Annotated in this window: 223 protein-coding genes, 1 tRNA gene, 1 rRNA gene and 2 pseudogenes; 120 read left to right on the forward strand and 107 right to left on the reverse strand. The window is 71.7% G+C overall.

Translation table 11 applies throughout. The annotated features are described in order from the left end of the window. On the forward strand, nucleotides 1-866 hold an 866-nt coding region (locus tag DV20_RS13290; protein ID WP_043780004.1), incomplete at its 5' end, for an NADP-dependent oxidoreductase. A 25-nt stretch (nucleotides 867-891) separates the two neighbouring features. Then, complete coding sequence (locus DV20_RS13295) at nucleotides 892-1866, forward strand: NmrA/HSCARG family protein (RefSeq protein ID WP_043780005.1); 975 nt, start codon at nucleotides 892-894, stop codon at nucleotides 1864-1866. Here the strand turns inward: DV20_RS13295 and DV20_RS13300 are convergent. After that, nucleotides 1857-2357 carry a MarR family winged helix-turn-helix transcriptional regulator gene (locus DV20_RS13300; protein ID WP_043780006.1) on the reverse strand — a complete coding sequence of 167 codons (501 nt, stop codon included), beginning with the start codon at nucleotides 2355-2357 and terminating at the stop codon, nucleotides 1857-1859. The genes DV20_RS13295 and DV20_RS13300 overlap by 10 nt on opposite strands. A 78-nt stretch (nucleotides 2358-2435) precedes the next feature. On the opposite strand from DV20_RS13300, the gene DV20_RS13305 reads away from it, so the two are divergent. From DV20_RS13305 to DV20_RS13320, 4 genes are all read left to right on the forward strand, one after another. Further along, entirely contained in the window at nucleotides 2436-3200 is a 765-nt protein-coding gene (locus DV20_RS13305) for a PIG-L deacetylase family protein (RefSeq protein WP_043780007.1), read from the forward strand. A 120-nt stretch (nucleotides 3201-3320) separates the two neighbouring features. Next, nucleotides 3321-4319, forward strand: coding sequence for an ABC transporter substrate-binding protein (locus DV20_RS13310; protein ID WP_043780008.1), 999 nt, complete (start codon nucleotides 3321-3323; stop codon nucleotides 4317-4319). Next, nucleotides 4316-5074, forward strand: coding sequence for an ABC transporter ATP-binding protein (locus tag DV20_RS13315; RefSeq protein WP_043780009.1), 759 nt, complete (start codon nucleotides 4316-4318; stop codon nucleotides 5072-5074). Before DV20_RS13310 ends, DV20_RS13315 begins: the two co-directional genes overlap by 4 nt. Continuing rightward, nucleotides 5071-5823: an ABC transporter permease gene (locus tag DV20_RS13320; protein ID WP_043780010.1), complete on the forward strand. Its 753-nt coding sequence runs from the start codon at nucleotides 5071-5073 to the stop codon at nucleotides 5821-5823. The genes DV20_RS13315 and DV20_RS13320 overlap by 4 nt, the downstream gene beginning before the upstream one ends. Nucleotides 5824-6338: 515 nt before the next feature. On the opposite strand, the gene DV20_RS13325 is transcribed toward DV20_RS13320, so the two are convergent. The 3 genes from DV20_RS13325 to DV20_RS13335 are packed head-to-tail and all read right to left on the reverse strand — an operon-like array spanning nucleotide 6339 to nucleotide 8241. Next, complete coding sequence (locus DV20_RS13325) at nucleotides 6339-6581, reverse strand: ATP-binding cassette domain-containing protein (RefSeq protein ID WP_235190819.1); 243 nt, start codon at nucleotides 6579-6581, stop codon at nucleotides 6339-6341. 53 nt (nucleotides 6582-6634) lie between these two features. Further along, nucleotides 6635-7777 carry an FAD-dependent monooxygenase gene (locus DV20_RS13330; protein WP_043780013.1) on the reverse strand — a complete coding sequence of 381 codons (1143 nt, stop codon included), beginning with the start codon at nucleotides 7775-7777 and terminating at the stop codon, nucleotides 6635-6637. Beyond that, the gene (locus tag DV20_RS13335) at nucleotides 7777-8241 is read right to left on the reverse strand and encodes a GbsR/MarR family transcriptional regulator (RefSeq protein WP_051735996.1); all 465 of its coding nucleotides are present in this window, start codon (nucleotides 8239-8241) and stop codon (nucleotides 7777-7779) included. Before DV20_RS13335 ends, DV20_RS13330 begins: the two co-directional genes overlap by 1 nt. Before the next feature lie 446 nt (nucleotides 8242-8687). On the opposite strand from DV20_RS13335, the gene DV20_RS13340 reads away from it, so the two are divergent. Then, complete coding sequence (locus DV20_RS13340; RefSeq protein WP_043780017.1) at nucleotides 8688-9131, forward strand: CBS domain-containing protein; 444 nt, start codon at nucleotides 8688-8690, stop codon at nucleotides 9129-9131. 19 nt (nucleotides 9132-9150) lie between these two features. Further along, entirely contained in the window at nucleotides 9151-10443 is a 1293-nt protein-coding gene (locus DV20_RS13345) for an ArsB/NhaD family transporter (RefSeq protein ID WP_043780019.1), read from the forward strand. Here the strand turns inward: DV20_RS13345 and DV20_RS13350 are convergent, their stop codons facing one another. Further along, nucleotides 10444-10821, reverse strand: coding sequence for a hypothetical protein (locus DV20_RS13350; protein WP_051735977.1), 378 nt, complete (start codon nucleotides 10819-10821; stop codon nucleotides 10444-10446). It abuts the gene before it with no gap. A gap of 60 nt (nucleotides 10822-10881) precedes the next feature. Here DV20_RS13350 and DV20_RS44920 point away from each other — a divergent pair, with 60 nt between their 5' ends. The 3 genes from DV20_RS44920 to DV20_RS13360 all read left to right on the forward strand — a co-directional run bounded on the left by DV20_RS44920 (nucleotide 10882) and on the right by DV20_RS13360 (nucleotide 12747). Beyond that, entirely contained in the window at nucleotides 10882-11076 is a 195-nt protein-coding gene (locus tag DV20_RS44920; RefSeq protein ID WP_235190820.1) for a GNAT family N-acetyltransferase, read from the forward strand. A gap of 126 nt (nucleotides 11077-11202) precedes the next feature. Further along, nucleotides 11203-12327 (forward strand): hypothetical protein, encoded by a 1125-nt coding sequence (locus tag DV20_RS13355; RefSeq protein ID WP_152603714.1) that lies wholly within the window; start codon nucleotides 11203-11205, stop codon nucleotides 12325-12327. A gap of 24 nt (nucleotides 12328-12351) precedes the next feature. Beyond that, nucleotides 12352-12747 carry an Imm7 family immunity protein gene (locus tag DV20_RS13360; RefSeq protein ID WP_043780022.1) on the forward strand — a complete coding sequence of 132 codons (396 nt, stop codon included), beginning with the start codon at nucleotides 12352-12354 and terminating at the stop codon, nucleotides 12745-12747. A gap of 86 nt (nucleotides 12748-12833) precedes the next feature. Here the strand turns inward: DV20_RS13360 and DV20_RS13365 are convergent, their stop codons facing one another. Next, the gene (locus tag DV20_RS13365) at nucleotides 12834-13688 is read right to left on the reverse strand and encodes an alpha/beta fold hydrolase (protein WP_043780023.1); all 855 of its coding nucleotides are present in this window, start codon (nucleotides 13686-13688) and stop codon (nucleotides 12834-12836) included. A gap of 215 nt (nucleotides 13689-13903) precedes the next feature. Here DV20_RS13365 and DV20_RS13370 point away from each other — a divergent pair, with 215 nt between their 5' ends. From DV20_RS13370 to DV20_RS13380, 3 genes are all read left to right on the forward strand, one after another. Next, nucleotides 13904-14494, forward strand: coding sequence for a TetR/AcrR family transcriptional regulator (locus tag DV20_RS13370; RefSeq protein ID WP_235190821.1), 591 nt, complete (start codon nucleotides 13904-13906; stop codon nucleotides 14492-14494). Nucleotides 14495-14580: 86 nt separating this feature from the next. Next, nucleotides 14581-15780 carry an acyl-CoA dehydrogenase family protein gene (locus tag DV20_RS13375; RefSeq protein WP_043780026.1) on the forward strand — a complete coding sequence of 400 codons (1200 nt, stop codon included), beginning with the start codon at nucleotides 14581-14583 and terminating at the stop codon, nucleotides 15778-15780. Nucleotides 15781-15782: 2 nt separating this feature from the next. Further along, nucleotides 15783-16247 carry a flavin reductase family protein gene (locus DV20_RS13380; protein ID WP_043780027.1) on the forward strand — a complete coding sequence of 155 codons (465 nt, stop codon included), beginning with the start codon at nucleotides 15783-15785 and terminating at the stop codon, nucleotides 16245-16247. A gap of 88 nt (nucleotides 16248-16335) precedes the next feature. On the opposite strand, the gene DV20_RS43100 is transcribed toward DV20_RS13380, so the two are convergent. Beyond that, a complete protein-coding gene (locus DV20_RS43100; protein WP_326938480.1) occupies nucleotides 16336-16995 on the reverse strand; it encodes an 8-oxoguanine DNA glycosylase OGG fold protein in 660 nt (219 codons plus the stop codon). A gap of 68 nt (nucleotides 16996-17063) precedes the next feature. Next, nucleotides 17064-18134 (reverse strand): hypothetical protein, encoded by a 1071-nt coding sequence (locus DV20_RS13390; RefSeq protein ID WP_152603716.1) that lies wholly within the window; start codon nucleotides 18132-18134, stop codon nucleotides 17064-17066. A 110-nt stretch (nucleotides 18135-18244) separates the two neighbouring features. Between DV20_RS13390 and DV20_RS13395 the strand changes: the two genes are divergently transcribed. After that, nucleotides 18245-20125, forward strand: coding sequence for a glycoside hydrolase family 5 protein (locus tag DV20_RS13395; RefSeq protein WP_051735980.1), 1881 nt, complete (start codon nucleotides 18245-18247; stop codon nucleotides 20123-20125). 26 nt (nucleotides 20126-20151) lie between these two features. Here the strand turns inward: DV20_RS13395 and DV20_RS13400 are convergent, their stop codons facing one another. Continuing rightward, nucleotides 20152-20850 carry an SDR family NAD(P)-dependent oxidoreductase gene (locus tag DV20_RS13400; protein ID WP_043780029.1) on the reverse strand — a complete coding sequence of 233 codons (699 nt, stop codon included), beginning with the start codon at nucleotides 20848-20850 and terminating at the stop codon, nucleotides 20152-20154. Nucleotides 20851-20963: 113 nt separating this feature from the next. Between DV20_RS13400 and DV20_RS13405 the strand changes: the two genes are divergently transcribed. After that, on the forward strand, nucleotides 20964-21836 hold the full coding sequence (locus DV20_RS13405; RefSeq protein ID WP_043780030.1) for a helix-turn-helix transcriptional regulator: 873 nt from the start codon (nucleotides 20964-20966) through the stop codon (nucleotides 21834-21836). Nucleotides 21837-21858: 22 nt separating this feature from the next. Here DV20_RS13405 and DV20_RS13410 read toward each other — a convergent pair whose 3' ends face one another. Beyond that, nucleotides 21859-22806 (reverse strand): NAD-dependent epimerase/dehydratase family protein, encoded by a 948-nt coding sequence (locus DV20_RS13410; protein WP_051735981.1) that lies wholly within the window; start codon nucleotides 22804-22806, stop codon nucleotides 21859-21861. 132 nt (nucleotides 22807-22938) lie between these two features. Between DV20_RS13410 and DV20_RS13415 the strand changes: the two genes are divergently transcribed. Next, nucleotides 22939-23541: a TetR/AcrR family transcriptional regulator gene (locus DV20_RS13415; RefSeq protein ID WP_043780032.1), complete on the forward strand. Its 603-nt coding sequence runs from the start codon at nucleotides 22939-22941 to the stop codon at nucleotides 23539-23541. 123 nt (nucleotides 23542-23664) lie between these two features. Here DV20_RS13415 and DV20_RS13420 read toward each other — a convergent pair whose 3' ends face one another. Then, nucleotides 23665-24393 carry a VOC family protein gene (locus tag DV20_RS13420; protein ID WP_200876418.1) on the reverse strand — a complete coding sequence of 243 codons (729 nt, stop codon included), beginning with the start codon at nucleotides 24391-24393 and terminating at the stop codon, nucleotides 23665-23667. A 67-nt stretch (nucleotides 24394-24460) separates the two neighbouring features. Continuing rightward, complete coding sequence (locus DV20_RS13425; protein ID WP_043780036.1) at nucleotides 24461-25219, reverse strand: SAM-dependent methyltransferase; 759 nt, start codon at nucleotides 25217-25219, stop codon at nucleotides 24461-24463. 212 nt (nucleotides 25220-25431) lie between these two features. Here DV20_RS13425 and DV20_RS13430 point away from each other — a divergent pair, with 212 nt between their 5' ends. Together DV20_RS13430 and DV20_RS13435 are read left to right on the forward strand one after the other, a co-directional pair. Continuing rightward, nucleotides 25432-26424, forward strand: coding sequence for a zinc-binding dehydrogenase (locus DV20_RS13430; protein WP_043780038.1), 993 nt, complete (start codon nucleotides 25432-25434; stop codon nucleotides 26422-26424). A 38-nt stretch (nucleotides 26425-26462) separates the two neighbouring features. Continuing rightward, nucleotides 26463-27512 carry an RNA polymerase subunit sigma-70 gene (locus DV20_RS13435; RefSeq protein WP_268747417.1) on the forward strand — a complete coding sequence of 350 codons (1050 nt, stop codon included), beginning with the start codon at nucleotides 26463-26465 and terminating at the stop codon, nucleotides 27510-27512. A 22-nt stretch (nucleotides 27513-27534) separates the two neighbouring features. On the opposite strand, the gene DV20_RS13440 is transcribed toward DV20_RS13435, so the two are convergent. Together DV20_RS13440 and DV20_RS13445 are read right to left on the reverse strand one after the other, a co-directional pair. Continuing rightward, entirely contained in the window at nucleotides 27535-27957 is a 423-nt protein-coding gene (locus DV20_RS13440; protein ID WP_043780040.1) for a YkvA family protein, read from the reverse strand. Further along, entirely contained in the window at nucleotides 27954-28511 is a 558-nt protein-coding gene (locus DV20_RS13445; protein WP_043780041.1) for a Chromate resistance protein ChrB, read from the reverse strand. The genes DV20_RS13440 and DV20_RS13445 overlap by 4 nt, the downstream gene beginning before the upstream one ends. 692 nt (nucleotides 28512-29203) lie before the next feature. Between DV20_RS13445 and DV20_RS13455 the strand changes: the two genes are divergently transcribed. Then, entirely contained in the window at nucleotides 29204-29617 is a 414-nt protein-coding gene (locus DV20_RS13455; RefSeq protein WP_043780042.1) for a DUF6292 family protein, read from the forward strand. A 15-nt stretch (nucleotides 29618-29632) separates the two neighbouring features. On the opposite strand, the gene DV20_RS43985 is transcribed toward DV20_RS13455, so the two are convergent. Together DV20_RS43985 and DV20_RS13465 are read right to left on the reverse strand one after the other, a co-directional pair. Beyond that, nucleotides 29633-29911, reverse strand: coding sequence for an MDR/zinc-dependent alcohol dehydrogenase-like family protein (locus tag DV20_RS43985; protein WP_200876419.1), 279 nt, complete (start codon nucleotides 29909-29911; stop codon nucleotides 29633-29635). A gap of 69 nt (nucleotides 29912-29980) precedes the next feature. Then, nucleotides 29981-30205: a hypothetical protein gene (locus tag DV20_RS13465; protein ID WP_043780043.1), complete on the reverse strand. Its 225-nt coding sequence runs from the start codon at nucleotides 30203-30205 to the stop codon at nucleotides 29981-29983. Between the two features lie 452 nt (nucleotides 30206-30657). Here DV20_RS13465 and DV20_RS13470 point away from each other — a divergent pair, with 452 nt between their 5' ends. From DV20_RS13470 to DV20_RS13505, 9 genes are all read left to right on the forward strand, one after another. Continuing rightward, a complete protein-coding gene (locus DV20_RS13470; RefSeq protein ID WP_043780044.1) occupies nucleotides 30658-31269 on the forward strand; it encodes a CBS domain-containing protein in 612 nt (203 codons plus the stop codon). Continuing rightward, the gene (locus DV20_RS13475; RefSeq protein WP_043780045.1) at nucleotides 31266-32171 is read left to right on the forward strand and encodes a universal stress protein; all 906 of its coding nucleotides are present in this window, start codon (nucleotides 31266-31268) and stop codon (nucleotides 32169-32171) included. The genes DV20_RS13470 and DV20_RS13475 overlap by 4 nt, the downstream gene beginning before the upstream one ends. Beyond that, nucleotides 32168-34513 (forward strand): phosphoketolase family protein, encoded by a 2346-nt coding sequence (locus DV20_RS13480; RefSeq protein WP_043780046.1) that lies wholly within the window; start codon nucleotides 32168-32170, stop codon nucleotides 34511-34513. The genes DV20_RS13475 and DV20_RS13480 overlap by 4 nt, the downstream gene beginning before the upstream one ends. Before the next feature lie 176 nt (nucleotides 34514-34689). Further along, complete coding sequence (locus DV20_RS13485) at nucleotides 34690-35328, forward strand: response regulator transcription factor (RefSeq protein ID WP_043780048.1); 639 nt, start codon at nucleotides 34690-34692, stop codon at nucleotides 35326-35328. 5 nt (nucleotides 35329-35333) lie between these two features. Then, complete coding sequence (locus tag DV20_RS46555) at nucleotides 35334-35708, forward strand: acetate--CoA ligase family protein (protein ID WP_160169726.1); 375 nt, start codon at nucleotides 35334-35336, stop codon at nucleotides 35706-35708. Continuing rightward, nucleotides 35690-35851, forward strand: a complete 162-nt coding sequence (locus tag DV20_RS46560) for a hypothetical protein (RefSeq protein WP_160169727.1) — start codon at nucleotides 35690-35692, stop codon at nucleotides 35849-35851. The genes DV20_RS46555 and DV20_RS46560 overlap by 19 nt, the downstream gene beginning before the upstream one ends. A 10-nt stretch (nucleotides 35852-35861) precedes the next feature. After that, nucleotides 35862-36947 carry an acetate/propionate family kinase gene (locus DV20_RS13495; RefSeq protein ID WP_043780052.1) on the forward strand — a complete coding sequence of 362 codons (1086 nt, stop codon included), beginning with the start codon at nucleotides 35862-35864 and terminating at the stop codon, nucleotides 36945-36947. A 4-nt stretch (nucleotides 36948-36951) separates the two neighbouring features. Beyond that, nucleotides 36952-37335 (forward strand): hypothetical protein, encoded by a 384-nt coding sequence (locus DV20_RS13500; protein WP_043780054.1) that lies wholly within the window; start codon nucleotides 36952-36954, stop codon nucleotides 37333-37335. After that, nucleotides 37332-38045 carry a hypothetical protein gene (locus DV20_RS13505; RefSeq protein WP_043780056.1) on the forward strand — a complete coding sequence of 238 codons (714 nt, stop codon included), beginning with the start codon at nucleotides 37332-37334 and terminating at the stop codon, nucleotides 38043-38045. Before DV20_RS13500 ends, DV20_RS13505 begins: the two co-directional genes overlap by 4 nt. Before the next feature lie 30 nt (nucleotides 38046-38075). Here DV20_RS13505 and DV20_RS46990 read toward each other — a convergent pair whose 3' ends face one another. Together DV20_RS46990 and DV20_RS13510 are read right to left on the reverse strand one after the other, a co-directional pair. Continuing rightward, nucleotides 38076-38207, reverse strand: a complete 132-nt coding sequence (locus tag DV20_RS46990) for a hypothetical protein (protein ID WP_268747418.1) — start codon at nucleotides 38205-38207, stop codon at nucleotides 38076-38078. Nucleotides 38208-38260: 53 nt separating this feature from the next. After that, nucleotides 38261-38917, reverse strand: a complete 657-nt coding sequence (locus DV20_RS13510) for a TetR/AcrR family transcriptional regulator (RefSeq protein ID WP_043780057.1) — start codon at nucleotides 38915-38917, stop codon at nucleotides 38261-38263. A gap of 142 nt (nucleotides 38918-39059) precedes the next feature. Here DV20_RS13510 and DV20_RS13515 point away from each other — a divergent pair, with 142 nt between their 5' ends. The 8 genes from DV20_RS13515 (at nucleotide 39060) to DV20_RS13545 (ending at nucleotide 46299) form a co-directional block, all read left to right on the forward strand. After that, nucleotides 39060-40184, forward strand: coding sequence for a VOC family protein (locus tag DV20_RS13515; protein WP_235190822.1), 1125 nt, complete (start codon nucleotides 39060-39062; stop codon nucleotides 40182-40184). Between the two features lie 73 nt (nucleotides 40185-40257). Further along, entirely contained in the window at nucleotides 40258-41193 is a 936-nt protein-coding gene (locus DV20_RS13520; RefSeq protein ID WP_043780059.1) for a fumarylacetoacetate hydrolase family protein, read from the forward strand. Further along, nucleotides 41190-41471 (forward strand): hypothetical protein, encoded by a 282-nt coding sequence (locus DV20_RS46565; protein WP_235190823.1) that lies wholly within the window; start codon nucleotides 41190-41192, stop codon nucleotides 41469-41471. The genes DV20_RS13520 and DV20_RS46565 overlap by 4 nt, the downstream gene beginning before the upstream one ends. Continuing rightward, nucleotides 41471-43066 (forward strand): AMP-binding protein, encoded by a 1596-nt coding sequence (locus DV20_RS13525; RefSeq protein ID WP_235190824.1) that lies wholly within the window; start codon nucleotides 41471-41473, stop codon nucleotides 43064-43066. The genes DV20_RS46565 and DV20_RS13525 overlap by 1 nt, the downstream gene beginning before the upstream one ends. Beyond that, on the forward strand, nucleotides 43063-43413 hold the full coding sequence (locus DV20_RS13530; protein ID WP_043780060.1) for a DoxX family protein: 351 nt from the start codon (nucleotides 43063-43065) through the stop codon (nucleotides 43411-43413). Before DV20_RS13525 ends, DV20_RS13530 begins: the two co-directional genes overlap by 4 nt. Further along, entirely contained in the window at nucleotides 43410-44885 is a 1476-nt protein-coding gene (mhpA, locus tag DV20_RS13535; RefSeq protein WP_326938481.1) for a bifunctional 3-(3-hydroxy-phenyl)propionate/3-hydroxycinnamic acid hydroxylase MhpA, read from the forward strand. Before DV20_RS13530 ends, mhpA begins: the two co-directional genes overlap by 4 nt. A gap of 18 nt (nucleotides 44886-44903) precedes the next feature. Further along, nucleotides 44904-46088 (forward strand): cytochrome P450, encoded by a 1185-nt coding sequence (locus tag DV20_RS13540; RefSeq protein ID WP_043780063.1) that lies wholly within the window; start codon nucleotides 44904-44906, stop codon nucleotides 46086-46088. A 13-nt stretch (nucleotides 46089-46101) separates the two neighbouring features. After that, nucleotides 46102-46299 carry a ferredoxin gene (locus DV20_RS13545; RefSeq protein ID WP_043780064.1) on the forward strand — a complete coding sequence of 66 codons (198 nt, stop codon included), beginning with the start codon at nucleotides 46102-46104 and terminating at the stop codon, nucleotides 46297-46299. A gap of 30 nt (nucleotides 46300-46329) precedes the next feature. Here DV20_RS13545 and DV20_RS13550 read toward each other — a convergent pair whose 3' ends face one another. Together DV20_RS13550 and DV20_RS46570 are read right to left on the reverse strand one after the other, a co-directional pair. Then, entirely contained in the window at nucleotides 46330-48258 is a 1929-nt protein-coding gene (locus tag DV20_RS13550; protein WP_235190825.1) for a glycoside hydrolase family 44 protein, read from the reverse strand. 381 nt (nucleotides 48259-48639) lie between these two features. Continuing rightward, complete coding sequence (locus DV20_RS46570; protein ID WP_235190826.1) at nucleotides 48640-49548, reverse strand: TetR/AcrR family transcriptional regulator; 909 nt, start codon at nucleotides 49546-49548, stop codon at nucleotides 48640-48642. 174 nt (nucleotides 49549-49722) lie between these two features. Between DV20_RS46570 and DV20_RS45525 the strand changes: the two genes are divergently transcribed. Further along, nucleotides 49723-49866, forward strand: a complete 144-nt coding sequence (locus DV20_RS45525; protein ID WP_160169728.1) for a hypothetical protein — start codon at nucleotides 49723-49725, stop codon at nucleotides 49864-49866. Between the two features lie 16 nt (nucleotides 49867-49882). Here the strand turns inward: DV20_RS45525 and DV20_RS13565 are convergent, their stop codons facing one another. After that, nucleotides 49883-50788 carry a helix-turn-helix transcriptional regulator gene (locus DV20_RS13565; RefSeq protein ID WP_043780066.1) on the reverse strand — a complete coding sequence of 302 codons (906 nt, stop codon included), beginning with the start codon at nucleotides 50786-50788 and terminating at the stop codon, nucleotides 49883-49885. 81 nt (nucleotides 50789-50869) lie between these two features. After that, nucleotides 50870-51673 (reverse strand): SDR family oxidoreductase, encoded by an 804-nt coding sequence (locus DV20_RS13570; RefSeq protein WP_043780067.1) that lies wholly within the window; start codon nucleotides 51671-51673, stop codon nucleotides 50870-50872. Between the two features lie 222 nt (nucleotides 51674-51895). Between DV20_RS13570 and DV20_RS13575 the strand changes: the two genes are divergently transcribed. The 4 genes from DV20_RS13575 (at nucleotide 51896) to DV20_RS13590 (ending at nucleotide 56441) form a co-directional block, all read left to right on the forward strand. After that, entirely contained in the window at nucleotides 51896-52468 is a 573-nt protein-coding gene (locus DV20_RS13575; RefSeq protein WP_051735983.1) for a VOC family protein, read from the forward strand. A 22-nt stretch (nucleotides 52469-52490) separates the two neighbouring features. Further along, entirely contained in the window at nucleotides 52491-52952 is a 462-nt protein-coding gene (locus DV20_RS13580; protein WP_043780070.1) for a hypothetical protein, read from the forward strand. Between the two features lie 68 nt (nucleotides 52953-53020). Beyond that, nucleotides 53021-55777 (forward strand): ATP-binding protein, encoded by a 2757-nt coding sequence (locus DV20_RS13585; RefSeq protein WP_043780074.1) that lies wholly within the window; start codon nucleotides 53021-53023, stop codon nucleotides 55775-55777. A 22-nt stretch (nucleotides 55778-55799) separates the two neighbouring features. After that, nucleotides 55800-56441: a hypothetical protein gene (locus DV20_RS13590; RefSeq protein ID WP_043780076.1), complete on the forward strand. Its 642-nt coding sequence runs from the start codon at nucleotides 55800-55802 to the stop codon at nucleotides 56439-56441. A gap of 159 nt (nucleotides 56442-56600) precedes the next feature. Here DV20_RS13590 and DV20_RS47330 read toward each other — a convergent pair whose 3' ends face one another. The 3 genes from DV20_RS47330 to DV20_RS13605 form a co-directional block, all read right to left on the reverse strand. After that, on the reverse strand, nucleotides 56601-57950 hold the full coding sequence (locus DV20_RS47330; RefSeq protein ID WP_043780077.1) for a beta-1,3-glucanase family protein: 1350 nt from the start codon (nucleotides 57948-57950) through the stop codon (nucleotides 56601-56603). A 246-nt stretch (nucleotides 57951-58196) separates the two neighbouring features. Beyond that, on the reverse strand, nucleotides 58197-60482 hold the full coding sequence (locus DV20_RS13600; protein WP_152603717.1) for a tetratricopeptide repeat protein: 2286 nt from the start codon (nucleotides 60480-60482) through the stop codon (nucleotides 58197-58199). Further along, on the reverse strand, nucleotides 60479-61273 hold the full coding sequence (locus DV20_RS13605) for a SigB/SigF/SigG family RNA polymerase sigma factor (protein WP_043780081.1): 795 nt from the start codon (nucleotides 61271-61273) through the stop codon (nucleotides 60479-60481). The genes DV20_RS13600 and DV20_RS13605 overlap by 4 nt, the downstream gene beginning before the upstream one ends. Nucleotides 61274-61416: 143 nt before the next feature. Between DV20_RS13605 and DV20_RS13610 the strand changes: the two genes are divergently transcribed. Next, nucleotides 61417-61893 (forward strand): STAS domain-containing protein, encoded by a 477-nt coding sequence (locus tag DV20_RS13610; RefSeq protein ID WP_051735984.1) that lies wholly within the window; start codon nucleotides 61417-61419, stop codon nucleotides 61891-61893. A 61-nt stretch (nucleotides 61894-61954) separates the two neighbouring features. On the opposite strand, the gene DV20_RS13615 is transcribed toward DV20_RS13610, so the two are convergent. After that, nucleotides 61955-62239 carry an isoamylase gene (locus DV20_RS13615; protein WP_043780083.1) on the reverse strand — a complete coding sequence of 95 codons (285 nt, stop codon included), beginning with the start codon at nucleotides 62237-62239 and terminating at the stop codon, nucleotides 61955-61957. Nucleotides 62240-62386: 147 nt separating this feature from the next. Continuing rightward, nucleotides 62387-63184 (reverse strand): GAF and ANTAR domain-containing protein, encoded by a 798-nt coding sequence (locus DV20_RS44005; protein WP_043780085.1) that lies wholly within the window; start codon nucleotides 63182-63184, stop codon nucleotides 62387-62389. A gap of 206 nt (nucleotides 63185-63390) precedes the next feature. Here DV20_RS44005 and DV20_RS13625 point away from each other — a divergent pair, with 206 nt between their 5' ends. Beyond that, nucleotides 63391-64257 (forward strand): hypothetical protein, encoded by an 867-nt coding sequence (locus DV20_RS13625; RefSeq protein WP_043780087.1) that lies wholly within the window; start codon nucleotides 63391-63393, stop codon nucleotides 64255-64257. Between the two features lie 291 nt (nucleotides 64258-64548). On the opposite strand, the gene DV20_RS13630 is transcribed toward DV20_RS13625, so the two are convergent. Continuing rightward, the gene (locus DV20_RS13630) at nucleotides 64549-65319 is read right to left on the reverse strand and encodes a hypothetical protein (protein ID WP_152603718.1); all 771 of its coding nucleotides are present in this window, start codon (nucleotides 65317-65319) and stop codon (nucleotides 64549-64551) included. Nucleotides 65320-65610: 291 nt separating this feature from the next. Between DV20_RS13630 and DV20_RS13635 the strand changes: the two genes are divergently transcribed. Genes DV20_RS13635 through DV20_RS13655 form a run of 5 tightly spaced genes read left to right on the forward strand, consistent with a single transcriptional unit; the run spans nucleotide 65611 to nucleotide 68028 of the window. Beyond that, nucleotides 65611-66030 carry a YbaB/EbfC family nucleoid-associated protein gene (locus tag DV20_RS13635; protein WP_043780092.1) on the forward strand — a complete coding sequence of 140 codons (420 nt, stop codon included), beginning with the start codon at nucleotides 65611-65613 and terminating at the stop codon, nucleotides 66028-66030. Continuing rightward, nucleotides 66027-66332, forward strand: a complete 306-nt coding sequence (locus DV20_RS13640) for a hypothetical protein (protein ID WP_043780094.1) — start codon at nucleotides 66027-66029, stop codon at nucleotides 66330-66332. Before DV20_RS13635 ends, DV20_RS13640 begins: the two co-directional genes overlap by 4 nt. After that, the gene (locus DV20_RS13645) at nucleotides 66329-66697 is read left to right on the forward strand and encodes a hypothetical protein (RefSeq protein ID WP_043780096.1); all 369 of its coding nucleotides are present in this window, start codon (nucleotides 66329-66331) and stop codon (nucleotides 66695-66697) included. Before DV20_RS13640 ends, DV20_RS13645 begins: the two co-directional genes overlap by 4 nt. A 3-nt stretch (nucleotides 66698-66700) precedes the next feature. After that, complete coding sequence (locus tag DV20_RS13650; RefSeq protein WP_043780099.1) at nucleotides 66701-67423, forward strand: WXG100 family type VII secretion target; 723 nt, start codon at nucleotides 66701-66703, stop codon at nucleotides 67421-67423. 23 nt (nucleotides 67424-67446) lie between these two features. Continuing rightward, on the forward strand, nucleotides 67447-68028 hold the full coding sequence (locus DV20_RS13655; protein WP_160169729.1) for a DUF3558 domain-containing protein: 582 nt from the start codon (nucleotides 67447-67449) through the stop codon (nucleotides 68026-68028). A 69-nt stretch (nucleotides 68029-68097) separates the two neighbouring features. Here the strand turns inward: DV20_RS13655 and DV20_RS13660 are convergent, their stop codons facing one another. Both DV20_RS13660 and DV20_RS13665 read right to left on the reverse strand, forming a co-directional pair. After that, nucleotides 68098-69255 carry an aminotransferase class V-fold PLP-dependent enzyme gene (locus tag DV20_RS13660; RefSeq protein ID WP_051735986.1) on the reverse strand — a complete coding sequence of 386 codons (1158 nt, stop codon included), beginning with the start codon at nucleotides 69253-69255 and terminating at the stop codon, nucleotides 68098-68100. Further along, nucleotides 69248-70150 carry an MBL fold metallo-hydrolase gene (locus tag DV20_RS13665; RefSeq protein ID WP_043780101.1) on the reverse strand — a complete coding sequence of 301 codons (903 nt, stop codon included), beginning with the start codon at nucleotides 70148-70150 and terminating at the stop codon, nucleotides 69248-69250. The genes DV20_RS13660 and DV20_RS13665 overlap by 8 nt, the downstream gene beginning before the upstream one ends. 138 nt (nucleotides 70151-70288) lie before the next feature. Here DV20_RS13665 and DV20_RS13670 point away from each other — a divergent pair, with 138 nt between their 5' ends. Further along, complete coding sequence (locus DV20_RS13670) at nucleotides 70289-70717, forward strand: winged helix-turn-helix transcriptional regulator (RefSeq protein WP_084093469.1); 429 nt, start codon at nucleotides 70289-70291, stop codon at nucleotides 70715-70717. A gap of 91 nt (nucleotides 70718-70808) precedes the next feature. Here the strand turns inward: DV20_RS13670 and DV20_RS43105 are convergent, their stop codons facing one another. The 3 genes from DV20_RS43105 to DV20_RS13685 form a co-directional block, all read right to left on the reverse strand. Beyond that, nucleotides 70809-71297, reverse strand: coding sequence for a hypothetical protein (locus DV20_RS43105; protein ID WP_051735987.1), 489 nt, complete (start codon nucleotides 71295-71297; stop codon nucleotides 70809-70811). Nucleotides 71298-71746: 449 nt separating this feature from the next. After that, the gene (locus tag DV20_RS13680) at nucleotides 71747-72592 is read right to left on the reverse strand and encodes a hypothetical protein (RefSeq protein WP_043780102.1); all 846 of its coding nucleotides are present in this window, start codon (nucleotides 72590-72592) and stop codon (nucleotides 71747-71749) included. A gap of 659 nt (nucleotides 72593-73251) precedes the next feature. Further along, nucleotides 73252-73806: a CGNR zinc finger domain-containing protein gene (locus DV20_RS13685; RefSeq protein ID WP_043780103.1), complete on the reverse strand. Its 555-nt coding sequence runs from the start codon at nucleotides 73804-73806 to the stop codon at nucleotides 73252-73254. Nucleotides 73807-73960: 154 nt separating this feature from the next. On the opposite strand from DV20_RS13685, the gene DV20_RS13690 reads away from it, so the two are divergent. From DV20_RS13690 to DV20_RS13700, 3 genes are all read left to right on the forward strand, one after another. Continuing rightward, nucleotides 73961-74644 (forward strand): AzlC family ABC transporter permease, encoded by a 684-nt coding sequence (locus tag DV20_RS13690; protein WP_043780344.1) that lies wholly within the window; start codon nucleotides 73961-73963, stop codon nucleotides 74642-74644. Then, entirely contained in the window at nucleotides 74641-74961 is a 321-nt protein-coding gene (locus tag DV20_RS13695; protein ID WP_043780104.1) for an AzlD domain-containing protein, read from the forward strand. Before DV20_RS13690 ends, DV20_RS13695 begins: the two co-directional genes overlap by 4 nt. A 582-nt stretch (nucleotides 74962-75543) precedes the next feature. Next, on the forward strand, nucleotides 75544-76467 hold the full coding sequence (locus DV20_RS13700) for a LysR family transcriptional regulator (protein ID WP_043780346.1): 924 nt from the start codon (nucleotides 75544-75546) through the stop codon (nucleotides 76465-76467). A gap of 305 nt (nucleotides 76468-76772) precedes the next feature. On the opposite strand, the gene DV20_RS13710 is transcribed toward DV20_RS13700, so the two are convergent. Genes DV20_RS13710 through DV20_RS13775 form a run of 14 tightly spaced genes read right to left on the reverse strand, consistent with a single transcriptional unit; the run spans nucleotide 76773 to nucleotide 90807 of the window. Beyond that, nucleotides 76773-77384 (reverse strand): flavin reductase family protein, encoded by a 612-nt coding sequence (locus DV20_RS13710; protein ID WP_235190827.1) that lies wholly within the window; start codon nucleotides 77382-77384, stop codon nucleotides 76773-76775. After that, nucleotides 77381-78907, reverse strand: coding sequence for an amino acid adenylation domain-containing protein (locus DV20_RS13715; RefSeq protein ID WP_084093470.1), 1527 nt, complete (start codon nucleotides 78905-78907; stop codon nucleotides 77381-77383). The genes DV20_RS13710 and DV20_RS13715 overlap by 4 nt, the downstream gene beginning before the upstream one ends. A gap of 5 nt (nucleotides 78908-78912) precedes the next feature. Beyond that, complete coding sequence (locus tag DV20_RS13720) at nucleotides 78913-79857, reverse strand: hypothetical protein (protein WP_043780109.1); 945 nt, start codon at nucleotides 79855-79857, stop codon at nucleotides 78913-78915. A gap of 37 nt (nucleotides 79858-79894) precedes the next feature. Continuing rightward, the gene (locus tag DV20_RS46215) at nucleotides 79895-80770 is read right to left on the reverse strand and encodes a 4'-phosphopantetheinyl transferase family protein (protein WP_200876420.1); all 876 of its coding nucleotides are present in this window, start codon (nucleotides 80768-80770) and stop codon (nucleotides 79895-79897) included. Then, complete coding sequence (locus tag DV20_RS13730; RefSeq protein ID WP_235190828.1) at nucleotides 80767-81864, reverse strand: acyl-CoA dehydrogenase family protein; 1098 nt, start codon at nucleotides 81862-81864, stop codon at nucleotides 80767-80769. Before DV20_RS13730 ends, DV20_RS46215 begins: the two co-directional genes overlap by 4 nt. Then, entirely contained in the window at nucleotides 81857-83008 is a 1152-nt protein-coding gene (locus tag DV20_RS13735; RefSeq protein ID WP_043780111.1) for an acyl-CoA dehydrogenase family protein, read from the reverse strand. The genes DV20_RS13730 and DV20_RS13735 overlap by 8 nt, the downstream gene beginning before the upstream one ends. Beyond that, nucleotides 83005-83256: a phosphopantetheine-binding protein gene (locus DV20_RS13740; protein ID WP_043780112.1), complete on the reverse strand. Its 252-nt coding sequence runs from the start codon at nucleotides 83254-83256 to the stop codon at nucleotides 83005-83007. The genes DV20_RS13735 and DV20_RS13740 overlap by 4 nt, the downstream gene beginning before the upstream one ends. An 11-nt stretch (nucleotides 83257-83267) precedes the next feature. Then, complete coding sequence (locus tag DV20_RS13745; RefSeq protein ID WP_152603719.1) at nucleotides 83268-84551, reverse strand: type III PLP-dependent enzyme domain-containing protein; 1284 nt, start codon at nucleotides 84549-84551, stop codon at nucleotides 83268-83270. Then, the gene (locus DV20_RS13750) at nucleotides 84535-86037 is read right to left on the reverse strand and encodes a class I adenylate-forming enzyme family protein (protein WP_043780113.1); all 1503 of its coding nucleotides are present in this window, start codon (nucleotides 86035-86037) and stop codon (nucleotides 84535-84537) included. The genes DV20_RS13745 and DV20_RS13750 overlap by 17 nt, the downstream gene beginning before the upstream one ends. Further along, nucleotides 86034-87140, reverse strand: a complete 1107-nt coding sequence (locus DV20_RS13755) for an acyl carrier protein (RefSeq protein ID WP_043780114.1) — start codon at nucleotides 87138-87140, stop codon at nucleotides 86034-86036. The genes DV20_RS13750 and DV20_RS13755 overlap by 4 nt, the downstream gene beginning before the upstream one ends. Continuing rightward, the gene (locus DV20_RS13760; RefSeq protein WP_043780115.1) at nucleotides 87130-88482 is read right to left on the reverse strand and encodes a TrpB-like pyridoxal phosphate-dependent enzyme; all 1353 of its coding nucleotides are present in this window, start codon (nucleotides 88480-88482) and stop codon (nucleotides 87130-87132) included. Before DV20_RS13760 ends, DV20_RS13755 begins: the two co-directional genes overlap by 11 nt. Next, a complete protein-coding gene (locus DV20_RS13765) occupies nucleotides 88479-88766 on the reverse strand; it encodes an acyl carrier protein (protein WP_043780116.1) in 288 nt (95 codons plus the stop codon). Before DV20_RS13765 ends, DV20_RS13760 begins: the two co-directional genes overlap by 4 nt. A 50-nt stretch (nucleotides 88767-88816) precedes the next feature. Next, on the reverse strand, nucleotides 88817-89542 hold the full coding sequence (locus tag DV20_RS13770; protein ID WP_043780118.1) for an alpha/beta fold hydrolase: 726 nt from the start codon (nucleotides 89540-89542) through the stop codon (nucleotides 88817-88819). Further along, a complete protein-coding gene (locus tag DV20_RS13775; RefSeq protein WP_043780120.1) occupies nucleotides 89542-90807 on the reverse strand; it encodes a glutamate-5-semialdehyde dehydrogenase in 1266 nt (421 codons plus the stop codon). The genes DV20_RS13770 and DV20_RS13775 overlap by 1 nt, the downstream gene beginning before the upstream one ends. 224 nt (nucleotides 90808-91031) lie before the next feature. On the opposite strand from DV20_RS13775, the gene DV20_RS13780 reads away from it, so the two are divergent. Genes DV20_RS13780 through DV20_RS13795 form a run of 4 tightly spaced genes read left to right on the forward strand, consistent with a single transcriptional unit; the run spans nucleotide 91032 to nucleotide 95201 of the window. Beyond that, the gene (locus DV20_RS13780; RefSeq protein ID WP_043780121.1) at nucleotides 91032-92033 is read left to right on the forward strand and encodes an aldo/keto reductase family protein; all 1002 of its coding nucleotides are present in this window, start codon (nucleotides 91032-91034) and stop codon (nucleotides 92031-92033) included. A 21-nt stretch (nucleotides 92034-92054) separates the two neighbouring features. Continuing rightward, nucleotides 92055-93110 carry a fatty acid desaturase family protein gene (locus tag DV20_RS13785; RefSeq protein ID WP_043780124.1) on the forward strand — a complete coding sequence of 352 codons (1056 nt, stop codon included), beginning with the start codon at nucleotides 92055-92057 and terminating at the stop codon, nucleotides 93108-93110. Beyond that, nucleotides 93097-94434: an O-acetylhomoserine aminocarboxypropyltransferase/cysteine synthase family protein gene (locus DV20_RS13790; protein ID WP_043780126.1), complete on the forward strand. Its 1338-nt coding sequence runs from the start codon at nucleotides 93097-93099 to the stop codon at nucleotides 94432-94434. The genes DV20_RS13785 and DV20_RS13790 overlap by 14 nt, the downstream gene beginning before the upstream one ends. Continuing rightward, the gene (locus DV20_RS13795) at nucleotides 94431-95201 is read left to right on the forward strand and encodes a gamma-glutamyl-gamma-aminobutyrate hydrolase family protein (RefSeq protein ID WP_043780128.1); all 771 of its coding nucleotides are present in this window, start codon (nucleotides 94431-94433) and stop codon (nucleotides 95199-95201) included. The genes DV20_RS13790 and DV20_RS13795 overlap by 4 nt, the downstream gene beginning before the upstream one ends. On the opposite strand, the gene yczE is transcribed toward DV20_RS13795, so the two are convergent. After that, nucleotides 95150-95779, reverse strand: coding sequence for a membrane protein YczE (gene yczE, locus DV20_RS13800; protein ID WP_051736002.1), 630 nt, complete (start codon nucleotides 95777-95779; stop codon nucleotides 95150-95152). The two genes, DV20_RS13795 and yczE, sit on opposite strands and share 52 nt — an antisense overlap. A 185-nt stretch (nucleotides 95780-95964) precedes the next feature. Between yczE and DV20_RS13805 the strand changes: the two are divergent. Beyond that, a pseudogene (locus tag DV20_RS13805) lies at nucleotides 95965-96868 on the forward strand (zinc-binding dehydrogenase). A 52-nt stretch (nucleotides 96869-96920) separates the two neighbouring features. On the opposite strand, the gene DV20_RS13810 reads toward DV20_RS13805, so the two are convergent. Beyond that, the gene (locus DV20_RS13810) at nucleotides 96921-97517 is read right to left on the reverse strand and encodes a TetR/AcrR family transcriptional regulator (protein WP_235190829.1); all 597 of its coding nucleotides are present in this window, start codon (nucleotides 97515-97517) and stop codon (nucleotides 96921-96923) included. An 80-nt stretch (nucleotides 97518-97597) separates the two neighbouring features. Here DV20_RS13810 and DV20_RS13815 point away from each other — a divergent pair, with 80 nt between their 5' ends. Beyond that, complete coding sequence (locus DV20_RS13815; protein ID WP_043780132.1) at nucleotides 97598-98458, forward strand: enoyl-CoA hydratase/isomerase family protein; 861 nt, start codon at nucleotides 97598-97600, stop codon at nucleotides 98456-98458. A gap of 349 nt (nucleotides 98459-98807) precedes the next feature. After that, nucleotides 98808-99302: pseudogene (locus tag DV20_RS13820) on the forward strand (tyrosine-type recombinase/integrase); the annotation flags it as partial. Between the two features lie 114 nt (nucleotides 99303-99416). Here DV20_RS13820 and DV20_RS13825 read toward each other — a convergent pair. Beyond that, nucleotides 99417-99490, reverse strand: a tRNA-Leu gene (locus DV20_RS13825). Between the two features lie 182 nt (nucleotides 99491-99672). Between DV20_RS13825 and DV20_RS13830 the strand changes: the two genes are divergently transcribed. Next, complete coding sequence (locus tag DV20_RS13830) at nucleotides 99673-100287, forward strand: ANTAR domain-containing response regulator (RefSeq protein WP_013227937.1); 615 nt, start codon at nucleotides 99673-99675, stop codon at nucleotides 100285-100287. Nucleotides 100288-100320: 33 nt separating this feature from the next. Next, nucleotides 100321-100848 (forward strand): DUF4352 domain-containing protein, encoded by a 528-nt coding sequence (locus DV20_RS13835; RefSeq protein ID WP_043780134.1) that lies wholly within the window; start codon nucleotides 100321-100323, stop codon nucleotides 100846-100848. 46 nt (nucleotides 100849-100894) lie between these two features. Here DV20_RS13835 and DV20_RS13840 read toward each other — a convergent pair whose 3' ends face one another. The 5 genes from DV20_RS13840 to DV20_RS13860 form a co-directional block, all read right to left on the reverse strand. Then, nucleotides 100895-101608, reverse strand: a complete 714-nt coding sequence (locus DV20_RS13840) for an ABC transporter ATP-binding protein (RefSeq protein ID WP_043780136.1) — start codon at nucleotides 101606-101608, stop codon at nucleotides 100895-100897. Continuing rightward, nucleotides 101598-102371, reverse strand: coding sequence for an ABC transporter ATP-binding protein (locus tag DV20_RS13845; protein WP_043780137.1), 774 nt, complete (start codon nucleotides 102369-102371; stop codon nucleotides 101598-101600). Before DV20_RS13845 ends, DV20_RS13840 begins: the two co-directional genes overlap by 11 nt. Further along, the gene (locus DV20_RS13850; protein ID WP_043780139.1) at nucleotides 102368-103525 is read right to left on the reverse strand and encodes a branched-chain amino acid ABC transporter permease; all 1158 of its coding nucleotides are present in this window, start codon (nucleotides 103523-103525) and stop codon (nucleotides 102368-102370) included. Before DV20_RS13850 ends, DV20_RS13845 begins: the two co-directional genes overlap by 4 nt. Further along, complete coding sequence (locus DV20_RS13855; protein WP_043780140.1) at nucleotides 103522-104490, reverse strand: branched-chain amino acid ABC transporter permease; 969 nt, start codon at nucleotides 104488-104490, stop codon at nucleotides 103522-103524. The genes DV20_RS13850 and DV20_RS13855 overlap by 4 nt, the downstream gene beginning before the upstream one ends. A gap of 109 nt (nucleotides 104491-104599) precedes the next feature. After that, complete coding sequence (locus DV20_RS13860) at nucleotides 104600-105751, reverse strand: branched-chain amino acid ABC transporter substrate-binding protein (protein ID WP_043780141.1); 1152 nt, start codon at nucleotides 105749-105751, stop codon at nucleotides 104600-104602. Between the two features lie 551 nt (nucleotides 105752-106302). On the opposite strand from DV20_RS13860, the gene DV20_RS13865 reads away from it, so the two are divergent. Then, a complete protein-coding gene (locus tag DV20_RS13865) occupies nucleotides 106303-107073 on the forward strand; it encodes an alpha/beta hydrolase family protein (RefSeq protein WP_043780142.1) in 771 nt (256 codons plus the stop codon). On the opposite strand, the gene DV20_RS13870 is transcribed toward DV20_RS13865, so the two are convergent. Together DV20_RS13870 and DV20_RS13875 are read right to left on the reverse strand one after the other, a co-directional pair. After that, the gene (locus tag DV20_RS13870; RefSeq protein WP_043780143.1) at nucleotides 107039-108010 is read right to left on the reverse strand and encodes a LysR family transcriptional regulator; all 972 of its coding nucleotides are present in this window, start codon (nucleotides 108008-108010) and stop codon (nucleotides 107039-107041) included. The genes DV20_RS13865 and DV20_RS13870 overlap by 35 nt on opposite strands. Nucleotides 108011-108015: 5 nt before the next feature. After that, complete coding sequence (locus DV20_RS13875) at nucleotides 108016-108456, reverse strand: hotdog fold thioesterase (protein WP_043780144.1); 441 nt, start codon at nucleotides 108454-108456, stop codon at nucleotides 108016-108018. Between the two features lie 62 nt (nucleotides 108457-108518). On the opposite strand from DV20_RS13875, the gene polA reads away from it, so the two are divergent. The 3 genes from polA (at nucleotide 108519) to DV20_RS13890 (ending at nucleotide 113593) form a co-directional block, all read left to right on the forward strand. Further along, entirely contained in the window at nucleotides 108519-111260 is a 2742-nt protein-coding gene (gene polA / locus DV20_RS13880; RefSeq protein ID WP_043780145.1) for a DNA polymerase I, read from the forward strand. An 89-nt stretch (nucleotides 111261-111349) separates the two neighbouring features. Next, nucleotides 111350-111889, forward strand: a complete 540-nt coding sequence (locus tag DV20_RS13885; protein WP_051735990.1) for an EF-hand domain-containing protein — start codon at nucleotides 111350-111352, stop codon at nucleotides 111887-111889. A 102-nt stretch (nucleotides 111890-111991) separates the two neighbouring features. Beyond that, nucleotides 111992-113593 (forward strand): S1 family peptidase, encoded by a 1602-nt coding sequence (locus DV20_RS13890; protein ID WP_043780147.1) that lies wholly within the window; start codon nucleotides 111992-111994, stop codon nucleotides 113591-113593. A gap of 167 nt (nucleotides 113594-113760) precedes the next feature. Here the strand turns inward: DV20_RS13890 and DV20_RS13895 are convergent, their stop codons facing one another. Beyond that, complete coding sequence (locus DV20_RS13895; protein ID WP_043780148.1) at nucleotides 113761-114687, reverse strand: NADP-dependent oxidoreductase; 927 nt, start codon at nucleotides 114685-114687, stop codon at nucleotides 113761-113763. An 85-nt stretch (nucleotides 114688-114772) separates the two neighbouring features. Between DV20_RS13895 and DV20_RS13900 the strand changes: the two genes are divergently transcribed. Further along, the gene (locus DV20_RS13900) at nucleotides 114773-115531 is read left to right on the forward strand and encodes an AraC family transcriptional regulator (protein ID WP_235190833.1); all 759 of its coding nucleotides are present in this window, start codon (nucleotides 114773-114775) and stop codon (nucleotides 115529-115531) included. A 69-nt stretch (nucleotides 115532-115600) separates the two neighbouring features. Here DV20_RS13900 and DV20_RS13905 read toward each other — a convergent pair whose 3' ends face one another. The 6 genes from DV20_RS13905 to DV20_RS13930 all read right to left on the reverse strand — a co-directional run bounded on the left by DV20_RS13905 (nucleotide 115601) and on the right by DV20_RS13930 (nucleotide 121612). Beyond that, entirely contained in the window at nucleotides 115601-116173 is a 573-nt protein-coding gene (locus DV20_RS13905; RefSeq protein ID WP_043780149.1) for a TetR/AcrR family transcriptional regulator, read from the reverse strand. Then, nucleotides 116170-118065: a YhgE/Pip family protein gene (locus tag DV20_RS13910; RefSeq protein WP_043780150.1), complete on the reverse strand. Its 1896-nt coding sequence runs from the start codon at nucleotides 118063-118065 to the stop codon at nucleotides 116170-116172. Before DV20_RS13910 ends, DV20_RS13905 begins: the two co-directional genes overlap by 4 nt. Continuing rightward, nucleotides 118062-118757 (reverse strand): ABC transporter ATP-binding protein, encoded by a 696-nt coding sequence (locus DV20_RS13915; RefSeq protein WP_043780153.1) that lies wholly within the window; start codon nucleotides 118755-118757, stop codon nucleotides 118062-118064. Before DV20_RS13915 ends, DV20_RS13910 begins: the two co-directional genes overlap by 4 nt. A 148-nt stretch (nucleotides 118758-118905) precedes the next feature. Beyond that, a complete protein-coding gene (locus tag DV20_RS13920) occupies nucleotides 118906-119826 on the reverse strand; it encodes a GNAT family N-acetyltransferase (RefSeq protein WP_043780155.1) in 921 nt (306 codons plus the stop codon). A gap of 20 nt (nucleotides 119827-119846) precedes the next feature. Beyond that, nucleotides 119847-120764, reverse strand: coding sequence for a GNAT family N-acetyltransferase (locus DV20_RS13925; protein WP_043780158.1), 918 nt, complete (start codon nucleotides 120762-120764; stop codon nucleotides 119847-119849). After that, a complete protein-coding gene (locus tag DV20_RS13930; RefSeq protein ID WP_043780160.1) occupies nucleotides 120761-121612 on the reverse strand; it encodes a class I SAM-dependent methyltransferase in 852 nt (283 codons plus the stop codon). Before DV20_RS13930 ends, DV20_RS13925 begins: the two co-directional genes overlap by 4 nt. Before the next feature lie 319 nt (nucleotides 121613-121931). Here DV20_RS13930 and rpsA point away from each other — a divergent pair, with 319 nt between their 5' ends. Continuing rightward, complete coding sequence (gene rpsA, locus DV20_RS13935) at nucleotides 121932-123431, forward strand: 30S ribosomal protein S1 (protein ID WP_003098851.1); 1500 nt, start codon at nucleotides 121932-121934, stop codon at nucleotides 123429-123431. 103 nt (nucleotides 123432-123534) lie between these two features. Here rpsA and DV20_RS13940 read toward each other — a convergent pair whose 3' ends face one another. Continuing rightward, complete coding sequence (locus DV20_RS13940) at nucleotides 123535-124149, reverse strand: TetR/AcrR family transcriptional regulator (protein ID WP_043780165.1); 615 nt, start codon at nucleotides 124147-124149, stop codon at nucleotides 123535-123537. Nucleotides 124150-124325: 176 nt separating this feature from the next. On the opposite strand from DV20_RS13940, the gene DV20_RS13945 reads away from it, so the two are divergent. Continuing rightward, nucleotides 124326-124766: an OsmC family protein gene (locus tag DV20_RS13945; protein ID WP_043780168.1), complete on the forward strand. Its 441-nt coding sequence runs from the start codon at nucleotides 124326-124328 to the stop codon at nucleotides 124764-124766. 5 nt (nucleotides 124767-124771) lie between these two features. Here DV20_RS13945 and DV20_RS13950 read toward each other — a convergent pair whose 3' ends face one another. Continuing rightward, entirely contained in the window at nucleotides 124772-125020 is a 249-nt protein-coding gene (locus DV20_RS13950) for a hypothetical protein (RefSeq protein WP_043780171.1), read from the reverse strand. Nucleotides 125021-125546: 526 nt separating this feature from the next. Between DV20_RS13950 and coaE the strand changes: the two genes are divergently transcribed. Continuing rightward, nucleotides 125547-126731, forward strand: a complete 1185-nt coding sequence (gene coaE / locus DV20_RS13960) for a dephospho-CoA kinase (protein WP_043780174.1) — start codon at nucleotides 125547-125549, stop codon at nucleotides 126729-126731. 108 nt (nucleotides 126732-126839) lie between these two features. Here the strand turns inward: coaE and DV20_RS13965 are convergent, their stop codons facing one another. Then, a complete protein-coding gene (locus DV20_RS13965; protein WP_043780177.1) occupies nucleotides 126840-127358 on the reverse strand; it encodes a DUF402 domain-containing protein in 519 nt (172 codons plus the stop codon). A gap of 99 nt (nucleotides 127359-127457) precedes the next feature. Between DV20_RS13965 and DV20_RS13970 the strand changes: the two genes are divergently transcribed. From DV20_RS13970 to uvrB, 3 genes are read left to right on the forward strand one after another with little or no spacing between them, the layout of a single operon-like run. After that, the gene (locus DV20_RS13970) at nucleotides 127458-128891 is read left to right on the forward strand and encodes a DUF5685 family protein (RefSeq protein ID WP_043780181.1); all 1434 of its coding nucleotides are present in this window, start codon (nucleotides 127458-127460) and stop codon (nucleotides 128889-128891) included. Nucleotides 128892-128900: 9 nt separating this feature from the next. After that, entirely contained in the window at nucleotides 128901-129512 is a 612-nt protein-coding gene (locus tag DV20_RS13975; RefSeq protein ID WP_084093471.1) for a carboxymuconolactone decarboxylase family protein, read from the forward strand. Between the two features lie 46 nt (nucleotides 129513-129558). Next, nucleotides 129559-131715 carry an excinuclease ABC subunit UvrB gene (gene uvrB, locus DV20_RS13980; protein WP_043780184.1) on the forward strand — a complete coding sequence of 719 codons (2157 nt, stop codon included), beginning with the start codon at nucleotides 129559-129561 and terminating at the stop codon, nucleotides 131713-131715. 807 nt (nucleotides 131716-132522) lie between these two features. Here the strand turns inward: uvrB and DV20_RS13985 are convergent. Then, on the reverse strand, nucleotides 132523-132912 hold the full coding sequence (locus DV20_RS13985; protein ID WP_043780187.1) for a VOC family protein: 390 nt from the start codon (nucleotides 132910-132912) through the stop codon (nucleotides 132523-132525). Nucleotides 132913-132971: 59 nt separating this feature from the next. Further along, nucleotides 132972-134357 carry a S28 family serine protease gene (locus DV20_RS13990; protein WP_043780190.1) on the reverse strand — a complete coding sequence of 462 codons (1386 nt, stop codon included), beginning with the start codon at nucleotides 134355-134357 and terminating at the stop codon, nucleotides 132972-132974. A gap of 242 nt (nucleotides 134358-134599) precedes the next feature. Between DV20_RS13990 and DV20_RS13995 the strand changes: the two genes are divergently transcribed. Continuing rightward, entirely contained in the window at nucleotides 134600-135103 is a 504-nt protein-coding gene (locus tag DV20_RS13995; protein ID WP_043780191.1) for an SRPBCC family protein, read from the forward strand. Here the strand turns inward: DV20_RS13995 and DV20_RS14000 are convergent. The 3 genes from DV20_RS14000 to DV20_RS14010 form a co-directional block, all read right to left on the reverse strand. Further along, entirely contained in the window at nucleotides 135100-135840 is a 741-nt protein-coding gene (locus DV20_RS14000; RefSeq protein ID WP_043780193.1) for an enoyl-CoA hydratase/isomerase family protein, read from the reverse strand. The genes DV20_RS13995 and DV20_RS14000 overlap by 4 nt on opposite strands. 66 nt (nucleotides 135841-135906) lie before the next feature. After that, a complete protein-coding gene (locus tag DV20_RS14005; RefSeq protein WP_084093483.1) occupies nucleotides 135907-136833 on the reverse strand; it encodes an ABC transporter permease in 927 nt (308 codons plus the stop codon). Further along, nucleotides 136827-139700 carry an alpha/beta fold hydrolase gene (locus DV20_RS14010; protein WP_043780199.1) on the reverse strand — a complete coding sequence of 958 codons (2874 nt, stop codon included), beginning with the start codon at nucleotides 139698-139700 and terminating at the stop codon, nucleotides 136827-136829. Before DV20_RS14010 ends, DV20_RS14005 begins: the two co-directional genes overlap by 7 nt. A gap of 305 nt (nucleotides 139701-140005) precedes the next feature. On the opposite strand from DV20_RS14010, the gene DV20_RS14015 reads away from it, so the two are divergent. From DV20_RS14015 to DV20_RS14025, 3 genes are read left to right on the forward strand one after another with little or no spacing between them, the layout of a single operon-like run. Beyond that, nucleotides 140006-140968 carry a TerC family protein gene (locus DV20_RS14015; protein ID WP_043780202.1) on the forward strand — a complete coding sequence of 321 codons (963 nt, stop codon included), beginning with the start codon at nucleotides 140006-140008 and terminating at the stop codon, nucleotides 140966-140968. 39 nt (nucleotides 140969-141007) lie between these two features. After that, nucleotides 141008-142969: a S9 family peptidase gene (locus DV20_RS14020; RefSeq protein WP_043780203.1), complete on the forward strand. Its 1962-nt coding sequence runs from the start codon at nucleotides 141008-141010 to the stop codon at nucleotides 142967-142969. Beyond that, nucleotides 142969-143601: an HAD family hydrolase gene (locus DV20_RS14025; protein ID WP_043780204.1), complete on the forward strand. Its 633-nt coding sequence runs from the start codon at nucleotides 142969-142971 to the stop codon at nucleotides 143599-143601. Before DV20_RS14020 ends, DV20_RS14025 begins: the two co-directional genes overlap by 1 nt. Here the strand turns inward: DV20_RS14025 and DV20_RS14030 are convergent. From DV20_RS14030 to DV20_RS44015, 4 genes are all read right to left on the reverse strand, one after another. Beyond that, nucleotides 143583-144239: an RES family NAD+ phosphorylase gene (locus DV20_RS14030; RefSeq protein ID WP_043780207.1), complete on the reverse strand. Its 657-nt coding sequence runs from the start codon at nucleotides 144237-144239 to the stop codon at nucleotides 143583-143585. The two genes, DV20_RS14025 and DV20_RS14030, sit on opposite strands and share 19 nt — an antisense overlap. Before the next feature lie 51 nt (nucleotides 144240-144290). After that, the gene (locus DV20_RS14035) at nucleotides 144291-144872 is read right to left on the reverse strand and encodes a MerR family transcriptional regulator (protein WP_043780210.1); all 582 of its coding nucleotides are present in this window, start codon (nucleotides 144870-144872) and stop codon (nucleotides 144291-144293) included. 551 nt (nucleotides 144873-145423) lie between these two features. Then, entirely contained in the window at nucleotides 145424-146401 is a 978-nt protein-coding gene (locus DV20_RS14040) for a LacI family DNA-binding transcriptional regulator (protein WP_043780214.1), read from the reverse strand. 129 nt (nucleotides 146402-146530) lie between these two features. After that, entirely contained in the window at nucleotides 146531-147844 is a 1314-nt protein-coding gene (locus tag DV20_RS44015) for a helix-turn-helix domain-containing protein (RefSeq protein WP_326938482.1), read from the reverse strand. A 99-nt stretch (nucleotides 147845-147943) separates the two neighbouring features. Between DV20_RS44015 and DV20_RS14050 the strand changes: the two genes are divergently transcribed. After that, nucleotides 147944-148417, forward strand: a complete 474-nt coding sequence (locus DV20_RS14050) for an MmpS family transport accessory protein (protein WP_043780217.1) — start codon at nucleotides 147944-147946, stop codon at nucleotides 148415-148417. A 16-nt stretch (nucleotides 148418-148433) separates the two neighbouring features. Further along, entirely contained in the window at nucleotides 148434-149177 is a 744-nt protein-coding gene (locus DV20_RS14055; protein ID WP_043780219.1) for an ABC transporter permease, read from the forward strand. Here the strand turns inward: DV20_RS14055 and DV20_RS14060 are convergent. Genes DV20_RS14060 through DV20_RS14070 form a run of 3 tightly spaced genes read right to left on the reverse strand, consistent with a single transcriptional unit; the run spans nucleotide 149161 to nucleotide 152182 of the window. Next, the gene (locus DV20_RS14060) at nucleotides 149161-149847 is read right to left on the reverse strand and encodes a histidine phosphatase family protein (RefSeq protein WP_043780220.1); all 687 of its coding nucleotides are present in this window, start codon (nucleotides 149845-149847) and stop codon (nucleotides 149161-149163) included. The genes DV20_RS14055 and DV20_RS14060 overlap by 17 nt on opposite strands. Nucleotides 149848-149857: 10 nt before the next feature. Then, nucleotides 149858-151741: a Na+/H+ antiporter gene (locus DV20_RS14065; protein WP_043780221.1), complete on the reverse strand. Its 1884-nt coding sequence runs from the start codon at nucleotides 151739-151741 to the stop codon at nucleotides 149858-149860. A gap of 33 nt (nucleotides 151742-151774) precedes the next feature. Then, nucleotides 151775-152182 carry a nuclear transport factor 2 family protein gene (locus DV20_RS14070; RefSeq protein ID WP_043780222.1) on the reverse strand — a complete coding sequence of 136 codons (408 nt, stop codon included), beginning with the start codon at nucleotides 152180-152182 and terminating at the stop codon, nucleotides 151775-151777. A 56-nt stretch (nucleotides 152183-152238) separates the two neighbouring features. Between DV20_RS14070 and DV20_RS14075 the strand changes: the two genes are divergently transcribed. After that, entirely contained in the window at nucleotides 152239-153624 is a 1386-nt protein-coding gene (locus DV20_RS14075; RefSeq protein ID WP_043780223.1) for a carboxylesterase/lipase family protein, read from the forward strand. A 45-nt stretch (nucleotides 153625-153669) separates the two neighbouring features. On the opposite strand, the gene DV20_RS14080 is transcribed toward DV20_RS14075, so the two are convergent. From DV20_RS14080 to DV20_RS14100, 5 genes are all read right to left on the reverse strand, one after another. Further along, complete coding sequence (locus DV20_RS14080) at nucleotides 153670-156741, reverse strand: glycosyl hydrolase 2 galactose-binding domain-containing protein (RefSeq protein ID WP_051735992.1); 3072 nt, start codon at nucleotides 156739-156741, stop codon at nucleotides 153670-153672. A gap of 117 nt (nucleotides 156742-156858) precedes the next feature. Beyond that, a complete protein-coding gene (locus DV20_RS14085; protein WP_043780225.1) occupies nucleotides 156859-158091 on the reverse strand; it encodes a hypothetical protein in 1233 nt (410 codons plus the stop codon). Between the two features lie 43 nt (nucleotides 158092-158134). Beyond that, nucleotides 158135-158515, reverse strand: coding sequence for a YchJ family protein (locus tag DV20_RS14090; RefSeq protein ID WP_043780226.1), 381 nt, complete (start codon nucleotides 158513-158515; stop codon nucleotides 158135-158137). A gap of 80 nt (nucleotides 158516-158595) precedes the next feature. Further along, nucleotides 158596-159306, reverse strand: a complete 711-nt coding sequence (locus DV20_RS14095; protein ID WP_152603721.1) for a hypothetical protein — start codon at nucleotides 159304-159306, stop codon at nucleotides 158596-158598. Between the two features lie 53 nt (nucleotides 159307-159359). After that, nucleotides 159360-159908, reverse strand: a complete 549-nt coding sequence (locus DV20_RS14100) for a hypothetical protein (RefSeq protein WP_043780228.1) — start codon at nucleotides 159906-159908, stop codon at nucleotides 159360-159362. A 356-nt stretch (nucleotides 159909-160264) separates the two neighbouring features. Here DV20_RS14100 and DV20_RS14105 point away from each other — a divergent pair, with 356 nt between their 5' ends. Continuing rightward, nucleotides 160265-161170, forward strand: coding sequence for a hypothetical protein (locus DV20_RS14105; protein ID WP_051735993.1), 906 nt, complete (start codon nucleotides 160265-160267; stop codon nucleotides 161168-161170). A 42-nt stretch (nucleotides 161171-161212) separates the two neighbouring features. Here DV20_RS14105 and rnhA read toward each other — a convergent pair whose 3' ends face one another. After that, nucleotides 161213-161674: a ribonuclease HI gene (rnhA, locus tag DV20_RS14110; protein WP_043780229.1), complete on the reverse strand. Its 462-nt coding sequence runs from the start codon at nucleotides 161672-161674 to the stop codon at nucleotides 161213-161215. 72 nt (nucleotides 161675-161746) lie between these two features. On the opposite strand from rnhA, the gene DV20_RS14115 reads away from it, so the two are divergent. The 4 genes from DV20_RS14115 to DV20_RS14125 all read left to right on the forward strand — a co-directional run bounded on the left by DV20_RS14115 (nucleotide 161747) and on the right by DV20_RS14125 (nucleotide 164744). Next, complete coding sequence (locus DV20_RS14115) at nucleotides 161747-162451, forward strand: Crp/Fnr family transcriptional regulator (RefSeq protein WP_043780230.1); 705 nt, start codon at nucleotides 161747-161749, stop codon at nucleotides 162449-162451. 112 nt (nucleotides 162452-162563) lie between these two features. Beyond that, nucleotides 162564-162731 carry a hypothetical protein gene (locus DV20_RS45530; protein ID WP_160169730.1) on the forward strand — a complete coding sequence of 56 codons (168 nt, stop codon included), beginning with the start codon at nucleotides 162564-162566 and terminating at the stop codon, nucleotides 162729-162731. Nucleotides 162732-162950: 219 nt separating this feature from the next. After that, nucleotides 162951-163940: a hypothetical protein gene (locus tag DV20_RS14120; RefSeq protein WP_235190835.1), complete on the forward strand. Its 990-nt coding sequence runs from the start codon at nucleotides 162951-162953 to the stop codon at nucleotides 163938-163940. A gap of 21 nt (nucleotides 163941-163961) precedes the next feature. Next, nucleotides 163962-164744, forward strand: coding sequence for a DUF1684 domain-containing protein (locus DV20_RS14125; RefSeq protein WP_043780231.1), 783 nt, complete (start codon nucleotides 163962-163964; stop codon nucleotides 164742-164744). Nucleotides 164745-164760: 16 nt separating this feature from the next. On the opposite strand, the gene DV20_RS14130 is transcribed toward DV20_RS14125, so the two are convergent. From DV20_RS14130 to DV20_RS14140, 3 genes are all read right to left on the reverse strand, one after another. Beyond that, on the reverse strand, nucleotides 164761-165261 hold the full coding sequence (locus DV20_RS14130; RefSeq protein WP_043780232.1) for an AMIN-like domain-containing (lipo)protein: 501 nt from the start codon (nucleotides 165259-165261) through the stop codon (nucleotides 164761-164763). A 97-nt stretch (nucleotides 165262-165358) separates the two neighbouring features. After that, nucleotides 165359-167332: a UvrD-helicase domain-containing protein gene (locus DV20_RS14135; RefSeq protein WP_043780233.1), complete on the reverse strand. Its 1974-nt coding sequence runs from the start codon at nucleotides 167330-167332 to the stop codon at nucleotides 165359-165361. Nucleotides 167333-167351: 19 nt separating this feature from the next. Beyond that, nucleotides 167352-168029 carry an MBL fold metallo-hydrolase gene (locus DV20_RS14140; RefSeq protein WP_043780234.1) on the reverse strand — a complete coding sequence of 226 codons (678 nt, stop codon included), beginning with the start codon at nucleotides 168027-168029 and terminating at the stop codon, nucleotides 167352-167354. A 110-nt stretch (nucleotides 168030-168139) separates the two neighbouring features. Between DV20_RS14140 and DV20_RS14145 the strand changes: the two genes are divergently transcribed. Next, complete coding sequence (locus DV20_RS14145; protein ID WP_043780235.1) at nucleotides 168140-169345, forward strand: acyltransferase family protein; 1206 nt, start codon at nucleotides 168140-168142, stop codon at nucleotides 169343-169345. An 88-nt stretch (nucleotides 169346-169433) separates the two neighbouring features. Continuing rightward, a complete protein-coding gene (gene uvrA, locus DV20_RS14150) occupies nucleotides 169434-172286 on the forward strand; it encodes an excinuclease ABC subunit UvrA (protein ID WP_043780236.1) in 2853 nt (950 codons plus the stop codon). Between the two features lie 3 nt (nucleotides 172287-172289). Here the strand turns inward: uvrA and DV20_RS14155 are convergent, their stop codons facing one another. Continuing rightward, nucleotides 172290-172559: a hypothetical protein gene (locus DV20_RS14155; RefSeq protein ID WP_051735994.1), complete on the reverse strand. Its 270-nt coding sequence runs from the start codon at nucleotides 172557-172559 to the stop codon at nucleotides 172290-172292. A gap of 222 nt (nucleotides 172560-172781) precedes the next feature. Between DV20_RS14155 and DV20_RS14160 the strand changes: the two genes are divergently transcribed. From DV20_RS14160 to DV20_RS14175, 4 genes are all read left to right on the forward strand, one after another. Beyond that, on the forward strand, nucleotides 172782-173285 hold the full coding sequence (locus tag DV20_RS14160) for a COG4315 family predicted lipoprotein (RefSeq protein WP_043780237.1): 504 nt from the start codon (nucleotides 172782-172784) through the stop codon (nucleotides 173283-173285). Between the two features lie 145 nt (nucleotides 173286-173430). After that, nucleotides 173431-173982 (forward strand): sigma-70 family RNA polymerase sigma factor, encoded by a 552-nt coding sequence (locus DV20_RS14165; RefSeq protein WP_026469270.1) that lies wholly within the window; start codon nucleotides 173431-173433, stop codon nucleotides 173980-173982. After that, nucleotides 173979-174686: an anti-sigma factor family protein gene (locus DV20_RS14170; RefSeq protein WP_043780239.1), complete on the forward strand. Its 708-nt coding sequence runs from the start codon at nucleotides 173979-173981 to the stop codon at nucleotides 174684-174686. The genes DV20_RS14165 and DV20_RS14170 overlap by 4 nt, the downstream gene beginning before the upstream one ends. 5 nt (nucleotides 174687-174691) lie before the next feature. Beyond that, nucleotides 174692-175135, forward strand: coding sequence for an SRPBCC family protein (locus DV20_RS14175; protein WP_043780241.1), 444 nt, complete (start codon nucleotides 174692-174694; stop codon nucleotides 175133-175135). A gap of 116 nt (nucleotides 175136-175251) precedes the next feature. Here DV20_RS14175 and DV20_RS14180 read toward each other — a convergent pair whose 3' ends face one another. After that, nucleotides 175252-176661, reverse strand: coding sequence for an MFS transporter (locus DV20_RS14180; protein WP_043780243.1), 1410 nt, complete (start codon nucleotides 176659-176661; stop codon nucleotides 175252-175254). A 105-nt stretch (nucleotides 176662-176766) separates the two neighbouring features. Between DV20_RS14180 and DV20_RS14185 the strand changes: the two genes are divergently transcribed. After that, nucleotides 176767-177165, forward strand: a complete 399-nt coding sequence (locus DV20_RS14185; protein ID WP_043780246.1) for a winged helix-turn-helix transcriptional regulator — start codon at nucleotides 176767-176769, stop codon at nucleotides 177163-177165. Between the two features lie 169 nt (nucleotides 177166-177334). Here DV20_RS14185 and DV20_RS14190 read toward each other — a convergent pair whose 3' ends face one another. Beyond that, a complete protein-coding gene (locus tag DV20_RS14190; protein ID WP_043780248.1) occupies nucleotides 177335-178678 on the reverse strand; it encodes a cation:dicarboxylate symporter family transporter in 1344 nt (447 codons plus the stop codon). 144 nt (nucleotides 178679-178822) lie between these two features. Between DV20_RS14190 and DV20_RS14195 the strand changes: the two genes are divergently transcribed. The 4 genes from DV20_RS14195 (at nucleotide 178823) to erm (ending at nucleotide 183884) form a co-directional block, all read left to right on the forward strand. Next, nucleotides 178823-180409, forward strand: a complete 1587-nt coding sequence (locus DV20_RS14195) for an ATP-binding protein (protein ID WP_235190836.1) — start codon at nucleotides 178823-178825, stop codon at nucleotides 180407-180409. After that, complete coding sequence (locus DV20_RS14200) at nucleotides 180406-181074, forward strand: response regulator (RefSeq protein ID WP_043780252.1); 669 nt, start codon at nucleotides 180406-180408, stop codon at nucleotides 181072-181074. Before DV20_RS14195 ends, DV20_RS14200 begins: the two co-directional genes overlap by 4 nt. Before the next feature lie 93 nt (nucleotides 181075-181167). Then, nucleotides 181168-182916: a M64 family metallopeptidase gene (locus tag DV20_RS14205; protein WP_043780253.1), complete on the forward strand. Its 1749-nt coding sequence runs from the start codon at nucleotides 181168-181170 to the stop codon at nucleotides 182914-182916. Nucleotides 182917-183140: 224 nt separating this feature from the next. Next, entirely contained in the window at nucleotides 183141-183884 is a 744-nt protein-coding gene (gene erm, locus DV20_RS14210; protein WP_043780254.1) for a 23S ribosomal RNA methyltransferase Erm, read from the forward strand. Here erm and DV20_RS14215 read toward each other — a convergent pair. From DV20_RS14215 to DV20_RS14250, 8 genes are read right to left on the reverse strand one after another with little or no spacing between them, the layout of a single operon-like run. Next, nucleotides 183881-185248 (reverse strand): beta-N-acetylhexosaminidase, encoded by a 1368-nt coding sequence (locus tag DV20_RS14215; protein ID WP_084093476.1) that lies wholly within the window; start codon nucleotides 185246-185248, stop codon nucleotides 183881-183883. The genes erm and DV20_RS14215 overlap by 4 nt on opposite strands. Nucleotide 185249: 1 nt before the next feature. Further along, entirely contained in the window at nucleotides 185250-186098 is an 849-nt protein-coding gene (locus DV20_RS14220) for a carbohydrate ABC transporter permease (protein ID WP_084093477.1), read from the reverse strand. Then, entirely contained in the window at nucleotides 186089-187036 is a 948-nt protein-coding gene (locus DV20_RS14225) for a carbohydrate ABC transporter permease (RefSeq protein ID WP_043780258.1), read from the reverse strand. The genes DV20_RS14220 and DV20_RS14225 overlap by 10 nt, the downstream gene beginning before the upstream one ends. Then, complete coding sequence (locus DV20_RS14230) at nucleotides 187036-188319, reverse strand: extracellular solute-binding protein (protein WP_043780259.1); 1284 nt, start codon at nucleotides 188317-188319, stop codon at nucleotides 187036-187038. Before DV20_RS14230 ends, DV20_RS14225 begins: the two co-directional genes overlap by 1 nt. 16 nt (nucleotides 188320-188335) lie before the next feature. Next, the gene (locus tag DV20_RS14235) at nucleotides 188336-189457 is read right to left on the reverse strand and encodes a lactonase family protein (protein WP_043780261.1); all 1122 of its coding nucleotides are present in this window, start codon (nucleotides 189455-189457) and stop codon (nucleotides 188336-188338) included. Nucleotides 189458-189505: 48 nt separating this feature from the next. Next, the gene (locus DV20_RS14240) at nucleotides 189506-190894 is read right to left on the reverse strand and encodes a GntP family permease (protein WP_043780262.1); all 1389 of its coding nucleotides are present in this window, start codon (nucleotides 190892-190894) and stop codon (nucleotides 189506-189508) included. Further along, nucleotides 190891-192486, reverse strand: coding sequence for an N-acyl-D-amino-acid deacylase family protein (locus tag DV20_RS14245; protein WP_043780264.1), 1596 nt, complete (start codon nucleotides 192484-192486; stop codon nucleotides 190891-190893). The genes DV20_RS14240 and DV20_RS14245 overlap by 4 nt, the downstream gene beginning before the upstream one ends. Continuing rightward, nucleotides 192486-193784, reverse strand: a complete 1299-nt coding sequence (locus DV20_RS14250; RefSeq protein WP_043780266.1) for an amino acid deaminase — start codon at nucleotides 193782-193784, stop codon at nucleotides 192486-192488. Before DV20_RS14250 ends, DV20_RS14245 begins: the two co-directional genes overlap by 1 nt. Before the next feature lie 151 nt (nucleotides 193785-193935). On the opposite strand from DV20_RS14250, the gene DV20_RS14255 reads away from it, so the two are divergent. From DV20_RS14255 to DV20_RS14265, 3 genes are read left to right on the forward strand one after another with little or no spacing between them, the layout of a single operon-like run. Then, nucleotides 193936-194871, forward strand: coding sequence for a sugar kinase (locus DV20_RS14255; protein ID WP_235190838.1), 936 nt, complete (start codon nucleotides 193936-193938; stop codon nucleotides 194869-194871). Beyond that, nucleotides 194868-195626 carry an IclR family transcriptional regulator gene (locus DV20_RS14260; protein WP_043780268.1) on the forward strand — a complete coding sequence of 253 codons (759 nt, stop codon included), beginning with the start codon at nucleotides 194868-194870 and terminating at the stop codon, nucleotides 195624-195626. The genes DV20_RS14255 and DV20_RS14260 overlap by 4 nt, the downstream gene beginning before the upstream one ends. Then, nucleotides 195626-196009 carry a RidA family protein gene (locus DV20_RS14265; RefSeq protein ID WP_043780269.1) on the forward strand — a complete coding sequence of 128 codons (384 nt, stop codon included), beginning with the start codon at nucleotides 195626-195628 and terminating at the stop codon, nucleotides 196007-196009. The genes DV20_RS14260 and DV20_RS14265 overlap by 1 nt, the downstream gene beginning before the upstream one ends. A 15-nt stretch (nucleotides 196010-196024) precedes the next feature. Here DV20_RS14265 and DV20_RS14270 read toward each other — a convergent pair whose 3' ends face one another. From DV20_RS14270 to DV20_RS14280, 3 genes are all read right to left on the reverse strand, one after another. Further along, nucleotides 196025-197020, reverse strand: coding sequence for a 1-aminocyclopropane-1-carboxylate deaminase (locus tag DV20_RS14270; RefSeq protein ID WP_043780270.1), 996 nt, complete (start codon nucleotides 197018-197020; stop codon nucleotides 196025-196027). Further along, nucleotides 197017-197652 (reverse strand): GntR family transcriptional regulator, encoded by a 636-nt coding sequence (locus tag DV20_RS14275; RefSeq protein ID WP_407638336.1) that lies wholly within the window; start codon nucleotides 197650-197652, stop codon nucleotides 197017-197019. Before DV20_RS14275 ends, DV20_RS14270 begins: the two co-directional genes overlap by 4 nt. 213 nt (nucleotides 197653-197865) lie before the next feature. Further along, nucleotides 197866-198225: a DUF1844 domain-containing protein gene (locus DV20_RS14280; protein ID WP_167344378.1), complete on the reverse strand. Its 360-nt coding sequence runs from the start codon at nucleotides 198223-198225 to the stop codon at nucleotides 197866-197868. 191 nt (nucleotides 198226-198416) lie between these two features. On the opposite strand from DV20_RS14280, the gene infC reads away from it, so the two are divergent. The 7 genes from infC to pheT all read left to right on the forward strand — a co-directional run bounded on the left by infC (nucleotide 198417) and on the right by pheT (nucleotide 205197). Then, complete coding sequence (gene infC, locus DV20_RS14285; RefSeq protein ID WP_043780275.1) at nucleotides 198417-199034, forward strand: translation initiation factor IF-3; 618 nt, start codon at nucleotides 198417-198419, stop codon at nucleotides 199032-199034. Between the two features lie 67 nt (nucleotides 199035-199101). Continuing rightward, nucleotides 199102-199296 (forward strand): 50S ribosomal protein L35, encoded by a 195-nt coding sequence (rpmI, locus tag DV20_RS14290; RefSeq protein ID WP_043780277.1) that lies wholly within the window; start codon nucleotides 199102-199104, stop codon nucleotides 199294-199296. Between the two features lie 66 nt (nucleotides 199297-199362). Further along, nucleotides 199363-199740: a 50S ribosomal protein L20 gene (gene rplT, locus DV20_RS14295; RefSeq protein WP_004559056.1), complete on the forward strand. Its 378-nt coding sequence runs from the start codon at nucleotides 199363-199365 to the stop codon at nucleotides 199738-199740. Then, nucleotides 199737-200552, forward strand: coding sequence for a TrmH family RNA methyltransferase (locus DV20_RS14300; RefSeq protein ID WP_268747421.1), 816 nt, complete (start codon nucleotides 199737-199739; stop codon nucleotides 200550-200552). Before rplT ends, DV20_RS14300 begins: the two co-directional genes overlap by 4 nt. Nucleotides 200553-200604: 52 nt before the next feature. Then, nucleotides 200605-201438: a DUF6159 family protein gene (locus tag DV20_RS14305; RefSeq protein WP_043780280.1), complete on the forward strand. Its 834-nt coding sequence runs from the start codon at nucleotides 200605-200607 to the stop codon at nucleotides 201436-201438. Between the two features lie 133 nt (nucleotides 201439-201571). Further along, nucleotides 201572-202633, forward strand: coding sequence for a phenylalanine--tRNA ligase subunit alpha (gene pheS / locus DV20_RS14310; RefSeq protein ID WP_043780282.1), 1062 nt, complete (start codon nucleotides 201572-201574; stop codon nucleotides 202631-202633). Next, a complete protein-coding gene (gene pheT, locus DV20_RS14315; RefSeq protein ID WP_043780284.1) occupies nucleotides 202633-205197 on the forward strand; it encodes a phenylalanine--tRNA ligase subunit beta in 2565 nt (854 codons plus the stop codon). Before pheS ends, pheT begins: the two co-directional genes overlap by 1 nt. A 137-nt stretch (nucleotides 205198-205334) precedes the next feature. Here the strand turns inward: pheT and DV20_RS14320 are convergent, their stop codons facing one another. Beyond that, on the reverse strand, nucleotides 205335-206024 hold the full coding sequence (locus tag DV20_RS14320; protein ID WP_043780285.1) for a DNA alkylation repair protein: 690 nt from the start codon (nucleotides 206022-206024) through the stop codon (nucleotides 205335-205337). A 193-nt stretch (nucleotides 206025-206217) separates the two neighbouring features. Here DV20_RS14320 and DV20_RS14325 point away from each other — a divergent pair, with 193 nt between their 5' ends. The 3 genes from DV20_RS14325 (at nucleotide 206218) to DV20_RS45535 (ending at nucleotide 208815) form a co-directional block, all read left to right on the forward strand. After that, entirely contained in the window at nucleotides 206218-207801 is a 1584-nt protein-coding gene (locus DV20_RS14325; protein ID WP_043780286.1) for an alpha/beta hydrolase, read from the forward strand. Between the two features lie 202 nt (nucleotides 207802-208003). Then, on the forward strand, nucleotides 208004-208501 hold the full coding sequence (locus DV20_RS14330; RefSeq protein WP_043780288.1) for a hypothetical protein: 498 nt from the start codon (nucleotides 208004-208006) through the stop codon (nucleotides 208499-208501). A 149-nt stretch (nucleotides 208502-208650) separates the two neighbouring features. Beyond that, nucleotides 208651-208815 (forward strand): hypothetical protein, encoded by a 165-nt coding sequence (locus tag DV20_RS45535; protein WP_160169731.1) that lies wholly within the window; start codon nucleotides 208651-208653, stop codon nucleotides 208813-208815. A gap of 39 nt (nucleotides 208816-208854) precedes the next feature. Here DV20_RS45535 and DV20_RS14335 read toward each other — a convergent pair whose 3' ends face one another. Further along, a complete protein-coding gene (locus tag DV20_RS14335; protein ID WP_043780290.1) occupies nucleotides 208855-209811 on the reverse strand; it encodes a helix-turn-helix transcriptional regulator in 957 nt (318 codons plus the stop codon). A gap of 74 nt (nucleotides 209812-209885) precedes the next feature. Between DV20_RS14335 and argC the strand changes: the two genes are divergently transcribed. Genes argC through argH form a run of 8 tightly spaced genes read left to right on the forward strand, consistent with a single transcriptional unit; the run spans nucleotide 209886 to nucleotide 217354 of the window. Continuing rightward, complete coding sequence (gene argC / locus DV20_RS14340; protein ID WP_043780292.1) at nucleotides 209886-210914, forward strand: N-acetyl-gamma-glutamyl-phosphate reductase; 1029 nt, start codon at nucleotides 209886-209888, stop codon at nucleotides 210912-210914. Next, complete coding sequence (gene argJ / locus DV20_RS14345; protein ID WP_043780294.1) at nucleotides 210911-212071, forward strand: bifunctional glutamate N-acetyltransferase/amino-acid acetyltransferase ArgJ; 1161 nt, start codon at nucleotides 210911-210913, stop codon at nucleotides 212069-212071. Before argC ends, argJ begins: the two co-directional genes overlap by 4 nt. Continuing rightward, nucleotides 212068-212985 (forward strand): acetylglutamate kinase, encoded by a 918-nt coding sequence (gene argB, locus DV20_RS14350; protein ID WP_043780297.1) that lies wholly within the window; start codon nucleotides 212068-212070, stop codon nucleotides 212983-212985. The genes argJ and argB overlap by 4 nt, the downstream gene beginning before the upstream one ends. Next, nucleotides 212982-214184: an acetylornithine transaminase gene (locus tag DV20_RS14355; protein ID WP_043780298.1), complete on the forward strand. Its 1203-nt coding sequence runs from the start codon at nucleotides 212982-212984 to the stop codon at nucleotides 214182-214184. Before argB ends, DV20_RS14355 begins: the two co-directional genes overlap by 4 nt. Then, nucleotides 214184-215110 (forward strand): ornithine carbamoyltransferase, encoded by a 927-nt coding sequence (gene argF, locus DV20_RS14360; protein WP_043780299.1) that lies wholly within the window; start codon nucleotides 214184-214186, stop codon nucleotides 215108-215110. The genes DV20_RS14355 and argF overlap by 1 nt, the downstream gene beginning before the upstream one ends. Further along, entirely contained in the window at nucleotides 215107-215619 is a 513-nt protein-coding gene (locus tag DV20_RS14365; protein WP_043780302.1) for an arginine repressor, read from the forward strand. The genes argF and DV20_RS14365 overlap by 4 nt, the downstream gene beginning before the upstream one ends. Next, entirely contained in the window at nucleotides 215616-215942 is a 327-nt protein-coding gene (locus tag DV20_RS14370) for an argininosuccinate synthase domain-containing protein (protein WP_043780303.1), read from the forward strand. The genes DV20_RS14365 and DV20_RS14370 overlap by 4 nt, the downstream gene beginning before the upstream one ends. Beyond that, nucleotides 215939-217354 (forward strand): argininosuccinate lyase, encoded by a 1416-nt coding sequence (argH, locus tag DV20_RS14375; RefSeq protein ID WP_043780304.1) that lies wholly within the window; start codon nucleotides 215939-215941, stop codon nucleotides 217352-217354. Before DV20_RS14370 ends, argH begins: the two co-directional genes overlap by 4 nt. Here the strand turns inward: argH and DV20_RS14380 are convergent. From DV20_RS14380 to DV20_RS14390, 3 genes are read right to left on the reverse strand one after another with little or no spacing between them, the layout of a single operon-like run. Further along, nucleotides 217347-218000: a TetR/AcrR family transcriptional regulator gene (locus tag DV20_RS14380; protein ID WP_043780306.1), complete on the reverse strand. Its 654-nt coding sequence runs from the start codon at nucleotides 217998-218000 to the stop codon at nucleotides 217347-217349. The two genes, argH and DV20_RS14380, sit on opposite strands and share 8 nt — an antisense overlap. Then, entirely contained in the window at nucleotides 218000-218659 is a 660-nt protein-coding gene (locus DV20_RS14385; protein ID WP_043780364.1) for a DUF4166 domain-containing protein, read from the reverse strand. The genes DV20_RS14380 and DV20_RS14385 overlap by 1 nt, the downstream gene beginning before the upstream one ends. Continuing rightward, nucleotides 218656-219210 (reverse strand): hypothetical protein, encoded by a 555-nt coding sequence (locus tag DV20_RS14390; RefSeq protein ID WP_043780308.1) that lies wholly within the window; start codon nucleotides 219208-219210, stop codon nucleotides 218656-218658. The genes DV20_RS14385 and DV20_RS14390 overlap by 4 nt, the downstream gene beginning before the upstream one ends. Nucleotides 219211-219319: 109 nt before the next feature. On the opposite strand from DV20_RS14390, the gene DV20_RS14395 reads away from it, so the two are divergent. The 3 genes from DV20_RS14395 to DV20_RS14405 all read left to right on the forward strand — a co-directional run. Then, nucleotides 219320-219958, forward strand: coding sequence for a DNA-3-methyladenine glycosylase (locus DV20_RS14395; protein WP_043780310.1), 639 nt, complete (start codon nucleotides 219320-219322; stop codon nucleotides 219956-219958). Nucleotides 219959-219990: 32 nt separating this feature from the next. Next, the gene (tyrS, locus tag DV20_RS14400; protein WP_043780313.1) at nucleotides 219991-221265 is read left to right on the forward strand and encodes a tyrosine--tRNA ligase; all 1275 of its coding nucleotides are present in this window, start codon (nucleotides 219991-219993) and stop codon (nucleotides 221263-221265) included. Between the two features lie 347 nt (nucleotides 221266-221612). Next, a 16S ribosomal RNA gene (locus DV20_RS14405) occupies nucleotides 221613-221996 on the forward strand; the annotation flags it as partial.

Genomic DNA, 221996 nt, shown 5'->3' on the forward strand with positions numbered 1-221996 from the left:
CGGGGCCCGGGCAGGTGCGGGTCCGGGTGGCGGCGACGTCGTTCAATTCCGTCGACGGCAACATCCGGGGTGGATTCATGCAGGGGCCGATTCCGGTGGTGCTGCCGCACACGCCGGGTCTGGACGTCGCCGGGACGGTCGACGCGCTGGGTCAAGGTGTGACCGGGTTCGAGGTGGGTGATCCGGTCGTCGGTTTTCTGCCGATGGACGGGACCGGTGCGGCGGCGGAGTACGTTCTGGCGCCGGTGGAGGTGCTGACGTCGGCGCCGAGGAGCATCCCGTTGGCCGAGGCCGCGGCGTTGCCGGTGGTGGGATTGACGGCGTATCAGGCGTTGTTCGATCACGGGAAGCTGGCGGCCGGGCAGCGGGTGCTGATCAACGGTGCGGGGGGTGCGGTCGGGGGTTATGCGGTGCAGCTGGCGAAGAACGCTGGTGCTTATGTGATCGCGACGGCCAGTCCGCGTAGTGCCGAGGCGGTCAAGACCGCTGATGAGGTCGTCGACCACACCGCCACCGCGGTGACCGACGCGGTGACCGAGCCGGTCGATCTGGCCCTCAATCTGGCCCCGGTCGCTCCGGAGCAGCTGGCCGCGCTGGCTGGTGTGGTCCGTCCGGGCGGGGTGGTAGTGAACACGACGGTGTGGATGCCCGCGCCGTCGGATGAGGGGCGTGGGGTGCGGGGGATCGATCTGTTCGTGCGGAGTGATGCCGGGCAGCTGGCGCGGTTGGTGGGGCTGGTCGACCGTGGTGAGCTGCGGATCGACGTGGCCGAGCGGGTGGCGTTGGCGGAGTTGCCGTCGTTGCACGCCCGGGCCGCCGACGGCTTGGTGCACGGCAAGGTCATCGTCGTCCCGTCCGCCGCCTGATCCATTTCACGCGAGAGGAAACACCATGAGCGACAAGAAGACCATCGTGGTCCTGGGTGCGACGGGGGCGCAGGGCGGAGGTCTCGCCCGGGCCATTGTGGACGATCCCGGCGGTCCGTTCGCCGCGCGGGCCGTCACCAGGAACCCGGGCTCGCCAAAGGCGCGCGCGCTGGCTGAGCGTGGTGCCGAGGTGGTGGAGGCGACCCTGGACGACGAGGATTCCCTGCGGAGGGCGTTCGACGGCGCGCACGGCGCCTTCGTGGTGACCAACTTCTGGGAGTCCATGTCCGCCGACGTCGAACTGGCGCAGGCCGCGACAGCCGCCCGTGCCGCGAAGGCGGCCGGGCTGGCCCACGTCGTCTGGTCGACCCTGGAGGACACCCGCGAGGTCCTTCCCGCGTCCGGCCAACGGGTCCCGGTGCTGCAGGACCGCTACACCGTCCCGCACTTCGACGCCAAGGCCGAGGCGGACGCGTTCTTCCGCGACGCGGGTGTCCCGACGACCTACCTGCGGAGCACCTTCTTCTGGGAGGGGTTCACCCAGGACTCCAAGCCGGTGCGGGGCGAAGACGGCCGGCTCGTGCTCACCTTGCCGATGGGGGAGGCCCGGCTGGCGGGCATCGCGGTGGAGGACATCGGGCGCACCGCGTACGGGATCTTCGCCGCCGGCGACGAGTACGTGGGCGAGGTCGTGAGCATCGCGGGCGAACACCTGACCGGCGCGGAGTACGCCGCCGCGTTCGCCGACGCGCTGGGCGAACCGGTCGGCTACCGGCCGCTCACGCCCGAGCAGCTCCGCTCCTCCGGGCTGCCGGCCGGTGCGGAGATCGGCAACATGTTCCAGTACTACGTCGAAGGCGAGCGCGGCTTCGTCGGTGCGCGCGACCTCGACGTGGTCCGATCGCTCAACCCGCGCCTGCAGACCTTCCGCGCCTGGCTGGACGGGCACGTCGAGCAGGTCCGGTCCGCGATCCGCGCGGGCGAGTCCGATCAGCCTTGACGCCGGCGCCGCGGCGCGGCCGAGCGCGGCGGCGCCGAGCGCATGTGGTCGCGTACCGGCGCCAGCAGGCCCGCGAGGGTCTCGACGTCGGTGCGCGAGAGCGGCTCGAAGAGCAGGCTGCTGACCACTTCGACGTGCCCGGGCAGCACCTGCGCGAGCCGCGCGCGGCCGGCGTCGGTGATGGTGACCGTGACGCTGCGCTCGTCGTCCGGGGACGTGCTGCGCACGACCAGGCCCGCCTTCTCCAGCAGGCCCGCCTGGTAGGTCAGCCCGCTGCGGCTGTAGACGACCCCGTCGGCGAGGTCGGTCATGCGGTGGCTGCCCGCCGGTGCGTCGCCGAGCCGGGCCAGCAGCTGGAACTGCACGTAGCTGAGGTCGCCGGCTTGCCGCAGCTGCTGCTCCACCGCGTGACGCAGCAGGCTGGTCACCTCGATGAGGTCGAAGTAGGTGCCGAGCTGCACGGGATCGAGCGACGGCGGGGTGTCGGGCATGAACCCAGTCTACTGCTTCGAATTCGAAATGTCCGGAGCCGCCGGAAAGGCTCTCCCGCCCGGGCCGCGTGCGGCAGGATGTCCGCCATGACGTTGCCCGCTCTGCCCGAGGAATCCTTCCGGCGCGTGCTCTGCGTCGTCGCGCACCCCGACGACATGGAGTACGGCACGTCCGCAGCCGTCGCGCGCTGGACCGCGCGCGGCATCGAGGTCGGCTACCTCCTGCTCACCCGCGGCGAGGCCGGCATGCCGAACCCGCCCGAGGAGACCGCGCGCCTGCGCGTCGCCGAGCAGCGGGCCGCCTGCGCCGTCGTCGGCGTCGGGCACCTGACCGTCCTGGAGCACCCGGACGGGGTGCTCGTCTACGGCCTCGACCTGCGCCGGGACATCTGCCGGGAGATCCGCCGGTTCCAGCCCGACGTCGTCTACGGCGGCAGCTTCGAGGTCGAGACGCCGTACGGCTTCGACCAGGCCGACCACCGCGCCGCCGGCCTCGCGACGCTCGACGCCATCCGCGACGCGGGCAACCGGTGGGTCTTCCCGGAGCAGATCGACGACGAGGGCCTCGAACCGCACTCCGTCCGCTGGTACCTCACCCCGGGCATGACGGACGCGACCCACGGCGTCGACGTCACCGGCGAGCCGCTGCGCCGCGGCGTCGCCTCGCTGGAGGCGCACGCCGCGTACCTGGCCGCGCTCCCGGACCACCCGGCGCCGGCCGACTTCATCCCGCGGTTCGCCGCGATGAGCGGCAAAGCCATGGGCGTCGAGCACGCCGTCCTCTTCCGCGCCCACGATCTGCAGGCACCCCCGGAGCTCCCGGCCGAAGCCACACAGGACTGAATCCGGTCGCCGGCCGCCTCGCCGCACCAGCCGGTCTTCATGCGAGTAGCGGTTGCCCGTGGTCGCGAAGAAGGGTGAAGCTACCCGGACAAGACCATCACGTTCGTCGGGGAGGGCGTCATGAGGCGTGGTCTGGTTTGCCTGCTCGCGGTCGCGCTGGTGGCCACGGCGTGCGGCGGGTCCGGTGACAGCCCTTCCCCCGGCCGGGACGAAGTCGGCTACCTGACGTCCTTCGGCACGTTCGGCCGGGACGCCTACGCCTACGTCGCCCAGGAGAAGGGTTTCTTCGGCGAAGCCGGGCTCGACGTCACGATCACGCCGGGCAGTGGCACGGTGGACGTGCTCAAGCTGGTCGCCGGAGGCCGGGCGGGCTTCGGGACGGCGGACTTCACGGCCACCGCGATCACCGTGGCGAAGGAGAGGCTGCCGGTGACCGCCGTCGCGGCGGTGCACCAGCGGTCCCTCGCCGCGATCATCTCGCTCGAGGGCCGGGGCATCGCCAAGCCGGCGGACCTGGCCGGGAAGAAGATCGCCGATCAGGCCGGCTCGACGAACCAGGTGATGTTCCCCGTCTACGCCAAGGCCGCCGGCATCGACCCGGCCTCGGTGCGGTTCGTGCCGTCCGCTCCGCCCGCCCTTCCGCAACTGCTGGCGAGCGGGCAGGTGGACGGGATCGGGCAGTTCGTCGTCGGCCGTCCGTTGATCGAGGCGGCGGCGCGGGGCAGGAAGGCGGTCGTGCTGCCCTACGGCGACCTGGTGCCCGACCTGTACGGCAACGTGGTCGTCACGTCGAAGGAGCTCGCGGCCAGGAATCCCGCGCTGGTGCGGCGCTTCACCGCGGCGCTGCTCAAAGGGCTCGGCTACGCGATCGAGCACCCCGAGGAGCTCGGCGCGATCCTCAAGAAGTACCAGCCGGCCCAGGACGCGGGTGTGGCGGCCGCCGAGATCGGGCTGATGGCGGCCTACGTCCGGCCCGCCGGATTCACCGGCCCGCTCGGCCAGGTCGCCGAGGCGAGGGTGCGGAAGATCGTCGGCACCCTCACCGACGCCGGTGCCGTCCCGGCCGGTGCGCTCAGCCCCGCCGACGTCGTCTCCTTCGGGCTGGTGCCCCGGCCGTGATCGTCCTGGACGGCGTGGCGCAGGTCTTCGACGGCCGGGCGGGGCCGGTCCAGGCGCTCGCCGGAATCGACCTGGAGGTGGGGGAGAACGAGTTCGTCGCGGTCATCGGGCGGTCCGGCTGCGGCAAGTCGACGTTGCTGCGGCTCGTCGCCGGGCTGCTGCCGCCGACCCGGGGCCGGATCTTCATTGGCGGCGAGCCGGTGACCAAGCCGCGTCGCGACGTCTCCTTCATGTTCCAGCGCCCGGCGCTGCTGCCGTGGCGATCGGTGCTGTCGAACGTCATGCTGCCGATCGAGATCTTCGGCCTGGAGCGGAAGTCCTACCGGGACCGGGCGCACGAGCTGCTGGAGCTGGTCGGCCTGCGTGGCTTCGAAAAGCGGCTGCCCCACGAGCTTTCCGGCGGGATGCAGCAACGGGTCTCGCTGTGCCGGTCGTTGATCCACGCCCCGGCGGTCATGCTCATGGACGAACCGTTCTCCGCATTGGACGCCTTGACCCGGACGGAGCTTTCCGGGGAACTGCAACGCATCCAGCTGGAGCAGCCGAGGACGGTCGTGTTCGTGACGCATTCCGTCGAGGAGGCCGTCGTGCTCGCCGACCGGGTGGCGGTGCTCACCCCGCGGCCCGGCCGGCTCCGCAAGACCGTCGACCTCGCCGTGGCCCGGCCACGCGTGCCCGGGCGCCCCGACGTCGATCAGGCGGGGCGCGAGCTGCGCGACCTGCTCACCGCCCCGGTCGACGGGGGAGCGGCATGAGGGGCCGGGCCGTCGTGCAGCCCATCGTGGGGGTACTGGTGCTCATCGGCCTCTGGTGGCTGGTGACGATCGTCTTCTCGATCGAGCGGTTCCTCGTCCCGAGCCCGGCCGACGTGGTCGCGTCGTTCCTCGAGCTGCCGGGGTACCTGCTCGGCCAGAGCCTGGTCACCCTGCTCGAGACCGTCGAGGGTTTCGCACTGTCCATTGTGGTCGGTATCCCGCTCGCGACGCTGATCGTCCGGTTCCCGCTGCTGGAACGGACGTTCTACCCGATCCTGCTCGCCGTGAACGCGGTGCCCAAGATCGCCGTCGCCCCGATCCTGGTGGTGTGGTTCGGCTTCGGGCAGGGGCCGAAGGTGGTCCTGGTCGTGCTGGTGTGCGTGTTCCCCGTGGTCATCTCGACCGTGTCCGGGATGAAGTCCACACCGCACGAGCTCGTCGAGCTGCTCCGCTCGTGGGATGCCTCCCGCCGGCAGGAGTTCTTCAAGCTGCGGATCCGCCACGCCCTGCCGCAGATCTTCGTCGGGCTGAAGGTGGCGATCTCCCTGGCGGTCATCGGCGCGGTGATCGCGGAGTTCGTCGGCGCCGACGCCGGTCTCGGTTTCGTCATCGTCCAGTCCGGCGCCAGTGCCGACACGTCACTGGCCTTCGCCGCGATGACCCTCCTGGCGATCATGAGCATCGCGTTGTTCTACGGCCTCGCCTACCTCGAACGGAAGCTGGTGCCGTGGGCCGAGGAGCACCGGTGATCGACCCCCGGGTACGCGCTGGGAGACCGGGTGGCGCCGGCCGACCAGCGGTTCGTCGGCCGCGTGGCCGCCCGGTCGGGCAGGACTCCGAAAGTGTAGGTGGCGGTGGTTCGACCTTGCGCTCGCCGCTCTGATCACCGCGCTGAGCGTGGCGGTGTTCGCCCAGGACAAGCGGCTCGAGGAGGACACGATCATCGGGGTGTTCTTCGCCGCCGCCTTTCGGGCTCGGCAGCATCGTCCTCGGTGGCGCCCCCGGCTACCGGGGCTCCAGGCTGTATCCGCCGTACGGGCTGAACCTGGCCGACGGCGGTCAGCGGTCGTGGTCGGCGTGGCGCCACCAGGCCGCGGTGGCGGCGATGCCCGCGACGCCGACCAGCACGACGAGCGTGAAGCCGGGCGCGCCGGTGGGTCGCGGTCGGGGCCGGCGATGTCGGTGTAGAGCGCGGGGACCGACCAGGGGAAGTACCGGCCGTAGCCGAGCAGGGCGACGACCTGGGCGAAGAACACCGCCGCGATCATGGCGACCACACCGCGCGGACGCCCGGGCGGATCCGGCTGCCCAGCAACGACACCCGGCCGCCGGTGGGGCGGACCATGCCGAGCAGCATCCGGATCGTGGTCGTCTTGCCGGCGCCGTTGAGGCCGAGGAGTGCGTGGATCTCTCCGGGCGCGACCGTGAACGACAGCCGGTCCACCGCGACGAGGGCGCCGTAGCGCTTGGTCAGGTGTTCGGCGTCGACGGCCGGGCTGTCGCCCACGTCCATCTCCTGTCTGTCCGGCTTCGGCGGCGGGGCCGCGAGGTGATCCGGCTCTAGGCACGCGCGGGCAGACGCGGGGGTTGCCATCGCCAGGTGGCGTTGCCGTCAGGAGCGATGCTCCGGCGCCACAGGGCCGCGGGCATCAGCCGGATCATGGTGGTCAACGCCCGGTATGCGGCCCGGGAGGTCGTTCGGGCGCCGTCTTTGCGGGCACCGAGGGCGGTGGCCTGGGTCCGGGGCCGTCGCCCGGTGTCGTAGCGGTGCAAGGCGGCTTCGACGGTCGGTTCGGTGGCGAGGGCGGCGGCGAGGACCACGGCGTCTTCGAGGGACTGCCCCGCGCCCTGGCCGCGGTCGGGGCTCATCGCGTGCGCGGCGTCGCCGAGCAGCGCCACCCGCCCCCGCACGTAGGTGGGCAACGGGTCCAGGTCGTGGATGTCGATGTGGATCACCGACCCGGGCGGCGTGCGGTCGATCAGCTCCGGGATCGGGTCGTGCCAGCTCCCGATACGGCGCGTGACCTCGGCCTTCTCGTCGTCGAACCGCACGTCCGGCCGGCTTTCGGTGGTGACGTGGGCCCAGTAGGCGCGGCCCCGCGCGACCGGGTGGATGAGGAAGTAGCCGCCTGGGCCGAGTGTCATGCTGCCGGGCAGGCCGTCGACGTCGGCGATGCCCAGCCAGGCCGTGCGGCCGAGGAACCGCGGCGGTGGCGCGTCCGGCCACAGGAGCCGGCGGGCGGTGCTGCGGATGCCGTCGGCGGCGACGAGAAGATCGGCGGTGAGCTCGTCCCCACCGGCGACGACCGTGACGCGCCCGGCCTCCTGCCGCAGCCCGGTGACCTCGGCGCCGGTGCGCACCCAGCCGTCCGGTGTCGCGTCCAGCAGCACCCGGTGCAGGTCGGCGCGGTGGAAGGCCAGCATCGCGGTCGGGTCCCCGGGCCGGGCGCGTTGCAGGTAGCGGCCATCCGGGGTGCGCACGTTGCCGGCGGCGCAGGTCGGAACGCCCGCCGAGCGGGCCGGTTCGCCGACGCCGAGTTCGTCGAGCGCCCGCAGCGCGTTCGGGGCCTGGGACATGCCCGCGCCGATCTCGCCCAGTACCGGAGTGCGTTCCAGGACGGTCGCGCGCCAGCCGATCCGGTCCAGCGCCACGGCGGCGGCCAGCCCGCCGATGCCGCCTCCGACCACGATGGCCTCTCCCATCACGGCGTCTCCTCACGTTCGGGGTGCAGAGGTGGTGCGTCGTCGAAGACCTTGGCCATCCACTCGAAGGTCGCGTGCGCCTGCCGGATCCGGGCCGCGTGGTCCTCGTCCGGCCCGAGCAGGCTCAGGCCGTCGCGGGTGATGTCGAGGAACGAGGTGACCCCGGCGATCTGCCGCCGCACGACCACCGACCACGCGTGCTCGGCCATCCGGTAGTAGACGGTCCGGGCGCCGGGCCGGGACCGCCAGGTCAGGAACCCCATGCTCGACAGCAGCCGCAGGTTCGACGTCAGCGACGCGCGGCTCGCGCCGATGGCGGCGCTGATCTGCCCGGCGGACTGTTCCGGCGGATCGCAGACCATCAGCCACCCCAGCACCCGCCCGGCGATCGGCGGCACACCGTCGCGGGCGAGGTAGGTCGAGACCCGCTCCACCCAGTCGAGCAGTTGGTCCTGTTCGGCCACGTCGCGCACCCCTCCATTTACAGTAGTTTCAGTGATAGCTGAAATTGCTGTATTTGGCAACGGTCGCGGCTGACGGCGGTCGTCGTGGCGCGCCGGGAGGGTGCCGTCCGGTTTGCCCCGACGCGATCTTTGCGGCATCTTTACGCGTGGAGTGCCGGGAAGTCTGGTCGGCCTGTCCGCGTCCGGCCCGGGCGGCGGGCGGTTGGACCGACCCTCGGGGAGTTCGATGGCGCTCATCTCGGCGTTCGGCGTCGTGCCGCCGATCAGCGTCTCGCTGTCCGGTGTCGCCGTACCCCCGCACTTCCTCGTGGGCCCGAGCCGGCCGACCGCGCTGCTGGTGCCCCTGAGCGTCGGCGCGCGCGGCCCGCGACGAGCGCCGTCAAGAAACCGACAGGAGAAGCCCATGAACCCCGGCGCCCCCACCTGGGACGTCGTACGCTGGGACGATGCACGCCGTCGAGATGGCCGAGGAGTATCCGGTCGTGGAGCTGGACTCCGACGCGTTGACGGCCGCGCGGCTGCTGGCCGAGCGGCGGTTGCCCGGCCTGGTGGTGACCGACCGGACCGGCTGCCCGCAGTCGGTGCTGCCCGCCTCGCAGGTCGTGCGGTTCCTCGTGCCCAGCTATGTGCGCGACGACCCGTCGCTGGCCGGGGTGCTCAACGAGTCGATGGCCGACCGGGTCGCCGACAAGCTCGGTGGCAAGACCGTGCGGTCGCTGCTGCCGCAGGAGGCCACCGAGCTGCCGCGGGTGAACGCCGACGACACGATCGTCGAGGTCGCCGCGATGATGGCCCGGCTGCGCTGCCCGCTGGTCGCGGTCATGGAGGGCAAGACCCTGATCGGCGTCATCTCCGCGTCCCGGCTGCTGGAGCTGGCTCTGACGCGCTGACCGTCGCGGGGGCGGTGGCATGAGCACCGCCGTCGCGGTCACGGTGTTCGTGATCGCCTACGTCTTCATCGCGACCGAGAAGATCCCGAAGACGGTCGCCGCGCTCGCCGGCGCCGGCGTCGTGCTGGCGCTGGGGATCAGCGGCTCGGACGACGCGTTCTTCTCCGAGGACACCGGGATCGACTGGAACGTCGTCTTCCTGCTGCTCGGCATGATGATCATCGTCGGCATCCTCCGGCGCACCGGTGTCTTCGAATACGTCGCGATCTGGGCCGCCAAACGCGCCAAGGGATCCCCGCTGCGGGTGATGATCCTGTTGTCGCTGATCACCGCGGTCGCGTCGGCGTTCCTCGACAACGTCACGACCGTGCTGCTGATCGCCCCGGTCACCCTGCTGGTCTGCGACCGGCTGGACATCAAGCCGGTGCCGTTTCTCATCGCCGAGGTGCTCGCCTCCAACATCGGCGGCACGGCGACGCTGATCGGTGACCCGCCGAACATCATCATCGGCAGCCGCGCCGGGCTCGACTTCAACGACTTCCTGGTCAACCTGGCCCCGATCGTCGCCATCGAAATCGTCGTGTTCAGCCTCCTGCTGCCCCGGTTGTTCCGCGGCTCCTTCACCGTGGACCCGGCCCGGGTCGCCGACGTGATGGCACTCAACGAGCGCGAAGCGATCCAGAACCCCAAGCTGCTGCTCAAATCCGGCGCGGTGCTCCTGGCGGTGCTCGCCGCGTTCGTGCTGCATTCGGTGATCCACATCGAGCCGTCGGTCGTCGCGCTGCTCGGCGCCGGCGTCCTCGTGCTGCTCTCCGGGACGGAGCCGAAGCAGTACCTGGCCGGCGTCGAGTGGGAGACGCTGCTGTTCTTCGCCGGGCTGTTCATCATGATCGGTGCCCTCGTGAAGACGGGCGTCATCGGGACGCTCGCCCGGCTCGCCGCGGACGCCACGGGCGGCGACGCGCTGCTCGCGGTGATGCTGATCCTGGGTGTCTCGGCGCTGTTGTCCGGTTTCATCGACAACATCCCGTACGTGGCGACGATGAGTCCGCTCGTCTTGGCGCTGACCAACGACATCCCGGACCCGGCGCACTCCGAGGCGTTGTGGTGGTCACTGGCGATCGGCGCCGACTTCGGCGGCAACATGACCGCCGTCGGCGCCAGCGCCAACGTCGTCATGCTCGGCATCGCCGCCCGCTCCGGGACACCCATCAGCTTCTGGGAATTCACCAAGAAAGGTGCCGTCGTCACCGTGATCACGGTGCTGGTCGCCGCGCCCTACCTTTGGCTGCGCTACTTCGTCTTCTCGTGATCACGGCTTGGTGAGGCCGGCCTCCGTCAACCCGCGGACCACGTCGGCGCGGCGCTCCGGGGACTCGCGGACCGTGCGGCTCATCTCCACGTGCAGGAACACCGTGTCGTCGGCCGTCGTCGCTCCGGACGACAGCACGATGTCCGTCGACGGCAGGTTCTGGTCGTGGAAGCCGTGCAGCTGGACCTGCGGCAGTCCCCGCCCGGCCAGCGCCGTGGCGACGACGTGGAACACCGAATCCTCTTCGTGGGCGACGTCGGCCTTGCTGTCGTCGGCCTTCCGGTGCGCGCCGGCCACCAGCAGCACCGCGCCGGGGACGCGGCGGAACAGGTCGATGCCGAACAGCTCGGTCCGCAGGTCGAACGCCGGGTGCGGCACCTCGGCCGCCAGCGACGGCGGCGCGGACGGTCGATCACGTACGTTAGGCGGGCGGCACGAGTGGCTCGACCCCGCCTCCGGGCTCGCGTCGAGGGCTACCGGCGGGTGTGGGCCACGGTCTGGGACTGGAACACCGCGTCTCGCCGTGTGCTCGCCAAGCTCGGGTTCACCGAGACCGGGCGGACGGAGGTGGACCCGGCCCGCGGGACCACCCTGTTCACCGCGAGATGGCTCTGCGGGCAGGCGAACGATTGAGGGATGGTGCCAGGGGTGTCGGAAGCCCTGACACGGCACGGCGAACCCGCACGAAGTGACTCGTTGTAACAGCGTCGGCCTTCTCGGCGACAGAGTCCACGTTGGCAACTCGACAGGTGGGCTGTGGTGGGTACCGAACTTTCTCCGTCCCTCCTGGTGGACACGTCGTCATTGCTTCGAGCCAATCTCGACCGGTTCGACCCCGCCCGCATCGAACGTGATGCCGCTCATGTCGTGCAGGCCCTCGTCTTGTTCGGTCGGGTCTACCTCGATGGGCCTTCCGTGGAGCGAAACCTGGCCAGGCTTTCGTGGACGCTCGATATCGATCCGGGTGTTCAGTTGCTCGAGATCGAGAACGACGACGTCAGTGCTTTGTACCAGCGGGGAAGCAGCCTGTCGGGTCACCTTGCCCCCTGGGACGGTACCCACGACTACCTGCGAATGCACGTGCCCGAGGAACTGGTGGCCGAAATCGGTTCGAATCGGTGGGCTCCGTCGACTTACTGGTCGCATCTCGAGGGGCTCACTCTGCCGGCCGAGTTGCAGAAAATGAAGGCGGCCCTGGACGACGGCTTCGACAACGCCGGGGCAGGTCACCCGTTCTCCGGCGCCGCCTTCGTCGCACTCGCGAGATTGTGCTACTACCTCGCTCTGCAGGAAGAGATCGGCTCCGTCCTCCTGCTGGACAAGCTGAAATCGTACATCCTCTCGGTGAGCTCCGACGATCCGCTGGAGGAGTTCGGCTCTCCGGAGAACTCCTCCGATCCGGCGGTCAGGTACGGCAGGGTCGCTCATCGAATTCTGGGCATGTTCGACAGTCAGGTTTCGAACGCCTTCGAAGAACGACGTCTCAAGTGGCTCGGCGGACACGAGCGGGACCTTTCCGTGCCGCTTCTCGCCCGCTATGTCGTCAACCAGTCGAAAGAGCGTGGCTGGAGCTTGGGCCGAACGATCTCGGCGATGCGTGAATCCTACGAAGTCAAGCAGTTCCGTCTCGGGCTGGCCGAACTGCTGAACTACGAGGCCGCCGGCGACAACAGGGGGATGGACGAGGTATTCGAAACCTTGGAGGCCGCGGCGGGCGAGTGGTCCAAGCGGCTCGGCGTTCCCGTGAACCGGCGGTCCTTCAAGGTTACTGCGGCTCTGCCGCTCGTCGAGCCCGAGTTCACCGTTCCGACGCCGCGGCTGCGTGGCCGGCGTCCGGGTGAGCGGCTGCTGGTGTTGATCAGCGAACTGCTTCAGTGGGCTTGAGACTTGACCTCTTAGACTCCCGCCATGTTCGAGTACCACGGGTGGATAGCGCTTCGCCCCACCGCCGAAGCGCTCGACGACGAACCGCCGCTTCGGCTCGGCGAGATCCAAAGCCTGGTGGACGAGTTCGCTGGTTACGGGTTGATGGATCTTCAGCCGATGAACGGCACCTACTACATCCACCTGGGCGGGAACCCGAACCGCAGCGGGCAGCACGGGCCGGCGGTGGTCGACTTGTTCACTCAGGTCGGCCGGCTCGCCCCCGGGTCATACGGGTTGCTGTACGTCCACGACGACGAGCACCCGGAGCACATGCTCAGCTTCCGCGTCTTCCGGCTGGCCCGCGGCATGGTCACCGAGCACGCCGACCACCTCCTCTCACCGGTGATCCCCACACTGGAAGACTCGGAGGCGAGCTGACCACGCGTCCGCTCGCCGGCATGGGCGTGCGTCGGGCACCGTACGATCAGCGGCTACCCGCGTGGCACCGCGTGTTCCATGGCGGTCTACAGCGCGAGCATCGCCGTGGCGACTTCGGCGGCTGCCGCGTCGGGGATCGCCGTGGCGGCCTGGTCGAGCACGAGCAACCGCGCGCCGGGGATCTCCCGTGCGAGCGCCTCGCCGTTGCCGACCGGGAAGAACCGGTCGTGGCGGCCGTGCACCACGAGAGTGGGCATCGCCAGCTGGGGGAGTCGCTCGCGCCAGCGTGGCCGGCAGTCCAGCCCGGAAAACACCGTGCCCAGCTGGTTGGCCATCCGGATCGCGGGCTCGGTGCCCGGCGTGCGGTCGAAGACGCGCTCGGCCCTCGTGCGGGCCGCGGCGGGGTCGTCGCCGAGGATCGCCGCCGCGGCGGCGGCGCGCTCCGCGACGGCGGCGCGGTCGGACCAGTCCGGTGCCGGTAGTGCGAACAGCCGGCCCATCGCCGCCTCGTCGTGGCTGGGAAGGTCGTCGTCGACCGGGCCGGGCGCGACAGGCCGGGTCCCGGCGAGGGTGAGCGCCGAGAACGCGCCGGGGTGGTCCAGCGCGGCGACCTGGGCGACCATCCCGCCGACGCCGATGCCCGCCAGGTGCGCCGGCCGGTCGTCGAGGCCGCGGGCGAGGGCGGCGGCGTCGAGGGCGAGGTCGCGCAGTGTGTAGGCCGGCGCCTCGGGGTCGACGGTCGTCGACGTGCCGGAGTCCCGCAGGTCGTAGCGCACGACCTGGCGTCCGCCGTCGGCGAGCGCCGCGCACAGCGCGTCGGGCCAGGAGAGCATGGTCGGGGCACCGACGAGCAGGACCACCGGCGCCGCCGGGTCGCCGAAGCGCTCCACCCCGAGTGTGACGCCGCCGGGCGTGCGGAACGAGAAAACCGTCGATCGCATCGTCAACCTCCAGAACAGCCGCGGGATCGGGGCACGCGCGCCACGTTCCCGCATCAGCCGAGTTGTCCGTCGTAGGACCGACGAACGGGATCGCCGTGGCCCGACACCGGCGACCGAATCCACGCCTGCCGGGCGAACATCGATGAAGCCGGCCCGGACCACGTCGTGGTTCACTGGGAACCGGAACATCCGGTCCGGAACTGGAGGCGAGTCACGTGCGCACCGACGCGAGCCGGAACCGCGCCCGCATCCTGGACGCCGCGCGGGAGCTGTACGCGGCCAAGGGGCTCGACGTCACCATGCGGGCCATCGCCCGGCAAGCCGGGCTCGGTGTCGCCACTCTCTACCGGCATTTCCCGGACCGGGAGGCGCTCGTCGTCGCGGCCTTCGGGCACGAGCTGGCCGACTGTGACCGGCTGAGCGAGGACGCGCTCGCCGACCCCGATCCGTGGCGGGCGCTGCGCGGCGTGGTCGACCACGCCGTCCGCGCCCCGACCGGCAACCGCGTCTTCACCTGGGCGTTCCGTGCCGATTCCCTCGGCGAGGCCGAGCTGGGTGAAGCGGGAGCGCGGGCGATGACCAACATCACCGAGCTGGTGCGCCGGGCGCAGGACAGCGGGGACCTGCGGGCCGACTTCTCGCCCAGCGACCTCGCCTTGCTCGTGCAGGCCAGCGACAGCCTCGCCGTGACGTCTCCCGCGGCGGCGCGCCGTCTGGTCGCCTACCTCCTGCAGTCGTTCTCGGCCCGCACCGCGCCGCTGCCCGCTCCCGCACCGGTCTCGCTGCTGGGTGCCGACTTCGGCTGAACGTTTCCGAGAAGCTCGCCGGCGAACGTTTCTCGCTTCTCCCGGACCAAGCCGATTCCCGCCGTCACGCGGTTAGCGTTCTTCTCATGACGCAAGAAGACCTGGTCAAGGGGCGCGCGGAGATCGTTGCTCGCGTGCGTGAACTGCGTGCCGAAATGAGTGAAAACGGCGTGCGCAGCGACGCCGACGGAACCGACGTGGCGGCGAACATGCGGTTGCTCGGCGAGGCGGGCGTGAACCGGCTCAGCGTGCCTGCCGAGTACGGCGGTCTGTGGGGCGGCGGCATGTGGAGCGGCTGGCGTGACACGACCGAGGTCTTGGTGGAGATCTCCGCCGCCGACGGTTCGACCGGCCTGTGCTGGACCAACCACGGCATCCACCCCCGCCGCCTGTTCACCGCCGACCTGCCGCGTGCGACCAAGGAACAGCTCGCCGACGAGCTGATCCACGACGGCAGGCGCCTGGTCTCCTCCAACGCCGAGGCCGGTGCCAAGGGCCCGGTGACCGGCCGGCGGGTGCCGGGAGGAGTCGTGGTCAGCGGCACCAAGACGTTCAACACCAACAGCGGCGGCGGGGGCCGCGACCTCCTCATCGTCGGGTTCGCGCTGCTGGGGCTCGATGCGGTGCTTGAGACGGCGACGCGGCACGAAGCGCTGGTCCGGCTGGACGCGCCGGGTGTGCGGCAGGCGCACGACTGGGACAACATGGGCCAGCGCGGTACGCACAGCCAGACGATCACCTACGACGAGGTGTTCGTCCCCGACGGGTGGCACTTCGCTTCGACGCTGACGGACCCGAACGCGTTCGGCGCGGGCATGCTGTTCCACGCGGCGCTCATGCAGGGTCTGGGAGAGGGCGCTTTCGGAGCCGCGATCGGCTACCTCCGGGACCTGAACCGGGGGAGCATGCCGCGGTTCCCCACCGCGCTGGAGGACCCGCTGATGCACCGGCAGCTCGGCGAGATGTCCAGCGAACTGGCCGCTGCCCGGGCGTACCTGCTGAGCGTGGCGGGATGGCTGGAGGAACCGGACGCCGATCCGCGGACGATCACCGTTCACGGGTTCCGCTCGAAGGTCGCGAGCAACCGGGTGAGCCTGGACGTGACCGGGCGGATCCACGACCTGACCGGCGCCCGCAGCACCGCCAACCGGTACCGCTTCGACCGGTTCTGGCGCAACGCCAGGACCTTCGCCACGCACGACTCGATCGACGCGAAGAACGCGTTCATCGGAGCGTACGAACTCTCGGGCGAGCTCCCGAACGTCCTCGACTACTTCAGGATCTGAAGATGGATCCCTCTGTTCTGCGGGCGGCTTTCGCGTGCTTTCCCAGTGGAGTCACCGCGCTTGCCGGGCTGGTGCACGACAAGCCGGCGGGAATGGCGGTCAGTGCGTTCGCCGCGATTTCCCTGGAACCGCCGTTGCTCGCCGCCTCGATCCAGCGCACGTCCACCACGTGGCCGACCCTCCGCGGCGCCGCCGCGCTGGGGGTGAGCGTGCTGGCGGAGCACCAGGGCGACGTGGGCAGGCGGTTGTCGGAACGCGGGGACCGGTTCACCGGAGTGGATTGGACGACGTCGGGCTCAGGGGCGGTCTTCATCCGAGGGGCGGCTGCCCGGTTCGATTGCACCCTGCACCAGGAGGTACCGGCGGGCGATCACGTTATTGCCCTGCTGAAGGTGGAGGCGCTCGAGTTCCGGCCGGCCACCCGTCCGCTGGTGTTCCATGGACGCGGCTTCCGGCAGCTCGCCTGACCTCGTGTGCCACCGCCGGCCGCGCGGCAGGGTCAGGCTTGTCCGCACCGCGGCGTCGTGGCGTGCCAAACTCCTCGCCGCGAGGCAACTACGCGTGGGCTGAGAAGGCCGGGGTCCATGAGCCGGTGAAGAGCGCCATTTCGACGCGGTCCGGTTCGTTGCCGAACTCGGGACGCGTGGCCTGGTTCGCCGCCCAGCGCAGGTAGGCCGACCAGGTGCCGGTCCACCACGCTGTCCGGTACTTCCCGGCCGGTCCCGCTGCTGCGGGCAACCGGCCCGCTACGACCCGGTCCAGGATCAACGGCTGGATTCCCCCTCTGCCGCGGCGATAGCCGCTGAAGTAGAGCAGCTTCGTGAAGAAGGCCGCTCCGAGGCCGGGGACCTTCGCAGTGGTGGTGAAACGCTCGTAGCAGTCCTCGAGCACAGCCGGGGCGACTGCGTCCGCGCGCAGTCCGCTGAGAGCGGCTTCCAGCCGCTCGCCGGCCTGTTCCCGGGCGAGGATGCGGCCGGTGCGGAACGGCCCGTACCCGCGGATCCCGTGTCCCCAGGCCAGCACGCCTGCCGCCAGTTGCACGCTCGAGACTTCCCGAGCGCGCCAGCGTCCGGCGAGGGCGAAGACCTCGTTGCGGCAGACCGTTCCACTCGCGGCGAAGCCTGCGGGCCAGGCGCCCGGAGGAAGTCCGGCCGCCCACCGCGTCACGTCGACCGGGATCGGCCCCGGCTCACCTGGGAGCGCATCATGTGGCATGAGCACGAAGTCGCCCGCGAGCGGACGTTCATTACATTCCCGGCCCCGCGGTCGTAGACGCTTGAGGCCTAGCCCGCGTTGACACCGACATGTTTGTTGCGCGCCGACGCCAGCCGGTGGCGGCGCGCGAAGCCGGGCGCGGGCGCGTCGCGGCGCCGGTCACGGATTCGCGGATTGCGCTTCAGCCATTCCCAGAACCGGTCGGTGCACTCACCGCGGCAGCTGCGGAAGTCCGAGTACGGGACGGGGGTGATGTCGGTGGCGAGGTAGCCGGGCTTGCTCAGCACGTGCTGCCATTCGTCGAAGTCCAGCCGCAGGTGGTGCTTCGAGCCCGCCTTGTCGCGGCTGGTGATGATCAGGACGTTGGCGTGGGTCGGCTCGCGTTCGAGAACGAGGACGGGCCGGTCCTTGTAGTTGTCGTCGTCGTGGGTGAGCAGCAGGTTCCACACCTCGCCCGGCGACGGCGGCCAGTAGCCGACGCCGGGCGGGGCCGGGAACTCCGGCGGGCCGTGCCGCAGCCACCGCCGCAACCGCACGCCGCCGACGACGAGCTGGGTGAGCGCGATGGCCGCCGACGCCCAGAGCAGCAGCGTCGCCGCGAGTGCCAGGCCGGTCTGCGTGCTCGGGTCGAGGTCGCCGATCCACCAGCCGATGACCACGACGGTCAGGGCCGTGAAACCGCCGCTCTTCACCAGCAGCAGGGGCCAGTAGCCGGTGTCGGTGGCCCGCAGGCAGCCGAGGTAGGCCGTCGTCGCCACGAGGGCGACGCCGATGAGGCGCGAACCTCGCCCCTCGGGAGCGGCGACGAATTCGGCGGCGGCGACGGCGGCGAGCAGGCCGGCGGTCCTCGCCGCGATGAGGAGGTGCCTCTTCTTCAGCCGCGGCGGGCTCTGCCGCCGCGTGAGACCGTAGGCGACGAGGACGGAAACCGCGGCCAGGACCAGCAACGACTTACCGTCGGGGTGCTTCAGCTGCAAGGGAAGGGTCAGGAGCGGCACACCGAAGAGCACGGTGAAGGGCGCGCCCATGAATTTCGGCTCGTACTTCTGCCGCGTGCCGAGTCGTGCCGGGGCCTCGGGCAAGATGAGCATCATGAACAGAAACGGCGCCAGCACCAGCACCTGGACGAAATGACTCAAACCCACTCCTCGGCCGGGAACGCTCTTGAGTCGCGGTGCGCCGGACCGGCGTTACGAGCCGGGAATTCATCACCGGCTCACTACCCCGCGAGCCCGCCCACCACCTTCTTATGGCCCTTACCCGGCGCACCGCGAGTTGGTTGACTTCTCGGGTGAGGATCTCGGGTGCGCTGCTCACCGTCCTGCTCGCCGCCGGGGGCGTTGTCGTTCCCGTGGCTCGGGCCGAGGCTGATCCGCCGTCCTGGGCCGGGCCGCTCAGCACGCGCGGCCGGTACATCGTCGACGCGCACGGTGACCGCTTCAAGCTGAAGGCGGCCAACTGGCACGGTGCGAGTGGTACCTGGACCGGCTCCGGTGACGTGAACGACCCGGCGAACCACCACGCCGGCGAGATCGCCTACCAGACGCCGCTCGGGCTCGACCGCGCGTCGATCGACACGGTCGTCGACGGGCTCGCGCAGCTCGGCCTCAACAGCGTCCGGCTGCCGTTCTCCAACGCGATGCTCCACGACTCGCGGCCCGTCCCGGACCTGCCCGCGAACCCGGACCTGCACGGCCTGACGCCGCTGCAGGTCTACGACCGGGTCGTCGGCCGGCTGACCGCGCGGGGGTTCGCCGTCATCCTCAACAACCACACCACGACCTCGCGCTGGTGCTGCGGGCTCGACGGCAACGAGCGCTGGAACACCGCGCAGACCGAACAGCAGTGGCAGGACGACTGGCTGTTCATGGCGCGCCGCTACGCCGCGAACAAGCGGGTCGTCGGCGCCGACCTGTACAACGAGGTCCGCCGCAACACCTTCGACGACCCCAACTGGGGCTGGGGCAACGGCACCGACTGGCAACGCGCGAGCCGGCAGGTGGCCGACCGCATCCTCACCGAGGCGAACCCCGACCTGCTGGTCTTCGTCGAGGGCATCAACTGGACCGGGTTGCCGATCGACGGCTTCCCGCACGGCAGGCCCACGCTGGAACCCGCGCGGACGTTGTCGCACACGCTCGTCGACTCGGGCAAGCTGGTCTATTCGGCGCACTTCTACGGCTACACCGGGCCCAACCACTCCGGCGCGACCGGCGTCGGCGAGACGCACGACCCGCGCTACCGCGACCTTTCGCCCCAGGAACTGCGGGACGTGCTTTACCGGCAGGCGTTCTTCGTCTCGGCCGACACCGGCAAGCACTACACCGCACCGCTGTGGATCAGTGAATTCGGCGAGGGCCGCAACACCACCGATCCGGCGTCACGCGCGTTCTTCGAGAACTTCGTGAACTACCTCGCCGAAACCGACACGGATTTCGCCTACTGGCCGGCGGTCGGCTTCCAGGCCAACGGTTCCGGTGACGGCTGGGCCCTGCTCGAATACGACCCGGCGGGACGCCGCATCGACGTGCTCGACGGCACGGACTGGCGCGGCCCGGCCTGGCAGCGGCTGGTGAACGCCCCGGCGCGGACCGGACCGATCCCGGCGACCGAGCACTGGTCGATGCTGAACCTCGACTACGCCGACTTCCCGGCGTCACGCCAGGTCCGCGCGCTGCCGGACTGGAACCCCGGCGCCCGTAAGGGCGTCTGTCCCGACGGACAGCGGCTCGCCGGCCTGGCCCACACCGGCAACCGCGGCCTGTGCACCGGGACGCTCGCCGCCCCGGCCGGGTACGTGGTCGTGCGCGACGAGACCTACGTCGACACCGACTGGGCGGCCGGCTACACCAAGACCCAGTGCCCGCCCGACCACGCGGTCGTCGGCTACAGCGTCCAGGGCGCGGCCTTCTCGGCGGTGTTGTGCGGCCGGTCGGCGACCCCGCTGGGCCGCACGGGCCGCACGGTGTGGTTCGACCGCGGCGACAACCGGCCGCCCGGCGACCCCGGCGGCGACTTCGCGACCGGGAACCACAAGGGCCAGTGCGCGCCGGGGGAGTACGTCGCCGGCGTCGCCTACACCGGCCGGATCGGTTCGAGCCGGACGCCGGACGCGCTGCTCTGCCGGTGACGCCGGTCCGGCGCGTCCCAGCTCTTTCAGGACCAGGCGATCTCGCCGCTGCGGGAGACGAAGCGCCCGGAGCCGGCGCCGGGTCCCTCGGTGGCCAGGCCGACGATGGCGTCGGTGCCCTCGGTGACGGTCTGCGGGCCGCTGTGGCCGTTGAGGTCGGTCGCGGTGTAGCCGGGGTCCGCGGCGTTGATCCGGATCCCGGGAAACGCTTTCGCGTACTGCGTGGTCAGCATCGTCAGCGCCGCCTTCGAGGCGGTGTAGAGCGGTGCGACGACCTTGGACTCGGCTCGCGCCGGGTCGTGGGTGAGGGCGAGGGAGCCCATCCCGCTGCTGACGTTGATGATCACGGGGTCCGCCGACCGCCGCAGCAGGGGCAGGAACGCGGTGGTCGTCCGGACCACGCCGGCGAGGTTGACGTCGAAGACGCCCAGGACGTCGGCGCCGGTCAGGCCGGCGGGGTCACCGGCCGGGCCGTGGACGCCGGCGTTGTTGATCAGCACGTCGATCGCGCCCTCGTGCGCGGCGACGTCGGCGGCCGCGGCGGCGACGGACGCGTCGCCGGTCACGTCGATGGGCACGAACCGCGCGCCGACCGCGGCGGCGGCGACGGCGCCCGCCTCCGGGTCGCGGGCTCCGAGCAGCACGGTGTGGCCGGCTTCGACGAGACGGCGGGCGGTCTCGCGGCCGAGCCCCTTGTTCGCTCCGGTGATGAAGGTGATCGTCATGCGATCGATCCTCGGCCCGCCGGGCGCGGCCGGCCAGGGAGACTTCGGCGGTAGGAACAGCAGTACCACCCTCGGCCCGTGCCCGGCGGCCGGGCCCGGGGGAAGATGGGAACGTGAGCACGACACCCGGGGCCGGGCTGGGCGCGATGATCCGCACCTGGCGGGACCGCCTGCCGCCGTCGGCCGCGGCGCTGCCGGTGGGCCGCAACCGCCGCGCGGCCGGGCTGCGCCGTGAGGAGCTCGCCGATCTCGCCGGCTTGTCGGTCGACTACGTCGTCCGCCTGGAGCAGGGCCGGGCCACCACGCCCTCGGCGCAGGTGGTCGCCTCCCTCGCGCGGGCGTTGCAGCTCTCGGGCCCCGAACGGGACCACCTGTACCGGCTCGCCGGTCTCACCCCGCCCACCGGCGGCACGATCTCCGACCACATCCCGCCCGGGGTCCACCGGGTGCTCTCCCGGCTCGGCGACGTCGCGGTCGCGGTGTTCGCGGCCGACTGGCAGCTGGTCTGGTGGAACCGCGGCTGGGCCGCGCTGCTGGGCGACCCCTCGGCCGCGGAGCCCCGCCTGCGCAACTTCGCCCGCGACCGGTTCCCGGTGGGCGCGGGCCCCGCCTGCCTGGCCCAGTGGCCGGTGACCGAGCTCGACGCCGCGACGACGGACCGCGCCGTCGTCGCCGACCTGCGCCGCGCCACCGGCCGGTTCCCGCACGATGCCCGCCTCGCCGGGCTGGTCCGCGAGCTGACCGCGGGGAACCGGCGGTTCGCGCGGCTGTGGGCCACCGGCTCCGTCGCCGGCCATCGCGAGGACGAGAAGACGATCCACCACCCGTCGGTGGGACCGATCGCGGTGAACTGCGACGTGCTGGGAGACGGCGACACCGAGCTGAAGATCGTGATCATGACCGCCGTCCCGGGCAGCGCCGCCGAGACCAACCTCCGGCTGGCCGCGGCCGCCGGCGCACCGGCCCCGAAGCAGCAGCTCGCGTAGGTCGTCCCGGACGACAGGCCGCTCACCTGGCCGACCGCGGTCTCCCTTCGGCGTGTTCCCCTCCCCTCGCGCCGACCTGGTCGCGGATGGCGGTGTCGAGGTCGGTGGCGGTCAGGCCGAAGGTGTCCGCCGTCTCCGTCGCGTCCATGAGGAACGGCGCGTACCACTGGTAGTCCATTTCGGCCATCTCGCGGGCGATGGGCACGACCAGCCCGGCCGTGCGCATCGCGAAGCGCGGCATCCGGATCAGTTTGACCGGCGGCAGACCCGCGGCGACGGCGTAGCGGCGAGCGAGCTCGCGGATGGTGACGGCCGGCGGGGACGGCACGTGCCAGGCCCGGCCCCAGGCGCGTTCGTCGTGGGCCAGCGTGATCAAGGCCTGGGCCATGTCGCCGTTGAAGGTGAAGGTGTGCGGCAGGTCGAGGTCGCCGGTGATCCAAGCGGCGCGGCCCTTCTTCAGGGCCGGCTCGATGAGCAGGGAGTAGATGCCGTTGGCGTCCTTGCCGATGTAGTCGGAGCCGCGGACCTCGACGGTGCGGATGCCCGCGGCGAGGGCCTGTTCCCACATCCGTCTGCGCAGGCGGCCCTTGCGCCCGGTGGCGGCCATGGGGGTGTGCTCGTTCATCCGGCCGCCGGGTTGCCGGCCGTAGGCGTAGAGGCTGCCGGCGAGCGCGAGGACGGCGTCGTTCGCCTTGGCGGCGGCGATCACCGCGGTCTGCAGGGGTGGCAACAAGTGTTCCCACATCGTGTACGAGGGCGGGTTCGCGCAGTGGTAGATCACTTTCGCGCCACGGGACAGCTCGGTCACGCGTGCGGGGTCGGAGGCGTCCGCGGCGACCCGCTCGATCAGCGGGTGCTCGGGACCGGAGCCGCCGCGCGTGACGATCCGGACGCTCTCGCCGCGCTTGACAAGCAGGCGCGCGACATTCGTGCCGATGGAACCGGCGCCGATGACGACATGCTCGGCCATGAGGGGGTCTTCTCCTTGCTAGGATCTAACGCCGTTAGAATTTCTAACGTTGTTAACTTAGGCACGCCCGGACGTCGCCGTCAAGAGCGGCGGCTAGTGTCCGCGGAGACCATCGAAGCGAAGTGACGGAGTATGCCGACCAGCACGAGACGGGCCCGGGAACGGGCGAGCACCCGCGAACGGATCATCGAGGCCGCCCTGCACGTCCTCGAGACCGAGGGCGTCGCGGCGTTGACGATCCGGCGCATCGCGACCGACATCGAATACTCCGCGCCCGTCGTCTACCAGCACTTCGCCAACAAGGACGCCCTCGTGCTGGAACTGGTCGCGCACGGCCACCGCCTGATGCTGACCCGGTTCCGGCAGGTCGCCGAGGAGCCCGTCATCGACCGGCGCATGACGCGCATCGCGGCCGAGTACGTGCGCTTCGCCGGCGAGCACCGGCACCTCTACGAGGTCATGAACGGCACCGCGGTCGACGCGGACGAGCGCCGGCGCGCCGCGGAACCGGCCATCGCCGTCCTGAAGGAGCTGCTCGCCACCTGGGCGGACGCCCACGACGTAGTCCTGGCCGACCCCGATGAGGCCTGCGAGATCATCTGGGGCACGCTCTACGGCATAGCGTCGCTCGGCTACCTCGGGACTGTCGGCAGTGAGCGCGCCGGGCGCCTCGCCGAGGAGGCTCTCCGCGCGATCCTCCTCGGCTGGCGAACCGAGGAACCGGGAAACGGGTAGCCCGGATCCGGCGCCATCGGCTGCGGCCAGACCCGGTCCAGCGACGGCATCGGATGTCCGCTCATCGCCGTGGGCTCACGGCACCGGCGATGGGCCGGGGCATGTTCTGCCGGGTCGCGGCGGTCACGTTGGCGGCTCGGCGGGGTGGCGCCCGGCCGGCCGCACACAGAACTCGTTGCCGTCCGGATCCGCCAGGACGGCGGTGCCGTCGGCGCGGGTGGCGAGCCGAGTCGCGCCGAGGGAGATCAGCGTGTCGATCGCCGCGTGGTGGTTGCCGTTCGTGGGGAGGAGCTCGAAGCGTTGGCGGTTTGGTTCCGCCGGCGTGCTTTCCCAGGTGTCCCAGGCGATTTTCGTGCCGCCGTCCGGTGACTGGATCGCGGTCTGCTCGCCGCGGTCCCAGACCAGGGGCCAGTCCAGTGCCTCGCTCCAGAACCGGCCGACCTGCCGGGTGCCGGCGCAGGTGAGCTCGCCGAGCGGGCCGCAGCCGGCGAGGAAGTCGTTGCCGGGCTCGATGACGCAGAACTCGTAGCCTGCCGGGTCGGCCAGGACCACGTGCGTCTCTTCGGGTTTCTGCCCTACGTCGAGGTGGCGGCCGCCGAGCTTGAGCGCCGTGGCGACCTTGTGCCGCTGGTCGTCGAGGTCGGTGCTGGTCAGGTGCAGGTGCATCCGGTTCGCGCCGGGGCGGCCGGGGCGGCCGGGGACGAACCGCAGGCCGAGCTGGGATTCCCCGCCTGGTAGCAGCAGACCGGCGGTGTCCTCGATGACTTCCCGGCCGAGCAGACCGGCCCAGAAACGTGCCGGTTCGGCGGGATTCTCCGCCTCGAAGGTCACCGCCAACAGTCTCGAACGCATCACCGGAACGTAGACACCGCCTCCCCGAGGCGGCAAGCGAATATGGGCCGCCTGAGCGAAGCCGCGTCTACGCCGGCAGGGCGGCGACGACGATCATCCGCCGGTGGTCCGCGTTCAGCGGCCGTCCGTCTTCGCCGTGGCACGACACTTCGGCGAATCCTGCGGCCAACAGCCAGTCACGGAGTTCGGGGAAGCCGAACAGCCGCTTGACGAAGTGCGTCCGGCGGGTCCGGCCGTCGCGGACGATCGTGCGCTCCGCCTCGAGCCGGCCGGTCGCGGGATCCAGCCGGTAGCGGTCGACGAGCATGTCGCCGTCGTCGCGGGCGGCCACGACGCGCGAGGGTGAGTACGCGGCGAGGAACGCGGGGAGGTTGTCGAGATCCATGGCCAGCCGGCCGCCCGGCCGCAAAGCGCCGGCGATGCCCCGCAGGACGGCGCGGTCGGTGTCGTCGTCGAAGTACCCGAAGGCCGTCGACCAGTTGATCACTCGGTCGAAGCGGGCGTGCCACGGTAGCCGGCGCATGTCGCCGGCCACGTACTCGACGTCGACGCCGGCGCCGGCCGCGTCGGCGCGGGCCCGGTCGAGGAAGACGGCCGAGGAGTCCAGGCCCGTCACCCGGCAACCGCGGGCGGCGATGCGGTTGGCCAGGTCTCCGTGTCCGCAGGCGAGGTCCAGGACCCGCATGTCCGGTCGCAGGTCGAGCAACCGCCAGGCCAGGTCGGCGGCGGGCAGCGCCGCGGTGGGGACCCCGGGTTCAGTGTTCGAAGCGAAGAAGTGCAGGTAGTCCTCGTCGTACATCGCGGCGGCGTCGAACAGGTCGGCCATGGCACCGACCCTAGGAACGACCGGCTCGTGCGGCAACGGGATTAGTCAGCAGGTGCAGCCGGCGGAACATTCCACAATGGACCGAGGCCCCGTCGAAACCGGCTGACGAGCGCGGACCAGGCAGCCGATTCCTTTCTCCGGTCGCCGTGGTCTTCCTGTCGGCGGTACGGCCCTTCGAGCGGCCGCCGCGACCGAGCCACCGAAGGAGAACCGTGAGCGTTCCCGCCACCATGCGTGCCCTGCAGCAGACCACCCTGAACGGACCGCAGGACATGCGCCTGATCACCGATGCGCCGGTGCCGAACCCCGGGCGAGGTGAGGTGCTGATCCGGGTGGCCGCCGCCGGAGTCAACTTCGCCGATCTCTCGAAGGCCTGCGGCACGTTCGGGGACGGCCCGCGGCCCCCGTACCGGGCGGGGTTCGAGGCGGCCGGGGAGGTCGTCGCGGTGGGCGAGGCGGTGACCGCCCCGGCGCCGGGGACGTGCGTGACCGGAGTCGGGGACGGCGCCTTCGCCGAGTACCTCGTCCTGCCCGCGGCGGCCGCGATGCCGGTGCCGGCCGGCTGGAGCGCGGAGCAGGCGCTGGGGCTGGCCGTGAACTGGCCCACCGCGCTCGCCGCGCTCAAGCCGCTCGGCCGGATCGCGGCCGGCGAAACCGTGGTCGTCCCCGCGGCGGCGGGCGCGACCGGCCAAGCCGCCGTGATCCTGGCCAAGCACTACGGCGCGACCGTCATCGCGACCGCCTCGCCGGGTAAGCACGAGATCGTGCTCGGGCTGGGCGCCGACCACGTCCTGGACTCCCGCGACGGCGACCTCGCCGCCGAGGTGCGGCGCCTGACCGGCGGCGCCGGAGCCGACCTGGTGCTGGAATCGGCCGGCGGTGCCGCGTTCGCCGCGAGCCTGGCCGCGGCCAAGCCGGTCACCGGCCGGGTCGTCGTCTACGGCCTGGCCGGCGGGGACGCCTCGCTCACGAACCGGGCGCTGGTGTACCGGCACCAGGTGCACGTCATCGGGCTCAACATCGGCACGCTGATCCGGTTCGCGCCCCGGATCTTCGGCGAGGTCGTGGCGGAGCTGTCCGCGCTCGTCGCCGCCGGGGTCGTCACGCCCGCGCAGCCGGTCACCCACGACCTGGCCGACGGTCCCCGGGTGCTCGCGGACCTGGCTGCCCGGACGACGGTCGGCAAACTGGCCCTGGTGCCGTGACCGGAAGGAGTGGTTCCCGCCGGCGATGCCGCTGACCTGTGCTTCGATTCCTTTTCCGCGGTGGGCCGGTCGTACCGGGGAAACACCGGCGGGACGAGGAGCAACGCATGGCAAGCAGGCAATCCGCGGCGGCGCACGACCGGTTCGCCGCCGAGACCGGGGAATACCGCCGGGAGCTGCTGGCGCACTGCTACCGCATGGCCGGCTCGGCGCACGACGCCGAGGACCTGGTGCAGGAGACCTACCTCCGGGCGTGGCGGTCCTACGCCGGCTTCGAGGGGCGTTCGTCGATCCGGTCCTGGCTCTACGCCATCGCCACCAACGTCTGCCTGACCGCGCTCGAGCCACGCCGGAACCGGGTGCTGCCCTCGGGACTGACCGGGCCCTCCGCCGCAGCCGACCGGCCGCCGGCCCAGGCCGCGCCGGGGGAGGTGGCCTGGCTGGAGCCGCTGCCGGACCACTGGGTCGCCGATCCGGCGGCGGTCGTCGTCGCGCGCGAGTCCGTGCGGCTCGCGCTGATCGTCAGTTTGCAGCGCCTGCCGGCCCGGCAGCGGGCGATCCTGATCCTGCGCGAAGTGCTGGCGTTCACCGCACCGGAAACGGCCCGGATCCTCGGCACCACCACGGCGGCGGTGAAGAGCGGTCTGCAGCGGGCTCGGGCGCGGCTGGACGACCTCGAAGCACCGGCCGAGGACCTGCTCGAACCGGCCGACCCGCGGGCGCGCGCGTTGCTCGAGGGCTACATCGCGGCGTTCGAACGGTCCGATCCCGGCCTGCTGGAGCAGGTGCTGCGCACCGACGCCACGCTGGAGGCGACGCCGTTCCGCGACTGGTACGCGGGCCGGGCGACGTGCCTGCGCGTGCTCGGCGGGTACGTGCTGGGCGACCCGGGCGACTGGCGGATGAGCGCCACGACCGCCAACGGCCAGCCGGCCGCGGCGGTCCACCACCGGGACGGCGGCGGCGCACTCCGGGCCCACGGCATCGTGGTGCTCACCCCCACGGTCACCGGGATCGCCAAGGTGGTCGAGTTCCACGATCCGGCCCTGGTCGGCACGTTCGGCTTCCCGGACCGGCTCGCGGCCTAGGTGGGGAGGCGACCGCCCGGGGTCAGGTCGCGGAGGCTCGGATCCCGGTCAGGCGGGCGAGAGCGGCGAAGCCGTCGTCGGTGCCGGGCCAGTGGGCGCGGACGGCGTCGATCCCGGCCCGGCGGACGACGCCGCGCAGGACGGCGGTGGCGATGATGGCGTCGTCGGCGTAGCCGAGGACGGGGATGAAGTCGGGGACGAGGTCGATGGGTAGCGCGAGGTAGGCCAGCAGCAGCCCGAGCCGGATCCGGACACCGCGGGGGAGCGTCTTGTCGGCGGCCAGCCGCCGGATGAGCCGCAGGACGTCGGGCAGCAGTCGCAGCGCTTCCCGCAGCAGCCCGCCGCGCGGGCGGACGACGAGCAACGCCACGACGAGGACGGCCCACGCCAGCAGCAACGCGGCGGCGACGCCGATGAGCAGGTCCCACCAGGCCGAGCCGGTCATCGGCCGGCTCCGGGGGCCTCGGCGCGCAGGGCGGCTTCCTCGAAGGCGGCGAGTTCGGCGGCGGCCCGGCCGACCGCCTCGCGGGCCTCCGCACCGGTGGGCGCACCGAAGTAGTCGCGGGCGGCGATCTTGGCCAGCCAGCTGCGGAAGCGCTCCAGATCGGCTTCGGATTCCTCGACTTCGACGTAGGTGGCGTTGCCGCGCGCCTGCTCGTCCGCCAGCTCCTTCCGCAGCCCGGGCAGCCGCTCCAGGACCTCGGCGTATTCAGCGTCGCGGGCGGCGTTGAGGTCGGCGATGACCGCTCGTTCCTCGGCCGGGTCCGTGAAGGCCATCGGCAGCACGCGCGCGGTGCCGCCCTGGTGGCGGATCCGGTCGGCCAGGCGGCGGATCTCCCGCACCACCGGCGGCCGCGCGGGCAGCAGGCACACCGACTGCTGCAGGTACAGCGCGCCCAGCGAACGGAGTTTCCGCCACGCCTGCACCCGCAGCGAGTCCGGGGCACCGGCGGTGGACACGCTGATCACCAGCCAGCCCGACTCGTGTTCGAGAGTCACATCGAGATGTTACGCCCGTAACAAGCGAGGTTCGGCTCTCAGACGGCCTCGACCTTCACGCCATCGACGCGCACGCCGGCCGGGTGTCACCGGTGGGCGCGGCGTCCGGACGGGTCCTGGGCCCACGTGCTCCCGGCGCCGGAGCGCCGCTGCTCGGGTGCGGTGTCGCCCCCGGTGGCCGGTGCCGGGGTGTACACCGGCTGGAGGAACAGGCTTCCGTACCGGTGTTCCTGGGAGGCGGTGAGCGCTCCGGGGCGGGGCTGCTCGGCGATGGGGTGACTGAACAGCGAGTTGTCCGTGGTGGAAGTATTGATCGGGGGATCCTTTCGTGGGTGCCGCCGATGGGCGGCGTGGTTCAGGGCTGCTCCGTTGTCGGTTCGCGGGCGCCCGGCAGAGTCGTTCACTGCCGGTCCCAGCCGATGGCGGGCTGCCGGCTTCAGCCGTGGACCTGATCCGGTGAGCGGTGGAGTGAGGGGTCCGGGCCCGACGTCAGGTCGGTGCTTCCGTCTCCGTCCGGACCGAGGCCGGCGCAAGTTCGATCACTCGCGCACGAAATGCTCTCGGTCGACACCGAGCGTACACGACGACTGCGCCGAGGGTGTGCACGGCTTGCCGGATCCGCGGCCGCGAACGGCGCCTCGCGGCTTCGTCCGCATCGGCGGGCCCTCCGGCGGCCCTCTAGCGTGGCGGGCATGGAGCACTCCGAACCTGACAGCCGAACCCTCGAGCGAGGCCTGGGCGAGTACGCGCGGGCGGTCGCGGCCGCGGTCGGCGTCCCGGACGAGAGCGTGACGGTCGAGATCAGCGACACGGCCACCGCCTACCTCGGGCTGCCCCGGCGGTGGCGCGACCGCCCCGACCACGACGTCATGCTGGTGTGGAGCGAACGGCGGGGCTGGGCGCTCGCGGTGGAGACCGACCCCGCCGACGCTCCGGTCGTCATCGCGCGCCACGGTGGCGACGACCTCGTGCCGCCACCGGGCGCGGTCGCGCGGTTCGTCACCGACACCATCGCGGGGCACCACACCGGCCAGGAGCGTCCCGGCCCCGCGACCGCCACCCGCAAGTCGCTGGCCGAGCGGCTGAGGCCCTACCTGCGCCACTGAAGCGAGGTGGTGCCGTCACAGCCGGAAGACGATGCGGGCCGGGACGCGGCCGGCGAGAACGTCGGCGAGGTCGTTGCGGGTGCCGACGATCGAGCCGATCACCGACTTGCCGCCGAGGACGGTGTCGAAGATCGGCGGGTTCATCGTGCCGTCGGCGGGCAGGGCGACACAGACGAGCCTGCCGCCCCAGCGAAGGGAGCGGAACGCCTGGGCGAACGATGCCGGGGAGGCGTCAGCGCACCCGTGCGGCCGTCGGGGCGGCGGCGCCGGATTAGCCTGGTCCAGGCCGGGCATCGCCGTCAGTTCGGCCTCTTCTCGGGCATACCACCGGACGGCGCGGCTCCGCGAGCACGGCGAGCACGCTCAGTCGTCCGGCTCGTCGACGTCGAGCCGGTAGCCGGGCACGAGCCGAGGGTGGCCGGGGCTGAACTCGACCCAGACGGAGCCGGGACGCAGGTCGGGTGCCCGGTCGACCACGACGCCGGTGCCGCCGGTGAACCGGCCGCTGTGGGCGCGTACCCGCAACCCGTTCGGGAATCCGCCCGCCCGGGCGGGGCCGGGGTTCCGATCGTGGTGGGCGAAGCTCATGTCGGCCCCCTCTCCGGTGGGAGATACCGGGCCTTCTGGCCGGCACTGACCAGGCTTCCCCGTGGTGGGCACGGGATGCAGAGGCGGAAGCCCCGTCCGCGTGTGCCGTTCCTCCCGTCCGGCCGGGCATTTGTGCCCACGAACGGCACGCTCCCGGTCGGCGCCAGGAGGAAGTCAGCCGCCGGCGAAGAACGTCCGTCGTGCTCACGGTTCCGTCGCGTCGTGCGCGTCCGGGTGCCGGGCGGTGCCCGGCGCCGCCCGCCGAACGCTCCACCCGTGGTGTAGTCCTCCGCTGCCTGCGCAGGCAGCGGAGGCCGTGCTCGCCGAGAGCACTTCGTCCTCTTTGGACGTGCTCCGGCGAAGGGACGTAAGTCCTCATGACCGGTGACCGACGCCAGCGGTCACCCGGGTCCCGCCTTCCTAGGTTGGGAGGTGACACGAAAGGAACCCCGATGCGCGCACGCGACCTGATGACCGCGCCGGTGATCACCGTGCACCCGTGGACGTCCGCGAAAGAAGCGGCCGAGCTGCTGTCGATGCACGGCTTCACCGCCCTCCCCGTGGTCGACGACGACGACCGGCTGATCGGCATCGTCACCGAAGCCGACCTGATCCGCGGCCGGATCCCGGTGGACCCCCGGCACTCCCATGAACACCGCGAAGCCACGTCCGCGGGCAAGACGGTGGGGGACCTGATGACCAGTCCCGCCACCGCGATGGACACCGGCACCGATGTCGCCGACCTCTGCCAGGCGCTGGTGGACGCCCGGATCCGCGCGATGCCGATCGTCGACGGCGCGGCCGTCGTGGGCATCGTGACCCGCCGGGACGTCGTCCGGATGCTGGCGCGCCAGGACGTCGAGATCGCGCGGGACGTCAAGCACCGCTTGGAGATCTACGGCGGCAGCGCCCGCTGGAAGATCGACGTCCGCGACGGCTGCGTGCACATCACCGACCAATTCGACGACGAGACCGATCGGCACGTCGCCCGGCTGCTGGCGCTGGCCGTGCCGGGTGTCGTCGCCGCCGACACCGCATACGCGGGCGAGGAGCAGGCACGATGAGCACCACCGAACCGAGGATCACCGTGGGCGTGGACGGCTCGGCGGGTTCGACCGCCGCCGTCGCCTGGGCGGCGGACATCGCCTCCCGGCGCCACCTCCAGCTGAAGATCGTGCACGGGCTGCAGGTCGCCGGCCTCTACTACGGCGGCGGCATGACCGGCCTCGGCGCGGCGACGCTGTTCGAGGCGGTCCAGGCGGACGGCGAACGCGCCATCGCCGAGGCCTGCGCCCTGGCCGCGTCGATCGACAAGGACCTGGCCGTGGTCACCGAGCTGCCGAACGATCCGCCGGTACCGATGCTGATCGAGGAGTCCCGGCACGCGCGGATGCTCGTGGTCGGCCGGACGGGCTCCGGCGGCTTCGCGGACATGCTCGTCGGCGGCACCGCGGCTTCGGTCGTGAGCCACGCCCACTGCCCGGTCGCGGTCGTCCGCGGCCGCCGGGAGCCGGCGGTCGTCCCGGAGACGGGACCGGTCGTCGTGGGCGTCGACGGCAGTCCGAACAGCGAACAGGCCATCGGTGTCGCGTTCGAAGAAGCGTCGCTGCGTGGCGTGCCGCTGGTCGCGGTGCACGCCTGGAACGACGTCACCTACGAGGACACCCGCGGCACCGCCCGCATCCTCACCCAGCCGGAATCGCTCGAAGAGGGGGAGCAGCGGCTGCTGACCGAGCGGCTGGCCGGCTGGCAGGAGAAGTACCCCGACGTGGAGATCGGCCGGAACCTGGTCCGCGACCGGCCGCGGCACGCGTTGCTCGAGGAGAGCGGGACCGCGCAGCTGATCGTCGTCGGCAGCCGGGGCCGGGGCGGGTTCACCGGGATGCTGCTGGGCTCGACCAGCCAGGCGCTGGTGCAGCACGCCGGGTGCCCGGTGCTCGTCGTCCGCCCGGAGGTGGCTAAGTGACCGCGCTCGACGACCGGGCCGTGACGCTCGGCAACACCGAACTCGCCCAGGTGGACGCCCTCTGGCGGGCCGCGAACTACCTCTCGGCCGGCCAGATCTACCTCATGGCGAACCCGCTGCTGCGCGAGTCGCTGCGTGCCGAGCACGTCAAGCCGAGGCTGCTCGGGCACTGGGGGACCTCGCCCGGCCTGAACTTCGTCTACGCCCACCTCAACCGGGCGATCCTCGCCCACGACCTGAACGCCATGCTGGTCACCGGCCCTGGTCACGGTGGCCCGGCGTTGCTGGCCAACACCTGGCTGGAGGGCAGCTACACCGAGGCGTGGCCCGAGGTCACGCGGGACACCGCCGGGATGGCGGAGCTGTTCAAGCAGTTCTCCTTCCCCGGCGGCGTGCCCAGCCACGTCGCTCCGCAGGTCCCCGGGTCCATCCACGAAGGCGGCGAGCTCGGGTATTCGCTCGCGCACGCCTTCGGGGCGGCGTTCGACAACCCGGACCTGTTCGTCGCCTGCGTGGTCGGCGACGGCGAGGCCGAGACCGGCCCGCTGGCGACGTCCTGGCACGCCAACAAGTTCCTCGACCCGGTCCGCGACGGCGCGGTCCTGCCGATCCTGCACCTCAACGGCTACAAGATCGCCAACCCGACCGTGTTGTCCCGCATCCCGCACGCCGAGCTGGACGCCCTGCTGCGCGGCTACGGGTACGCGCCGATCTACGTCGAAGGTGCCGATCCGGAGCCGATGCACCAGGCGATGGCCGCGGCGCTGGACTCGGCGGTCGCCACCCTCGCCGAGCGGCGCGGGGTGTGGCCGATGATCGTGCTGCGCAGCCCCAAGGGCTGGACCGGACCGTCCGTTGTGGACGGTGTCCCGGTGGAGGGCACCTGGCGGGCCCACCAGGTCCCGCTGCCGGGGGTCCGCACGAACCCGGAGCACCTGAAGCAGCTGGAGGAGTGGCTGCGGTCCTACCGCCCGGAGGAGCTGTTCGACGCCGCCGGCCGTCCGGTCGCGGACGTCACGGCGATGATCCCGGCGGGGGAGCGGCGGATGGGCGCCAATCCGAACGCCAACGGCGGCATCCTGCTGCGGCCGCTCACCCTGCCCGACACCGCGGACCACGCCGTCGCGGTCACGGTTCCGGGGACGACGGTGGCGGAGCCGACCCGGGTGCTGGGCCGGTTCCTGCGGGACGTGTTCGCGCTCAACGCCGACCGGGCGAACTTCCGCCTCTTCGGCCCCGACGAGACGGCGTCGAACCGGCTGGACGCGGTCTACGACGTCACGGGCAAGGAGTGGCAGTCCGCGGTCGAGCCGGTCGACGAGCACCTGGCCCGCGACGGCCGCGTGCTGGAAGTGCTGTCGGAGCACCTGTGCCAGGGCTGGCTCGAGGGGTACCTGCTGTCGGGCCGGCACGGGCTGTTCTCGTGTTACGAGGCGTTCGTGCACATCGTGGACTCGATGGTCAACCAGCACATCAAGTGGCTGCGGGTGCACCGGCAGATCCCGTGGCGGCGGCCGGTGGCGTCGCTGAACTACCTGCTGACCTCGCACGTGTGGCGGCAGGACCACAACGGGTTCTCCCACCAGGACCCCGGGTTCGTCGACCACGTCGCGAACAAGAGTTCCGAGGTCGTGCGGGTGTACTTCCCGCCGGACACGAACACGCTGCTGGAGGTGGCGGCGCACTGCCTGCGCAGCCGGGACTACGTGAACGTCGTGGTGGCGGGCAAGAACGACACGCCGAACTGGCTGGACGCCGAGCAGGCGGCGCTGCACTGCGCCCGCGGGGCGAGCATCTGGGAGTGGGCGAGCACCCACACCGACCGCGAGCCGGACGTCGTCCTGGCCTGCGCGGGCGACGCGCCCACGCTGGAAGTGCTGGCCGCCGCGAAGATCCTGCGGCAGGAACTGCCGGATCTGGCGGTGCGCGTGGTGAACGTCGTGGATTTGATGCGGTTGCAGCCCGAAGCCGAGCACCCGCACGGCCTCGGCGACCGGGAGTTCGACGCGCTGTTCACCCCGGACCGCCCGGTGATCTTCGCCTACCACGGCTACCCGTGGCTGATCCACCGCCTGGCCTACCGGCGCACCAACCACGCGGGGATGCACGTGCGCGGCTACACCGAGCACGGGACGACGACCACGCCGTTCGACATGCTGGTGCTCAACCACATGGACCGCTTCCAGCTGGTGATCGACGCGATCGACCGGGTCCCCGGCCTCGCCGCGACGGCCGGGGTGCTGCGGCAGAAGATGACCGAGGCCCAGGGCCGGCACCAGCGGTACATCCGCACCCACGGCGAGGACCTGCCCGAGGTGCGGAACTGGACCTGGGAGGGCTGAGCACGATCACCGTGGTCTTCGCCGGCGGGTCCACACTTGGCGGACTCCGTGGCTTCGCCGGTCGCGACGCGCGTTCAGGGTCCTTGGTCACTTCCCGGACGGCCCTCGGTCCCTGCCGTCCGGGAGCCGGTGGCCGTACGCTGATCTCCACTAGCGCTGTTCCCGGGAGGTCGGAAATGCTCCGCGTGTTCTTGGTCGATGACCACGAGGTCGTACGCCGTGGCGTCGCCGACCTGCTGGACGAAGACGCGCACCTGACGGTGGTCGGGCAGGCCGGCAGCGTGTCCCAGGCCCTGGCGCGGATCCCCGCGCTCAACCCCGACGTGGCGGTGCTCGACGTGCGGCTGCCGGACGGCAACGGCATCGAGCTGGCGCGTGAGCTGCGCTCGAAGCTGCCCGACCTGAAGTGCCTGATGCTCACCTCCTTCACCGACGAGCAGGCGATGCTCGACGCGGTGATGGCCGGGGCGAGCGGGTTCGTGATCAAGGACATCAAGGGCATGGACCTGGTGTCCGCGGTCCGCGAGGTCGGCGCGGGGAAATCCCTGCTCGACGCCCACGCGGCCGCCGCACTGATGGGCAAGCTGCGGGACAGCCAGACCAAGAAGGGCCCGCTGGCGGACCTGTCGGACCAGGAGAAGAAACTGCTGGAACTGATCGGCGAGGGCCTGACCAACCGCCAGATCTCCGAGCGCATGTTCCTCGCCGAGAAGACGGTCAAGAACTACGTCTCCCGCCTGCTGACCAAGCTCGGCATGGAACGGCGCACCCAGGCCGCCGTCCTCGCCACCGAGCTGCGCAAAGACAACGGCTGACTCGGTTGTGCGGCTGCGAGACGGGGCGGCCACGGGCACTGGGCAGTGAGCCGGTCCAGGTCCACGTCTCGCCGAGCGGGCCGGGCAACCTCCGTGACCGCGCCGAAGCCGGGGGCGGAGGGTTTTCGCTGGGCAGCGGCCCCGAGGGTGGGGTCAGGATCGAGTGGTCGGCGCCGAGCGGGGTGCGCTCGGACCCGGTGTTCGGGCCGCTGGTCGTGTTCGGCCTCGGCGGCGTCGACACCGACCTGATCGCCGACCGCGCCGCCAAGCTCGCGCCGCTCACCGGTGCCGACGCGGACCTGCTGCTCGATGGCCTGCGCGCCTCCAACCGCTCTGGGCCGGGTCGCTCGACCGGGCCGCCGTGCGGGAACTGCTGCTGAAAGTCAGCCGGCTCGCCGAGCTGGCCGAACTGGACCTCAACCCGGTGCGCGTGCGCTCGGACGGCTGCGTGGCGCTCGACGTGCGCGCCCGGTTCGAGCCGGACGTGTCCGCCGACCCGTTCCTGCGCCGGCTGCGGGACTGAAGGAGCGATCGTGCGTGTGCTGACCCTGAACCCGGGCTCGTCGAGCATGAAGGTCTCGCTCGTCGCCGACGGCACCGCCGTCGGCTGGACGGCGTGGGACCTGGCCGACCCCGGCGTGGCCGCCCAGGCGATCCGCCGGTGGTCCGATGTGGACGCCGTCGCCGTCCGGTTCGTCCACGGCGGCTCGCAGAAGGCCGCGGCGCGGGTCGACGACGCCCTGCTGGCGAACCTCGAACGGCTCACCTCGCTCGCGCCGAACCACCAGCCGCTGTCCCTTTCGGTGACCCGCGAGGTCCGGCGGCTGCTGCCGGACGTCCCGGTGGTGGCCTGTTTCGACACCGCGTTCCACGCCCGGATGCCCGAAGCCGCGGCGCGCTACCCGCTGCCGCGGGCGTGGACCGCGCAGAACCGCTTGCGCCGCTACGGTTTCCACGGCCTGTCGTGCCAGTACGCGCTGCGCCGCACCGGTGAGCTGCTCGGCCGGGCGCCGGAAGACCTGCAGATCGTGTGTGCCCACGTCGGGGCCGGGGTGTCGGTGACGGCGATCCGCGACGGCCACGGCGTCGACACCAGCATGGGGTTCACCCCGCTGGAAGGCGCGATGATGGCCACCCGGTCCGGTTCGATCGATCCGGGCCTGCTGCTGCACGTGATGCAGACGGTGCCGATGAACGCGGCCGAGATGGCCGACGCGCTGTTCCACCGCTCCGGCCTGGCCGGGATGAGCGGCACCAACGGCGACCTGCGCCGGGTCCTGGCCGCGGCGGCGCACGGCGAGCGCGACGCCGAAGTGGCCATGGACGTCTACCGGCACCGGCTGCGCCGCGAGATCGGCGCGGCCGCGATGAGCCTGTCGCGGCTGGACGCGGTGGTGTTCACCGGTGGCGTCGCCGAGCACCAGCCGTCGGTGATCACGTCGGTCGTCGACGGGCTGGGCGTGCTCGGCCTGCGGGCCGGGAACGTCCCGCCCGTCGATGCCGACCGGACCGTCACCGCCGCGGGTTCACCGGTACCCGCCCTGATCGTCCGGCCCCGGGAAGACCTGGAGCTGGCCCGCGGCGCCGAAGAGGCGCTCGCCCGAGTGACCACGAGGTGAAGCCGTGCACGTGCTGCTGACCGAATCTTCCTTCGGGGACGCCGACTTCCTGGTGCAGCCCCTGCGTGACGCCGGCTGCCTGGTCAGCCGGTGCCACACCCGCGCCGGGTTGTGCCGCGCGCTGGCGGTGGGCGGCCGCTGCCCGCTCGACGAGCCCTTCGCCCAGCCGGACCTGCTCGTCGACGTCCGTGGCCAGGGCGCAGAGCTGACCGCCCGCGAGTACGGCGTCGTGTGCGCGGTCCGCGACCACGTGCCGGTCGCGCTGGTCTCACCCGATCCGGACGTGCGGGCGGAGGTCCCGGGCGGGCTCGAAGAGCGCGTCACCGTGATCGACGCCGACGGGCTGCTGGCCACCTGCCGGGCCGCCTCGAGACACCTCGGCGGATGACCGCGCCGAGGTTCCGGTGGGACCGCTCGGCCCGGGCCGTCCTCGGCGACGCCCTGCTGTGGCTCGGCCCGAACCGGTGCGTCGCGGAAGTCCGGCCGGACGAGGTCGTGCTGACCGAACCGGCCGCCCGGCGCGAGCGCGCGGGCACCGCCGCCCTCCTCGAGTGCGGGGCGGCCCTGTCGACGGTCTGGACCGTCGTCCGGGTGCTGGGGCGCGAACCCGAGTTCACCTTCCCGGACGATCCGGACCGCCCCGACGTCGCGGCCGTCGTCCGGCTCGGGAGAGCGCGCCCGCCGTCCAGCAGCGAGTGGGCGCGGTACGCGGCGCTGCGCAAGCTCGGCACGGACGGGCCGCTGCGGCCGGTCAGCCTGGCCGTCCTGGGCGGGCTGGCCGCGGACGGCTTCTGGCCGGACACGGCCGTCCGGATCGTCCGCCCGGACTGGGCCCCGGCCCTCGCCCACCTCGGCGCCGACGTGACCGGCCAGTCGTCGGTGCTGATCACCACCCCCGGCGACAGCCGCAGCCACCACGTCCTGGCCGGCGCGGCCCTGCACTCGGCCCGGCTCGCCGCGGCCGTGCGCGGGTTCTCCTCGCGGGCGCTGCCGGTCCGGCCGCCCCGGCGGCGCGCGGCCGGGGACTCGCTGCTGCCCGGTGTTCCGCGAGCCGTCCTGCTGGTCGGCCTGCCCACCCCGAAGCGACGGAACTCCTGAGGAGGATCGCACCGGTGCCGGTGGGCGGGTTCAAGCGGGGGCGAGGCGGTGCGCGGCTTCCGGGGTGATGACCACGACCGGGCAGCGGGAGAACCGGACGCACTCGCGCCCGATGCTGCCCAGCACCACCTTTTCTTCGGGGTCACCGCGATCGAGCGCCACCCGGACCGGACGCCGGTAGGGGCCGAATTCCGCCGGAGCCGGGGACGTTGCGCTCAGGCGGTGGTGCCGGGGCCGGTCGCGGTGATGTCGAACTCGGGCAGCGGGCGGCGGCAGATCTCGCGGGCTTCGGCGGCGGAGAGGCCGAGCATGCGCAGCAGGTCCTCGGTCACCTGGTCGGTGGTCTCGGCGTCGTCGCGTTCGGGACGGCGGTGCAGCAGGTGGCCGAGGCCGAGTGCGGCTCCGGCCACCGTGACCAACGCGAGCTCGCTGTCGGCGACGGTGAAGCGGCCGGCCCGCGCGCCGGCCTCGATGTCGCGGCGGGCACGGGGGGCGAGGCCGTGGTCCGAAGTGGACAGTTCGAGGCCGTGGTGCAGCAGCACCTTGCTGAGTTCGGGGTTCCTGCGGTGCAGCCGCCCGGTGAGCCGGAAGCTCTGCGCGAAGACCTGGGCCGGGTCGTCGAGGCCGGTCGTCAGCTCGTCGAGCAGGGCGCCGTGGACGTCGAGGGCGTCCTCGACCGCGGCCTGGTAGAGCTGCTCCTTCGTCTCGAAGTGGTTGTAGAACGACCCCAGTCCGACGTCCGCGGCCTGGGTGATCTCCAGCACCGACACCGCGGTCTTCCCGTCCGCGATGAGCGCCTGGGCGGCCCGGACGAGAGCCGCGCGGGTCCGCGCTTTGCGCCGCTCCAGCCGGCTCGGGGCCTGCTCCGGCATCCGTGCTCCCTGTCGTCCGCTCCTCGTCGAGCGGTCATCCTAGCCCATCCCCGTCAATATTGACGAAGTCGTCAGAAGCCCTTGACTGATGACTTCCTCGTAACTGACGATGTCGTCATCATCGTGGATGGAGGGAGCGGCCGTGGAAGATCCGCACAGGGGGTTGCACAGCGAGCATGGTGCGCTCGCGGGCGAGCACCCCGGCCGGGCGGCGAACCCGGTGATCAAGGTGCACGACGTGGCCTGGCTGGAATTCGAGAAACCGGACCTGGTGCGAGCCGAGGCGTTCGCGCGGGCTTTCGGGTTCACGCCGACGCTGAGCACCGAGCACGAGCTGCACCTGCGGGGGACCGACCCCGGCGCGCCGTGCGTGCTCATCCGCCGGGGCGCCCGGTCGAGGTTCCTCGGGCCGGCGTTCCGCGCGGCCGCCCGGAGTGACGTCCTGAGGCTCGCCGAGTCCGCCGGGCGGCCGGTCGCCAAGCTGCCGGAGCCGGTGGGCGGCGTCGTCGCCGACCTCGCCGACCCGAACGGCCTGCGCGTCCGGGTCGTCTCCGACACGCACGAGCTGCCCGCGTTGCCGCCGCAGGAACCCCACACGTTCAACTTCGGCCACGAGACCCGGCGAACCAACGCCACCCAGCGACCGCCACGGACGCCGGCTCGGGTGCGGCGGCTGGGCCACGTCGTGCTGCAGACGACGAAGTACCGGCAGACGCTGGACTGGTACCTCGGGCACCTGGGCCTGATCGTCAGCGACTTCCTGTTCCACCCCGGCCGGCGCGACCGCGGGCCGGTGATGAGCTTCGTCCGCTGCGACCGCGGTAGTAGCCCGGCCGACCACCACACCCTCGCCCTGACGCTCGGCCCGGCGAACCGGTACGTGCACTCGGCGTACCAGGTCGCCGACCTCGACGCGCTGGCCGCGGGCGGGGAGTACCTGCGCGAGCACGGCTACCACCACTCGTGGGGCATCGGGCGGCACGTCCAGGGCAGCCAGCTGTTCGACTACTGGCGCGACCCGGACGGGTTCATGGTCGAGCACTACAGCGACGGCGACCTGTTCGACAACACCCTCGAACCCGGCTGGGCCCCGATGACCGCCTCCGGCCTGGCCCAGTGGGGACCGCCCGCCACCGCCGACTTCCTCGGCGTCAAGCCGGGCAAGGAAGCCCTGCGCGAACTGCGCGCGGTGTTCTCGGCCCTGCGCGAAGACAACGAATTCGACGCCCAGCGCTTCCTGGGCCTGCTGAAGGTGGCCCGTTCATGACCAAGCTCGCGAATCGATCATCCGTCACCGCGCTCCCGGCTCAGGCGGCACCGAGCGACGGCGAGGTGCGCGCATGAGCCGGACCGTGCTGCGCACCGCCGACGCCTGGTACGTCGCCCGCGGCGCCGAAGCCACGAAGATCGAAACGTGCGCGGCGACCACCGGCGCGCTGCTCGCCGACCGTCCGGCGATCACGGCCGCCGCCGCGGGCCCGGCCACCGACCGGGTGGCGGACCTCGTCCTGGTCTCACCGGTCACCGCGCCCTGCCGCGTCGTCGCCCAGATGACCAACTTCGCCTCGCACGTCACGGATTCCGGGATGGACCCGCGGACCGTGCCCCTGACGTTCTTCCGCAAGACGTCCGGGTCGATCTCCGGTCCGTTCGACGACGTCGTCAAGCCGCCGCACGTGCGCCTGCTCGACTACGAGGTGGAGATCGGGCTGGTCATCGGCCGTGAGCTGCCGGTCGGCAGTGAGATCGCCGCCCCGGAGGAGTGCGTCGCGGGGCTGGTCGTCACCGACGACGTCTCCGCCCGTGACATCCAGCTGCCGAAGACCCAGTTCTACGAAGCCAAGTCGTACCCGACGTTCACCCCGGCCGGACCCGCGCTGGTGCTGCTCGAACCCGGCGACTTCGAGCGCTTCACCGATCTGCGGCTGCGGCTGTCGGTCAACGGCTCGGTCCGCCAGGACTCGGTCGTCGGCGCCGACATGATCCACCGGCCCCTCGAGGCGTTGCGGGCGTTGACCCGGTTCCAGCGCCTGGATCCCGGCGATCTGGTGCTGACCGGCACCCCGGCCGGCACCGCGCTGTCCGCGCCGCCGAAGGCCGTCGAGAAGATCGCCGCCCTGCTGCCCCCGTCGCTCAAGTGGAAGCTGTTCTTCAAGGGCCAGGCGAAAAACCCGAAGTACCTCGCCGACGGCGACGTCGTCGAAGCGTCGGCCGCCACGGACGACGGCGCTCTCGACCTCGGCACCCAGCGCACGATCGTGAGGCACCCGCGATGACCGGCGCTTCCCTGTGGCCCCGCTGCGCCGAGCCGGCCGACCTGGCCGCGATCGAGGCCGTCCCGCTCGCCGAACGGCACCTGCCGGAGTCGACGTACGCCCTGCTCTCGCGGGCGGCCGCGCGGTGGCCGGACCGGACGGCCACCACCGTGCTGCCCGAGGCCGCGCGGTGGCGCGAACCCGTCCGCCGCACGTTCGCCGAGCTGCTCGCCGACGTCCACCGGTACGCGAACCTGCTGCGGGACCTCGGGGTGCGGCGCGGGACGCGGTGGCGCTGATGGCACCCCACTGCGCCGACCTGATCCCGGCGACCCTGGCCGCGCAGCTCGCCGGGATCGCGGCGCCGCTCAACGGCGGCCTGTCCCGCGCCCACCTCGGCGAGCTGCTTCGCCGGTCGGGGGCCCGCGTCCTGATCACCGCCGGTCCGGAACTCGCGCCGGAGGTCTGGGACACCGCGCGGGAGCTCGCCGCCGGGTTGGACGCGATCCTCGTGCTGCGCCCGACGGGCGCGGCCGGCGAACCCGCCGCGCTGCCTGTCCTCGACGGCGTGCGCGTGGCCTACCTCGCCGAGCTCGCGGCCGGGCACGACCCGGCCGGGTTCGCCGGCGAACCGCCCGCGGCGGCGGACCTGGCCGCGTTGTTCCCCACCGGGGGCACGACCGGGGCGCCGAAGCTGGCCGCCCACACGCACGCCAACGAGGTCGCCGACGCGTGGATGATCGCGGTCGGCTCGCCGCTCGACGACGGGTCGGTCGTCTTCGCGGCGCTGCCGCTGTTCCACGTCAACGCGCTGGTGGTCACGCTGCTCGCGCCGTTGTTCAAGGGGCAGCAGGCGGTGTGGGCGGGGCCGCTGGGCTACCGCGAACCCGCCCTGTACGGGCAGTTCTGGAAGATCGTCGAGCACCACCGGATCGCCGCGATGAGCGCGGTCCCGACCGTGTACGCGGTGCTCGCCCGGTGCCCGGTCGACGCCGACATCGCCGGCCTGCGGTACGCCATGATCGGGGCCTCGCCGCTGCCCGCCGCCGTGCGGGCGGAATTCGAGGCGCACACCGGCGTCACGCTGGTCGAGGGGTACGGGCTGACCGAAGCCACCTGCGCGAGCGCCCGCGGCTTCCCCGGCGCCCCGCGCCCGGGCACCGTCGGCCAGCGCCTGCCCTACCAGCGGATGAAGGTCGTCCACCCGGAGACGGGGGAGGAGCTGCCCTGCGGGCAGACCGGGGTGCTGGCCATCAGCGGCCCGGCCGTGTTCGCCGGTTACGTCGTCGGCCGGGACGAGAACGGCCCCCTGCTGGACGGCCTCGGCAAACTCCGCGACGGCTGGCTGGACACCGGTGACCTGGCTCGGCTGGACGCCGACGGGTTCGTGCACCTGGCCGGCCGGGCCAAGGACCTCATCATCCGCGGCGGCCACAACATCGACCCCGCGATGATCGAGGACGCGTTGCTGAGCCACCCCGACGTCACCGCCGCCGGCGCCGTCGGCCGCCCCGACGAACACGCCGGGGAGGTCCCGGTCGGCTACGTGACGCTGGCTCCGGGCGCGACGGTGACCGAGGACGCCCTGCTGGCGTGGGCCGCCGACCACGTGCCCGAGCGCGCCGCCGTGCCGAAGGCCGTCACCGTGCTCGACACGCTGCCGAGCACCGACATCGGCAAGCCCTCCAAACTCACCCTGCGCGCCGACGCCACCCGCCGCGCGATCGCCGAGGCACTCGCCCCGTTCGACGGGGTGACCGTCGACGCGGTGATCGAGGACGGGACCGTGGTCGCCGCCGTCACCCTTCCGTCCGAAGTGGACGAACCGGGGGTGAGGGCCACCCTCGGCCGCTACACCGTTCCCGCCCGGCTGACGTTCCGAGGGAACTCATGACCGTCCTGATCGCCCTTTCCGTCCTGGTGGCGGCCATCTTCTTCCTGTTCGGCGCGGCCAAGCTGCTCGCGCTCGCGCCCATGCGGGAACGCGCCGCGCACGCCGGCTTCTCCGTCACGGCCTACCGCGGCATCGGCGTGCTGGAGATCGCCGGGGCCGCCGGTCTCGTGCTCGGCCCGGCCGTGCCGGTTCTCGGCACACTGGCCGGGGCCGGCCTGCTGCTCCTGCTCGCGGGCGCGCTCGGCACGCACGTGCGCGACCACGACCGCGGCCGCGACCTCGTCCCGGCGCTGGTCTGCGCGGTGCTCGTCGCCGGCTACCTCGTGGCCCTCGGGGTGTCGCCGTGAGGGTGCCCGTCGTCATCGTCGGGGCGGGCCCGACCGGACTGACCGCCGCGGCGCTGCTCGGCCGCTACGGCGTCGAGTGCCTGGTGCTCGAGCGGTGGGATTCGGTCTACCCGCGGCCCCGCGCGGTGCACCTGGACGACGAGGTGCACCGCATCCTCGGGCGGCTCGGGCTGGCCGGGGAGTTCGCCGCCATCTCCCGGCCCTGTCACGGGCTGCGGCTGCTCGACCCGGACCTGCGGGTGCTGGCCGAGTTCCGCCGTTCCCCGGGCGCCGGCCGGCACGGCTACCCGGAGGCGAACATGTTCGACCAACCCGACCTGGAGCACCTGCTGCGGACCCACCTGGAGACGATCGGCGCCGTCACCCTGCGCGGCGACACCGAGGTCACCGGCATCCGGCAGGACGGGACCGGCGTGCGGGTCGAGACGACCGACCGCGGCACCGGGGAGCGCGAGACGATCCACGCGGGCTACGTCCTGGGCTGCGACGGCGCCAACAGCCGCACCCGGACGGCGATCGGCGCGACGATGGCGGACCTGAACTTCGACCAGCGCTGGCTCGTGGTCGACATCGCCACCACCGCCGACCTCGGCCAGTGGCAAGGCGTGCACCAGGTCTGCGACCCGGCCCGCGCCGCGACCTACATGCGCATCGGGGAAACCCGTCACCGCTGGGAGTTCCGGCTGCTGGCCGGGGAGGCGGGCGAGGACTTCCGCGACCCGGACCGGCTGCACCCGCTGATCGCGCCGTGGATCCGGCACATCCCGGCCGATGACCTGGAGATCGTCCGCGTCGCCGAGTACACCTTCCGCGCCCGGGTCGCGGACCGGTGGCGGGACCGGAGGGTGTTCCTGCTCGGCGACGCCGCGCACCTCACCCCGCCGTTCATCGGCCAGGGCATGGGCGCCGGGCTGCGCGACGCGGTCAACCTCGCCTGGAAGCTCGCCGGCGTCCTCGACGGGACGCTGCCCGAGAGCGCGCTCGGCACCTACGAGGCCGAACGCAAGCCGCACGCCCGCGCCATGATCCGCCGGGCCGTGCTCGTCGGCAGGGCGATGACCGACGGCGGCCGGCTCGGCGACCTGATCCGCCGGGCCGTCGCGCCGCGCCTGACCGGTCGCGTCCTCGGCAGCGAGACACCCGCGTTGAGCCGGTCGGCTCTGGTCGTGCGGCCACGCCTCCGGCGGACGTTGGCGGGGCGCCTGTGTCCCAACGCGCTTCTCGACGACGGCCGCCGCTTCGACGACGTGGCCGACGGTCGCTTCGCCGTCGTCACCGCGGACGTCCCCTCGGACGCCGAACGAGCAGCCGTCGAGGAACGCGGCGCGGTCCTCGTCACGACGCGGAGCTCCGGTGAGCTGCACCGCTGGCTCCGGACCGGCACGGCCGTCGTCCGCCCGGACGGCACGGTGCTGAGCACGAGCGGCCGTCTCGGCCGGGCCCTGCCGCGGCTGACCCCCGATTCCCGCTGAACGCGACGAGGAGCGACGATGCCCCGACTTCCCGATGTCCCCGTCTACCGGCCGGACATCTATTCCCCGCGAGCGATCCTGGACCCCTATCCGCACTACGCGAACCTGCGCGAACTCGGGCCGGTGGTGTGGCTGCCCGGACACAAGGTCTTCGCACTGCCTCGCTACGCCGAATGCAAGGCCGTGCTGCTCGATGACAAGACCTTCGTCTCCGGCGAGGGCGTGGCGCTCAACCCCGTCGCCAACCGGCTCTCCCGCGGCACGACCCTCAACAGCGACGGCGAAGACCACGCCCGCCGCCGGGCCCTGGTCGCCCACCGGCTCACCCCCCGTGCGCTGCGCGGGATGAAGGACGTGGTGGAACGCCAGGCCGCCGAGATCGTCGACGCCGCGCTCGCCCGGCGCACCGTCGACGGCGTCGAAGTCGCGGCGGCTCTGCCCGCCTCGGTGGTGCCCGACCTCGTCGGGTGGCCCGTGGAGGGCCGGGAGAACCTGCTGCGCTGGGGCGCGGCCACCTTCGACATCCTGGGTCCGCTGAACGGCCAGGCGGTGCGGGCGGTACCGGCCGGCCTGGGGATGGCGCGGTTCGCGCACACCGTGGTGAAGCGGCGGAACGTCCTGCCGGGCAGCATGGGTGACGACCTGCTGCGCGCGGCCGACGCGGGCGAGCTCGCCCACGGCGAGTGCCCGGCGCTGATGATCGACTACCTGGTGCCGTCCCTGGACACCACGCTCAGCGCGATCGCGAGCGCCCTGCACCTGTTCGCCACCCACCCCGGGCAGTGGCGGCTGCTCAAGGACGATCCGAGCCTGATCCCCAACGCGGTCAACGAGGTGGTCCGGTTCGCGTCGCCGCTGCGTGCCTTCAGCCGCAAGGCCGGCCGGGACACCGAGGTGGCCGGCACGGCGCTCCCCGCGGGAGCACGCGTCCTGATCCTCTACGCCTCGGCCAACCGGGACGCCCTGGCGTGGACGGACCCGGACACCTTCGACATCCGCCGCGACGCCTCCCGCCAGCTCGGCTTCGGGCACGGCACGCACGGCTGCGCCGGGCAGGGCCTCGCCCGCCTGGAAACGCAGGCCATGCTGCGCGCCCTCGTCGCCCGCGTCGACCGGATCGAGCTCACCGGAGCACCGGAATGGGCGCGCAACAACATCATCCACCGCCTCGGGCGGCTGCCGCTCGAACTCATCCCGGCCTGAAAGGGGACCTCCCGTGCGGATTTCCGCCGACTACGACCGCTGCGAAGGACACGGTGTGTGCGCCGAACAAGCACCCGCGGTCTTCGAACTCGACGACGACGCCGAACTCGTCCACCACTTCGAAGGCGGGACCATCCCGCCGGAGCACGTCGCCGCCGCGCGGACGGCCGTCACGTCGTGCCCGGTCGCCGCGCTGCGGGAGCTCACCTGAGGCCGCCACGGGCTCGCCCGTGCACCGGCGTCAGGCCGGGGTGCAGGTCAGCGTCGGTGGTGGTGCCGTCCCGGTCGCCTGGAACCCGAACGTCGTGCTGCCACCCGCACCGATCGGGCCGTTCCACCCCGCGTCGGCGGCGACCACGCGGGCGGCGCTCTGCGTCAGGGTGGTGTTCCACGAGTTGGTCACCTGCTGGTCGCCGGGCCAGGTCCAGCCGACCCGCCACCCGGTGATCGCGGTGCGGCGGTCGTTGGTGACGGTCACCGTCGCGACGTGCCCGGTGGCCCAGCCGCCGTTGACGTGCACACTCGCCGTGCACCCGGCCGCCGGCAGGACCAGCAGCGTGATGGAGTTCGCCGGGTAGGTCGCGTCGAGGTGGCCGTTGCTCGCCGGGACGTCGCTGCCGCGCACGATGGCGTTCAGGTCGGCCGGGCTGTAGGTGAACCGCTGGGCCGCGCCGGCGTTGTCGAACCCGGCCACCGACAACGGTGAGGTGAGGTCGCCGCCGGTCTTGTTGACGACCATGACGGTCAGCGCCTGGTCGGCGGACCGCTGCGCCGCGTAGACCGCCAGCTGGCCCTGGTCGGCGGCCGTGGCCGACACGCTGACGTCACCGAAACGGCTGCCGGCGCCGTCGTAGTTGCGGTACATGCGGAACGCGTACGCGCCCGGATCGGTCGGCTTGGGTTCGCCCCACATCGTGGCGAGGTCGAGGCCCTCGCGGCCGAAGACGCCCAGGATGTCGGCTTCCGCCAGCGCGCCGTTGATGTCGTCCAGCGCGCCCCAGTTGTACTCGGTGATGGCGGTCTTGGTCCCGGGGTAGTACCGGTCGATCCACGACTTCATCGTGCGGATGAACTGCAGCGGCGGCGCGTTGACGCCACTCGGGCCGATCCAGGACTCCTCGACGTAGGCCGGGTCCCACAGCGACCGGACGGACCGCAGCCGCAGCGCGTTGGCTTCGGGGGTCTTGTCGCCGCTGATCTGCGGGTAGAAGTGCTGGTCGAAGTAGTCGAGGTAGCGTTTGCCGCCGTGGGCGTCGCTGTAGTCCTTCATGTTCTTCAGGTACCACTGGGACAGGTTGAGCCCGCCGTGCGCGGCGGAGTCGGGGCCCGGTCCGCAACCGTCCACTCCGGACGCCACCCACTCGCAGTAGCCCCAGCCGGAGGGGCCGAGAACCGCCGCGCTCGGGTCGGCGGCCTTGATCGCCGCGGCGGCCGCGGTGCCCTTGCTGCCCAGTTCGTCGTCCGAGACGGCTTCGGGGTGTACGTCTCGGTGCGTGCTGGACCAGAGCACCGGTTCGTTGTCGAGTTCGTAGATCGGCACGCCACCCTGGGCCGCCGTGCCGAACCGCGACACCAGGTGCGACACCATTTCGCCGTCGAACGCCGCGTCCGCCGGGACCGAGGTGTCGGTGGGGACGCCGGTGAGGTTCTGCTGGTCGAGTTTTCCGTTGCCGCAGTTGGGGTCCCACTGGTCGAAGCTGTCCTGCTGCGGGAACCGGGTCGCCGGGAAGCCGCAGGCGAACGGGTGCGAGGAGGGCGAGTCCTTGGCCACCCACCCGCTCAGGGGCACGGTGACGACCGGCTTGATGCCGCGGTCGAGGTGGGACTCGACCACGCCCTCGAGGGAGTGCTCCTGGTCGGCGACGATGTTCTCGAAGTACCAGTCGCTGCCGGTGTTGTAAGTGTGGTTCTTGAAGTTGTAGCGGCTGGAGGCGTTGCCGCCCCAGCGCGCGACCGTCTGGCCGATTTCGGCGTTGAACGCCGGATCGCCGCCGTTGAGGCCGTAGATGCCGGGGCTGATCGGGTGCCGTCCGGCGGACACGTCGACCGACAGCGCGGGCCCGGTCGCGGCCGAAACCGGCGGGGCCGTGAGCGTGACGGCCACGAGGGACGTCGCCAGACCGGCGGCGGTGACCGCTCGCCGCTTCCGCCATCGCCGAGCAGTCTCCACGGAAGCCTCCACCGGTCCCAAGCCTGGATTTTCCTGGCCGACAGCATCGTGGAGCGGCCGGGGTCGAGCGTCAAGTCACCGGCGGTGGGGCCCGGCCCGGCGCACCGCGAGTGGAGGGCCCCGGTCGCGTCGGCGGGTGATTGCCGTTGCGCCATACGGCGGACGGCCCGGCGGTCCCGTTCGCCGGTTGCGAGGAACGGACTCCTTTCGTTGCTGCCAAGGGAATTGGCCCGGTTGGTGCGGCAGGCCGGTCGTCTCACCCGTGGCCGTCCCGGCCGGAACATCGACGATTTCGGTTCGCTGCTTCAGGATGCGGTCTCCGCAGCTGGTCCCGCGTGAAAGTTTCACCGAGGACCACCGTTGACCCGGACGCGCAGCGACTCACTGCTCGAGGCCGCTGAGGCCGTGGAGGACGAGGTTCGTGACGGTCTCGGCGACGCGGTCGTCGCCGGGTTCGCCGTCGGGCAGGGCCTGGTTGAGGCCGGCGAGCATGACGCCAACGGCCGCCGCCACCAGTTCGGGGTCGCCGGCCGGTGCACCGCGGTCAGGCCGGTTTTCCAGGTGTCTTCGCAGCGGGGCCGTCCAGCCGGCCGGCTCGCCCCGCAGCCGGCCGGACGCCGGGGCGGCGGCGGTCGCCGACTGCAGCAGGGCGATGGCGGTGGGACGGTGTGTGCGCAGCGCCGTCCAGCAGGCCGTGATGTGGTCGCGGAGCGCGTCGTCACCCGCCGGGCCGGGCGCCGCAGGCTCGGGGAGTTCGCTGCGCAGCACGGCGAGGAGCTGCTCCTTGTCGTCGAAGTGGGTGTAGAAGGAGCCCACGGCGCGGCCGGCCGCGGCGGCGATGTCGATGATCTTGGTGTCGAGGTAGCCGCGTTCGCCGAACAGCCGTTTCGCCGCGGCGAGCAGGTCGGCCCGGGTCCGGCTCGCGAGTTCGTCCCGCCTCGCGGCGGCCGGCATCCGCGGGGTGTTCCTGCACGGCACCCCCTTCTCCGCACCCGACGCGACCCACCCCGTCAGCGAGATCGACCGGCTGACCACCGGCCCGCTGCTCACCATCGGCATGGCCGTCCGCGGACCGCAACTGTCCACTCCGGACACCGCGGTCGCCGACTTCCGCGTCGCCGCCGAACGCGGCCTCGTGGTGTCGATGCACCAGAGCGGTGGCGAACCCGGGCCCGGGTGGACCGCGGTGCGGGACGCCGGGCTGCTGAGCCCCGCCACCAACGTCGTGCACGGCGCCGGGCTCACCGACGACTGGACCGAAACCCTCGTCGACGCGGGCGCGAGCCTCACGAGCACCCCCGAGAACGAGCTCGGCCAAGGGCACGGTTCCCCCGTCACCGGGCAGCCGCTCCCCGAACACGCGGCTCATGCCGCAGTACCGCACCGACTCCGTCCCTCGCGCGGTACGTCCTCGGCCTCGCCATCCAGCTGGCCGGCTCCGGGAACGACGCCGAGCGGGAACGCGTGGCGACGCACTTCCACGCCCTGCCCGCCGAGTTCCCGGCCACCCACGCGGTCGAGGACTCGTTGCCGGTGCCGCTGGCGGAGGGGTTCGCCTTCGGTTTGGAGCTGATCATCGACAGCCTGCGCCGGCTGGGCGCCCGCTGACCCGGACCGGCCGAACTCAGCTGAGTGGCTGAGTCTCGGTCGCCGGCCTGCTCTGGCTGGCCGCCCAGGACGCCAACAGGGCCAGGCCGTCCGCGGCCGCCGTGCCGGCGGGTGCGGTGTAGACCGTCAGGAGCAGGCCGGGTTCGGCGGGCAGTTCCATCGACTCGACGTCCAGATCGAGCCGGCCCACCGCCGGGTGGTGCAGCCGCTTGCGTCCGGACCGGTGGAGCCGGACGTCCTGGGACGCCCACCGCCGCCGGAACAGTTCGCTGCGGGTCGACAGCTCGCCGACCAGGGCGAACAGGTCCTCGTCGTGCGGATCGCGGCCGGCTTCCATGCGGAGCTTCGCGGCCACATCGCCGGCGATCCGGTCATAGTCGACGAAGAACGACCGTGCCGCTTCGGGATCCAGGTACACGAACCGCGCGGTGTTGGCCGGCCGTCGCGGGTCGGCCAGCACCGGGGAATCCAGCACCGGGGCATACAGCGCGCGGGCGAGGTGGTTCGTGGCCAGGACGTCATAACGGCCGTTGCAGATCCAGGCCGGCGCCTCGGTGATGGCGTCGAGCACCTGCCGAAGCGCCGGACGCACCGTCGCGGCCGGTCGACGGCGGCGGGGAGCGCCGGGCGCCCTGGACTGCCGCGCGAGGTGGAACAGGTGATCTCGCTCGGCCTCGTCCAGTTGCAGGGCGGAGGCCACCGCGTCGAGCACCCCGTCGGAGGCGCCGGCGAGGCTGCCGCGCTCCATGCGCACGTAGTAGTCGACCGACACCCCGGCCAGCAGAGCCACCTCTTCGCGACGCAGGCCCTTGACCCGGCGGTTGCCGCCGTAGGCGGGCAGCCCGGCCCGCTCGGGGGCGATCCGCGCGCGACGCGAGCTGAGGAACTCCTTGATCTCGGTGCGCAGATCGATCTTGGTCACCCCTGCACCCTAGGTCCTGTCCGCGGGCGGAGGGAGGTTCTGCCGGTACCCCCGACGGCCACGCGCCCCACGCCGGAATCCTCAGGTACCGGTCGCGGTGGTGGCGATGCCGCCGTCGACCGGGATGATCGTGCCCGTGACGTAGGCCCCGGCCCGGCTGGCGAGGAACACGGCGATGCCCGCCATGTCGTCGTCGCGGCCGAGCCGGCGCAGGGGAGCCTTGGCCGCGATCGTATCGCCGAGGGTTTCGAGCGTGGCCGCCATCATCTGCGAGGGGAACGGTCCGGGGGCCACCGCGTTCACCGTGACGTGCTGCGGGCCCAGCTCACGGGCGAGCACCCTGGTGAGCTGGTGGAGCGCCGCCTTGCTGCTGGCGTAGGAGTAGTTGGGCGCCTCGGCGACGTGGATGGCGGCGATACTGCCGATGTTGACGACCCGCGCGGGATCCTCGGCGGTGCCCGCCTCGCGAAGGGCCGGGAGCAGCGCCTGCACCAGCCAGAACGGCGCCTTGAGGTTGAGGTCGACCACGGCGTCCCAGGCCTCGTCCGGGAACGTCTCCAGCGGTTCGCGCCACATCGCTCCCGCGTTGTTGACGAGGATGTCCAGGCGCCCGGAGCCGGCCTTGACGTGCTCGGCGAGGCGCCGGCACTCGTCGTGCCTGGACAGGTCGGCGGGGAACGCCTCCACGTCGCCGAATTCCGACAGCAGCCGCTGTGCTTCCGCGCACGCGTCCGCCTTGCGTGAGCTGATGATCACGCGGGCGCCCGCCTGGAGAAGGCCGCGCGCGATCATCCTCCCGATTCCCTGGGTGCCGCCGGTGACAAGGGCGTATTTCCCACTCAGATCGAACAGTTCCGCGTGCGGGGTGAATCGGCCGTCCGCCATTCTTCTTCGTTCCTTTTGTCGGGGAAACCGGTCGGCTCACAGGCTGGCAGGCGTCCCGGACGGCTGGGAGACCCTGGCGGGACAGGTACTGCGAGAGCCTCTCCGCCCGTGCCCGGGCCCGGGGCCGGCCAGGGTGTCTCCCTGGGGCGAACGCGACCCACCGGGGGCCACTCTGGACCTCGAGCGGCGAACCCGCCGCCGGACACCGAGGAGTTGCCGATCATGGACATGAAACTCGAAGTCGTGGTCCTGCCCGTCGCGGACGTCGACCGGACCAAGCACTTCTACAAGACCCTCGGCTGGCGCGAAGACGCCGACATCGTCTTCGGCGGCTCCCGGGTCGTGCAGCTGACGCCGCCGGGGTCGCCGGCGTCGGTCCACTTCGGCACCGGGATCACCGACGCCGCCCCCGGCTCGGTCCGCGGCACCTACCTCGTCGTCGAGGACATCGAGGCGGCCCGTGCCGAGCTGGCCGGGCACGGCGTCGACGTCAGCGAGGTCTTCCACCGCGACGAAACCGGCGCCTTCACCCCGGGCGTGCACCCGGACCACGGCACCTACTCGTCGTTCGCGTCGTTCAGCGACCCCGACGGCAACACCTGGCTGCTGCAGGAGATCACCACCCGGTTCCCCGGACGGACCTCCGGGGTGACCTACGGCTCCGCCGGCGAGCTGGAGCAGGCGCTGAAGCGGGCGGCGGCCGCGCACGGCGAGCACGAGAAGGAAACCGGGCAGTACGACCAGGAGTGGCCGGCCTGGTACGCCCGCCACATGGCCGAGCACCAGGACGCCTGAACCAGCATCGGGAGACGAGAAGATGTCCACGATCCACCTGCGCCAGCTGACCACGGCGTCGCCCGCGCAGTTCCTCGCCGCGCTGACCGACTTCGGCCCGGAGCGCGCGAAGCTCTTCGGCCGCAGCGCGACCGAGTACCTGCGGGTGCACGAGCTGGGCCAGAGCCACGCCGACGTCACCGAAGGGTCGGGCGGTATCTGGGAACGCCTGCGCTACGACTGGTCCGATCCGGCCCGGGTCGTCATGAAGACCACCGGCTCCAACACGTGGGGCGGCGCCTCCGGGCACACTTACACCTTCACCCGGCTGGCGGACGGGACGACCCAGGTCGACGCCGTGGTGGTCCGGGAGGGCAAGAACCTCAAGGGCCGGCTGCTCGGGGGCCTGCTCGGGCTCCTGGGCAAGCGGGTCCTCGGCGGGGAGCTGGCGAAGACGGCCAAGGCCGTCGAAGCGCGGTACACGGGCCTCGCCGGCGACGCGTAGGCGCCGGCCCGCTGCGCTAGTGTTCGGTCACCCGGCACGTTCGTCGCCGGCAGGCCGTGGAGGTTCGCATGCCGGGGCGGGAGCCCGCGCTGCTCGGCCGGCACCGCGAATGCGCCACGCTCGACCGCGTCCTGGCCGAGGCCCGGTCGGAGCAGAGCCGGGTGCTGGTCCTGCGCGGCGAGGCCGGGATCGGGAAGACCGCGCTGCTCGAGTACGCCCGGGCGCGGGCGCGGGGCTTCCGCGTCGCGCGCGCCGCCGGCGTCGAATCCGAGCAGGTGATGGCCTACGCCGGGCTGCACCAGCTGTGCGCGCCGTTCCTCGACCGCCTCGACCGGCTCCCCGGACCCCAGCGCGACGCGCTCGGCACGGCGTTCGGGCTGAGCTCCGGGGCCCGGCCGACCCGGTTCCTGGTCGGGCTGGCGGTGCTGACGCTGCTCGCCGACGTGGCCGAGGAACAGCCCCTGCTCTGCCTGGTCGACGACGTGCAGTGGCTCGACCGGATGTCCGAGGTGGTGCTCGCCTTCGTCGCCCGCCGGCTCCTCGCCGAGCGGATCGTGGTCGTCTTCGCCCTGCGGGAAACCGGCCGCGAGCCGGACCTGGCCGGGTTGCCGGAGCTCCCGATCGGCGGCCTGGGGGAGGCCGAGTCGGCCGCGCTGCTGGCCTCGGTCGTCAAGGGACCGGTGGACGGCCGGGTCCGTGACCGGATCATCGCCGAAGCCCACGGCAACCCGCTGGCGCTGCTGGAGCTGCCTCGCGCGTGGACGGCGGCCGAGCCGGTCGACGGCTTCGGCCGGCCGGGCGCGGTGCCGCTCGCCGGACGCATCGAACACTGCTTCGTCAAGCAGCTGGAGCCGCTGCCCGCCGACACCCGGCGGCTCCTGCTCATCGCCGCCGCCGAGCCCCTCGGCGACGCCACCCTGCTCTGGGGCGCGGCCGGCCGGCTCGGGCTCGGCGCCGACCCCGCGGCCGCGGCCGAGGCGACCGGCCTGATCGAGTTCGGCCGCCGGATCCGGTTCCGGCACCCGCTGGTGCGGTCGGCGGTGTACCGGTCGGCGCCGGCCCGGGACCGGCAGGACGTGCACCGGGCCCTGGCGGACGTCACCGATCCCGGCCGTGACCCCGACCGCCGCGCCTGGCACCGCGCGCAGGCGACCGTCTCCCCGGACGAGGACGTCGCGGCCGATCTCGAACGCTCGGCGGGCCGGGCCCGGGCCCGCGGCGGCCTGGTCGCGGCGGCCGCGTTCCTCGAACAGGCGGCGCTCCTGACACCCGAGCCCGCCCGGCGCGCGGAACGCGAGCTCGCGGCGGCCGCGGTCAAGCGGGACGCCGGCGCGCTCGGAGAGGCGCTCGGCCTCCTCGACGCGGCGGAGGCCGGCCCACCGGACGCCGTTCGCGCCGCCGAAGCCGGGCGCCTGCGCGGGCAGATAGCGTTCGACCAGCGGCGCGGTGGCGACGCGGCCCGGCTCCTGCTGCGCGCGGCCGAGCGGCTCACCCCGCTGGACGCGAGCCGGGCGCGGGAGACGTACCTGGCCGCGCTGGCGGCGGCCCTGTGGGCGGGCGCGGACCGGAACGCCCTGGTCGCGGCGGCCGAGGCCGCCCGTGCCGCGCCCCCGGCGCCCGTACCGCCCCGCGCCGTCGACCTCGTCCTGGACGCCCTGGCCACCCGCCTCACCGACGGTCACCAGGCGGCGGCGCCGCTGCTGGCCACGGCGCTGGCGGCGGTCCGCGGCCTCGACGCCGGCCCCGAGAACACCGGACAGGTGCTCTGGTTGCTGGGCAACCGGGCCGGCGGCCTGATCGCCACCGAGGCGGCGGACTTCGCGGCGGCGCGGGCGTTGGCCGAGCGTCAGGTCCAGCTCGCCCGCGACGCCGGTGCCCTCGTGCAGCTGCAGTTCGCGCTGAACTTCCTCGGCGTCAACGAGCTGCTCGCGGGGGAGCTGACCGCGGCGGCGGCGTCGGCCGGGGAAGACCGCGCGATCGCCGAAGCGACCGGCAACGCGCCGGTCGGCTACGCCGCGATGCTGCTCGAGGCGTTCCGGGGCCGGGAGGAACGGGCGGCGGAGCTGTTCGAGGACACCGCTCGTCAAGCGGCGGAACGCGGCCAGCTCCGGCTGGTGACCTTGGCCGACTACGGGCGGGCGGTGCTGTACAACGGCCTCGGCCGCCACGACGCCGCGCTCGACGCCGCCAGCCGCGTGTTCGACCACGACGTGGTGGGCTTCCAGAGCCTCGCCACCACCGAACTGGCCGAAGCGGCCTCCCGGACCGGGGACGAGGGCCGGCTCCGGGCCGCGGCCGCCCGCTCGGCGGAGCGCGCCGCCGGGGCCGGGACCGCGGAAGCACGGGGCCTCGACGCCCGCGTCCGCGCGTTGTCCAGCACCGGACCCGACGCCGAAGACGGCTACCGCGAGTCGATCGCGCGCCTCGAGCCGACCCCGCTGCGAGTGGACCTCGCCCGCGGTCACCTGCTGTACGGCGAATGGCTGCGCCGGGAGGGCCGCCGGGTGGACGCCCGCGCGCACTTGCACACGGCCCACGAGCAATTGTCCGCGATGGGGCTGACGGCGTTCGCCGAACGGGCCCGGCGGGAGCTGCAGGCCACCGGAGAGACCGCGCGGAAGCGCACGGCGGAGCCGACCGGCGAGCTCACCGCCCAGGAGTTCCAGATCGCCCGGCTGGCCGCCGGCGGCTACTCGAACCCCGAGATCGGCACCCGGTTGTTCCTCAGCCCGCGCACGGTGGAATGGCACCTGCGCAAGATCTTCGCGAAGCTCGGGATCAGCTCGCGCCGCCAGCTGCGCGACGTCGCCCTCGCCGGCGCGTGAGCCCGCCCGATACCGTGGTGCCATGAGCGCGCCGCCGCTGGTCTGGTACGCAAGCTACGGGTCCAACATGTACGCCGCCCGGCTGCGCTGCTACCTCGAAGGAGGGACGCCGCTGGGCGCCCGGCGCAGCTACGCCGGATGCCGCGACCGTGACCCGGCCCGCCGGGTCGTGGCGAGCGAGTTCCCCGGTGGCGTCTACTTCGCCACGGAGTCCCCGGTGTGGCGCGGCGGCCGGGCCTTCTTCGACCCGGAGCTGCCGGGCCGGGCGGCGATGCGGTCGTACCTGGTGACCGCCGGGCAGTTCTCCGACATCGCGGCGCAGGAGATGTACCGCGACCCGGGCCCGGACCTGGACCTGAGCACCGTGCTGCGGACCGGCCGCGACCAGCTCGGGCCCGGTCGCTACGAGACCCTGCTGCACCTCGGTGACCTCGACGGCTACCCCGTGCTGACGTTCACGGCACCCTGGCCGGCGGCGGAGGTCGAGAAGAACCCGCCGTCGGCCGCCTACCTCGCGATGATCGTGGGCGGGCTGCGCGAAGCACACGGCTGGCCCGTCCCGAAGATCGCCGAGTACCTGTCGCAGCTGCCCGGGGCGCAGCGGCACTGGTCCGCGCAGGCGATCGCCGAGCTGGCTCCGCACGCCATCCCGTCATCTCCGTAGCGACCGGCTGGAGCAGCCGGTGCCGCACGCCGAGGTCGCGCCCCCAGTGACAGACCGGCGACGCCCGCGCCGGAGACCACGATTTTCCTGCGGCCTCCACAACAGTCGTCGCCGGGTGGCGGCTCCGGGTCGCTGCCCGGAGCCGCCACCCGGGAAACGTCACCAGCCGACGGCGACCACCAGCCACTGCGGGTCTCCGTGGGAGACGAACGAGGACTGACCGGCCACGTCGTCGTACGGGAAGCCGTACGCGAGGCGGTTGATCGCGTGGTCGTGCCAGAACTTGGCGTAGTAGTTCGCCGGCGCCGACTGGTAGTACCGTGACGGGTCCTGCCACTGCGACTGCGGCAGGTGGGCGGTGTGCCGGTTCAGCGCCGCGCACATGTCGGGGTTGCCGGCCAGCGAACCGGCGCACCCCGTGATGTTCGACGTGGGCTCGTTGACCCCCACCGACTGGGCGTAGGACGTGAAGTAGTTCGCGTACCGGCCGCCGGTGCGGAAGTCCGGAGCGCTGCCCGGAGCCGGGATCCGGTACGGCGCGTTGACCGTCGCCAGGCCCTTGAACTCGGTGGGCACCTCGGCCTGGAACTTGGCGAAGGTGGCCGAGCGGTCCTCTTGGAAGGTCTGGTAGTCCTCGCCGACCTGCACGTCGTAGCCGTCGTGCGCGTGCAACCGCATGGCCAGCTTCAGCGCGAACGCGTCCACCCGGGTGGTGTTGCCGTTGAACACGTCCGGGCCGACGGTGAACTCGATGAAGTCGGCGTACTGCCCGTTCGGCGTGCCGAGGTAGAAGTACATCCGCCCGGCGGAGTTGGCCGGCATGTCGATGTAGGGCTGCTCGGCGATCGAGTGGGTCTGGCCGCCGAAGTTCCAGTACACCTGGCTGTCCGGGTACTTGCCGTTCGTCCGGTTGAGCACCTTGACCGTGAGCACGTTGCGCGCGGCCGGGATGGAGCTCGTGTCACCCCAGAACGAGTCGGGCGGCGTGCCCGCGCCGGGCGACGTCGTGCCGCCGCCGGTGCCGTAGACCTGGAACTCCCACAGCGAGACGCCGTAGGGGGTGGCCCGCGCGGTCGTCGACAGCCGCACGTACCGCCCCGAGCCGGCCACGGCCAGGGTCTGCGTGCCACCGGTACCCGTGGTGGTCTGGTACACAGTGGACCAGCTGGAGCCGTTGTCGGACAACTGGATCTGGTACGCGGTGGCGTACGCGGCCTCCCAGCGCAGCACGACCTGGCTGACGGTCGCGGCACCCCCGAGGTCGACCTGGATCCACTGTGGATCGCTGAACTGCGAAGACCAGCGGGTCCCGGTGTTCCCGTCCACGGCGGCGGACGCGGGCGTGCCGGCGTTCTCGACCGACGACGCGGTGGCGGACTTCCCCTGCGAAATGAGCGCATCCGCGGCGTGCGCAGCCGGGACGACGAACCCGAGAGCGGCAACGGCGAGGACCGCCGCAAGGGCACCGAACCCGCGGCGGCGGCGCCGCGGTGGAGCGTGGGTGAACATGATTCCTCCTGGCCGGAACGGGGAACGGACCCACCGCCGAGCAGCAACGGCACGGTCCGGCTCGTCCCCTCAACGCCGGGCGGATGCCCTGGGAGGGCCGGCGGGAACGATCGCTAGAAAGGTTCATACCACGGCCTCGGGTCTGTCAACCCTTGACAGTTCCCCGCCGGGCAACGATCCTCGGAACCGGTTCCATCGTTCCTCTGCGTGGCGTCGCCACCCGCTCAGGGGCCGGCTCGCCAGGAGTCAGCCATGCCCAGCGTTCCGCGGTGTTCCCGACAGTTCGGCCAGCTGCTCCCGGCAGTGCCGGCTGATGACGTGGTTCAGGCCGTACATGCGTTCGGCGTCGCCTACCATGCCCTCGCGCGTCTCGATCGCTTCCCTGGTCCGGCCGGTGAGGTGGTAGAGCTTCGCCAGCGTCGAGCGCAGGTTGAGCGAGTCGACCCGCATGCGCACCTCATCGGCCATTTCGCGGACGGACGCCTCGCAGAGCGCGATCGCTTCACCGTATCGTCCGATCACCTCCAGGCTGGAGGCCAGTTCACAGACGACTGTCAGGTACGACTCTTCTCCGACCGCACCCCACGAAACATCCCAGCCGGCCAATATCGCTTCGTATCGACTGATCGCTTCGCTCACTCGGCCGACCCTGGCGCATACGGATGCGACACATCGTTTGATGTCAAGCATCAGGTAGCTTTCAGGGTGGACGCGAGCACACGAAGACTCGGCCGATTCGAGTAGTTCGAGTGCTGACGCGGCGTCGCCCGCTTGCAGCGACGCGTTGCTCAGCCTGAGTTGCGCCATGAGGGTTTGCGGGTGATCGGCACCGAGAAACGCCTTCCTGTGGTGCCAGCTCTGTCGCTCCAGCCGGACAGCTTCCTCGTGATTTCCGGCGAGCTGGTGGATGAACGCCAGCGTCGCGCGCTGGAGGGCCACGCCGGTCGTATTGAGGTGGCCGTACTCGGCGCACGCGGCGGCGAGAACCTCCTCCTGCAAGGCGATGGCTTCCTCGAACCGGTTCGCCCGGGCGAGGGCCTGGGCGAATTCGGACAGCGGGGTCCGCCGCCGGTCGTCGTCAGTTCCGGACCACTCGCGACAATCACCCACCACCGCGGCGTAGGCGGCCACCGCGCGGTCGTAGTCGCCGGCACCCAAGTGGTACCTCGCGGTCCAGCGCCGGAGTTCGAGTACTCGCCAAGCATGGTCGTCGGCCAGGGACAGTCCGTGCACCACATCGATCTGCTCGATCAGGTGCTCCGCCCACGCTCGTTCCGGCAAGCGACCGCCGAGGGTGCGCTTGGTGCACGCTTCCAACGCACGCACGATCACCTCGGTGACTGTTCGCCGGTCCTCGTCCTGCTCCAAGCGGTCCCGCAGCACCCGGCCGGTGACCCGGTGCAGGACCGCCAGCCGGCCGTCCGTGCTCACGGCGATGATCGACTCCTCGGCGAGCCGCCCGAGAGCCGCGTCGGCCGCGGCCGACGGCTCTTCGGGCAGTACCAGGTTCCGGGCGACGTCGTGGAGCAGTTGCCGGGCCGTTCCCCCTGGCGACAGCACGGCCAGCACGGCCAAGAGCATCTCGGTCAATCCGGTCTCGTCGGCTTCCTCCGCGGCGCCCACGGAGAGGAGGACGGCCTGGGCGACGCCACGCGGGTAGGGGTCGCTGGGGCGGGCCGGGAGGTAGCGGTCGACGGGGAAGGTGCGCAGCCGCCGGACGCAGAGGTCGTAGCCGATCCGTTGCCGGCGGATCAGCCCCGCGGCGAGTGCGAGAGCCAGCGGCAGCCGATCGAGCTCCTCGACCAGCCGGAGCGCGCTGTGGTCGTCGGGCAGCCCGGTGCGTTCACGCAGGTAGGCGCGACTCTCGACGTCATCGAAGAGGCCGACCTCGACGGCGGTGCCGAAGTCCTCGAAGGTGTGGCTGGTGGTCGTGACGAGGACCTGGGCGCGGCCGTGGCTCGGCAGCCAGCGGTCGAGGACTTCGGGGTCGACGGCGTTGTCGAAGACGACCAGCGACGGCTCGGCCAGGTCTTCCAGCCACGCACGGGCGGCGTCGGCGCCGGCCGTCAGGGTCTCGTCGGCCGCCCGGAGACACAACTTGTCGGCGAGCCGCTGCCACCCGAGGGCCGCCCGGCCGTGGTCCTGCGCGTCGATCCACGCCACCACCCGCCGGCGATCTTCGATCCTCATCCGGGCGTACGCGGCGGCCAGCTGGGTCTTCCCGACCCCTCGGGGGCCGACGAGCACCCCGACCGTGTTCGTCGCCAGCACGTCGACCAGAGCGGAGCGCGGCTGGAACGCGGGGGGCCGGCGAGGGATCCGACCCACCACGACAGGAGCGTCAGCCGCCGGCGGGACGACCTGGGCCGGGTGGACGTGGACGTCTCCGTGGATGTGACCGGCTTGCACCACGCCGGCGGCATCGCCGGCCACCTCGTTGTGCACCCCGCCCGGCGGTATCCCGTTCATCGCGGGCAAGGCTCCATCCGCCCGAGGGTACTGCCGATCGAACGTGGCGACCGACAGCCTCATCGAGCCGTTATGTGCTCCCGGAGTTGCTCGAGTGTCCTGGCCAGCAGCCGGGAGACGTGCATCTGCGAAATCCCGAGCCGCTGCGCGATCTGGCTCTGGGTGAGGTCTTCGACGAACCGCATCGTGACGATGGCGCGTTCGCGGTCGGGCAACGTGGCCATCGCGGCCTGCAAGGCGTCGTGGTTGTCGATCCGCGCGAACCCGGGTTCTTCGAACGCGAGCTGGTCGGCGACCGTGACGGTGTCCTCGGCGCCGCGGACGGGCGCGTCGATCGAACGGGCGCGGTAGGCCTCCGCGGCCAGCAGCCCCTCCCGCACGAGTTCGACGTCCATCTCCAGATGTGCCGCCAGTTCGCTCGGCGTGGGCGCCCGCCCGAGGTCGTGAGCCAGCGTGTCGCTCGCTTTGCCGAGCTTCTGCTGGAGTTCCTTCAAGGCGCGGGGCACGCGCATCGACCAGCCGGTGTCGCGGAAGTGCCGCCGGACTTCGCCCATGATGGTCGGCACGGCGAAGGACAGGAAGTCGGCGCCCCGATCGGGGTCGTAGCGGTCGACGGCGCGGATCAGGCCGGTCCGCGCGACCTGCACCAGGTCGTCGAACGGTTCGCCGCGGCCGCTGAAGCGCCGGGCGATGTTTTCGGCCAGCGGCAGGTGCTCGGTGATCAACCGGTGCCGCAGCAGGCGACGCCTTGAGTCCTCGTCCCCGAGCCGGCTCCGTTCGGCGAACAGCCGTTCACAGTGGGCGTACTCGTGGGAGCGGCGCTGGGACGGCAGGGTGGGTGTCGCGGCGGTCATGGTTCGTTCGGGCGCTTGGACAACCATGCGCTGGTGGTACCCAATCGCTGCCGAAACCACACGATCGGCTGCACCTGCGCGGAGGATTACGGCGCTGGACGGAAAGTTGAGTACGTTTGCCGCCGGGAAGGTGGACTGAATCGGTGAACGGGTCCGGCCCGGCGGCCGTCGCGCCGGCCCGGTGTCGTGAGGCCGAACTGGAGGAGGTCATGCGCATGTCGTCGTCCGTGCCGCGGCCACGAGATCCGCGAATCCGGCCGCCGGGGTCGTTCACGGTGACCCGGGCGGGCGAAGCGAGCGTGGTCGCCGTGGCGGGTGAGCTCGATTCGACCGTCACCGCGCAGTTCACCGCCCTGCTCGCCGGTGAACTGAGCAGGCGACCGCCGGCGCTGATCTGCGACATGTCGGCGGTCGAGTTCTGCGCCGCCCGTGTCCTGATGATCCTGATCGACACGGTCGCCGACGCGGCGCTGAAGGGGGTGCCGTTCGCCGTGGCCGGTCGCCGCCGAGCCCTGCTGCGGCCCATCGACGCCCTGGACCTGGAGCACGTCCTGCCTGTTCACGGCAGCGTCGCCGAAGCTGTGAGCTGGCTGGCGCTCTCCGCGCACTCCCGGCCCTGACCGGCGGTCACCGCCGGTTACGGCAGGCCGTCGGACGGCCGGGGCAGTACCCCGTCGCCGATCACGATGCCGGGTCGTCGACCCGGGTGAGGACCTCGGGGTCGTCGGGGTCGTCGAACCAGTAGCCGTGCTCACTGAGATACCGGAACTGGACGTCGACGCCGGCGGCGACCTCCACGGTGGTGGACCGGCGCCCGGTGGTGCGTGGCTCGAGGTCGTGCTGCCCGGGAGTCCAGCCGTTGAACGAGCCGACCACGCTGACGCGGCCCGGCGGTTCATCGGCGGGCAGGCTGAAGATGATGCGTTTCGCGCCGTTTCCGTCACGGCCCTGGCAGATCTTGATCACTCGGCGGAAGCCTCTCGTGGCGGCTGTGGGAGACCGGTACTCGACGCTGAGCGCGTCCATGATGCACCAATGCGCCATGGATCGCGTACTCGCCGACGCGGGATCACCCGATCGTTGATCCGCTCACGCAACGGCCTCGCCGCGCGCTCAGCGGGTCGGCAGGTCGATCTCGGTGTGGCGGCCGGCGAGGGTCCGGGCGAGGTCGGCGAGCTTGACGTTGAGGTCCTGGGACGTGCGCCGCAGGATGTCGAACGCGGCGTCCGCGGAGACGCCCCGGCGGGCCATGATGATGCCCTTGGCCTGGCCGATCACGTCGCGGCCGTCGATGGCTTTGCGCAGGTGAGCGGCCTGCAGTTCGGCGCGGGTGACGGCGTCGGTGGCGGTCAGGGCGAGGGATGCGTGGGTGGCCAGCAGCAGCAGGACGTCGCGGTCGGCTTCGTCCAGTCCGTGCCGGGACCGGGAGTAGACGTTGAGGGCGCCGCTGGACTCCCCGGACGGCGGTCCGCTGATGAGGGCGGTGGACAGGACGGAGCCCATCCCGAGCTGCGTGGCGGCCGGCGCCCAGCGGGGCCAGCGCGGTTCGGCGGCCAGGTCCGGGGCGATCGCGACGGCCGGGCCACCGGGGTCGGCGGCTTCGACGCAGGGGCCTTCCCGGAACCGGTACTGCAGCCGGTCGAGTTCGGTGGCGACCTCGTCGGTCTCGGCGGGGGTGTGGAAGTGGCCGTCGACGTCGAGCAGGGTGAAGCTGGCGAGATCGGCGGCCGGGACCATCACCGTCGTGGCCTCGAGCACGCGCTGCAGGACGTCTTCCACGGTCGGTGCGGCGAGCAGGATGCGCGTCAGCTGGGCGAACTGCCGGGTCAGCGGCCCGGGCGCGAGCTGCTCCGGCTCGAGGTCGGCGACGAACTCCTCTTTGTCCCGCTGCCAGTCCTGTTCACTGCCCATGCCGGTCTCCCAAAGTCGCCGAGGAAGACGGCTGCGTTCTCAACCATCGCGCCGACCAACGTAGTCCGCCCGCGGCTCGGACGCTACGAGCGTCACACTTGCGGAACGCAACGAACGGCCGGTCGCCGCGGGCGACGCCGGGCTCGGAAAGCCGAAATGCGGAACGGCGCCGAAACTGTCGGTGGGTCCGGGTAGCGTCCGCGCTCGTGTCCGCTACTGAAGTACCGACCGACAACGGCCGCGAGATCCCCGGCATCGCGGAGTTCGCTCGTACCGCCACCCGCCTGCATCCCCGGTCCGGCGCGCCCACGGCTCGCGACAGCCACATCGGAGGCCCGCTGTGGTGGCCTGCCGACGAGCCGTGGCCGCACTGCGACGGACGGCTGCCCACGTCCACCGGGAAACCGCAGGAGAATTGGACGGCCGAGCACGAGGTCGACGGGCCGATCGCCCTGGTCGGCGCGGCCCAGCTGTTCCGCCGCGACTTCCCGGCCCTGCCGTTCCCGGAGGGCACGGACGTGCTGCAGGTGCTGCTCTGTCCCAACGAGCACCAGCTCGACAGCAGCGGGGCGGACTACTACTACGGTCCAGCGGCCCACCTCGTCTGGCGAGCATCCGCGGAGGTGACCGAGGTCGCCGGCCGCCCGCCGCAGCCGGCCGGCGTCGGCGGCGAGTTCGTTCCCCGGCCGTGCGTGCTCAACCCCTGCCAGGTCGTCGAATACCCGGCACTGAGCGAGCTCCCGGACGAAATCAAGCTGCCCTTGTCTTTTGTGGACACGGCCGGCTTCGTCCACGACGACTACGACAGGTGGCCCAAGGTCAGCCAGTGCAGCAAAGTGGGGGGCTGGGCCTTCTGGTGGCAGAGCAGTCCGGGGAAGCTCGACTGCCAGGACTGCGGCGCCGGCCTTCGGCTGCTGCTTTCGCTGCACACCTACGAGCACCGCGACGAGCTGTGTTCCTGCGAGCAGGATGAGCTGCAGCCGGCCGGGTGGGAGTTCGGTAGGCAAGGCGCCTTGAACATCTTCACGTGTCCGGAGGACAGCACCCACGCGTTCAGGCTGCACATCGACTGAGCGGATGCTACGCGCGGTCATGCCTCCATCCAGCTCGTCCCGGCCCGAAGCTCGGCCACCGCCTCGGCCACGGCTTCGCGCAGTGTGCGAATTCCGTTTCGGCGAACAGCCGATCGGCAACGCTGCGCATCGCGGGAACGCCGCCGGCACCCAGCGCCTACCGGCCGGTCGACGTCCGGGCGAAGGAAACCGACGCGCACGGCTGATGCTGCCCTCATGAATAGAGGGCGGCCTCGTTCCCAGTCCTCGTTTTCGACTCGGTTCGATACCGGTGCGCCGCGCGGGTACCCGCTAGGGAGCGGCCAGAGCGGCTTCAGCGCCGCACGGGAGTTCCATCCGTTGGTCCCGCGCGTTGAGGGACCACACCCGCACCACGCCACCGACCCGGCGGCCCATCATGCAGTCCGTGTCCTGGACGCCCGTCCGGGCGAACAGGGCCACGCCGACGTCGGATCCCCGGACCTGGACGGAGGTCTCCGGCGGGATCCAGGCCAGGTGGGTCTCGGGGTCCACCGGGGGCGCGGGCATCCCGGCGGTCAGCGCCGCGCGGACCTCCGGCGGACCGGGCGTGGCCGGCAGGTGCCCCAAGACGGCCTCCAGCGCCGGGCCGAACCCGGGCGGGATGTCCCGCCTCGGCAGCGGCGGCGGGGTGATCGCGGGGGCGTTCGCCGGGCAGGTGATCCGCGACGGTCCCGACGACGTCCCGTAGTAGTCGAACTCGACGCGGTAGCAGGCGTCGAAGGTGCCCGGGCCGAGGTTCCAGTCCTCGGCCGGTGTCTCGTGGTGGATTCGCCAGACCAGACGGGCCATCGGATCCCGGGGGTCGTCGTGGGGCAGATCCGTGGCTTCCAGGACGCTGAAGCTCTCGCTGCGCCCCAGCCGCGTGGCCAGCGCGGCACGGGCGAACCCGGCGGCGTCCGCCTGGCGCGGATAGCCGATCGCGTCGGCGAGCGTGTTCGACTGCCGGTCCGTCTCGGTGTCACCCACGGCCGAGGGAACGAGCCAGAAGGACGCGACCACGGCCGCGCAACCGAGGAGCACGATACTGCGTGAACCTCTCACGGTGCCCAGGCTATCTGCGCCGGATCGCCGGTGCCTGAGTACTTTCCCCTGGTTTCCGGAAGCTACTGGTCCCGACGCTCGCTCAGGACCCACGAATGCCTCGCCGTCACCCTGGCTACGACGCTGGACGACTGTCTTGCCGCGAAGGTAAACGGTGGCACGCGGCCTTCGTGCGGGTTGTCGTTGCGCCGCCGTCGTCACACAGTAGGGTGCCGAGTGGGCACGTTCCGTCACATTGAAAAAGTCGGAACTTGGAGTAGGGGGATGGATGCGTCGCTTCGTGATGCGGTCATGACCGCACCCAGGCGCGATGTGCGGCTGCTGCAGCAGCAGGCCGGTGAGCTGGATGCCCAGCTTGCCGCCGCCCGGCACACCGCCGGTTCGGGCGACCGGCTGGTCACCGCGGTGGTTACGGGCCAGGGAAAGCTGCTCGACCTGCGGATCGACGACCGCGCACTGCAGGGCGCGCACGTGCAGAAGCTCGGCCTGAGCATCGTCGAGGCTGTCCGAGCCGCCCGCGCCGCGGCCAACGCCTCGGCACTTCCGCAGCTGAACGCCCTGTTCGGCAAGCAGCCGCCACCGGCCACACCTGTGCGCCCGCCGGTCGCTGCGGTGCCGACGCGGCGCGAGGCCCAGCCGGACGACGGGGAGAACTTCGAGGAGCTGGACTTCCTGACCGACGAGCCGGAGTCAGGAGGTCGACGCTGGTGAAGAGCGAAGAGCAGCTGTATCACCTGGCGAAGGAAATCGACGCGCGGGTGGCCGCGGTGGAGCAGGCAGCCAGGACCGGTGAGGCCTTGCCGCTGGTGCTCGACATCGGGGCCGGTCTCGGCACCGTGACCGTGGACGGCCTGGGCAGCCTGGTGTCGGTGGATCTCACGCGCGACGCGGTCGCCGGGCAGACCGGCGCCAGCCTCGCCGGGCACGTCCTGCGCGCGATCGCACGCGCCGAATCGGCCGCCGCCACCCGGCGCAAGGCCATGATCGACGACGCCGCGCGGGAGGTCCGATGAGCGACGGCAACTTCACAAACCCGTTCGGTACCGCTGCGGCCGGCTCCGGCTTCGAGGTCTACCCGCAGGCTTTGCGCGCAGCCACCGACGACGTGTTCGCCGCCCGCGACAAGGTGCTCAAGTTCGGCCAGGAGGATTTGGCGCAGGTGGTCCTGCGCGATGCCGACGTGGGCATGCTGGGAGCCCGGGCCGGTGTCGTCGAGGAGTTCACCGAGGCCATCGCCCACATCCGCGACAAGACCGCCAAAGGTGCCACGCAGCTGGAGCAGTTCGCCGAAGCGCTGGACAAGGCGGCCGACTACTACGAAACCCAGGACGAAGCGGACTTCAAGCGTCTGCGCGACCTGGAGAAGGGCATGGGCTGACCCGTGAGCGCACCGACTGCTCCGCCGGCACCAGCGGCGCCGCAGCCCTATCCCGACGAAGCCGACGGGAAGGTCCGCAAGATCGCCGAGCTGCTCGGCCGCGGCGAGATCATCCGGCTGCTCGACGACGTCCGCAACAAGCTGCTGGGCAACGCATTCCAGGTGCAGGACATGGCCATGGAGTTCGCGAAGAACCACACCCTCGCCGACGCCGGCGACGACATCGACAACGCCGTGCAGGCAGTGGCCGGTACCTGGAGCGGGCGTGCCGCGGCCCAGTTCAACACCTACGCCGACCACGTCGGGAAAGCGCTCGGCGATCAGCAGGACGTCGTCGGCGGCATGTCCGGCATCCTCTCCGGGATCGCCGGCTGCGTGATCGAGACCTACAGCAAGGCCATCGAGTTCATCGGCACCTGTGCGGTCGAGCTCGGCAAGCTCGGCTACAAGACGATCGTCGCGATCGCGACCGCCGCGATTCCCATTGTCGACATCTTCACCTCCAAGGACGTCATCGACGCGGTCGTGGACGCGTTCGCCAACCTCGTCACCGCGATCAACGGACTGTTCGGCCAAGCGCTCTCCACGCTGGGGAACTTCCGGGCGCAAGCCACCGCCATCGTGCAGGGCGACACCGACTTCCCCGACTTGCCCCCGATGCCCGCCAACTCCGGAATGGACAACGAGAAGCAATGGCGCATCGACCCCACCGCCGCTCCCGCATGAACACACGAGTCGTCAGCTGCGCCGTGCTCGTGACGGCAGGTTTCCTCACCGGGTGTGGCCCGTCGACACCCGAGCGCGTGCTGACCCAGCCACCAGCCCCCGCGCAGACCGGCGCGCCGCTGCCCCTGGACCAGGTCGACAAGCCCCTCGACCTGGCCAAGTTCGACACCGACCCGTGCAGCCTGCTGACCAAAGAGCAGGTCGCTGCCGTCGTCGCCGATCCACCCGCCGACGTGAGCGCGTTCAGGAAGACCACCGCGCCCATCTACGGCTGCTCCTGGGTCACTCCTGTCGGCACGAACGCCACCGCCTCGAAACCGGCCAAGAGTCCACGCACGCTGACCGAGCTGGCGGAGTCGCCGGCGCGGAAAGCCGACATGTTCGAGCCGTGGACCGAAACCTCGATCGACGGCCTGCCCGCGATTGTCTACCACCAACGCGACAGTACCGACGATTGCTCGGTAGCCGTCCAGGCCACCGAGCAACAAATGCTGACTTTCGAGATCATCGGGAAGGACCTGCCCCGCAACTACTGGGCCAACGACCGCTGCGGCGGAGTCGCGAAAATGGCCGAAGCCGTCATCGGCAACCTTCGCCAGAACTAGACAGTCGCTGGTTGAAACAACGGTAACCACGCCGATCGAGTGTGTCCGTGGCGTTGATCAGCCCGCCCCTCAACGGCTTGCGATCTTGAGGCAATCGGCAACATACCCGAGGTCGTCCAACGTCACATCGATGTGCGGGCTGAATCGGAGCAAGGTCCTCGTCATGTGGTGCGGTGCCCGCTCCGTACCCGTCACCGAGCAGATCACCTTCTGACGAAGCAGGTCCGCACGAACAGCGGCGAGGTCGGCGTCGGCCGAGTCCGCCTGCAGCGAAATGATCGCTCCCGGGGCGTCGACCGGGTCGGCAGCAGACCATCCCGGTACGTTCCCGAGGACGCGGCGGCCGGCGCGGCCGATGGCGTCAAGACGAGTCCGAATGCGATCCGGCCCCCGCTGATGAAACTCCTCGAGAGCCACTGCGAGGCCGGCCCGCCCCGCGACGAACGCCTCGCGGCTCTCCAGGCGGCGAACCGAACGATCCTCACCCGGCCACGCTTCCACCGCGAGTGCAGGCGCCCGAGGGTGGAGTCCGGGTTGCCAAGCTTTCGACACCGCCAGGTAACCCACGCCTCGCGGCCCACACAAGAACTTACGCCCGGTTCCGTAGACCGCGGCGGCACCCTCTGGCAGAGCGAACTGCCCGGCTGCTTGCGCCACGTCCAAGATCACCGGCACCTCCCGGCTCGAACACGCCATCAGGCACTCAGTGATCGGCTGCAGAACAGCCCGGTGGGACAAGGCCGCTGTCATGTGGAGTAACGCCGGTCTGCCGTGGCGCAGTCGCGTTTCAAGAGCCTCGATGTCGAGCGCTCCTCGGGAGTCGACGTCGAGCAACTCGACTCTCAATCCGCGGTCGACGAGAGCCGCCAAACTCGGCCCCCAGTCCGAACGCGGCGCCCACACCGTGTCGCCCTTCTCCACCGGCCAGGACGCCAGCAGCTGAACGAACGCGGTCGACGCGCTTTCGGTGAACGCCACATCTTCCGCGGCGAAGCCGAGCAGTGCACCGAGCCGGGCCCGGGCATTCGTGAAGACAGGAGCGATCGAGGCTTCGGCGACGTACCCTCCTTCCTCCGCTTCCTGAGCCAGATGCTCGGCAACCCGGGCGCGGACGGCATGGCTCGTACGGCCACAGGCGGCGGTGTCCATGTGCCACACCTTCTGCTTCTGGACACGGAGACTCGCCCAACCGCTGCCCAGCTCGGCATAGGGCAACGCCTCATCCATGGGAAACCATCGTCGTCGGCGCGATCGCCCAACGGTGCTGTTGCCTGGACGGCAGGAACCGACCGAACACCGTGCCGGCGAAGTGCCCACCGGCGACGACCGTACGGTCATCGTGGTACTGCTCCAGCAGCGTCAAACGAGCCTGCGTGCCTCGCTCGGCATCGACGTCGAGCAGGAAGTTCCAGTCGGTTTCACCGACTTGAGCCTGCGTGTGCATGACGTCACCGAGGATGAGAACTCGCTCGTCACTCCCGGGGTCGGTCACAAGCAGGCTGGTGTGCCCCGGCGTGTGCCCGGCTGTCGGCAGCGCGTGGATGCCGGGTACCACGTCCTTCGCGCGTTCGAAGAACCGGATCACGGAGCTCAGCGGCTTCTGGACGGCATCCGGGTCCGGCCCGGTCACCTCTTCGCGTCCGTTCCAGTAGTCCCACTCAGCCCGGTCGACCAGATGCCGAGCGCGTCCGAAAGTCAGACCGGCGGCCGGGCTGGTGTGAACGGCTCCCGGTGCCGAAACGAGATCACTCGTCCAACCCACGTGGTCGTGGTGGAGATGCGTGAAGATGACGGTGTCGATTTCGGCGGGGCCGAGACCCTCCGCCGCGAGGCTGTCGAGGAGGGCGCCACCGGTGAACGAGCCCATGCCCGGAACCTCGAAGTCGACCGCTCCCAGGCCGAGATCGACGAGAACCCGATTGCCGGGCGTGGTGACGAGGAACGAACCGACGCTGACCGGCAGCCGGCCGTCCGGATCGAGGTAGGAGGAATAGGCGGCCCACCCGTTCGGACCGGAAGCCGGGAAGAGCGTCGACGGCTCGAGGTGAACCTCGCCGTCGGGCAGGTAGGTGATCGTCGTCGATCCGATGGTGACTTGGCTCCGCGACGCCGCACTGAGCATTTCGCATCCTTCCTGAGGTGACGTCACTTACCATTGGTTAGTGACATGACCATCGCAAGTACGCACTTGCAAGTGCGTAGAGCCAGTTCTCGACGAGGACCCTTGGCCGGCGAGCTTTCATCCGGTTAGCATCGAGTCATGGGTGCACCCCAACCGCGGCCGCGCCCCGGCAGCCGCAGACCTGCTCGTGCTCGCCTGGCCGACGGCCATCTGGCCAATGTGTACAGTGCCGCGTGCCCCTCCCGCCAAGCGCTGGACCGACTCGCCGACAAGTGGAGTGTCCTGCTGATCGGGGCCCTGTCACCGGCCCCGCAGCGATTCGGGCAACTCCGGGACCAGATCGACGGCATCAGCGAGAAGATGCTCACGCGAACGTTGCGCAGCTTGGAGCGAGACGGCCTCGTCAGCCGCGAGGCCCTGGTCGATCGAACCGTCATCTATCGCCTGACAGTCCTTGGCCGAACTCTGCAAGAACCCATGTCCGCCATCCGTCAGTGGGCCGAGCGCTACATCAACGAGATCGAGCAGGCTCGACTGCTCTCCGACTCCGTGGACGATCGCGACTGACCCGTTCCGCGCCTGCACCGAAGGCGCGGAGCCGCCAGAGGAGCTTGGTCGCCGGCGGCGGGCCTCACCCCGGAGGCTGAAATCCGGCCCTTCAGTGAATCTGCAGGATGCGGACACAGGGCTGATGGTCTTGCCACGGCTGGAGACGGACGTATCCGGTGACGGCGCGCTGGTTGGTGACGCCCGCGATGTCGACTTCGATCACCGGATCGCGGAACCGCGTCTCGCCTTCGGTGGGGATCGCGAGCTGGGTCGGCGCTTCCACAGCCAGCAGCGTGCCGCCGAGCAGCGACTCGGAGCCAGGACATGCCATGGCTTTCGCGCCGTCCGGGCCGTCGATCGCGTCAGCGTTGAGGCGCTTCAGGAACTCCTCGGTCACCACCCTCGCAGCCTGCAACTGACTCGGGCTGTTGCGTGAGTACGACGATGTCGCCGGCGACGGCTCGGCCGAGGCGTCGCCCACTGAGCTCGGTGAGGAGCCCGCCGACGGACCTCGGTCTTGGCGCAGGAAGAACCCCGGGGTCACGAACCCGGTCAGCAGCAGGCCGACGACGAGCACTCCGGCGAGCGCCAGCGACACCCACAGTCCAGTACGGCGCCGTCTCGGCGGTACCGGGCCGCCGCCGGGATACGGTGGTGGATAGCCGAAGCCCGGGTTCGGTGCGCCAGGCCAACTGGCCGGCGGCCCGGATGGCGGCCTGACGGCGCCCGGGTACGGGCGTTGTGGCGGCTGTGTGTGATGTGGATTCGACATGACCGGCATGTTCCCCCTGGTTGACTGACTTCGAGGATACGACGATGCCGCAGTGCGCCGGTGCACTGTCGGTCATGGCATGTCGGATTCGTGCTCGCGACCGTGGCCGGCCCCGCTGCGATGCCGAACTGCCGCAGCCGGTCTCGTATTTCGTCGTCGACAGCCCGAATGGGTGACCATAGGTCCCGGTCCGGCAACGGCAGCCGCTCGCCCATGTGCGTCAAGGGTGGAGCCGCCCTGGTGCTTCGTTGATCACCAGTAGGTGCCGGCCGACGTCAGGAGGGGCCGAATTGTCCGTCGAGTTCGGCTCCGGCCTGCTCGAGGGCCTCTTGAGCCGCAGCGTCTTGCCGTTCGAGGAAGTTCGCCACGGAGATCAAGTAGTCGCCCACGCCGACGACCTGCTGTGCGGTTTTCTCGAGTGCTTCCGCCAGCAGATTGCGGTTGGCGTTCCAGGCTTCCCACGGGCCGGTCCAGCCGATTCCTATTCCCATGCCTCCGCCAATCTCCGGACGTTCCCACGCTGAACTGTTGGGGAAGATCCCTCGCAAAGAGCTCGCTACTTCACGCAGGTCGGCCGATAGATCGTCTGCGAATATACTTCCCGCTTTACGGAGTCGGTCGAATTCAACCTTGATGTCCACATCGGGTGACTTTCCGGGTGCGGTATCGCCGCGAATCTTTCCGGGCTTGAGGGTGAACACTGTGGAGTAAGACTTCTTCTGCGCATCGTACACCGTTGTTCCACTCTCGAAGTGGCGCTGGGCAACTTGCAACATGCTGATGCATGTGCCTTCGTCGCTCAGGAGTGCCTGTTGAAGGCAGTTCTCTTGGCTGCCATAGAGCGCCGTATGAACTTGCGCAAGCACCTCTTCGGTGCTCCCGGTTGTGATGGTCACGCCGAACGGGGCAACGTCGGCGTCTTTTTGCTGGATCGCGCCGATGAGATCTTCTGCGCCTGTCAGGGCAATGCCGGTGGCGGTTACTCCGATACTCACCGGTGTCGGAAGTGTCAGAAACCCCATGGCCGCCAGGATGTAGCCGGCGCCGTGGATGAGGTTCTTGAGGTCGGTCGCGCCGGGAATGCCGAATAATCGCTGGGTGGCATACCAGCCGATCTCCATGACACCTTGTCGGGCGTTCTGCATTGCCGATCGCCGCTCGGGCAACTTCCCATTTCATTGCCGCGATGCCATCTGTGGTGAAATATTCCCGACGATCGCCTGCCATGGCTGCGCCTCCCGGACTCCCCCGGCAAGGCCGACGACTGGGCCTCGCCTCATCCCGACGCTTCGCAACGTACCACCAGCGTGCGCGTGGCGATGCGCGTTCTGCCACAACGGTGGCACGAGTGCGGGCTTTGCCGCAGGCTCGATGGTCTTGAACCGGGCGCCGTCGGCCAGTGCCTCCGGGCATCACTCGATCGGCCTAGTGAGCACGGAAAACGATCAATTCAGGTTTCGGGGCACCGGCGCCATTTCAGTGCTGATTCTGGGGGTAAGGCCTCGTCGACACCCGCCGGACTTGATGTGGTTCTCGACGACAAAGGGGCCGACGGCACCGGGGACAGCTTGACCATCCGGGCTGCGACATCGAAAACCTCGGCGGCCTGGCCCTGGTCTGGTGGCCGGTGCGCTGGACGAAGGCGGGCGAGGTCGTGCTGGACGCGTCGTCGGATACGACCGATGGCGGCGAACGCTGCTGGAGTCGGTGCCGGCACGGCAACCCGGCCCGGCGAGCGGATCGCCTCGGTGAACCGGGGAACCCCGCCGGGGCGGCCGGGTCAGGCCGGGTGGGCCGCGGCCCGGCGGGCGCGGTAGGCGCGCATCTTGTGCCGGGCTCCGCAGACGGAGGTCTCGCACCAGCGGCTCACCGCGTTGGGAGACCGGTCGTAGTAGGCCCACCGGCAGTCCTCGGCGCCGCAGATCTTCAGCCGGGACAGGGAACCGTCGAGGCGGGCCGTGATGACCGTGGCGAGGACCCGGGTGATCGCCGTGTCCAGGGCGGTGGCGCCGTCGCCGACGAACTCCGCGCCGGGTGGTGCCGCCCGCAGCAGGGGCCGGGTGCCGGTCCGGGCCAGTTCGCCGTTGAGCACGGCGGCCGCGCCTGCGGCACCCTCGCCGCCGTCGAGCAGCTGCCGCAGCGCCTCCCGGAACCGGCGCACCCGGGTCAGGTCCGCCTGCGCCGGCCGGGCGGGGCAGGGCAGGCCCTCGGCCGCCGCCCACGCCACCAGGCCGGCCGGGGTGCTCAGGTCGTCCCGGTCCTCCAGCAGCTCGCGGGTGTTCACCAAGCTCTGGACCAGGGCTAGCGGCGGAGGTGCGGCCGGGCGGGGCGTCATGTCGGCGAGGTTACCAGCAACGGGACCTGCTGGTCACCTTACGAGCAACTGGTGTGGATTTCGCGGTTTGGACACCAAATTACGGGGTACCGAATTCTGTCCGGTTACCAACACTCGGCTTTGTTGGTAACGTCGAGGGCAGGAGGTGATCATCGTGACCGAAACCACGGCTGAACCCCGTTCGCCGGCCCGGGTCGTGCGCCCGGTGCTGCCGGTGGCCGCGGCCGACCTGGCGGACGGCATGGCGTTCGGCGCCCTCGCGGCCTCGGTCGGGATGGGTGTGCTGGCTCCGGTGGCCATGTCGCTGCTGGTGTTCTCCGGCAGCGCCCAGTACGGCGCCGTCGCCGTCATCGGGCAGCACGGCTCGATCTGGGCCGTCGTCGGTGCCGCGGCCGCGCTCAACGCGCGCTACCTGCTGATGGGCACCACGATCGCCCCCGCGCTGACCGGGTCTGCCTGGTCGCGGGCGGGGACGGCACTGCTGATCACCGACGGCTCCTGGGCGATCGCCCATCGCGGCGACGGGCGCTACGACCTGAGGACGCTGCGCGTGGCCGGCGCGCTCTGCCTGTGTGGCTGGACCGCGGGGACCGCGCTGGGCGCCATCCTCGGCGACGCCATCGGCGACCCGGGGCGGCTGGGGCTGGACGCCGCCTACCCGGTGTTCTTCCTCGGCCTGCTGCGCTCGCACCTGAAGGACGCGCGCGCGTGGTTCCTGGCGGTCTTGGGCGTCGCCGCGGCGGCCGCGCTGGTGGCCTGGGCGCCCCCGGGTGTCCCGGTGCTGGTGGCCGGGGCCGCGGGTGCCGTGGCCGGGGCGGCGCTGGGGGTGCGGCGATGACGTACCAGTGGTGGATCGTGCTGGCCCTCGGAGCCACCGCGCTCACGTTGCGCGTGGTGGTGCCGCTGGCGGCGGGCGGCCGGGAGCTGCCCACCTGGCTGCGCAACGCGCTGACCTGCGCGACGCCGGCCCTGATGGCCGGGCTGGTGGTCACCCTGCTGTGGCCGTCCTCCGGTCAGGTGACTTCGCTGCGGACACTCACTGCGCTGGCGGGCGTCGGCGTCGGGATCGCCCTGCTGGCGGGCAAGCGGTCGATCCTGACCGCGATGATCGGCGCCGCGGTCGTGAGTGCCGTGCTGCGCTTGGTGCTCGGCTGAATCCGCTATCGACGCCGGATACTTATTCGGAAACCGCAGAATCGGATCGCGAAGATTGAAATAAGGTTCGTCCCGCGCAGGGGGAGTAATCGATATCGCGGGCGGCCTGGTTCCATGGAGTGAAGGGCCGCGCGGTACTGGCCACAGCGGGTGAAAAGCCGCGTTCCGCTGCCCGCCCGATGGGAGCAGTTTGTCGATGATCGTCGAGTGGTATTTGCTAAGTGTCACCCACTCGAGTGGTCATCGGTCGAAGCCGGTCGACCACCGGAAAGCGTTGTGACCACGTGCATGAGAGACAAACGAGAGGTCGTCCGCGCGGAAGCGACGCGGGCGCCGGTTGGGGGAACGTCGTGAAAGGTGCCGTGCCGGCCGGGAGCGGCCGGCCGCCGGGAGGTTTCGTGTCCAGGACGGAGTCGTTCCACCACTGCGGGAAAGCCGCCGCCACGGACACCTCGCACCGGGACTACGGCGTGCGCGCGGAAACCGTTCCGCGAAAATCCGGCTTCTCCACGGAAGGGAACACCCGCCCGGGCCCGGGGGCCGATCCCCGTGCCCCTCGCCCGGACCGGCGGTGAACCGGTCGTGGACACCGCATCGCTGAACACCTTCCTGAGCGTGGCCGAGAAGGCGAGCTTCACCAAGGCCGCCAGCGATCTGAGCGTGGCGCAGCCGACGGTCACCGCGCGGATCAAGAAACTGGAGCGCGACCTCGCCTGCGACCTGTTCCACCGCACCGGTGCGCTCGTCCAGCTCACCACCGCCGGGCAGCGGTTCCGGCGCTACGCCCACAAGATCGTCAAGCTGAGCCGGCTGGCGGAGGAGACCGTGCTCGAAGGCACCGCGCCCAGCGAGACGCTGACCGTCGGCGCCGACAGCGGGCTCACCTCCTACCGGCTGGTGCCGATCGTCGAGTACCTGTACCGGCGGCACCCCGAGCTGGCGCTCGAAATCCGGCCACTGGAAGAGGACCCGTGGAGCCGCATCGGTGATTCCGACGTCGACTGCGCGTTCTTCATCGACGTCGCCGAGTCTTCGTCGAAGGGCGATTCGACCCTGCTCTGCCCGGAGCCGCTCGTGGTGGTCGCCGGCCCGGACGGGCCACTGGGCGCCGAGCCGGTGCCGACCGCGCGGCTGGCGAGGCAGCCCCTGCTGTGCGCCCACCGGGGAAGCGGTTACCAGCGCATGTTCGAGCGGACGCTGAGCGACGCCGCCGACGTCCGGGTCCGGGCGCTGACCTTCGGCTCCATCGACGCGGTGAAGCACGCACTGACGGCGGGGCTGGGCATCTCGCTGCTGCCGCGGCTGAGCGTCGCCGGCGAGCTGGCCGAGGGCCGGTTGGTCGAGGTGCCGTGGACCGCGCCGTTCCAGGTCTTCACCCAGCTCGCCTGGCACCGCGAGATCCGCACCGACCCCCGCTTCGCGATGCTGCTCGACGCGGCGGCCCGCGCGACCGCCGAGCAGGTGGCGGACGCCGGGACGCGCACGGCCCGGCGGTCCGCCCTCTGAGGCCCGGACCGCGAGCCCGGGTGGCTCGTGTCCCTTCGTCCGCTCACCACAGGCAGCGATGCGCCTGGCTTGCCGGTCCGCCGTTCGGGTGCGGGCGGTCGGGCCGGGCGTTTTCGTTCGGCCACGTGAGCGCGGTGAACTGCTTGGCTCGCCGATCCGCCGTTCGGGGGCGGGCGGTCGGGCCGGGCTGGTTCTTCGTCCGGGCCGGGCGTTCTTCGATCCGGTCGGCCACCTCGGCGCAGCAAAGCGCCCGGCCCGCCGGTCCGCTCCTCGGAGCCGGACCGCCGAGCCGGGCGCGCCGCGCCTCAAGCTCCGAGCGGGTACTGCTCCCGCCCGTAGAGCACCGTCGGGGCCGCGTTCGTGTCCCGCAGCCAGACCACCTTGCCGACGACCACGGTGTGGTCCAGCAGGGTCGCGGTGTCGCCGACCTCGCAGACCAGGGCCACGCCCGCCGCGGACAGCACGGGGACCCGGCGTTCGGGCCGCCACGGCACCCCGGCGAACCGCTCGGCCGGGCTGCCGGTGGCGAACTTGCGGGTCAGCGCCCGCTGCGCCCACGACAGCGTGTTGACGGCGAAGGAGCCGGTGTCGAGGATGGCCGCGAGGGTGCGGCTGTGGCTGCCCAGCGACACCAGGACGCTCGGGGTGTCGGCCGAGAGCGACATCACCGCGTTGGCCGTGCACCCGATGGGGGAGTCCTCGGCGACGGTGGTGAGCACGGTGACCCCGGTCGGCAGCTTCGCGATCGCCCGGCAGAACCCCTCCGTGGGCACCAGGTCCGGTGCGTCCGGGGGGCCCTGCGCCGACGGGCTCCGGGCCGGATCCTCCTGAGCCGGACCGCGGTCCGGGTTGGCGGCGCGGAGCCGGGACGGGGTGGTGGGTGCGGTTCCCATGGTCTTCCCTTCCGAGGTGGTCATCCGCGCTGCCCGATCGCTTGCGCGGTGAGCGCCGAACGGTCGATCTTGCCGTTGACGTTGAGCGGGAGCGCGTCCAGCACGCTGAGCCGGCGGGGCACCATGTACCCCGGCAGCCGGGTGGCCGCGGCGACGAGCAACCGGTCGGGGTCGAGGCCCGAACCCGTGCACACCGCTTCGAGCTCGGTGGCGCCGCCGTGGCCGGGCAGGGCGAGCACGATCGCGTCGCGCACCGCTTCCTGGTCCCGCAGCACGGCTTCGATCTCGCCGAGCTCCACGCGGTAGCCCTGCACCTTCACCTGCTGGTCCGACCGTCCCAAGTGGACGAGCGCGCCGTCCTTCCAGGACACCCGGTCCCCGGTGCGGTACCAGGCGTCGTCGTCGAGCTCGTCGTCCGGGCCGTGCGGCCGCGCGGTTTCGTCGCCGGGGCCGAAGTGGTAGAAGCGGCCCTCGTTGGCGGCCGGGTCGAGGTAGCCGGGGAACCGCTGGGGCCCGCGCGCGCAGAGTTCGCCCTCCACGGCGGGGCGCCCCCGCTCGTCGAGCACGACGTGGCCGACGCTGGGGTGGGGCCGTCCGATCGGCACCGTCCCGTTGGCGGTGACCGGCCAGTCCGCCGGATCGGCGGGCAGCCGGAACTCCGCGCAGCTGATCGTCAGTTCCGTGGGCCCGTAGAGGTTCTCCACGACCCCTTCGGGGGCGGCGCGCTGCCAGGCCTCGGCCTGGTGCGTGGTCAGCGGTTCACCGCAGAACAGGCTCCAGCGGAGCGTCGGCATGCTCCCCGGCCGCAGGCTGCGCAGCCGCTGGGCGTAGGACACCATCGAGGGAACGGCGAACCAGTGGGTGAGCCGCTTCTCCGCGACGAACCGCACCGGCGCGAGCAGGTCCTCGCGGCTGGGGACGACGAGCGTCGCGCCGCCGCTCCAGGCGGTGAACATGTCGAACACCGACAGGTCGAAGGTCAGGTCGAAGGTCTGGGAGACGCGGCTGCCCGGCGCCATGCCGTAGCGCGGCACCACGTGGCCGAGGTAGGAGCAGACGTTGCGGTGCCGGATCGGGACGCCCTTGGGGCGTCCGGTCGAGCCCGAGGTGAACAGGATGTAGGCCAGGTCTCCGGCCGGGGAGTCCGGCGGGGTGCGCACGGCGCCGTCCGCGGGTTCGGCCATGGCCAGTTCCGGCACGCCGAGGTCGGCGGGCGCGCCGCCGGTGTCTTCGGTGAGCACCAGGTCGAGGCCGGCCGCTTCGGCGATCATCCGGTTGCGTTCGGCGGGGAACGCGGGGTTGAGCGGCACGACGGTGCTGCCGAGCCGTTGCGCGGCGAGGTACCCGGCGTAGGTGAGCACACTGCGTTCGGCCAGCACGCCGATCCGGGCGGGCACGGTTCCCGCCGCGGCGACGGCCTCGGCCGCGAGGTGCCCGGCGAGGTCCCGCAGTTCGGTGTAGGTCAGGGTGCGCGCGCCGACTTCGAGCGCGGGCGCGTCGGCGTGCTTCTCGGCCGATGCGGCGAACCACTGGTACAGGGTTTCCATCGTTCTCATGCCTTTCGTTCCAGGCCGGCGGTCGTCTTTTCGTTGGTGCGCAGCAGGTCGTCGAAGGTCCGCTCCAGCAGACCGGCCCGGGGCCGGCCCCGGGCGGCGGACTCCGCGGCGAACCGGACGACCTTGGGCAGCTCGCCCCACGTCACCGCGGCCGCGGCGGCTTCCTCGGCCCCGATCTCGCCGTTCGCGGCGAGCACCTCGAGCCGGTAGGTGTAGTGGCGGCTCGCCGCCCACAGGTCGTCGCCGTAGCGGGCGGCGGCGGTCTCGTCCCCGGCCAGCACCCGGCCGATGCGCGCGAGCGCTTCGGACAGCGAGCACGTCCAGTCGTCCGGTCCGGCCGCGGGGGCCTCGCCGTCGGTGCGCGCCAGCCAGCGGTACGCATCCGCGTGCACCGGTTCCACGGGGGAGCCGAGCGCGTAGCGGTCGCGGTTGGCGATTTCCGCCGGCCACGGGGTGTGCGGGGCCAGCGCGGCCGCCAGCGCGGCGTCGTCCAGCCAGCCCAGGAAGGGTTCCTGCGCACCGAGCGGGGTCAGCGCGCGGAAGTGGTCGGCCACCAGCCACCGCCCGTCGCGGCGGCCGAGCAGCAGCAGCCAATGCGGCGAGTGCGCGGTCTCGTGCGCGGGCGACCAGGGCAGGCGGAAGGTGTCGGCGACGGCCAGCACCCGGCCCGACCGGGCGAGCTCGGCGTCGAGGTCCCCGGCGGCCAGTGCCCAGTCCGCGGCGCCGCGGTAGCCGAGGGGGTCGTGCGCGCCGACGTCGTCGACGCGGGTGTGCTGGGAGAACTCCAGGTCCCCGGGGCCGTCGCCGGACCGGACCGCCAGGCGGACGGCGTGCGCCAGCCGGGTCTTGACGTCGGGGTCGTCGGGTTCGAGGTAGGCCACCAGGTTGGTGGTGTAGCAGCTGAGTTCCGGCACTACGTCCGGGGCGTTGATGAGGTGCACGTCGAACCTCCGTCGTCGTGGGGGGTCCCGCACCGGGTCACCGGCGGGGAGCGGGGTGGAAGGCGCAGCTCAGCGGGACCGGCGAGCGGGTGCGCAGGCTCAGCCAGGCGAAGCCGCGCCAGCGCCCGGACACCGCGCCGGGCGGGACGTCGATCGACCAGGGCCGCCCGGCCAGGCCGGTGCCCGCGGCCTTGACGCACGCTTCCTGCACGGTCCACACCCAGGCGAACTCCTTCGCCCGCCGGGCGCGGGGCAGCGCGGTGACCTCCGGGGCGTGCGAGCCCAGGCACCGGCGCAGCGTCGAGTCCGCGAGCCGCTCCGGGGGGAGCTGGACGTCGACGCCCACGTCCCCGTGCGCGCACACGGCCGCCGCGACCCGGTCCCCGTCGTGGGAGATCGTGATCCCGGGCAGCGCCAGGTCCGGCGCCCCATCCGGGGCCAGCCGCGGCTTGCCTGCCGGGTCGGCGCCGATCGGCAGCGCGGCCAGGCCGGGCCGCACCCGCCGCAGCAGGCGCCGCAGCAGGTGCCGGCCGGCGAGGAACTCCGCGCGCCGCCAGCCCGGCCGGGTGCCGGCCTCGGCGAGGTCCGCCACGTGGGCGGGCGCACCGTCGAGCTCGGCACGACCGGCCGAGGCGACCCACACGCCGGAGGCGATCTCGGCGCCGTCGATGGACACCTCCGGCAGCCCGTGGGTCGCGGCACTTTCGCGGGAAAGCGGCGGGTTGGGGAGGGGGAGTCCGACGACGATGGGGATGGTGCCGGGACCGTCGATGGACACCTCCGCCAGTCCGTGGGTGGCGCCGCTTTCGCGGGAAAGCGGCGAACCGGGGAGGAGGCGGCCCGTGGTGGCGCCGTCGATGGCCGCCTCCGGCGGACCCTGGGTGCCGGCGATCTCGTCGCCCGGGGCGGTCATGCGCGCAGTTCCGCGAGGAGCGTCTCGGCGCCGTCGGCCACCGCGCCGAGCATCAGCTCGGTCACCCCGCCGCCGATGCCGAACACCGCGGCCTCGGCCCGGACGAGCTGGAGGCCGTCGTCGGCGAACCCGTCGGCGCCCCGCCACCGCGCACAGCGCGAGAGCACGTCGTCGGCGGTGAGCCCGACCGCGGCCTTCAGTGTGGCCGCGCTCGTCGCGTCGTGCTCCTCCACGACCCGCTCGCCCAGTGCCTCGTGCAGCGCCCGCAAGGCTCGCACCCGCACCAGGCAGCCCGCGAACTCCTGGCGGACCGGGTCGTGGTCCCACAGCGCGCGGCCGTCGATCTCCCGCCGGGTCAGCGACGTCCGGGTCTCCGCCAGCACCCGGCTGGTGAGCGCGGTGGCCCACTGAGCGCCGGCGAGCCGTTCGGTGCCCATGTGCCGGGCGAACAGGGCCAGCCCGCGGCCCTGCCGGCCGAGCACCGCCGAGGAGGGCAGCCGCACCCCGGAGAACTCCACGTGCCCGATGCCCGCGCCCGCCAGCAGCGTGGTCGTCGCGGGCGTGACCCGCACCCCCGCCGCGTCCGCCGGGACCAGGACCCAGGTGAAGGCGGTGAAGTGCCGTCCGGCCCGGTGCCGGGCCAGCACCAGGAAGTACGCGGCCCGGGTCGCCGTGGTCACCCAGCGCTTCGAGCCCTCGAGCCGGACGGTGTCCCCGTCGATCTCGACCTCGGTGCCCAGCCCGGTGAGGTCGGACCCGGCCGCCGCGGCGTCCGTGGCCGCCAGCGCGACCTCGCAGTCGCCGTCGGCGACCCGGTCGAACTCCGGCCCGGTCCCGGCGGCCAGGATCGGCAGCGCGCTCGCCGACTGCACCAGCACGCTCAACGTGATGCCGTTGTCGCCCCGGGCGTCGACCGCGCGCAGGGTGGCCCCGAGCCGGCCGGGGTCGGCGACCAGGCCGGTCGGCGTGCGCCGCCGGTACTGCTCCCGCAGCACCCCGTCTGCCCCGAGCCGGCGCCACACCCGGCCGCCGTCCGCGTCCGAATCCACAGTGGACAGCCCGCGGCCGCCGTCCAGGAGGGCTGCCTCAGGCAAAACGCACCTCCTGGTCGAGCAGGGTGAGCCGGCCGTCGGCGAGGTGCAGCCGGTCGTTGCTGTAGTTCAGCACCGCCGACCGCAGATCCCGCAGCGACTGCTCCAGCCGCGTCGGGGAGTCGCGCAGGTAGCCGTGGCGCATCCCGACCGCGTCGACCAGCTCGTCAACGGCGCGGTAGCACTCCTCGGCGGCGGTGATCTTCACGGCGTTGATCAGCAGCTGCACCTTCGGCACGCTGAGGTCGGCGGCGGTCTCGACCACCTGCCGGGCGTGGCCGATCAGCGCGTGCACGGTGTCCAGCCGCTGGCGCGACCGGGACAGCCGCGTCATCAGCAGCTCCGAGCTCAGGTCCGTCTTGCCCCGGCTGCCGCGCAGGGACGCGATCACCCGGGACAGCGCCCCGGCCGCCGTGCCCAGCCAGCAGGACGCCCAGCCGAGGTGGGCCAGCGGCCCGAACACGGTCGTGACGATGGTGTGGAAGTCGCCGTGCCGCCCGACGACCTGGTGCGCGGGCAGCCGCCCGCGCAGCTTCATGGCCCCGCTGTCACTGGCGCGCATGCCCAGCGGGTTCCAGCCGCCGGCCGGCTCGATCTCCACCTGCTCGCGAGCGGCGTAGACCAGCGAAACCTGGTTGTCCGCCTCGGAGTCCGGGGAGCGCATCGTGATGAGGAACCCGTCGGCCTGCTTGCCCCCGGTGACGATCGGGGCGAAGCGGTCGATGAGCAGCTCGCCGTCGCGCCAGGCCGCGGCGGACTCGGCGGTCAGCAGGTGCCCGCCCTTGCCCGCCTCGGTGGTGACCGAGCCGAGGTAGAGCCGGCCCGCGGCGATCTCGGGCACCAGTTCCGCGCGCAGCCGGCCTTCGGCGTGCGCGAGCACGGCGGCGACCTGCTGGCAGTGCATCGCGAAGATCATCGCCAGGGACATGTCCACCCGGCCCAGCTCGGTGCTGGTCTCCAGCACGTCGGCCAGGGACCCGCCGAGCCCGCCGTCTTCGGACGGCACCAGCAGCCCGAGCAGTCCGGTGGCGCGCAGCTCGTCCAGCGCCTCCACCGGGAACGTCGCTTCGTCGTCGGTCCGGCGGACGTGCTCCTCGGCGACCTTGGTGACGCGCCCGACGAGTTCGGCGAGCGGGGCGGTGGTCATGACGAGACCCCTTCACGCTCCAGCTGCGCCTGCACGGCGGTCCACAGGGTGGCGCCGGTGGCGAAGGTGGCGTCGGTGATGTCCTCGTCCGGCAGGGAGACGCCGAAGACGTCCTCGATCTCGAACAGCACGTTGATCGACTGCATCGAGTCGAGCCCGCGCTCGCGCAGCGAGTCGTCCGGGGCCAGCTCGCGGCCGTTGAGGAACTTCAGGTACGGGGTGAGCAGTTCGGCCATGCGGGGGTCCATTTGTTCGCTCCTCACAATCGGTCCGCCGAAGCGGGGTCAGTGGTCCTGACCAGTTCCACGCGCGAGGTCCGCGCGGGGGCGCCGGGGCGGTCGCCGTCGACGACGACCTCCGCCGGCAGGGGGTGTCCCAGGAAGGCGACGAGGCTGGCGCAGAGGCCGTAGGCGCCGACATTCGGCACCGCCACCAGGTCGCCAGGGCTCAGCTCGGGCAATTTCCCGTTGCGGGTCCACGTGTCCAGCGGAGTGCACAGCGGGCCGGCGACGAGCGCGTCGAGCGCGGGCGGGCCGCCCGGGCCGAGCAGGCGCGGCGAGAGCGGGGGCAGCCGCCGCATCCCCGACATGCCGCCGAGGTGGTTGATGCCGGACTCGAGCACGACGATGTCCTTGCCGTGCGAGCGCTTGACGTCCAGCACCGCCGTGACGAGGGTGCCCGCGGTGCCGACGAGATAACGGCCGGATTCGAACACGACCTCCGGCCCGTTCTCGCGCCAGCCCGGCAGCTCTTCGGCGAGCAGCGCTTCGAGCCCCTCCCGCAGCCCGGGCAGTTCGACCGCGGTGCCCTCTTTCGCGAAGGGGGCGCCGAAGCCGCCACCGAGGTCGAGGGTCCGGAACCGGACCCCGTGCGGTGCCAGCGCTTCCCGCAGCCGCGCGGCGGTGCCCAGCGCGCGGCGGAACTGCCCGACCAGGTCGTCGACCTCGGTGAGGTTCGTGCCCATGTACAGGTGCAGTCCCGACGCCTCGGCGTGCTCGCCCCCGGCGAACCGGGTGGGCTCGGCGAGGATCCAGCCGGTGTCGGCGCCGAACTGCGAGGGCACGCCGGTCATCGCCAGGCCCTGGCCCGGCACCGGCTGGTCGTCGTTGACGCGCAGCAGGTAGCGGGCCCGGACCCCGGCCTCGCCGGCGAGCCGGTCGAGCTGGGTGATGGCGTGCGGGGAGTCCACGGAGAACTCCCGCACCCCGGCCCGCAGCGCGGCCGCGATCTCGGCGTCCCGCTTGGCCGGGCCGGTGTAGAGCACCTGCGCGCCCGGCCAGCCGGCCTCGAGCGCGGCCCGCAGCTCGCCGGAGGAGCAGACCTCCGGGCGGGCGCCGGTCTCGCGCAGCGCGCCCAGCACGTCCGGGTGCGGGTTGGCCTTGAGCGAGTACAGCAGCCCGGTGCCGCGGGGCAGGGCGCTGTCGAGCCGCCGGTGGTTGCGGCGGACCTCGGCCAGGTCGTAGACGTAGGCGGGGGTGGGCAGCCCGGCGAGGTCGCCGGGCAGGTCCGCGAGCCCCGCGGGACGCTCAGCGAGCAGCTCCACCGGACACCTCCTCGGCCATCGAGGCCAGTGCCTTGCGGTCGACCTTCCCGTTGCCGGTCAGCGGGAGCGCCTCCACCCGCAGGCAGCTCGCCGGGATCTTGAACTCCTCGATCCGGGTGCGCATCCCGTCGAGCACGCCCTCGGCGGCCAGCTCCCCGGTGACGAACAGCCACGCCGGGCGGGTGTCCTTCGGGACCAGCACCGCGGCCTCGCGGACGCCCGGCACGCCGCGCGCCGCGGTTTCGACCTCGGTCGCGCTGACGCGGAACCCGCGCTCCTTGTAGATGTCGTCGCGGCGGCCGTCGAAGTAGAGGTAGCCCTCCTCGTCGAGCCGGCCGTAGTCGCCGGTGCGCAGTTCGGGGAACAGCCCGTCCACGCGCGGGAACTTCTGCGCGGTCAGCTCCGGACGGCGCCAGTACCCGGCCATGACGTTCGGGCCGCGCACCACGATCTCGCCGATTTCCCCGGCGGGCAGCCGTTCGCCGTCCTCCCCGATGACGAAGACCTCGGTGCCGGGCAGGGCGCGGCCGCTGGAGCCGGGCCGCTCCAGGTCGCCGTCCACCGGCATGATGGTGGCGCGCTTGCACTCGGTCAGCCCGAACATCAGCTGCACCCGCAGGCCGGGAACGGCCGCCCGCAGGGACTCCAGCGTGCCGGTCGGCATGGCCGCGCCGGTGTTGGTGAGCAGCCGGAGAGCGGGGGCGGGCGTCGGGCGGCGCCGCAGCAGCGCGCTGAGCGCCTCGGCGACGGCCGGGACCGCGGGCAGCACCGTCGCGTTCGCGCGCACCAGGTTGCGCACCAGCGACGGCCCCACCTCGGTGGGGGCGCCCAGCACCAGGTTCGACCCCGCCGTGACGGACAGGAACACCTGGTACAGCCCGTAGTCGAAGGACAGCGGCAGCGGGCTGTAGACGACGTCGTCGGTGCGGTACTCCAGCACCGACGCGATCGCGCCGACGGCGAACAGCATCTGCTGGTGGGTGCTGACCACGGCTTTCGGCAGCGACGTGGTACCGGACGTGTAGATCAGGCACACCGCGTCCACCGGCAGCGGAGGAGCGGGCAGCGCGACGTCGTCACCGGGGCCCGTGGCGAGGTCCTCGACCGAGACGGCGGGGACGCCGGCCGCTTCGGCCGACCGCCGCACGTCGTCGTCGCCGGTCACCATCAGCACCGGCTCGGAGTCGGCGAGCACGTGGTCGAGGCTGGTGCCGCGAACCTGCTCGTGCAACAGGGAAAACGCGACCCCGGCCCGGGCGGCGCCGAAGACCACGGCGGGCAGCAGCGTGCTCGCCGGGGCGTTGATCAGCAGCCGGTCGCCGCGGCGGGCGCCGCGGGCGGTGAGCGCGGCGGCGACGCGCCGAGCGGCGGTGGCCAGTTCGTCGTAGGTCGCCGAGGCGCCGCGGCAGGTGAGCGCGGTCCGGTTCGGCCACAGCCGGGCGGCGTGGTCGAGCAGTTCGTGGAGCACCCGGGGGGAGTACGTCATCGTGTTCCTCCTGCGGCCAGGACGGCACGGCACAGGCCGTCGACGTGGGTGAGCTTTTCCGGAACCAGGTCCTCGGCCGCGAACTCGACGCCGAGGTCGCTTTCGATCCGCTCGACGATCTCCATCATGCGGAAGGAGCTGAACCCGGGGATGTCGCCGAGCGTGCGCGCGCCGGCGGGTGGCTCGGTGCCCAGCACGGTCCCGATCGCCGCGGCGACGGACTCGCGCAGCTCCGGCGACACGCCAACGCTGTCCACTGTGGACTCCGTGGCGGCCGGGAGGGTCCCGTCGAACGCGGTGTGGTCCGCGGCGAGGCACTCGGCGAGACGGCCGAACAACGCGCGGGGTTCGGCGCGGCCCGCCGAAACCCGGCGGCTCGCCAGGTAGACCTGTTTGGCGAGCGCGTCCCACTCGGCCAGGTGGGCCCGGACCGCGTCGGTGACCGGCCCGGTGGCGGCGGCGTGCAGCCGGCGGCTGCGGGTCAGCAGCCACGTCTGCAACGTCAGTCCCCGCAACGCCCGTTCCCGGTCCGGGTGGTCGGCGTAGGTGGCGACGTAGCTGCCGGCGTCGGCCAGCTCCACCAGTGGCGTGCGGTCGGCGGGGCGGTCCCCGGCGACGACGTCGAACGCCAGCGCGCCGTCGGGAAGCGCTTCCGCGAGCTCCGCGTGCCCGAGCGGCCACCGGCCCGGCCGGGCCGCACCCCACTGGGTGTCGTTGTGGTAGCCGTCGACGACGGTGACGCCGTCCTCGGCCGGCTCGATCAGGAAGCTGTGTTCCAGGTGCTGCTTGCGGTGGTAGGGGACCCAGGGCAGGTGGTAGGCGTCCGCCACGACGTAGCAGCCGGGGCCCGGTTCGAGCTCGCCTGCCGAGCCGATCCGCGCGCGCCGGGTGACGCGCAGTCCCAGCAGCTCGGCCGATTCGGTCACCTGGGCGTCGACCGGCGGCTCGACGGTGGGCAACCCGTCCGCGCCCGGCCGGGGCCAGAAGCGCAGGACCCGGCCCAGCGCGAGGTGCGTGCCCGCGCCGTGCACGCGGTCGGCGAGTTCGGCCAGGTTGACCTGGACGCAGTCGAAGAGGCGGTGGTCCAGCGGCTCAACGGACATGGCTGCCTCCGGCGGTCGCGAGGGCGGGGACGGCCTGCAGGCGGTCCATCGCCGTCGTCAGCGCCTGCTCCTCGGGCGGCTCACTGCTGAGCTCGCCGTCGGCCAGCTGCTGGTACGCGGCCAGGTCCAGGTAGCCGTGCCCGCTCACGCAGGCGACCACGCCGCGGGCGGACCCGCCGCCGGTGGCCAGGCGCGCGGCGACGGCCAGCGCGTGCCCGGACTCCGGTGCGGGCAGCACCATCTCCGAGCGGGTGAAGACCTGCCCGGCCTCCAGCGCTTCGACCTGCCCGACGGCCTGGGCGGTGACCTGGTCGCGGTGCCGCATGGCGGAGATGAGCTTCGCCGCGCCGTGGAAGCGCAGTCCGGCGGAGTGCGAGTCGGGGATCGGGTAGCTGCTGCCGATCGTGTACATCGCCTCCATCGGGCTGACCCCGGTGGCGTCGGTCTTGTCGTAGGCGTAGACGCCGCGGGTCAGCTTCGGGGTGGTGCTGGACTCCGCGGCCACCAGCCGCGGGCAGTCCGCCCCGGTCGTCGCGGCCTCGGCGAAGAACGGCAGGGCGACCCCGCCGAAGTTCGAGCCGGCGCCGACGCAGCCGACGACGGAGTCCACAGTGGCCTCCAGCTCGGCGAGCTGCTCGATGGCCTCCAGCCCGATGACGGACTGGTGCAGGATGCTGTAGGTCTCGCCGCTGCCGATGCAGAACGCGGCCCCTTCGGTGCGCCCGGCGTATTCGACGGCTTCCCCGATGGCCAGCGCGAGGCTGTTCACCCCGCCGCCGGAGCGGGCGGCCACGTCGGTCAGCTCGCTGGGGCTGGCGTGCACGGTGGCGCCGAGGGTCCGCATGAGCGTGCCCCGGTAGGGCTTGCGCTGCAGGCTGGTGCCCACCATGAACACCCGGCAGCGCAGCCCGAACATCGAGCAGGCGGCCGCGAGCGCGGTGCCCCACTGCCCGGCGCCGGTGCCGGTGACCAGTTCACGCACGCCGGCCTTGGCGTAGTAGTAGGCCTGCGCCAGCGCGGTGTTCAGCTTGTGGCTGCCGGAGATGTTGCCGCCTTCGTACTTGACGTAGATCGGCACGCGCGCCCCGACGGCCTCCTCGAACCGGCGGGCCCGCCACAGCGGCGTGGGCCGGAAGCTGCGGTAGGCGTCGAGCACCTCGGCGGGGATGTCCCAGAACTCCCGGTTCTGGGTCGACTGGCGCACCAGTGCGAGCGGCAGGTTGACCGACACGCCGGTGTCCGAGCCGTTCGCGGGCGACTCCGGGCTGCGGTCCGGGGGCAGCGGCTCGTCCAGGTGCGGCAGCACGCTGCGCCAGCTGTTCGGCAGGGAGACGGCGCTCATCGCTGCGCCTCCGTCCCGCTGGCGCCTTCGGCGACGACCTCGACGAGGTCGTCGACCGTCTTGAACGTGCGCCCGACGAACAGGTCGTCGGGCAGGGTCACGTCGAGCGCGTCCTCCAGGTGCACCAGCATGCCGACGAAACCCAGGGAGTTGAGGCGCAGCAGGTCACCGTTGAGCGGCTCGTTGTCCTGGATCTGTTCGGGCGCCAGCGAAAGCCGGGATTCGGCGATCACCACGCGCTTGACCGATTCGGAGACCGCCGTGCGGTCGGGTCCGGTCGTCATCGTTGCCCTCCAAGGCGTTTTCGGAGATCGATTCTTCGGAAATTCAGGGGTCAGGCCGTGCGGGCCAGGTCGTCGGCGGTGCCGGCCAGGAACTCGTCGAGGTGGGCCAGCACCGCGGGAAGCGCTTTCCGGCCGAACACGTCGAAGTGGCCGCAGTCCAGTTCACGGATCCGCAGCCGCCCGGACAGCCGCGCCCAGTTCTCGACCTGGGTACCGCGGTGCGGGCTCGCGCAGGCCATCAGCAGCGCGGGGCCGGGGTGAGCGCTGGTCACCCGGTGCCGTCCCGACGCGGTGACGTGGGCGTGGGCGGTGGCCTCGGCCCAGCGTTGGTCGCGGGGCGCGACCCGGGCGTGCACCGACCGCATGATCCGCTCGATGACGGCCTCCCGCCGCGCCGCGGTGCGGAACTCCTCGCGGCAAGTGAAGCTGTCGATCATCACCACGGCGGGTGCCGGGCCGGTCGCGGCGAGCCGCGCGCCCAGCTCCCAGGCGAGCACCCCGCCCATGGACCAGCCCACCAGCAGTTCCGGCCGGCGCGGCAGGGTGTCCAGCAGCGGCAGGTACCGCTCGGCCATCACGGTGATGTCGTCGTCGGGCCGCTCGCCGTCGAACAGGCCGCTCGCGCGGATCCCGCTCACCCCGCCCCGGCGGGCCAGCCGCACGGCCAGCGGGGTGTACGGGCTCAGGCCGCCGCCGCCGGGGTGCACGAGCACCGCCTGCGGGGCCCGCGGGCGCGGGCTGAGCGGGATCAGCAGCGGCGGCGCCGGGGCGCGCATCAGCTCGCCTCGCGCAGCCGGCCGTTGGCCTCGACCACCCAGGAGTAGTTCACCAGCGCGGCCAGCGTGATCGGCCCGCGGGCGTGCAGCCTGCTGGTGCTGATCGCGATTTCCGAGCCCAGTTCCAGCGTCGGGCCGTCGTTGAGCCGCAAGGAGCCGTTGACGACGATGGTGGCCGCGTCCACGCGGTCGGTGAACTCGCCGGTGACCACCGGGTCGGTGGCGGCGATCGCCTCGCTGTGCCCGGAACCGTGCCGCCGGATGAACTCCACCGCCTCACCGGGGGAGTCCACGGCCACGACGCCGATGGTGCTGTCGAGGAACTCCCGGCCGTAGTCGTGCTCGCCGAGTTCCTCCACCCGCCACTGCCCGGTCGTCTCCGGCCGCCGGAGGCCCGCTCCGACCCGCACGGTCAGCGGCCGGCCGTCGCGGCGGGCGCCGTCGAGCAGGGCCGCCACGAACTCGTCGGCCACCGGCCGGTCGACCAGCGCGATCTCCAGGGAGGTGCACCCGGCCGGCGCGGGCAGCTTGCTGTCCAGCGCGATCTCGACCGCCTGGGCCAGTTCCGCGCTGCGGTGCACGTAGAGGTGGTTGACCCCGCCGCCGCTGGCCAGCACCGGGATGGTGCTCGCGCGGTGGCAGTAGTCGATGAGGGACGGGCTGCCGCGGGGGATGAGCACGTCGATCGCGTCGGGCCGGCGCAGCAGCTCCTTCAGCAGCGCGCGGCTGGGGTCGTCCAGCACGGTGACCAGGCCCGCGGGTAGTTCCGCGTCCGCCAGCGCGGCCGTGACGGCGGCGCCGAGCGCGGCGTTGGTCCGCGCGATCTCCTTGCCACCGCGCAGGACCACCGCGTTCCCGGCGGCGACGTTGAGCAGCGCGCCCTCCACGGTGACGGTCGGGCGGGCTTCGAAGATCATCAGCACCACGCCCAGCGGCCGCGGCACGCGGTGCCGCACGCCCCAGTCGCCGATCGGGGTGCCCGGCGCCCGGGTGGTCAGCTCGCGCATTTCGGCGGCGACCGTCGAGGTCAGGTCCACCAGTGCGGCGAGGTGCTCCCGGGTCAGCCGGAGCCGGTCGACGAGCACGTCGGGCAACCCCTGTTCCCGCGCTCGTCCCACGTCGGTGTCGTTGGCCGCGCTGATCCGCGGCCACGCCGCGGTCAGCCGGTGGGCGAGCCCGGTGCAGAACCGCCCGTACGCTTCGTTGCCCAGCGGCGGTGCCGCCGCGGTCGCCGCACGTGCGGCGTCGATGATCTTGTCGACCATTGTTATTCCCGTCTCGAACCGGATTTCCGGACGTGGTGACTCCACGGCGATTCCGGTGATTTCCCCCGTAGATCACTCACGCTCCCACCGGAAAATGATCCGGGCAAATGTGATCATGGACCTGGTGATGGGCGTATCAACAATTTCTATGACCCGATCAGCGGCACCCTGTTTCATGATTCTAAACGTTGACTACCTGGAAAAATGCTTGGAGTGTCGGAGGCATGGAACATCGTCGACTGGGCCGCAGCGGCCTCTCAGTGAGCAGGATTTCCTACGGCAACTGGATCACCCACGGGTCGCAGGTGGCCGAGGAACAAGCCAGAAAATGCGTGGCGACGGCGCTGGACGCCGGGATCACCACCTTCGACACCGCCGACATGTACGCCAATACCCGGGCCGAAGAGGTGCTGGGCCGGGCGCTGGCCGGCCAGCGCCGGGAAAGCCTGGAAATCTGCACCAAGGTGTACTGGCCGACCGGTCCCGGCGGCCCCAACGACCAGGGCCTGGGCCGCAAGCACATCATGGAGTCCGCGCACGGCTCCCTGCGCCGGCTCGGCACCGACTACCTCGACCTCTACCAGGCCCACCAGTTCGACCCGACGATCGAGCTGGAGGAAACCATGCTGGCCTTCGCCGACCTGGTGCGCCAGGGCAAGGTCCTCTACGTCGGGGTCTCGGAGTGGACCGCCGACCAGATCACCCGCGGCGCCGCGCTGGCCCGTGAGCTGCGCGTTCCGCTGATCTCCAGCCAGACGCAGTATTCGATGCTGTGGCGGGTCATCGAGGCCCAGGTCATCCCGACGTGCGAGCGCGAAGGCATGGGCCAGCTCGTCTGGTCCCCGATGGCCCAGGGCGTGCTGACCGGCAAGTACCTGCCCGGCGAGCAGCCCCCGGCCGGCTCCCGCGCCACCGACGGCGAGGGAAGCGGTTACATGGTCCGCTGGCTGCAGGACGACGTGCTGCGCCGCGTCCAGGAACTGCGTCCGGTCGCCGAGCAGCTCGGCCTGACCATGGCGCAGCTGGCCCTGGCGTGGGTGCTGCAGAACCCCAACGTCGCCACCGCGATCACCGGCGCCTCGCGCCCGGAGCAGCTCACGGACAACCTCAAGGCCGTGGACGTCGTGCTCGACGCCGCCGTGATGCAGAAGATCGACGAGCTGCTCGACGGCGTCAGCCGCTTCGACCCCACGTTCATCGGCGTGCCGTTGACCGCCCTCGTCTGACCTCTACCGCAGGGAGCACGCGTGTCCGACACCGAGTGGGCCTACGACGGGAAGCGGTACCGGATGCACCGCTTCCCCGCGGAAGTGCGGGCCCGGATGAAACCCCTCAACCGCAGCGACAACTGGCACGCCGGGCTCGCCTGGCTCGAGGACGTCGCCTGGATCGCGGCCTGCGTCTGGTTGTGCGTAGCCGTTTCCTGGTGGTGCTACCCGCTCGCGGTGCTGATCATCGGCGCCCGGCAACGGGGGCTGTCCACGATCCTGCACGACTGCGCCCACGGCGTCGGGGCGGCCGACCACCGGGTGCGGATGCTGCTCGGCACCGTGCTCACCGCGTACCCGATCTTCCAGCAGCACTACGCGTACAAGGTTTCGCACGTGTTCACCCACCACCCGCGGCTCGGCGACCCGGACCGCGACCCGGACCTGCGGTTCTTCATCGAGCAGGGCGCCTACCGGGCCGCCTCGCCGCGGAACTACGTGCGCCGCGTGGTGCTGATGCCGCTGTTCGGCACGCAGACCTGGGCCTACCTGCGGTACCTGGTCCGCAACCGGTACCGCGTACTGCGCGAAGGCCGCAGCCAGGAGGCGCCCGCGGTCCACGGCCCCAAGCGGGTGTTCGACCGCGCCGGGTTCTGGGTGTTCTGGGCCGTCGTCGCCGGCGTGTGCTGGTCGCGGGGGTGGACGCTCGAACTGCTGCTGTTCTGGTTCGTGCCCTACCTGACGAGCTTCCAGATCCTGGGCTGGTACATCGAACTGTCCGAGCACACGCCGCTCGTCCGGGACGCCCGGGTGGACCTGCACATGACGCGCAACCGCAAGAGCCGCGGCTGGGAGAAGTTCCTCACCGGCATCCACAACGACAACTACCACCTCGAACACCACCTCGACCCGCGCACGCCGTTCTGGAACCTCGGCAAGGCGAGGAGGGTGCGGCTGGCCGATCCGGACTACGCCGCGGTCGACGCCGTGCTGGGCGGGCTGTTCACCCGGGGACCGCAGGGCCAGCCCAGCGCCGTCAGCGCGATCGTCACGTCCATGTCCGAACCGAGGGAGCTGTCCCATGCCGGTCACTGAACGCCCCGCCAACGCGCCGAAGACGTTCCGGCGGCCCGAGTCCGCCGTCATGCACGCGGGCGCCGAGCTGCGCACCGGCCCGACGGCCCCGGTGATCACCCCCATCTTCCAGACCGCGGCCTACGAGCTGCCCGGCACCGGGGCGGCCGCGGGCATCTTCGACCTCAGCGAGGACGGGCACGCCTACACCCGCCTCAACAACCCCACCTGCGACGTGCTCGAAGCGCGGATCGCCGCCGTCGACGGCGCCCCGGCGGCGCTGGCCGTCTCCACCGGCCAGGCCGCGACCACCGTCGCGCTGCTCAACCTGTGCCAGGCCGGGGACAACATCGTCAGCTCCGACGAGCTCTACGGCGGCACGTGGAACCTGCTGGCCAACACGTTCGCCCGGTTCGGCGTCGAGACCCGGTTCGTCAGCCCGGAGGACCCGAAGAACTTCGCCGCCGCCACGGACGAGCGCACGCGCGCCTACTTCGGCGAGACCCTGCCCAACCCGAAGCTGCGCATCTTCCCGATCGAAGACGTCGCCGGGCTCGCCGAGCAGGCCGAAGTGCCGCTGGTGCTGGACAACACGCTGCTCCCGATGGTCTGCAACCCGCTGGACTTCGGCGCGGACATCCTGGTGTATTCGGCGACGAAGTACATCGGCGGGCACGGCAGCGCGCTGGGCGGGCTCATCGTGGACGGCGGCACCTTCGACTGGACCCGCCACGCCGCGCGCCACCCCCTGCTGACCGAACCCGATCCCGCGCACGGCGGCGCGGTGTGGACCGAGACCGGCTCCGGGCTCGACAGCGCGCTGGGCCGCAGCCCCTACCTGCTCAAAGCCCGGGAAACGCTGCTGCGCGACCTCGGGGCGTGCCTGAGCCCGTTCAACGCCTTCCTCCTCATCCAGGGCATCGAGACGCTGCCGCTGCGGATGCGCGCGCACGGTGAAAACGCCGCCGCGGTGGCGAAGTTCCTCGACGCGCACCCCGCGGTGGCCTCGGTCAGCCACCCGACCCTGGCCGGCGGCGAGCAGCAGGACCTGCTGCGGCGCTACCTCGGCGGCAACGGCGGCCCGCTGGTGCAGTTCGAGCTCACCGGCGGGCAGCCGGCGGGCTGCCGGTTCATCGAAGCCCTCCGCCTGTTCGCGCACGTGACCAACATCGGCGACGTCCGGTCGATGGCCACGCACCCGGCGTCCACCACCCACGCCCAGCTGCCCGAGGCCGACCAGCTCGCGGCGGGGGTGACCCCGGGCTCGATCCGGCTGTCCCTGGGCTTGGAGCACCCCGACGACCTGCTCGAAGACCTCGCCCAGGCGCTGGAGCGGGCCCGGTGAGCGCCCGGCCGCTGGTCGCGCTGGCCGCGTCGGCCGAACCGGTCGGCGGCGTACCGCACCTCGCGGTGCGCGAAGTCTACGTCCAGGCGCTGGAACGGGTTTCCGGCTGCGCGGTGGCCGTCGTCGGCGGTCCCGCGCCGGACCTGGCGGAGCTGCTCGGCCGGTTCGACGGCGTCGTGTTCGGCGGGCACGAGACCGACGTCGAGCCCACCCGCTACGGCGATCCGCCCCGATCGGGCCCGGCCGATCCGGCCCGCGACGAACTCGCGCTGCGGGTGCTGCCCGCCGCGCTGCTCGCGGGGGTGCCGGTGCTGGGGATCTGCCGCGGGCTGCAGGAGCTGAACGTCGCCTTGGGCGGCACGCTGCGCGACCTGCCCGGTGACGAGCACCGCGAAGACCTTTCCCTGCCCAGGGACCGGCAATACCTGCCCGCGCACGAAGTCCACCTCTCCGAAGGGGGCGTGCTGCGGCAGCTGCTCGGCTACGCGAGCGTGCCGGTCAATTCGCTGCACCACCAGGCGATCGACCGGCTGGCGCCGGACCTGCGGGTGGAGGCGGTGGCGGCGGACGGCGTGGTCGAGGCCGCCTCGGCGGGCGACGCGTTCTGCCTCGCGGTGCAGTGGCACCCGGAGTGGTACGCCGGGACGGACCCGGTCTCCACCGCGATCTTCCACGGATTCGGCGTCGCGGCCCGCCTCGCCGCCAGGCGCCGTGCTCAGGGCCTTCCCTTGCCCCGCCCCATGTCCAGCATCGGCATGAACAACTGAGCGAGCGGCCCGATCGTGCAGGCGTACAGCACGGTCCCGATGCCCACGGTGGCCCCGAGCAGGAAACCGATCAACAGCACGGCGATCTCGATGCCCCAGCGCACCGCCCAGATCGGGTGCCCGCGCCGGGCGAGCCCTGTCATCAGCCCGTCCCGCGGCCCCGGGCCGGCCTGGGCGCCGAGGTAGCAGCCGGTGGCGAACCCGTTGAGCACGATGCCCGCGAGCAGCACGACCCAGCGCAGCCACAGCTGCCCGAGCGGCGGCAGCAGCGCCAGGGCGACGTCCATCGAGGTGCCGACGAGCAGGACGTTGCACAGCGTGCCCAGCCCCGGTTTCTGCCGCAGCGGGACCCACAGCAGCAGCACGGCGGCGCCGATCAGGTTGGTCCAGACGCCGATGCTGAGCCCGGCCGTGCGGGTCAGCCCCTGCGCGAGCGCGTCCCACGGCTCCACCCCCAACCCGGCGGCGACCACCATCGCGTCGCTGACCCCGTAGAGCACCAGCCCGAAGAGCAGCTGGGCCACGCGCCGCACCGGCCTGCCCGGTGGCACCAGCGGCGTCTGCACCAGTTCGGCCACCCGCACGCGCGATCCCCCGTTCCCGGCCGGTCCGGCTCCGGGGCCGCCTCCGCCAGTCTACGGACAGCGCCGGGGAACGTGTCCGGCCTGGCACGGCCGATCCTCGGCTTCCGGGGGAGGGTTACGGCGGGGTGCCTCGGGTAGCCGCGCCGGAGTCCGGGTTGCGGTGATCGATGGGAGTCGAGATGAAGGCAGTGGTGTACCAGGGTCCGCGCCGGGTCGAGGTGCGCGAGGTACCCGATCCGGTGATCGACGAGCCGACGGACGCGATCGTGAAGATCACGACGACGAACATCTGCGGGTCGGACCTGCACATGTACGAGGGCCGGACCGCGGTCGAGGAGGGCAAGGTCCTCGGCCACGAGAACATGGGCGCTGCTCGACCTGCCCGCGGGCACCGAGTACGAGAACGACTTCACGATGCTGTCGGACATCTTCCCGACCGGCTGGCACGGCACGGAGCTGGCCGGGATGCGCCCGGGTGACCGGGTGGTCGTGTTCGGGGCCGGGCCGGTCGGCCTGCTGGCCGCGCACAGCGCGGTGATCCGCGGCGCGGCCGAGGTGTACATCGTCGACAAGGAACGCGACCGGCTGGCGATGGCCGAGAAGATCGGCGTGCTCCCGATCGACTTCAGCGAGGCGGACCCGGTGGAGCAGATCATGGCCGCCACCGGCGGGCAGGGTGCCGACTGCGGGGTCGAGGCCGTCGGGTACCAGGCGCACGACCATTCCGGTCAGGAGCACCCGGAGCTGGTGCTGGACAACCTCGTCAAGTCGGTGCGATCGACCGGCGGCATCGGCGTGGTCGGGGTCTACGTCCCCCAGGACCCGGGCGCGGCGACCGAAGGCGCCAAGGAGGGCCGGATCGCGTTCGACTACGGCACGTTCTTCACGAAAGGCCAGCGCATGGGCACCGGGCAGTGCCCGGTCAAGCGGTACAACCGGCGGCTGCGGGACCTGATCGTCACCGGCCGGGCGAACCCGTCGTTCCTGGTCTCGCACGAGCTGCCCCTGGAGCAGGCGGCGGAAGGGTACGAGCGGTTCGACCACCGCGAAAACGGCTGGACCAAGGTGCTGCTGCGGCCGTGACCGCGGGATCCGGCGCGGCTGCGCGCCGACACGCGGGAACCGCTCGTGGTCGTCACTGACCGGAATGCGGAAGCGAGACGTCCGGCCACGCGAAGATTCCCGCCGTCGCCATCGTCACCCGACGGCGAGCCGTCGTCTCGTCGTCGCCGAACCGGTCGATGCCCCAGGACAGGGCGAGGACCAGTTCGAACACTTCGTTCGCGGTGATCTCGCCGGCCACCTGGCCGGCCGCCTTCGCCGTGTCCAGCAGGACGCCGACCCGCTCGATCAACGGCGCGTTCGCGGAGTGCAGCGGCGAGGTGTCGTCGTCGTGCGCGGTGGCGAGGCATACGGGCAGGTCGTGCCAGATCCGCAGGCCCCAGCTCACCCGGACCAGCCATTCGACGAGCGCCGCTGCCGGCGGCAGCGTGCGGGACAGTTCGTCGGCTTCGGTCAACGCCTGGGCGAAGAAGCCTTCGATGACCTCGGACAGCAGGTCGTCCCGGGTGGGGAAGTTCCGGTAGAGCGTGGCGTTACCGACGCCGGCCCGCAACGCGATCGCGTCGAGTGAGGCGAACACGCCCTCCGCCTCGAAGGTTTCTCGCGCGGCGGCCAGGATCGCGTCGCGGTTGCGCCGGGCGTCGGCGCGCAGAGGGCGTGCTTGGGCCAAGGCCACTCCTCGTTGACAAAGTGGGGATAGTCCCCACATACTCTTTCCGGGGAATCTCCCCACTTAGCGAAGGAGTATAGATGAGCTACGACGACCTGGCCGGTCTGCGGGTGTCGGTGGACAACGGCGTCGCCACCGCGACCCTCGACCACCCGCCGCTGAACCTGATGGACGGCGTCCTGCTGCCCTCCTTGCGCGGCTTTGTCAACAGGGTGCGTCACGACATCGACGTCCGCGTCGTGGTGTTCGACAGCGCCGACCCGGAGTTCTTCAGCGCGCACGGCGACATGGCCTACCTCACCGACCCCGAGGCGTTGCCCGCCGCCACCGCCGCCGCGATCGCCGCCGCGCCGGACGTGCCCGTCCCGGACGGCATGAACATCCTGGAGGCCCTGAGCGACGAGGTGCGCGGCCTGCCCCAGGTCACCATCGGCAAGATCGCCGGCTTCGCCCGGGGCGCCGGCAACGAGTTCCTCATGTCCCTCGACATGCGCTTCGCGGCGATCGGCCGGTCCGGCCAGGCCCAGCCCGAGGCCGTGATGGACATCCTCCCCGGCGGCGGCGGAACGGTTCACATGACCCGGCTGCTCGGCCGGGAACGCGCCCTGGAGTTGCTCCTCGGCGGCGAGCTGATCGGTGCGGAACTGGCCGAACGCTACGGCTTGGTCAACCGCGCGCTTCCCGCCGACGAGATCGACGCCTTCGTCGGCCGGCTGACGCGCCGGATCGCGCGCCTGCGCCCCGAGGTGGTCGCCGCCATCAAGGCCACGGTCGAGACCATCACCCCGAAAGTCCCCCACCAGGCATACGCGGTGGAGAACACCGCCCTGTTCTCCCTGTTCACCGAAGACATGATCGCGTCGGCCCACAAGCAACTCGCCGCGGGCGTGCAGACGCGAGAGGGCGAGCGCGACTTGGAGCGCATCCTCGACAGCCTCTGATCAACGCGCCCGGCCGCCGCGCACGCCGACGGCTCCGGGCGCGGACTCTTCGGAAAGCGGGCCGTCTCCCTCGGTTTCCGGGGAAGTCGTAGCCCGGATCGTCGAGCCATCGGGGCCGTGGCCCCAGCTTCGCGACCCCGTCGCTGATTTTCGTGCCCTGTGCCCACTTCGTGCCGCCGTCGAAAGCCTCATCGAGACTGCTGTCGATGTCTTCCAGCGTCTGGGCGAACTGACAATCGATCACCTTCGACCCGAGGACAGCCCAGTCTGGAAGATCGAAGCCCGGATCTGGAAGTCGAAGACGAGCTACGCGTCGTCTGGTTCGTCGCCGGCGTGCGCTTCCGCTCGGACCGCAAATCGACTTTCCGCGGTGAAGTGGACGACCCCGAAGAGCGTGCGGGCGATCGATAAGCGTGTGGTCATCAACCCGCAGCAGGCGAAGAGTCTGCTGTCCGAAGTGGAGGCGCAGCGGATCGATGGGCAGCCGCGCCGGTCTTCCGGTCCGATGCCGGTCGCGTTGTTCGCCGTCATGTACTACGCGGCTCTCCGGCCACAAGAGGCGGCCATGCTGCGCAAGTCGGATTTGCACCTCCCCGACGTGGGTCGGGGCGAACTGTTGTTGTCGGAGACCGCGCCGATCGCCAGCGCGGCCTGGACGGACAGCGGGGGAGCACCGGGACCGCCGACAGCTCAAACAGCGAGGAAAGGTGAGGTTCGCGCGGTGCCGTGGCCGCCGCCGCTGAGGGCGATCCTGCAGACCACGCTCGGCACGGCGGCCGACGGGCGGCTGTTCCGGAACCTGACCGGGGGAGACCTGGCCGAGTCCACGATCGGCCGCGGCTGGGGGGCGCATGGGGGGTGCAGGACCGTAGACGGCCGGACACCGCCGGACCGAACGAGATCAGCCCCTGACCGAACAACGCCTGGTCAGGGGCTGATTTCTGCTGGTGGGCCACTGTGCCCCCGGTGAGATTCGAACTCACACTGGACGGGTTTTGAATCCGTTGCCTCTGCCAGTTGGGCTACGGGGGCGTGACATCGTGACTCTACGGGATCACCGGACCCCGCTCGCCTTCGGGGGCGCCGGAGGCGTGAGTGTCATGCCCGCCACTACGTGGTGAACGCCATCTCTGCTTCTGGATCGTTCCCGGTAGGCTTCAGGTTCGCGGGAAGCCGCGAAACCACCGCCCCGCCGAGTCTTCAGGAGGACCCCGGTGACCGATCAGGCTACCGAGGCCAACGGTGCCGCCACCGTGCCGCAGCGTCGGGTGCTCGTCGCGGAGGACGAGGCTCTCATCCGGCTTGATCTTGTCGAAATGCTGCGTGAAGAGGGCTATGAAGTGGTCGGGGAGGCCGGGGATGGCGAGCAGGCCATCTCGCTCGCCACCGATCTGAAGCCCGATCTCGTGATCCTCGACGTCAAGATGCCCAAGCTCGACGGGATCGAGGCCGCCGCCAAGATCACTGGGGACCGGATCGCGCCCGTCGTCATCCTCACCGCCTTCAGCCAGCGGGATCTGGTCGAACGCGCGCGGGATGCCGGGACCATGGCCTACCTCGTCAAGCCCTTCGCCAAGCGGGACCTCGTGCCCGCCATCGAGCTCGCCGTCAGCCGGTTCTCCGAGCTGCAGGCCCTCGAGGCCGAGGTCGCCGGGCTCACCGACCGGCTCGAGACGCGGAAGGTCATCGACCGCGCCAAGGGCCTGCTCATGAGCCGGCAGGGCCTCACCGAGCCCGATGCCTTCCGGTGGATCCAGCGCACGGCCATGGACCGGCGGACCACCATGAAGGCCGTGGCCGAGGCCGTCGTCGAGAGCATCGGGAGCTAGCCGGACCGACGGCCGGCAGGCAGAATCACGCAGGTGAAACTCCGCCTGCTGGCCGTCGTCGTCCTTCTCAGCGTGGCAGGCTGCTCGGCCGAACAGCCCAGCTCGCCCGCACCGACGACCTACGAACTGCCGCCGCGGCAGGTCCGGCCCGACGAGACCGCCCTCAAGCTGCCGCCGGCCAAGAACGGTGACACCGAGTTCGCCCTGCTCGGGCTCGCCGCCGGGCTGCCCAGCATCACCGGGAGCCACACCGAGTTCCCCGCCAAGGGGCAGTTCGTGCGGCTGCGGCTCGTCGTCACCAACACCGGCACCTCGAGCGTCCTGTTCGACACCGGGCGCCAGCTGCTCGTCGACGACCAGGGCGTCGCGCACCCGCCGGAACAGCAGGCCATGGTGATCAAGCGCCAGCCGCGCCAGTTCGACCTCGGGCACGGCGTGCGCGTCGAGTTCGACCTCTACTGGGACATCCCCCGGGACCGGAAGCCGGCCGCGCTCCGGGCCTTCGGCGGCCCCACCATCACCGACATGAAGAACGCGACCGGCACCGACATCAAGCTGTGAAAAAGGGGCCCGGCCGAAATCGGCCGGGCCCCCTTGAACAACCAGCTCAGACGCCCAGGTCGCCACCGAGGTAGGCGGCCCGGACCTGCGGGTCGTCCAGCAGGTCGACCCCGCGGGCGCTCTTGACCACCTGACCGGTCTCGAGCACGTACGCGCGGTCCGACAGCTTCAGCGCCTGCTGGGCGTTCTGCTCGACCAGCAGCACCGTGGTCCCGCGCTTGTTGATCTCCCGGATGATGTCGAAGATCTGCGCGATCAGCATCGGCGCCAGGCCCATCGACGGCTCGTCGAGCAGCAGCACCTTCGGCTTCGTCATCAGCGCGCGGCCGATGGCGATCATCTGCTGCTCGCCGCCCGACATCGTGCCGCCGAACTGCGTCCGGCGCTCGTTCAGCCGGGGGAACAGCTCGTAGACCTCGTCGAGGTCGGCGGTGAGGTCGTCCTTGCGGGTGTAGGCACCCATCAGGAGGTTCTCCTGCACCGTCATGCCGGGGAACACGCCCCGGCCTTCCGGCGACTGGCCGATCCCGAGCAGCACGCGCTTGTGCCCCGGGGTCTTGGAGATGTCCTGGCCGTTGAACAGGATCCGGCCGCTGGTCAGCGGACGCAGGCCCGAGATCGTCTTGAGCGTCGTGGTCTTGCCGGCGCCGTTGGCCCCGATCAAGGACACGATCTCGCCCTCGCCGACCTGGATGCTCATGCCCTTGAGGGCCGCGATCTTGCCGTAGTGGACGTTGATGTTGTCGACCTCAAGAAGCATCTTCCGACACCCCCAGGTACGCCTCGATCACCTTCTGGTTGGTCTGCACTTCCTGGGGGAGCCCTTCCGCGATCTTCTGCCCGAAGTCGAGCACGGCCAGCCGGTCGCTGATGTGCATGACCAGGCCCATGTCGTGTTCGATGAGCAGCACGGTCCGGCCGTCGTCCCGGATCTTGCGGATCAGCGCCTGCAGGCCGTTCTTCTCCGCCGGGTTCATGCCCGCCGCGGGCTCGTCGAGCAGCAGCAGCTTCGGATCGGTGGCCAGCGCCCGCGCGATCTCCAGCCGGCGCTGGTCGCCGTAGGAGAGGTTCTTCGCCGTCTCGTGCTCCACCTTGCCGATGCCGACGAAGTCGAGCAGCTCACGCGCCCGCTCGCGGCCGCGCTTCTCCTCCTTGCGGTGCCACGGCAGGCCGAGCACCGCGCCGATCGCGCCGGTCTTGTGGTGCGCGTCCGCGCCCACCATGACGTTCTCGAGCGCCGACATGTTGTGGAACAGCCGGATGTTCTGGAACGTCCGGGCGACGCCGCGCTTGGTGACCTGGAACCGCTTCATCCCGTCGATGCGGTCGCCGTCGAAGCGCACCTGGCCCTCGGTCGGCTGGTAGACGCCGGTGACCACGTTGAACACCGTGGTCTTGCCGGCGCCGTTCGGGCCGATCAGGGCGAAGATCTCGCCTTCGTTGATGGAGATGTTCACTTCGCGCAGGGCGGTGACACCGCCGAAGCGCATCGTGATGTTGTCGAATTCGAGCAAGGGACTCACTTGGCCACCTCCGCCGCGGCTTCGGTGCCCGGTCCGGCCACTTCGCCACCGAGCGAGCCCATGCCGCCGGTGCCTTCCCGTAGCTCGGCTTTTCGTTGTCGTGACGGCAGGATGCCTTCGGGCCGCAGCGCCATCATCAGCACCAGGACCGCGCCGAACAGCAGGATCCGGAACTCCGCCGGGTCCTTGTCGCCGAGCAGGTGCTTCAGCCACTCGACGGACCGGAGGCGCTCGGGGATCCACGCCACCAGGAAGGCGCCGAGGATGACGCCCGGCAGGTTGCCCGCGCCGCCCAGCACGACCGCGGCGAGGATCGTCGCGGACAGGATGAACGGGAAGTTGTCCGGGGCGATGAACACGGCCTTGCTGGCGTAGATGCCGCCCGCGAAGCCACCGATCATCGCGCCGATCGCGAAGGCGAGCAGCTTGAACTTGAACGTCGGCACGCCCATCAGCTCGGCGGCGTCCTCGTCCTCGCGGATCGCGGCCCACGCGCGCCCGACGCGGCTCTTCTGCAGCCGCACCGAGAACACGATCACCAGCACGATCGCGACCAGGATCAGGTAGTAGTACGGCGCCGGGTCGAGCAGGAACTCCATGCCGAAGATCGGCGACGGGTGCGGGATGTTGGTGATACCGCGGGCACCGCCGATGCCGTTCGTGTTGTTCGCCGTGATGCGGACGATCTCACCGAAGCCGAGCGTCACGATGGCGAGGTAGTCACCGCGCAGCCGCAGCGTCGGGGCGCCGAGGATGACGCCCGAGACCGCGGCCAGCACGATGCCGACGAGCATCGTCGGCCAGACGTTCCAGCCGAACTTCGTCCCGAAGATCGCCACCGTGTAGGCGCCGATCGCGAAGAACGCCACGAACCCGAGGTCGAGCATGCCGGCCAGGCCGACCACGATGTTGAGGCCGATCGCGAGCAGGATGTAGGTCCCGATCGGGAAGATCAGGACGCTCGTCCAGTCCGAGGCCGGCGACATGAACGAGCCGATCCAGGGAGCCGGGAGGATCAGCGCGAACACGATCAGGGCGATGTAGACGAGGTAGCGCTGCCACATCGGCGCGTGCTGCCACCAGTCCCGCGCGCCGTTGACCGGCTGGAACGAGCGGCGAGTGTTTTCCTGGGTAGTCACACCGTCGCCTTTCATGCGCGAGCTCGCTGGAGGGATTCACCGAGGATGCCGGTGGGACGGAACATGAGCACGAGCACGAGCACGACGAACGCCGTGACGTCCTTCCACTCGGAACCGAGGAAGATCGCGCTCCAGTTCTCGACCAGGCCGAGCACGATGCCGCCGAGGAGCGCGCCGCGCAGGTTGCCGATACCGCCGAGCACGGCCGCGGTGAACGCCTTGATGCCGAGCACGAAACCGACGCGGTAGCCGGTGTTTTCCAGTTCCATCAGGTAGAGCGCGGAGGCCACACCGGCCATCGCGCCGCCCAGCAGGAAGGTGATCCGCACGATGCGGTCGATCGAGACGCCCATCAGCACGGCGGCCTCGGGGTCCTGGGCGGTCGCCCGGATGCCGCGGCCGATGCGGGTGCGGCGCACCAGCTGGTCCAGCACCACCATGACGATGACCGCGCCGATGATGACCAGGACCTGGTCGGTGCGGACGACGGCGTTGCCGACCGGGAACAGCGTGTCGCGGTCGACGAACCGCGGCGCGTTCTGCGGGACACGGCCCGACTTGTCGAAGACGTTGGGGATGATCACCAGCGCGAAGAGCTCCTGCAGGAAGATCGACGCGCCGATCGCGGAGATGAGGGCCGCGAGCTTCGACGAGCCGCGCTTGCGCAGCGGCCGGTAGGCGACCTGCTCCAGCACGACCGCGGAACCGCCGGACAGGACCGCGGAGGCGAGCATGAGGGCGAGCAGGAGCAGGATCATCGCGCCCAGGCCCACCACGATGTTGCCGGAGGTGGCGATGCTGGCCAGGATGAACAGGGACGTCATCGTCCCGATCATGAAGATTTCGGAGTGGGCGAAGTTGATCAGCCGCAGGACGCCGTAGACCATTGTGTAGCCGAGGGCGACGAGGGCGTAGATGGAGCCGAGAACCAGTCCGCCGATGGTGCTGCCGAGGAACTGGTCTTGCAGGGTCTGCAACATGACGTGAGCGCCTTACGAGACAGGGCGAGGACCAGGGATACGGGCCGGGAGCGGAGGTGCTGTGGTCACCACAGCGCCCCCGCTCCCGTCAAGTGCGATTCCTGTTTCGTCAGCCGGTGATCTTGGCTTCGGTGGAGGCACCGAGGTTCTTGATCGCGCCGCTGACCACCTGGTAGACGTAGATCGCGTTCGTCTCCGGCTCACCGTTGGCCTTGAACTTGATCTGCTTCGAGACGCCCTTGAAGTCCGCGGTCTTCAGGAAGTTGTTGATCGTCTCGCCGGTGGTGTTGCCCGCCTTGACCGCGTTGATGATGGCGGTCGCGGCGTCGTAGCCCTCGGTCGCGTAGATCGCCGGGTCGACGTTGAACTTCTGCTTGTACTTGGTGGAGAACTCGCTCGGGGTGCTCGCGTCGGGGATGTTGCACGGGCAGCCGATGACCGCGCCTTCGGCGGCCGCGGCACCCGCACCCGAGACCAGCTGCGGGTCGAGCGAACCGTCGCCGGTGGCGAAGACGGCCTTCACGCCGCCGTCACGGAGCTGCTTGAGCAGCGGGCCGCCCTGCGCGTAGTAGCCACCGAAGGTGATGATGTCCGGGTTGGCCGCCTTGACCTTCTGCACGGTCGAGGAGTAGTCCGGCGCGTCCTTCGGGAACTTGTCGCGCTGCACGGTGACGCCGGCTCCCTTGAGGGTCTTCTCGAAGGCGTCCGCGAGGCCGACGCTGTACTCCTGGTCGTCCGAGAGGACGAACGCGGTCTTCGGCGACTTGGCCTTGATCAGGAATTCGGCGATCTTGGGACCCTGGTCGTCGTCGTTCGCCACGACGCGGTGCCAGTAGGCCCAGTTGTTCTTCGCCAGGCCCGGGTTCGTCGCCGAGGGCGAGACGCTCGGGATCTTGTTCTGCTCGAGCTGACCGCCGATGGCCTTCGACTCGCCGGAGAAGGCCGGGCCGATCAGCGCGGTGATCTTGTCCGAGCCGATCGCCGTGGTGATCAGCGAGGTCGCCTGGTCGGGCTTGCCCTGGCTGTCGTAGGGCTTCAGCTCGATCTTGGTCTTCGGGTTCGTGGCGTTGTACTCGTCGATCGCGAGCTGGGCGCCGTTGCGGGGCGGGATCACGATCCCGGAGTTCTCCCCGGTCAGGTCGCCCATGAACCCGATCTTCAGCGTGCTGCCGTCACCACTGCTCGACGAGCCGCCACCGGCGCAGCCCGCCAGCGCGAGCGACGTCGCCGCTGCGAGGGCGAGAACCCGTCCAAAACGCACTCCTGACACCGACTACCTCCCATGACCAACCAGCCGCCGGTAGGCGTTGCCCCCGACACAGGGGCTAGGTTAGGGCAGGAAGATATCCCTCTCGCCCGGCTTGTGCACAGGCGGCCTCACTACTCTGTGTCCACATCGTGACGATCGCAACCGACACGAATTGCACGAAAAGCCGAACGATGTTTCCCTGTGACCCGCTGCTGGTCACGCAGCGATGTCAAGTATCGGCGCTCGTTCGGCGAATGGGTGACAGCTGTGTTTCAGCGGTATGTCATCGCCCATTTCGGCGAGCGGTCCGTGGCCGGTTTCCCGGGAATCCGCTGTTCACCCTGGCGGGGCTCCGCCGGGGCCGGCACCGCCGTAGGGATGCACCTTACGTCCGGTTCGGGCGGCCGATCGGACCCACCCCCCGCGACAGGTCTGCCCGAACGGCCGCGCGTCCGGAACCGCCCGTCACAACCAACGGTTGTCGTGGCCGCCGGAACGGCTGTTGGACCCGCGCCCCTCCCCGGCGGTTCGCTGGAAGCAGCCGAGAGACAGGGAGAAAGAAGATGCGGGAGACGGTCGAGGGCGTCGCGGCGGGGGTGCCGTTCGTGGCGGTGCCGCCGGCGAACCCGGACGCGCCGGCGGCCCTGGTGGCCGGCTGGCACCTGATGGACGAGCCGGCCGGTGAACGCGCCATGGCGGACGCCGTCCCGATGGCGGCCCTGCAGGCGTGGCGCGTGTACTTCGGGCTTCCGCTCTCCGGGGCGCGGCTGCCCGAGGGCGGCCGTGACGAGGTCTTCCGGCGCGCGAGCGAAGACGCCGTCCTGAACGTCTTCGAGCCGGTGACCGAGCAGGCGGCGGGCGAATTCCCGGCCGCGCTGGCCGAGCTGCGCGACCGGCTGCCCGGCGCGACCGGGCCGCTCGGCGTGTTCGGCGGCTCGGCCGGGGCGATCGTGGCCTTGGAGGTGCTGGCGCGCGGCGAAGCCGCGATCACGGCCGCGGCCGTGGCCAGCCCGGTCGTCCAGCTCGCACCGGTGATCGCCGCCAACGAACGGCGCTTCGGCGTGACCTACTCGTGGACCGAGCGGTCCCGCGCGGTCGCGGCGCGTTACGACTACGTGGACCGCGCGGCCGAGCTGACCACGCCGCTGCTGCTGGTCACCGGCGCGGACGACGACGTCGCCGTGCGCGAGCCCGCGGCGGCGCTGCACGCGAAACTGGGGGCCGAGCTGGTGGCGGTCGACGGGATGGCCCACGAGTTCCCGCCGGGGACGCCGGCCGCGGCCGGCGTCGACGCCGCGTTCACCGAGTGGTTCGCGCGGCGGCTGCGAGGCTGACGTCGCCGGCCGGCAGCCAGGCGTGCTCCGGGTCGTAGGCGCACCAGTCCTCTTCCCGGCTGGTGCGCCCGGCGACGGCCAGCAGCCGCCGCAGCGCCGGGTGCGCCTTGCCCCGCCGCCAGACCAGGGACCACGGGAACAGCGGCGACGGCTCGAACGGCAGCACCCTGAGGTTGAGATCGGGGGCCAGTTCCATGTCCGCGCCGGCCAGGGTGACCCGCCGCTTGCCGTACCGCGTCTGCTCCAGCGTGTGCCGCAGGTCGTAGCTGACGCCCGAGTCGTCGATCGGCACGCCGAACTCCGCGCACAGCTCGTGCAGGTAGGACAGCCATTCGGCGGGTCCGCCGAGCCCGGGCAGCCAGATCCCGTCGGCGCGCAGCTCGTCGAGGCGGATGACGTCCTGCACGGCCAGGGGGTGCTCCGGCGCGAGCAGGGCGACCAGCGGTTCGAGCCGGACCGGCCGGTGTTCCAGCTCGTCGGGCAGCGGGCGCCCGCAGCCGGACACCCGGCCGAAGGCGGCGTCGAGCTCTCCGGACAGCAGCGGGTCGATCGCGTTCGCGAACCCGCGGCCGGCGACCCGGTCGACGCGCAGCCCCGGCTCGTGCGCGGCCAGCCGGCGGAGCAGGAACATGGGGGAGAGCCGGTGGTCGACGAGGTCGAGGCGCAGCGGCCGGTCGTCGGCCCCCATCGCGGCGACCGCGGCGTCGGCCACCCGGACCAGCTCGCGCGCGTGTGGGAGGAACCGTTCGCCGTCGGCAGTCAGCTCGACCGAGCGGGGCGTGCGCAGGAACAACGGCGTCGCGAGGGTGTCTTCGAGCTTGCGGATCCGCTTCGACAGCGCCTGCTGGGTGAGGAACAGCGTCTGCGCGGCCCGCCCGAAGTGCCGCTGCTCCGCCGTCACCACGAAGGCCCGGACCTGGGCGACGTCGAGGTCCACCGGGCTCAGGCGCCCGGCGGGCGGTCCCGGACCACGCAGGTGAGCCGGGCGGTGCAGGTGCGGTGGCCCTCGTCGTCGGTCAGCACGATCTCCGCGGTGATCGTGCCGCGGCCGACGTGCAGCGGGGTCGCCACGCCGGTCACCTTGCCCGAGCGCACGGCCCGGTGGTGCGTGCAGGACAGCTCCAGCCCCATCGCGGCCCGGCCGGGGCCGGCGTTGAGCGCGGCGACCGTCGAGCCCAGCGCCTCGGCGAGCACGGCGTTCGCGCCGCCGTGCAGCAGCCCGTACGGCTGGAGGTTGCCTTCGACCGGGATCGTGCCGATGACGCGTTCGGCGGTCGCTTCGATCAGCTGCATCCCGATCTTGTCGTTCAGCTGCTGGTCCGCGGCCGCCGGGTCGATCCCGGACAACCGGTCCACGTCGATGGGGACGGCACCGTCGGTCACGCAACGCTCCTCTTCCTATGCGACACGTAAGAGTGTCGGACCCTCAGCCTAGACTCGGCCCCGTGAGCCCGAGTGAGAAGACGACCGTTGCCAACGCCACAGGAACCACCGCCACCGCCGAGCGGCCGAAGCTGCTGCTGATCGACGGTCATTCCATGGCCTACCGCGCGTTCTTCGCCCTGCCCGCGGAGAACTTCAAGACGAAGACCGGCCAGGTCACGAACGCGGTCTTCGGCTTCACCTCGATGCTCATCAACCTGCTTCGCGACGAAGCGCCGACCCACCTGGCGGTGGCGTTCGACCTCTCGCGCAAGACGTTCCGCTCGGAGACCTACGCCGACTACAAGGCCAACCGCAGCACGACGCCGGACGAGTTCCGCGGCCAGGTGGACCTGGTCAAGGAGGTCCTCGAGGTGCTCGGCATCCCGTCGCTGGTGAAGGAGAACTTCGAGGCCGACGACATCATCGCCACGCTCACGACGCAGGCGACGGCGGACGGCTTCGACGTCCTCATCTGTACCGGCGACCGCGACGCGCTGCAGCTGGTCACCGAGCAGGTCACCGTCCTGTACCCGAAGCGCGGCGTCTCGGAGATGACCCGGTTCACGCCGGACGCGGTCGAGGAGAAGTACGGGCTCACCCCGCGGCAGTACCCGGACTTCGCCGCGCTGCGTGGCGACCCGTCGGACAACCTGCCGAGCATCCCGGGTGTCGGTGAGAAGACCGCGGCCAAGTGGATCAGGCAGTTCGGCTCGCTCGACGACCTGATCGACCGCGTGGACGAGGTCAAGGGCAAGGTCGGCGACGCGCTGCGGGCGCACCTGTCCTCGGTCCAGCTCAACCGCCAGCTGACCGAGCTGATCCGGGACGTCGAGCTGGAGGTCGCGCCGTCCGGGCTGGAGCTGCGCCCGTGGGATCGCGAGGCCGTGCACGCGCTGTTCGACGAGCTGGAGTTCCGCGTCCTGCGCGACAGGCTGTTCGCGACGTTGCAGAGCGCCGAGCCGGAGGCCGACGAAGGCTTCGAGGTCTCGGGGGCCGCGCTCGCCCCGGGCGCCCTGGGTGCGTGGCTGACCGCGCACGCGGGCGCGGGCGAGCCGGTGGCCCTGTCCTTCCGCGCCGTGGGCACGTCGGTCCGGTCCGACCTGCGCGCAATCGCTTTCGCGACGGCCGGCGGCGAAGGCGCGTACGTCGACGTCACGGCGATGGACCAGGCCGACGACGCGGCGCTGGCGGCGTGGCTCGCCGACCCGGCGATCCGCAAGACCGGCCACGACCTCAAGGTCCCCCTGCACGCGATCCGCGCCCGCGGCTGGGTCCTCGCCGGGCTCGCCATGGACACCGCGCTGGCCGCCTACCTGGTGCGGCCCGGGCAGCGGACGTTCGAGCTGGACGACCTCGCGCTCCGCTACCTGCACCGCGAGCTGCGGTCGGAGACCGACGGCGGCGACGGGCAGCTGTCGCTGCTCGACGGCGGCGCGGAAGGCCTGGAGCAGAAGGAGATCCAGGACGAGCTGGTCAAGGCCCGGGCGATCTTCGAGCTGGCCGGCGCGCTCGAGAAGGAGCTCGAGCAGATCGGCGGCGCGAAGCTGCTCGCCGAGCTGGAGCTGCCGCTGCTGGAAGTGATCACCGAGGTGGAGATCGCCGGCGTCGCCGTCGACCTCGAGCAGCTGACTTCGCTGGAAGCGCACTACCTTTCGCGCGTCACGCAGGCCGCCGAAGAGGCGTACGCGGTGATCGGCAAGCAGATCAACCTCGGCTCGCCGAAGCAGCTGCAGGTCGTGCTGTTCGACGAGCTCGGCATGCCGAAGACCAAGCGCACCAAGACCGGCTACACCACCGACGCCGAGGCGCTGCAGGGCCTGTTCGAGAAGACCGAGCACCCGTTCCTGCAGCACATGCTGGAGCACCGGGACGCGACGAAGCTGCGCACGACGGTCGAGGGCCTGATCAAGTCCGTCGCCGACGACGGGCGCATCCACACCACGCTGCTGCAGACGATCGCCGCCACCGGCCGGCTGTCCTCGACCGAGCCGAACCTGCAGAACATCCCGGTCCGCACCGAGGAAGGCCGCCGCATCCGCGACGCCTTCATCGTCGGCGAAGGCTTCACCGAGCTGATGACCGCCGACTACAGCCAGATCGAAATGCGGATCATGGCGCACCTCTCGCAGGACGAAGGCCTCATCGAGGCGTTCAACAGCGGCGAGGACCTGCACACGTTCGTCGCGTCACGCGCGTTCTCCATGCCGCCGGAGGAGATCACGCCGGAGCTGCGCTACCGCGTCAAGGCGATGTCGTACGGGCTCGCGTACGGGCTGTCGGCGTACGGGCTTTCGCAGCAGCTGCGGATTTCCACCGAAGAAGCCAAGGAACAGATGGAGGCGTACTTCGCCCGCTTCGGCGGCATCAGCGACTACCTCCACTCGGTCGTCGGCGAAGCGGCCAAGTGCGGGTACACGGAGACGATCTTCGGCCGCCGCCGCTACCTGCCGGACCTCAACAGCGACAACCGCCAGCGCCGCGAGATGGCCGAGCGGATGGCGCTCAACGCCCCGATCCAGGGCAGTGCGGCCGACATCATCAAGGTCGCGATGCTCAACGTCCACCGCGCGCTGGTCGAAGCGAAGCTGAAGAGCCGGATCCTGCTGCAGGTCCACGACGAACTGGTGCTCGAGGTCGCGGACGGGGAGAAGGAGCGGCTGGAGAAGCTGGTGCGCGAGGGCATGGGCTCGGCGTACGCCCTGGCGGTGCCGCTGGAGGTCTCGATCGGCTACGGCCGGTCGTGGAACGAAGCCGCGCACTGAGCTTGCTCACATGGCGTCACGACCCGGATCACCGGGTCGTGACGCGGAAGTACTCGAGCGGACGTCGTCGCGGGCCATGCGCCGCGGCGATGCTGGGCGCCATGGCCAGTGACTTCCAGCGGCGCAAGATCTCCGGCGTCTTCGGCGCCATGGACGCCGACGGCGACGGATTCCTGACGGAGGCCGACTTCCGGGCGCTCACCGCGAGGTGGCTCGACGTCCGCGGCACCGACGCGACCACCCCGGCCGGGCAGCAGCTCGCCGCCGTCATGATGGGCTGGTGGGGCACCCTCGACGCCGCCGCGGGCGGCGGTGGCCAGGTCAGCCTCGACCAGGTGCTCCAGGTCGTCGACGCGCTGCCGGCGATGCCGGACGCCGTCACCGGCACGGCCGAGGCGATGTTCGAGGCCGTCGACGAAAACGGCGACGGCGCCATCTCCGCCCCCGAGTACGGCCGCCTCATCGCGGCGTGGAACGGCGTCGGCACGCCGTCCGAAGACGTCTTCGCCCTCCTCGACTCCGACGGCGATGGCCGCCTGTCCCGCGAAGAGTTCGCCCGGCACTGGCTCGAGTTCTGGGCGGGCGACGACCCGGCCGCGCCGGGCAGCCGCGTGTTCGGGCGCTTCTGAATGCGCGTTGTGCCGAACGGATGACTCCGTTCGGGTGAGCCATTACCGCTGGGTAGGGAGGTCGGCGGCGGCGTGTGGCGATCACGGCGTAGGGTCCGCCGAATGGGGTTCGAGCGTGAGCGACGACGCTGGCGGGTCCGGTTGCACGACGAACTCGGCCGGGTGTGCGGAGCGGGCACGGTACTGGACGAGTACCACGTGCTCACGAGCGCGCACGTCGTCGAGACCGCGGGTGGCCCGCGAGCCGCGTTGAGCGTCGACTTCGTCGGCCTGGCCGAGGCGATGCCCGGCGCCGCGACCGTCGTCGAAGGCTGCTGGGTGCCGTCCGACGGCGGCGGCCACGGCGACCTCGCCCTGCTCCGCTTGGAGCGCCCCGAATCCCGCGTGTTCCGCGCGCCGCTGCACCGCATGCCGCTCGGGGAGCACCAGCTCGTCCGCGCGTTCGGGTTCCCGCCCGGCTCGGTCGGCCGGTGGACGCACGCCCGGCTCGGCGGCCCGGAGCAGACCGGCGGCGAGTGGGTCCGCCTCTTCCGCACGGCCGAAGCCGAACCGCTCGGCCCCGGCTTCGGCGGCACGGCCGTGATCGACGAGGCGACCGGCCACGTCGTCGGCATGGTCGTCGGCAAGGACACCGGCACGTGGATGGTGCCCGTCGAGACGATGCTCGGGCACCTGCCCCAGCTGAGCATCTGGACCTCCGGCAGCCCGGCCGTCGACGCGAGCTTCTCGCGTCCGGTGGGTGAGGCGGTCGACGTCTCCTTCGTGCAGCGGGTCGCCGACTGGTTCGCCAAGGCCGAGCCGGGGACGGTCTGGGTCGTCGACACCGGCGAGGCCGGCTCGCCGGTCGCGGCCGCGTTGCGGTTCGGGATCGTGCTGGCCGACCGGGAACGTTCCCTCGGCGTGCACGGACTGCCGCCGGCGTTCGGCCAGATGCCGCCGGCGGGCAGCGTCGACCTGGCAGTGGACGCGACCGGCCGCACGGCGGACGCCGTCCGCCACCGCATCGCCGACCGGCTCACGACCGGCGTCGCGGGCCGCACGCTCGTCGTCGACGCGATCGACGACTCGGCGGAGCCCGACCGGCTCGTCGGCGAGGTGCTGGCCCCGCTCGCCGGCCGCGCGGCCGAGCTCGGCCTCCGCCTGCTGCTCGGCTTCCGGGAAGAGTCGTCGCCGGGCGTGGCGGCGGTCCGGGCGAGCACGGGCCAGGCCCGCCCGGCCCCGGACGACCTGGCCGGCCGCCTGGAGGTGCTCACCCAGGCGGTGGCCGAGCTGGCGGAGATCGAGGCCTACCAGCTACGCGTGGCCACCCGCTTCACGGGCGTCGCGATGTTGCCGGCCCGGGCGCAGAGGCTGCGCGGAGCGCTGAAGCAGCTCCGGTCGGCGGAGGTGGACGGCGACGCGGAGTGGGTGGAGCGCCACATCGACAGCCACGAGCACGCGGTGGCCCCGGCGGTGGAGGACGGCCGCCGCCAGCGCGCGGTCCTCGACGGCTTGGTCGCCCGCCGCGAGGAACTGCGAACCCGCTTGGCGGGCGACGTCGAGCTGGCCCGCGAGTACGGCCTGGAGGGCGACCCGGAGATCGAGCAGGCGTACATCCCGGCGAAGCGGCTGCTGATCGACGGCCCCTGCGAGCTGACAGCGGCAGCGACGGCGGTCGACACCTACGCGGCGGCGGTCCGGGCGCGCATCGAGGACCGCGGCTGACCCGGCTTCGCGCCGGAATTGTCGGTGCCGGCCGGTAATGTGGAAAACGGGGGGCGCCCCCGCGCGGGCCGTGGCGAGGACGCCCCGACGGGCCGTGGCGAAGACGGGGCTGTGGCGAGGACGCCCCGGGCGGGCTGCGGCCAGGACGGCCCCGCGGCCCGGCCGGCTCACACGGTGAGCACGATTTTCCCCCGCAGATGCCCTCGTTCGATCAGCCGGTGCGCGTCGGCGATCCGCTCGAACGGGAACGTCTCCTGCACATGCACCCGAAGCTCGCCCCGGGCAGCCAGTGACGCGAGACCGCGCAGCGCCACCGGATCCGGTTCGACCCCGATGCCGCTGAACCGCAGCCCGGCCGCCTCGAACTTCGCGATCAGCTCCGTGTCCTCCTCGGCCACCGCCGTCACGAGGTGGCCTCCCGGGCGGAGCACCTCGAGCGAGCGCGCGGCGACCTCGCCGCCGAGGGTGTCCAGCACGACGTCGACGTCGCCGGTCACCTCGGTGAAGTCCGCGGCCGCGTAGTCGACCACCTCGTCCGCGCCGAGTCCGCGCACGAACTCGCGCTTGCCCGCGCTCGCCGCGGCGATCACGTGCGCGCCGAGTGATTTCGCGAGCTGGATCGCCAGGTGGCCGACCCCGCCGCCTCCGCCGTGCACCAGCACGCGGTCGCCCGCCTTCACCTCCGCGAGGTCGACCAGGCCCTGCCACGCCGTCAGCCCGGCGACCGGCAGCGCCGCCGCCTCGACGTGGGACAGCGACGCCGGCTTGCGGGTCAGGTGCAGGGCCGGCGCGGCCACGAACTCGGCGTACGCGTTGGCCGCCCGGGGGAACAGGGGCATCCCGAAGACCTCGTCGCCGGGCCGGAAACGCCACGACTGCGACTCCTCGACCACGCCGCTGATGTCCCAGCCGAGGACGAACGGCGGCCGGCCGAGCAGCGGGAATTCGCCGGCGCGCAGGCGTGGTTCCAAGGGGTTCAGCCCGATCGCCTCGATCCGGACGAGGACTTCGGTCGGCCGGGGCCGGGGCTCGGGCGCGTCCTCGATGGTGAGGACTTCCGGGCCGCCGTACGTGTGCTGGGTGATGACTCGCATGCGTCCACGATGGACGCCACCGGCGCGGCGTACCACCGGTGTCCCGCCAGGAAATTCCGGAAACCCGCCACCTAGGATGACCAGGGTGACCGAACTGGTGTACTCGGACGGCGACGCGGCCTGCGGGATCCTCGCCCACGGCGCGGACATCGCCCCGCACTTCCACGACTTCGGCCAGCTCAGGTACGCCGCGGCCGGGGCGCTGGTCACCACGACCCGGGCCGGCACCTGGGTGGCGCCGGCGAACCGGATCACCTGGGTGCCCCCGTTCGAGGTGCACAGCAGCCGCTCGCACGGCGAAACCGACGTCCGGCTGCTCGAGGTTCCGGCGGTCCAAGCCGGGCGGCTGCCGGCGGAGCCGTCGGTGTTCGAGGCCAGCGCGCTGCTGCGCGAGGCCTACCTGGCGCTCGTCGCCGGCGACGAGCCGGCCGGCAGTCCGCGCGCCCGCCTGCTGCTCGAGGTCGTCCTCGCCGAACTCGTCCGCGCCCCGCGGGAACCGCTGCGGCTGCCCGAGCCGGTCAGTGCCCGCCTCAAGGCCGTCACCGACCTGCTGCACGCCGATCCGGCGTGCCCGGCGACCCTGGCGCAGCTCGGGCGCCGGACCGGTTCGAGTGAACGCACGCTCAGCCGGCTGTTCGCCGCCGAGCTGTCGATGAGCTTCCACCAGTGGCGGACGCTCCTGCGTGTCCAGCGGGCGGTGCTCGAACTCGGCGCCGGCGCCTCGGTCACCGACACGGCGACGCGGCTGGGCTGGGCGAACCCGGGCAGCTTCATCGAGGCCTTCACCGAGCTGGTCGGCCGGACGCCCGGCCGCTACCGCTCGGCGGCCCGCGCAGCCGGCTGACGGCGACCGGCAGGCGACCGGTCGGCGGACGCAGGCCAACGGTGGACGCAGGCCATCGGTGGACGCAGGCTAACGGCGGCCCAGGCCGCGGATCAGCACCATCACCGCGTCCCGCACCTCGGCCCGGGTCCGCTGCGGCCCGAACACCTGCCAGTCCAGCGCGACCACCAGCATCGTGCCGAACAACCCGGCCGCCGCCGTCGGGATCTGCACGCCCTCCGGCAGCCGCCCCGCCGCCTCCAGCCGCGAGAGCTGCTGCTTCACGATCGAGATGATCTCCTCGCGCAGCAACGACAACGTCCCGTGCCACTGGCCCGGCGTCCGCCACAGCTCGCTCACCAGGATCTGCGAGAACCCCGGGTACCGCGCGATGAACTCCAGCGTCGTGTCGACCTGCGCCTCGATGACGTCCAGCGGATCGCCGTCGGTCACCGCCGAGCGCAGCCGCCCGGCCAGCATGTCCACGCCGTAGCGCAGCAACGCGTCGACCAGGCCGTCCTTCGACCCGAAGTTGTAGTACACCGTGCCCTTGGCGACGCCCGCCGCCGCCGCGATGTCGTCGACTGTCAGGCCCACCAGGCCCCGGCTCTTCGAGAGCTCCAAGGTGGCCTCGAAGAGCTTCTGCTTCGTCCCGCCGCTCACAGGCTCAGCTCGGGCTTGAGTGCCGACACCGTCCAAACGCGACGCTTGCGGGCGGCCAATGTGGACACCAGGATCCCGCCCACGAGGTACGCCAGCAGCACGCCGACGTCACCCAGGATCCGCACGGAAGCACCGCTGTAGAACAGGTGGCGGAAGCCGTCGATCGCGTAGCCCATCGGCAGCACCACGTGCAGCGGGTAGAGCGCGTCCGGGATCGTCTGCCACGGGAACGTGCCGCCCGCGCTCACCAGCTGCAGCACCAGCAGCACCAGGCCGAGGAACTTGCCGACCGCGCCGAAGAACGCGTTGAGCGCGTGCACCACCGAGGTGAACGTCAGCGACACCAGCACGGCGAACAGGACCGCCTCCAGCGGGTGCGCGATGTGGATGCCGACCAGCCACGTCACCGCGCCGAACAGGACGACCACCTGCGCGATGCCCAGCAGCGCCGAGGACAGCCAGCCGCCGACCGCGACCCGGAACGGCGCCGCGCCCGCGGTCAGCGCGCGCGTCGAGAGCGGGCGCAGGATCAGGAACAGCACGAACGCGCCGATCCAGGTGGCCAGCGAGATGAAGAACGGCGCGAGACCGGCGCCGTACGTCCCCGCCGAGGCCTCGCCGTTGGCGTTCACCGCCACCGGGTCCGCGATCGTGGTGGCCGTCGCCGAGCGGGTCGGGTCGTCGGGGTTCGGGATCTGCTTCAGCCCGGCGGCGAGCCCGTCGCGCAGCTTCACCGCGCCGTCGGCCAGCTGATTGGTGCCGTTCACCGCCGTCTTCTCGCCGTCGCTGAGCTGCGAAGCGCCGTCACGCAGCTGGTTCGCGCCGTCGGACGCCTGGGCGATGCCGCTGGCCAGCTGGGGGGACGCCGCGGCGAGCTTGGCCGCGCCGTCGGACACCTGGCGGGCGCCGTCGGCCAGCTTCGCGAGGTCGCCGTTGGCCTGCTGGATCTTGCTGTTCGCCTGGTCGACGGGGGAGCGCAGCTGGTCGGCCCGCCCGACGATCGCCTGGATCTGGCTCTCCGGCACACCGGCGCCGCGCAGGTCCGTCACGAGCTGGGTGCGGTAGGAGTCGAGCTTGCCCTGGATGTCGGACGACGCCGTCGCGGCGACCGAAGCCGCGTCGGCGACCTTCTGATCACCGGCGGCCACCTGCGAAGCGCCGTTGGCGAGCTGCTGGGTCTGCGAGGGCAGCGACGCGGTGGCGCTCTTGAGCGTGCTCAGGCCGGTCGCCAGCGTCGACGAGCCGTCCGCCAGCTTCGCCGCGCCGTCGGCCAGCTGCTGCTGGCCCGACTTGAGCCGGGTGGCGCCGTCGGCGAGCTGAGACGCACCGGTCGAGGCCTCCTGGATCTTGGCGTAGATGGTGGAGAAGCCGACCAGGAACCGGTCCGCGGCCTCGCTGCCGACCTTCTCCGCGATCGTCTTGCGGACCTGTTCGGCGACCTGCTTCGCGATCGTGCCGGACAGGTAGTTGTTGGCGTCGTTGGTGGTCAGCGTGATGGTCGCCTGCTGCGGCTGGAAGTTGCCCACCGACAGCAGCGCGGCGGAGAAGCCGCTCGGGATGCCGATCGCGAACGAGTACCTGTCGTCGCGGACGCCGTCCCTGGCCTCCTGCTCGGAGACCTCGTGCCACTGGAACGTGCCGGACTTGACCAGCTCGTCGGTGACTTCCCGGCCGACGTTGCGCTGCTGGCCGCCGGCGTCCTTCGCGCCGGTGTCACTGGTGAAGACGGCGGCGGGCAGCTTGTCGAGGCGGCCGTACGGGTCGTAGTTCGCGTAGAGGTAGAAGGACGCGTAGAGCAACGGCACCAGCACGAGCGCGACCAGCGCGAGCTTCGGCAGGGTGCCGGTGGAGAGGCGGCGCAGCTCGTTGCGCGCGATCCGGAAGGCGTTCATTCGGGGGCTCCGTCAGTGCTCTCGGCGAGCTCTTCGGTGGGTGCGGGGACGGCGGGGGGAGCGAAGTGCTGCGGCGCCGGCTGCTCGGCCGCACCGATCCGCGCCGGGGCGAAGGGCAGCGCGGACAGTGGTGTCGTCGCGGTCAGCACGACCACGGCCAGGCCGCGCCCGGCCTGCTCGCGCGCCGGCTCGGCCCACGTGTCGACGTCGCTGGTGTGCCGGTCGGGTGTGTCGAGCACGAGCAGGCGCACGCCCTTGCGCTCGGCGGCCAGCTCGGTGAGCAGCCGGGTGCGCAGGGCGGGGGTGAGGTTCTCGAAGCGCGTGCCGGCGAACGGCGCGGCGTCGTGCTGGGCGAGCCAGCGGGCGACGTCCTCCTTGCCCGCCGGCCGGTGGGCCAGCGCCAGCTCCTCGCCGGCGACCACGCGCAGCGGCAGCGCGTCGTCCGGTTCGCTGACGCCCGGGGCGTCGACGACCGCGACGAGCTCGGTCAGCGGGGCGTCGACGCCCTCGGCGTGCACCGTGCCGGTGGTCGGCTTGAGCCGGCCGGCCAGCGCGAGGCCGAACGCGGTGACGCCGACGCCGGGTTCGCCGTGCACGATCGCCAGGTCGCCCTCGCCGACGGTCAGTGAGGTGGGCGGCAACAAGGTGCCGTGGTGCCCGTCGAGGGACACCCGATCGGCTCGGACCTGCACGGTTTCTCCCGCTTCGCGAACTTTTGAACTGACCGGTCAGTTCAAAAACTAGCCCCGGCGGGGGTCGGCGGCAAGATCACCGGACGCACGTCACACTTGTGGGTGGTTCACCGGAGGGAAACCGGCGTGCCGCTCACCAGGGCGTGGCTCAGCGCAGGGCGGCCGCCGGGCGCACCTCCCACGTCGTCCACAGTGGACGATAACCCTGCCGGTGCCAGAACACCGAAGACAGCGGGTTGGTCGGGTTGTAGTACAGGTACGTGCGGGTCGCGCCGCCCCGGTGCAGCTCCCGGTGCACGTGGGCCATCAGCGCCCGGCCGAAGCCGCCGCCGCGTTCACCCGGCAGGGTGACGACGTTGTTCACGTAACCCCAGCGGCCCGGCGGAAGCAGTTCGGCCGCCTCACTGCCCGGCGTCGCGTCCTCCCACGCGCACTGCGCGAGCGCGCGGGGCTCCCCGTCCTCTTCGGCCAGCCAGACGAGCGGCTCGGTCTCGGCGAGGGCCCGCCGCAGTGCGGGGCCCAGCAGTTCGGCGGTGTTGGCCCGGCGGGCCGAGGCGACCAGCCCGGTGTACTCGAACGTCGCCTCGGCCAGCTTCAGCGCGGTGTCGTAGTCGTCCGGCCCCGCGCGCCGGACCGCGATCTCCGGCAGGCCCTCCGGCGGGGGAGCGGTCCGCACGCCGAGCGCGGAAAGCGGGACGAGGCCGTGGTCGAGGAAGGCCCGGATCGCCTCGGCGTCCCGGCTGGGCCAGACGACCACGCACGCCGAATCGTCTTCGGTCGGTTCCGTGGAGAGCCGGCCCTTCAACGCGCGCAGCAGGAGGTCCACGCCCTCGGTCCCGGTGTCGCCGAAGTACGGGAAGAGCTGCCACGTGTCCGCGGCCGACCACAGCATCGGGACGTCGCCGGGCGCCAGCCGCACGCGCTGCAGCACCCCGGTGACCTGCGTGCCGTCCGAGGTCGCCGCGTCCAGCCGTTCGCCGGCGGCCGGTGGCGGGGCGGGCGGCAGCAGTGGGTCGACGGCGGCGAAGCGCGCCCGGTGCGCCGCAAGCAGCGGCTCGGCGATGTCCATGGTTCCCCCTGGGTGTGTGGTCAGGACCAGGCGGGGCGCCGCAGCCACATGGTCCACAGTGGACGGTAACCCTGCCGGTGCCAGAATACCGGCGAAAGCGGGTTCGCCGGGTGGTAGAACAGGAAGGTCCCGCGCACGTCGTGCTCCAGCAGCGAGCGGTGCGCCACCGCCATCAGCGCCCGGCCGACCCCGCCGCCGCGGGCCGCCGGGCCGACCGACAGCGTGTCGACGTACCCCCAGCGGCCCGGGAGCAGCCTGCCGTGCACGGAATTGCCGGGCGCGGCCTCGGCCAGGGCGCAGGAGGCCATGCCGACCGGCACGCCGCCGTCCTCCTCGGCGAGCCAGACGAGCCCGCTGAAGCGCAGGGAGCGGACGACTTCGGTGCGCAGCAGCGCCCGGGCCTCCGGCCGCGGCACCGCGGTGCCGACCAGGCAGGTGTAGCGCCACTCGGCCAGCCGCAGCTCGGTCAGCGCGTCGACGTCGCCGTCCCCGGCGCGGCGGACGGTGACCGGCGCCGTCCCGGGGCCGTCGGGCGGCTCGGCGGCCCGCACGGCCAGGCACGTCATCGGCGCAAAGCCGTGCGCCAGCAGCACCGCGGACGCCTCGGCGTCGCGGCTCGGCCAGGTCAGCGAGCAGCCCGAGTCCGGGCCGGCCGGCGTCCCGCGCAGCCGGTCGCGCCATTCGCCCAGCAGCGCCGCGAGGCCCGCCGCGCCGCTGTCGCCCGGCACCGCGGTCAGGTCCCGGAGGTCCGACGGTCCCCAGAGCGTGGGCCAGGAGCCCGGCGCGTGCACGACGTTCGTCAGCAGCCCGCCCGCCTTGCGCCCGCCGGCCGTCACCACCAGCGGCTCGCTCGACGGCGACGGCGGCGCCGCGATCGGCGGGAGCAGCGGGTCGAGCGCGGCGAACCGCGCGTTCTGCTGCGCCTCGAGGGCGCTCACGAGCGGTGCGTGCGGAAGATCGCCGTGCCCGGGAACAGCTTGCCGCGCAGCGGGCTCCACTGGCCCCACACCCGCGTGTGCCCTTCCGGCCACTCGGGCTCGACCAGGTCGGTCAGGGCGAAGCCGGCCGCGGCCAGCGCGCGCACGTAATCGCCGAGGGTGCGGTGGTACTCGACGTAGGTGGCGGTGCCCTCGTCGTCGACCTCGACGTAGGGCGTGCGGTCGAAGTACGGCTGGGTGACGGTGAGCCCCTGCGGGCCCGGGTCGTCGGGGAAGATCCACCGCATCGGGTGGGTCACCGAGAACACCCACGGCGCGCCCGGCCGCAGCACCCGGTGCACCTCGGCGAAGACGGCGTCCACCGACGCCACGAACGGGATCGCGCCGAAGGCCGAGCAGGCCGCGTCGAAGCTGCCGGACGCCAGCGGCAGCTGCTCGGCGTTGGCCTGGACCAGGGGGACGGCGAGGCCGGTGCGCGCGTTGCCGTCACGGGCGTGGCGCAGCATGCCGGCGGACAGGTCGGTCGCGACCGCGTGGGCGCCCTCCGCGGCCAGCCAGCGCGCGCAGGCGGCCTGGCCGCAGCCGACCTCGAGCACGCGCTTGCCCCGGACGTCGCCGAGCAGCCGCGCCTCCGCCTCCCGGACACCCTCCGGGCACCAGACGAAGTCGGCGTCGCCGAGGAACCCGCCGTGCTCGGCCTGGTAGTCGTCGGCGTCGGCGTCCCACCACGCCAGGTTGGCCGCCGCGGCTTCGGGCCCGCCGACCTCGCGGTAGGCGACCGCCGCGGTGCCCAGCCGGTGCTCGGCGGCGTCGTGGCGCCCCGGCGCGGGCGCCTGCTCCGGTGGCATGATGGGGTCTCCGGTCCCGGTGGCCGCTACCTGCGCCACCTGCGTCCTCGTGCCTGCTGTTTGCTTCCGCGAGGACCTTAGCGAGCCAGGGGGACCCTGATTGTGCCGCCTAGCGACTGCCGCGTAGGATAAGTGTTAGCGCAGTGGGTTCGCGCTGCCTTCCGCTCAGCTTCTGGTTGGGACTCGGGTCGCGCACCGTATGCGGGGTCAATGCCGCGGTCGTTCACTGGTGGACGTTTGCTTGCAGGGTCGTCGCATGCTCCCCATCGCGCCGACAACTGCCAACCCTCGATTCCCATCCACCGGAGCAACCCGCCTAATGACCACCGACACCGCCACCGCCCCGACCGCCCCCACCGGGCCCCAGCAGGTCGCCATCAACGACATCGGGTCGGAGGAAGACTTCCTCGCGGCGATCGACAAGACGATCAAGTACTTCAACGATGGCGACATCGTCGAAGGCACGATCGTCAAGGTCGACCGCGACGAGGTCCTGCTCGACATCGGCTACAAGACCGAGGGTGTCATCCCCTCGCGTGAGCTCTCCATCAAGCACGATGTCGACCCGGCTGAGGTTGTCACCGTCGGCGATGAGGTCGAAGCCCTGGTCCTCCAGAAGGAGGACAAGGAAGGCCGTCTGATCCTGTCCAAGAAGCGCGCGCAGTACGAGCGCGCCTGGGGCACGATCGAGGAGCTCAAGGAGAAGGACGAGCCCGTCAAGGGCACCGTCATCGAGGTCGTCAAGGGCGGCCTCATCCTGGACATCGGCCTGCGCGGCTTCCTCCCCGCGTCCCTGGTCGAGATGCGCCGCGTGCGCGACCTGCAGCCGTACGTCGGCCGCGAGCTCGAGGCGAAGATCATCGAGCTGGACAAGAACCGCAACAACGTGGTCCTGTCCCGCCGCGCCTACCTGGAGCAGACCCAGTCCGAGGTGCGCAGCGAGTTCCTCAACGCGCTCGCCAAGGGCCAGGTCCGCAAGGGCGTCGTGTCGTCCATCGTCAACTTCGGTGCCTTCGTGGACCTGGGTGGCGTCGACGGCCTGGTGCACGTCTCCGAGCTGTCCTGGAAGCACATCGACCACCCGTCCGAGGTCGTCGAGGTCGGCCAGGAGGTCACGGTCGAGGTCCTGGACGTCGACATGGACCGCGAGCGCGTCTCGCTGTCGCTGAAGGCGACCCAGGAAGACCCGTGGCGCCAGTTCGCCCGCACCCACGCGATCGGCCAGATCGTGCCGGGCAAGGTCACCAAGCTCGTCCCGTTCGGTGCGTTCGTGCGCGTCGAGGAGGGCATCGAGGGCCTGGTGCACATCTCGGAGCTGGCCGAGCGCCACGTCGAGATCCCGGAGCAGGTCGTCCAGGTCAACGGCGACGTGATGGTCAAGGTCATCGACATCGACCTCGAGCGCCGTCGCATCTCGCTGTCGCTGAAGCAGGCGAACGAGGGCGTCACGCCGGACACCGAGTTCGACCCGACCCAGTACGGCATGGCCGCCGAGTACGACGCCGAGGGCAACTACATCTACCCCGAAGGCTTCGACCCGGACACCCAGGAGTGGCAGGAAGGCTTCGACAAGCAGCGTGAGGAGTGGGAGCGCCAGTACGCCGAGGCGCACACTCGTTACGAGGCCCACATGAAGCAGGTCCAGAAGGCCGTCGAGGCGGACGCCGAAGCGGCGGCCGACGCGGCGACCGGCATCGAGGGTGGCGCGGAAAGCTACACCTCGGGCTCGGCCCCGGCCGACTCCAAGAGCAGCGGTGGCACCCTCGCCTCCGACGAGCAGCTCGCGGCGCTCCGCGAGAAGCTCTCCGGTGGTGCGTGAGCACTAGCTCTCTGAGCTGAACGACAGAGCCCCCGGTCCTTCGCGGACCGGGGGCTCTTCGTTGTCCGGCCCGCGCGCACCGGTCGTCCCCGGCCGCGGCGGGTCAGGGGTTGCGCAGGCCGAGGCCGGCCATCATCGCGGTGACGCCGTCGCGGTACATCTGCTCGTTCGCCTCTTCGGTCGGCGGGATGAACCAGTCCGGCAGCGGCCGCCGCGAAGCCATCATCAGCTCCGCGCCCACCAGGCCGTGCATGGCCGTCCACAGCCGGTACGCCGCCGACCGGGCGTCCGCCCCCGGCGGGCACACCCGCTGGACGCGGGCGATGAACAGGGTGAACGTCGTCCGCAGCACCGCCGACCGCAGGCCCGGGTCCGGGTCGAACCCGGGGACCGGGCGCTCGAACATCAGCGCGTAGCGGGTCGGGCTCTCGCGGGCGAAGTGCCGGTACTCCAGCGCGAGGTGCAGCAGGTCCGCCACGCCGTCCCGGCTCGACGGCGGCAGCCCTTCCAGCAGCTCCCGCAGCGAATCGAACGTGCGCTCGTACAGGGCGTCGAGCAGGCCCGCGCGACCGCCGAAGCGCGCGTAGACCGAGAGCGTCGACGCGCCGGCCGCCTCGGCCACGCCGCGGACCGTCAGGCCCGGGACACCGCGGTCCAGGAGCACCGACAACGCCGCGTCGAGGTAGCGCTCGCGGCCGCCCTGGTCGGCCGGGCGCATCGGCAAGTGCCTGGTAGCCACGGCGCACCCCCTTTGCGGCAGCCGGGCGCAGGCAGCGTCCCGGTGACCCACCCGCAGCAGAAGATACGATATCCGCAGCGTCTTGGGAATGCGCCGGATGTCCGGATCGGCGGCGTCCCGCCTCGTGGGCGCCACCCGAGAGGACCGCGAAACGGATGGACCACCCCGAGTCCGGGACCGTCGTCGTCACCGCGAGCGGCGACGGCACCTACACGCAGCGCGTCACCACGGCCGGCCACACGCTGCTCGTCGACGAACCGGTCGCGGTCGGCGGCGCCGACGCCGGCCCGAACCCGTACGAGCTGCTGCTCGCGTCGCTGGGTTCGTGCACGGCCATCACGCTGCGGATGTACGCCGACCGCAAGGGCATCCCGCTGACCAGGGCCACCGTCCGGCTGCGGCACGACCGCGTCCACGCCGAGGACTGCGCGCGGTGCGAAACCGAGCGCGGCCTGCTCAGCCGGATCACCCGCGAGATCGAGCTCGAAGGCGACCTCGACGACGACCAGCGCGCCCGGCTCATGCTGATCGCCGACAAGTGCCCGGTGCACCGCACCCTGTCGTCGGAGATCGTGATCGAGACGCGCGGGACCTGACGCGCTCAGGCGGCGCGGACGGTCACCGCGCCCGGCCCGGCCGGGCGGACCGACGGCACCCAGATGCGTTCCAGCGCCGCGGCGCGGGCCTTGCGACGGAGTCCGGCGAAGCTGTGCTTGGCCGGGACCAGCAGCGCGCTCGCCCAGGTCCGCCGGTGGCCGGCCAGCACCTCGGCCACCGGGTGATGGACGACGCAGTGCACCAGCCCCGGCGTGCCGAGCCGGTGCCTCCCGACGTGCTTGCTGTCCGCCATCGTTCCTCCGCGTGGGGCGACGCTGTCGCGCGCACCGTACGCACGGGCGCGGGGCCAGGTGGGTAAGCAACACGGCGTGTCCGGATATCGGTTGAGTCACGCGTCACGATCGGCTTGCGGAACCTCCGTTCGTCAGGCATGGGCCGGCACCCGACGTGGTGAACGGGACCCACGCGCTCTGCACGGCGCACAGCCGGCGCGACGCCGCGGGCCGGCACGTGACCTGCACCCGGCGGATCCCGGCCAGGCACTGCACCGGTGACGTGGCCACGCGCCCCGCCGGTGCGGGTGGCGCCGCCGCGGCTTCGGGTACCGCCACGGCGAGCCCGCCCGCGCACAGCAGGACAGTGGCCGCTTTCCTGATCTTCGTTCCTTTCACCGGCCCCCCTCGGCGGTGGTTCATGCCGGGGAAGTCGGCCAGACCAGCGGCTTGTTACGACATTTTCCCACTTGTCACGCAAATGGCGTCGATTTGACCGGACGTGCCCACCAAGGGGGCGACGACCGCGTGACTAGGGTGATCGGCATGTTGCGTGTGGGGTTGACGGGTGGGATCGGGGCCGGGAAGTCGACCGTGGCGAACCGGCTCGCCGAACACGGCGCGGTGCTGGTGGACTCCGACCGGATCGCCCGCGAGGTGGTCGAGCCCGGGACCGAGGGACTGGCCCGCCTGGTGGCCGAGTTCGGTCCCGGCATCCTGGCCGCGGACGGCTCGCTCGACCGGCCCGCGCTCGCCGCGAAGGCGTTCGCCGACGACGAGTCGCGGCTCCGGCTGAACGCGATCGTGCACCCCTTGGTCGGCGCCCGCACCGGCGAGCTGATGGCGGCCGCGAAGCCGGACGCGATCATCGTCCACGACATCCCGCTGCTGGTCGAGAACGGCCTCGCGACGGCCTACCACCTGGTCGTGGTGGTCGACGCGCCGGTCGAAGTGCGGGTACGGCGGCTGGTCTCGGCGCGCGGGATGGCCGAGGAGGACGCGCGGGCGCGGATCCGGGCGCAGGCGAGCACCGAGCAGCGGCGCGCGGTCGCGGACGTCTGGCTGGACAACGGCGGCGCCGAAGACACCGTGCTCGCCGAGGTCGACGCGCTGTGGGCGGACCGGCTGGTGCCGTTCGAGGCCAACGTCCGGCTGCGCCGGCCGCGGCCGCCTGTGTCGCCGAAGATCGCCGAATACGACCTCACCTGGCCGGCCCAGGCCGAGCGGGTCCTGGCCCGGGTCCGCGCCGCGGCGGGGGAGCTGGCCCGTCGCGCGGACCACATCGGGTCGACGGCCGTGCCCGGCCTGCCCGCCAAGGACGTCCTCGACCTGCAGCTGACGGTGGCCACGTCGGACGACGCGGACGCGCTGGGGCCGCTGCTGGCCGACGCCGGGTTCCCGCGGCTCGAAGGCGACTGGGTCGACGACGCCCTGGACGGTGCCGGCACGTGGCCCAAGCGCCTGCACGTCGGCGCCGACCCGAAGCGGCCGGTGAACCTGCACGTCCGGTCGCTGGAGACGCCGGCGTGGCGGCTCGCGCTGCTCTTCCGCGACTTCCTGCGCGCGGACCCGGACGAGCGCGACGACTACCGCGACGTGAAGCTGCGGCTCGCCGAAGCGCACGCCGCCGACGGCACGGTCGCGGCCTACGCCGACGAGAAGCAGGAGTGGGTCAACGGCGTGTTCGCCCGCGCCGAGAAGTGGGCGGCGGCCACCGGCTGGGCACCCTAGGCCCGCGTGTCCGCGAGCTGCGGCCGGATTCCGGCCCAGCTCCGGCCGGCCGGGCAGGTGCTCGCTCGCGTTCCGGATCCCCAGCCGGTCGCCGACCTGCCCGCCGGGTCAGGGGTGGCGCCGCCAGGTCAGCGTGATGTCCAGGGTGGCCAGCCAGGCGGTGAGGTCGTAGCCGTGCGCGGCCAGTCCTTCCACCGCGGTGTAGGTGGTCTTCAGCGCGGACTCGGCCTCTTCGGCGGTGACCAGGCCCGCTTGGAGGGCCTCCAGGAGCTCGTCGGTGTCGATCACCCGGAGCGAAAGCTTGTCCTTGAGCACGATGTCGACGTAGAGGTCGGTGGCGACCCAGCGCGGGCCGTCGCGGTGCACGCGGACGACGTCGAGGTAGAAGTCCTGGTCGCGCTCGTGGCCGGGGGAGAACCAGAAGTCGGTGAAGCGCAGGCCCAGTCCGGGCACCAGCCACGACTCGAGGTAGTGGAACTGGGCGCGGCCCGGCGTCGGGCGGGCGAGGTACAGGCCGAACGGCTCCTCGCGGAATTCTTCGACCTCCCGCACGATGCCCTTCGGGTCGATGTTCGCGCGCGCGGCGGGGTCGAAGACCTCGACCTTCGGGGGGTGCAGTGCGGCCATGCGGGTCATCCTGCCGGGCCGGTCACGAAACGCGTACATCCGCCCCGGGCATCACGCGTTCGGGCTAAGGTGCGCCGACGGATCGAGGGGGAACCGGGGATGTTCGGGATCATCAGGCCCTGCCGGCACCGGCTGGCCGAACGTCTGCACGCCGACTGGCTGGCGCACCTGTGCGGGCTCTGCCTCACGCTGCGTGACGAACACGGCCAGTTCGCGCGTGTGGTGACCAACTACGACGGACTGATCATTTCGGTGCTGGCCGAAGCCCAGACGCCGCGCGCGGACGGACGCCGCGCGGCGGGCCCGTGCCCGCTGCGCGGCATGCGGACGGCATCGGTGGCCCGCGGCGAAGGCGCCCAGCTGGCGGCGGCGGTGTCGCTGGTGCTGGCCGCGGCCAAGGTCGGCGACCACGTCGAGGACGGCGACGGCGCCTTCGGCAGGCGCCCGGTCGCGGCGGCCGCACGGCGGGTCGCGGCCCGCTGGACCACGCAGGGCGGCCGGACGGGCGGCCGGGTCGGGTTCGACACGACGGTGCTGACGGAGGCGGTCGAGGGACAGGCCGCGCTGGAGTCATCGGTGCGCCCGGGTGATTCCCCGCTCCTGGCCACGGAACCCGCGGAGAGGGCCACGGCGATGGCGTTCGCCCGGACGGCGGAGCTGGCGGGCAAGCCGGCCAACGCGGCCCCGCTGGCCGAGGCGGGCCGCCTGTTCGGCCGGGTGGCCCACCTGCTGGACGCGGTGGAGGACTACGCGGCCGACGCGGCGGCGGGGGCGTGGAACCCGTTGCTGGCCACGGGAACGGGAGTGGCGGAGGCCCGCCGGCTGTGCGACGACGCGGTGCTGGGGGTGGAGCTGGCGTTGCGCGAAGCGGAGTTCGCCGAGCCGGCGCTGGTGCACGCGTTGCTGGTGCACGAGCTGCGCCAAGCGGTGCGGCGCGCCTTCGGCCACGGCTTCTCCCACGGCCATGACCACGACCACGGTGGGCAGCAGCCGCCGCCCGGGTGGATCGGGCCGGGGCCCACTCCGCAGCAGTATCCGCACCAGCAGCCGCCGGGCTGGATCGGGCGCGGGCCGGCGCCGCAGCAGCATCCGCACCAGGTTCCGCCCGGCTGGAACAGCTCCCCGCAGCCGCACGGGTTCCCGCCGCCGGGGCCGGTCCCGCCGCCGGGCGCTCCCGGCGGGCGTGGCCCCGGCGGACCGAACGGCCCCGGCGGCCGCGGTCCAGGAGGTCCCGGCGGCCCGGGTGGCCCCGGCGGCCCCAAAGATCCCCAGGACCCCGGCAACCCCGGCAAAGGCGGCAAGTCCGGTCCGTACGACGGCAAGGGCGGCGGCCTCTGGTACCCGAAGTTCGCCGTGCCCCCGAAGAAGCGCAACGCCTTCCTCGGCTGCGCCCTCATCCCCTACATGTGCTGCACCTGCCAGTTCTGCTGCCGCGATCCCTATCCTGGTCCCTGCAGCGGAAAACCCCACGACGCATGGGGCTGCGACTGCGACTGCTGCGCCTGTTGTGCCTGCTGCGACTGCAGTTGCTGAGGAGGCACCGTGACCGACCCGATGGCCGACCTCCACGACCGAGGCCGCGAGAACTTCGAAGGACTCGTCGAAGGCGGGAAGGCCCGGCTCGACGCGCTCTTCGCCACCGTCCCGGCGCTGGGGGAGCTGGCCGTCGGCACCGTCTACGGCCACCTGCACGAACGCCCCGCCCTCGACCCCCGCACCCGCGAAGCCGCCACGCTCGCCGCCATCGTCGCCGCCGGCATGGTGGGGCCGCCGCTGAGCGTCCACCTCCGCACCGGTCTCGCCGCCGGGCTGTCGCCTGCGGAGGTCTGCGAAGTCGTCGTCCAGACCGCCGCGTTCGCCGGCTTCCCGCGTGCCGTTTCCGCCGCCGACCAGCTGAACCGCCTCTTCGAAGGCCACGGCCTGCCGATCCCGCCTCCCCCTTCGCCGCGGGAAGCCGTCCTCGCGCACCTCGCGGCGCCGGACGGCGAGGTCGCCGAGGTGCTGGCGGAGTTCCCGCGCACCGAGGTCCAGGCGACGGGCTCCGACCGGGTGCTGGTCTCGTGCTTCGGCGACGACACCGTCCCCGGCGCCGTCCTGCACTGCGCCGTCGACGGCGGCGATGTCACCTCGGTCACGGTGTTCCGCCCCCGCTGACCAGGGCCGACGGAAATTGTCGGTGGGTCGGCCTACTCTGGTCCACGTGGCTTTCGCAACCGAACACCCCGTCCTCGCCCAGTCCGACTTCCGGCCCGTCTCGGAGATCCCTCGGACCGGCGGCCGGTTCGAGGTGGTCAGTGACTACCAGCCCGCCGGTGACCAGCCGGCGGCCATCGACGAGCTCGAACGCCGGGTCAAGGCGGGCGAGAAGCATGTCGTGCTCCTCGGCGCCACCGGTACCGGCAAGTCGGCGACCACGGCGTGGCTGATCGAGCGCGTCCAGCGGCCGACGCTGGTGATGGCGCCCAACAAGACCCTGGCCGCGCAGCTGGCGAACGAGCTGCGTGAGCTGTTCCCGCACAACGCGGTGGAGTACTTCGTCAGCTACTACGACTACTACCAGCCCGAGGCGTACATCGCGCAGACGGACACCTACATCGAGAAGGACTCGTCGATCAACGACGACGTCGAGCGGCTGCGGCACTCGGCGACGATGAACCTGCTGTCGCGCCGGGACGTCATCGTGGTCGCCAGCGTCTCCTGCATCTACGGCCTCGGCACGCCGCAGTCGTACCTCGACCGGTCGTCCAAGCTCGCGGTCGGCATGCAGCTCGACCGGGACGTGTTCCTGCGCGCGCTGGTCGACGTCCAGTACACGCGCAACGACATCGCCTTCGCGCGCGGCACGTTCCGCGCCCGCGGCGACACGGTGGAGATCATCCCGGCGTACGAGGAGCTCGCGATCCGCGTCGAGTTCTTCGGCGACGAGGTCGAGAAGCTGTACTACCTGCACCCGCTGACCGGGGACATCGTCAAGGAGGTCGACGAGGTCCGGATCTTCCCGGCGACGCACTACGTCGCCGGCCCGGAGCGGATGGAAAAGGCGATCCGGGGGATCGAGAAGGAGCTCGAGGAGCGGCTCGCCGAGCTGGAACGGCAGGGCAAGCTCCTGGAGGCGCAGCGGCTGCGGATGCGCACGGCCTACGACATCGAGATGATGCGCCAGGTCGGCTTCTGCTCCGGCATCGAGAACTACTCGCGGCACATCGACGGCCGCGGACCGGGCACGGCGCCGGCGACGCTGATCGACTACTTCCCGGAAGACTTCCTGCTGGTGATCGACGAGTCGCACCAGACCGTCCCGCAGATCGGCGGCATGTACGAAGGCGACATGTCGCGGAAGCGGAACCTGGTCGAGTACGGCTTCCGGCTGCCGAGCGCGGTGGACAACCGGCCGCTGACCTGGGAGGAGTTCACCGACCGGATCGGCCAGACCGTCTACCTCTCGGCGACCCCGGGGCCGTACGAGATGGGCCAGGCGGGCGGCGAGTTCGTCGAGCAGGTCATCCGGCCGACCGGCCTGGTCGACCCGAAGGTCGTGGTGAAGCCGACCGAGGGCCAGATCGACGACCTGGTGCACGAGATCCGCGAGCGGGCGGACAAGGACGAGCGCGTCCTGGTCACGACGCTGACGAAGAAGATGGCCGAGGACCTCACGGACTACCTGCTGGAGCTGGGCATCCGGGTGCGCTACCTGCACTCGGAGGTCGACACGCTGCGCCGGGTGGAGCTGCTGCGGCAGCTGCGGGCGGGCGACTTCGACGTACTCGTCGGCATCAACCTGCTGCGCGAGGGCCTCGACCTGCCGGAGGTCTCGCTGGTGGCGATCCTCGACGCGGACAAGGAGGGCTTCCTGCGGAGCGGGACGTCGCTGATCCAGACGATCGGCCGCGCGGCGCGAAACGTGTCGGGCGAGGTCCACATGTACGCGGACAAGATCACCGATTCGATGCAGCACGCGATCGACGAGACGGACCGCCGCCGCGAGAAGCAGGTCGCCTACAACAAGGAGCGGGGCGTCGACCCGCAGCCGCTGCGGAAGAAGATCGCGGACATCCTCGACCGGGTGTACAGCGAGGCGGAGGACACCGAGCAGGTCTCGGTGGGTGGCTCGGGCCGCAACTCGTCGCGCGGCAAGAAGCCCGAGCAGGGCGACCGGGTGCGCAGCTCGGGGATGCTGGTGGACAAGAACGTTTCGGCGATGCCGCGCGCCCAGCTGGCGGACCTGATCCAGCAGATGACCGACCAAATGATGCAGGCGGCCCGCGACCTGCAGTTCGAGCTGGCGGCTCGGCTCCGGGACGAGATCTCGGACCTGAAGAAGGAGCTGAGAGGAATGGACGCGGCCGGGATCAAGTAGCGATCGGCCCGCCGGGCTGGGGCGGGCTGGGCCGGGGCCCCGGGGCTGGGGCGAGCTGGGCTGGAACGGGCTGGGCCCGGCCCCCGAGGCTGGGGCGAGCTGGGCTGAGGCTGGCTGGGGCGGGCCGGTCTGGAACAGACAGGGCCAGGGTCTCGGGGCTGGGCTGGCCGGGGGGCCCCGGGCTGGGCCGTGTCGGCCCAGCGCCGAGAAGGGCAGCCACCGCCGGGCCGACCCCCACCGAGGACGCCACCCAGGACGAGACCGGCAGCCACACCCCGCCCTGCATCCCGATCCGAAGCCCCAACACGGCCGGTGGCACCGGGTCAAGGCACGCTTTCCCGCCTTGACGCGGTGCCGCCGGCCGTAGTCACAATCGGGGCATCGGGATGAAGGGTCTCCCGAAGCCGGTGCGTATGCCATCAGCCGCTCAGGTTCGCCGATGCGGTGCCGCCGGCCGTAGTCACAATCGGGGCATCGGGATGAAGGGTCTCCCGAAGCCGGTGCGTATGCCATCAGCCGCTCAGGTTCGCCGATGCGGTGCCGCCGGCCGTAGTCACAATCGGCGCTTCGGGATGAAGGGCCTCCCCGAAGCCGGTGCGTATGCCATCAGCCGCCCAGGTTCGCCGATGCGGTGCCGCCGGCCGTAGTCACAATCGGGGCATCGGGATGAAGGGCCTCCCCGAAGCCGGTGCGTATGCCATCAGCCGCCCAGGCTCGCCGACGCGGTGCCACCAGCCGTAGTCACAATCGGCGCTTCGGGATGAAGGGCCCCCAAAGCCGATGCGCATGCCATCAGCGCAGCCAGGTTCACTCCGGCGCAGGCGCGTTCTCATCCGCCTCCAGCATCCCGAACACATTCCCCTCAGTGTCCTTGCAATACGCCAGCCACCCCACTCCCGGCACCGGGTTCTTCGGCAGAGCCAGCGTCCCGCCCGCCCGGTTGACCGCGCCCAGCGCCTCGTCCAGGTTCGCCACGTCGATCGTGTTGACGAAGCCGTGGACCGGAGCCGAGGCCTCCGGTGCGGGGCCCTGCCGAGGCAACAGACCGCCGTCTATTCCGTCGCCTTCTCCGGTCGTGATCATCCAATACGGGACGTCGCCCCAGCGCTCCAACTTCCAGCCGAACACCGCCGTGTAGAAGGCCACCGCGCGTTCGGGGTCGCCCGCGTGGATCTCGAAGTGGACGGGACGAGGCATGCGTGCCTCCTCAGGCCGGGCCGTCAGGTGTCGTGAGAGTACGCCCGGCCTGAGAAAAGTTACAGCCGTGCCCTGGGCGTCAGGTCCGCGTCGAAGTCCGGGAAGCCGACCGGAGCCGAGCGAAGGGCCAACGACGAAACCGGTGGCAGGCCGGCCCAGCGCCGGATCGTCGCCGTCGCCGTGGCCGCGTCGGACGGGGCGAGCTGGGCGATCTTCGCTCCGTGGTTGCCGCCCTCGACGTAGTAGCGGTACGCATCGCGGCTTCCGGGGCCGAGTTCGAACGGCTCCGCGCCCCACGGGTCGTTCGACCCGTACACGAACAGCAGCCGCGTGCCGCGGGACTTCACCCAGAAGTCGATGTCGGGCATCGCCAGGTAGTCGAAGCGCGGCAGGCGGATCGACGACGGCACGAACGTCTTCGGCTGGTCGGCGCCCGGGTAGCGCAGCAGGTCGCGGAGGTAGCCGTCGTACGCCTCGGGCGAGCCCAGCTGCACCGCCGCCTGGTAGTAGTACGGGATGTACGGGGCCAGGTCCTGGTCGGAGTACGTGTTGAGGCTCTCCACCTTCTCGTACCAGGCGTAGACGTCCGCCGCGGGCGCGCCGGGCGGCGGCACCGTCGCGCAGTCCGCCTGCTTCTGGTACTGCCAGAACGCGAAGTACGAGTCGATCACCGAAATCTCGAGGGACTTGTCGGCCGATCCGACGATCGAGAACGTCAGCCCGCGCCGCGCCGCGTCCGCCGCGGCGATCGCGCCCAGCTCGTCACGCCGCTTCAGCGCGTCGCGCTGGATCGCCTTCAAGGCGGCGCGGCACGCCGGGTCGTCGCCCACCCGGGAAAGGAACCGGTTGTAGACGTCGACCGGGTCGATGACGTCGTTGGGCGCGACGTACGGGATCGTCGCGTCGACGTCATCGGGGAAGAAGCGCCGGAAGTACGTCGCGGTCATGCCGCCCTTGCTGCCGCCCGTGGCCAGCCACTTGCCCGGGTAGATCGCCTTGAACGCCCGCACCGCGCGGTGCTCGTCCGCGGCCGCCTGCCAGATCGTCAGCTGCTTCGCCCAGTTCTCCGGCTCCGGCCGGGACGGCGTGAAGTAGCGGTACTCCATCGACAGCTGGTTGCCGTCGACGATCTGGGTCGGCTCCGAGCGGTTCGGCGAGCCGCTGACGTTGTAGCCGCTCGTGAAGGCGACCGTCGGGGCGGCGAAGTCGCGGTGCAGCAGGGTGAACCGCTGCTGGAAGGTGCCCGCGTCCGGGTGCCGGTGGTCGGCAGGCTGGGTGTAGGTCAGCTTGAAGAACCGGAACCCGGCCGGCGCCGCGTCCTCGGAAACGATCGTCAGTCCCGGGATCCGCTGCAGCTGCGCCTTGATGTCGGGCGCCGCGGCGGCCGCCGGGGCCAGGCCGGCCATGGCCAGCAGGACCGCACCGGCGGTGAAAAGTCTGCGCATCGAGCACCCTCCCGGTTCACCGAACCGCACGAACTGGCACCGAACCCTCGGTGGGACCCTCACAGAACGAGCGGTGGCCGGCAATCGGCTGTCCGGGCGCAGAATCGGTCAGAATCCGACTTTCGGCGGGTGGCGCCGCGTCCTCCGGCGTGCGCACCCGCGGGCATCATGCGAGTTGTCCGGGTGATCGGCGCCACGTTACGGTCCGAATCCAGACACCGTCATCGAGCGAGGGGTCCGCCATGAAGGTTTCCGACTGCCCGACCACCGACGTCGAGGTCCACATCGACGCGCCACCGGCCGAGGTCTGGTCCTGGCTGCTGGACGTCGACCTGCCGGCCCGGTTCTCCACCGAGTTCCAGGGCGGCGGCTGGGTCGAGGGCGCCGAGCCCGGTCTGGGCGCGCGGTTCCGCGGCCGCAACTCCCACCCGGTCGCCGGGGAGTGGGAGACGGTCTCGACCGTCACCGGCTACGAGCCCGAGCGGCTGTTCGCCTGGGCCGTGATGGACGTGACGAACCCGGCCGCGTCGTGGCGCTTCGAGCTCGTTCCGGACGGCGACGGCACCATCCTGCGCCAGTGGGCCCAGATCGGTCCCGGCCCGTCCAACCTGACGACGATCATCGGCTCGATGCCCGAGCACGAGGAAGAAATCGTCGCGATGCGGCTCGGCGAGCTGCAGGCCAACATGCAGAAGACGGTCGACGGCATCAAGGCGCTCGCGGAGAGCGGCGTGCCCACCGCCTAGCGGAGCACCCGGTCCACATAGGACTTGACGGCGGCGAGCGCCTCGGCGGACCGCCACATCCGCTCCACCCGCGGGTCGTCCGCGTGGCGGTATTCGGCGATCCGCTCGTGGAACGGCTGCCGGATCTGGGCCTTGGTGTGGGCGAACGGCTCGGCGGGCAACTCGCCGAGCCGGGCCGCCACGGCGACCGCGCGGTCGAGCACCTCGTCCGGCGGTGCCTGCTCGTCGGCCAGCCCGCGGGCCAGGGCTTCCTCGCCGCCCCAGGTTTCACCCGCGTAGGCGAGCAACGGCAGCCGGGGCGTCCCGTAGGCGCAGCGCAGGATCTCCAGCGCGGCCAACGGGAACGGCAACCCGACCAGCAGCTCGGTCACCCCGATCCGGCCGGCTCCCAGCACGCGGTGGTCGCAGGCCGCGGCGAGCACCGCACCGCCGGCGACGGCGTGCCCGTTCAGGGCGGCGACCACCGGGCGCGGGCTGCCGAACACCGCCAGCAGCGCGTCGGACAGCAGCGGCAGGAACTCCGCCACGTACGGCGCCCCGCCCTCGTCGAGCCGCTTGAGGTCGACGCCCGCGCAGAAGACGCCGCCCGTCCCGGTGAGCACGACGGCGCGGGCCTCCTCGGCCTGCTCGAGCCGGAGCACCAGGTCCCGGCACGACTCGGTGTCGAGGGTGTTGCCCCCGCCGTGGTCGATCCGGAGCACGGCGACGTCGCGGTGGCTGTCCAGGGTGATCGGCACGGCCCGACCGTACCGCGGCGCGGCGGGCCGGTCAGGTCCCGCCGCTCGACCGGACGACGCCGAGCCTCAGCTGGTGATGTCCTTCTTGGCGAACCGGCGCCCGGCGTAGAGGAAGAACACCGTGCCGTAGATCGCCGCCGACAGCATGCCGCTCGCCAGGTTGGTCCAGTCGACGTCGGTCGAGATCAGGTCCATCCAGGAGAACGCGTAGTGCGTCGGCAGGTAGTTGCGCAGCCCCTCCAGCGCGGTGATCTGGTCGAGGATCTGGGACAGGATCGCCACCAGCACCGCGCCGCCGACCGCGCCGAGCGGGGCGTCGGTCGACACGCTCAGCGCCAGCGCCAGCCCGGCCACCCAGGCCAGCTGCAGGATGATGTACACAGTGGACAGCCCGATGGCGAGCAGGCTGTCGCCGAAGGACACCGCGTCGCCGGTCGGGCTGATCGCGGCACCCGCGCCGTACCAGAGCACCCCGACGCCGAGCGAGACCAGCGGCAGCAGCACCAGCGCGAACGCCGACAGCAGCCCGGACACGATCGCCTTCTGCCGCAGCACCCGCTGCCGCGGCACCGGCACGGCCAGCAGGTACTTCAGGCTCGACCACGACGCCTCGCTGGCGATGGTGTCGCCGAAGAACAGCGCGACGACCATCGGCAGCAGGAACGTTCCCGACACGAACAGCGCCAGCACGACGAAGTTCGGCGCGGACGCCGTGGCCAGGTCGACGAACCCGCCGCTGCGCCGGTTCGGGCTCGACTGCCCGAGCTGGAACGCGATCACCAGGATGAACGGCAGCAGCGCGACGAACCCGAGCAGGAACTGCGTGCGCCGCCGCCTGAGCTGGCGGCGCAGCTCGACGCCGAGCCGCAGCGTCCGCCGGGCGCTGTAGCCCTCGACCGCGCCGTCCGGCCCGACGCCGGCGTGCTCCTGCGACGCGAGGTCGCTCAGCTCGTCGAGCGCGTGCGGATCGGTGTGCACACCCTCACTCACGATTCTTCTCCGACCAGTTGCAGGAACGCGTCTTCCAGCCGGCGCCGCGGCCCGGCCTGCTCCACCGCGACCCCGGCGCGGACCAGGGCGGCCACGCCTTCGGCCCGCGGCAGTTCGCCGAGGTTGGCGTGCACGAGCTCGCCCTCGACGTCGACGTCGGTGACGCCGCTGAGCGCCTTGAGCGCCGCCGCGGCCGCGGCCGGGTCGTCGACCCGGAACGTCGCCTCGCCGCCGGCCGCGGCCAGCTCGCCGACCTCGCCCGAGGCCACCAGCGAGCCGCGGTGCATGACCACGACGTGCGTGCAGGTCTGCTCGACCTCGGCCAGCAGGTGGCTGGAGACCACCACGGTGCGGCCGGTCGCGGCGTACCGCTTCAGCACCTCGCGCATCTGGTGGATCTGGGGCGGGTCGAGCCCGTTGGTCGGTTCGTCGAGCACCATGAGCTCCGGCAGGCCGAGCATCGCCTGGGCGATCGCGAGCCGCTGCCGCATGCCCTGGCTGTAGGTCCGCACGCGGCGTTCGACGGCCGAGCCGAGCCCGGCGATCTCCAGCGCCTCCGCGAAGTGGGCCTTCTCGGCCGGGCGTCCGGTCGAAGCCCAGTACAGCTCGAGGTTCGCCCGGCCGGACAGGTGCGGCAGGAAGCCCGAGCCCTCGACGAACGAGCCGATGCGCGAGAGCACCGGCGCGCCCGGGGCGATCTTGTGCCCGAACACGCGGATGTGTCCCGCGGTCGGCGTGATGAGCCCCATCAGCATCCGCAGGGTGGTCGTCTTGCCCGCGCCGTTCGGCCCGAGCAGGCCGAGCACCTGGCCCGGCTCGACGCGGAAGGACAGATCCTGCACCGCGACGAACCCGCCCGCGTACTGCTTGCGCAGCCCCTCGATGACCAGCGGCGTCGTGGCGAGCGCGGGATCGACGTCGGTGGCGCGGCGGCGGCGCAGGGCCGCGAACAGCACCGCGGCGAGCCCGATCGCCAGCGTGACGCCGATGCCCACGAGCTGCCCGACCGGGGCGGGCGAGCCGACCGACTTGCCCGGCACGACCGGCACGGCCAGCGCGGTGCCGCCGGCGCCGGCCAGCTCGATCCGGAACACCGCGGGCGCGACCGGCGCGGCGTACCCCTGGTCGGTGGTGCCGACCACCAGCCGCAGCGAGTGCCCGCCCTCGATCGGCCGGACGATGCCCGGCAGCGTCACGGTGACCTCGACCGGGGTGCCGTCGGCGGGCAGCCCGCTCACCCGGAACGGCGCGATGGCGTTGGCCGGCAGCACGCGCGAGCCGTCCTGTCCCACGTCGTAGAGCTTCGCGAAGAGCACCGCGTCCGGCTGGGGGTGCGCCGGATCCGCGGCGACCCGCAGCCGCACGGTGGACGAGCCGCTGACGACGACCTGGCTGTCGACCGGCGCCGTGGTGAACTGCGCGGCCTGGCCGGGCGGGTCGTTGCTGAACAGCGCACCGAGCCGGGACGTGCTGCTCGCGACGCCGTTGAGCCCGGGGATCCCGCTCACCGCCGCGGGATTCGCCCCGGCCGGGCGCACCACCGGCTGTGCCGGCCCGGTCAGCGCCAGCAGCCGCCGTTCGGTGGCCGGGCCGGTCAGCCCGGGGTAGGCGGCGGCGTTGACCGTGCGGACCGACGGCGTTCCGTTGGCGCGCAACGTCCCCTGGACGTCGTAGCTGAAGCCGGTGCCCGGGTCGCCGCCGTCCAGCGCCGTCTTCAGGAAGTCGGCGATCTTGGCGCGCAGCTGCGGGCCGGGCTTGCCGCCGTCGTGGCCGCCGGTGTACCAGATCGTCTTGACTTCGCCGCCCGCCGCGGTGATCTGCCGGGCGGTCGCGTCGGACTGGTCGAGGCCGAACAGCGTGTCGCTCTCGCCCTGCACCAGCAGCGTCGGCACGGTGATCTTGCCCGTCACGGACGCGGGGGAGACGCGGCGCAGCAGGTCGACGCTCGCCTGGCTCGCCTGCCCGGTCGTGCCGAGCTCCGTGTAGGCGCGGCAGACCGCGGCCGTGAACCGGCCGCAGGGATCGGCCGGCCCGCCGCGCGGCCCGCTTCCGCCGGGCGCCCCGGCGGGCACGGCCGCCGCCGCGGCGGCGGTTCCGGCGGCGCCGGTGGATCCGGTGTCGGTCTCTTGCCCGGCCTCGGGCGCCTCGGCGGACGGCGAGCCGCTCGCCGCGGCGCCCGAACCGGCCGAGAAGAAGATGCCGGCCCAGCTCTTCTTGAAGACGCCGCCGGTGGCGAAGGCGCCGGCCGCCGGGGTGCCCGGGGTGGCCGACGCGGGGGTCGCCGCGTTCGGGATCAGGCCCTGGGCGAGGTCGTTGTAGGTGATCACCGGCGCGATCGCGTCGACGCGCTTGTCCGTGCCGGCCAGCAGCAGCGACAGCGCGCCGCCGTAGGAAGCCCCGGTGACGGCGACCTTCGGGTCGCCGCCGGCGTCGAGGGTGACCTGGTGCTGCGCGACGAGCCGGTCGATCAGGCGGCTCGCGTCGGCGACCTCGCCGTCCGGGTCGTTGAGCCCGATCTTGCCGGTGCTCCTGCCGAAGCCGCGCGCGGACCACGTCATCACGACGAAGCCCTTCCGCGCGAGCTCGCGGGCGTCGTCGGCGACGCTGTTCTTGTCCCCGCCGAAGCCGTGCGCGAGCAGCACCGCGGGGGCGGGCACGGTGGCGGGGAGGTAGGTGGTCGTGTCGATCTTGACCTGCTCGGCCGAGCCGGGGGCGGCGGGCAGGTCGAGCAGCGCGTCCTGGGTGGGCACGGCGGGCGGGGCCGTGTCGCGCGTCGCCCAGAGGACGGTCGCGGCGGCCAGCACCGCCACGACGGCGCCGAGCGCGGTGAGCCGGGCTCGTCGGGTGCGCGGGAGCGGGAGTCGGGGCACGACGTGACCGTAGGTGAACTTTCCTGAGAGTGTGCTCCGCGGCTCACAGTGATCACACGTTCGCGGACCACCTGGTGGACCGAAGTGACCGGAATTACACGACCAACCCGGTGACGTGCGCGATTCCGGCTGGCGCTCGGGCGGGGGGAACCGGCAAACTGGACCGGCTGTGAGGGGAGTATTCCTTCGCGGCGGTGTCGTCAGCACGGTGGCCCTGCGCCCCCGGCACCGTCGGCCGGTGGTTCCACCGGCGGAAGAGACCTCCGGTTAGTTGCTGCTGCGCGCTATCCGGAGGTTTTGGTTTCATGACTGTCCCCCTGTGGCTGTGGATCGCCACGATCGGTGGCCTGCTCGCGCTGATCGCGCTGGACCTGGTCATCGTCGATCGCAAGCCGCACGAAGTGACCACGGGGGAAGCGGCTCGCTGGGTCATCTTCTACGTCTCGTGCGCGATCGTCTTCGGCATCGGCGTGTGGATCTTCGCCGGGCACGACCCGGGCGTCGAGTTCTTCACCGGGTACATCACCGAGTACTCGCTGAGCGTCGACAACCTGTTCATCTTCATGATCATCATGGGCTCGTTCAAGGTGCCCGCCATCCACCAGCACCGCGTGCTGCTGGTCGGGATACTGCTCGCGCTCGCCATGCGGAGCGTCTTCATCGCCATCGGCGCCGCGCTGATCGCCCAGTTCGTCTGGGTGTTCTTCCTCTTCGGCGCGATCCTGATCTGGACCGCGATCAGCATGCTGCGCGGCAAGGGCGAAGACGAGGAGTACCACGAGAACGCCGTCACCCGGCAGGTCCGCCGGTTCGCCCCGGTGACCGACGACTACCACGGCCACCACTACACGGTGAAGATCAACGGCAAGCGGATGATCACCCCGATGCTGCTGGTCATCGTGGCCATCGGCTCGGCGGACCTGCTGTTCGCCGTCGACTCGATCCCGGCGATCTTCGGCATCACGCAGGAGGCGTTCCTCGTCTTCACCGCCAACGCCTTCGCGCTGATGGGCCTGCGGCAGCTGTACTTCCTGCTCGGTGGCCTGGTGACCAAGCTCGTCTACCTCAGTTACGGCCTCGCGGTCATCCTCGCCTTCATCGGCGCGAAGCTGTTCCTGCACGCCCTGCACGAGTACCACGTCGTGCCGGACTGGCTGGACATCAACAACTGGGTCTCCCTCGGCGTGATCGTCGTCGTGCTGACGATCACCACGGTGACCAGCCTGGCGAAGGCCCGGCGCGACGAGCGCAAGCAGGTCACCGCGTAACTCGTTCGCATCGCTAAGGATTTCGGGTACGGTCGGGGCGTGCGTCCTGCCGACATCGAAGTCCTCATCGTCCCCGACCGTCCCGCCCTGCGCGGAAACCTGCTGCTCACGGCGGTGAAGAGACCGGATCTGGCGGCGAACGCCACCCACGGCGAGGTGCGGCGCGTGTCGTTCGACGGCAGCGAGGCCGCGTGGACCCACGGTCCCCGCGACTCGGCCCCGGCGATCTCGCCGGACGGGCGCTGGGTGGCGTTCCTCCGCGCGGGGGAGGGCACGGGCGCCGACGGCAGCCCGCAGCTGCACGTTATGCCGTCGGACGGCGGGGAAGCCCGCCGGCTGACGTCACTGCACCTCGGGGCCGGGGAGCCGGTGTGGGCGCCGGATTCGCGGCGGATCGCGTTCACCGCCCGCGTGCCCGAAGCCGGCCGCTACGGCACGCCGGACGCCGACGGCGAGACGCCGGAGCCGGCCGCCGAGGCCCCGCGGTGGATCACGCGGATGGACTACCGGATCGACGACGTCGGCTTCCTGCGCGACCGCGTGCAGCGGCTGTTCGTCGTCGACGCCGTCGCGGCGCTCGAGCCCGGTGCGTCCGGGCCCGGGGAGCTCGAGCCGCTGACCGGGGACGGGTTCGACGCGGCCCACCCGGCCTGGACGCCGGACGGCACGCGCCTGGTCTTCACCGCGCCGCCGGACTGGGGCGCCGCCGAAAGCGACTTCCGCGACATCTGCGCGATCTCCGCCGACGGCGGCGAGCCCGAGGTCCTCGTGCGCGGCGAGGGGTACTCGGAGCGGCCGGTGTTCGGCCCCGACGGCACCCTGTTCTACTTCGGACAGTCCTTCGAGGAGCACCACGAGGCCGCACCCACCGGGCTCTACGCGGCGACGCCCGAGTTCGGCGCCGGCCCGGTGAAGGCGCGGCGGCTCACCGACGCCGAGACCGTGGACTGCGAGGCCGCGGCGGGTCCGCCCGCCCCGCGCGGGGACGACGTGCTCGTGGCCGTCCGCCACCGCGGCGCGGTGGAACTGCGCGCGGTCGCCGTCGACGCCGACGAGGCCCTGCTGGCCGGCCTCCCGGTCGTCCACGCGGACAAAGCCGCGGTCCGGTCGTTCACGCTGGACGGCTCGACGCTGGTCGCGGTGATCGCGACGCCGGAGACCTCGGGCGAGGTCGTGCTGCTCGGCGACGGTGGGCCGCGGGTGCTCACCGACTACTCGAAGCCGTTGCGGGACAAGGGCATCCGGCCGATGATCGAGCTGGAAACCACCGCCTCGGACGGCTACCCGGTGCACGGCTGGCTGGTGCTGCCCGAGGGCGAGGGCCCGCACCCGGTGCTGCGCGTGGTGCACGGCGGCCCGTTCACCCAGCAGGAGTGGGCGGTGTTCGACGAGGCGCAGGTGTACGCGTCGGCGGGCTACGCGGTGGTGGTCGGCAACCCGCGCGGGTCGGCGGGGTACGGGCAGACGCACGGCCACGCGATCACGCACGGCTTCGGCACGGTCGACGTCGACGACGTCCTGGCGCTGCTCGACAAGGCGCTCGAGCGCCCGGACCTGGACGCCTCCCGCGTCGGCATCATGGGCGGCTCGTACGGCGGGTTCATGACCGGCTGGCTCGCCGCCCACCACGGCGAGCGCTTCAAGGCGGCGTGGAGCGAACGCGCGGTCAACGCGTGGGACTCGATGCTCGGCAGCTCCGACATCGGCTACTTCTTCGTCGACGCGTACATCGGCTCCGACCCGGAAGAGCAGCGTGCCCGGTCGCCGCTGTCGTACGCGGCGCAGATCAAGATCCCGTTCGCCGTGGTGCATTCGGAGCAGGACTGGCGCTGCCCGCTGGAGCAGGCGCAGCGGATGTTCGTGGCCCTGCGCCGCGCGGGCGCGCCGGCGGAGATGCTCGTGTTCCCCGGCGAAGGCCACGAGCTGAGCCGCTCGGGCCGCCCGCGGCACCGCCTGCAGCGGTTCGAAGCGGTCCTCGAGTGGTGGGCGCGGCACCTGTAGTGCACGGGCTGGTCTGCTTCGACGTCGACGGCACCCTCGTGCCCGGCACGAGTTCGTGCGCGTGGGTGGCCGCCGCGCTGGGGCACGAGGCCGAGCTCGTCGCCGCCGAAGCGGCCTACGCGGCGGGCCGGATGACGAACCAGGAGGCGTCGGTCATCGACGCCCGTGGCTGGGCCGGGCACACCGAGGCGGAAGTGCTGGCCCGGCTCGAGACGATGCCGCTGGTCGACGGAATCGGCGAGACGGTGCGCTGGTGCCACGACCACAACCTGCGCCCGGTCCTGACCACGCTCGCGTGGACGCCGGTGGGCCGCATGCTGGCCCGGCGGTTCGGGTTCGCGGCGTACTGCGGGCCGGTGCCCGAAGCCGTCGACGGCCGCTACACCGGCGAAGTGGCCGCGCACCTGGACGAGTACGGCAAGCGCGACTTCGCGCTGGCCCAGGGTTTCGCGCCCGAGCGGTGTGCCGCGGTCGGGGACAGCCGGTCGGACCTGCCGCTCTTCGCCGCCGTCGGCATGAGCATCGGGTTCAACGCGGCCCCGGACGCCCGCGCCGTCGCGACCCACCTCGTCGACGGCGACGACCTGCGGGCGATCATCCCGCTGCTCGCCGCTCAGTTCAGCAGCGTGTAGTTCAGCTCTTCGCAGACGCGGCCCAGCGGAACGTCCAGGCCCGGGTGGTCCAGCGGCAGCAGCACGTCCGGCGCGATCGGCAGCGCGGCGCCCGCCGGCGGGTCCCACAGGCAGATCGCGGGGTCGCCGGAGTCCATCGACGAGCGGTACCAGAGGCCGTCGAGGTCGCTGAACGCGCCGCGGATGGCGCGGGCCCACGCCTGCGTCAGCTTCTTCGGCCCGCTGGAGATCTCCTGGGACGCGCCGACCCGCGTCGGCCACAGGCCGGTCAGGTCGAGCAGGCGCAGGGTCCGCGTCGGGCGGACGACGACCAGCCGGGGACCGCGGGTGCGGCGGTCGACCGTCGAGCTGGTCTGGAAGACCTCGGCGACCGACGTGCGCACGGTGAGGCCGAAGTAGAGGACGCCGTTGGCGGGATCGGTGACCGGCGCGCCGCCGCGGCCGGGCGACTGCTGGTCGAAGCGGCCGTGCGGGAGCGGGCCGGTGTAGCGGAACGAGTTCCACTGCTGGGGGTGGTTGCCGTGCGCGGTGAAGATCCGGACGAGCCTGGTCGTGGGCTGGACCGTCACCACGTCGTCGGCGCGGTTCAGCTGCCGGACCAGGACGGATCGGGCGGGCGGCAGCGGGAGCCGGGCCATGGGTGAGGGGTGGTCCGTCCTTGTCGGTGATCTTGCTCGGGAGGGTCCAGCCTAGAGCGGCGTGCCGAGCGTGGCGATGAGGCGGGCGACGTGGTCCGGGTCACCACCGGAGAGGAGCCATTGGCGCGGGGTCGCGGGTTGGTCGTTGATGACCAGATCGGCTTGCGGAGTGCTCATGAAGGCGGCGACGACGAGCGCGGGCTGGTCGTCGGGCAGCGCCTTCAGCACGACCTCCAGGCCGGGCAGCACGCCCGAGCCGGCGAACTGCCACGCGGGGAGCCGCCAGCCGCCGTCCTTCCAGCCGGTCAGCCGGCCTTCCTTGAGGCGGTGCCGGATCCGGCTGTCGTCGACGCCGAGGACCTTGGCCGCTTCGTTGACGCTGAGCGCGCCTTCGGCGAGGACGGCGTGGGCGGCGACGGTGCGCGCCCGGAAGTCCGGTTCGTCTTCACGGCGCGGCGAGAGGTCCAGGCCCACATCGGTGAGCGCGGCCCGCTGATCGGCGGAGAAGTAGTGCGACGGATCCGGGTTCGGTGGCGACAGTCTGCGCGCGGCGTCTTCGACGAGTATGAGGAACTCGTTCGCGTCGACCTTCAGGCCCGCCTTGGCGAGGATGTTCTCCAGCGCTACAGACATGTGGCTCAGGTTAACCCGAAACAGCGCGGATGTGCGGGTTCGTGCGCTTTCTTGCCCTGTCTGTGGGTGAATTCACCAGAGATCGACACTCAGGGCACATCATCCCACACGTTGAGTAGTCAACTTCCGGTCAGTTTCCCTGGATCGGCGGCCGTTGTCCACCCCCGGCCCGGCTTGACAGTGATTGTCTCGTGGATTTACGTTCCACGAGAGAAAACGATTTCCGCTCCGTGCTCACAGGATCCGGCGTTGCGGCGCCGGTGATGGGGGACACAGGGGGTGGGGCGTGCCTGGGGGGCCCGGCACGAGCCGGCCCCCAGGCACGTCGCTCCGCCACCCGGCCCTTTCGGTGCGCCAGGCGACCCTCCGTGGGGCGGGGGCTGACCGCTCTCGGTGCGCCAGCGACCGTCCGGGGCGCCGGCCGACCTTCCAGATCCGCGGGCCGACCCTTGGGTGCACGGCCGACCTTCAGGGGTGCGGGCCGTCCCTCGCGAGTCCCGGCGAGCTTCCAGAGATGCGGGCCGACCCTCCAAGCCGGGCGGCCTCCGGCGTCAGCGGCGGGAGCTCTTCCGCACGATCAGCCGGGCCTCGAGCGTCGTCGTGGTCGCGTCGCGGGTGCTGTCCGAGATGCGGGCCAGCAGCAGCTGGGCCGCCACCCGGCCGACTTCGTACGCCGGCTGGGCGACCACCGTCAGGGGTGGGTCGATCAACGTCGTCCACGGTGCGTCGTCGAACGAGACGATGCCCACGTCGCTGCCCGGGCGGAGGCCGCGGGCCGACAACGCCTCCAGTACCCCGATCGCCATGGTGCTGTTCGCGACCAGCAACGCATCCGGCGGCGAGGGGTCGTCCAGCAGCTCCAACGCCGCCAGCCGGGCGCCCTCGGCGCGGTATTCGGCCCGGCGGAACAGGATGTTCTCCTCGCCGACGACGTCGGCGTACCCGGCCAGCCGGTCTTCGGCCGTGCGGACCTCCGAAGGCCCGGTCAGGCAGCCGACGCGCCGGTAGCCGCCGTCGAGCAGGTGCCGCGTCGCCTCGGCCGCCGCGTGGCGGGTGTCGACCAGGACCTGGTCACCCTCCGCCGCCCGCAGCGGCCGGTCGACCGCGACCAGGGGCGTGCCCTGGCGCCGGAGGCCCTCGACGTTCGTCGACCGGCCGGTCGGCGACAGCACCACGCCGGCGACGCGCTCCTGCAGCGCGACCTCGATGTAGCGCCGCTCCTTGTCTTCGTTCTCGTCCGAGTTGCAGAGCACCACCGAATACCCGGACCGCTGCGCGAGATCCTCGACGCCCCGCGCGATGGCCGTGAAGAAGGGGTTCTCGACGTCGGAGATGATCAACGCGAGCACCGCGGTCTCCTGGCGGCGGAGGTTCCGGGCCAGCCCGTTGGGGTGGTACCCGAGCTCGGCGGCCGCCTCCTGGACGCGTGCGGCCAGTGCGGGGTCCACAGTGGACTTCCCGTTGAGGGCGCGCGACACGGTCGCCGTGGAGACGCCGGCTCGTGCCGCGACGTCGCTGATGGTGGCCACACGCCCTCCCTGATCACTCGTCGAGGGGAGAATAGCGCTCTTGGTAGTCGTTTACCGTCCGCTTACCTTTTTGGGGGAACGGTCACTTCCGGTTGACCGCACGGGTTACGCCGAACGGAGTCGATCACGCTACGCAATGTCCACAGTGGAGAATCCGCCGAAGTAGCGGCGCGGCGTGAGGCCGGTCAGCGCCCGGCAGTCCCGGCTGAGGTGCGCTTGATCGGCATACCCCGCGGCGGCGGCCAGCGCGGCCAGCCCCGCGACGCGCGGAGCCAGCGCGACGGCCCGCTGGAACCGGCTGATACGGAGGTAGGTGGCCGGCCCGTAACCGACGGCTTGGACGAACCGCCGCCGCAGCCGCCGCTCGCTCACCGCGCCGGACAAGGCGGGGTCTTCGGTGCGGGCCGCCACGAGATCCGCCGGACTCCCGCCGACGCCGGCATCGCATCGCATGCCGGCCAAGGCCGATCCCGCCGCCGCTTCGCTCGCCGGGCGCCTTCCTGCGGCTGCTTCGTCGGCCCAGCTCGCGCCCGTCTCCCGCCGCCTGACGGATTCTGCCGCTGCTTCGCTCATCGGGCGCACTCCCGCGGCTGCTTCGTCGGCCCAGCTCGCGCCCGCCTCCCACCGTCCGGCGGGTCCTGCCGCGGCTTCGCTCATCGGGTGCGCTCCCGCGGCCGCTTCGTCGGCCCAGCTCGCGCCCGTCTCCCGCCGCCTGGCGGATTCTGCCGCTGCTTCGCTCGCCGGGCGCATTCCCGCGGCTGCTTCGTCGGCCCAGCTCGCGCCCGTCTCCCGCCGCCTGGCGGATTCTGCCGCGGCTTCGCTCACCGGGTGCGCTCCTGCGTTCGGTCGCGCGGTGAATCCCGCGGCCGCTTCGTCGGCCCAACCCGCGCCCGCGTCCAACTGCCTGGCGAATCCCGCAGGGCGCACTCCCGCGTTCGGCCGCGCAATCAACCCCGCCGCCGCTTCGCCGACCCGCGTCGCTCCTGCCTCCAACCGTGCGATCAACTCCGCGACCGCCGCGTCCGGCGGCGGGGCATCCGCCAGCCGGCCGAGCACCGCCTCCACCAGTGGCAGCTCGCCCTCCAGCAACCGCTCCGCCACCGTCCGTCCCCACAGCTCGCCCAGTGGCACCCGCCGGTCACGCAGCTCGTCCGCCGCCACGCCGAGGGCGGCCGCCGCGTGGCCCGGGCGGAAGCGGACTCCGCTCAGCACCTCGCCCGGCCTTGTGACCGATGACCACGCCGTGGTGTCCGGTCCGGCCACGAAGACCTCGCCGGCTCCGAGCACCAGATCCACGCAGCCGTCCGGGACGATCCGCTTCGGGCCCTCCGAAGCCGATCGCCACACGCACCTCGCCACCTCCCGCAGTACGCCGGGTGGCGGAGCCTCCTCATACACGCCCGAATCATCCCCCGCGGGTTCGCCCCCCGTCCGGGTGAACATCGAAATTCCGGCGCCGACCGGCTAACACGCAGTTAGGTCACGGCGAGATATAGGTCGACGCACTCGACGGAAGTGCGCGCGACGAGAGAAGACCTCTCCATGGGCGTTCACACCGCGATCCGGCCCCCGCGCGACTGCGCCGGGCGGGCCCGGTCGGCCGGCAGCTTCGTCGTCGTCCTCGGTGTGCTCGCCGCCGCCTTCGCGGTGACCGCCTACGTCGTGCCCCGGTCCGGGCGCGGTCCCGGCAAGGAAGAGCCCGCCGCCCCGCCGGTCGCGCCGGTCGCGGTCCGCACCGTCAGCCACGACGTCGTCTACGAACTGCTCGGCGCGCACGGCGCCCGCAACGTCACCTACGCCGCCGAGGGCTCCGCGTTGACCCAGCAGGCCGAGGTCGCGACGCCGTGGTCCGCGCGGTTCACCCGGGTCGGCCCCGCCGGGCGCACCGAGTTCTACAGCATCGCCGCCCGCAACCCCGGTCCCGGCACGCTGCGGTGCCGGATCGTCGTGGACGGCGCCGTCGTCGCCGAGAAGACCGAGAGCGAGCCGGGGCGCCTCTTCAGCTGCGCCGTCTGAACGGCAGGATCGGCGTGTGAACGCCGCGATCACCTTCGGGCCCGCCCTGGTGGCGGTCCTCGTCCTCCTCACCGTCGTCGGTGCCGCCGTGGTCCGGGCCGGTGGCCTGGGCCAGGGTCGCGCGGTGCTGATCGCCGCCGCCCGCGCGGTCGCGCAGCTCGCCGTCGTCTCGCTGGTGATCACCGCCGTCCTGCGCTCGGTGCCGCTCACCGGCCTCTTCGTGCTGCTGATGTTCGCGATCGCCGCGGTGACGTCGGCGCGGCGGGTCGGCACCCGCCGGAACCTCCCGTGGACGGCACTGGCCATCGCCGCCGGCGTCGTGCCCGTGCTGGCGCTCGTCCTCGGCGCCGGGGTCGTTCCGCCGGCGCCGATCGCGGTCGTTCCGATCGCCGGCATCGTCATCGGCGGCGCCATGACCGCGACGTCGCAGGCCGCCCGCCGCGCCCTCGACGAGCTGAAGGCGCGCCACGGCGAGTACGAAGCCGCGCTCGCCCTCGGCTTCCTGCCGCGCCCGGCCGCGCTGGAGATCTGCCGCCCGTCGGCCGGGCACGCGCTGATCCCGGCGCTCGACCAGACCCGCACGGTCGGCCTGGTGACGCTGCCCGGCGCCTACGTCGGCGTCCTGCTCGGCGGCGCCGGCCCGGTCCAAGCCGGGCTGACGCAGGTGCTCGTGCTGATCGGGCTGCTGGCCGCGGAAGCCGTGTCGATCCTGGTGACCGTGCAGCTCGTCGCGGCCGGGAAGCTCAGCCGAGCGGCGTAGCCAGGTGGGCCGTGTCGTTGAAGCGCCGCACGATCCAGGTGTCGCCGTGCAGCACCAGGTGCGAGATCGACCCGTTGTCGGCGCCGAGGAACGCGAACCGCTCGACCGAGCGGCTGGCCTGCGCGAACACCTCGCCGATCACGCCGCCGTGGGTGAACACGGCGACGCGCCGGTCGGGGTGCGCGGCCGCGATGCGGGTCAGCGCGCCGCGGATCCGGGCCCCGAACCGCTCGTCGGACTCCGCGCCCGGGATCACGTCCCAGCGCTGCTCGGTCCACAGCCGGTCGACGATCGGGTGGCCGTCGGTCGTGTACTTCCGGAAGAGGCCGTTCTCCCAGTCGCCGAGGTGGATCTCGCGCAGGTCCGGCTCGACGACCGGGGTCAGCCCGAGCTTCTCCGCCAGCGGCGCGGCGGTCTGCGCCGTGCGGCGCAGCGTCGTCACGTAGATCGCGTCGACGCGCTCCCCGGCGAGCCGGGCGCCGACGCGCTGGGCGTGGTCACGGCCCTCCGGCGCGAGGTCCGGGTCGGCCTGGCCGTCGACCAGCTCGAACGGGTTGTCGCCGCGGGCCGGAGCGGATTCGCCGTGCCGGACCAGGAAGATCTCCGTCGCGCCCGGGGGCGGGCTGAAGCGGTGCTGGCGGTATTCGATCTCCTGCTCGGGCGTGCTCATGGCCCCGACATTAGCCGAGTTGCTTGTCCACGAAACACCACCGCCACGTCTCGCCCGGCTCGTAGCTGCGCATCACCGGGTGCCGGGTCTCGTGGAAGTGCCGGGTCGCGTGGCGGCGCGGCGAGGAGTCGCAGCAGGCGACGTTGCCGCACTTGAGGCACATCCGCAGGTGCACCCACGTCGTGCCCTCGGTGAGGCAGGCGGCGCAGCTGTCGGCCGAGCTGGGGTCCTTGTCCACCCACTCGTGCGCCAGGTGCTTGCACGAACCCGCCGTCGCGGCCGGGGTGCGCAGTTCGCGGCCCTCGACGTCGGGTTCGGCCTCGTCGCGGTCGAGCATGGACTCCTCGATGTCGAGGCGCTCCAGGACCCGGCGCAGGACGTCGTCGTCGGCGCTGCCGCTGGCGCGGGCCTTGAGGAACTGGTCGCGTTCCACTTCCAGCAGCTCCAGCCGCAGCCGGCGGTAGGCGTCGCTCGGTGTCTCGGCCAGTGCGCTCTGCCGGCCGAGCTGCTCCCACGCCGAGTCGGCGCGGTGCTGCAGCCGGTCGCGCAGCCGCTGGATGATCTCGGGCGGGTCGTCGGGCTGCCGGATCTCCTCCAGCTTGGCCAGCGCCGCCCGGGTCATGTCGTGGAGGACGGCCGCCTCCTGCAGCGCGTCCTCCGCGGGGTCCGGCCGGGGCAGGCGCAGCGCCCGGATCAGCGGCGGCAGCGTCATGCCCTGCACGGCGAGCGTCCCGGCCACGACGACGAACGCGGCGAGCACCAGCACGGCCCGCTGCGGGGTGTCCGCGGGCAGCACGAACGCGGCCGCGAGCGTCACCACCCCGCGCATGCCCGCCCAGGAGATCACCGCGGAGTAGCGCCACGGCCAGATCTTCGCCTGCGCCTTCTTCGGCAGCAGCCGCCGCTTCACCCGCTTCACGGTGCCGATGCCGGCCAGCCACACCACCCGGGTCAGGATGGTCGCGGCGAGCACGGCGACGCAGATCCAGGTGAGCGTGGCCAGCGAGAGCCCGCTCTCGCCGACTTCGGCGAGGATCCGCCGCAGCTGCAGGCCGATCAGCAGGAAGACCATGTTCTCCAGCAGGAACGCGATGGTCTGCCAGTTCAGCCGGGACGCCAGCCGGGTCGAGCCGGACAGGATCTGCGGCGCCTTGTGCCCGAGGATGAGCCCGGCGATGACCACCGCGAGCACGCCGGAGCCGTGGATCGCCTCGGCCGGCAGGTAGGCGATGAACGGCACGGCGAACGACAGCGCGGTGTCGAGCACCGGCTCGTTCAGGCGGGCCCGGATGAACGCGGCGACGAACCCGACGACGAGCCCGACCACGGCCCCGCCGATGGCCGCGCGGAAGAAGTCGGCGCCGACCTGCCACAGACTGACCGAACCGGCCAGCGCGGCGATGGCCGTGCGGAGCGCGACCAGCGCGGCGGCGTCGTTGAAGAGGCTCTCGCCCTCCAGGAGCCGGATCAGCTTGCGGGGCATCCCGACCCGCCGGGCGACGACGCTGGCGGCGACCGCGTCCGGCGGCGCCACCACCGCGCCGAGCGCGATGCCGCCGGCCAGCGGCAGGCCCGGGATCACCGCCCACGCGACCACGCCGACGCCGAGCGCGGTGAACACGACCAGCCCGACCGACATCAGCCCGATCGCCCCGCGGTTCTTCCGGAAGTCGACCAGCGACGTCTGGATGGCCGCCGAGTACAGCAGCGGCGGGAGCAGCCCGAGCAGCACGACCTCGGGGTCGAGGTGGACCTCGGGCACGCCGGGGACGTAGGAGGCGGCGACGCCGACGACGATCAGGCACAGCGGGGCGGACCAGTCCAGCCGCCGCGCCACCGCGCTGACGACGAGGACGGTCACGACCAGCGCCACTATCTCTGCCGCTATGTGCACGGGCCCATCATCACCCGGGCGTCGCGGCGGGCGTCACCGGGCCAGCTCGGGGAGCACTTCGGCGACCAGCTGGGTGTCCATGTACTCGGTGATTTCGCGGATCCGGCCGTCCTCGAGCCGGAAGACGAAGCAGTACTTGTTGTCGTAGCGGGCTCCGGTCCTGGTGGCGACGCTGCCCTGCGTCTCGACCACGACGACGTCGTCCTCGGCGACGAACCGGCTCGCGGTGCTCGTGTAGGTGCCCTCGAACTGCTCGCCGAGCGGGGCCAGCAGGTCGCGGCGGACCGAGTCCCGGCCGCGGAAGCTGCCGGACCAGCTGTTGTGCCCGCTGACGGTCCAGGTGACGTCGTCGGACATGGCGCCGATGAGCGGGCGGATGTCGCCGGTCGCCCACGCGTCGAACGCCGTCTTCAGGAGCTGCTTGTTCTCGGCTGCGCTCATGGCCCGTAGTCAACACCCTGGAGCGTGCTCCAGGGCAAGTTCGTAGGCTGGGCCGCGTGACGACGGTGGAGATCGCGCCCGGCGCGCTGCGCGGGTCCGGGCAAGACGGGGTCCGGACGTTCCTCGGCGTGCCGTACGCCGAGCCGCCCGTGGGGGCGCTGCGGTTCCGCGCGCCGCGGCCGGTGGCGCCGTGGGCGGGCGTCCGGGACGCCACCGGGTGGGCGCCGCGCGCGCCGCAGCCCGAACTGACCGGGCGCGGCTTCACCGGCGGCGAGGACTGCCTCTACCTGAACGTCTACGCGCCGGCCCCGCCCGGCTCGTACCCGGTGCTGGTGTGGATCCACGGCGGGGGCGGCGTGATGGGCGCGCCGCACCAGTTCGACGCGTCCGCCTACGCGCGGCGGGGTGTCGTCGTCGTGACCGTCGCCTACCGGCTCGGCGTGCTCGGGATGCTGCACCTGCCGGGCGTCGCGGATTCCAACCTCTCGCTGCGTGACCAGGTCGCGGCGCTCGAATGGGTGCGGGACAACATCGGGGCGTTCGGAGGCGACCCCGGCCGCGTCACGCTGGCCGGGCAGTCGAACGGCGGGCGCACGGTCGGGACGCTGCTGGCCGTACCCGCCACCCGCGGGCTGGTTCACCGGGCGATCGTGCAGAGCGGCACCGGCGTCGGCTCGGTCGTCCACACCCCGGCCGAAGGCGCGGCCGTGGCTTCGGCGGTCCTCGCGGAGCTGGACGCTTCGCCGGACGACCTCGCGACGTTGCCGGTGACGCGGATCCTCGAGGCACAGCAACGGGTTTCGGCGGTGTCGGGCACCAAGGTGACCTACCGCGTGGTCGTCGGCGACGATTTGCTCCCGCACCGGCCGCTGGACGGCGTGCGCGACGTCCCGCTGCTCATCGGCACGACGGCCGACGAGGAGGACCTGTTCAGCTGGCTGCAGTCGGGCGGCGCGAAGCTGCTGGGCGTCGGTTCGACGATGCTGACCGCCGCCGAGATCGAAAAAGCCGTCACGGTGTACGACGACCTCCTCGACTGGCCGGCGGACCAGATCCGCAACCGCGCGCTGACGGCGGGGGACTGGTGGATCCCGGCGATCCGCTTCGCCGAGCGGCAGCCGGACGCGTGGATGTACCGCCTGGACTGGCGGATCGCCCCGCGCGGGAAGGGACTCGGCGCGGCACACGGGCTCGACCTGCCGCTGGTGTTCGACGACATCCGCAACCGCAACTGGCGGTTCCTCTTCGCCGGGCGCCCGTTCCCGGCGGAGCGGATGCAGGCGGTGGCCACGGAGATGTTCGACGCCTGGGTCCGGTTCGTCACGACCGGCGACCCGGGCTGGCCCCGCTACACGACGGCGGACCGGGTGACCCACCTCTTCGACGACGTCTCCGCGACGGTGTCCGACCCGGACCGCGAGCAGCGCCTGCTCTGGGAATGACCGGAGGCGGCACTTTCACGTGAAAGTGCCGCCTCCGGTCCGGAGCTAGACGGTGATCTTGTCGAGGTTCGGGCCGCCGTTGGCGGTCGTCGCCGTCGCCTTGATCTTGTTGGTCCCCGCGAGGAGGGACACCGGGATGGTGACCGTCTGCCACGTGTCCCAGTTGCCCGTGCCGCCGAACGCCACGGCCGACGCACCAACGCGGCCGTTGACCGTGATGTCCATCGGGCGGTTCGCCGTGGTGCCGTTGGCGAACCGCAGGGCCACGTTCGCCGGCCCCGCCGCGGCCGCGGTCACCGAGAACTCCACCGCGCTGCCGGTCGCGTTGCCGTAGTTGACGAACCCGCTGCCCGTGTAGCCCAGGTGGTTCGACTCCGCGACGCCGTTCGTGATCGCCGCGTCCTCGGCCTGGTGATCGGCCGGGGTGCCCGGATCGGCGGAGCCGTCCGCCGGGATCGTCTTCGTGCCGGTGTTCCAGCCCGCCACCCGCACCGATGGCGCGGCTCCGCGCAGGTCCGCGGTCCGGTACGTCGCCGTCAGCGTCGTGGACTCACCCGGCCAGAGGCTGACCTGGTTGTCGGTCCACCGCACCGGCAGCACCGGCGCGCCCGCCGCGCCGACCACGTGCGCGTCGACGAAGAACGCCGGCACCTTGCCGGTCGAGGTGTTCTTCAGCGTCACCTTGGTCGTCGTGGTGCCGTCGGCGTTGGCCGTCGAGGAAGCGTTCGCGCCGACGGTGACCGAAGCCAGCGAGTTGAGCCCCGACAGGTCCGCGTACGACGTCGTCGGCGTGTAGTACCAGTCGCTGTTGGCCCAGTCCAGGGTGTCGGCCTTGGTGGACAGCCAGTACACGTTCCGGCTGACCTCCTTGCCCGAGGAGTCGCTGAGCACCAGCTTCGCCAGGTACGTCGTCGACAGCCCGCTCACCGAGCCGATGGTCAGCGCCGTCGTCTTCGCGCCGTCACCGCCCACCGAAACGCTCTTCGTCTGGTCGAACTTGGCCGTGCCGTCCAGGTTGAACAGCTGCACGCGGGCCGTCAAACCGGACGCCGGGTCGTGGTTGTGGTTGACCACCACGACCGACTTGGTGTCGTAGGAGTACTGGATGTGCAGCGGCTCGTTCGCCTTCTTGGCCCCGAAGTACGAGCCGTTCTGGTCGAGGTAGGCGTCGAACAGCTGCCAGTGCAGCGACGTCCAGCCGCTGTTGAGCATCCAGTAGATGATCCCGGTGGCCGGGTTCGTGCCGTCGCTGAAGTTGCGCGAGTGCGACTCGAACTCGGCGCGGACGTTCTCGTACTGCGCCAGCTGCGCCTTCCGGACGAAGTCGGCCAGGCTCGCCGGCTTGCCGTAGCGGCCGGCCAGCGCGTCGCCGAACAGCTTCAGGTCGGCGAACGTCGAGGACGACGACCGGTGGTACTGCGGCGCCGACGGGTTCTTCCACAGCGTGTCGAGCTCGCTCGAGGACATCATCCGCTTGAGCGTGTCCATCGTCGGGATGTCCGGCCCGGCGCTGGTTTCGGAGTTGAAGCTCCACGCGCCGCCGCTGTCGGAGTGCGCCTTGTCGTACCAGTACACCGGCGGGATCCAGTCGTACGGCCCGTTCATCTTCATCCCGGACGAGCCCAGCTGCGGCGACGACTTCGCCGACGCGGCCGGGACCACCGGCGTGGCCCAGTCCGCGGCGCTCAGCGCGTCGAGGTAGTTCTTCTCGATCGTCGCGTCGGGGGCGAAGTCGCTGCCGATGAGGAACGAGATGACGCTCGGGTGGTCGCGCAGCCGCTCGGCCTCCGCGGTCATCGACGCCTTCGCGACCGGGTAGTCGGCCGCGGTCCAGGGGTCACCCTTCTCCTCGCCGTTGACCTGGCCCTCCCACTTGTCGCAGCACTCCCAGCCGGGCAGGGTCAGCACGCCCATCCGGTCGGCGAGGTCGAAGAACTCGTCCGGCTCGATGTGTCCCTCCAGGCGCACGGTGTTCAGCCCGAGGTCCTTGACGTAGGCCAGCTTGTCCGCGGCGGCTTGGGCGTTCCAGCGCAGGAACAGGTCCGGCGAGTAGCCGCCGCCCTTGATCAGCAGCGGCCGCCCGTTGACGGTGTACGCCCGGCCGCCACTGGCGTTCTTGTTCGCCGTCACCTGGCGGATGCCGAAGGTCGAGTGCGCGGAGTCCGACGCCGTGCCGCCGACGCTCGCGGTCAGGTCGAGGTCGTGGAGCGGCTGCGCGCCCATCCCCGCCGGCCACCAGACCTGCGGGTTGTCGATCCCGATCACCGGGAACGTCACGGTCTTCTTCTCCTTGGCCGCCAACGGGACCGTCTGGCTGACGGCACGCCCGGCGACCGTGCCCGACACCGTCGCCGACACCGCGGCGGCGCTGTCGTTGCGGACGTCGGCCTTCACCGTCAGGTCGGCGTGGGTCAGCCCGGTCAGCTTCGTGACGACGTGCGCGCCGCGCAGGGCCACCGGGCCGCTGCGGCGCACGAGGACGTCCCGCACGATGCCCATGTTCTGGTCCGGCGGGGTCTGCGCCCAGTCGATCCAGCCCATCGACAGGTCCTTGTTCGGGTCGTTCGGGTAGACCTTGAACGCGACGCTGTTCGTGCCCGCCTTCACCAGCGCGGTGATGTCCAGGTCGTGGCGGGTGTAGGCGCCGTTGACCTGCGTCTTGTCGGCGACGCGCGTCCCGTTGACCCAGACGTCGGCCTTCGACAGCACGCCGCTGAAGTCGAGGTACGTGCGCTGGGTCGGGTCGGCGACGGTGAGGTCGGTGCGGTACCACCACGGGACCTGGAAGTCCGCGACCGGCACGTTCTTCATGTTCGTCGAGTAGAACGGATCGGCGTACTTGCCGTTGGCCAGCAGGCCGGCGTAGACGGTCGACCGCGGGCCGACCGGGTACCAGCCGGCGGTGTCGTAGCCGGGCTTGGAGACCGCGGAGTCGTCGCTGACCTGCGCCGACGTCTGGATCAGGAAGCCGGGGACCGCGGTGGCCGGGGCCGCGGCCGCGACGACGGCTCGCACCGGTTCCTGACCGGTGGCCGACGCGGCGGTGGCCCCGCTGACCGCGACGGCCAGCGAGGCCGCCACGAGGAGAGTCCGGGTTCTTCTCTGCCGATAGCTCACTAGCGCGCCTCCTAGGCACCCACGGCGGCGGGGGACAGCGGACCATCGTTAGGGAACTTTCCTAACAATTGCGCACGATCGTAGCGGTCCGCTCACGCGGGGAACAGGGCCGTTTCGTCAGACCCGGGCGGCCTGCCACGCCGCGGCGGCGCGCAGGGCCAGCAGGAGCGGCAGGGAACCGTCCTCCCAGAGCCGTTCCGGAAGTGCCTCGCTGAGCGGGACACCCCCGGTCAGCGCGGCGCCGATCGCGGCGAGGTCGACGTCGAAGAGCGTCAGGCCGGCGCTGTAGAGCCGTTCCCCGCTGACCGGGCGCCCCCGGCTGACCTCGGCGCTGTCGACCGTCAGCTCGGTCAGCCCGAAGAACTCCGGCTTGGCGCCGCGCTCCATCCAGCGCGCGAAGCCGACCACCTTCGTCTCGCGGACGTATTCGGGGGTGAGGCCGGTCTCCTCGCACAGTTCGCGTTCCATCCCGGCGCGGACGGCGGTGTGGAGGAACCGGCGCGGCTTGCCGTCGGACGTGCGCAGGTCGCGCGGCTCGAGCGAGCCGCTGCCCGAGGGCGCGAGGAGCAGCCCGCTGACGGAGTTGAGCGACGACTGCCGGACGGTGACCAGCTTCCCGTCGGTGGTGAAAGCCACCGTGGAGACGCCGACCAGATCGGCCAGCGCGCTGCTGCTCAGCTCGCGAAGGGCGCCGGAGGTGTCGGTGAGCTCGGCTTTGCGCAGGTCGTACTCTTCGCCGGTGTCGGTCCGGGTGATCCGGAGCGCGGCGAGCTCGTTCGAGCAGACGGCGTCGAAGAACCGCGCCCGGTGCAGCCGGACCGGCGCCGGCCGGGCACCGGCGGCGGGCAGCGGATCGCCGCGCATGCCGACGATCGGGCCGTTGAACAGCAGCCGGCCGCGCGCCCGCAGCGGCAGCACGTGCGGCGCGGTGGCCTTGAGCGAGGGCGGCAGCCGGTAGGGCTCCTCGGCGATGTCGATCGTGTGCCGCTCGTCCCAGAGGTCACGGTCGATCGCGGCGCTGACCAACGCGGTCCCGCGGGCGGGCACGGCGAGGTACGCCGACGCCGGGTAGGCGGGCGGCGGGGGCAGCTCCGCGGTCGGGAAGGGGGCGGCGATGGAGGTGAACTCGAACCCGGCCCACCGGCGGCGCAGCAGCCGCAGGTCACGGGTGAAGGTGGCGACGCCGAGTGCGAGCGCGACGACGGAGAGCACGACCCCGACGGCGCTGGGGAGGATGGTGACGATCCCGAGCAGAACCCCGAGCCCCGAGGCGGCGAGCGGCCACTCCCGGGCACCGATGAAGCCGAAGTAGTCCGCTTTGGCCCGGGCGCGGCGCGTCAGTTTTCCCATCGCCGCACTGTTTAGCACGACGAGGGCGGTGCGCGGGGCGGGTTTACGCTTCCGCGTCGAGGTAGACCCAGTGGCCGTTCTCACGCCGGAAGCGGCTGTGCTCCTCGAGGAAGCCGTCCCGGCCGTGGTGGCGGTAGTGCGCCCGGAACTCGACCGTGCCCTCGGCGTGCAGCAGGCCGCCACCGGTGCGGCCGAGGATCTCCAGCCGCGTCCACTCCTGGGCCGGGTCGAGCTTGAGCTGCCGCGGGCGGGTGTCCGGGTGCCAGGTGCGCAGCAGGTAACCGGTGTCACCGACGGCGAAGGCGCTGAACCGGGAGCGCATCAGCAGCTCGGCGGTCGGCGCGGTGAGCCCGCCACCGTGGAACCGGCCGCAGCAGGCGGCGTAGGACTCGGCGAGGCCGCACGGGCACGGAGCGGGAGGCATCGGGGAATTGTGCCACGACCGTCCACTCGACCGCGGCGAAGATCGTTATGTACGGGTCGGATGTGTTGTCTGGTGGCGATTCAGGTGCTTTTGACCTCGAGAAGCCTTCGCGATTCGACCACCTGTTCTCCTGTGCGGGTGATCAGCACCTTGTTGTCTTCGAGGTGTACGAGCGCTTTGTCGTCCAGTGCCCGTAGGGTCCGGCGCAGGTTCTTCTGCATCGAGCCTGCTACCCAGGTCGCGAGTTCGCTCACCGTCGTGGGTGTCGCGCCTCGATGATAGAGGAGAACGAGGACCGTGTCGCTCGCGCGGAGGTCGGCTCGCAGGACTTTGGGGCGGTCGCCGAACATCTGCACGGCCGGGTACTTGCGCGTGACCAGATCTGTGACGAGCCGTTGGGCGCTGTCGGCATCGACGCGTTTGCTCAACCGGACGAACTCGGCGATCACCCAGTCGAGGACGGCCGTCACCAGGGTGGCGTCCTGAAGGTTCGGGTCGATCCCGTCGGCGAGGTGTGCGATATCCCGGCTGTTGCGGATGTCGTAGACGACACGTAGGGCTCGAGGCAAGTAGATGCGCACGGCCTTGGGGAAATCGTTGGCGCTCAGGGATTCCAACGCTCTCGCGGTTTTCTCGGTGTCCAGTTGCTCGCCGATGGGTGTATGCCGACCTTTTGTCATTTGTTCGAGGATCCGGTATGCGGCCTCGCAGAACCTGCCGCCTTCCACGGCGCTGAGGCGATGTCCGCCCAGTAGATAGTTGTGCTTGGCTTCTGCGTATGCGTCGAGCAATTCTGTGGCAAGGGTGTGGTCGTATGACGATTCTAGTACGTCTCGAGCTGTGATCACTGGTCGGTCTTTTCTTCCGCCGCGCTCTTCTTGCCGCCGCTGGACCGCTTCTGCCGGTACGGGTGCTCGTGCAAGGCCGCCTTCACCGCTTCCCGGTCCGGGAGGGCCTCGACGACCGCGTCGCCGCGGGTGGTCATCTGCTTCGCCCCTTGTCCTGCTGAGACCACGTAGCCGCTCTGCCGGTCCGCGTTGTCCAAGTCCCTCGGCAGGTTGCCGAACCTCTGCCCGGCCGCCTCGAGGTTGAGGGCGGAGATGTCCGCGGCCTTGAAGTGTGGTGTGTCCCGGTGATGGGCGAGGTAGTAAGCCAGGCAAGCGATCCGCTCCACCTGTGAGCCGGGCTTCTTCCGGCTCATGAAGTCGCGAGCGCTGACCGTGTCCTTCCCGGCGCTTGCGGGTGCGTCGGACGACGGGTTCCTGGGTGGCTGATTCGAGTTCGGACCGGTCAGCGCGAGGTCGGTCAGTCCCAGTGCCTCGGTCAGCCACGACACCGCGCGCCGGCGGGCTTCCTCCGTGAGCGGACCCAGCGCTTCGAAGGAGGCCTGCATGGCTTTGAGTTCGGCGAGTCCATCTTCAGCGGATCAGCAGCTTTCGTTTCCCTCGACTCGAAATCCGTGTGCACGACGTTGCTCGGCGCTCCGTCGGCGAAGTCGTGCTCGCTGTCTCCTGGAGTCGTCGGGATCTTGTCGTCCATGGTGATCCTTTCCAGATGATCCGGCGGTGTGCTCCAAAGCTAGCGCCGAGTTGGCGCCTCTCTGTCGCAGTTGTGTCGCATGGCGTTCGGTATGTCCGCGTGGGAGCCGCATACTCGCAGGTCGCGATTCATCCACGTCACCCGGAAGCGCAGTTTTCCCGCGCTCCGATGTCACTACAATCGTCGCCGTGCAGCTTGGAGGTGCCAGTTGTGGCTGAGTCCGACCCCAACGTCCGTGCAGCCGGCGCCCTTCTGAGCCGGGTTCTTGCCGAATCTCCGCCCTATCGCGCGAAGTGGCGGGCCTTGACTTCGCGGGTCACGGGGAAGTTGAACCAGTCCGCGATCGCGAAGGTGATCGAACTCTATTTGTGGGAGCAAGACCCGACGGGCGCTGAGCGTACGGCGCGCATGCTCAAGGACCGGGTGGGTCGTGCCTTGTCCGGACGGTCTCTCTCGGACGAGACGCTGAGCTGGTTCCTGGAAGCGTTCGAAATGACGGACACGGACCGGACGCACCTTCGCGAGGTCTACGAAGGCCGACACACGCCGACCAGTGAAATCGCCCATACGCTGCGAAGCAGGCGAGAGATGATCCGCGGGCAGCGGCATCGCACGGTCAACCTGGTCGAACGGTATGACGTCACCGACGGGCGCCTGAACGTGCGTCGCACGACGCACACGATCCGGGCGATCGAGGACGGCGTTGACATCTACCTCTTCAACCACGAGCCGGAGGCCTCGCGTATCGAGGTCGCCTACGGCGGGCAGCTTGGGCAGAGCCACGAGTACGGTCGCGGCCTGCGAAGCGTCGAAATCGAGCTTGACCGGCCGTTGCAGAAAGATGAGACATCGGCGCTCGAGTACTGCGCTGTCTTCGACCGGCGTTCCGCAGGTCTGACGGAAGTGCGAAGGGCGGCGTTCGCCAGAGCCGAAAACGTCGACATGGCTGTCACGTTCACCGGCAGAGTCCCACGCCGAGTTTGGTGGTGCGTGTGGGCGGACCACCTCGACGGCTCACCGGTCGACGAGGAGCCGATCGAACTCGTCAACTCGGCGACGAGGAGGTTCGTACGGTCGATGGAAAACACGGTCGTGGGATTCCGGTGGGAGTGGTGACGACGACGCGCTCGGGAGCGGAGGCTACCCGTTCGCCGGGCACTAACCGGCGTTGACCGGCTTCCCGCTTTCCCGTGCCTCCTGGGCACCCCGCACCGCGAGCCGGTCCGCTCGCTCGTTCTCCGGGTGGCCCGCGTGGCCCTTGACCCACAGCCACTCGACCTCGTGCTCGCTCACCGCCGCGTCGAGGCGCTGCCACAGGTCCGCGTTCTTCACCGGTTCGCGCGCCGCCGTCTGCCAGCCGTTGTTCTTCCAGCGGGGCAGCCACTGCGTGATGCCGTTGCGGACGTACGTGCTGTCCGTGAACACCCGCACCCGCGACGGCCGGGTCAGGCTCTCCAGTGCGCGGATCGGCGCGGTCAGCTCCATCCGGTTGTTCGTCGTCGGCGTGGCTTCGCCGCCGTACAGCTCGCGCTCGTGCCTGCCGTAGCGCAGCACCGCGCCCCAGCCGCCCGGTCCGGGGTTCCCGCTGCACGCGCCGTCGGTGTAGATCTCCACGTCCACGCGGCGACCCTACCGGTCGCCCCTCGCCGAAGGTCACCACGCCGGGTTACGGTGAACCTCCGGAGGGGAACCATGGGCGGATACGACGACACAGCGGACGGGGCACTGCTGGCCTGCCTCGCCGAGGCCGATCGCGACTACCTGACGTCCCGCAGCACCCTTCGCCGGTTCCGCGCGAACCAGGTCGTGCTGATGGAGGGCGACCCGTCCGACCACGTCCACGTGCTGGTCACCGGCTGGGTGCGCGTCTCCTCGATCCTCGAGGACGGCCGCGAGGTGCTCTTCGGGCTGCGGGGCCCCGGCGAAGTGCTCGGCGACCTCGCCGCGGTCACCGGGCGGCCGCGGTCGGCGTCGGTGCGCGCGATCGAGCCCTGCTCCGTCTTCCAGTTCACCGGCGCGGAGTTCATCGACGTGCTGCACGCGCGGCCGGCGATCGCCGTCGCGACGATCAAGACGGTCGCCGCCCGGCTCCGCGACGCCGAATCCGCCCGGGTCGACTCGGCCGCCTTCGACGTCAGCCGCCGCGTCGCGGTGGTCCTGGTCCGGCTGGCCGACGAGCGCGGCCGGACCGTGCCGGAGGGCGTGGTCGTCGACGCGCTGTCGCAGGAGGACATCGCCGCGCAGATCGGCGCCGCCCGGCGTACCGTCGCACGGGCGCTGCGGGTGCTGCGGGACCGTGAGATCGTCGAAACCGGCCGCCGCCGGTTCCTCATCCGCGAACTGCGCGTGCTGCGCGCCTTCGCCCGCTCTGAGTCAAACGGCACACAACACCCGTGACAGCGGACATGTGACGGATCCACCGCCCGGGTGATGCTGGAAACCGGCCGGGAACGAAGGCGATGCCCACCGGCCGGAGTTTCCTTTCCAGCGAGGTCGGGGAGTCCTTGTCGTGAACGTCTACTGCAAGATTTTGACCCTGGTGAAATCGGTCTTCGCCGCGTTCGTGGTCGGCGCCCTCGCGGGTTTCGCGGTGGCCGCCGGAAGCGCGGCGGAACCGGCCGCGCCGACGTTCCACGGCTCCGCGCCGCTCTCCGCCTCGGCCTGGGTACAGCGATGAGGAGGTGTGTCTGATGGAGAGCCACTCGATCTGGGCCCTGCTGTCCGGGGTGAACTGACCCGCGGTGCGTCCCGGCCGGCCGGCTCGTGGGGGGCCGGCCGGCCGGGCGTTCCGCCATTGCCCGCCGGCTTTTCCGGGGAGAACGGAAACGATGACGTGACCAAATTTCCCGCGCGCGGGCGAAGGGGTGGACCGACGGAAGACCACACCTTCCCGTTCGTGCGCGAGCTGAACGAACTGCGCCGCGGCCGCGGTCTCGACGCGGCCGACCTGCACCAGCGGATCGGCCCCTGCCTGCGGGCGGCGTGCGCGATCGCCGAGACCGACCCGCCCGCCGCCGCGCGCCAGAAGCTCGTGCTGCGGCTCACCGAGCTGTGCGGGCGGCTGCCGCCGGACCTGAAGCTGGCCGCGCTGGCGGCGCTCGGCCTGCACGAGGAGGCCGCCGGCGAGTTCCTCGACCGGCGGATCTCGTGGCTGGCCAGCGTCCTCGACCGCGACCCGCGCACCGCCCGCCGCCGGATCGACCTGGCGTTCCGCCGGCTCGGCGAGCTGCTCGGCGCGCCCGCGCCGCGCGGTGACTCACACCCGCTGGCCGGCTGGTACGTCGAGTCGATGAAGGCGATGCTCCGGCTCGACCGCACCCCGACGGAGCTGCAGGACGAACGCCGGATCGTCGCGGAGGCCGACGAGCTCGACGAGCTGGTCCTGCCGGTCAGCGTGCCGGCCGGCCCCGGCTGCGATCCGGTGCCGGACATCACCGCGGACGCGCTGTACGGCGGCGAAATCGTCGAAGCGCGCCAGGTGTCGGCGAGCCACGCGCAGTTCGTCCTGCGGCTGCCGAGCCCGCTGCGGCTCGGCCAGCGCCACGAGTACGGCATCCGGTTCACGCCGAAGCGCACGGGACTGCGGCCGTACTACGCGATGACGCCGTTGCGCCGGTGCGAGGAGTTCTCGGTGCGGGTCCGGTTCGACCGGGCGGCACCGCCGTCGCGGGTGTGGCGGCTCAACGGCGTGCCGGGCCGGGTGGTCGACGACGGCGTCGACTCGGGCGACGCGCTGACGGTCAACCGGGTCGGCGAGGTCGCCCTCGAGTTCCACGACCTGCGCCAGGGCCTCAGCTACGGGCTGCAGTGGTCCTTCGACCGGGAGGGGAGTCCGGATACTGGGACGCGGAATAGCGGCACGGAGCCCGGGTTGGCACAGTCGTAGCCGACGGAGAAGGGGTCCGCGATGAGCACGTTCACCCAGGAGTGGCAGGACTGGAAGGCCCGGCGCGAGAGCGACCTGGCCGAGCCGCACGGCTGGCTGGCGCTGGTTTCCCTCGACTGGCTGACTGACGCCCCGCGGGAGTACCCCGGCATCCCGGGCCGCTGGTGGCAGGACGCCGACGCGGCGTACGTCGACCCGGCCGGCGCGTCGCTGTCCCACGAGGGGGAACCGATCACCGGCGTCCGGCGGTTCGAACTGGTCAACAGCGGCGCGGGCACGCGGGTGCTGGCCGGTGACGTCGAGATCGAGGTGGCCCGCCGGTCGGGGTACCTGATCCGCGTCCACGACCCGAAGGCCGAGGTGCTGCGCGAGTTCCGCGGTGTCCCGGCGTACGAGCCGTCGCCGTCCTGGGTGCTGCCCGGGCGGTTCGAAGCCTTCGCCGAGCCGCGGCCGACCACCGTGGGCGCGGTCGTGGAAGGCCTGAGCCACGTCTACACGGCGCCGGGCGTCGTCCGCTTCTCCCACGGCGGGGCGTCGCACACGCTGACGGCGTTCAACGGCAAGGACGGCGGCCTCAGCATCCTCTTCACCGACGAAACCAGCGGCGTGACGACCTACGCGGCCAACCGGTCGCTGCCGGTCGGGGCACCGGCGGCGGACGGTTCGGTGACGCTGGACTTCAACCGCGCGGTGAACCTGCCGTGCGCGTTCACGGACTTCGCGACGTGCCCGCTGCCGCCGGACGGCAACCACCTGCCGTTCGCGGTCGAGGCGGGGGAGAAGATCCCGTACGAGCGCGGGTGACTCCCCCGCCCGCCGGTCAGTGGGCGACGTCGATGACGACGCGGTTGGGCGCGGTGAGCGTGAAGACGTTCACCGCGGTCCGCGACCGCACGCCGAGCCCGAAGGAAACCTGGCCCTCGAAGTCCCCGGTGACGGCGACGGCCATGACGTTGCGCAGGTCCCGCGTCCGGAACTTCGACGGCCCGGGGTAGGTGACGGCGCCGCTGTCGTCGTGCGCGGCCGCCGGCGTGACGGCGACCTGGACGAAGAACTCCCCGGTGAGCCACACGATTTCCCCGCTGGCGTCGGCGGTCAGCTCGTCGACGAGCCGGTAGGAGACGCTGGGGGCGGGCCCGCCGGAGAAATCGAGCACGACCCGGTCGAACCCGGTGTTGAGCCCGGTCCGGATGCCGGTCATGGTGGGCGTGGCCGGCGGAACGGGATCGGCGGCCTGCGCGGGCCCCGCGGCGGCGAGGAGCCCGCCGCCGGCGAGCAGCAGCGTGACGGCGGCGAGTGCGCGCCGCTTCGGTCTGGACATGGTGGGCCTCCTGGCGAGCGAACCGATGGAAGTCCCAGCGCTGGGTCTGCTGGGGACGCCCGGTTCGTCCGGGAAGTTGCCCCGGTGCCCGCTATCGTTACCCGGCTGCTCCGTCCGTGTCCGCGACGTCCTCGACGACGCCCCACCAGAGGAAGTCACGCGCCCGCGTCGCCGCGACGAGGCGTTGCCGGTCGCGCAGCTCGGCCGCCTCGTCCGCGGCGGCCCCGCCTTCGCCCGCACCGGCGGGGAACTCGACGACCAGCACGGCCTGGAAGTCGAGGCCTTTCGCCCGGTGCACGGTGCCCACCTTGAGGTGGTCGTCGGGCGCCCCGGAGTAGTCGTCGAGGGACAGGACGGGGATGCCGGCTTCGCGCAGGATCCGGCGGCACCGCACGAGGTCCTGGCGCTGGAAGAGGATGAGCGCGGTCTGCCCGAGCGGGGCCGTCAGCCCGGCGATCCGCCGGGTCAGTTCGGCGGCGAGGTCCGCTTCGGTGCCGCGCCAGGACACCGCCGCCCCGCCGGTGTTGCCCGCTTCCGCGTTCTTCAGGGCCACCCCGGACGCGCCGTCGAGGTCGTCGACCTCGTTGACCGCGTCGAACTGCTGGGCGAAGGCGAGGACTTCGGTGCGGTTGCGGTAGTTGACCCTCAGCACCTCGCCCCGGCCCAGCACCGGGATGCCCGCGTCGGACAGGCGCCAGCCGCCCGGGTAGACCTGCTGCTGGCCGTCGCCGACCAGCAGGAGCTGGTTCGGTCCGGTGCCGGCGAGCTCCTTGATCAGCCGCAGCCCGTTCAAGGTGATGTCCTGCACCTCGTCGACGACCACCGCGGCGTAGCGGGTTTCCAGCGGCTGCCGCCGCAGTTCGGCCAGTGCGATGTCGATCACGTCGTTGTAGTCGTGCAGGCCGCGTTCGGCGAGCATTTCCTGGTACGTCTCGTAGAACTGCCACACCGCGGCCTTCTGCTCGAACCCCAGCCGGAGTTCGCGGCCCCGGCGCACGGCCGGACGGCGGTACTCCTCGAGCGTGGTGAACCCGCGTCCCTTGATGACGCGGTCGAGCTCGGTCCGCCAGTACTCGTCGTGCCGCTCGATCGGCTCCAGCACGGCGCGGTGCCGCGACCACGCGCGGCCGAACGCGGTCCGCACCCCGCGCGCGTCGACCTCGACGGGCCGGCCCCGTCCGGTCAGGAACCGGCGCACCCAGGCGTGCAGGTGGACGAATTCGGCCCGGCCGCCGAATTCCGGGGCCAGGCGGCGGAAAGCGGCCTCATGCACGGGCGGCAGGGTGCGCACGAAGGTGGTGAACAGCAGGGGCCCGGCACTCCGGCGGGCCACGTGCCGCAGCCGGTGCAGCGCGACGACGGTCTTCCCGGTGCCGGCCGGCCCGCTGATCCGCGCCGGCCCGCGGTAGTCGCGCGTGACGATCGCCCGCTGGTGCGGGTGCAGGAAGGTCAGCCACGAGTCGAACGGCCGCAGCTGCGCGGCGGCGACCTCGGCCTCGACGAGGCGGCCGGCGTCGAGGAACCCGGCCGCGGACGCTTCGTGCGCGGGTGGCCGGACACGCAGCGGGACGTAGCCGTCGAGGATCCGCGCGGCCTGCTCGCCGATCGCGTCGATCTGCCGCCGGGTGAGGTGCGGCGCGGTGCGCTTGAACAGCTTCGCCACCTCGGGCTCCGCGAGGACCCGGAACGGCCCGGGATCCGGGAGCGCGACCGGGGGCCCCGGCGTGATCAGCACGAAGTGGACGGCACTGCCGGTCAGTTCCCGCCCGCGGCCGTCCCGGATGCCGGCGCAGCTTTCCTCGGCGTGCCGCACGAGCGCGTGCAGGCCGGGCCGTTCCGGCGGGCCGGCGGCGACGGTGACGGCGAAGAGGCCTTCGGGGCCGAGGAGGAAGGCGTCCGCACGCGCGTCGGGCGGATCGGCGCGCACGAAGAGCCGCCAGTTCCCGGCGGTCTCGACGAGCAGGGCGGTGAGGATCCGGCGCCGGTCGGCGCCGAGGCGCGGGACGTGCTCCGCCAGCAGCGCCGAAGCCTGCTGCTGGAGCACCCGCCTGGCGTGCTTGGTGAGACCCACCGCCCCTCCCCGTCGTCGTTCACCAGCCGCGCTCGCGCCACTCCTCCAGCTTCGGCCGCTCGGCGCCCAGCGTCGAATCGTCGCCGTGGCCCGGGTAGAACCACGTCTCGTCCGGCAGCTCGCCGAAGACCCGCGTCTCCACGTCGTCCAGCAGCGAGGTGAAGTTCTCCGGCGACGACGTCTTGCCGACCCCGCCCGGGAACAGCGAGTCGCCCGTGAACAGGTGCGGGTGGCCGGCCGGGTCGCGGTACAGGAGGGCGATCGACCCCGGCGTGTGGCCCCGCAGGTGGATCACCGACAGCGTGACCTGGCCCACCGCCAGCGTGTCACCGTGCTCGACCAGGAAGTCCGGGGGGACCGGCAACGGCCCGGCGTCCAGCGGGTGGGCCGCCGTGTTCGCTCCGTTCGCGCCCGCCACCGCGCCCAGGGCCTGCCAGTGGTCCTGGTGCTGGTGGGTGGTGACGACCGTCTTCAGCGCCGGGCGGTCCGGGCCGTGGCCGATCAGGTCCGAAATGCGCTCCGGGTCGCTCGCCGCGTCGATCAGCAGCGCCTCGTTCGACGAGCGGCACACCAGGAGGTACGCGTTGTTGTCCATCGGGCCGACGGACAGCTTGGTGATGGTCAGCGCGTCCAGGGTGCGCCGGGTGGCGTCGCCGCCCGGGTCGACGTGTCCGGTGTAGGTGTCCACGATGTTCACCCGGCACACGGTAGTCGTTTCGCGCCAAGCGGTTCCACCCGCACAAGCGCGCGGGCGCCGCGGCACGTAGGCTCATCGCGACCCCCTGCCAGCCCGACCTCAGGACGACCGTGCCCACCTCCCCGACGCCGCGCCGGATCAGCTGGGACCTCCTCCGGGTCGTCGCCGTCGCCGCGGTCGTCCTCGGGCACATCACCCACCAGGGCGCGCTGCTCCACCCGGAACTCACGGGGTACCCCGTGCGGGTGACCGCGCAGTTCGGGGCCGCGATCCTGCTGGTGATCTCCGCCTTCTTCGTTTGCGCGAGCCTGCGCAAGGGCAATCCCCGCCGGTGGCTCTGGAACCGCGTCGCGCGCTTGGTGCCCGCGTACCTGGTCGCCGTCCTGGTGACCTACCTCGTGACGCGGTGGGCCGCCGTCTCCTTCAGCGGCCTGTCCTACCCGCCCGGCGTCACCGGGTTCCTCTTCGGCGTGCCGCCGGGGCCGCCGACGGACCCCTCGCCCTGGTACATCCCGACGTGGCTGGACCTGGTCGCCAACCTCGGCATGGTGCAGGAGTGGGGCATCCGGACCGAGACCTTCTACTACCTCGACGGCTCCTACTGGACGCTGCCGGTGCAGCTGATGGCCTTCACCGGCGCAGCCCTGCTGTGGCCGCGGCCGTGGCGCACCCACCGGCTGACCGTCGCGCTGCTGTGGGCGCTGATCCTCGTCCCGCTCGCGCTGCGCTTCGCCGTCTTCCCGCCGGGGACGGCGAGCCCGGTCGTCGAGACCTTCTACTACGGCCTGGGCCTGCACCGCCTGCACGTCTTCGCCGCCGGCGTCGCGATCTGGCTGTGGGCGCAGCGCCGGCTCAAGACCTGGCACGTCGCGCTCTTCGCGGCCGCCGCCGTCGCCGCGCAGGACCTGCAGGTGTTCCCGTTCCACGTCGCGCTGCCGCAGGACGCCGAGCGCTGGCCCTCCACGATCGGGTTCGCGGTCCTGCTCCTGCTGGTCTGCCTGGCCGCCCGCGGCCCGGACTGGCGGCTCCCGGGGCTGGCCCGGATCGCCCCGGCCGTCACCTGGCTCGCGGGCATCTCGTATGGTCTTTACCTGGTGCACCAGGAACTGGGTTACGTCCTGGCCCGTGCCCTGCTCGACGCCGGTCTCCCCGGCTGGCTGCGGCTCCCCGTGGTCGCCGGCGCCGCCGTGCTGGCCGGCTGGGCGGTCACCGCGGGGGTCGAACGCCCGGCCCACCGGTGGCTCACCAGACGCCGGAAGCCCGAAGAACCGCAGGTCAAGGACGCGGAACCCGTTTTTGTCGGTGGTGGCTCGTAGCATGGATCGCGGCCACCCGTGCAGCCGTTTGAGCGACACAGACCGGGTCGGCGACCGCAGCTGAGAATGACATTGAGAGGACCCTGGCGTGGCTGATCGCCTCGTTGTTCGCGGTGCCCGCGAGCACAACCTCCGCGGCGTGGATCTCGACCTGCCCCGCGACAGCCTGATCGTGTTCACCGGCCTGTCCGGGTCGGGGAAGTCGAGCCTCGCCTTCGACACCATCTTCGCCGAGGGGCAGCGCCGCTACGTCGAGTCGCTCTCGGCGTACGCCCGGCAGTTCCTCGGGCAGATGGACAAGCCCGACGTCGACTTCATCGAGGGCCTCTCGCCCGCGGTGTCGATCGACCAGAAGTCGACCTCGCGCAACCCGCGTTCGACGGTGGGCACGATCACCGAGGTCTACGACTACCTGCGGCTGCTCTACGCCCGCGCCGGCAAGGCGCACTGCCCCAAGTGCGGCGAGGCGATCAGCAAGCAGACCCCGCAGCAGATCGTCGACCAGGTGCTGGCGATGGCGGAGGGCACCCGGTTCCAGGTGCTCGCGCCGGTGGTGCGCGGCCGCAAGGGCGAGTACGTCGACCTGTTCGAGAACCTGCAGCAGCAGGGCTACGCGCGCGTGGTCGTCGACGGCACCATGCACGCGCTCACCGACCCGCCGAAGCTGAAGAAGCAGGAGAAGCACCAGATCGGCGTGGTCATCGACCGCCTGACCGTGAAGGCGGCGTCGCGGCAGCGGCTCACCGACTCGGTCGAGACGGCGCTGCGCCTGGCCGACGGGCTGATCGAGCTCGAGTTCGTCGACCTGCCGGAGAACGACCCGCACCGCATCCGCGGCTTCTCCGAGAACCTGGCCTGCCCGAACGGTCACCCCCTGGCCATCGAGGACCTCGAGCCCCGCTCGTTCTCCTTCAACTCGCCCTACGGCGCCTGCCCCGAGTGCACCGGCATCGGCATCCGCAAGGAGGTCGACCCGGAACTGGTGGTCCCGGACGACGAGCTGTCGCTGGCCGAGGGCGCGATCGCGCCGTGGTCGGGCGGGCAGAGCGCGGACTACTTCGTCCGGCTGCTCGAGTCGTTGTCGGAGACCATCGGCTTCCGGATGGACACGCCGTGGCGGCGGCTGCCCGCGCGCGCCCAGAAGGCGGTGCTGCACGGCGTCGACGAGCAGGTCCACGTCCGCTACAAGAACCGCTACGGCCGCCAGCGCTCGTACTACGCGAACTTCGAGGGCGTCATCCCGTTCCTCGAGCGGCGCCAGGAGCAGACCGAGTCCGAGTACATGCGCGAGCGGTACGAGGGCTACATGCGCGAGGTGCCGTGCCCGGCCTGCCAGGGCACCCGGCTCAAGCCGGAGATCCTCGCGGTGACGCTGCAGCACAAGACCCGCGGCGACATGTCCATCGCCGAGGTCTGCGCGCTGTCCATCGCGGAGGCGTCGCAGTTCCTCGACGAGCTGGAGCTGGGCCAGCGCGAGGCGATGATCGCCGGCGCGGTGCTCAAGGAGATCCAGGCGCGCCTGCGCTTCCTGCTCGACGTCGGCCTGACGTACCTCTCGCTCGACCGCGCGTCGGCCACGCTGTCGGGCGGCGAGGCGCAGCGCATCCGGCTGGCGACGCAGATCGGGTCCGGTCTGGTCGGCGTGCTGTACGTGCTCGACGAGCCGTCGATCGGCCTGCACCAGCGGGACAACCACCGGCTGATCGAGACGCTGACCCGGCTGCGGAACCTCGGCAACACGCTGATCGTCGTCGAGCACGACGAGGACACCATCCGCTCCAGCGACTGGGTGGTCGACATCGGCCCGGGCGCGGGCGAGCACGGCGGCCACATCGTCCACAGTGGACCGTACAAGAAGCTGCTCAAGAGCAAGGAATCGCTGACCGGGCAGTACCTGTCCGGCCGCCGCCGGATCGAGGTGCCCGCCATCCGGCGGCCGATCGACAAGAAGCGGCAGCTGACCGTGGTGGGCGCGCGCGAGCACAACCTGCGCGGGCTCGACGTCTCGTTCCCGCTCGGCTGCCTGGTCTCGGTCACCGGCGTGTCCGGCTCGGGCAAGTCGACACTGGTCAACGACATCCTCGCGACGGTGCTGGCGAACAAGCTCAACGGCGCCCGCCAGGTGCCGGGCCGGCACACCCGGGTCAACGGCCTGAACAACGTCGACAAGCTGGTGCGCGTCGACCAGTCGCCGATCGGGCGGACCCCGCGGTCCAACCCGGCCACCTACACCGGCGTCTGGGACCACGTCCGCAAGCTGTTCGCCGCGACGACCGAGGCGAAGGTGCGCGGCTACCAGCAGGGCCGGTTCTCGTTCAACGTCAAGGGCGGCCGCTGCGAAGCGTGCGCCGGCGACGGCACGATCAAGATCGAGATGAACTTCCTGCCGGACGTCTACGTCCCGTGCGAGGTCTGCAAGGGCGCCCGGTACAACCGGGAGACCCTCGAGGTGCACTACAAGGGCAAGACCGTCTCGGACGTCCTCGACATGCCCATCGAGGAGGCCGCGCAGTTCTTCGAGCCGATCAAGGCCATCCACCGCCACCTGCAGACGCTGGTGGACGTCGGCCTCGGCTACGTCCGGCTCGGCCAGCCCGCGCCGACGCTGTCCGGCGGTGAGGCGCAGCGCGTCAAGCTGGCCAGCGAGCTGCAGAAGCGCTCCACCGGCAAGACGGTGTACATCCTCGACGAGCCGACCACGGGCCTGCACTTCGAGGACATCAACAAGCTGATCGGCGTGATCAACGGCCTGGTCGACAAGGGCAACTCGGTGATCGTGATCGAGCACAACCTCGACGTGATCAAGACCTCCGACTGGATCATCGACATGGGTCCGGAGGGCGGCTCGGGCGGTGGCACGGTCGTGGCCGAGGGCACGCCGGAGTACGTGGCGGGCATCGAGGAGAGCTACACCGGCCAGTTCCTGAAGACGGTTCTCTAGCGGCTACCGCTCCTTCCCCGTGGGCTGCTGGACCACGGGGGAGAGCGGGCCGTAGTACAGCGTCCGGAGCCGGTGGGCCGGTGCGCCCGGCCACGGGATCTCCGACGTGAAGGTCACCGTGCCGCCCGCGGTCACCGCGGGCAGCTCCGTCGAGACCGGACCGGTGAACGGCCGCACCCGGTAGGGGAACGGCGTCTCCGGGATCAGGCCCAGGTGAGAGCCGGAACAGCCCGCGGCCGGCAGCGCGACCAGGACGAGGGGTTTGCCGGGCACGGCGGCCTCCCGAACGGCCGGGGCGGAGGTGCGGACGTGCGCAGCCTAGGAACCCCGCCCGCACGGCGACAAGATCGTGCCGATCACCGGGTCGCACCAATCCGCCCGCGAACCGGCACCGAACCGGCGTCGACCCGGCTGAACCGTTTTCCGCTCGCGGCCGTGTCCCAGGTGTCGAGGTCCGCCGGACGGCGGTGCCGCCCTCACCGAGGAGAGAACGTCATGAACCGTATCCGGCCGGTGGTCGTCAGCGCCGTGGCGCTGGTCGCCGTCGCCTCCTTGTCCGCCTGCGGCGAGATGGCCGACGGCGCCCAAGGGCCGCAACACGGGGAACCGGGGCACAAGATGCTCCAGGTCGCCACGGTCAACGGTGTCGGCGCGGTGGTCACCGACGCCGACGGCAAGACGCTCTACCGCTTCGACAAGGACATCTCCCAGCCGCCGACGTCCAACTGCGACGGCGAGTGCGCCACCCAGTGGCCGCCGATGCTGGCCGGGGTGGCCACACCGATGCTGAAGGGCATCCAGGACACCCAGGTGGGCACGACGACCCGCAAGGACGGCAGCAAGCAGATCACCCTGAACGGCTGGCCGCTGTACGAGTTCGCGGGCGACAAGGCCGCGGGCGACATGAACGGCCAGGGCGCCAACGGCACGTGGTTCGCCGTCGCGCCGGACGGCAGCAAGATCACCGCGGCGAGCAAGGCCGGCGGCGCCGGGTACTGACGGACGACGGGTTTCCGGGCAAACGAGGAAGGACGGGCAGCCGATGAACACCATGGTCGCGCTGCGCTCGGCGCACGCACCGCCGGTGGAGCTGAGGGTTGCACTACTGTCCTCGACGACTCAGAACACCGTCGGGAGGACGAGGGTGGCCATAGGAGGCAGGCGGCCTAAGAAGGCCAAAGGCGAAGACCTGATTCGGCAGCTGTACGCCGAACACGGGCGAAGCCTGCTGGCCTACGCGACGAGGCTGACCGGTGATCGGGCGGCAGCCGAGGACGTGGTCCAGGAGACGCTCGTCCGGGCGTGGAAACACGCGGACGATCTGCAGAACGACGGGAAAGGCTCGGTGCGCGGCTGGTTGCTGACCGTCGCGCGCAACCTGGTCACCGACCGGGCACGGGCCCGGGCGGCACGGCCACAAGAAGTGGCCGAACCGGCCGAAGGCGTGCCTACCCCGGCCGTCGAGCGGGACCACGCCCAGGGCGTGGTCGACTCGATGACCGTGCTCGGCGCGATGGACGGGCTGTCCAACGAGCATCGAGAGGTCCTGGTGGAGATCTACTACCGGGGACGGACGGTGGCCGAAGCGGCGAGAACACTGGGCGTCGCACCGGGTACCGTGAAATCAAGGTCGTACTACGCACTACGAGCACTCAGAGCAGCGATGATTTCGAGCGGAACGGAGGTGGCGCGATGAACTCGGTGGACGAGAGTCACACGCAGCTCGGCGCGTACGCCCTCGGCGCGCTCGATGCGAGCGAGGCGGCCGACTTCGAGCGGCGGCACCTGCAGACCTGCGCGCAGTGCCGGTTCGACCTGAACGAGCTCGTGGCCCTGCGCGACTCGCTCGACGAGGTACCGCCCGAGGCGTTCCTCGACGGGCCGCCCGAGGGCGGGGACCTGCTGCTGCAGAAGACCCTGCGCCGGGTGCGCGACGAGGAAGGACGCGCGGCTCCGGCCCGGACGTCACGGCGGGGCCTGGCCCTGGTCGCGGCGGCGGTGCTGGTGGTGGCCGCCCTCGGCGGCGGCGTGCTGGTGGGAAGGCAGACGGCGTCCTCCGACGTCGCGGTGCCGGTTCAGCCGACGGTGGTGCCCGGCACGAAGGACGTCCGGGCGACGGACGCCTCGACCGGCGTGCAGCTGGCCGCGTCGGTGGCCCCGTTCCAGGGCTGGGTCAAGGTGAACGTGGCGGTGAAGGGCGTTCAGGCCGGGGAGAAGTGCTTGCTGCAGGTGACCACCAAGGGCGGCCAGACGGTGACCGCCGGCAGCTGGCAGGTGTCGGAGAAGTGGGAGAGCCAGGGCTTCTCGCTCGACGGGTCGGCGCTGGTCGCCCCCGACGACGTGAAGTCGGTCGACATCGTCACGGTGGACGGCCGGAAGCTGGTCTCGGCTCAGGTTTGACGAGCATGACGGGTGCGCAGTACCGGTTCCGCAGCACGTGGCTGCTGCCCGGAACCGCGCCCGAGCGGGTGTTCGACGTGGTCACCGACCTCGCCGGCTACCCGCGGTGGTGGTCGGACGTCCGCGCGGTGCGCCGCGTGGACGACGACACCGCCGAGCTGGTTTGCCGGTCCCGGCTGCCGTTCCGGATCGTCGTCCGGATGCACCGGGACCACCAGGACGAGCGCACGGGCCTGATGCGGGTCAGGCTCAGTGGCGACCTCGACGGGACCCTGACGGGAGCGGTCCGCGCGGCGGGCGCGGGCACGCTGCTGGAGATCACCCAGGACGTCCAGGCCCGGAAGAAGTTGCTGCGGCGCTTCGACACGGTGGCCCGGCCGCTCTTCCGCGCGAACCACGCGCTGATGATGCGGCGGGGCCACCGTGGGCTTTCCGCCTACCTCGCGTGACCAAGGCCGGAACCCGCGTGATTTAGACCGGAACCCACGTGATTAAAGCCGGAACTCGCGAGTTCCGGCTCCAATCACGCCAGTTACGGCTCCGATCACGCGAGTCACGGGCCGGGTCACGCGAGATCGGCGGTGCACAGCTCCGGCTCGGGGGCCGGGCGGGTGCGGCGGGCCAGGACCAGGCCGCCGAGGGCCACCGCCGCGATCAGGAAGCCCGCGCTGACCCCGTAGGCCATGCGGTACCCGGCCGCCAGCGCCGCACGGTGGTCCAGCGCGCCGAGGCTCTCCGTGCGGGCGGCGGCCACCGCGGCCAGGACCGCCGTGCCGACCGCCGCCCCGACCTGCTGGGTCGTGTTGATCAGGCCGGACGCGACGCCGGCGTCCGCGGCCGGGACGTCCGCCATCGCCAGGCCCATCAGCGCCGGGATGGCCGCGCCGGCCCCGAGGCCCATCAGCAGCAGCGGCGGCAGGATGCCGGTGAAGTAGGCGTCCGAGACGCGGGTGAGCAGCAGCAGGCCCACGATCACCAGGCCGAGCCCGGCGAGCAGCACCGCGCGCGGGCCGAACCGCGCCGAGAGCTTGTCCGCGAAGCCGAGCGACGCCACGGCGATCACCAGCGGCACCGGGACGAACGCGACCCCGGTCCCCAGCGCGTCGAGGCCCAGCACCTGCTGCAGGTACAACGCCGTGACGAACTGGAAGCCGAGCATCCCGGCGACCATCAGCACCATCACCACGTTCGCGCCGGCCACCGCGCGGATCCGGAACAGCCGCAGCGGCAGCAACGGCGTCCGCGCCTTCGCCTGCCGCACCGCGAAGGCCGCGAGCAGGACGACGGCCGCGGCGAGCGCGCCCCAGGACGACGCCGAGATGCCGTACACGCCGAGCATCACCGCGGCGGTGACCAGGACCGCGCCGAGCACGTCCAGGCCCGCCCGAAGACCCGTCCCGCGGTCCGGCGAGACGACTCGCACGGCCAGCAGCAGCGCCGCGACGCCGATCGGCAGGTTGACGTAGAACGTCCAGTGCCAGCTCAGCGCCTGCGTCAGGGCACCGCCCGCGATGAGCCCGATCGACGCGCCCGCCGCCTGCGTGAAGCTGTACACCCCGATCGCCTTCGCCCGGGCGCGGGGCTCGGGGTACATCGTGACGATCATCCCGAGCACCACGGCCGACGCGAGCGCGCCGTCGACGCCCTGGGCGAACCGGGCCACGACCAGGACGCCCGCGTCCGCGGACAGGCCGGCGACCAGGGAGGCGAGGGTGAACAGGCTCAGCCCGCCGAGGAAGACGCGGCGGCGGCCGAGCAGGTCGCCCAGGCGCCCGGAGAGCAGCAGCAGGCCGCCGAAGGCGACGAGGTAGGCGGTGAAGACCCAGGACAGCCCGGCGGGCGTGAACCCGAGGTCGGCCTGGATCGCGGGCAGGGCCACCGCGACGATGCTGCTGTCCAGCACGACCATCAGCGAGGCGGCGCACAGCACCGCCAACGCGAGGCGGCGGGAGCGGGTGGGGTGGTTCTCGGCCATATCAGGCCCCTCCAGACGAGAGTTCCCCCTGGTCGATGCCAGGGCACTTCTTGTAACAGTGCCCATCATGTGTGACCATGGGATCGCCCGGAAGGAGGCACTTCCATGTCCCAGGGGAACATCGGTGTACCTGTCCAGGTCACCGAGATCGACCCGGAGAAACTCGACGTCTGCACGGTGCTGGAGGTCATCAACCGGATCAGCGGCAAGTGGGCGATCGGCATCCTGCTGGAAGCCATCCGGGGCCCGGTGCGGTTCACCGAGCTGGAACGCGCGGTCGAGGGGATCAGCCGCCGGATGCTGACGCTGACCCTGCGCAACCTCGAGCGCGACGGCCTGCTGAACCGCACTATCTACCCGACCGTCCCGCCGCGCGTGGAGTACGAGGCCACGCCGATGGCGAAGGAGCTGTACCAGTCCCTGAACGGCCTCCTCGGCTGGGCGGAGCAGCACCGCGACGACATCGCCGCCGCCCGCGTCGCCTACGACACCGCCGCCTCCTGAACGCCGAAGGCGGCACTTTCACGTGAAAGTGCCGCCTGGGGCGGAGAGGGGGGAGTGCCGCCTGGGGCGGAGGACGTGGAACGGGCCGCGGCGCGAGGTCGGGGGAACTCGCACCGCGGCCCGCGGTGGTTCGTGCTCAGCGGGGGCGTGAGCACGAACGCCTGGAGGGTTACTTCGCCGCGGCTTCCTCCGGCTCGGGCTGCCGCTCCTCGTCGATCAAGGTGGCTTCGTCGAACGGCGCGTTCCCGGCGAACACCCGTTCCGCCTGCTCGCGGTCGAACTCCTTCGTCCAGTTTCCGATGAGGACGGTCGCGACGGCGTTGCCGGCGAAGTTGGTCAGCGCGCGGGCCTCGGACATGAACCGGTCGATGCCGAGGATGAAGCCGACGCCGTTGACCAGTTCCGGCCGGTGCGACTGCAGGCCGCTGGCCAGGGTCGCGATGCCGGAACCGCTGACGCCGGCCGCGCCCTTCGACGCGATGATCATGAACACCAGCAGGCCGATCTGCGCGCCGAGCGACAGCGGCTCGTCCTGCGCCGCGGCGATGAACAACGTCGCCATGGTCAGGTAGATCGCCGTGCCGTCCAGGTTGAACGAGTACCCGGTGGGCACGGTGATGCCGACGACCGACTTGCCGACACCCAGGTGCTCCATCTTCGCGATCAGCCGCGGCAGCGCCGACTCCGACGACGACGTCGACAGGATCAGCAGGAACTCGCGGCCGAGGTACCGCAGCAGGTGCCAGATGTTCACCCGCGCGCCGATCCACAGCACCAGGCCGAGGACGACGAACACGAACACCAGGCAGGTCGCGTAGAAGCCGATCATGATCACCGCGAGGCTCTTCAGCGCGGCCCAGCCGGTCGCGCCGACCACGGCGGCGATCGCCCCGAACGCGCCGATCGGCGCGGCCCACATGATCATCGCCAGGACGCGGAACACCAGGCGCTGGATGTGCTCGACGCCGCGCAGGATCGGCGCGCCCTTCGAACCCAGCTTCTGCAGCGCGAAGCCGACGAGCAGCGCGACGAGCAGCGTCTGCAGGACCTGGCCCTCGGTGAAGGCCGAGACGAACGTCTTCGGGATGATGTGGAGCAGGAAGTCGACCGGGCCCTCGGAGCCGGTGGCGGACTTCTGGACGCTCTTCACGTCGGCGGGGTTGAGGTGCAGTCCCTCACCCGGGTGCAGGATGTTGCCGACGACCAGGCCGATGGCGAGGGCGAACGTCGACATCACGATGAAGTAGACCAGCGCCATGACGCCGACCTTGCCGACCTTCGCCGCCTTGGCGACCGAGCCGACACCGATCACGATGGTGCAGAAGATGATCGGGGAGATCATCATCTTGATCAGGTTGACGAATCCGTCGCCCAGTGGCTTCAGGCCCTTGGCGAAGCCGGGGAAGAGAAAACCCACCAGGATTCCGAGCAGGACCGCGACGATCACGGCCAGGTACAGGTAGTGGGTCTTGTCGCGGCGGCGCGGCGCCGCGTCGGGGGTCGGTGTCGGCACCGTTGCCTCCAGCTAGGGGTGTTCGGGTTGCGGCACACTGTAGGCCGGGTTCGGTGATCCGGCTCACTTGTGTTCATTGAGTTCGTGTGATGATCGCACCGTCCCGTTCGGACACCGGCTCGCGCGGTGTGCTGGTATGAGGAGGTGCCCCCGACGTTGCGGTCCCATTGGAGCCTGGCGCGCCAGCTGCTCGTGCTGCAGCTCGTCGTGCTCTGCGTGCTGGCCGGCGCCGGGATCACCTTCGCCTACCTCGACGCGCAGCGGGCGGTGAGCGAGAACGCGCGCGACCAGGTCCGGGTGGTCGCGGCGACGGTCGCCGACGCGCCGACCGTCGCCGCCGCGGTGACCACACCGGATCCGAGCGCGACGCTGCAGCCGTTCGCGGTGCGCGTGCAGGACCACACCCACGTGGACTTCATCACGATCATGAGCCCGGCCGGGATCCGCTATACCCACCCGAACCCGGCCCTCATCGGGCAGCACTACCTCGGCACGATCGACAAGGCGCAGCGGGGCGAAGAGCTCACCGAGACCTACACCGGCTCGCTCGGGCCGTCGATGCGCACGGTCGTGCCGGTGTTCGACGCCGGCCACCGGGTGGTCGCGCTCGTCGCGGTCGGGATCAGGGTCGCGGCGATCTCGGCCGAACTGCGCGAACGGCTGTGGCCGCTGTTCGGCGTCGGGGGCACGGTCGTGCTGGTCGGTGCCCTGGGCGGCTGGCTGATCAGCGCCCGGCTGCGGCGCCAGACCCGCGGCGTCGCGCCGGACGAGCTCAGCAACCTCTTCGAGTACCACGAGGCCGTGCTGCACTCGGTCCGCGAAGGCGTCCTGCTCGTCCGCCGGGACGGGCGGATCGGCCTCTGCAACGACGGCGCGCGCACGCTCCTCGGCCTCGACACCGACCCGGTCGGCCGCGACCTCGCGACGCTGGGCCTGCCCGACGGGCTCGCCGAGGCGTTCACGTCGGAGGAGAACCGGGCCGAGGAACTGCACCTGACGGACTCGCGCGTGCTGCTGGTGAGCACGACCGCCGTCCGCTCGGGCGGCCGCTCGCAGGGCACCGTCGTCGTCCTGCGCGACCACACGGAACTGCAGTCGCTGACCGGGGAGCTGACCACCGCGCGCGGCCTCGCCGAGGCGCTGCGGTCCCAGGCGCACGAAGCGGCGAACCGGCTGCACACGGTCGTTTCCCTGGTGGAAATCGGCCGACCCGAGCAGGCCGTCGAGTTCGCCACCGCCGAACTCGCCTTCGCCCAGGAGCTGACCGACCGGGTCGTCGGCGCGGTCGCCGAGCCGGTGCTCGCCGCGCTGCTGCTGGGCAAGGCGGCCGAGGCGAGCGAGCGCGGGGTCGAGCTCACGGTCACCCCGGACACCGTGATCGACGACGTCTCGCTCGGCATCGAGGCCCGCGACCTGGTGACCATCCTCGGCAACCTGATCGACAACGGCCTCGACGCGGCCGTGCGCGGCACCGGTCACCCGAAGGTCGTCGTCACCGCCCGCTCCGACGAGGAGGGGCTGCTGCTGCGCGTCGCCGACTCCGGGCCCGGTGTGCCCGAGGACGCCGACGTGTTCCGGCGCGGGTGGTCGACGAAGGCCGAAGACGGCCACGGCCTCGGCCTCGCGCTCGTCGGGCAGGCGGTGCGCCGCTACGGCGGCACGGTCGACGTCGGGCGGGACGGCGGCGCGGTGTTCACCGTGCGCCTGCCGCGGCAGGAGGCGCGCCGGTGATCCGCGTGCTGGTGGTGGAGGACGAGCCGGTCGCGGCCGAGGCGCACCGCGTCTACGTCGAGCGGCTCCCGGGGTTCGCGGTGGCGGGCGTGGTCCACTCCGGCGGCGAGGCGCTGCGGTTCTGCGAACGCGACCCGGTCGACCTGGTGCTGCTGGACTTCTACCTCCCGGACACGCACGGCCTGGCGGTCTGCCGGTCGCTGCGCGCGGCCGGCCTGCCGATCGACGTCATCGCCGTGACGTCGGCGCGCGACCTCGGCCTGGTCAAAGCGGCGGTCTCGGTCGGCGTGGTGCAGTACCTGCTCAAGCCGTTCACGTTCGCCACCCTGCGCGAGAAGCTCGAGCGCTACGCGGAATTCCGCGACGCGTCCGGCGAGGTCACCGGCCAGGCGGAGATCGACCGGGCCCTCGGCGCGCTGCGCACGACCGAGCAGCCGCCGCTGCCGAAGGGCATGAGCGTCCAGACGCTGGAAGCGATCACCGACGCGCTTTCCGGCGCGGCGGAAGGACTTTCCGCGGGCGCGGCGGCCAGCGCGATCGGCGCGTCCCGCGTGACGGCCCGGCGGTACCTGGAATACCTGGCCGACAACGGCATGGCCCACCGCGAGCCGCGCTACGGCCAGGTCGGACGGCCGGAGGTCTGGTACCGGCTGACCCGCGTATAACGATCTATACTTCGCAGCAGGCGACTTCCGGCGGTTCCGGTGCCGCTTTCCGTGCGGTAGACCGGGAAGATCACCGACCAGGGGAGTGCCGCCATGCGGAAGTGGGCCGGGTTCGTCGCAGCGCTCGTTCTCACCGCCGGGGTCGCCGCCCCGGCGCAAGCCGGGGAGCCGACGGCCGCCGTCACCGACGTCCAGGTCACCGGGCCGGTCGCGCAGCGGTTCAACCTCGTCGTCCTCGGGGACGGCTACACCGCCGCCGAGCAGCCGAAGTTCTTCGCCGACGTCGAGCGGCACGTGAACACCCTGTGGTCGCTGGAGCCGTTCAAGTCCTACCGCAGCTACTTCAACGTCTTCGCCGTGTCGATCGACTCGCCCGAGTCCGGTGTGGACTGTGACCCCTCGCTCGACGCACCGCGCCGGAACACGCCGCTGAACATGGGGTTCTGGGGCGGCTGCAACCCGCAGAGCGTGCAGCGGCTGCTGACCGTCGACGACGACGTGGCGCAGCGGTACGCCGACCTCGTGCCCGGGACGTCCCCGGCGAACCGGCAGATCCTGGCGATCGGCAACAGCAGCACCTACGGCGGCGCGGGCGGCACCTACGCGACGGCGTCGGGCGGGAACGCGCTGTCGGCGCTGATCTCCCCGCACGAACTGGGCCACTCGCTCGGCGGCCTCGACGACGAGTACGACTACTACGCCCGCAACGTCCCGGGCGGCGCGTACGAGGGCGGCGAGCCCGACTCGATCCACCACACCCTGCTCACCGAACCGCGGATGCGGGCCCAGCACGCCAAGTGGTGGCGCTGGCTGGGCGAGCCGAGTGAGTCCGGCGGCACGATCGGCCGCTTCGAAGGCGGGCTGTACAGCCGGAGCGGGGTCTGGCGGCCGAGCGCCCACTCGATGATGAAGACGCTCGGCTACGCGTTCGACCAGGTCGGCCGCGAGCGGATGACGCAGCGGATCGCGGCGAAGGTCCCGCTCGTCGCCGGCGGCACCCCGGCCGGGACGATCGGCGCGGACCGCGTCGTGTGGGTGCGCCCGATGCACCCGGTGAGCCACCGCCTGGACGTCACGTGGACGCTCGACGGCACCAGGCTGCCCGGCCGCGACGCGGTCGACCTGCGCCGAGCGAAGGTCAAGCCGGGCAAGCACACGCTGACGGCGACGGTGACCGACCCGACGCCGTTCGTCCGCGACCCGGCGGTCCGCCCGTCGGCCACCCGCACGTGGACGGTCGACACGACGGTGGTGACCCCGCCCGCCGGTGGGCCGGCGGTGGTGGCCTCGACGCCGACGTCGCACCCGATCGGCGGCCACGACGTCGTCTACGTCGAAACCGGCGAGCCGACCGGCTCGATCCCCGCGGTCCGCTGGTCGCTCGACGGCCGTGTGGTGGGAACCGGCTCCGACTACGCCCTCGACGCACCGCGCGGCACGCACACGCTCACCGCGACGACCGGCGGCACGACGCTGGCCTGGACGGTGGACGCGACGGGCCCGCAGACCACGGCGGAGCTGCCGCCCGGCCCGGTGTACCACGGCTCGTTCACGATGCGGCTCACCTCGCCCGACGGGATGCCGGAGTTCCGCGTTGACGGCGACGGCTGGCACAAGTACTTCGGCTGGCCGACGGACCCGGAGGCGCCGTACCTGTTCACCGCCCTCGGCACGAACATCGACGGGCTGGCGTACGGCAACCTCGGCTCGGGCGGGCTGACGGTGTCCCCGTTCGCCGACCGGACGCCGGGGTACGGCCGGCACCGCATCGAGTACCGGTCGATCGACGCGGCGGGGAACGTGGGCCCGACGCGATCGGTCACGGTGACGCTGCTGCCGTAAATCGGTCGCGGGCCGCCGTCGCGGCTTGTAGGGTCCGCGGCCATGGGAACCTTGTGGATGCCCGCCTGCGGGCGTAAGGCTCAGCGTCTCCGCCGCGCCTGACGGCGCGCCTCGCTGACGATCCGATCGCGCCGTACTTCCGGATGCCCCGGCACCCGGAGGCGGTCGAGCGCACTCCGCTCCCATCCCCGGGTGCTCCATTCCGCACGTCTGGAGTACCTCCCTTGTCCCGTTCCGTCCACGGCGGACGCCACGAACTCGGCCAGAACTTCCTGCACCACCCCCCGACGATCGACCGGATCGTCCGGCTCGTCCGCGCGACGGACGGCCCGATCCTCGAGATCGGCGCCGGCGACGGCGCGCTCACCGGCCGGTTGGCGACGCTCGGGCGTGACGTCCGGGCGGTCGACCTCGACGAGCACCGCGTGCGCCGGCTCCGGCGCCGCCTGCCGTCGGTGACGGTCGTCCACGACGACGCCCTGCGGATCCCGCTCGACCGGCCGGTCGTCGTGGGGAACCTGCCGTTCCACCTGACCACCCCGATCCTGCGGCGGCTGCTCGCCACCGGCAGCTGGGCCGAGGCGGTCCTGCTGACGCAGTGGGAGGTGGCCCGCAAACGCGCCGGCGTCGGCGGTCGCACCCTGTTGACCGCGCAGACCGCGCCCTGGTTCGGCTTCACCCTGCACGGGCGCGTCCCGGCCGACGGGTTCCGGCCGAAACCGAGCGTCGACGGCGGGCTGCTCACGATCTCGCGCCGGCCGGAGCCGCTCGTCGACCCGGCCGAACGCGCCGGCTACGAGACATTCGTGCGCCAGGTCTTCACCGGCCGCGGCCGCGGGATCGAACAGATCCTCACCGCGGCGGTCCCGAAGCCGTGGCGGGCGCTCCTCAAGGCCGCGGGGATCCCGCCCTCGGCCCTGCCTCGCGACCTCACCCCGGAGCAGTGGGCGGCGTTGTGGAACGGCTAGCGCGGCCGCCCCGGCACCCCGGGCCGCGTCTGCCACGGATGCGGCCCGTCCAGTGGCCGGTACTCCACCCCGAGCGCGTCCAGCCGCGGCAGGTGGTGGTCGCGCAACCGGGGCAGGAACTCGGCGTAGTCCCGTGGCCCGGCACTCCACGCCACCTCCGCGAACGCCGACAGCCGCGGGAACGCCATGTAGTCCACCCGCCGGACGTCGTCCAGGTGTTCGCTCCACACCTGCGCCTGCACCCCGCGCAGCCGGGCGCCGCTCAACGCGGGCTCGTACGCGTAGACGTCCTCCAGCGTGTGGACCCAGCCGACCGGGATCGGCTCGTCGGGGTGCGGGGACTGCCGGTGGTCCAGGTACACGTGCTGCTCCGGGCACAGCACCACGTCGTGCCCCCACGCCGCCGCCCGCAGGCCCGCGTCCTCGTCGCGCCAGGCGCCGATCACCATCGGGGGAAGGCCGTCGATGTCGAGCACCTCGTCCCAGCCCATCGGGGTGCGGCCGCGGGCCACCAGGTGCTCGGCCAGCCGCCGGACGAACGCGCGGTGCTCGTCGGTCGCCCCCGGCGTCTCGTCGCCGCCCAGGGCGATCACCGGGGACGGGAAGATGTCCAGCAGGTGGTCGAACACCTGCCGGAAGATATCCAATGTGGACTCGACCGGGGAAAGCAGGGAAGTGCTGATGCCCCAGTCGGTCCAGACTTCGTAGGACGGCGAAGTCCCCAGAGCGGGGTAGGCGGCCAGTGCCGCTCGCGCGTGGCCGGGGATGTCGATCTCCGGCACCACGGTGATGGCCCGCGAAGCGGCGTAGGCGACGATCTCCCGCAGGTCGTCGCTCGTGTAGAAACCACCGTGCGGGCGGCCGTCCTGCGCACCCCCGCTGCCTGCCATCGACGACGGCCGCCAGCCGCCCACCGACGTCAACCGGGGAAACGCCGGGACCTCGAAGCGCCACCCCTGGTCGTCGGTGAGGTGCAGGTTCAGCACGTTGAGCTTGTGCGCGGCCAGCAGGTCGACGAACCGGAGCACCTCCGCCTTCGTCCGGAAGTGCCGGGCGACGTCCAGCAGGCAGCCGCGCCATCCGAACCGGGGATGGTCCTCGACGACCCCGCACGGCAACGGCGAAGGCGCGAACCCGGCGACCCGGAACGCGGACGGCCCCGCCAGCTGCCGCAGCGTTTCCCGCCCGTAGCACTCGCCGGCGGCATCGGCCACCTCCAGAACGACCCCCGAGGGGGAAATCGTGAGCCGGTAACCCTCCGGTGGCAGAGAAGCGGCCCGCACGTCCACTGTGGACGGCCAAGGGCACGAACCGGGCGAAGGCGTCACCGAGACCGGGCGGGGGAGCAGGGTGTCGAAAACCATGTCAGCCCTTCACGGCGCCGGCCATGCCGGACACCAGCCGTCGTTGGACGAGGACGAAGAACACCAGCACCGGGATCGTCATCAGCGTCGAGGACGCCATCACCGCGCCCCAGTCGGTGTCCTCCGGCTTGAAGAACACCAGGATCGCCTGCGGCAGCGTCTGGTTCTCGGTCTTGGAGACGATGAACGTCTTGGCGAACAAGAAGTCGTTCCACGCGTGGATGAACGCGAGCACGCTCACGGCCACCAGCCCGGGCGCCACCAGCGGGAACAGGATCTGCCAGGTGAACCGCATCCGGGACGCGCCATCCAGCTTCGCCGCCTCTTCCAGCTCCACCGGCACCGCGGCGACGAACCCGCGCAGCATCCAGATCGCGAACGGCAGGCTGAACGCCAGGTGCACCAGCACCAGCGAACCCAGCTCGTTGAGGCCCAGCGCCGGCACCGCGCCGCCGAGCGACCGCATCAGGAAGAACAGCGGGATGGTCAGCGCCTCCACCGGCACCATCTGGGCGACCAGCGTCATCACCAGCAGCACGGTCCGGCCCTTGAAGGAAAACCGCGTCAGCGCTACCGCCGAAAGGAACGACAGCAGCAGCGACAGCGCCACGACGACCAGCGCCACCAGCAGGCTGTTGACGAAGTACCGCCCGAAGCCCGACACGGTGAGCACGCGCGAGAAGCTGTCGAACGACGGGTGGAACGTCCACGGTTTCGGGTTCGCCGACTGGATCTCGCCCGCCGGCTTCACCGCCGACAGCAGCATCCAGTACAGCGGGAAGGCGACGATCCCGGCGATCACGACGGTGACGACTTCGGCGATCAGCCGCCCCGGGCGCTTCACAGCCATGCCGCGCTCCGGCGCTGTGTCCGGACGTACAGCCCGGTGACCGACAGCAGCAACAGCGTCATCACGACTCCGATCGCCGAGCCGAGGCCGTACTCCTGCCCGGCGAAGGCCTGTTGGTAGGCGTAGACGTTGAGCACGAGGTTGCGCCCGGCCACGCCGCCGCCGTTGGTCATCACGTAGATCTGGGTGAACACCTTGAAGTCCCAGATGATCGACTGGACGGTCGCGATCATCAGCAGCGGCCGCACCATCGGCAGCACGATCGTCCACGTCGTGCGCCACGCCGACGCGCCGTCGAGCGACGCCGCTTCGAGCACCTCGTCCGGCACCCCCTTGATGCCGGCGTACATCGTGACCAGCACGAACGGGAACGAGCACCAGATCACCTCGGCGGCGACCAGCCCGAACGCGCCGAGCGTGCCGAACGTCCACGAGTGGTGCTCGAACGGCAGCCCGAGCCCCGACAGCACCTCGTTGACCAGGCCGAAGTCGGTGTCGAAGAGGAACAGCCAGACGTAGGAGCCCGCGATCGCCGGTGTCGACCACGCGCCGAGCGCGGCCAGGAACAGCAGCATCCGGGGGAGCGACCGCACGCGCGAAGCCAGCACCGCGAGCCCGGTGCCGACGACGAGCGAACCGACGACGCAGGCCGCGGCGAACCCGACCGTCTTGCCGAGCACGGTCCAGAACTGCGCCTGGGACAGCAGGTCGGCGTAGTTCGCGAAGCCGAGGAAGACCAGTGGGGCGTTACCCGCGGCCTGCGGCTGGCCGTAGTCGTAGAACGAGATCAGGACCAGCTGGTAGATCGGGTAGGCCAGCAGCGCGGCGAGCAGGATCCCGGCCGGGGCGAGGTAGAGCGCGGCGGCCCGGCCGTCCCCCTTCCGCCGCGGCCGCCGCGCGGGGGCCGTGACGGAAGGGGCTTCCTGGAGCGTCACCACTAGCCGAAGGCCTTGTTCATCGCGGCGGCCGCGTCGGCGAGGGCCGCCGACGGGTCCTTTCCGCCGGTGGCGATCTGCTGCACGGCCGTCGGCAGCACGTTCTGGCTGTCGATCTTCGACCACGCCGGCGTCGCCGGGACGAACTTCGTGCCCGCCTTGAGCGTGTCGACGAACGGCTTGAGGAACGGGTCGTTCGCCGCGAGCTTCTGCTGCACACTGCCCAGCGTCGGCAGGTTGCCCATCGCGGTGTACATCTTCTCCTGGTACTTCGCGCCGCCGAGCAGCTCGACGAACTCCAGCGCCAGGCCGCGGTGCTTGCTCGCCTTGAACACGCCCAGCAGGTTGCCGCCGGCGAACGCGGGCGCGGTGCTCCCCACCGTCAGGCCCGGGATCGGCACGACGGCGTACTTGCCCTTCACCGCGCCCTGCTCGACGGCCTTGCGGTTGAAGTCGCCGCCGATCGTCATCCCGGCCTTGCCGCCGGCGAACGCCGTGACGCTCTGCGTGCCGGTCAGGTTCGCGCACTGCGCGGGCGGGCAGATGTCGTCCTTGAGCAGGTTCGCGTACTGCGTCACGCCGGCCTTGGCCTGCTCACCGGTGACGGTCGAGGTCCACTTGCCGCCGTTCTGCTGCGCCAGCTCCCCGCCGTTGGCCCAGAGGAAGGGCAGCATCGCGTAGGTGTACTTGCCGCCGACGGCGATGCCGTAGAGGTCCGGCTTGGCGGCCCGGATGCGGCGGGCGGTGTCGGTCAGCTCGGCCAGCGTGGCCGGCGGCTTGAGGCCGAGCTCGGTGAAGACGTCGGTGCGGTAGTAGAGCGCGCGGATGCCGGTGTACCACGGCAGGCCGTAGGTCTGGCCGCCGGACTTCGCCGTGTCCAGCACGGTCGGGATGAGGTCCTTGCCCCCGGGCCACGCCGCGAGGTCGCCGGTCAGGTCGGCCAGCGCCCCGGTGGCCGCGTAGTTCGAGACGTCGGTGTTGCCGAATTCGGCGACGTCCGGGGCGTTGGCCGGGTCGTTGAAGGCACCGGAGAACTTGTCGGCGCGGCCTTCGACCGGCACCCACTGGACGTCGACCTCGACGCCCTGGTGGGCGGCCTTGAACTCGGTGATCGCGTCCTTGACCACGGCCTCCTTCGGCGCGCGATTGGCCTCGTCGAACAGCCAGACGCGAACGGTGCCGGTCTTGTCGTCCCCGCCGCCGCCCGCGGGCGCGGACTGGGTGGGTGCGCAGCCGGCCAGCAGGACCAGCCCGGCGACGACGGGCAGGGTGCGGCGCAGTCTCATGGGGAACCTCACGGGATCAGGCGAAGTAGACGGAGTTGACGCTGCCGACGGCCAGTTGGCCGGCGGGGGCGCCGGGCAGGCCGGTGGCCGGGTCACGCGGCAGCCAGGTGACGGTGCCGGAACGCTGGTTCGAGACGTAGAACCAGCTTTCGGACGGATCGAGGGCCACGTGCCGTGGCCAGTTACCGCCGGTCGGCACGGTGGAAACCAGCTCCAGGCTGGCGCCGGACGCGGCGAACGTGGCCAACGTGTTCGGACCGCGGACAGTGGCGTAGACGAACTTGCCGTCGTTCGACACGATGATCTCGCCCGGGTACTGCTCGCCGGTGCTGCCGGCGGGCACGGCCGGGACGACCGAGAGCGCTTGCAGCCGGCCGCCCGCCGCGTCCCAGCTCGCCACCGTCACCTCCGCCCGCAGCTCGCCGAGGATGTAGGCGAACTTGCCGGTGCGGTCGAACGCGAGGTGCCGCGGCCCGGCGCCCGAGGGCAGCTTCAGCTGCTGGTGCAGCGAAAGCTTCCCGGCGGCGAAGCCGTAGACGTACACCGAGTCCGCGCCGAGGTCGACCGCCAGCACCCAGTGGCCGGTCGGGTCGTTGACGACCTGGTGCGCGTGTGCGTCCCGCTCGGCGCCGTGGTGGGTGACGAGGTCCGTGGCCGGCCCGAACTTGCCGCCGGCCAGGATCGGCAGCACGACGACGCTGCCCGAGCTGTAGTTGGCGGCCAGCACGTACTTCCCGCTCGAGTGCACGCTGAGGTGCGTCGGTGCCCCGCCCTTCGACGAAACCTTGTTGAGCAGCTTCGGGTTAGTGGGGTCCGCGATGCTCAGCGCCGAGACGTACCCGTTCGGGTCGCCTTCGTTGGTGACGTACAGCGTCTTGCCGTCGGCGCTGCGGGCGAACCACGACGCGTCGGTGATCCCCGCGATGGTGCGCACCGAGGACAGTGCCGCGCCCGAGCGGGTGGCGACGTCGAGGCCGTGCCCGGCCGCCCCGGTGGTGTAGCTGCCGATGTACACGGTCGTGCCGGCGAAGCAGCCCTTCTCCGTGGTGGCCGCGCCGGCCACCGGCGCGCCGAGCACGGTGGCGGCTCCCGCGCCGGCCGCGGCGCCGAGGAACGTGCGACGGGAAAGTCCGGTCATCGTCTTTGTCTCCCAACGGGTTTCGGCGGTGACAGGCTCCAGTATGGTCTAGACCACGGCCATGAGCAATGCCGAAGCCCCGAAACCGGAAAGGGAAAGCACGGTTTCCAGTGCGGTCCAGGACTTGAGCGTCTGCGGCACGGTGAGGTTGAAGTACCGTGAAACGATCCAGAAGCCGCCGTCGTTGACGTGCGAGGCGATGATCGAGCCGGCGGAAATCGCCATCACCAGCAGTGCCAGCTGGATCTGCGAATAGCCGAGCTGGGCCACGGTCGGCGCGATGATCCCGCTCGTGGTCACGATGGCGACGGTCGCCGAACCCTGCGCGATCCGCATGCCGCAGCTGATGACGTACGCCGCGAGCAGCACCGGCAGCCCGGCGTCGTGCAGCGAATCGGCCACGGCCTTGCCGATCCCGGTCGCCGACAGCACCGCGCCGAAGAACGCGCCCGCGCCGACGACCAGCAGGATCATCGCGACCGGCCGCAGCGATTTCGCGGCGAGTTCGTTGAGGTCCCTGCCGGTGAACCCGCGCCGCAGGCCGAGCAGCCAGGACGCGAGCAGCACGGCGACGGTCAGCGCGACCGCGGGGGTGCCGATGAACGCGGCGACGCCGGCGAGCGCGGAGCCCTTCGGCAGCCAGATGCTGCCGAACGTGCCGGCCAGGATCAGCACCAGCGGCACCGCGATGATCGCGGCGACCAGGCCCAGCGACGGCGGGTTCTCCTCCTTCTCGCCTTCCTCCTCGGCGAAGACCATGTCCTCGGGCACGTCGACGACGATCCGCTTGCCGATCCACGTCGAGTAGAGGACGCCGCCGACGAGGAACGCGGGGATCCCGCAGGCCAGGCCCATCAGGATGATCCAGCCGAGCTCGACGTGCAGCAGCCCGGCCGCGGCCACCGGACCGGGGTGCGGCGGCAGGAAGGCGTGCGTGATCGACAGGCCGGCCAGCAGCGGCATCGCATACAACACGAGCGACTTGCCGCCCTGCTTCGCGGCGACGTAGACCAGCGGGGCCAGCACGAAGATGCCGATGTCGAAGAACACCGGGATGCCGAAGACGAACCCGGCGACCCCCATGGCCAGCGGCGCCCGCTTCTCGCCGAACGACCGCAGCAGGGCCCCGGTGAGAACCTTGGCGCCGCCCGAGCGTTCCAGGATCGAGCCGAGGATCGTGCCGAGGCCGATGATCGCCGTGATGTGCCCGAGGATGCCGCCGAATCCCTTCTCCAGCAGGGAGTCCGACGCCTTCTGGGCCGAGCCGACGATCGTGCCGACCGGCAGGCCCGCCGCCAGCGCGGTCAGCAGGCCGACGACGATCAGCGCGATGAAGGGTTCCAGCTTGAGCTTGATGATCAGCACCAGCAGGACGGCGATCGAAACGGCGGCGAGCGTGAGCAGCCCGCCCGTGGTGTGTTGCAGCCAGTGGATCATCGGGTTCTCCGGGGGTTGCGCAGGGAGTGTCCGGCGAGGGCGCCGGTGGGACGGCCGTCGTCGAGGGCGGCGACGCCGTTGACGAAGACGTGGGTGAGGCCCGTGGCGGGTTGCCGCGGGTCTTCGAAGGTGGCGGTGTCGGCGACCGTTTCCGGGTCGAAGAGCACCAGGTCGGCGGCGTACCCGGCGCGCACGAGGCCGCGGTCGGTCAGCCGCAGCCGCCGCGCGGCCCGCCCGGTCAGGTGGGCGACGCACTCGGCCAGGTCCAGCACGCCCAGTTCGCGGACGTACCGGGCGAGGTAGCGGGGGAACGTGCCCCACGCGCGGGGGTGCGGCCGCGCGCCGACGAGCAGCCCGTCGCTGCCGCCGGTGTGCGTGCGGTGCCGCATGATCGCCTGGACGTTCTCCTCGTGCCCGACGTGCATCAGGCACGACGTGCCGAGCCGTTCGTCGAGGAGCGTGTCGAAGTACAGCTTCGCCGGTTCGGTGCCTCGCGTGCGCGCCGACGCGGCGACGCTGTGCCCGACGAGGTGGGCGTTGTGCTCGTGGCGGACACCGTTGATTTCGATCGCGTCCCAGTCGATCGGGACGCCGTGGGCACCGTCCGATCCGGACTCTTCGATCTCGGCGCGGATCCGCTCACGTTCGTCCACATCGGACAACCGGGCGAGCGTGGCGTCCAGGCCGCCCTCGGTGGCCCAGCTCGGCAGCAGCGCCGAAAGGTAGGTCGCGCCCGGCAGGTACGGGTAGGTGTCCAGGGAGATGTCGCAGCCGTCGTCGAGGGCGTCGTCCAGGAGCTTGAGCAGGTCGGGCGCCTTGCCCTTGTTGACCGAGAAGTTCATCGTCGCGTGGGCCAGGTGCAGGGGGCAGCCCGACCGGCGCGAGACGTCGATCATCTCGGCGAAGGCTTCCAGCGCGCCCTTGCCGTAGCTGCGGTGGTGCGGGCTGTAGAACCCGCCCAGCTCGCCGACGACCCGGCACAGCTCGACCAGCTCGCTCGTCTCGGCGTACATCCCGGGCGTGTAGGTGAGGCCGGACGACATCCCCATCGCGCCTTCGCGCAGGCCGGTCGCGACCAGTTCCTTCATGCGGTTCAGCTCGGCCTCGGTGGCCGGGCGGTCGTCCCAGCCGACGGCGAGCATGCGGACCGTGCCCTGCGGGACGAGGTAGGCGGCGTTGACAGCGATGCCCCGGTCGAGGCGGTCGAGGTACTCGCCGACCGAGCGCCAGTTCCAGTCGAACCCGGGCGGGTCGTCGTTCCAGCCCGCGAGCTGCTGCCGCAGGGCCTCGAGCACGACGTCGTCGACCGGCGCGTACGACAGCCCGTCCTGGCCGAGGACCTCGGTCGTGACGCCCTGGGTGATCTTCGCCGGGTGGTCCGGGTTGGCCAGCAGCTGCAGGTCGGAGTGCGAGTGCATGTCGATGAACCCGGGCGCGAGCACGAGCCCGTCGGCGTCGATCGTCCGGCCGCCGGTGAGCGAGCCCGCGTCGGCGACTTCCGCGATCTTCCCGCCGCTGATGCCGACGTCGTGGCGGGCGAGCGGGCCGCCGGTGCCGTCGGCGACCAGCGCGTTGCCGATGACGACGTCCATCAGAACCACGTCCGGACGTAGTCGACGACGGTTTCGCCGTCGGCCGCGGTGACCGGCAGCAGCGGCCACTTGTCGAACACGGTGCACGGGTGGGAGAGGCCGAGCCCGATCCAGTCGCCGACCTCGACCGGGGATCCCGGCGGGAGCGCGAGGAAGGCGTGCTGGTCGTTGAGCTTGGTGACGGTGTGGCCTTCGAGGGGTGCGGCGGGCCCGTCCGGGGGGCGGCGCAGCTGCGGTTCGGGCATGCCTTCGTCGAAGGACGCGTCGCGCTTGCCGATGGTGAGCAGCGCGAGCTCGTCCGACGGCTTCGACGTCACCTGCGCCCAGGCCCGGAGTGCGGGCCGGAAGGAGTCGACGCCCTCGATGCGCGGGTGGTCGCCCAGCGGGGAGATCTCGCGGTAGAAGCCGTCGTCGTGGGTCAGGTAGGCGCCGCTGCGCAGGACCGGCAGCACGTCGAGGCCGTCCGGCCACGGTTTCGTCAGCTCGTTCGCGACCTGGTCGAAGTAGGCGCTGCCGCCGGCGGTGACGACGATCTGCCCGGCGAGGAGGCCCTTGTCCGCGAACGAGATGGCGAGGTCGCGCAGACCGTCCACGTAGGAGCTGATCTTGGCCAGGGCCGCTTCGTCGGTGCCGTGGGACAGCGCGCCTTCGTAGCCGCCGGTGCCGCGCAGCCGCAGCACCGGGCTCGCGTGGACCGCCTCGGCGATCGCCAGCGCGGTCGCGGTGTCGCGGACGCCGGTGCGGCCGCCGTCGGCGCCCAGTTCGACGAGCACGTCCACCGGGCGCTCGGCGCCTTCGAGGGCCGCGGTCATCAGCTCGACGCCGCGGACCGAGTCGACCCAGCAGAAGAACTCGAAGCCCGGGTCGGCCGCGAGTTCGGCGGCCAGCCAGCGGAGGGCGGCCGGGTCGAGGAGCTGGTTGGCCAGCAGGATCCGGGACACGCCGAAGGCGCGGTAGATCCGGAGGTGACCGGCGTTCGCGCAGGTCACGCCCCAGGCGCCGTGCTCGATCTGGCGCGCGAACAGCTGCGGGGCCATGGTCGTCTTGCCGTGCGGCGCGAGCACCACACCGCGCTCGGCGCACCACGCGGCCATCGTCCGCAGGTTGTGCTCGAGCGCTTCTTCGTCGAGGACGACGAAGGGGGCGAAGAACCCGTCGGTGAACAGGTTCAGCCGGCGGTCCGCGGCTTCTTCCAGGGTGAGCCCGGACAGGGCGGGGGCGGCCGAGCGGAAGCGCCAGTCGATCCGCTCCCGGCGGAGGGCGTCGAGCGCGGCGGGGTCCAGCAGGCAAGGGTTCATCGGCGGCGACCTCTGTTGCGTATGTTGCAACGACTGTTGCGCATTTTGCGTGCCATAGGTGTAGCATCCGGGTCGCCACAGGTCAACGGGGTGAAGGGCAGGGAGACGAACAGTGACGAGCGGGCCCGAGGTGCTGTGCGTGGGGGAGACGATGGCGCTGTTCGTGCCCGCCGAACCCGGCCCGCCCGAGGAGGTGAAGCGCTGGGTGCGCACCATCGGCGGCGCCGAATCGAACGTGGCCTGCAACCTGCCGACGCTGGGGGTGCGCAGCGGCTGGGTGAGCGCGGTCGGGGACGACCCCTTCGGCCGGGCGATGCTGCGGGAGGTCGCGTCCCACGGCGTCGACGTCAGCGCCTGCTACGTCGACCCGGCGCGCCCGACCGGGCTCTACGTCAAGGAAAGCGGGGCCGGCGGCAGTCCGGTGCGCTACTACCGGGCCGGCTCGGCCGCGTCCGGGATGGGTCCTTCGCTGCTCGATCGGCTCGACCTCGACGGCGTCCGCGTGCTGCACCTGTCGGGGATCACGCCCGCGCTGTCGGACAGCTGCCTCGCGCTGGTGCGCGCGCTGCTGGAACTGCCCCGCGGCGACCGGCTGATCTCCTTCGACGTCAACCTGCGGCCGTCGCTCTGGACGGGCCGTGATCCCCGCCTGCTCGCGGAGCTGGCCGCGCAGGCGGACATCGTGCTGACCGGCGACGACGAGGCCCGGCAGGTGTGGGGGACCGGCGACCCGGCGCAGCTGCGGGCGTTGCTGCCGCGACCGCGCACGCTCGTCGTCAAGCACGGCGAACGCGGCGCGACGCTGGTCGAGGGCGAGCCGCTGTTCGCGCCCGCGCTGCGGGTCGACGTCGTCGAGCCGGTCGGCGCCGGGGACGCGTTCGCCGCCGGGTTCCTCGCCGCGACCCTGCGCGGCGCCACGCCGCTGGAGCGGCTGCGGCAGGGACACCTGCAGGCCGCCGTCACCCTGCTCACGCACGACGACGTCGGGGTGCCGCTGCCGCGCCCGGTCGTGGATACCCTGCTGCAGGCCGGCCCGGACGAGTGGCGTTCGGTGCGGCTGACCGGAGAGGGCGTGGTGCGCACATGAGTCAGAGCCTGGACCGCGCGCTGACGTTGCTGAACTCGATCGCGCAGGACGCGCGCACCCTCGACGACCTCGCCGACGAGATCGGCGTGCACAAGTCCACCGTGCTGCGGCTGCTGCGCACCCTCGAGCAGCACCACTTCGTCCGCCGCGAAGGCGCCCGCCACTACCGGCTGGGCAGCGCCATGTTCGACCTCGCCAACCAGGCCCTGGACTCCTTCGACGTCCGGCGCAGCGCCCACCCCGCTTTGGCGGCCCTCAACGCGCGCACCGGGCACACCGTGCACCTGGCCAGCTACGAAGACGGCGAAGTCGTCTACATCGACAAGTTCGAAGGCCGGCACTCGGTGCGGATGTACTCGCGCATCGGCAAGCGCGCGCCGCTGCACTGCACGGCGGTGGGGAAGGTGCTGGTCGCGGCCATGCCGCCGGCCCGCCGCGAGGAGATCGCCCGGTCGATCGACTACCCGGTGCGGACGCCGAACACGATCACGACGCCGTCCGCGTACCTGGCCGAGCTGGAACGGGTGGACCGGCTCGGGTACGCCGTCGACAACGCCGAGCACGAGGACTTCATCCACTGCATCGCGGCGCCGGTGCGGGGGACCGGCGGCGAGGTGCTGGCCGCCGCGTCGATGTCGGTGCCGAAGGTGCTGCTCGACTACGAAGGCCTGCTGGCGCTGGTGCCCGAGCTGCGGGCGGCCACGAAGGAAGCTTCCGTCCACAGTGGATGGACGGAGAACGGAAAGGGGCACTGATGAGCAAGACGGCAGTTTCCACCGAGAACGCGCCGAAGCCGCCGGCGAAGTTCTCGCAGGCCGTCCGCAAGGGGAACCTGCTGCAGGTCGCCGGCCAGGTCGCGTTCGACCCGGCGACCGGCGCGATCGTCGGCGACGACGTCGCGGGCCAGACCCGGCAGACGTTCAAGAACATCGAAGCCGTGCTGGCCGAGGCGGGCTCGAGCCTCGCCGACGCGATCATGGTCCGGGTGTACCTGACCGACACCGCGCACTTCGCGCCGTTCAACGAGGTGTACGACGAGCTGATCGGCGACGCGCCGCAGCCCGCCCGCACCACGGTGTACGTCGGCCTCCCGGGCGAGCTCCTCGTCGAGATCGACGTGCTCTGCGTGCTGGACTGACCCGGTGCCGGGCGGTCAGCCCAGAACGCTCGTGTAGCCGTTCAGGGCTGGCTGCCCGCCGAGGTGGGCGTAGAGGACGTTCGAACCGCGCGGGATCTCGCCGGTGCCGACGAGGTCGATGAGCCCGGCCATCGACTTGCCCTCGTACACCGGGTCGGTGATCATGCCCTCCAGCCGCGCGCAGGTTTCGATGGCGTCCACAGTGGACTTGTCGGGGATGCCGTAGATCCCGGCGTGGTAGCGGTCGTCCAGCTCGACCTCGGGGATCTCCCCGGCGCCGATCAGCTCGGCGGTGTTCCGCGCGATGCGGGTGACCTGCTCGCGGGTTTCCGCCGGCTTGGCCGAGGCGTCGATGCCGAGGATGCGCCGCTCCTTCCCGAGCGCGGTCCCGGCGACCATCCCGGCCTGCGTGCTGCCGGTGACCGAGCAGACGATCACGGTGTCGAAGAAGACGCCGAGTTCGTCCTCCTGCTTTTCGAGCTCCACGATCCAGTTCGCGAAGCCCAGTCCGCCGAGCCGGTGGTCGGAGGCGCCGGCGGGAATGGCGTACGGCTTACCGCCTTGCGCTTCGATCTCGGCGACCGCGTTCTCCCACGTCTCCTTGAACCCGATGCCGAAGCCGGCCTCGACCAGCCGGACGTCGGCGCCGAGGATGCGCGAGAGCTGGATGTTGCCGACCTTGTCGTAGAGCGGGTCGTGCCAGTCGACCCAGCTTTCCTGCACCAGCACGGCCTTGAGCCCGGCCCGCGCCGCCGCCGCGGCGACCTGGCGGGTGTGGTTGGACTGGACCCCGCCGATGGAGACGAGCGTGTCGGCGCCTTCTTCGAGGGCATCGGCGACGAGGTACTCGAGCTTGCGGGTCTTGTTGCCACCGAACGCGAGGCCGGAGTTGACGTCCTCGCGCTTGGCCCAGATCTTCGCACCGCCGAGGTGTTCGGTGAGGCGTTCGAGGGGGTGCACCGGCGACGGGCCGAACAGCAGGGGGAAGCGCGGGAAGGCGTCGAGGGTCACTGTTCCTCCAGCAGGTCGGTCCAGATGGTCGAGATCACGGAGACGGCGGTTTCGGTGTCGTGCTTCTCGAGGGCGTCGATGAGCTTCGTGTGGCGTTCGACGGAGTTCCAGGCCAGCGCGGAGCTGAACCGGGCGTGCTCGAGGCGGCGCAGGAGGGGCGTGTAGCGGTCGAGGGTCGCGGCGACCGCGGCGTTGCCGGCCAGGCGGACCGGGACGTCGTGCAGCTCGTCGTCGGCTTCGACGGCGGCCGCGATGTCCCGGGCCGCGATGGCTTCGGCGAACCGGTCGTTGGCCGCCCGCATGGCGGCGATGTCCGCCGGACGGCACTTGGGTGCGGCTTGCTTGACGGCGAACTCGTGCAGCACCCGGACGACCTCGCGGGCGTCCAGGACGTCGGGGGACATCACCTCGGAGACCCGGGTGTAGCTCTGCGGCTTGGAGTCGACCAGACCGTCGTCGGCCAGCCGTCGCAGGGCCTCGCGAACGGGGGCCTTGGAGAGCCCGAGCTGGTCGGCGAGATCGCCGTCGCGCAGCGGGGCCCCCGGCGGCAGGGTGCCGTCGACGATCGCGCGCCGGATGCGGTCGTAGGCCTCGTCGCGGAGCAACGGGCGCGTGACCTTCGAGAGACTCACATCTAACATGTTAGATGTCGACGGAGTTGCCCCGCAAGGTCGTCGTGCTGGCATCCACATTTCGGGCGCGATGTGGACAACCGGCCCCCAGGCCCCCGCTCTTCCGGGTTTTGCCGGGCACCCCCGATAGACTGGACTCGGGGACGCCCCCCGGAGAGGGTGGGGGCTGCTCTGGTGGGGGCTGCTCTGGTGGGGGCCGGTCGAGGGTGGTCGTCAGTAAACCGGGCCGGTGTACTTCTCCCCGGGGCCCTGCCCGGGCTCGTCCGGCACGGCCGAAGCTTCCCGGAAGGCCTTCTGCAGTGACTGCAGGCCGTCGCGCAGCGGCCCGGCGTGCAGGCCCAGGTACTCGGCGGAGGCCGTCACGAGCCCGGCGAGCGCGGTGATGAGCCGGCGGGCTTCGTCGAGGTCGCGGTGCGGGGACGTCGCCGGGTCGGCGTCGGCGAGCCCGAGCCGTTCGGCGCCGGCCGACAGCAGCATCACCGCCGCGCGGCTGATCACCTCCACGCTGGGGATGTCCTCCAGGTGGCGGGCTTCGGGGGAATACGGGGGCTGTTCGGAGGGTTGATCTGACACGTCTGGTACCCTTCCACGAGCGACCAGCCCTCGAGCGATCGGGGGCGGCAAGTGGAGCCCCGCTCCCACCCGCGTCACCGCACAGGTGGCCGGGTCCGGTCTCACCCGTCCAGGGTGAACAAGTGTCCTCCGGGGCACGATCGGAAACAGAGTGGGCCCCGCGCACCGCATGGTGTCGGGGCCTTCGCTATGTGGGCACCAGGTCGAACGAGAACAGGAAACATTCCTCGGACCAAGGAGGCCCCATCAGCTCCGAGACACGCATCAACGACCGTATCCGGGTGCCGGAAGTCCGACTCGTCGGACCCGCCGGCGAACAGGTCGGCATCGTCCGGATCGAGGATGCGCTGCGCCTGGCGCAGGAGAACGACCTCGACCTCGTCGAGGTGGCGCCGCAGGCCCGCCCGCCGGTGTGCAAGCTCATGGACTTCGGCAAGTTCAAGTACGAGAGCGCGCAGAAGGCCCGTGAGTCGCGGCGCAACCAGCAGCTGACCGTCATCAAGGAACAGAAGCTGCGCCCCAAGATCGACCAGCACGACTACGAGACCAAGAAGGGTCACGTGTCGCGGTTCCTGGCGGCGGGCAACAAGGTCAAGGTCACGATCATGTTCCGCGGCCGCGAGCAGTCCCGGCCGGAGCTCGGCTACCGGCTGCTGCAGAAGCTCGCCGAAGACGTCACGGAGCTCGGCTTCGTCGAGTCGTCGGCCAAGCAGGACGGCCGAAACATGATCATGGTGCTGGCCCCGCACAAGAACGTGAAGCCGAAGGCGAAGGCCGAGGCGGCCCCCGAGCCGACCCCCGACGCGTAGGCGCCGACCAGCACGAGTCAGCGGCTCACCGGATTCTCCGGTGAGCCGCCGCACGAAAGAGGACAAAATGCCGAAGATGAAGACCCACAGCGGGACGTCCAAGCGCATCCGCAAGACGGGTACGGGCAAGCTGCGCCGCCAGATGACCGGCCGGCGTCACCGCATGGAGAAGAAGTCCAGCCGCGTGACGCGCCGCCTCGAGGGCACCACCGAGGTGTCGAAGACCGAGGTCGGCCGCGTGAAGCGCCTGCTCGGCATCTGATCCCGCAGAACTTGCTGTAACCACCCGGGGCGGCCCCTCGCCCCCTGAGATCGACAGGATGGACCCGTGGCACGCGTCAAGCGGGCGGTCAACGCCCAGAAGAAGCGTCGCGCAACTCTCGAACTGGCCAGCGGCTACCGCGGCCAGCGTTCGCGGCTGTACCGCAAGGCCAAGGAGCAGACGCTTCACTCGCTGAACTACGCCTACCGGGACCGCCGTGCCCGCAAGGGTGACTTCCGCCAGCTGTGGATCACCCGCATCAACGCGGCGGCCCGTGCCAACGGCGTGACCTACAACCGGTTCATCCAGGGCATCAAGGCCGCGGGTGTCGAGGTCGACCGCAAGATCCTCGCGGACCTGGCCGTCAACGACGCCGCCGCCTTCACCGCGCTGGCCGAGCTCGCCAAGGCCAACGTGAACACCGGCGAAGCGAAGTCGGCCTGACCGGCAGCTTTCAACGACCCGGGGCGGAACCGTTCACCGAACGGACCCCCCGGGTCGTTGCTGCGCGCAAGCTGACGCGGCGCGCGGAACGCGACAAGACCGGCCGGTTCCTGGCCGAAGGCGCCAACGCCGTCGAAGCCGCCTTGGCCGGCGGCACGGTGCACGAGCTCTTCGTCACTTCGCGGGCGTCGGAGCAGCACGCGGACCTGGTGGACGTGGCGCGCGCGGCCGGCGTTCCGGTCTCGCCGATCACCGACCGGGCAGCCGACGGGCTGTCGGAAACCGTGACACCCCAAGGCATCGTGGCCGTCTGCGCGCTGCTGGACCGTCCGCTCGACGAGGCCGTGACCCCGGCCGCCCGGCTCGTGGTCGTGCTCGTCGACGTCGCCGACCCCGGCAACGCGGGCACGGTCATCCGCGTCGCCGACGCGGCCGGCGCCGACGCGGTGGTCCTGGCCGGCGACACCGTCGACCCCCACAACGGCAAGTGCGTCCGCGCCGCCGCCGGCAGCCTGTTCCACCTGCCGATCGCGCGCGTCCGCGACGTCCCGGCCGCCCTGTCGGCCTGCTCGGCCGCGGGCCTGCGGACGTTCGCCGCCCACGGCTACGCCGACGCCGAACTCGATCGGGTGGATCTCGCCGCGCCGACCGCGTGGGTGTTCGGCAACGAGGCCCACGGCCTGCCCGCCGACGTCCTCGACCGGACCGACCTCGCCGTCCGGATCCCCCTGTACGGCCGCGCGGAGAGCCTCAACCTCGCCACCGCGGCGGCCGTCTGCGTCTACACGAGCGCGATGGCGGCGCGGCGCTGACCTGCGAGTAGGCTCCCGCGATATCCATTGTGGCCGATATTTGGGGGGTTCCATGGGCAGGCTCGCTCGTTCGTTCGCGCTGTTCTCCGCGTCGTTGAAGGTGCTGCGCGCCCACAAGGGCCTGGCGTGGTTCCCGGTGCTCGCCGGCATCGCCGGGCTGCTGGTCGCCGGGGTGTTCCTGACACCCGCGTTCTTCACCGTCCACCTCGAGGCCGAGCACTTCCGGCCCACCGCCGGCACGTACGTGCTGCTGGGGGCGTTCTACCTCGTCTCGGCGTTCGTCACGATCTTCTTCAACGCCGCCCTGATCTCCCAGGCGGACGTCGCGCTGCGCGGCGACGGCGGCATGCCCGGCGTCGGCGCCGGTCTCGCCGCGGCCGGTCGCCGCTGGCCGGCCCTGCTCGGCTGGTCCGGCGTGAGCGCGACGGTCAGCGTGGTGCTGCGCACCATCGAGGAGCGGCTCGGCTTCCTCGGCAGCATCATCAGCGGCCTGATCGGCATGGCCTGGCGGTTCACGACGTACCTCGTGCTGCCGGTCGTCGTGCTCGAGGGCGTCGGCGTGAAGGCCGGCGTCAAGCGGTCGGTCGAGCTGTTCCGCCGCGCGTGGGGCGAGAACGTCGCCGGCACCGCCGGCCTCGGCCTGGTCGGTTTTCTGCTGACCTTCGCCGGTTACGTCGTGCTCCTCGGCGCCGGCTTCCTGCTCGGCGGCACGGCCACCCTGTTCGTCGCGGTCGGGCTGGCGATCGTCTGGACCTTGCTGGTGGCGGTGTTCACCACCACGTTGTCCGGCATCTACCAGACGGCGCTGTACCGCTACGCCGCCGAGGGCGTGGTGCCCGGCGAGTTCGCGTCGGTCGACTTCTCCGAGGCGTTCCGGCAGCGCTGACCGCGCGTCCGCGCGCTCCCGGGGCGACCGGGGGCGCGCGGACCCGATCCCATAGACTTTTCCCGCCTTTGACCTCTCGCGCGCCGTGTGCGGCGGAGCGCGAACGACCAGTCCTCACGGACGCCGAGGAGTTATGTCCGGAGCCACGGAGAAGGAAGCACAGGGCGCGGTCCTCGCCCCCGAGACGCTGCAGGAGGCGGTCAAGGCCGCCGAAGCGGCGTTCGCCGCCGCGACCGGGCTCGAAGGGCTGGCCGAGGTCAAGCCGGCCCACCTCGGCGACCACGCGCCGCTGATGCTCGCCCGCCGCGAGATCGGCGCCCTGCCCAAGCAGGAGAAGGCCGAGGCGGGCAAGCGCGTCAACGAAGCCCGCCAGGCCGTCCAGGCCGCCTTCGACGCCCGCCGCGCCGAGCTCCAGGCGGAGCGCGACGAGCGTGTGCTGCGCGAAGAGGCCGTCGACGTCACGCTGCCGTGGGACCGCGTCCCGCGCGGCGCCCGGCACCCGATCAGCACCATCTCCGAACGCGTCGCGGACGCCTTCGTCGCGATGGGCTACGAGATCGCCGAGGGCCCGGAGCTCGAAGCCGAGTGGTTTAACTTCGACGCGCTGAACTTCGGCAAGGACCACCCGGCCCGCCAGCTGCAGGACACGTTCTACGTCGGCGAAGAGGACTCAGGCCTGGTGCTGCGCACGCACACCTCGCCGGTCCAGGCCCGCACGCTGCTGCACCGCGACCTGCCGGTGTACGTCGTCTGCCCCGGGCGGACGTACCGCACCGACGAGCTCGACTCGACCCACACCCCGGTGTTCACCCAGGTCGAGGGCCTCGCGGTGGACAAGGGCATCACGATGGCCCACCTCAAGGGCACGCTGGACGCCTTCGCGCGCGCGATGTTCGGCGAGAGCTCGAAGACGCGGCTGCGTCCGCACTTCTTCCCCTTCACCGAGCCGTCCGCCGAGGTGGACGTGTGGTTCGAGGAGAAGAAGGGTGGTCCCGGCTGGGTGGAGTGGGGCGGCTGCGGCATGGTCAACCCGAACGTGCTGCGCGCCTGCGGCGTCGACCCCGAGGTGTACTCGGGCTTCGCCTTCGGCATGGGTATCGAGCGCACCCTGCAGTTCCGCAACGGGATCCCGGACATGCGCGACATGGTGGAGGGCGACGTCCGCTTCACCCTTCCCTTCGGAACGGAGGCGTAGTGCGAGTCCCAGTCAGCTGGCTGACCGAACACCTCGAGCTCGCTGAGGAGGTCACGCCGCAGGACCTGGCCGACGCGTTCGTCCGGATCGGCATCGAGGTCGACGACCTGCGCGAGCTCGGTCCCGTGACCGGCCCGCTGGTCGTCGGCCGGGTCGCCGAGATCGAGGAGCTCACCGAGTTCAAGAAGCCGGTGCGCTTCTGCCGCGTCGATGTCGGCGAGCCCGCCGACACCGCCGAAGAGCTCGGCGACGACGAGGACGACGAGGACGACGACGAAGCGGGCGAGCTCGACGAGGGCCCACACGGCATCAAGACCCGCGGCATCATCTGCGGCGCGCGCAACTTCGCCGAGGGCGATCTGGTCGTCGTCGCGCTGCCCGGCGCCGTCCTGCCCGGCGACTTCGCCATCGCCGCCCGCAAGACCTACGGCCGGATCAGCGACGGCATGATCTGCTCGGCGCGCGAGCTCGGCCTCGGCGACGACCACACCGGCATCCTCGTGCTGCCGCCGGGCACCGCGAGCCCGGGCGACGACGCCCAGGAACTGCTCGGCCTCAACGACTCGGTGATCGAGCTCGCCCCGACCCCGGACCGCGGCTACGCGCTGTCGATCCGCGGGCTCGCGCGCGAGCTGTCCAACGCCTTGGACGTGCCCTTCGGCGACCCGGCGCTGCTGGAGGTCCCGGCGGCCGAGGGCGACGCCTGGCCGGTCCGCGTCGAGGACCCGGAAGGCTGCCCGCGGTTCGTGCTGCGCCGGGTCACCGGCCTGGACGCGACCGCGCCGACCCCGTGGCGGATGCGGCGGCGGCTGATGCTGGCCGGCATCCGGTCCATCTCCCTGGCCGTGGACGTCACCAACTACGTGATGCTCGAGCTCGGGCACCCCTTGCACGCGTTCGCCACCAAGGCCATCCAGGGCGATCTGGTGGTGCGCCGGGCGAAGCCGGGCGAGAAACTGACCACTTTGGACGACGTTGAGCGCACGCTCGACCCGGACGACGTGGTCATCGCCGACGACAGCGGCGTCATCTCGCTCGCCGGCACGATGGGCGGCGCGAGCACCGAGATCACGCCGGAGAGCACCGACGTGCTGCTCGAGGCGGCGCACTGGAACCCGGCGGCGATCAGCCGCACCGCGCGGCGGCACAAGCTGTTCTCCGAGGCGGCCAAGCGCTTCGAGCGGTTCACCGACCCGCAGCTGTGCGCGGCGGCGGTGGAGCTGGCCGCCCGGCTGCTGCGCCAGTACGGCGACGCCGCCATCCAGCCCGGCCGCACCGACGAGGGCGCGGTCGAGCCGAACCCGGCGGTCGTCATGCCGATCAACCTGCCCGACAAGGTCGCGGGCGTGAACTACCAGCGCGGCGTGACGGTCCGCCGGCTGACTCAGATCGGCTGCAAGGTCTCGGTCGGCACGGGCGACGACGGAACGGGCCGGGTGACGGCGATCCCGCCGAGCTGGCGCGGCGACCTGCGCCAGCCGGCCGACCTGGTCGAAGAGGTGCTGCGGCTGGAGGGCTACGACAGCATCCCGTCGACACTGCCCGCCGCCCCGGCCGGCCGCGGCCTGACCGACAGCCAGCGGCGCGTCCGCGGGGTGTCCCGTGCGCTGGCCGAGGCCGGGTACGTCGAGGTGCGCCCGTTCCCGTTCATCAGCGACGCGGTGTGGGACGCGTTCGGCCTCCCGGCCGACGACGTCCGCCGCAACACGGTGGTGGTCCGCAACCCGCTGGAGGCCGACCGCAACCGCCTGGCGACGACGTTGCTGCCGGGCCTGCTGGACACCATGCAGCGCAATGTGTCCCGCGGGACGAAGGACGTGTCGCTGTACCACATCGGCCAGGTGGTGCTCCCGGCCCCGAACCCGCTGAAGGTCCCGGACCTGGGCGTCGACCGCCGTCCTTCGGACGAGGAGCTGGCCCTGCTGGAGGCGGCGGTGCCCCAGCAGCCGCTGCACGTCGCGGTGGTCCTCGCCGGCAACCGCCGCCGGGCGGGCTGGTGGGGCGCGGGCGAGCCGGCGAACTGGGCCGACGCGGTCCAGGCGGCCCGCACGGTCGCGGAGGCGGCCGGCGTGGAGCTGACCGTCCAGGCGGCCGACCTCCCGCCGTGGCACCCGGGCCGCTGCGCCCAGCTCCGGGTCGGCGACTGGCCGGTCGGCCACGCGGGCGAGCTGCACCCGAAGGTGGTCGAAGCCCTCGGCCTGCCGCCGCGCACGGTGGCGATGGAGCTGGACCTGGACGCGATCCCGCTCCCGGACACCCGTCCGGCACCGAGCGTGTCGGGCTACCCGCCGGTCCTCCTGGACGTCGCCCTGGTGGCGGCGGCCGAGGTCCCCTCGGCGGACCTCGCCGCGGTCCTGCGCCAGGGGGCGGGCGAGCTCCTGGAGGACATCACGCTGTTCGACGTGTACGCGGGCGAGCAGGTCGGCGAGGGCAAGCGGTCGCTGGCGTACAAGCTGCGCTTCCGAGCCCCGGACCGAACGCTGACGGTCGACGAAGCCACCAAGGCCCGCGACGCGGCCGTGGCGGCAGCGGGCGAGCGCTTCAACGCCACCCTCCGCGCCTGAGGTTCGCCTGAGGTCGTGACCGGCCCCTCCCGCCACCCGGCAGGAGGGGCCGGCCCACCTCTGGAGTCCTGACCCGCACCCGACCCTCCAGGTACGCGAGCCGGCCCTCCGGGCCACCTCACCCGCGACCGCCCGCCTCAGCCGATGTGCTTGAGCGCCTCCCGTCTCGACAGCCCGGACAGCCCCGGGTGGTCGTCCACGAAACTCCGGACCCAGTCCGGTGCCGTCTTCGCGTAGTCCCGCAACGCCCAGCCGATTCCCTTGCGCAGGAAGAACTCCGGCTCGGCGATAGATGGTTCGATCGCCTGGGCCAGCAGCTCCGCGTCGGTCTCCTCCTTGGCGCCCACCTGGCAGATGATCGCCGTGCGGCGGCGCCAGAGGTTGCCGTCGTGGGCCCAGGCCAGCATGGTCGGCGTCATCCGGGTGCGGTTCTCACGGAGGATCGGGCCCAGTCGCCGGATGGCGAGCTCGTCGACGTAGTCCCACCACGCCCCGTCGACGATCATTTCCTCGTACACCGGGACCAGGTCCGGGTCCTGCCACCGCCGGTAGGCCCGGTACCCGGAAAGATCGATGGCCGCGTAGCGTTCCTCGCGGAATCCGGCCGTCCGCCACAGCTCCAGGACAGTTGCCGAAAACCTCACTCGATCGGGCAATATGTGCTCGGCCAGCACCCGCTTGAGCAGTGCGCTGCGCTCCGGTTTCGCGACCCCGCGGTAGGGCATGGCCGACTTCATGTACGCCTGCATCGCCGGCGCTTTTGCCGGGTCGGCCAGCTCCGCCAACCCGGCGCGGATGGCCTTGACCAGCCTTTCGTCCGCGCTCATCCGTCCTCCTGTCGAGCTTCGGCGCCGCGGAGCGTACTGCCGGCCACCGACAGTTCCGGTGCCGAACGGACGCCACAGGTCCCGACGAAAGGCGGATGGCGAAAGCCGCGTCGGTCAGCGAGATTGTTCGGGGTTGCCGGTAGTTTCGTCGAAATCTGGCGAACGCTGTCGAATGCGGACGAAAAGGACAACTGTGAAACGAATCGTCGCCGCCATCGCCGCCGCGGGGCTCGCGGCCGGGCTGATGGCCGCCGCGCCCGCCGCCTCGGCGGAAACCGGGGTGCAGTTCACCCCCGCGCCGATCGCCTGGGGCCCCTGCGCGTCGGCCGGCCTCAAGGCCAACGGTGCCGAGTGCGGCTACCTCGAGGTGCCGATGGACTACGCGAAGCCGGGCGGGACGAAGGTCTCCGTCGCGGTCTCGCGGATCAAGCACAAGACCGCGCGGTCCCAGGGCATCATGCTGGTGAACCCGGGCGGGCCGGGCGGTTCCGGCCTCGGCCTGTCGGTGCTCGGCAAGTACGTGCCGAACGGAGCCGGGAACAGCTACGACTGGATCGGCTTCGACCCGCGGGGCGTCGGGTCCAGCAAGCCCGCGATCAGCTGCGACGGGAACTACTTCAGCTACAACCGGCCGGCCTACGTGCCGACCACCCCGCAGCTGGAGAAGACCTGGCTCGCCCGTTCGAAGGGGTACGCCGACGCGTGCCGCAAGAACGGCGAGATCCTCGACCACATCAAGACGACCGATGTCGCGCAGGACATGGACAGCCTGCGCAAGGCCCTCGGTGAGAAGCAGATCAACTACTACGGCTTCTCCTACGGCACCTACCTCGGCCAGGTGTACAGCACGCTGTACCCGAAGAACGTCCGCCGGATGGTGCTCGACGGCAACGTCGACCCGCGGAAGGTCTGGTACCAGGCCAACCTCGACCAGGACGTCGCGTTCGACAAGAACATCAAGATCTACTTCGACTGGCTCGCGAAGTACGACGACGTCTACCACCTGGGCAAGACCGGCGACGCGGTCGAAAAGCTCTGGTACGACACGCAGCGCAAGCTCGCCAAAGACCCGGCCGGCGGCGTGATCGGCGGCGACGAGTGGACCGACATCTTCCTGCAGGCCGGCTACTACGTCTTCGGCTGGGTCGACATGGCCAACGCCTTCGACGGCTACGTGCACAAGGGCGACTGGCAGACGCTCAAGGCGCTCTACGACAACTCCAACCCCCCGGGTGACGACAACGGGTTCGCCGTGTACCTGGGCGTTCAGTGCACCGACGTGCAGTGGCCGACCGACTGGAACCGGTGGCGCGCCGACAACTGGCTGACCTACTTCAAGGCCCCGTTCGAGACCTGGGGCAACGCCTGGTTCAACGCGCCCTGCGTGTTCTGGCCGGCGAAGGCGGGCAAGCCGGTGAACATCGACGGCAGCAAGGTGGCCGGCGCCCTGCTGATCAGCGAAGAGCTCGACGCCGCCACGCCGTACGCCGGCAGCCTCGAGGTGCGGAAGCGGTTCCCGAACTCGAGCCTGATCAGCGCGCCCGGCGGGACGACGCACGCCGGTTCGCTGTCCGGGGTGTCCTGTGTGGACGACAAGATCGCCGACTACCTGGCCACCGGCGCCCTGCCGAAGCGGCAGCCCGGCAACCACTCGGACGTCCAGTGCAGCCCGGTGCCGCCGCCCGTGCCCGACGGCGCCGCGGCGCAGAAGTCGGACAACTCCGCGAAGGCCGCCCAGGAGAAGCAGAGCACGCTGGCCCAGCTGCTGCACTTCTGAGCGGAACAGTCCCATCCCGCTGCCCCGGTCCGGCTCTTCCGGACCGGGGCAGCGTCTTGTCCGCGGGTGTCCCATCGTCGCCTCCTCGTGACGGTTCGTGGTCAGCGGAGACGTTAGGGGAGGGGTCCGACAATTTCGGAGCGGAGTGGGCCGTGAGCAGCGCGTGGCCGAAATTGTCGGGGGTGCGCGCTAGCTTCGTGGCATGTCGATCATCGAACAGCGCCGGACCGAGGTCCGGACCGAAGACAACACCTACCAGATCGTGGTCTCGACCAGGACGGACGTCGACCGCGCCGAACCCACGCCCCGGGTGATGATCACCCTGGAAGCAGGCGGCCCCGGCGGCGAGCCGGTCGCCGAGGGCAGCCTCGACGTGGACGTCGCGGTGGCGAACACGGTGGCGGAGCTCGTCACGGACGGTTTGCTGTCCGCGACCGGCGCGGGCCGGGGGCCGCGGCGAAGATCCGCGGGCCGTCCCGCGCAGCAGGGCCGCCCGTGGAGCGAGGAGATGGACGCGGAGCTGGAGAGCCGCTGGATCGCGGGAGAGACCGTCGCGCAGATCGCGGCGTACTTCGAACGCACCCCCGGCGGTATCCGCGCCCGCCTGCCGCGCGTGGGCTGCGACCCGGAGAACCCGGGCTGCTACCTGCCCGTGCCGCCGAGCAGGCGGACGGACCTGGACGGCGGTGAGCCGAGCTGACCGGCGGCGGTGGGCCGGTCCGCCCGGACCGGCCCACCGGGCCGTCGCGTTCCACCGTGAGCCGAGGGCACGTCGCCCGGCGTGCCGGAAGCGCGAAGTCACTGGGCCGCCGGCTCGACGGTGCCCGACATGCTGGCGGTCCACCCGCCTTGCGTGCCGACCGGTTCGCGCTGGAGCACCGCGAAGGCCTGCCCGACCGGCCCTGCCGCGTCGAAGTCTCGGACCAAGCCCGGATCGCCCGGGCGTTCACCGGCTTCGCCGCGGGCGACGACGACCGGCGCCGGGAGTTCGACAAGCAGCCCATCAGACGCTGACCACCAGGCACCCCGAAGGAGGAAACAGTGCCCCACGAGTCACCCCCGCGTCGCCGCGGTCGCGCGGTCGGCCAGGACCCGCAAGTGGTCGACCAGCTCCGGCGGTTCCTCGACGGTGAACGCGCACCCCAGCCCCAGCAGCCGGAACGCGAGCCAGTCCAGCGTGTCCTCGTGGCTCCGCCACCGGCATCGGCCGTCGCCGAGGTCGGTCAGCTCGCCTGCCGCCGGGCCGAGGCGCGGCGCGATCCGCGCCGCCGGCTCCGCCAGGACGGCGACCGCCCGGTAGGAGGGCGCGAGGTCGTAGAACCGGTCCAGCACGTAGGCCGCCAGGTCCGTGGCGGGTGGCTCGCGCGGCGCCACCCGGCCGCCGGTCGCCTGGGCTTCGCGGATGCGGTCGGCGCGGAACACGCGCCAGTCCGCCCGGTCGAGGTCGTAGGCCACCAGGTACCAGCGGCGGCCCGCGGCGACCAGCCGGAGCGGCTCGGCCCGGCGCCGGGTCTCGGCCCCGTCGTGGGCGCGGTAGCGGAACCGGACGGTCTCGTGGTTGGTGATCGCCCCGGCGAACACCGTCAGCTGCGCCGGGTCGACGACCGGTCCGGTGGCCGGCACCGCGACCGTCGCCGTGCCGATCGTGCCCACCCGGCGGCGCAGCCGGGCCGGCAGCACCTGCTCCAGCTTGGCGAGCGCCCGCACGGACGCTTCCTCGATGCCGTCGACCGTCTGGCCCGCCGCGGTCCGCAGCCCGACCGCGATCGCCACGGCTTCCTCGTCGTCGAGCACGAGCGGCGGCATCGCGGTGCCGGCGACCAGGCGGTACCCGCCCGCGACGCCGCGGCTGGCCTCGACCGGGTAGCCGAGGTCACGCAGCCGCTCGATGTCGCGGCGGATCGTGCGCGGGCTGACGCCCAGGCGCTCGGCCAGTTCGCTGCCCGGCCACTCGCGGGGCGTCTGGAGCAGCGAAAGCAGGCCGAGCAACCGGGCCGGGGTGTCCGTCATGGGCCCAGCATCCCAAGGTGGCGGGCACCACTTCGGGTTTGTTTAGACTTGCAAGGGCGTGCATAATCATGCGTATGACGGTGAACATCGCGGTGGCCGGAGCCAGCGGGTACGCGGGTGGTGAGCTGCTGCGCCTGCTCCTGACCCATCCCGAGGTCGAGATCGGCGCGCTCACGGCCGCCAGCAGCGCGGGCACGAAGCTCGGCGTCCACCAGCCCCACCTCGTTCCCCTCGCCGACCGCGTCCTGGCCGAGACGACGCCGGAGACCCTCGCCGGCCACGACGTCGTCTTCCTCGCGCTGCCGCACGGGCACTCCGCGGCGATCGCGGCGCAGCTCGGCCCGGACGTCCTGGTGGTCGACCTCGGCGCCGACCACCGGCTGGCCGACGCGGGCGACTGGCAGCGCTGGTACGGCGGTGACCACGCCGGCCAGTGGCCGTACGGCCTGCCCGAACTGCCCGGCGCCCGCGAAAAGCTCGCCGGCACCAAGCGCATCGCCGTGCCCGGCTGCTTCCCGACCGGCGGATCGCTGGCCCTGGCGCCCGCGTTCGCCGCCGGCCTGATCGAGCCCGACGTCACGATCGTCGCGGTCACCGGCACGTCCGGCGCCGGCAAGAGCCTCAAGCCGAACCTGCTCGGCTCCGAGGTGATGGGCTCGGCCAGCGCGTACGGCGTCGGCGGCGCCCACCGCCACACCCCCGAGTTCGCGCAGAACCTCTCGGCCGTCGCGGGGGAGAAGGTCACCGTGTCCTTCACCCCGGTGCTCGCGCCGATGCCCCGCGGCATCCTCACCACGGCGAGCGCCCCGCTGAAGGACGGCGTCGACGAGGCCGCCGCCCGCGCGGCGTACGAGAAGGCCTACGACGCCGAGCCGTTCGTCCAGCTGCTGCCCGCGGGCGCCTGGCCGACGACGTCGGCGACGCTCGGCTCGAACAACACCCAGCTGCAGGTCACGGTCGACGTCGACGCCCGGCGCCTGGTCGTCGTGGCCGCGATCGACAACCTCACCAAGGGCACCGCCGGCGGTGCCGTCCAGTCGATGAACCTGGCCCTCGGTCTCCCCGAGACCACCGGCCTTTCCACCGTAGGAGTGGCACCGTGACCGTCACCGGCCCCCAGGGCTTCCGCGCCGCCGGCGTCGCCGCCGGGATCAAGGCCTCCGGCGCGCTCGACCTCACCCTGGTCGTCAACGACGGCCCGCTCGACGTCGCCGCGGGCGTGTTCACCCGCAACGTCATCAAGGCCGCGCCGGTGCTGTGGTCGCAGGAGGTGCTCAAGCAGCAGCGGCTCAAGGCCGTCGTCCTCAACTCGGGTGGCGCCAACGCGGCCACCGGGCCCGGCGGTTTCCAGGACACCCACGCCACCGCCGAGAAGGTGGCCGAAGTCCTGCGGGCCGGCGCGATCGAGGTCGCCGTCTGCTCCACCGGCCTGATCGGCGAACGGCTGCCGATGGACGCGGTCCTGTCCGGGGTGGACACCGCCTTCAAAGCCCTCGACGCGAGCCCCGAAGCCGGCCTGAACGCCGCCAAAGGCGTGATGACCACCGACACGAAACCGAAGCAGGCCTTCGCGAAGCACGACAGCGGCTGGAGCGTCGGCGGCTTCGCCAAGGGCGCGGGCATGCTGGCGCCGAACCTCGCCACGATGCTCTCGGTGCTGACCACCGACGCCGTGGTGGACAAGGCGACCCTCGACCGCGCCCTGCGCGCGGCGACCCACATCACCTTCGACCGGCTCGACGTCGACGGCGGCACGTCCACCAACGACACGGTCCTCGTCCTGGCCTCCGGTGCGAGCGGGGTCGAGCCCACCGAAGCGGAGCTCACCGAGCTGCTCACCGCGGTCAGCCACGACCTGGTGCTCCAGCTGCGCGCGGATTCCGAGGGCGCGACCAAGGACGTCGACGTCACCGTGCGCGGCGCGGCCACCGAGGCCGACGCGATCGCCGTCGCCCGCACGATCGCCGAGGACAACCTGGTCAAGACGGCGCTGTTCGGGTCCGATCCCAACTGGGGCCGGATCGCCATGGCGCTCGGCCGGGTGCCGGCCCGCATCGACCCGGACACGGTGTCGATCGCGATCAACGGCGTCACCCTGTTCGCCCAGGGCGTGCCCGCCGCCGACCGGTCCGAGGCCGACCTCACCGGCCGGGCCGTCGAGATCGTCGTCGACCTCGGCGTCGGCACCGGCACGGCGACCATCTACACCACGGATCTTTCGCACGGTTACGTCGAAGAGAACAGCGCGTACTCCTCATGAACCAGGAGGCTCTGATTTCCGCGGACGAACGACTCGCGACGGCGGCCGAGAAGGCCGGGGTGCTCATCGAAGCGCTGCCTTGGCTGCAGCGCTTCCACGGGGCCACCGTGGTGGTGAAGTACGGCGGCAACGCGATGATCGACGACCAGCTGAAGGCGGCCTTCGCCGAGGACATGGTGTTCCTCCGGCTGGCCGGCCTGCGCCCGGTGGTCGTGCACGGCGGCGGCCCGCAGATCACCGCGATGCTCAAGCGCCTCGGCGTCGAAGGCGAGTTCAAGGGCGGCCTCCGCGTGACAACGCCGGAGACGATGGACATCGTCCGGATGGTGCTCACCGGCCAGGTCAGCCGCGAGCTCGTCGGGCTGATCAACGCACACGGCCCGTACGCGGTCGGCATTTCCGGCGAGGACGCCCGCCTGTTCACCGCCGAGCGCAAACAGGCCATTGTGGACGGTGAGCAGGTCGACATCGGGCTCGTCGGCGAGGTCGCCGAGGTCAACCCGGACGCGGTGCTCGACATCGTCAACGCCGGGCGCATCCCGGTCGTGTCCACGGTCGCGCCGGACGTCGACGGGGTGGTGCACAACGTCAACGCCGACACGGCGGCCGGTGCGCTGGCGGCCGCGCTGGGCGCCGAAAAGCTCGTGGTGCTCACCGACGTCGAAGGCCTGTACGCGAACTGGCCCGACCGGTCGTCGCTGATCGACCGCATCCGCGTCGATCGCCTCGAGGCCATGCTTTCCGGCCTGGCCAGCGGCATGATCCCGAAGATGGAAGCGTGCGTGCGCGCCATCCGCGGCGGCGTGCGCCGGGCGCACGTGATCGACGGCCGCCTCGCCCACTCGGTGCTGCTGGAGGTCTTCACCTCGCGCGGCATCGGCACCATGGTCTTCCCCGAAACGGAGCTCCCGTGACCGACCTTACGTCCAATGTGGACGGCCAGGCGCACTGGCAGTCCGCCCTCATGGACAACTACGGCACCCCCAAGCTGACGCTCGTGCGCGGCGAGGGCGCGAAGGTGTGGGACGCCGACGGCAAGGAGTACGTCGACCTGGTCGGCGGCATCGCCGTCAACGCGCTCGGCCACGCGCACCCGGCCGTCGTCGCCGCCGTCACCGAGCAGATCACCCGGCTCGGCCACACCTCGAACCTGTACGTCAACCCGGTGGCCGTCGAGCTCGCGGAGGCGCTGCTCGACGTCGCCGGCCTCACCGGCCACGGCAAGGTGCTGTTCGTCAACTCCGGCGCCGAGGCCAACGAAGCCGCGCTGAAGATCAGCCGGCTGACCGGCCGCACGAAGGTGGTCGCCGCCGAAGGCGCGTTCCACGGCCGGACCATGGGCGCGCTGACGCTCACCGGCCAGCCCGCCAAGCGCGATGCCTTCAAACCGCTGGTGCCCGGGGTGGAGCACGTGCCGTTCGGCGACGTCGCGGCCCTCAAAGCCGCCGTGGACACCGACACCGCGGCCGTCTTCCTGGAGCCGGTGCTCGGCGAGGCGGGCGTCATCCCGGCGCCCGACGGCTACCTGCAGGCCGCCCGCGAAATCACCAAGGCCACCGGCACGCTGCTGGTGGTCGACGAGGTGCAGACCGGCCTGGGCCGGCTCGGCACCTGGTTCGGCTACCAGCAGGCCGGCATCGTGCCGGACGTCATCACGCTGGCGAAGGGGCTCGGCGGCGGGCTGCCGCTGGGCGCGGTGATCGGCGTCGGCGCGGCGGGCGACCTGCTCAAGCCCGGCCAGCACGGCACCACCTTCGGCGGCAACCCGGTCTGCTGCGCGGCCGGGCTGGCCGTGCTGAAGACCATCGCCGCCGAGGGGCTCCTCGACCACGTCGCCTCGCTGGGCAAGGACATCGCGGCGGGCGTCGAGGCGCTGGGGCACCCGCTCGTCGCCGGCGTCCGGGGCGCCGGGCTGCTGCTCGGCATCGCCCTCAAGCAGCCCGTCTCGGCGGCGGTCGCCCAGGCCGCGCAGGACGCCGGCTACCTCGTCAACCCGGTCGCCCCGGACGCCGTCCGGCTCGCCCCGCCGCTCGTCCTCGACGGCGATCAGGCCGAAGGCTTCCTCGCCGCCCTCCCGAACGTGCTCGACTCCACCACGAAGGATTCCGACTGATGCTGCGCCACTTCCTCCGCGACGACGACGTCAGTCCGGCCGAGCAGAAGGCCATCCTCGACCTCGCCGACGCGCTGAAGGCCGACCCCCTGGGCAACAAGACCCTCGCCGGCAAGTCCATCACGGCGATCTTCGAGAAGAACTCGACGCGCACCCGGTTCTCGTTCGAGGTCGGCATCAGCCAGCTCGGCGGCCACCCGGTGATCGTCGACGGCCGGTCGATGCAGCTCGGCCGCGAAGAGACCATCGAGGACACTTCGCGGGTCCTTTCGCGGTACGTCGACGGGATCGTGTGGCGCACCTTCGCCCAGAAGCGCATCGAAGCGATGGCTTCGGCCGCGTCGATCCCGGTGGTCAACGCGCTCACCGACGAATTCCACCCGTGCCAGGTGCTCACCGACCTCATGACGATCCGCGAGCGCAAGGGCAAGCTCGAGGGCCTCACCCTCGTCTACCTCGGCGACGGCGCCAACAACATGGCGCACTCGCTGCTGCTCGGCGGGGTCACCGCCGGGATGCACGTCCGGGTCGTCTCGCCGGTCGGCTTCCAGCCCGACCAGGGCGTGATGCTGGACGCGAAGAAGCGCGCGGACGAGACCGGCGGCACCGCCACCGTCTTCACCGACCCGTACGCGGCGGTCGACGGCGCGGACGTGCTCGTCACCGACACGTGGACGTCGATGGGGCAGGAGAACGACGGGCTCGACCGGGTGGGCCCGTTCCGGGCCCTGCAGGTCAACACCGAGCTGCTGAAGAAGGCCGCGGACGACGCGATCGTGCTGCACTGCCTGCCCGCGCACCGCGGCTGGGAGATCACCGACGAGGTGATCGACGGCCCGGCCAGCGCGGTCTGGGACGAGGCCGAGAACCGCCTGCACGCCCAGAAGGCGCTGCTCGTCTGGCTGTTCGAGGAGAGCAGGCGATGACCGGCAGCCGGGTGGGCAGGCAGGCGCGGATCACCGAGCTGGTGTCGACCATGACCATCCGCAGCCAGACCGAGCTGGCCAAGCTGCTGGCCGCCGAGGGCATCGAGGTCACCCAGGCGACGCTGTCGCGCGACCTCGACGAGCTGGGCGCGGTCAAGCTGCGCGGGCCCGATTCGGGCGCGCCGGTCTACGTCATCCCGGAGGACGGCAGCCCGGTCCGCGGGGTGCAGGGTGGCACGTCACGGCTGTCCCGGCTGCTGGCCGAGCTGATGGTCTCGGCGGACTCGTCGGGCAACCTGACCGTGCTGCGGACGCCACCCGGCGCGGCCCAGTTCCTGGCCAGCGCGATCGACCGGGCGGCGCTCGAAGAGGTCGTCGGCTCGATCGCGGGCGACGACACGGTGGCCGTGATCGCGCGCGAGCCGCTGACCGGCAAGGACCTGGCCGAGCGGTTCGCCGCCCTCGCGCAGCGCTCGGCGAACGAATCGGGCACCGAAGGACCACCATGACCGTGCTCGCCGACATCTTCCCGGCCGAGGGCGAGTTCCTCGCGCCGGACGAGGTGGTGATCACCTTCGACCGCGGGGTTCCGGTGGCGATCGACGGCGAGACCGTCTCCGTCGTCGAGGCGCGTCGGATGCTGATCGCGCGCGGCGAGGCGCAGAGGATCGGCCGCGGTGACGCCTGTGCCGCGCTCGACCGGCGGGCCGGCCGCGGATGCGCCAGTCTGACCGACGCCGTGTCGGGCGAGGTCCGCCTGGTCCTGTACAACGGCCGGGTGACGGCCGAAAACCTGGATTCCACGAACACCGAGGAGAAGCGAGAACTGTGAGCGGGAACGAGCAGCCGGTGCAGCTGTGGGGCGGCCGGTTCGCCAGCGGTCCGGCGGAGGCCATGGCCGCGCTGAGCGCGTCGACGCACTTCGACTGGCGCCTGGCGCCCTACGACATCGCCGGCTCCCGCGCGCACGCCCGGGTGCTGCGCAAGGCGGGCCTGCTCACCGACGACGAGCTGACCGGCATGCTGGCGGCCCTGGACACCCTCGCCCAGGACGTCGCCTCGGGGGAGTTCACCCCCACGATCGCGGACGAGGACGTGCACACGGCCCTCGAACGCGGCCTGATCGAGCGCGCGGGCACCGAGCTCGGCGGCAAGCTGCGCGCCGGCCGCTCGCGCAACGACCAGGTGGCCACGCTGTTCCGGATGTGGCTGCGCGACGCCGCCCGCCGGATCGTCGCCGGCACCCTGGAGGTCGTCGACGCGCTGGTGTCGCAGGCGAAGCGGCACCCGGACGCGATCCTGCCCGGCCGCACGCACCTGCAGCACGCCCAGCCGGTGCTGCTCGCCCACCACCTGATGGCCCACGGCCAGGCGCTGCTGCGTGACGTCTCGCGCCTGCAGGACTGGGACGCCCGCACGGCCGAGTCCCCGTACGGCTCGGGCGCGCTGGCCGGCTCGTCGCTGGGGCTCGACCCCGAGGCCGTCGCCGAGGAGCTGGGCTTCGCCACCAGCGTCGAGAACTCCATCGACGGCACCGCTTCGCGCGACTTCGTCGCCGAGTTCGCCTTCGCCGTCGCGATGCTCGCGGTCAACCTGTCGCGGATCGCCGAAGAGGTGATCATCTGGAACACCGCCGAATTCGGCTACGTGACGCTGGACGACGCCTGGGCCACCGGCAGCTCGATCATGCCGCAGAAGAAGAACCCGGACGTCGCGGAGCTGACGCGCGGCAAAGCGGGCCGGCTGATCGGCAACCTCACCGGCCTGCTGGCCACCCTCAAGGCGCAGCCGCTGGCCTACAACCGCGACCTGCAGGAGGACAAGGAGCCGGTGTTCGACTCGGTCGAGCAGCTCGAGCTCCTGTTCCCGGCGATCGCCGGCATGCTCGAAACGCTCACCTTCCACACGGACCGGCTCGCCGAGCTGGCCCCGGCCGGCTTCACCCTGGCGACCGACATCGCCGAATGGCTGGTGCGCCAGGGCGTCCCGTTCCGCGTCGCGCACGAAGCGGCGGGCGAGAGCGTCCGCGTCGCCGAGTCCCGCGGCGTCGGCCTGGACGAGCTGACCGACGAAGAGTTCGAGAAGATCAACCCGGCCCTCACGCCCGCGGTCCGCGAAGTCCTCACCGTCGAAGGTTCGGTGAAGTCCCGCGACGCCCGGGGCGGCACGGCGCCGGCCCGGGTGGCCGAGCAGCGCACCCGGCTCGAGGAGCGCGTCACCGCGGCCCGTCAGTGGCTCAACTGAGGCGGGATTTGCGGAGCTTGGCCCGGACGGCCCGCGTGGCCACCGGGCCGAGCCCGTCCAGGACGTCGACGAGCACGGCCAGCTGCTCCAGCGCGGCGACGGCCTGCTCGGCGCCGTCGGGGTCGACCGTGTCGAACAGGGTCAGCCCGAGGAACCCGCTGGACACGGCGTGGGCCAGTCCGTCGGGGTCCGCGAGCTCGGCCAGCGGCGATCCGGCGAGCACCCGCTCGAGCGCCGTCCGGACTTCGGTGATCCACTTGTCCAGGCCCTCGCGGGTCGCTTCGGCGAGCCGCTCGCTGCCCTGCGCCCCGGCCAGGGTCTGGGCCAGGAGCGCCAGGTTGCCTTCCGCGCGTTCGGCGACCCGGATCTCCCGGCCGAGCGCCAGCAGCTCGCCGACCGTGGCCACCGCGGCGAACCGCTCCCGGTAGAGGGCGACGCGGGCCTCTGTCGCTTGGATGCAGGCCTGCGCGATGAGCTCTTCGACACTGCCGAAGTGGTAGAAGACCAGCGCCTGGTTGGCGCCCGCGGCACTGGCGACCGACCGGGCCGAGACGGCGGTGATGCCCTGCTGCCGGACGACTTCCAGCACGCCGTCCACGAGCCGCTGCTTCGTGTCCTGCGAACTGGAGTTCCGGCCGGTGCCCATCAGTCCATGACCTTCTCACGAAGTGGCTTCACCGCTCCGCTGACCCCGCCGCCGACGTCGACGTACCGGGCGCTGAAGCCGCCCTCGTAGCCGAACACCGGCCCGAAGCGGGGATGGGCCACCGCGACCTCGATCCGGAACTGCCCGCGGCCGTCGTCGAACCACTCGTCGACCGCGGCGGTCACGGTGAGGCCCCGCGGCAGGCGCGCCCCCGCCCGGAACCGGAACTCGCCGGAACGGATCCGGAACCCGCCGTCCGGCCGCACCGACATGGCGAGGTCGACGGCCAGTTGCTGGTGCGTCCCCAGGTAGTCGACGAGCCCCCGCCCGGCGCTGTGCACCATCTGGGCGTCGAAGCGCCGGCGCCGGCTCGGCAACTCGAAGGTCCGCACGAAGGACACCGTTTCGCGGCCGTGCCCGTCCACGTACGGGTAGTTCTCGATGGTGAACGGCACGTTCCGGCCGTGCTCGGGGAACAGGATGTGCCGCGCCGAGCCGAGCCACAGGAACGGCAGCGTGAAGCCGGGGCCGCGCCAGATCCGGTCCATCAGGCCGTGGCCGATCATCCCGCGTCCGTCCGAAAGGGCGAGCCGTTCCCGCATCCGGGGGTGCAGCTTCGCGAAGTCGGAACCGAGCGTGCGCTCGAAGACGCCGGTCACGACGACGCTCCGGCGGTCACGCGGGCGCGGGGCCGCGTCCGGACGCACCGGGCGGCCGAGGGCGCGGTCAGGGGCTGCGCCTCCGGGGGCACCCCGGTCTCCAGCCACAGCCGCAGCCGGTCGAACGACCACGCCGTCATCCACCCGAACACCGGCCGGAACACCCGGTCGGCCAGCTGCCCGAAGCGGCCCCAGCGGGTGCCGTAGTCGAAGCCGGTGACGAACCGGACGCCGCCGGGCACCGGTGTGTAGCGCCAGAAGCCCGCACCCGCGCTGATCAGCGACAGCGGGTCGGCCGAGGCGAACCGCAGCACCGACGTGCGACCGCCGTCCGGCCAGTCCCGCGACGCCACGCTCACGCCGATGCCCTCGACGGTGACTCCCAGGAACCTCGACGCGTAGCGGAAGTGACCGTCGAGGCCGTCCAGCGGGCGGATCTCGGTGAACCGCAGGTCCCAGCGCCGGTGCAGGGCCGGGTCCTGGGTGTGGTGCCAGAGCGTGTCCAGGTCCGTGCGGATCACGGTCTCGACGTAGAGCGGTTTCGGTCGCATCTCTCGGCTCCCCTCCAGAGTTTGAGCGACTGCTCAAAACGACTGTAGAGAAGTTTGAGCGATCGCTCAAGGGTTAGGGTGGCCGGGCAGCCGAGGAGAGGAACCCCGTTTGAGCGGCGACGCAGGCCGGTTGTTCACCCGCGAAGAACTCGCGCTCGATCCGGTCGACCTGGCCCACCTGCTGCTCGGCTCGGTCCTGGAGGCCGACGGGCCCGACGGCACCGTCGGCGTCCGGTTGGTCGAGGTCGAGGCCTACCGCGGCCAGGACGACCCGGCGTCGCACTGCTACCGCGGCCGGACCCCGCGCAACGCCGTCATGTGGGGGCCGGCGGGTCACCTGTACGTGTACTTCGTCTACGGGATGCACTTCTGCGCGAACATCGTCGGCTCGACCGACGGCGTGGCCGGGGCGGTGCTCCTGCGGGCGGGCGAGGTCGTCACCGGGCTCGATGTCGTCCGCAAGCGGCGGCCGAACGCGCGGGGGACCGGCGAGCTCGCCAAAGGCCCGGCGATCCTGACGTCGGTGCTGCGCATCGACCGGCAGGAGAACGGCGTCGACCTGACCGACCCGGCGTCGCCGGTCCGGCTGTACGCGGGCGAGCGGGTGCCGTCCGAGCGGATCCGCAGCGGCCCGCGCGTCGGCGTCGCGATGGCGATGGACACGCCCTGGCGCTTCTGGGTCGACGGCTCGCCCGCCGTGTCCACCTACCGCCGCGGCGGGAAGCGGCGGGTCCGACCCGCCAGTTAGTCGGTTGACCTGGTGCGGGAGGATCTACAGGCGTGAGCGAACACATCCTCGACGAGCTGTCCTGGCGCGGCCTGATCGCGCAGTCCACCGACATCGACGCCCTCCGGCGCGAGCTCGACCAGGGTCCCGTGACGCTCTATTGCGGCTTCGACCCGACCGCGCCCAGCCTGCACGCCGGCAACCTGGTCCCGCTGCTCATGCTCAAGCGGTTCCAGCGCGCCGGGCACCGGCCGATCGTGCTGGCCGGCGGCGCGACCGGGATGATCGGCGACCCGCGCGACACCGGTGAGCGCACGCTGAACACGCTCGACGTCGTCGCCGAGTGGGCGGGGCGCATCCGCGGCCAGCTCGAACGGTTCGTCGACTTCGACGACTCGGCGACCGGCGCGATCGTCGAAAACAACCTGAACTGGACCGGGCAGCAGACCGCGCTGGAGTTCCTGCGCGACGTCGGCAAGCACTTCTCGATCAACGTCATGCTCAACCGGGAGACGGTCAAGCGCCGGCTCGAGGGTGACGGCATGTCGTACACTGAGTTCAGCTACCTGCTGCTGCAGTCGCAGGACTACCTGCAGCTGCACCGCCAGTACGGCTGCAAGCTGCAGGTCGGCGGGTCCGACCAGTGGGGCAACCTCGTCGGCGGGGTCGACCTGATCCGGCGGACGGACGGAGCGAGCGTGCACGCGCTCACCGCGCCGCTGGTCACCGACGCCGAGGGCCGCAAGTTCGGCAAGTCCACCGGCGGCGGGAACCTCTGGCTCGACCCGGAGATGACCTCGCCGTACGCCTGGTACCAGTACTTCGTGAACGTGGGCGACGCCGACGTCGTCCGCTACCTGCGGATGTTCACCTTCCTCGACCAGGAGGAGATCGCCGCGCTGGCGGAGGACACCGAACAGCGGCCCCACCTGCGGGCCGCGCAGAAGCGGCTGGCGGAGGAGTTCACCACGCTCGTCCACGGCGAGGAGCAAACCCGGCAGGTGATCAACGCCAGCCAGGCGCTGTTCGGCCGCGGCGAGCTCGGCGACCTGGACGAACGCACCCTCGACGCGGCGATGGCCGAGGTGCCGAACGGCAAGGTCGACCCGGGCGCCGAGCCGACGATCGTCGACCTGCTGCTCGCCGGGGGACTGGTGGACAGCAAGGGCGCCGCGCGCCGCACCCTCAAGGAGGGCGGCGCGTACGTCAACAACGTGAAGATCGCGGACGAGGAGTGGAAGCCGTCCCGCGAGGACGCCCTCCACGGCAAGTGGCTCGTGGTCCGCAAGGGCAAGCGCACCGTCGCCGGCGTCGCGCTCGGCGGCTGACCCGCCCCGGCGGCCCGAAACAGGCCCCTGACCTGCGGGAACGCAGTTAAGGGACCCCCCTGTTCCGGGCCTCCGGAGGGGGTGTAAAGTTCTCCAAGTCGCCAGGGAAACCGGGTGGCCACCGGGACACGAACCAAGCTCTCGCGGATCGCGATTGAGTGGGTGTCCCACCAAAAACTGCTAGGAATGACTCGCTACGAGCGAGCCGCTTGATCGCGGTGAGTTTGTGGTGTGTTGCTTGAGAACTCAACAGTGTGCTAGTGAACTAAGCCAGTAGAGCTTATGTATTGAACCTCGTGTGAGGTTCCTTTGAGAGCAAGTATTTGCCTCGATTGAATTCGAAGACATTGTTGGAGAGTTTGATCCTGGCTCAGGACGAACGCTGGCGGCGTGCTTAACACATGCAAGTCGAACGCTGAACCACTTTCGGGTGGGGATGAGTGGCGAACGGGTGAGTAACACGTGGGTAATCTGCCCTGCACTCTGGGATAAGCCTTGGAAACGAGGTCTAATACCGGATATCACAATCTCTCGCATGGGGGGTTGTTGAAAGTTCTGGCGGTGCAGGATGAACCCGCGGCCTATCAGCTTGTTGGTGGGGTAATGGCCTACCAAGGCGACGACGGGTAGCCGGCCTGAGAGGGTGACCGGCCACACTGGGACTGAGACACGGCCCAGACTCCTACGGGAGGCAGCAGTGGGGAATATTGCACAATGGGCGCAAGCCTGAT

Source organism: Amycolatopsis rifamycinica (assembly GCF_000695625.1).
Classification (GTDB): domain Bacteria; phylum Actinomycetota; class Actinomycetes; order Mycobacteriales; family Pseudonocardiaceae; genus Amycolatopsis; species Amycolatopsis rifamycinica.

What these genes read in the sequence shown, in the direction of transcription:
- DV20_RS13295 (WP_043780005.1), top strand. Translation starts at nt 892, where the DNA reads ATGAGCGACAAGAAGACCATCGTGGTCCTGGGTGCGACGGGGGCGCAG.
- DV20_RS13300 (WP_043780006.1), bottom strand. Translation starts at nt 2,357, where the DNA reads ATGCCCGACACCCCGCCGTCGCTCGATCCCGTGCAGCTCGGCACCTAC.
- DV20_RS13305 (WP_043780007.1), top strand. Translation starts at nt 2,436, where the DNA reads ATGTCCGCCATGACGTTGCCCGCTCTGCCCGAGGAATCCTTCCGGCGC.
- DV20_RS13310 (WP_043780008.1), top strand. Translation starts at nt 3,321, where the DNA reads ATGAGGCGTGGTCTGGTTTGCCTGCTCGCGGTCGCGCTGGTGGCCACG.
- DV20_RS13320 (WP_043780010.1), top strand. Translation starts at nt 5,071, where the DNA reads ATGAGGGGCCGGGCCGTCGTGCAGCCCATCGTGGGGGTACTGGTGCTC.
- DV20_RS13330 (WP_043780013.1), bottom strand. Translation starts at nt 7,777, where the DNA reads ATGGGAGAGGCCATCGTGGTCGGAGGCGGCATCGGCGGGCTGGCCGCC.
- DV20_RS13340 (WP_043780017.1), top strand. Translation starts at nt 8,688, where the DNA reads ATGCACGCCGTCGAGATGGCCGAGGAGTATCCGGTCGTGGAGCTGGAC.
- DV20_RS13345 (WP_043780019.1), top strand. Translation starts at nt 9,151, where the DNA reads ATGAGCACCGCCGTCGCGGTCACGGTGTTCGTGATCGCCTACGTCTTC.
- DV20_RS13360 (WP_043780022.1), top strand. Translation starts at nt 12,352, where the DNA reads ATGTTCGAGTACCACGGGTGGATAGCGCTTCGCCCCACCGCCGAAGCG.
- DV20_RS13365 (WP_043780023.1), bottom strand. Translation starts at nt 13,688, where the DNA reads ATGCGATCGACGGTTTTCTCGTTCCGCACGCCCGGCGGCGTCACACTC.
- DV20_RS13375 (WP_043780026.1), top strand. Translation starts at nt 14,581, where the DNA reads ATGACGCAAGAAGACCTGGTCAAGGGGCGCGCGGAGATCGTTGCTCGC.
- DV20_RS13380 (WP_043780027.1), top strand. Translation starts at nt 15,783, where the DNA reads ATGGATCCCTCTGTTCTGCGGGCGGCTTTCGCGTGCTTTCCCAGTGGA.
- DV20_RS43100 (WP_326938480.1), bottom strand. Translation starts at nt 16,995, where the DNA reads ATGCCACATGATGCGCTCCCAGGTGAGCCGGGGCCGATCCCGGTCGAC.
- DV20_RS13395 (WP_051735980.1), top strand. Translation starts at nt 18,245, where the DNA reads ATGGCCCTTACCCGGCGCACCGCGAGTTGGTTGACTTCTCGGGTGAGG.
- DV20_RS13400 (WP_043780029.1), bottom strand. Translation starts at nt 20,850, where the DNA reads ATGACGATCACCTTCATCACCGGAGCGAACAAGGGGCTCGGCCGCGAG.
- DV20_RS13410 (WP_051735981.1), bottom strand. Translation starts at nt 22,806, where the DNA reads ATGGCCGAGCATGTCGTCATCGGCGCCGGTTCCATCGGCACGAATGTC.
- DV20_RS13415 (WP_043780032.1), top strand. Translation starts at nt 22,939, where the DNA reads ATGCCGACCAGCACGAGACGGGCCCGGGAACGGGCGAGCACCCGCGAA.
- DV20_RS13420 (WP_200876418.1), bottom strand. Translation starts at nt 24,393, where the DNA reads ATGCGTTCGAGACTGTTGGCGGTGACCTTCGAGGCGGAGAATCCCGCC.
- DV20_RS13425 (WP_043780036.1), bottom strand. Translation starts at nt 25,219, where the DNA reads ATGGCCGACCTGTTCGACGCCGCCGCGATGTACGACGAGGACTACCTG.
- DV20_RS13440 (WP_043780040.1), bottom strand. Translation starts at nt 27,957, where the DNA reads ATGACCGGCTCGGCCTGGTGGGACCTGCTCATCGGCGTCGCCGCCGCG.
- DV20_RS13455 (WP_043780042.1), top strand. Translation starts at nt 29,204, where the DNA reads ATGGAGCACTCCGAACCTGACAGCCGAACCCTCGAGCGAGGCCTGGGC.
- DV20_RS43985 (WP_200876419.1), bottom strand. Translation starts at nt 29,911, where the DNA reads ATGCCCGGCCTGGACCAGGCTAATCCGGCGCCGCCGCCCCGACGGCCG.
- DV20_RS13465 (WP_043780043.1), bottom strand. Translation starts at nt 30,205, where the DNA reads ATGAGCTTCGCCCACCACGATCGGAACCCCGGCCCCGCCCGGGCGGGC.
- DV20_RS13470 (WP_043780044.1), top strand. Translation starts at nt 30,658, where the DNA reads ATGCGCGCACGCGACCTGATGACCGCGCCGGTGATCACCGTGCACCCG.
- DV20_RS13475 (WP_043780045.1), top strand. Translation starts at nt 31,266, where the DNA reads ATGAGCACCACCGAACCGAGGATCACCGTGGGCGTGGACGGCTCGGCG.
- DV20_RS13485 (WP_043780048.1), top strand. Translation starts at nt 34,690, where the DNA reads ATGCTCCGCGTGTTCTTGGTCGATGACCACGAGGTCGTACGCCGTGGC.
- DV20_RS13505 (WP_043780056.1), top strand. Translation starts at nt 37,332, where the DNA reads ATGACCGCGCCGAGGTTCCGGTGGGACCGCTCGGCCCGGGCCGTCCTC.
- DV20_RS13510 (WP_043780057.1), bottom strand. Translation starts at nt 38,917, where the DNA reads ATGCCGGAGCAGGCCCCGAGCCGGCTGGAGCGGCGCAAAGCGCGGACC.
- DV20_RS13520 (WP_043780059.1), top strand. Translation starts at nt 40,258, where the DNA reads ATGAGCCGGACCGTGCTGCGCACCGCCGACGCCTGGTACGTCGCCCGC.
- DV20_RS46565 (WP_235190823.1), top strand. Translation starts at nt 41,190, where the DNA reads ATGACCGGCGCTTCCCTGTGGCCCCGCTGCGCCGAGCCGGCCGACCTG.
- DV20_RS13525 (WP_235190824.1), top strand. Translation starts at nt 41,471, where the DNA reads ATGGCACCCCACTGCGCCGACCTGATCCCGGCGACCCTGGCCGCGCAG.
- DV20_RS13530 (WP_043780060.1), top strand. Translation starts at nt 43,063, where the DNA reads ATGACCGTCCTGATCGCCCTTTCCGTCCTGGTGGCGGCCATCTTCTTC.
- DV20_RS13540 (WP_043780063.1), top strand. Translation starts at nt 44,904, where the DNA reads ATGCCCCGACTTCCCGATGTCCCCGTCTACCGGCCGGACATCTATTCC.
- DV20_RS13570 (WP_043780067.1), bottom strand. Translation starts at nt 51,673, where the DNA reads ATGGCGGACGGCCGATTCACCCCGCACGCGGAACTGTTCGATCTGAGT.
- DV20_RS13575 (WP_051735983.1), top strand. Translation starts at nt 51,896, where the DNA reads ATGGACATGAAACTCGAAGTCGTGGTCCTGCCCGTCGCGGACGTCGAC.
- DV20_RS13580 (WP_043780070.1), top strand. Translation starts at nt 52,491, where the DNA reads ATGTCCACGATCCACCTGCGCCAGCTGACCACGGCGTCGCCCGCGCAG.
- DV20_RS13585 (WP_043780074.1), top strand. Translation starts at nt 53,021, where the DNA reads ATGCCGGGGCGGGAGCCCGCGCTGCTCGGCCGGCACCGCGAATGCGCC.
- DV20_RS13590 (WP_043780076.1), top strand. Translation starts at nt 55,800, where the DNA reads ATGAGCGCGCCGCCGCTGGTCTGGTACGCAAGCTACGGGTCCAACATG.
- DV20_RS47330 (WP_043780077.1), bottom strand. Translation starts at nt 57,950, where the DNA reads ATGTTCACCCACGCTCCACCGCGGCGCCGCCGCCGCGGGTTCGGTGCC.
- DV20_RS13600 (WP_152603717.1), bottom strand. Translation starts at nt 60,482, where the DNA reads ATGAGGCTGTCGGTCGCCACGTTCGATCGGCAGTACCCTCGGGCGGAT.
- DV20_RS13605 (WP_043780081.1), bottom strand. Translation starts at nt 61,273, where the DNA reads ATGACCGCCGCGACACCCACCCTGCCGTCCCAGCGCCGCTCCCACGAG.
- DV20_RS44005 (WP_043780085.1), bottom strand. Translation starts at nt 63,184, where the DNA reads ATGGGCAGTGAACAGGACTGGCAGCGGGACAAAGAGGAGTTCGTCGCC.
- DV20_RS13635 (WP_043780092.1), top strand. Translation starts at nt 65,611, where the DNA reads ATGACCGCACCCAGGCGCGATGTGCGGCTGCTGCAGCAGCAGGCCGGT.
- DV20_RS13645 (WP_043780096.1), top strand. Translation starts at nt 66,329, where the DNA reads ATGAGCGACGGCAACTTCACAAACCCGTTCGGTACCGCTGCGGCCGGC.
- DV20_RS13660 (WP_051735986.1), bottom strand. Translation starts at nt 69,255, where the DNA reads ATGGATGAGGCGTTGCCCTATGCCGAGCTGGGCAGCGGTTGGGCGAGT.
- DV20_RS13665 (WP_043780101.1), bottom strand. Translation starts at nt 70,150, where the DNA reads ATGCTCAGTGCGGCGTCGCGGAGCCAAGTCACCATCGGATCGACGACG.
- DV20_RS13670 (WP_084093469.1), top strand. Translation starts at nt 70,289, where the DNA reads ATGGGTGCACCCCAACCGCGGCCGCGCCCCGGCAGCCGCAGACCTGCT.
- DV20_RS13680 (WP_043780102.1), bottom strand. Translation starts at nt 72,592, where the DNA reads ATGGAGATCGGCTGGTATGCCACCCAGCGATTATTCGGCATTCCCGGC.
- DV20_RS13685 (WP_043780103.1), bottom strand. Translation starts at nt 73,806, where the DNA reads ATGACGCCCCGCCCGGCCGCACCTCCGCCGCTAGCCCTGGTCCAGAGC.
- DV20_RS13695 (WP_043780104.1), top strand. Translation starts at nt 74,641, where the DNA reads ATGACGTACCAGTGGTGGATCGTGCTGGCCCTCGGAGCCACCGCGCTC.
- DV20_RS13710 (WP_235190827.1), bottom strand. Translation starts at nt 77,384, where the DNA reads ATGACCACCTCGGAAGGGAAGACCATGGGAACCGCACCCACCACCCCG.
- DV20_RS13715 (WP_084093470.1), bottom strand. Translation starts at nt 78,907, where the DNA reads ATGGAAACCCTGTACCAGTGGTTCGCCGCATCGGCCGAGAAGCACGCC.
- DV20_RS46215 (WP_200876420.1), bottom strand. Translation starts at nt 80,770, where the DNA reads ATGACCGCCCCGGGCGACGAGATCGCCGGCACCCAGGGTCCGCCGGAG.
- DV20_RS13735 (WP_043780111.1), bottom strand. Translation starts at nt 83,008, where the DNA reads ATGACCACCGCCCCGCTCGCCGAACTCGTCGGGCGCGTCACCAAGGTC.
- DV20_RS13740 (WP_043780112.1), bottom strand. Translation starts at nt 83,256, where the DNA reads ATGGACCCCCGCATGGCCGAACTGCTCACCCCGTACCTGAAGTTCCTC.
- DV20_RS13750 (WP_043780113.1), bottom strand. Translation starts at nt 86,037, where the DNA reads ATGACGTACTCCCCCCGGGTGCTCCACGAACTGCTCGACCACGCCGCC.
- DV20_RS13755 (WP_043780114.1), bottom strand. Translation starts at nt 87,140, where the DNA reads ATGTCCGTTGAGCCGCTGGACCACCGCCTCTTCGACTGCGTCCAGGTC.
- DV20_RS13760 (WP_043780115.1), bottom strand. Translation starts at nt 88,482, where the DNA reads ATGAGCGCCGTCTCCCTGCCGAACAGCTGGCGCAGCGTGCTGCCGCAC.
- DV20_RS13765 (WP_043780116.1), bottom strand. Translation starts at nt 88,766, where the DNA reads ATGACGACCGGACCCGACCGCACGGCGGTCTCCGAATCGGTCAAGCGC.
- DV20_RS13770 (WP_043780118.1), bottom strand. Translation starts at nt 89,542, where the DNA reads ATGCGCGCCCCGGCGCCGCCGCTGCTGATCCCGCTCAGCCCGCGCCCG.
- DV20_RS13775 (WP_043780120.1), bottom strand. Translation starts at nt 90,807, where the DNA reads ATGGTCGACAAGATCATCGACGCCGCACGTGCGGCGACCGCGGCGGCA.
- DV20_RS13780 (WP_043780121.1), top strand. Translation starts at nt 91,032, where the DNA reads ATGGAACATCGTCGACTGGGCCGCAGCGGCCTCTCAGTGAGCAGGATT.
- DV20_RS13790 (WP_043780126.1), top strand. Translation starts at nt 93,097, where the DNA reads ATGCCGGTCACTGAACGCCCCGCCAACGCGCCGAAGACGTTCCGGCGG.
- DV20_RS13815 (WP_043780132.1), top strand. Translation starts at nt 97,598, where the DNA reads ATGAGCTACGACGACCTGGCCGGTCTGCGGGTGTCGGTGGACAACGGC.
- DV20_RS13840 (WP_043780136.1), bottom strand. Translation starts at nt 101,608, where the DNA reads ATGCTTCTTGAGGTCGACAACATCAACGTCCACTACGGCAAGATCGCG.
- DV20_RS13850 (WP_043780139.1), bottom strand. Translation starts at nt 103,525, where the DNA reads ATGAAAGGCGACGGTGTGACTACCCAGGAAAACACTCGCCGCTCGTTC.
- DV20_RS13855 (WP_043780140.1), bottom strand. Translation starts at nt 104,490, where the DNA reads ATGTTGCAGACCCTGCAAGACCAGTTCCTCGGCAGCACCATCGGCGGA.
- DV20_RS13865 (WP_043780142.1), top strand. Translation starts at nt 106,303, where the DNA reads ATGCGGGAGACGGTCGAGGGCGTCGCGGCGGGGGTGCCGTTCGTGGCG.
- DV20_RS13885 (WP_051735990.1), top strand. Translation starts at nt 111,350, where the DNA reads ATGCTGGGCGCCATGGCCAGTGACTTCCAGCGGCGCAAGATCTCCGGC.
- DV20_RS13890 (WP_043780147.1), top strand. Translation starts at nt 111,992, where the DNA reads ATGGGGTTCGAGCGTGAGCGACGACGCTGGCGGGTCCGGTTGCACGAC.
- DV20_RS13895 (WP_043780148.1), bottom strand. Translation starts at nt 114,687, where the DNA reads ATGCGAGTCATCACCCAGCACACGTACGGCGGCCCGGAAGTCCTCACC.
- DV20_RS13910 (WP_043780150.1), bottom strand. Translation starts at nt 118,065, where the DNA reads ATGAACGCCTTCCGGATCGCGCGCAACGAGCTGCGCCGCCTCTCCACC.
- DV20_RS13920 (WP_043780155.1), bottom strand. Translation starts at nt 119,826, where the DNA reads ATGGACATCGCCGAGCCGCTGCTTGCGGCGCACCGGGCGCGCTTCGCC.
- DV20_RS13930 (WP_043780160.1), bottom strand. Translation starts at nt 121,612, where the DNA reads ATGCCACCGGAGCAGGCGCCCGCGCCGGGGCGCCACGACGCCGCCGAG.
- rpsA (WP_003098851.1), top strand. Translation starts at nt 121,932, where the DNA reads ATGACCACCGACACCGCCACCGCCCCGACCGCCCCCACCGGGCCCCAG.
- DV20_RS13940 (WP_043780165.1), bottom strand. Translation starts at nt 124,149, where the DNA reads ATGCGCCCGGCCGACCAGGGCGGCCGCGAGCGCTACCTCGACGCGGCG.
- DV20_RS13945 (WP_043780168.1), top strand. Translation starts at nt 124,326, where the DNA reads ATGGACCACCCCGAGTCCGGGACCGTCGTCGTCACCGCGAGCGGCGAC.
- DV20_RS13950 (WP_043780171.1), bottom strand. Translation starts at nt 125,020, where the DNA reads ATGGCGGACAGCAAGCACGTCGGGAGGCACCGGCTCGGCACGCCGGGG.
- coaE (WP_043780174.1), top strand. Translation starts at nt 125,547, where the DNA reads ATGTTGCGTGTGGGGTTGACGGGTGGGATCGGGGCCGGGAAGTCGACC.
- DV20_RS13965 (WP_043780177.1), bottom strand. Translation starts at nt 127,358, where the DNA reads ATGGCCGCACTGCACCCCCCGAAGGTCGAGGTCTTCGACCCCGCCGCG.
- DV20_RS13970 (WP_043780181.1), top strand. Translation starts at nt 127,458, where the DNA reads ATGTTCGGGATCATCAGGCCCTGCCGGCACCGGCTGGCCGAACGTCTG.
- DV20_RS13985 (WP_043780187.1), bottom strand. Translation starts at nt 132,912, where the DNA reads ATGCCTCGTCCCGTCCACTTCGAGATCCACGCGGGCGACCCCGAACGC.
- DV20_RS13990 (WP_043780190.1), bottom strand. Translation starts at nt 134,357, where the DNA reads ATGCGCAGACTTTTCACCGCCGGTGCGGTCCTGCTGGCCATGGCCGGC.
- DV20_RS13995 (WP_043780191.1), top strand. Translation starts at nt 134,600, where the DNA reads ATGAAGGTTTCCGACTGCCCGACCACCGACGTCGAGGTCCACATCGAC.
- DV20_RS14015 (WP_043780202.1), top strand. Translation starts at nt 140,006, where the DNA reads ATGACTGTCCCCCTGTGGCTGTGGATCGCCACGATCGGTGGCCTGCTC.
- DV20_RS14030 (WP_043780207.1), bottom strand. Translation starts at nt 144,239, where the DNA reads ATGGCCCGGCTCCCGCTGCCGCCCGCCCGATCCGTCCTGGTCCGGCAG.
- DV20_RS14035 (WP_043780210.1), bottom strand. Translation starts at nt 144,872, where the DNA reads ATGTCTGTAGCGCTGGAGAACATCCTCGCCAAGGCGGGCCTGAAGGTC.
- DV20_RS44015 (WP_326938482.1), bottom strand. Translation starts at nt 147,844, where the DNA reads ATGTTCACCCGGACGGGGGGCGAACCCGCGGGGGATGATTCGGGCGTG.
- DV20_RS14050 (WP_043780217.1), top strand. Translation starts at nt 147,944, where the DNA reads ATGGGCGTTCACACCGCGATCCGGCCCCCGCGCGACTGCGCCGGGCGG.
- DV20_RS14060 (WP_043780220.1), bottom strand. Translation starts at nt 149,847, where the DNA reads ATGAGCACGCCCGAGCAGGAGATCGAATACCGCCAGCACCGCTTCAGC.
- DV20_RS14070 (WP_043780222.1), bottom strand. Translation starts at nt 152,182, where the DNA reads ATGAGCGCAGCCGAGAACAAGCAGCTCCTGAAGACGGCGTTCGACGCG.
- DV20_RS14085 (WP_043780225.1), bottom strand. Translation starts at nt 158,091, where the DNA reads ATGGGAAAACTGACGCGCCGCGCCCGGGCCAAAGCGGACTACTTCGGC.
- DV20_RS14090 (WP_043780226.1), bottom strand. Translation starts at nt 158,515, where the DNA reads ATGCCTCCCGCTCCGTGCCCGTGCGGCCTCGCCGAGTCCTACGCCGCC.
- DV20_RS14100 (WP_043780228.1), bottom strand. Translation starts at nt 159,908, where the DNA reads ATGCAGGCCTCCTTCGAAGCGCTGGGTCCGCTCACGGAGGAAGCCCGC.
- DV20_RS14115 (WP_043780230.1), top strand. Translation starts at nt 161,747, where the DNA reads ATGGGCGGATACGACGACACAGCGGACGGGGCACTGCTGGCCTGCCTC.
- DV20_RS14125 (WP_043780231.1), top strand. Translation starts at nt 163,962, where the DNA reads ATGAGCACGTTCACCCAGGAGTGGCAGGACTGGAAGGCCCGGCGCGAG.
- DV20_RS14130 (WP_043780232.1), bottom strand. Translation starts at nt 165,261, where the DNA reads ATGTCCAGACCGAAGCGGCGCGCACTCGCCGCCGTCACGCTGCTGCTC.
- DV20_RS14160 (WP_043780237.1), top strand. Translation starts at nt 172,782, where the DNA reads ATGAACCGTATCCGGCCGGTGGTCGTCAGCGCCGTGGCGCTGGTCGCC.
- DV20_RS14170 (WP_043780239.1), top strand. Translation starts at nt 173,979, where the DNA reads ATGAACTCGGTGGACGAGAGTCACACGCAGCTCGGCGCGTACGCCCTC.
- DV20_RS14175 (WP_043780241.1), top strand. Translation starts at nt 174,692, where the DNA reads ATGACGGGTGCGCAGTACCGGTTCCGCAGCACGTGGCTGCTGCCCGGA.
- DV20_RS14180 (WP_043780243.1), bottom strand. Translation starts at nt 176,661, where the DNA reads ATGGCCGAGAACCACCCCACCCGCTCCCGCCGCCTCGCGTTGGCGGTG.
- DV20_RS14185 (WP_043780246.1), top strand. Translation starts at nt 176,767, where the DNA reads ATGTCCCAGGGGAACATCGGTGTACCTGTCCAGGTCACCGAGATCGAC.
- DV20_RS14205 (WP_043780253.1), top strand. Translation starts at nt 181,168, where the DNA reads ATGCGGAAGTGGGCCGGGTTCGTCGCAGCGCTCGTTCTCACCGCCGGG.
- DV20_RS14215 (WP_084093476.1), bottom strand. Translation starts at nt 185,248, where the DNA reads ATGGTTTTCGACACCCTGCTCCCCCGCCCGGTCTCGGTGACGCCTTCG.
- DV20_RS14220 (WP_084093477.1), bottom strand. Translation starts at nt 186,098, where the DNA reads ATGGCTGTGAAGCGCCCGGGGCGGCTGATCGCCGAAGTCGTCACCGTC.
- DV20_RS14230 (WP_043780259.1), bottom strand. Translation starts at nt 188,319, where the DNA reads ATGAGACTGCGCCGCACCCTGCCCGTCGTCGCCGGGCTGGTCCTGCTG.
- DV20_RS14235 (WP_043780261.1), bottom strand. Translation starts at nt 189,457, where the DNA reads ATGACCGGACTTTCCCGTCGCACGTTCCTCGGCGCCGCGGCCGGCGCG.
- DV20_RS14240 (WP_043780262.1), bottom strand. Translation starts at nt 190,894, where the DNA reads ATGATCCACTGGCTGCAACACACCACGGGCGGGCTGCTCACGCTCGCC.
- DV20_RS14245 (WP_043780264.1), bottom strand. Translation starts at nt 192,486, where the DNA reads ATGGACGTCGTCATCGGCAACGCGCTGGTCGCCGACGGCACCGGCGGC.
- DV20_RS14250 (WP_043780266.1), bottom strand. Translation starts at nt 193,784, where the DNA reads ATGAACCCTTGCCTGCTGGACCCCGCCGCGCTCGACGCCCTCCGCCGG.
- DV20_RS14255 (WP_235190838.1), top strand. Translation starts at nt 193,936, where the DNA reads ATGGCGCTGTTCGTGCCCGCCGAACCCGGCCCGCCCGAGGAGGTGAAG.
- DV20_RS14260 (WP_043780268.1), top strand. Translation starts at nt 194,868, where the DNA reads ATGAGTCAGAGCCTGGACCGCGCGCTGACGTTGCTGAACTCGATCGCG.
- DV20_RS14265 (WP_043780269.1), top strand. Translation starts at nt 195,626, where the DNA reads ATGAGCAAGACGGCAGTTTCCACCGAGAACGCGCCGAAGCCGCCGGCG.
- rpmI (WP_043780277.1), top strand. Translation starts at nt 199,102, where the DNA reads ATGCCGAAGATGAAGACCCACAGCGGGACGTCCAAGCGCATCCGCAAG.
- DV20_RS14305 (WP_043780280.1), top strand. Translation starts at nt 200,605, where the DNA reads ATGGGCAGGCTCGCTCGTTCGTTCGCGCTGTTCTCCGCGTCGTTGAAG.
- pheS (WP_043780282.1), top strand. Translation starts at nt 201,572, where the DNA reads ATGTCCGGAGCCACGGAGAAGGAAGCACAGGGCGCGGTCCTCGCCCCC.
- DV20_RS14320 (WP_043780285.1), bottom strand. Translation starts at nt 206,024, where the DNA reads ATGAGCGCGGACGAAAGGCTGGTCAAGGCCATCCGCGCCGGGTTGGCG.
- DV20_RS14330 (WP_043780288.1), top strand. Translation starts at nt 208,004, where the DNA reads ATGTCGATCATCGAACAGCGCCGGACCGAGGTCCGGACCGAAGACAAC.
- DV20_RS14335 (WP_043780290.1), bottom strand. Translation starts at nt 209,811, where the DNA reads ATGACGGACACCCCGGCCCGGTTGCTCGGCCTGCTTTCGCTGCTCCAG.
- argC (WP_043780292.1), top strand. Translation starts at nt 209,886, where the DNA reads ATGACGGTGAACATCGCGGTGGCCGGAGCCAGCGGGTACGCGGGTGGT.
- argB (WP_043780297.1), top strand. Translation starts at nt 212,068, where the DNA reads ATGAACCAGGAGGCTCTGATTTCCGCGGACGAACGACTCGCGACGGCG.
- argF (WP_043780299.1), top strand. Translation starts at nt 214,184, where the DNA reads ATGCTGCGCCACTTCCTCCGCGACGACGACGTCAGTCCGGCCGAGCAG.
- DV20_RS14365 (WP_043780302.1), top strand. Translation starts at nt 215,107, where the DNA reads ATGACCGGCAGCCGGGTGGGCAGGCAGGCGCGGATCACCGAGCTGGTG.
- DV20_RS14370 (WP_043780303.1), top strand. Translation starts at nt 215,616, where the DNA reads ATGACCGTGCTCGCCGACATCTTCCCGGCCGAGGGCGAGTTCCTCGCG.
- DV20_RS14380 (WP_043780306.1), bottom strand. Translation starts at nt 218,000, where the DNA reads ATGGGCACCGGCCGGAACTCCAGTTCGCAGGACACGAAGCAGCGGCTC.
- DV20_RS14390 (WP_043780308.1), bottom strand. Translation starts at nt 219,210, where the DNA reads ATGCGACCGAAACCGCTCTACGTCGAGACCGTGATCCGCACGGACCTG.